The organism is Cryobacterium sp. TMT2-4 (assembly GCF_004402575.1).
In the GTDB taxonomy this organism is placed as follows: Bacteria; Actinomycetota; Actinomycetes; order Actinomycetales; family Microbacteriaceae; genus Cryobacterium; species Cryobacterium sandaracinum.
Window position 1 is genome coordinate 1 of record NZ_SOGE01000025.1, and the last position, 229359, is coordinate 229359.

Below are 229359 nucleotides of genomic sequence, written 5' to 3' on the forward strand. Positions count from 1 at the left end.
TGAGACGAAGCGAAAAACTGTGGTTCCACATGAGGCCGGGAAGCTCTGCGGCTTTCCGCACCTGTGGGGTACGTTTGAATACATTACGGCCGACACACCGGACCGTCAAAACCAGCAACCGCCCGGGCGTGTCACGCCCCAACGGGGCGGAAACACGGCTTCCGTGCAGCCGGGACGGCACCCTATTTCAGCACAGCGGCAGTGCCGCTCGGGGCAAGAGTCTCGGCCTCGTCGTTCTTCACTTCGGCGGAAACCGAGGCATCCGCAACGGGGTGGGCGGCGCCCCTGTCCCCGCGGTACTTCCACAGGCCGATGCCGACCACGACGCCCGCGAGCAGGAGGGACATCAGGAGTTCCATGCGGGTGCGTTCGAGAATGGCCATGCCCGCGAGCAGTGCAACGATGGCGCCGATGGCCAGCCAGGTCAGGTAGGGGAAGGCCCACATCTTCAGGCTCAGGCGACTGGCGGCATCCGTGCCCATGCGCCGTCGCAGGATCAGCTGCGACACGGCGATGACGAGCCAGACGAGAAGCGCGATCGCGCCAGAGGTGTTGACGAGGAGAAGGAAGACCGTGTCGGGCGCGATGTAGTTCAGACCCACCGTGATGAACCCGACGACGGTGGAAGACAAGACGGCGGCGCGCGGCACGCCGCGGACGGAGATTTTCGACCACGCCGGGGGTGCGTCCCCGCGTTCCGACAGGGAGAAAAGCATGCGGCTCGCGGTGTAGAGACCTGAGTTCAGGCAGGAGAGCACGCTGGTAAGCACGATGATGTCCATGATCGTGCCGGCCCCGGGGATTCCGTAGAGCTCGATCACAGCGACATAGGGACTCTTGGCCACGGAAGCGCTGTTCCACGGAAGCAGCGTGACGACGACGGCGATGGATCCGATGTAGAAGACGAGGATGCGCCAGACGGTGGATTTGACAGCCTTCTTGACCGCGTCGACCGGGTTCTCGGACTCGCCGGCAGCGATCGTGGCGATTTCGGCGCCGAAGAACGAGAAGACGACCACGAGCACGCCGCCGAGGACGGCGCCGCTGCCGCTGGGGAAGAACCCACCGTTGCCGGTGAGGTTGCTCAGGCCGGGGGCCGCGACCCCGGGCATCAACCCGAGGATGGCCACGACGCCGAGCAGCAGGAAGACGGCGATGGCCGCCACCTTGATCGACGCGAACCAGAACTCGAATTCACCGAACATTTTCACGGAGGCGACATTGGTGCCCGTGAGGAGCACCATCAGTAGGAGTGCCCAGACCCACTGGTCGACCTCCGGCACCCAGCGGTGCACGATGGCGGCGCCGGCCGTGGCCTCGATGCCGAGGACGATGATCCAGAACCAGGCGTACAACCAGCCGATGCTCAGCCCCGCCCAGCGACCGAGGGCTTTGTCGGCGTAGGTAGAGAACGAACCGGTTTCTGGATGCGCTGCCGCCATTTCGCCCAGCATCCGCATGACCAGGATAACGAGCAGTCCCGCGGCCGAGTAGGCCACGAGGATGCCCGGCCCGGCCTGCTGGATGGCAGCTCCGGACCCGACGAAAAGGCCGGCTCCGATCACGCCGGCGATTGCGATCATCGAGAGGTGTCGCGGTTTCAGGGACTTGGACAGCTGCTGGCTTCCCCCGCCCTTTTTTGCGGCAGTGCGGTCTGTGTCTGTCTCGTTGGCCATGTCACTCCAGTTTCAGTGGGATGCTGCCACCCCGACGGTGGGGCCGACTGCTATCCATTGGTGCTTCGTGAGTCAGCGTATGACCGGCGATTACCGACGCCGAAATCAACCCGCGGGTGGAAACGTGCTTGTAACGTGCGATTAATCGGCGGGCATGAGTACGAGGACTTCGTCGCGGATGCGCACCATCACCTCAGGGGTCCCGGCCTCCACGGTGAGTCGCAGCTCGGGCCGCACCTGCTTCTGTTGCTGCTGCGGCGCTCGCTCCGGCTCGGTGCGCGATGGGCGCACGTTAAACCACCAGAACGGTTCGTCGACGCTCGTGAGGCCGATGACCGTAAGGCCGTCGATCTCCTCGAAGTCGGCGGAACCCGTGTAGGCGTCGACGACGCGCGCGTAGACCCCGGGTAGGTCGTCGACGGCCATGCTGATCTCGCCGGAATGGGCGTAGGGCATGGCATCCGCCGCCAGCGCCGACAACGGGCGGGGCTGGAATCCGAGCTCCGCCAGAACGTGCAGGGCCGCGAGCAGACCGCTGTCGGCGCACCAGAACTGCGGGAAGTAGTAGTCGCCGGAGTACCCGAACCCGAACACTGCCCCGGTGGCCCGCAACTCGGCCCGCATCAGGGATCCGCCGACCGAGGTGGGGACCGCGGCCGCACCGGCCGCCTCGATCGTCTCCGCCACGAAGCGGGAGACGTTGAGGTCGTGCAGAACCACCACATCCCGGCCAGGGTCCATAATCCGCGCGCTCGCGATGGCGCGCCGGGCGAGCACGGCGCCGATCGCGGACGAGGGCACGACGCACCCGGTCTCGTCGACTACCACGCAGCGGCCGCCGTCGGCGTCGAAGCCGAGCCCGAGGTCGGCCTCGTGCTGGATCACGGCATTCCGCAGATCGGTGAGGGTGGCCGGGTCGGCAGGGTCGATGGTGTGCGGCGGGAGGTCCGGGCCCTGATCGAAGAAGAGCGGGACGATGGTGAGGGCTGCTGGGCGCGGTGTTTCGGCGGGGTCCGCCGCCGCGGAGGCGCCGCCGGCCGGGTCTCCGGCAGCTTTGCGGACATCGTCGCCGAAAACGTAGGGCACCGTGACGGCGGCGGCGCCGCGGCCGGCGTCGACCACGACGGTGAGCGGGCGGATGCCGGTGAGCCCGACGAGCGCGCGCAGCCCGGCCGCGTAGTCGGGCAGCAGGTCGAACTCGCGGCGGCGGCCGGGTGTCGCCACCGGGGCCGGCCCGGCGGCCAGATAGCCGACGGCGCGGTCACGAATGGCGCCGAGACCGTGGTCGTGCCCGATCTCTTGGGCACCCGCCCGAAGCATGGTGAGCGAGGAGGCGGTGATCCGGGCGGCCGGGGCGTTTCGGGCTCCCGAGCCGAATCGAATTTCGTCGGTGGAGCACACGCCGAGGTCGACGACGGTGGCCCCTCGGGCTTCCGCACCCCGGGTGAAGGCGGCCACGAGCTCGCCCGCCTCGCCCCGGTCGTGACCGAGGAGTACCTCGCGGCTCTGCGCACCGACTTCGTCGACGAAGGCAGCGGCGAGGGCAGCCACCAACTGCGCGGTCAACGGTGCGGCAGTCGTGCCGCAAACCTCGCCCGGGCCGACGACGGCGCCCAGGCAGGCGGCGGCATCCGTCTGGTCCGTCATTCCGCGGATCCCGACTCGGCGTCCGGCCCGGCGGCCGGCTGTGCGTCCGGCCCGTCGGTGCGGAGGCGCACCAGCTGCCAGCCCTGCGGGGCTGCGGTCAGCCGGGCGTGCCGGGCGCAGAGGTCGAAGGTGTGCGGCTCGCGCTGCACGGCAAGCGGACCGAGGACGGCCATCGCGTCGGCATAGTCGAAAGTGAGAGTCGCGGCGGATTCCTCCGAGCAGGCGACACGGGAGCAGGGCCGGAATGACATTGGCTACAGGATACCCGTCAACGGGTCGAACTAGGATGAGGGCATGTCTCGAGTTCGCCGTTCCGCCGTATCGACGCCGGCCCCCGTTCAGCGCGGGCGAGGTCGGGACCGGCACGGCCGGGGCATCCGCAGCTCGGCGACCGGGCCTTATTTGCCGCCTCTGCAGACGCGCATCGACAACTTCGATATGACCGTGGCGTCAACCGTTGACTACCTCCGCTCGGTCTGGCCGGAGCAGCTGGGTGATGTGAGGTTCGTGGTTGCGGCCGGTCCTTCCTCGGTGCTGCCGGCCATCGGAGTGGAGCGCTGGGCCGTGAACGCCGCGGAGCGTCGCGTGGTCTTCTACCGTTTGCCGATCCAGCGCCTGACGCGGCTGCATCGGAACGACGACCTGCACCGGCGGATGGTGATCGAGAGCTGCGTGTTCCGCGCGATCGCCGAGCTGCTCGGCAAGGACCCGTGGGACCTGGCGCCGGATCGGTTCCGGCACTTCTAAGGTTCCGCTCGCGTCTTTTGCTGGCGGCGGCCGGAGTGCGCTCGGCCGCTTTTTTGTGCCCGGATCCCCGTAATTACGGAGCTTGTGGCCGAAGTTTGCCCCAATTTGAACTAATTCCAAACCGTTTGACGGAGGGGACCGAACCTCATTCAGCACCAAGAACCGCTGAATCCCAACCACAGACCCTAAGGATTTTCTCATGCGCTCATTCACCAAGACCACGCTCAGCCTCGCCGCCGCGGGCCTCCTCATCGCCGGCCTCTCCGCCTGCTCGACCACAGCCGATGCGACCGCCCCGGCCGAGAATTCCTCCTCCTCTTCCTCCCCTTCCTCCGAGGGAGCAACCCCCAAGGCCCTCGCTTCGATCCCCGCATTGTCGGGCGTCGACACGTCCGTTCTCCTCGACGCCGACTTCGCTGCGGCGCTGACCAGCCTCGGCCTCACCCCCGGCACCGTGGGCACCGCCACCCTGACCGACGGCAGCCTGCACTTCCCGATCACCGGTGGAAACGTGGACTACTACGACCCCGAAGAGGACTACCGGCCCTTCGTCCAGGGCTCCATCGAGCACGAGGGCTCCGGCTTCTCACTGACCGCCGGCGAGACCACGGTTGAATTGACCAACTTCACGATCGACCCGGGCACCAGCAAGCTGTTCGGTGACGTGAGCGTCAACGGAGAGTCAGCCGCCACTCAGGTCCTCCTCTTCAACCTCTACGGCGGGACCCTGAAGCCGCTCCAGATGGACGGCGATAACGCCATCCTCGAGGGCACCACCGTGCACATCTCGGCTGAGGCCGCCGGCCTGCTCAACGACACGTTCATGACGGATGCTGTCGCTGACCAGCTCCTGGTCGGCATCGCGAAGATCACGGTCGCCACCAAGTAACACCGCTTTTCAGGAAGGGCCCGCTGCGCAGATGCGCAGCGGGCCCTTCCTTGTGTTGCTCGCTGTGGTCGAGACGCTGACCCGGCGGCCCGGCGGCTCGGCGGCCCGGCGGCCCGGTTCTGCCGCCCGGTTCTGCCGCCCGCCCGGGGCATCCGGGGCGGCCGCGGTCGCTAACTTCGGGGATTTTCGCAACACGCCGCACACCCAGGCGCCACAACCGGCATTTCGCGAAAATCTCCGCGTTTACGTCACACAGCGGATGCGAGGTGAGGGCCGTGTGACCGATGCCAGCGGCGGACAGTTAAACGGATTGCGCCGTGGCCCCTCTTCTCCTTCACAATATGGGCGTCATCGGGTTATCCACAGAGCGATGACTGGTGCCGATCTGGGGCATGGAATGTCAGTGGATACCCGTAGCGTCTCCCTCATGAAGCCCACTTACAGCGAGAAGTTCGAGGCCCGGGGCGACACTTCGAGGCGATTCAGGCGACGCAGGCGGAGTCCGCCCGAGTCGACGCCCGATTCGCCGCGCAGGTCAATGGAGCCCGCCGGTATTCCGAGATCACGGCCCGGAACGCGACTCGGGGATGCTCCGTGCACCTGCCCGACGGGACGCTGAAGAAGACGTCACCGACCGGGCGCGCCCTCCTCAGCGAACCAGCCACGATCATCCGCCCGGCGGGGCATCCGGCGGAGAAGGAGGAGAAGCCGGAAGAGTAGAAGGTGAAGAAGGCGCGCGAGCCGGATTCGGACGTGCCGGTACCGTTCTGATCGGGCGGAACAGGCGTCGTGCCACCTCGGGGCGGGCGCGGTGGATCGACATGACGACGATGACGACGATAGCCGTGGCGATGGCCACCCGGGTAAGCGGAATCGACGGGACCAGCAAGCGGAGGGTGAGGGCCGTCGGCACCAGAAGCCATTCCCAGCGGCCGCTGAGGGCGATGAACGGCAGCAGCAGCAGGGCATACCAGGAGTACCGCGGGCTCAGAATGAGCAGCGCACTGCCGATCATGGCAAGTTGGCCCAGCCAGGGCTGGTCGGGGTCCGTCTTCCAGATCACGAGCACGGCGATGACGAAAAGCAGCACACCGGCAACGATGACGGCCGAGCCGCCCGGGGCGACCAGCGAGAGCAGGGCGAAGCGGGTGCCGTCCTCGTACCCTTCCTCGGAGAGGTAGCCGGGCAGATAGCCGAGCACCCCGATACCGGTGGTCAGCACATACGGCACGTACAGCAGCAGGAAGGTGGCCACGGCGGCCACGGCGACCTTCCACCCCTGGCGCCGCAGCATGGCAGGGGCCGCGAGCACGGGAATCAGCTTGGTCGCGATCGCCGCGCCGAGCGCGATCCCACCGCTCCAATAGCGCCGGCCGGTGACCAGGAACACCGCGCTCAACGTGAAGACGACGCCGAGCATGTCGATGTGGGAATTCGTGACCGCTTCCGTGGCCACGAGCGGACACCAGGCCCAAAGCGCGGCGAACCGCTGGTCGATGCCGCGGCGGCGCATCCCGACCAGCAGCATCACCGTGGTGCCGACGCTGAGCAGGAGGCCCGTCAGTTGCAGGGGCCAGTACTCCGCATTCGGCCCGGTGACCGCCCGGACGCCGGCGAAGAAGATCTCGGCGGCCGGCGGATAGATCGTGGGCACTCCGGTGCGGTTCAGTGCCGAACAGAGAATCTCGTCGGACTCGCTTTTCAGCGCCGTCTGGATGCGTTCGCCGACGCACACGAGATCGCCGGCCGCGGTCAGCTCTGGAGCCGGAAACAACCAGTCGGGGCGCAGGGCGTCGAGCCGATCGTCGGCCGGCGTGTAGGCATACGGCGAAATGCCCGCGGTGGCGACGATGCCGTCCCAGGCGTAGCGCGCGGAGTCCGTGCTCGTGTTCGGCGGACCGACCATGGCCGCGGCCCCGATCCCGACCGAACCCGCCAGGATCAGCACGACCACGGCCCGGCCCCGCACCCCGCGCAGCAGAACCACGGCGAGCGCGAAAAGCAGCCACAGCCCGCTGGTGCAGATGACCAGAGGCACCGTGTCGCGTCCCGGCTTGAACAGGTCATACGCGAGCACGCTGAAGGCCGTCAGGGCCGCACTGGCGGCAAGGAGGAGGGAGACAACGGCGATACGCACCCTGCCATCCTGACGGAACCCGGGCATTCGGGCCCAACCGTCCCGGTGCGCGTCACCGGACCGTAAGGATTGCGCCGCCTCTCCGGGCACCCCGGATGATGCAATGGAACCATGAGACGAATGATGTACGAGGCCCAGCGCGCGCTGGCCTCCCCGGTGCGCAATCCCCGGCTGGCGGTCGTGATCGGCCGGCTGCTCGGCGCCGCGTTCATCGTCTGCTTCGGCACCGGCCTGTACAGCCATTTCCTGCAGGAGCCGCTGCCGTGGATGCGGTTCCCGACCCGGCCCGCGTCGCTCTACCAGATCACCCAGGGCACGCACATCGTGGCCGGCATCGCATGCTTCCCGCTGCTGCTGGCCAAGCTCTACATCGTCTTCCCCGACCTGTTCCAGTGGCCGCCGGTGAAATCGTTCCTACACCTGCTCGAACGCGCGTCGATCGCCCTCTTCGTGGGCGCATCCCTGGTGCAGATCACCATCGGCCTGATCAACACCTACCAGTGGTACCCGTGGCCCTTTCCCTTCCGCGAGGTGCACTACGCCCTCGGCTGGGTGTTGGTGGGACTGCTGGTACTGCACATCGGCATCAAGCTGCCGATCATCACACGGTTCTGGAACGGGCGCGCCGCTGCCGAGCACGAGGCAACGGATGCCGCGAGCGACGTTGAGTCACCGGCCGACGTCGAGGCGGTGCGGCTCTGGGGCAGCGGACGTCCGTCCGGTGTGACGGGCCGGTTGATCGCCTGGATCGACGCCACGCCCCCGTTCGTGAGCGAGACGAAGACCGTGAGCGAGACGACGACCGTGAGTCGCCGGGGCTTCCTCACCACCGTCGGAATCGCCTGCGCCGCCGTGGTGGGGCTGACCGCCGGCCAGACCTTTGCGCCTCTGGACGCGGTGAACGTGTTCGGTCCGCGCAAGAAGGGCGTCGGCCCGCAGGGCCTCCCGGTGAACCGCACGGCCGAGGAGGCAAAGGTCACCGCGTCGGCCGTCGCCGCCGGCTGGGTGCTCACCCTCGCTGCCGGTGGCGTGGAGCGCAGCTTCAGCCGCGCCGAGCTCGAGGCCCTGCCGCAGACCGAGGTGGAACTGCCGATCGCCTGCGTCGAGGGCTGGAGCCAACTGGCGCTCTGGCGCGGGGTTCGCCTGTCGGAACTGGCCGACCTGGTCGGCGCCGACACCGGCGCATCCTTTCGCCTGATCAGTCTCGAAGAGCGCGGCAGCTTCAAGAAGACCGAGATGGGACCGGAATACGTGCGGGACCCGCTGACCCTGGTGGCGCTCGAGCTGAACGGCGAGACGCTCGACCTGCAGCACGGTTACCCGGCACGCATGATCGCCCCGGGACGGCCCGGAGTGCTGCAAACCAAATGGCTGAGCCGGATCGAGGCGATCACCGCATGAACACCGCAGGTATGACAACAGCACGCGCGACCACCGCGCTCCCCCACGCCGGCGACCGACGGATGCGCGCAGCCCGCACCACGCTGATCCTGCTCGGCACGTCCGGGCTCCTCTTCGGCCTCTACGTTCTGTTCGACACAGTGCGGATCACCCGACTGCCCGGGGTGGCGCTCTGGATCGGCGCGGCGATCGTGCTGCACGACGCCGTGCTGGCGCCCCTGGTCTTCTTCTGCGGCCTTCTGCTGCGCCGCGCGGGGCGCCGCGTCACGGGCACGATCGTGCTGGTCGTGCAGGCCGCCATCGTGGTCGGCTCGATCATGACGCTGATCGTGGTGCCCGCGATCGTCGCCCGGTCGCTCACCTCGAACAATCCGAGCATCCTTCCGCTCGACTACGGTCGGAACCTCGCTCTGTTCTGGGTGGCCGTCGCCCTGGTCGCGACGGTCTGGTCGGTCGTGCTCTACGCTCGCAGCAGGCGCGCAAACCAGCGGCCGTCCAGCCGCCAGTCCTGAGCCACGACCAGACCGGTCGCTCCGGCACGGTCGCGGAGGCCGTTAATGCCGATTTCCGCCCAGGGGAACACGGCGCTGCGGCTCCCGGTTGAATCCTCGATGGTGCCGAGGTAGCTGTCGTCCCGGGCCGGGTCGTGGCTGAGTTCGACCAGGAGAACGCCGTCCGGCGCCAGCAGGTCGGCGCAGCGCGTGAGCAGAACGGATGCGTCGCCGCCGATTCCGATGTTGCCGTCGACGAGCAGCGCGGCCGCCCAGCCACCCTCCAGCGGCAGAGGGTCGAAGACGCTGCCCTGCAACACGTCGAGGCCGGCGTCTGCGGCCATGCGCACGGCGGTCGCCGACACGTCGAGGCCGAGCGCGGTCAGCCCCAGCCCCATGGCGGCCCGCACCATGCGGCCGGGGCCGCAGCCGATGTCGAGCACCGGGCCGGTGATCCCGTCGAGCAGGCAGAGGTCGGTGTCGTCGGCGTCGGCGCTCCACCGACCGGCGTCGATGGTGGCGTGCTCGCCGGAGGATATCCGGCGCAGGTAGAGCACGTTGTCGGCGTTCCGCAGCGCGGCGGCATAGGGCTCCGCGCCGCCGGCACCGAAGGTGGTCGGTTCGGCCCACTCCCCCTCGAGTTGTGCGGCCAGCAGCGTCATCGGAAATTGTCCGTCGGGCTCGGCGGCATCATGGCGGCCAGAGCCGTGGCGAATCTGCCGGTGGGCGCGATCCCCGCCACCCGGTGGGCGTCTTCGATGGTGTCCACATCGGTGAGGGTAGGCAGCAGGTTCACGCGCAACCCGGCATCCGTCAGCCGTTTCAGCTGCACAGCGCCAGTATCGTCCCGGGACATCGGCACGCCGCGGATCAGGTCGCCGGTCGGGTCGTTCAGGGCGAGCGCCCAGAAGCCGCCGTCGTTCGCGAAGCCGAACCAGGCATCCACGTCATCGGTCCAGTCGGTGAAGACGGGTTCGAGCAGGGCGGGGGTGACCTGCGGGGTGTCCATGCCGACCAGCAGCATGGGACCCTCGCAGGCGTCGAACACGGCCGCGAGCCGCAGGTCGAGGGTGCCCTCCACCTGTGGCAGGATCTCGTAGCCGGCGGCTGCGTTCGGCGCAATCACACCGTCGAAGGCCAGGATGCGGCGGGTCGCGGGCAGGGTGGCGACCGCGGCGAGAGTGTCGTCGAGGCTGGCCGCCGCCAGATCGGCGGCCTGTTCGAGGCTCAGCGGCGGGTGCAGCCGGGTCTTCACCCGACCGGGAAGGCATTCCTTGGCGATCACGACGATGGTCGTCATCGGCGCGTCTCCCGGAGGAGGGCGGACATGTCATTGACCGCGGTCAGGGTGCCGCGCACGGTTCCGGTCACCTTGCTGCGGCCGACCCTGGGCGAATACGTCGTGTCAACCTCGAGGATGCGCCAGTTCGCCGACGCCGCCTTCAAGAACATCTCCAGCGGATACCCGCTGCGGCGGTCCTGGAGATTGAGGTCCAGCACGGATTCGCGGAGCGCGGCGCGCATGGGGCCGAGGTCATGGATGTTCACCCCTGTTATTCGGCGCAGACGCCAGGACAGACTGGAATTGGCGAGGCGCGCGTGCAGCGGCCAGGATTTGGCGGTCGCGGGCCGGCGGCGGCCGAGCACCAGGTCGGCGGATCCGGCCCGCACGGGATCGACCAGGAGCGGCAGTTCGGCCGGGTCCATCGACGCGTCGGCGTCGCAGAAGGCGACAATCGGCGCGGTGGCCGCCAGGAGGCCCGCGTGAGCGGCGGCTCCGAAGCCGCGGCGCGCCTCGTGCACGACCTGGGCGCCGGCCATGGCGGCGATCTCAGCCGATCCGTCGGTCGAGCCGTTGTCGACGACGATGGCCCGATACCCCTCCGGGAGTCGCGACAGCACCCAGGGCAGGGCGTCGGCCTCGTTCAGGCATGGCAGCACGAGGTCCACCTGGAACACAGTCATGGGACGACACTATGGGGGCCGGCTCCGCCGAAACGGCCAAAGAGATTACGGAGTGAGGAAGAAACGGTGTCGCCTGCTCCGGCCCGGCACACCCGGTGCCTGCCGCTCTATCCTGATTTCGTGCCTCCTTCCCTGCCCCCGGGCGATTTGCGCCCGCTACCGCCTCTCGAGCGCCGCATCCTCGTCGTCGACGACGACCCGACGGTGTCCGAGATCGTCTGCCGGTATCTGCGGGCGTCCGGGTTCGTGGTCGACGAGGCGGCAGACGGCTTGGACGGGCTCGCGAAAGCCGAACAGCTGCGGCCAGACCTGGTCGTGCTCGACCGGATGCTGCCACTCCTGGACGGAATCGAGGTGTGCCGGCGCATCCGCGGGGACTGGGAGATCCCGGTGATCATGTTGACCGCCCTCAACCAGGAGGAGGACCGCATCGACGGCCTCGAGGCCGGCGCCGACGACTACCTGACCAAACCGTTCTCCCCGCGCGAACTCGTGCTGCGGGTGCAGTCGGTGCTGCGCCGGAGCACCGCGCCCGCCGTGCCGGCCGGTCTGGTCTCGGCCGGCGACTTCGCCCTGGACGCGCAGGCGCACGAGGTGCGGCTGCGCGGCGAGCCACTGGTGCTCACCGCGCGGGAATTCGACCTGCTGGCCCACCTGATCAGGCGACCGCACACCGTGCTCAGCCGAGAGGACCTGCTTCGTTCCGTCTGGGGCTGGGAGTTCGGCGACCTGTCCACGGTGACGGTGCACGTGCGCCGGCTGCGGGAGAAGATCGAGGCTGACCCGGCGCAGCCCCGGCTGCTGAACACGGTCTGGGGGGTCGGCTACCGGTTCGACCCGGTTCCGCTGGCTCCCACGGGGCGGCAGTCATGACACCGGATGTGCTCCTCACGGTCTCGCTGTTCACGCTGGCCTGCGCGGTGGTCGTCGGCGGCGCCGGCCTGCTCACCCTGCGCCTGCTTTCCCGCACCTCCCTCGTACTGCAGCTGATGGTGATCGCCCTTGCCACGGTGGTGTCGGTCGTCGGCGGGATGGCGGCGGTCGCCTCGCAGACATACGTCTCCCGGCACGACCTCACGGTCTTCTACTCCGTGGCCAGTGTCGCCGGACTGGTGTCGCTGGCCATGGCCGCGGTGCTCAGCCGTCAGCTCGCCCGGGACAGCCGCTCCCTGCGCTCGGCCGCGGCCAGCATCGAGCGCGGCGAACGGGTCGCGGCGACCGACCGGCACAGCAACAACGAGTTCACGGCGCTGGCCGGGGAGCTGGCCGCGACCGGGGAACACCTCGCCGAATCCCGTGTCCGCGAGAATCAGATCGAGGAGTCACGGCACGAGCTGATCGCCTGGATCTCTCATGACCTGCGCACGCCGCTCGCGGGCATCCGTGCCATGGCCGAAGCCCTCGAGGATGGCATGGTCGAGGACCCGGAACGGTACTACACGCAGATGCGCGGGCAGGTGGACCGGCTCACGGGCATGGTCGACGACCTGTTCGAGCTGTCGAAAATCCACTCCGGCACCCTGCGCCTGAGGCTGCAGCCGGTCTCGCTCTACGACCTGATCAGCGACACCGTCGCCGGACTCTGGCCGATCGCCCAGGCCAAGTCGCTCGACCTGCGATTCGCCGGAGAGAAGGGGCTGACCATCCTCGCGGACCCGCGCGAACTGTCCCGGGTGGTCGGCAACCTCGTCATGAACGCCATCCAGCATTCGCCGGCCGGCAGCTCGATCGTGGTCTCGGTCACGGCCAGCACCGGATCGGGTGCCGGTGCCACCGACCACGCCGTGATCTCGGTAACGGATGCCGCTGGCGGCATCCCCGAGCAGGACCTCAGCCGGGTCTTCGAAGCCGGCTGGCGGGCGAGCGGTCCGCGCACCCCGGTGGCCGAACCGTTGGGCACCGGCGGCGCTGGCCTCGGCCTGGCCATCGTGCAGGGGATCGTGCGGGCGCACCACGGCGAAGTGCGGGTGCGGAACGTGCCCGGCGGGTGCCGGTTCGAGGTGCTGTTGCCGCGGCATCCGATCGCTACGCGCTGATCCGCGCCGGACGCCCCGAACGAATTCGACGGAGATTTTGCCCATAAACCCTGTTTTCGGCCTCAAACCGACTCTTTTCGGCAAAATCTCCGTCGAATTGGTTCATACCGGGGCTACCGGGTGACGGCGGCGCGCAGGGGCGCGTTCGCGAAAGCGCGCATGCCCTCCTCGAATGAAATGCTGGGTGCCCAGTCCAGTTCGCGGCGGAGTCGCCCCGAGGAGGCAGTGATGTGGCGCACATCGCCGAGCCGGAATTGCCCGGTGACGACGGGGGTCGGTCCGTCGGTGGCCACGCTGAGGGCCGCGGCCATCTCGCCGATGGTGTGCACGACGCCGCTGCCCACGTTGAAGGGGCGGAAAGTGGACGGCTCGATGCCGGCGGTCCAGTCGAGCGCGGCGAGGTTGGCCGAGGCGACGTCGGCGACGTGCACGAAGTCGCGACGCTGGCCGCCGTCTTCGTAGACCCGTGGGGCCTCGCCGCGTTCCAGCGCCGAGCGGAACAACGACGCGACACCCGCGTAGGGCGTGTTCTGCGGCATCCCCGGCCCGTAGACGTTGTGGTAACGGAGCGCCGCGGCCCGGCCTCCGGTGGCGCGGGCCCATGCCGACGCGAGGTATTCCTGTCCCAGCTTGGTGCTCGCGTAGACGTTGCGCGGGTCGAGCGGGTCGTCCTCGGAGATGAGCAGTGGCTCGAGGGCCTCACCGGTGGCCTCATCGACGGGGTCGAACACGCCTCGCAGCAGATCGGCCTCGCGGCGCGGTCCCGGACGCGTGAAACCCTCCGAGCCGCGGTAGCTTCCCTCCCCGTAGACCACCATCGAGGAGGCCAGCACGAACCGGTTGATCCCGGCCTCGGTCATCACCGCGAGCAGAACGGCCGTGCCGACCTCGTTGCTGTGCACATAGTCGGGGGCGTCGGCGAAGTCCACGCCGAGGCCGACCTTCGCGGCCTGGTGACAGACGGCATCCGTGTCGCGGAGAGCGAGCGCGACGACGGATGCGTCGGTCACGTCGCCGACGATCACGTCAACACCGTTCGGCAGCACCGGGAGTCCACCGTGCACGTCACTGCGGAGGGAATCGAGCACCCGTACCTGCCAGCCGCGGGCGAGCGCGTCCCGGACGATCGCGCCGCCGATGAAACCGGCCCCACCCGTGACGAGCAGGCGCCGGGTCACGCGTCGGCTCCGGCCGGCGCGGCAGGGGCAGGTGCAGGACGACGATCGAGCACGACGCCGACCTGCTCGGGGGCGATCAGCTCGCGAGGGGAGAAATTCTCGGGCAGGGCACGCAGGATGCCGTCGATCGCGGCCAGGATCCGCGGCTGGGCGGCCCGGAGACGCGTGAAGACCAGGCTGGCGGAAACGGTATCCGGGTCGGCCTCGACCTCGGCCTGAGGTGTGTCGATCTGAGCGGTGTCGGTTTGAACGGTGGGCACCGGGGCCAGGCCTGCGTCGGCGTCGGTGACGAAGGAGAGATTGACCGTGCCCATGTTGAGTTCGGCGGCCAGGACGACCTCCGGGTACTGCGTCATGTTGACGGTGTGCGCGCCCGCGGCGCGGAACCAGAGCGATTCCGCCCGGGTGGAGAACCGCGGGCCCTGAATCACGACGCAGGTGCCGGTGGGTGCGAAGTTCTCCTCCAGCGTCGCGAGCGCGCCGATCGCGAGGCGGCGCAACTCCGGATCGAACGGGTCGGCCGCGGCCAGGTGCGCGACCGTGCCCTGGTCGTAGAAGGTGTCGGCACGGCCCGAGGTGCGGTCGATGAACTGGTCGGTCACCACCAGCATCCCCGGCGGGTATGCGGGGCTGACGCCGCCGACGGCCGACGAGGAGATGATGGCCTTCACGCCCAGCGACGCGAGCGCCCAGATGTTGGCCCGATAGTTGATCAGGTGCGGCGCCACCGAATGGTCGCCGCCGTGCCGGGCCAGGAAGGCGACCCGCCGGCCGGCCCGCAATCCGATGGAGATCGACGCCGAGGGAGGGCCATAGGGCGTGATGATGTCGACGGATGTCTCGGTGCCGGCGTCGAAGAGCCGGTACAGTCCGGACCCGCCGATGACGGCGACGCCCACGTCGGCGGTGCTGGTGGTGCTAGTGGTGGTGCTGGTGGTCTCGATCACGGGATCTCCAGAGGTTGGAAGACGGTTAGCGGGGGTAGACCCGGATCGGGGCCGCCAGCGGCCCGGCCTGGCTCAGCGGGAATGCCGCGAGCAGCCCGTCGCCCGCGTAGGCCACCGAAGCCACGGTCGAGGTGCCGCCGGACACGAGGTAGCGCTGCGACTGCTCCAACGGCATCGTGGCCGAGCCGCCGGCCGGCACCGCCACTGTGCTGGATGTGCCATTGTCGGGGGTGGCCGTGTAGGTGGCGTCGACGGTGCCCATGTTGACCAGGTTGAGTTGCGGGGACGGGCCGTCGGCGGCGGCCACCAGGAACTCGTCGGCGAGAGCGTCGGACGACGCGAACCAGGCGAAGTCGCGGCCTGCGGAACCCGCCGCGGAACTCTGCGCCGCGGCCACGATCGGCTCGCTGGCGGTCAGTTCCAGCGAGTAGGTACCGGGCACGAGCCCGGTCAGGGGCACCTCGGTGGCAACCCCCGGCTGGATGTCGACCTGGACCGAGGCCCCGGCCGCCTGGCCGGTCGCACCGGTCACACCGACCTGGACCGTCGCCGCCACCGTTCCGGGAACAAGCACCCGCACCGAGGTGACGTCGTCACTAAGACCGCCGACCTCGTCGGGGGCATCCGATCCGGCAGCGTTGGAGACGATCACGCCGGCGATCGCCAGGGCTTCGGCGGGGCCGTTTGAGGGACCGAGGAGGTCGACGCCGCCGGGTTCCAGCCCGCGCACAATGCTCTGCTGCAGCGTGGCCGCCACCTGGCCGCCCTTGGATTGCACGTGCAGCACGGGTGAGCGGAGGTTGGGGGCCAGTCCGGCGAGGGAAACGACCCGCTGGGTGCCCGGCTGCACGAGGATTCCGGTGGAGCCGGGGGCATCCACCTGACCGGTCTCGCCGAACACGGCCAGGTCGACGGTGGCCACGACCGTGGTGGGGTTGCTGAGCAGCACGAGGCTGGTGCGGCCGATGTCGGTGGAACCGCCGACGAGCCAGCTATCACCGGCCGCCTCCCCGCAGCCCGCGACGGCCAGGCCACCGAGCGATTCGCCGCCCGCGATCTGGGACTGGCTGCCCGTGACCAGCGGTGCCGCCCCCGACCCGGGCGGGGTCGGCACGCGCAGCAACTGCGGTGCGCCGAACGATTCGGGGTTCGCGTTGTCCGGGGCCGCGATGGCTGTAACCTCCGGTTCGATCCACCCCGGCTCGCCCGACGCCGCATGGGCGCCGAAAACGGCTGCAGCGCTTCCGACGGAACTGGCTGCCTGTGCCTGGCTGGAATCCTCGGCCAGCACGAGGAGCGGCCCCGGGCAGACTCGTTGCTGCTCGCTCGGAGTCGGCGACACGATGATGGACGACGGCCCCTTCTCAACCGTGGGCCAGGTGACGAGGGTTGCCGCGCCGACGGATGCGACGACGACGCCGAGACCGACCAATCCGGCCACCGCCCGCGCCCCGAGCAGGGCGATTCCGCGTTTACTGGGCATGGTCGTGCTCCTCCGAACGGGCGCCGATTTCCGTGTCAGGTCCGGAATCGGGTCCGGTACCGGAACCGACGTCCGGTGACGTTCCAGGGACGGCTTCAGTCGACGTGACCGGTGCGGCTGTGTCGAAGGCGCCCGCCGCCGCGGGCGTGACGGCGCGCTCGGTGGAGGGCCGGAAGCCGGGCGCGGGTTTCCTACGGGCCGCCGCCTTGGCGATACGTTTGTTCTCCCTGGTGCGGGCCTTCGCCGTGTTGCGGATGGCGTCCCGGCTGGCCTGACGCACCGCCTCCGGCCCCGCACCGGTGGGGATCGACAGGAGCACGGTGGCCCCGACCACAAGCACGGCGATGACGAGGAACACCAGACCGAGGGTGCCGCCGGCGTTGGCCGGGATGGCGCCGTTGGCCGCGGTGGGGACCGGGGCATCCGTCACCTCGTACTGCCAGAGCCGGCCGAAGACTGTGTCTCCCACCGGCGCCAGGGCGGCGTTGCCGTCGAGGGCGGTCGTGGTGCGGCCGGCGGTCTCTTCTGCCGCGGGGGTGACCGGCGCCGTGTTTCCGGGACCGGCCGGTGCGACGGCGGCCGGTCGAAGCAGCACGAAACGGATGCCGAAGTCGGCCAGGCCGGCCGCGGCGTCGAGCCCGCTGCGCGAGGCGAGGTTTCCGGCCAAAGTGGCCAGCTCCTCCTCCCGCGGGCTGAGGGTCACGTCGGTGCTGCTGAGGGTGGACTGGGTGTTCAGGGTGGCGCCGGGACCGCGCACGATGGTCGCGAGGATGCCCCCGTCGGGTTGCGGCACGATCTGCAGGGTGCCGACCCGGGCATCCGTCTGCGCCTCGGCGCTGACGAACGCGGGCTGGGTGCGGTCGATGCCCTCGGCCACGACACTGGTGCCGAGGGGCAGGGCTGCGACCAGCGGCGCCACCACGATCACGAGCAGGGCGACCACGGTGACCGCCGGGGCGATGGCGAAGCGGCGCAGGCCGCGCAGGGCGAAGACGACCGCGCCGACCAGTCCGAGCCAGTACAGGCTGAGCCCGGCGCCGGCCCAGATGCCGACCGGCTGGCCGCCGACCGAGGAAAGGGAGAGCTGGCTGGCGGCGATGGCCGTGCCCGCACCGAGCAGGGCGGTCAGCAGCGCGAAGCTCGCGCCGCGGGCCCCAGGCAGGAAGAGGGCAAGGGCGCCGAGTACGGCCAGCGGGATCAGGAGCACCGGCACGAGCACGGACGCGTCGACACCGGGCAGCCCGAGCGTCTCGAGCAGCGGGGTCCACCCGCCGAGCTCACCGGACGGGAAGCCGAGCAACAGCTGCCACACCGAGACGTCGGGGGCGGGCAGAGGCAGGCCCGGGTCCGCCAGCAGGGCCAGCCAGTTGCCGCGCAGTCCCTGATTCCAGATCAGAGGTGCCGCGAGGGCGAGCGCCGCCAGAGGGATGCCGATGAACCGCATACCACTGCGCCCACTGAGCAGCATGGCGATCAGCCAGACCACCAGGAGCGCGGGCGCGAGCGACGGCGCCGCAGCCACGATGGCGGCGAACAGCAGGGCCGCGGAGCCGGACGCCGACCACGAGCGGGCGGCCATGAACCCGGCGAAGAACAGCCACGGCAGCAGCAGGTGCACGAGGATCGCAGCCGGACGCCCGGCAGCGAGGGCGCTGAGGAAGGTGGGCGACAGCATCCAGAGCACGGCGGCGATGGCGCGAATGGACGCGCGCTCGGAGAGGCGGGTCGCGGCAAGCCAGGCGCCGAGGGCGGCCAGCGGCAGGGCAAGGAAGTGGAGCAGGACGAGCGAGAAGGACGGCGCCCAGAAGGTGAGCGAGCCCAGCACCGCCAGCACCGTGGCGAATGGGTCGGCGCCGCCGACAAAGCCCAGGCCGATGTCGCGCCAGCCGTAGCCGATGCTCCCCCAGAGTTCGGCGGGGGTGTCCGACAGTGGCAGCAGCCCGCCGCCGGTGAGGGTGCGGGCGCCGATCAGAGGGCCCAGGACGATGAGGCCGGCCACCAGGGCGGCCAACACGGTCCACGCGCCGCCACCGGAGGCGAAGCGGATTTCGGGCACCTCGCCGTTCACGCTGGTGAGGCTGGCCTCACGGCGGAGCGCCTGGCGGCGGCGCACCTCGACGGTGGGCACGCGCAGCGAGGCGATCGACGCCCAGCCCAGGGTGCGGGTGGCACCGAAGCGGCGCCGGGCAGCACTCACCCGCAGACCGCTGAAAGCCGCGGCGAACGCGGCGGAGTACTCACCCAGAATCGCCCCGGGTTCCTTCTGCAGCAACTGCCCGAACGAGCGCAGCACCGCGAGGGGAACCAGGGCCAGCCAGTGCAGAGGGATCATCCAGCGCGGGGAGTAGACAAGCCGGCGATGCAGCTGCGCGGCGCGCATGGCACGGAGGCGCTTGCGGCGCGCGCGGCCGCGGGAGGAGCCGCTGGTGCCGGCAACGCCGTCTCCGGCTGAGGCCACCTGAGCCGCGGCGACGCCGGAGACGCGGTAACCGGCCATCCGCACGCGCACACAGAAATCGAGGGAGTCGTCCGCGGACGGCAGGGCCGGGTCGAAGCCGCCGAGCTGCTGCCAGACGAGGTGGCGCACCAGCATGCCGCCGGCGCTCACAGCGAGCACGTCGCCCATTCCATCGTGCTGGCCCTGGTCGAGTTCGCTCTCCACCAGGGTGACGGTCGCACCGCCGGGCGTCAGGGACTGCCCGAATTCGTGGATATAGTCGCCGGCGTCCCAGTCCATGACCTTGGGACCGGCCACGGCAACGGATGGCGCAATCTCCAGTTCGCCGAGCAGGGCCGTCAGGGCGTCGGGTTCCGGCGCACTGTCCTGGGCGAGGAGCCACAGCATTTCGCTATCGGACTCGGCGGGCGCGATGACCCTCTCGGCCGTGACGATGGCCTCGCCGAAGCTGAGTCCGGCATCCGCTGAGATGAAGTGAGTCGGTGCGTAGGCAGCCAGAAGCGCGGCCGTAGTGTCGGTCGATCCGCAGTCGACCGTGATCACGACGTCGGGTTGACGTGTCTGGCGACTCAGCGCCTCGAGAGTGCGGTCGAGGTGCTTGGCGCCGTTACGGGCAACGAGGATGGCGGTGACTCTGGCATGCATATGGAGAACAGCCTAGATTGGTTCGGGCCCGATGAGGAGCAATGGGAGGGGCGAGCCTGAAAAACACTGCTTCGCCTCCGGTGCCGCAGCCGGCGCCGGGTCCGGATTCGCATGCCGTGGGTCGTTTTACGGCCCGTCTGAGGCCTAGCTGGCCCGCTTGCGCAGTTTGCGCCGTTCCCGCTCGGACAGGCCGCCCCAGATTCCGAACCGCTCGTCGTTGGCGAGCGCGTATTGCAGGCACTGGGTTTTCACCTCGCACGAGGAGCAGATCTTCTTGGCATCGCGGGTCGACCCTCCCTTTTCGGGGAAGAACGCCTCCGGATCGGTCTGCGCGCAGAGCGAGTCCGATTGCCACGACAGAAGATCGCCGTCGCCCACTTCCTTACGGACCCCGGGAACACCCAGACGAACCGGGTCAATGAACCAGTCTTCCGGTACCCCGGCACGAGACTCTGATAGCGCCATATCGTCATCCACCCCACTGCAAAATGTGCCCAAAATTACGCGTCAGCCCTAATTACAGCCGTGTAATTCCTTGCCGTCAAGTCGCTGATACTAAACCGTCAATATTTGTTGGAGGGTTTCGACTCGCCCAAGAGCGAAAATCGGTGCGATTTGATTGGTCACAACGCTGAGACAGATGCCGCCTGCCGCGATTCCCAGGCGCTTTGCACCATCTCCTCCAGGCTGTGGCGCATGGCCCAGTCCAGATCGCGGGCCGCGAGTTCGCCGGAGGCGACGATCCGGTCGGGGTCGCCCGCGCGGCGCGGACCGATCACGGGCGCGAAGTCGATGCCGGTGACGGCCGCCACGGTGGACATGATCTGCCCCACCGACACTCCGTCGCCGCTGCCGAGGTTGTAGACGGGCAGCACCGGCTCGCCGGCGTCCAGGTGCCGGGCCGCGGCCACGTGCGAGAGGGCCAGGTCTGCCACGTGGATGTAGTCCCGCACGCACGTTCCGTCGGCGGTGGCGTAGTCGTCGCCGTTGATGCTCGGGATGCGGCCCTCCATCAGCGCGTCGAAGACGAGGGGGAAGAGGTTGTGCGGGCTGGTGTCGCGCAGGTCGAGCGCTCCGGACCCGACCACGTTGAAGTAGCGCAGCGCCGTGTAGCGCAGTCCGGCGGCGACGGCCTGGTCGCGCAGCAACCATTCGCCGATCAGTTTGGACTCACCGTAGGGAGATTCGGGGTTCTTCGGGGTTTCCTCGGTGACCAGGTCGGTGTGCGGGGTGCCGTAGACGGCCGCGCTCGAGGAGAACACCATCCGTTTGACCTCGCACTCCTGCATGACCGCCAGCAGGGTGGCCATGGCCGTGACGTTCTGCTCGTAGGTGTGCAGCGGGCGCTGCACCGAGACCCCGGCGTACTTGTAACCCGCGACGTGCACGACGCCGGTCACGGTGTGCTCGGCGAAGGTGCGCATCAGCAGCTCGCGGTCGAGGAGGGTGCCGCGCACAAACGGCACGTCGGCAGGCACGAATTCAGCGTGCCCGCTGGAGAGGTCGTCGATGACGACCACCTCGATGCCCTCTTTCAGGAAAGCACGAACGATGTGGGAACCGATGTATCCGGCACCTCCGGTGACAAGCCACGCCATCTGAACCTCGCAAGATCTGACGGCAATCAAGCACTGCCGCTCTGCAAGCCTAGCCTCGGTGGCGGGGCTGTCGCTGGTCGATCAGCGCGGCAGGTCGTCGGGGCGGGTCGCCCGGACGCCCGGCGCAGCCTGCCGCTGCCCGGCGCGAGTTCCCGGAGGGTGGCGGACGCGGGGGCGGGCAGGGTCGGGCAACGGATGGGGCCGTGATCGCGACGCGCGCGGGTGCGCCAGGCGGCTCGACCGCGAGCTGATCGGGTGCTCGCCGCGGCGCAGGGGCGACACCTGATGCGGGGGCCGGGAACCGACCCGGGCCCTAGCCGAGACGGTGGCGCGCCCGCAGCATCCGCTCGTGGAACGGCGGAAACGCTGCCGACGGCTCGCGCTGGTAGTCGTACTCCAGCGCCGTGACCATCGCCCGCACACACAACCCCCACTGTTTGCGAAGGAGCGTGTAGCTGAACCTCAGGGTGCGCCCGTTCTGGCTTGCAACCAGCAGATCGCGTTCCCGGTCGACCTCGAAGGCGATCGGATCGTCATGCCAGTCCTTCCCCTCGATCTCGACGAAGGTCGACGGCCCGATCTGGCCATCGAGATGCCCGACCCCGCTGACGAACGGTTGCGGAACGAAGGGGATGCCCGCGGCCAGGGCCTTGAGTCGGAATTCCGTTTCCCCACCCGCGGCGGCGCGTCCGTCGACCTCGTCACGCCAGGACTGAACCCGCAGCGGCGCGCGGGCGAAGATCCAGCCCAGGTCGTCGCGGATAATCCCGACGCCGTTTTCCTGGGCGCTGTGCAACGCGGCATCCAGACACACGATTGCGGTGACCCGGTCGTGGTTGTGCAGAATGCGCACCAGGGCCTCGTGCACGCTGGTACGCCACACGCAGTCGCCCCGTCCGTCGATCGCGTCGTCGCTCCACGTCACGCGACACCGCACACCGTCGAGCACATCCAGCCGTGCGCGCATGTCCGTCGGGCGCCGCAACCCGCGCGCGGCGCTGGGGACGCTGACGTGGAGCCTGCCGGTGGTCGGGGTCCAGATCCCGTAGGACTTCAGGCAGCTCAATCCGGCCAGCCGGCCTCCGATCCGGAACGCCTCGACGGCCGACGGCGGCGCCGACGGAACCGAGTACCAGCCCTTGCGCACCCGCACGACCGTTCCCCGGTTGACCTCGCCGCGGAGGTGCCCATCGCTCCAGCCTCGGGCGCGGAGTGCGGCGCGTTTGACGAAGAGTCCGTGGTCGAGGATGTCCCTGGTGAGTGAGCGCATGGCCCGCAGCCTCGCAGCGGAGTCGAACCCGCGCCGCGGCATCCGTCACCTTGGGGATAACACGCCGCCCCCACCGGGTCGGGGGGCACCGTTTCCCGCCCGGACGCTACCGATCAGACCGCCCCAGCACCCCCGCGCTGCTGCGCGGAAGGGCGACCGCGAACGAATTCGACGGAGATTTTGCTCCGAACAGCGCACAAACCGGCAAATAGCGGGTTCGAGCGCAAAATCTCCGTCGAATTGGTGGGGAGCCAGGGCTAGGGGGTCGTGGCCAGGAAGACCTCGCCGACGCCGGCGAACGTGAGCGTGCCTTCGTCGGGCGTGATGTAGACGGACTCGCCGCGCTTGAGGGCGACGGATGCCCCCGCACCGGCCACCAGGAATCCCCCGGCCGTGCAGATGGCGATCGCGGGCCCCGTCAGCGTGAACTGCCGCATCGGCACTCCCGCGCGAGAAGCCGCAGCCGCACGAGCACCAGCACCCGCATCCCCGGGAGAAGCCGCAGCCGCAGGCGCGCCCGCACCCCCGGCTTCCGCCGCGATGTGCACGAGCACGAAGTCGTCCACGTCGGGTCGGTACTCCGAGACGCCCGGAGACGACAGCACGGGCGGAAGGTACGGCACGGGCAGCGGCGTGAATTCGAGCACCTCGAGCAGTTCGTCGACGTCGATGTGCTTGGGGCTCAGCCCGCCGCGCAGCACGTTGTCCGAGGCGGCCATCAGCTCCACACCGAGGCCGGACAGGTAGGCGTGGATGTTCCCGGCAGGCAGGTAGAGCACCTCGCCTCGGCGCAGCGACACCCGGTTCGTCAGCAGCGAGATCACGATGCCGGGATCCCCCGGGTAGGCACGGGCCAGGTCCCGCACGGTGGCGAGTTCGAGCGGGTAGTCGAGGATCGCGCCGCTCTCGGCCAGGTCGGCCGCGCTGACGGCGAGGGCAACCACCCGCTCGACCAGCCAGGCCACCTCGCCGGAATCGCCGCCGCGGCCGTCGCGCAACAACCAGTCGACGCAGTCGCGCAGTGCGTCGTCGCCGAGCAGGTGCCGCTCGAGCGCATCGAGCGCGCCGGGCTGCGGGTCGTCCGAGGCCACGTCGAGGGCGCGCAGCTCGCCCAGGATGCCGCGGATCTCGACCGGCTCGCGGAACCCACAGAGGGCCTCGAAGGTGTCGCTCAGGGCGAAAATCACCTCGGGCTTATGGAACGGGTCGCGGTAGTTGCGGTCCGCCGCATCCTGCGGAATACCGGCCGCGTTCTCCAGGCCGAAGCCGATCCGTGCCCGCTCCGCGGTCGGGTGCGCCTGCAGCGAGAGCGGTCCCGCGGCGGCGAGGATCTTCAGGAGATACGGCAACCGCGGAGCAGCGGGCGCGGCGAGCGCGGCGCCGAGGGCCTCCTCCGGGGCTGCGTGGATCCAGTCCAGGAGGGTGTGGTGGCCGCCGACCTGCTCGGGGTCGGTGATGACGCTCGGCGATCCCGGGTGTGCGCCCAGCCAGAGTTCGGCCTCAGCTGTGCCCGACGGATCGTAGCCGAGCAGACCCGCGATGGCGGTGGTCGAACCCCAGGCATAGTGCCGCGGCGTATTGGTGATGCCCACAAACATGGCGCTCTCCTGCACTCTTAGGTTTAGACCAAACTACCAACCGCTTGCGGCGTGCCGGTTCCGCGACCGTAGGCTGCGAACATCCGCCGACCGCCGCACGCCGGCCGTCGCCACCTTTGCAATGGAGCACCTGATGACCTTCGAGCTACTTCCCAGCGACTTCTACGGCTACGAGAATCTGCTGACCGATCAGGAGAAGACCGCGCTCGCCAATCTGCGCGCCTACCTCGAGTCCGACGTTCGGCCCATCGTGAACGGATGCTGGGAGCGCGCCGAGTTCCCGGCCGAGGTCATCCGGCCGCTGGCGGCGCTCGGGGCCTACTCCTTCGGCTGGCCTGAGACCCGGCCCTTCCAGAACTCCGCGGTGTTCCGCGGCTTCGTGGCCCTGGAGACGGCGCGCGTGGACGCATCCGTCGCCACGTTCGTCGGCGTGCAGAACGGCCTCGCCTGCGGAACCGTCTCGGCGACCGGCTCGCCGGAGCAACGCGACGAGTGGCTGCCGCGCCTGGCGAGCGGGGAGCTCGTGGGGGCATTCGGGCTGACCGAGCCGCTCTCCGGCTCGGACGCGGCGCAGGGACTGCGCACGACGGCCACCCGCACCGGCGACACTTGGCTTCTGAACGGCGCCAAGCGCTGGATCGGCAACGCCACCTTTTCCGACATCACCATCATCTGGGCGAAAGACACCGCCGACGGCATGGTCAAGGGCTTCATCGTGACCACCGACACCCCCGGCTACAGCGCCACCCGCATCGAGGGCAAGATCAGCCTGCGCTCGGTGCAGAACGCCGACATCGTGCTCGAGAACGTGGTCGTGCCCGAAAAGAACCGGCTGCAGAACGCGAACTCGTTCAAGGACACCGCCAAGGTTCTGCGCCTGACCCGAGCCGAGGTGGCCTGGGCGGCCGTGGGAACGTCGATCGGCGCCTACGAGGCGGCCGTCGCGTACGCGAAGGAGCGCACGCAGTTCGGCAAGGAGATCGGCGGCCACCAGCTGGTGCAGGACCTGCTGGTGAAGTCGCTGGGCAACATCACCGCCAGCCTGGGCATGGTCGTGCGGGTCTCGCAGATGCTCGACGAGGGCAGCCAGCGCGACGAGCACGCCGCCCTGGCCAAGCTCTTCACGACTGCCCGGATGCGCGAAACGGTGGCCTGGTGCCGCGAACTATTCGGCGGCAACGGCATCGTGCTCTCGTACGATGTGGCGCGCTTCTTCTCCGACGCCGAGGCCGTCTACTCCTATGAGGGCACCCGGGAGATGAACACCCTGATCGTGGGGCGCAGCATCACCGGCCAGGCGGCCTTCGTCTAGGCGAGTCAGGGGCCGCGCCCGCCCTAGCCGCGAGCCCCGAGCCCCGAGTCCCGAACCCCGAGCCCCGAACCGCGAGCCCCGAGCCCCGAACGAATTCGACGGAGATTTTGGCCAAACTAGTCCCCAGAACCCCGAAAAAGCGCTTTCACGGGAGAATCTCCGTCGAATTGGTTCAACGCCGAGCGGGCCCGACTCGCGTCGGGAGGCTACGCCAGCGTCAGGAAGAGCTTCTCCAGCTCCTCGACCGTGAGGGAGTTCTCCCCCTGCGGGTTGTCGAGGCACTCGCGCATCGCCGTGGAGACGATGACGAAACCGGCCTTGTCGAGGGCGCTGGACACGGCGGCGAGCTGAGTGACGACATCCTTGCAGCTGCCGCCGGCCTCGACGGCGGTGATGACCGCCGCGAGCTGGCCCTGGGCCCGGCGCAACCGGTTGAGGATCTTCTTCTGGTTCTGTTCCCCAGCGACGTCGGCAGCAGCGACGTCGGCAGCGGTAGCGGTGATTTCGGTCATGCCGGAATCCTTTCAGACTTGGCGGCGATGACGGGCATCAGGCCGAGAGCGGTTTCGCCGGCGATCCAGGTGCGGTAGCCGCCGTCGAGGTTCTGCACGTCCAGCCCGTTCTGGCTCAAAATGCGTGCGGCCGTGTGCCCGCGCTGGCCCACCTGGCAGTGCACGATCACAGGTGCGTCGGGCAGCTCGGCCAGGCGGTCCCGCAGTTCGTCCACCGGAACGTTGATCGCGCCGGGAATGTTCCCGGCGGCGAACTCCGCCGCCGAGCGCACATCCACGAGCACCGCGCCCGCGGCCCGGGCGGCGGCCAGCTCGTGCCACTGCAGCGCACGCGTCGTTCCCGCGGCAAGGTTGTCGGCGACATAGCCGAGCTGGTTGATCGGGTCCTTCGCCGACGCGTACTGCGGCGCGTAAGCCAGCTCGAGGCGGGTGAGAGCGGATGCCGTCAGTCCGCCGGTCATCGCCGTCGCCAAGATGTCGATGCGCTTGTCGACGCCGCTGCCGCCGACGATCTGGGCGCCGAGGATGGCATCCGTCGCCGGGTCGACCAGGAGCTTCATCGACATGCCCTCGGCGCCGGGGTAGTAGGTGGCGTGCGACGCCGGGTGGGTGTGCACGACCCGGTGCGCGCGGCCGCGCTGCACGAGACGCTTCTCGCTCCAGCCGACCATGGCCGCCGTCAGGCCGAAGATGCCGAGGATGGCGGTTCCGAGCACCGGGGAGGCCGACGCGGGCTCGCCGGCGATGCTGTCGGCGGCCGCCCGGCCGTGCCGGTTTGCGAGGCCGGCCATGGTGATCAGGATGCCGCTGTCGTCGACGGCGTCGATCTTCTCGACGCCGTCGCCGACCGCGTAGATCGACGGGTCGTTGGTCTGCTGACTGCCATCGACGGCGATACCGCCGCTCGCGCCGATCGTGATGCCCGCCCGGGCGGCGAGCGAGGTGTCGGGGAGCACGCCGACGGAGTCGATGACGAGGTCGGCCGGAACGACGGATCCGTCGCTGAGCTTGACTCCCGCGTCGGCGGCGGCGACGACGGTCGTGTTCAGGCGTACGTCAACGCCCCGCAAGAGCAGCTCGTCGAAGATCGGCGCGGCCATCTCGGCGTCGAAGGGCCCGAAGACCTGGGAGCCGAACTCGACCAGGGTCACGTGCACGCCGCGGCGAACGAGGTTTTCGACGGCCTCCAAGCCGATGAACCCGGCGCCGATGACGACGGCGGAGGCCTGACCCGTGACGCCGGCCAGCAGAGCGGTGATGTGGTCGACGTCGTCGACCGTGCGCAGGGTGCGAGTGGCGAGGCCGGCCGGGGTGATCCCGGTTCGGGCCGTCGCTCCGGCAGCCAGGATGAGGCGGTCGTACGTCTCGGTGATCTCGGCGCCGGTCTGCGTTTGGCGCACGGAGACCGTCTTCGCCTCCCGGTCGATCGCCGTGACCTCGTGGTCGACGCGCACGTCGAGGCGGAAGCGGGCCCCGAGGGATGCCGGGGTCTGGAGTAAAAGATTGCTGCGGTCCGTGATCACGCCGCCCACGTAATAGGGAAGTCCGCAGTTTGCGAACGAGACATAGTGGCCGCGTTCAAATACAATGATGTCTGCCGTCTCGTCCAGCCGACGCAACCGCGTCGCCGCCGACATTCCGCCCGCAACTCCACCAACAATGATCGTTTTCATTCGAACCTCCGGAATAAGTATACCCCAGGGGGTATAGAAAATGATCGGTGACCGCCCCGGCACGCTCTAGCCTTAGACACATGCCCGCCGTCCAGAGCCGATTCGTCGTTCGCACCTTCGCGACGCTCGTCTTTTTCTCCGTCCTGGCCGGCCAGTTCTGGCGCAGCCTGTTCGGCTGGTGGGGCTACGGCGCGATCGCGCTGGTCATCGTCGTGAGCAGCGTCGTCGCCCTCGTCAAATTGAACCCGGACTGGATGTGGTCGCGGTTCCCGAAATCGCTCATCGCCTTCCTCGGTCTGGCCACCCTGTCGCTGGCCTGGTCGTTCTACCTCGGCGCTTCCCTGATCGGAGTCACCCTGCAGTGGGCAACCACGCTGGCCGCACTGTTCCTCGCCCTGTGCCTGAGTTGGGCAGAGCTGCTGCGCACGCTCGCCGCCGCACTGCGCTGGATCCTCGCCCTGTCCCTCGCCTTCGAGCTCATCGTCGCCCTGTTCGTGCGGCAGGCCGTGCTCCCCTTCTGGGTCGACTACGGCACCCGCAACGTGCCGGAGTCGTACTACTGGACCCGCGGTATCCTGCTGCAGGGCGGGCCAATCGAGGGCATCGTCGCCAACCGCAATTTGCTCGGGTTCGTGGCACTGATCGCCGTGATCGTCTTCGCCGTTCAGCTCGCCGCCGGCACCGTGAGCCGCAACTGGGGTCTGGCGTGGCTGGGCCTCGGGGTGTTCGTGCTGCTGCTGACCCGGTCCGCGACCGTGACGCTTGCTGCTGCCGCCGTCGCCGCAGCGCTGCTTTTCGCCCTCTGGGCCCGCCGCCGGCTCCCCGAGGGGCGCCGGCCGGTGTACCTGGTGGCCGGGGCATCCGTGGTCGTCGGCGGTGTCGGCCTGGTGGCCCTCACCCCGCAGCTCCTCGCCCTGCTCGGCAAATCCGCCGACCTCACCGGCCGCCTCGACATCTGGCGCAGCGTGGCCGGGCTGGCCGCCGAGCGCCCGGTGTTCGGCTGGGGGTGGGTGAGCTACTGGGCCCCCTGGGTCGAACCCTTCGAGGGTCTCGCCGTGCGCCGCGGCGTCGTCTACCTTCAGGCGCACAACGCCTGGCTCGACGTCTGGCTTCAGCTGGGCGTCCTCGGGCTGATCATCTTCGCCGCCGCCGTTTTCTCCACGCTGTGGCGCTGCTGGTTCCTCGCGGTCGACCGGCCCAGGCGCGCCCTCGCCGACACGGAACCCTACGCGGCCTCCGCCCTGCTCCCGCTGCTGCTCCTGGTAGCCCTGATCGCCCAGAGCCTGGCCGAAAGCCGCATCCTGATTGAGTCCGGCTGGCTGCTGCTGGTCGTGCTCGCCGTGATCACGAAGCGACAGCAGGCAACCAATCAACGGATGCCTTAGGCGGTAGCGTGGGAACGTCATGACCTACCGCGCGTATCCCCCCGCCGTGCCGGACCAGTTCACACGGCTGTTCGCCTCCCCCAAGTTCGCCTCCTCGCTGGCGCTGGTCATCATCGGCTTCGCCTTTTCGACCACTGCCCTGCGCGCCGTGATCGGCCCGCCCGGCGTCGTCGGCATTCTCGTGGGCCTCGTCGTGCTGGCCGCGTTCTCGCTCACCGCCCGCTGGGCCGGCGTCGACTGGCACGGGCTCCTGCCGATCTCGATCATGGTCTTCGTGGGCTGGTGTGCCCTGTCGGTGCTGTGGTCCAGCTACCCGCTGCACACCCTCAGCGCCTCGCTCTACCAGCTCGCCTTCACCTTTTTGGCCATCTACATCGCCCTGGCCCGCGACACCATCCAGGTCGTGCGCGCCACCGGCGACGTGCTGCGGGTGCTGCTCGGAGTGTCCCTGGCTCTGGAGGTGCTCTCCGGCCTGCTGCTCGACACGCCCTTCGTCTTCCTCGGCATCCAGGGCAACATCGACTCTTTCGGGCCCGTGCAGGGCCTCTTCGGCTCCCGCAACGTGTTTGGGTTGGTCTCGCTGATCGCGGCGGTCACTTTCGCGGTCGAGCTGCGGTCCCGGTCGGTGCGGCGCGGGCTCGGCATCGGCTCCATCGCCCTGGCCGTGTTCGGCCTGCTACTCACCCGCTCCCCCGTCATCCTCGTGGTGGCCCTGTTCGTGGGCCTCGCCGCGCTGGCGCTGATCTGGCTGCGCGCCACGCCCGCCGCGAACCGGTGGCTGCTACAGATCGGGCTGCTCGGCGGCACCGTCGTGGCCGGCATCATCGCGATTGCGGCCCGCGCGCGCATCACCGACCAGCTGAACGCGGGCAGCGAGTTCGAGGCCCGCACCACACTCTGGGGCGAAATCTGGCGTCTGGCCATGCTGAACCCGCTCGAGGGCTGGGGCTGGGCCGGTCTCTGGCCCATCGACGTCACGCCCTACGGCTGGCTCAGCTTCGTCACCGGGCGCCCGCAGGCCTCCGCGCTGAACGCGTTCCTCGACGTCTACTTCCAGGTCGGCCTGGTCGGCCTCCTGTCGTTCCTCGCGCTCGTGACGCTCGCCTTCTGGCGGTCGTGGCTGCTCGCCTCGGACAAACGCTCGATAGTCTATGTCTGGTCGCCGCTGGTGCTGGTGACCCTGCTGGTCACCTCGGCGGCCGAAAGCACTGTTCTGGTCGACTTCGGCTGGCTGCTGCTGCTGATCTGCGCCGTGAAGGCCGCGCAGGGCAAGAGCTGGCGCAGCCTGTTGCAGCCCACCCCGCACCGGCACCCGGAGAACTGAGCAAGGGCCGACCCGAGCGAAAGCTCAGACCGGCTGCACCAGGTCGCGCAGCATGTCCTGCAGGCCGAGGCCGAAGCGACGGTAGTCGCCGGCACGCCAGCCCGCGAAAACGGACGCGACCCGGGCCGCGCGCAGGGCCGGAAGGGTGCTGCGCCGGCGTTCGTGGGCCAGCTTGGCGTCGATCAGGGCGAGCGTTCCGGCTGCCGGCGCAGGCTGCAGCTGCGCCGCCCGCGCCTGCAGCGCCTGAGCTCGGGCCAGCAAACGGGCGTTGCGCGCCGTGCGCGGCGCCCGCAGCCGGCCAAGCCTGCCGGCCGCGTCGAGGCTGGAGGCGCCGATCTGGTTTCCTGCGTGCTGGCGGTAGTCCAGCAGCGGGATTTCAAGCAGGTCGACCTCGCCGGTCGCGGCGGCAACGATCGCCAGCCATTCGTCGTGCACCCACGCCGCCGGAAACGGTCGTGCACGCTGCACCAGCCCGCGGCGCAGCATCACGGTGGCGCCGGTTACGATGTTGCGGCGCAGCAGGATGTCGAAGGCGTTCCCCTCATGCTCCGCGGCACGCTCCGCGGCGGTGACCCCCAGGGTGGCGAGCAGGGTGCGGTCCGTCGGCAGGCCCGCCTCGTCGACGAGTCGGGCATCCGTATGCAGCAGTTGCAGGTCCGGGCGAGCCCGGAACTCGGCGATCAGCAGGGCCAGCCGCTCCGGGGGCCACACGTCATCCTGGTCGCTGAGCGCGATCAGCTCGCCCGTGCAGTCAGTGAGCGCCTGCTCGAAGTTCGCGGTGACGCCCAGCGGCGCAGAGTTGCGGATCAGGCGCAGGGTCACGGCCTGCCGCGGATGCTCTACCTTCCAGGCGGCGAAGACGCTTTCCACCTCAGCCGGGGTGTCGTCAGTGGAGCCGTCGTCGGAGACGACGATCTCGTCGGCGGGCGCGGTCTGGCCGAGGATGCTGCGCAGCTGCTCCTCGATGAACGCGGAGCCGTTGTAGGTGCAGAGGGCCACAGACACGCGCGGCAGGGATGCTCCGGGCGCGCGCGACGAGGAAGCGGTGGAGCGAGCCATCAGCGTCGCTTCAGGCCGACCGACAGCACGCCGAGGAAGAGGCCGCCCATGACCGTCTGCGAGCCCAGCATCATCAGTAGGGCAGATGGGATGGCCACCCGCACGGTGGCACCGGCCTCAAGCGCGCCATAACCGCCCGCCGCCCAGCCGACCAGCTGCGACAAGGCTATGCCCAGGCCGATCAGGAACAGCACGACCCCGAGGATCGCACCGCTCTCGAGGCTGATGCGTTTCTCGAGCCGTTCGAAGTTGCGGCTGCGGGGGATGCGGAACCCCTCGTGCTGGGCGTAGATCTTGGTGAGCAGGGCGAACAGGAAGGCCTGGTAGCCGACGACCGCCAGGGCGGCCAGGTAGATCTGACTGGAGTAGGTGAAGCCCACCTCCCCCACCACGACGGGTCCGAAGCCGAGCAGCACGGTGCCGACCAGGCCGATCAGGAACGCGGAGATGCCGGGGATCAGGAACAGCCAGCGCGGGCTGAAGATGAGCAGGAACCGCAGGTGCCGCCAGCCGTCCCGCCAGCTGCGCAGGTGCGGCGGCCGGCTGCGGCCGTCCTTCTTGAGCGTGGTCGGCACTTCGCTCACCCGGGACCCACCGAGTGTGGACTTGACCACCATCTCGCTGGCGAACTCCATGCCCGAGGTCTGCAAGTGCAGGGCAAGCATCGACTGGCGGTTGAAGCCGCGCAGCCCGCAGTGGAAATCCTTGATCGGGGAACGGAACAGGGAGCGCCCGATCCACGACAGCACCGGGTTTCCGAGGTACCGGTGCAGCGGCGGCATGGCGCCGGGTTCGATGCCGCCGCGAAAGCGGTTGCCCATGACCAGTTCATCGCTCGCACGCAGCCGCTCAACGAAACCGTCGAGTTCGCTGAAGTCGTAGCTGTCGTCGGCGTCACCCATGATCACATAGGTGCCGTGGGCGGCCTCCATGCCTACGATGAGAGCGCTGCCGTAGCCTTTTTCCGTGACATTCACGACCCGGGCCCCGTGCGCCTCGGCGATCTGCTGCGACCCGTCAGTGCTGCCGTTGTCGGCGATCAGGACCTCACCGGTGATGCCGCTTCGCCGCAGATATCCCTGGGCCTTGTCGATGCAGATCGCAAGCGTCTCGGCCTCATTGAGGCACGGCATCAGGATCGAAAGTTCAATGGTTGCGGTGATTGTCATGCTCGCTGCAAGTCCCGTCATTGTTGGTCTGGCCCCCTCATCGTACAGACTGGGCTGTGTGGACCTTGGACTGGTTGTGTCGACGCTCGGCCGTGTCGAGAGCCTCAAGCGACTCTTCGATTCCCTGTCTGGTCAGCTATTGGTGGGTGACACGCTCCTTGTGGTCGCCCAGCGAAACCTGTCTGAAGTGGAGGCCCTCGCATCCGTCTATCGCTCGGAGAGCATGCGAATCATCGTGACGACGTCGCCGCCCGGGGCTGCCCGCGGCCGGAACGCGGGCGTCGCGGCGCTGCCGGCCGACCGGGATCTGCTGCTCAATTTTCCCAATGACACCACCTGGTACCCACCGGGCGCGCTGCAACGAATGAGGCTTCTCCCCGAGAGCTTCCTAGCGGGCGCCCTCACAGTGGTCGACGAGAACGGGCCTAAGTTCGTGCTGCCCGAGCCGGGCGCGGCCCTGACCCGGTGGACGGTCTGGAGCGTGATCGAGATGGGCATCCTGATCCGGCGCAGCGTGTTCGACCGGATCGGGGGCTTCGACCCGGAGATTGGCACCGGCGCCCCGACGCCCTGGCAGGCCGGGGAGGCCACGGACCTGCTCCTGAAACTGATCCGTGCCGGGGAGCACCTCGGCTTCGCCTGGCAGCCGCCCGCGCTCACGGTGGGCGGGATCAGCGACCCGAGCGGGCTCAGCAGCGCGGAACGCCGTCACAAGCTGCGCGGCTACGGCCGCGGGCTGGGACGCCTGGTGACCCGCTGGCGGTATCCGTTGTGGTGGCGGTTCGCGTTCCTCGGCGGCGGTCTGTTCTTCGGTCTGCGCAATCGCGGCACGAACGCCCTCACTGACGGCTGGTGGGTGTTCCTCGGCCGGCTCGAAGGAATGCTCGGGCGCACCCTCGGCCCCGTCGGCACGCTCACCGCGGTGACCCGATGACGGCCGATCTGCCCGCCCCTCTCCGTCTGCGCCGGGCCACACTCAGCCTGATCACCCTGCTCGGGGGTGTATCGGTGGCCGTCATCCCCGCAGCAACGGTCGCCATCTCGTCCCGGCTGTTCAGCCGGCCGGAGCAGGGCGTCATTGCCGTGGCGGTGATGGTGGCCACCTTCGCCGGCCAGCTCACCTTCGCGGTCGTGCTGGAATCCCGGCTCAGCTCGGCGGCAACCGACCGCCGGGTGGTGTTCCCGCTCTGGCTGGCCGGCCTTGCCCTGGTCGCCGCCGTGGTGATCGCCCTCAACGCCACGAACCCGGTCGTGCTCTGTCTCGGCCTGCCTCTGCTGATCGCCGCGCTGGAAGTGGGCCGGGGCGTCTCGGTCGCCGAGCGTCTCGACCTGCGGGAGATCTGGGCATCCATCGCCGTGGGGCTCGGTGCCCTCGCCGGTGTGGCGGCAGCGTTCACCGGCCAGGACTGGGCGCTGATCCCGCTCGTGGCCGGAATCGCCCTGGCCACCCTGGTGCGCTGCTTGCCGGTGACGCACCGGGCCAGTCGCCCCGAGCCGGCCGTGATGAGCTGGGTGGTGGCCGACACGGCGATCACCGGGGTGATCTATCCGCTCCTGAATGTCATGATCTTGACACTGATCGGGCCCGGCGGCGCAGTGCTGTTCACGGCGATCGCGACGGTGTCCGGCCTGCTCGCGATCCCTCTAAACTTCATGCGACTGCGGCTGCTCAAGGAGCATTCCCGCCTCGACATCGTGGTGTCGGCCGGCGCGGTGGTCGCGGCCGTGGTGGTGCTGATGATGCTGGAGCTCACCGGAGTGCTCGGCTTCATCTTCGGCGGCGTCTGGACCGGCTCGGCCGCCGTCCTGCCGCTGGTGCTCGCGTGCGGCTGGCGGGCCGCGTCGCTCGCGACGACGATTCCGTTCGCCGCGCTGCGCCGGATGGGCGAGGTGCGGCTGCTCACCGGGCTGCGCGCCGCAGTCTCCGTCATAGCGTTCGTCCTCGCCGGGATCGGCCTGGCGCTGAACAGCCTATCCGCCGTGTTTCTAGGGCTGCTCATCGCTGAGCTGGCCTCGGCAGTGGTCTACGAGCTCGCGCGACGTCGCCGGGTGCGCGCCGCCGCGCTGGTCGTGGCGGCGGCCGCGTGAGCCGTGTCCTCGTCGATCTGCTCTTCTACACCGGCCGCAAGGGCGGCATGGAGTCGTACGTGCGGGAGGTGTACGGCCGGATCGAACCGGATGCCGGCGGGATCGAATTCATCGGCCTCGCGTCGAGCGAGCTGGCCGGCTCGGACACGTCCTGGTTCCCCGGCGAGATCGTCGATTCGGGCATCAGCGGTGAGAACCGGATCGCCTGGGCCCGCGGTGAGCTCGTCACCGTCGCCCGCGCGGCCCGCCGGCTGCGCGCCGATCTGGTGCACTGTCCGGCAAACCTCGGCCCGGTCTGGTCGCGGGTGCCCGTGGTGCTCACGGTGCATGACCTGCTGCCGTTCCGGCATCCGGAATACGTGCCTGGGGTCTATTCGCGCATTCTCCGCACCATGATCCGGGTGGCCGCGCACGGCGCCCGCCGCGTTCTCACCGTGAGCGTCGCCTCGGCAGAAGACATCGTGCGCTACCTGCGGGTTCCGGCCGCCCGCATCGACGTGGTGCCGCTCGCGGGCAAGGACCCGGCTGCGAACCCGGACCCTGTGCCTCTCCCCCGGTTGCCTGGCCGGCTAATGGCGGTGGGCAACCGGATGCCGCACAAGAACTTCCCCCTGCTGCTGGAAGCCCTCGCCCTGGTCCCCGCCGAGTCCCGGCCGCAGCTGGTGATCACCGGCAGCCACGGCGACGACCCGCTTGCCCCCGCCGTTACCCGGCTCGGTCTGGAGGCGTGGGTGTCACTGCGGGGCTGGCTGAGCACCGAGGAACTCGACCGGTGCTACGCCGAGTCGAGCCTGATCGTGTTCCCGACTCTGTTCGAGGGCTTCGGCCTGCCGGTGCTGGAGGCCATGTCCCGAGGCTGCCCCGTGGTCTGCTCCGATATCCCGGTGCTGCACGAGGTCGCCGGCGACGCGGCCGTGTACGTGACGCCGCAGGATGCCGCCGCCCTCGCGGCGACGCTGTCCCGCCTGCTCGACGACCCGGCCGAGCTGGCGCGCCTGTCAGCACAGGGCCGTGACCGCGCCCGCGCCTTCTCGTGGGCGAAGACCGCCCTGGACACCCTGGCGTCGTTTCAGCGGGCCCTCGCCGAGCGGTAGCGCGCCAGGATCTGGTCGACCGAGGCGCTCAGGCCGTGGCTGACCCGCTCGCGCCGGAACCAGTCGAGCGTGGAGCGTCTCAGGGGCTCGCCGGCCTCGACCGCTCGCACGATAGCCCCGCCAAGTTCGGCGGGCGCCACGGAAAGGGCCACGTAGCCGTTGACGCCGTCGACGACCAGCTCCGCTGCGGCGTTGTCGGGGCCCGCCACCACCACGCTGGGTGTGCCGAAGGCCGCCGCCTCGGCGATGACGAGCCCGAACCCCTCCCGGGCCGACGGGTTGACTAGCACCCGAGCACCCTGCACGAGGTCCCTCAGCTCGTCATCGCTCACCCGGCCGAGCAGCTCGACGGCGGAGTCCAGGCCGAGTTCGGTCACCCGGGCGGCCACGCGGGGCGTTTCCGGGCCGGTGCCCACGATAACCGCGCGCAGGGCCGGAACCTGGCTGCGGGCCTCCCGCAGGGCCGGAATGAGATCGATCACGCGTTTGTCGGCGATGTGCCGACCCACGAAGACCAGGTACGGGTCTTCGGGCCGTTCGGTCGTGGCATCGGGCTCGTCGCCGACGAGGTCGACCAGGCCCAGGGCGACCGGCTGGGCACGGCGCCGATAGCGGCGAAGCCGGGCACCGGTGAACTCGCTGTTGACGGTGTGCAGGTCACCGAGGCGGATGCCCACGGTCTGCAACAGGAAGGCGATCGTTCCCGGCAGCGCGCCGGCGTACTCCCGCCACTTCGGCCACGGCCAGACCTCGAGCCAGTCGGCGACCACGAGTGCCGGCGTGCCGACGAGGGCCAGCCGCACCGCGAACAGGTTCAGCACTGGCAGGGTGCTGACGACCACGACGTCGTAGCTCCCGCGCCGACGGAGGAAGTGGCGAAACAGCGCCGCTGCGAAAGCGATCGCGCTCCGTGGCGTGCGGGTGCCGCGGGCATCGTAGATGTCGCCCTGCCACACCGGCACGATGGTGAAAGGCACCGCCGGGGGCGCATCCGTCGGCCATTGCCGGCGGGTCACGTAGTCGACCGGGCACCGTCGGGCCCCGAAAAGCTCCGCCAGGCGGCGGTACACGCGTTCGCCGCCACCGGTGTTGACCGGGTAGAGGCAGTCGAAGGCGACCGCCACCCGCGGTTCAACCACGGACGGTCTCGGTCTCAGGCTCGGGCAACGCGGATGCATCGGTGTCGGTTTCTGCCTCGGCGGCATCGTCGGCCCGCGCGGATCTGACCGCCAGCCGGCCCGACCACAGCACGAAAAGGAGTGAAACGAGGCCGTAGAGGGCCACCAGGGTCATCGCGCCGAGCGGTGGCTCCCAGTCGGGGTTCTCCCACATTGTGCTGAACGATTCGTCCGTGCCGACCACGTAGCGCCGCAGCACCAACAAGAACGCCCCCAGGCCGTAGACGGCGACGAGGGTGACGCCGATCCAGGTCAGGCGGGTGGACAGGAACGCCAGACGCCGCCCCGAGCGCCCGGACAGGAGCCAGGCGGCCACGAGCGTCACCCCCACGTAGAGGAAGAGCCCGTAGCGGCCCTGCCAGATGATGCCGGTCTGGTGCACGCTGTAGCCCTGCACGAGAGCGGGGACCAGCACCGCGGCAGCCGCAACGACACCCATGGTCACTACGCTGCGTCGGTCCAGTCCGGTGCAGGCGAGCGCCACCAAGATGGCCGTGGCGGCCACGAACGGCCAGTAGTTCGGCCCGGAGAGGGGCGTGTCGAGCCAACCGAAGAACCCGATGGCCTGATGAAAATAGTCCGGCGTCAGGCGGATGACATAGGCGAAGCCCTGCACGAAGGAGGCCCCCACCTGGGGCGCATCCGAGGCATCCGCCTGGCCGGAGAGGCTGCCGCCGCGGAGGGTCCAGAGGATCGAGAACATCCCGCCGGCCGCCACGAAAGCCAGCCCGAGATAGGAGGAACCCGTCGTGAAAAGAGTCTTCACCGCCCGCCAACCTGTGGCCGCGAAGCACAGCCCGACCACGACCACGAGCCACAGCGGCCCCGTCGCTCGAGCGGTGACCAGCACGATCGACGCAACCGTGACGATGAGCCAGAGGTGGCGACGGGATAGCGACGACACCACTCCCGGGTCACGGCCGTCGAAGTGCTGCAGCAGCCGGAGCAGGGAGATCCAGAGCGCGCCGGCCGCAGCGATCTCGATGCCGTTGGGATTAACAGATCCGAAGAGGTACACGACCATGGGCGCCGCGAGAAAGGCCTGCCCGAACGGCAGCCAGCGGGAACGCCGCACCGACATTGCGGATTGGAAGGCCCAGGCCACGAAGACCGAGCACAGCAGGCCGCTGATGATGCGCATGGAGTAGATCCCGGCCGATCCGTCGAGCAGGAGAGTCGGCCAGCCGACGAGGTAGTAGTAGATCGGGTTGTACGCGCTCACCCAGGTGTTGAACGAATCGTTGCCGCCTTCGTCCCCGAGTTCGAACCCGCAGTCTGCGGTCATCTCCGAGTGGAAGAGGTAGCAGACGATCTGCTGGCTGTAGGAATACTCCTCCGGCAGGTCGACGACGGAGTGTTTGACCCCTTCCACGGCGTGCCCGGTGAGGTCACCACGAACCTGTGCGATGGCCTTCGTTGCGTGGGCGTTCTCGTCGGGGACGGAGAAAATCGGGCTGGCCAGCGACCACAGGGTGGCGAGCGTCGCCATCAGGGCGAAGGCCGTCCAGAAGACGGACCGGGTGTGCGCTGGTTCGTGGCGGACGCGGGGCGCCGTCCGGGAAGACAGCGCCCTCATGACACGTCTCGCGGGAGGTGGTCTCGCCGTTGCGCAGACGGCCGCACGACAGACGTGATGTGAATGAACAGACCGGCGGCGGGCCCGATGACCAGAGCTGCAATCACGCGATCACCGATGGCCCAGGGCATCAGCACCGCGCCCATGGCGATGACGGCCGCAACGACCCACCCGGCCGTGTAGGCGGTGTGACTGTCACGGGAAAGAACGGCCGGCCCGGTCACGAAGAGCCCGGCGATCATCCCAGATGCGAACACCAGCGGAACCAGGAGGTCGCTCACCTGCCTCACCGTGTCGCCGAACAGCCAGACGAAGACCTGTTCGCCCCAGAGCGCCGTCATCCCCGCGAAGACCGCAGTACCGATCGCGACGACCGTGAGGAAAAGGACCAGAGCGCGGATGATGCTCGCTTCACGGGACGCAAAGAAGACCAGCAGGTAACTCTGAAATGCAGTGAGTGGCACGAGCAGGGGCGCCCGGAGGAGTGTGATAGCCAGAATGAGAGCGCCGAAATAGGTCCGGTCGACTCCGTCAGCGAACAGCGCGAGGAGCGCCGGGAACCCGGTGACCATCGCCGCCATGGCCGCAGCCGCCAGCATGGTGCGGGAACTGTTCCAGAGCAGGCCGCGATAGGTGCCGTCGACGTACCGTGCACGTGCCAGCCGCTTGCGGGCAACCAGCAGGGCGATTCCCATCGTGATCGGGAACGGTGCGATCACGGCCCAGGCCAGCCGGGTCTGGTCACCGCCGAGCGCGAGCACCGTCAGGACCGCTGCGAGGCGCAGAGCGCCATCCAGGCCCACGATCAGAGCCAGGTCCGCCCAGAGTCCCAGTCCGGAGAGGACCCCGCTGAGGGAGGCGACCGCGACACAGGCCACCGCTCCCACCGCCAACGGCACGACCAGTCCGAGCTGACTCGCCCCGAAAGCCGGGAGCGCCCAGAGCGGGAAACTCACCGCGATCACGATACCGACGATCCCGGCCGCGAGAAGAACGAACTTCGGGACCGGAACGCGGGGCTGCCCCGGTGCCTCGGCGGTGGTGCGTGCGCGGGTGCGCGCCGATACGGCTCGGGTCATCTCCTGTTGAAGGCCGAAGAGACATCCCACGATGAAGTAGAGAACGGCCCAGAAGACAGCGAACACAGAATAGGCAGCGAGGCCGGCCTGCTGGGCCACCGCCAAGGTGACGAGATAACCGGAAACCCCGGCCACCACGGCCGCTCCCCCGATGAGGAGGATGCTGAGCTTTCCCCGCCGGCCGCTGCCGGTGGATTCACTCACCGAAATGATTCCTGGGCGCTCCAAGCTGAGCTCACCATGTCGCTCAGGGAGCGGGTCGCTGACCATCCCAGGACTCGACCGATCTTGTCGACCTCGGCGACCACGGAGGCAGGGTCGCCCGGGCGGGGAGACTCGACGGACGGGTGCAGGTCGGTACCGGAGACAACGGCAACCTCGTTGACCACATCACGCACCGAATACCCCCGTCCTGTCCCGACGTTGAAAACGTCGAAGGCATCGGCCTGCACCTGGAGCCGGGACAGTGCCGCGATGTGCGCATCCGCGAGATCGGCTACATGGATGAAGTCCCTGACACACGTGCCGTCGGCCGTGTCGTACGTGTCGCCGAAGATGACGGGGTTCTTACCCTCGGCCATCTTCTGGAAGACCATCGGTATCAGATTGAGCACTGCTCGGTCGGCCAGCTCGGGCCGGGCGGCGCCCGCCACGTTGAAGTAGCGCAGGCTGATCGCGCGCAGTGGCCGCGCCGCTGTCTCGTCTCGGATCATCCACTCGCCGACGAGCTTGGTCTCGCCGTAGGGGTTCACCGGCCGTGTCTCGTCCGTTTCCAGGAGCGGGACCCCGGCACCGTTGCCGTACACAGCGGCCGAAGATGAGAAGACCAGGCGGGACACCCCCGCCTCGCCCATGGCCGCCAACAGATTGGCCAGACCACCGAGGTTCTGCTGGAAATACCACGTGGGGCGCTGCACCGACTCGCCGACCTGCTTACGCGCGGCCAGGTGCACGACCTCGTCCACATCGTGCTCGATCATCAGGTCGCGAAGGCGTGTGACCGCGGTGTCTTCGGACAACTCCAAACGCACGATCGGCACGCCGGGCACCCGGCCTTCGATGCCGGTGACGACGTCGTCCGCGATCACGACCGACCGCCCCTGCTTGCACAGAAGATCCACGATATGAGCTCCGATGTAGCCTGTGCCACCGGTCACCAGGGTTGTCATGCGGGGTTGACATCTTCCGTCGGGGTTCGGCCTTCGCGCGCCGTGATGGCTTCGGTCAGTGCGATCTGGCGGGCCAGGTCGGTTATCTGCCGGTCGAGTCGCCGGTTGTGAGCGGATGACGTGACGGCGAAGCCGAGGAAGACCACGATCAGCCCGTAGAGGAGCAGGTCCGTTCCGCGGCCGACTCCGAGCACGGCAGCGACCGAGTTGGTCAGGTTCGGGAAGATGACGGCGATGACCGCACTCACCATGACCAGCAACAGAGTCAGACGACGGATGGCCATTCCGCGCGCACCGCGGCGGGGCAGCAGGATCACCAGACCCAGAACCGCGAATACTGTGATCAAGACAACCTTGATCAGGATTTGATTAGCGTCCATGGGGTTCCGTCCCTCGCAGTCCGGTCATTTGAAGATGAGGTCGCTGATAATGTTGACGGAGTTCCAGACGGACTGGCCCTTCGACCTCGAATAGTCCGTATAGATGATGTGCACCGGCTGCTCGGCGTACCGGAGTCCCAGCCGCCCGATTTCGTTGACGATCTCGGAGGCGTGGGCCATCCGGTTCTGGGTCACCCGAATCGAACTCGCCGCCTGGCGAGACAGGGCCCGAAGTCCGTTGTGCGCATCGGTGAGGCGCACACCGGACGTGACGTTCTGGAAGACGACGGCGGCCTTGAGCACCAGCCGTTTGATCGCGCCGGGTTTCGTGCGGTCGTCGAGGAAGCGCGACCCCACCACGATATCCAGCGGCTCCGTCGCCAGGCGCCTGACCATGTCCAGAGCATCCTCGACCCGGTGCTGCCCGTCGGAGTCAAAGGTCACGAAGTACTCTGCCCCCGGGTCGGTGAGCGCATACCGCAGGCCGGTCTGCAGCGACGCGCCCTGGCCCAGATTGATGGGGTGATGCACGACGTGGGCACCGGCCCGCCGTGCCGCCTCGGCGGAGTCGTCGGTGCTGCCGTCGTCCACGCACACCACGTGGGGGAAAGTCTCCCTGGCGTGACGGATGACGTCCCCCACCACGGCTGCTTCATTGAAGAGCGGGATGACGAGCCACGTCTTTTCCGCGACCATCCGGTCCGCTTCGCTCATCGCCGCATCCGTCGGACTAACGCCCTTGGTCGTATCATCTGCCTTATAACCCATCGGACTTGGCTGTGCCTTTCCCACTCGCTTTCGAGCCTAGGCCCTTGCTCCCTGGGGAACGGACCCGGAACAACAGTGCGTAGGCGAACCTTAATGCGCGTTGCGGAAGTGCCCTGAACGCACTTCGGACCAGCAGGTTCGCATACATTCGAGGCGTTCTGATCAGACCGTACGAGCGCAGGTTACGCTGCATCTGCACCTCCGCGGCGAACATCCCTCGGGCGGACCGACGCTTGAACATGGCCGGGTCGGCCCGGAATAGGAGCAGCGGCTCCGCGAGATTCAGCATCGGATAGCCCCCGGCAGCCAGCCGGGCGAACAGGTCGTAGTCCTCCATATTGGGGACATGACGCACGCCGCCGACCGCCAGGGCCGCGTCCCGGTCCAGGAAGAGCGTCGGATTGTTGATCGGGCTGTTGGTCAGAACGTATCGCCGGATCCGTTCTTCCGTGAGCGGCATAACCCGCAGTCCGACGATGTTCTCCTCGTCGCCCTCGAATTCCAGCATGGCGGCGCCGATCGCCGCGTAGTGCCCACCGGAGGCGGCCTGCGCCTGCATTTCCAGCCGGTTGGGTAGGGAGACGTCATCGGCGTCCATCCGGGCGACCCAGCGGTTTCTCGCCGCTTCAATGCCGGCCTGCATCGCGTAGGCCACGCCCCGATTCTGCGCCAGGGAGATTCGGCGCACCCGGGAGTCGACCCCGCCGAGTTCGGCCACGACCGCGTCAAGGCCCGCGCCCAACGGCCCGTCCTCCACGATCAGGATTTCGTCGGCCGGAAGATTCTGTTCCTGCATACTCCCGAGGGCCCTGCGCAGGTGGCCGGGCTCGACTCCGCTGTAGACGGGGATCACCACGGTGATCGGTTCGAAGGATTCGCCGACTGGGCTCACGGTGCTATCCATCCTTCTGTTCGTTGTACCCCTCTGCCGGGGATTATCTGCGCTCACGACTAGGGTCGAAGTACCCATGGTACGTGGCCCACTAGATGGAGCGCGCACCCGTTCACGCCCCATCCGTCTTCCAGATATCGGGGCTGCCGGTATTCTCGACGGAATCCGGGTCGCCTCCGAAAGATTGATATGACCGTGTCACACGAGCAAACCATCACCCCCGCCGCCCCGCCTCAGTCGCGATGGAGGCGCCTCTTCATCGCCCTCTGGGTGCCAGTCGTTCTGGTCATTGCCTCGTTCGGGATGTCAGCCGTCGTGACCGCGAACCACGGACCGGCTCTCTCCCCTGTTGACGAGTGGGTCTATGTCGACTACCTGTTCAAACTCCCCGTTCAGGGCATCGTGCATGAGGGCGAGAAGATCGGCAAGGAAGCCCTCGTCATCATGTCGTGCGACGGCGTCACGCCGTACGGCCCGATGGGCCCGGCGTGCGGCAGCAGCGTCGCAGACCTGTCGGCATTCCCGTATGAGGGCGTCACGTCGGCCGATGCTTACACTCCCGCCTACTTCGCGGTGACGCGTGTGATCGGAGACGCCGTCCACACGCTCACGGGCATCAGCCAGCTCTCGTCATGGCGGGTCACCGGGGCGCTCTGGCTCGGGCTGGCCTCCGTGCTTCTGCACCTCCTACTTCGGCAGTGGCGCATCCGGCGCCCGGTCATCCTCGGCCTTGGGTTGGCCCTGATCGCATCGCCGTTCGCCTGGTGGACCTATACGTATATCAGCACGGACGCTCCCTCCCTCGCCTTCGGCATCCTCATCCTCCTGGCGGCGGTAAAGATCGGCCGGGGCCAGTGGTCCGGGTGGTGGCTCGCGGTGATCTCAACGGCGGCGGTTCTCTTCAAAGTGACGAATGTTCTCGGCGTCTGCCTGGCTGCTCTGTACTTGCTCATACTGTGGCTGCTGGAGCGGAAAGAAACACAGTGGGCAGGCTGGAAGACTCGCAGACCATATCAGCGGAATCGGTCATCGCTCGGGCTACTTTTCTTCGCCGTCCTCGCGCTCGGCGCGTCGGTGGGCGCCCAGCTGGCCTGGCTGGCATTCCGCTCAGCAGAAGCGGTCGGCATCCCCGTCGATCAGGCGATCGGCATTCCGCTCACGCCTGAGGAGCTCGTCTCCCAGGTCGCGACGTTCCTTCCCGGCACAATCACCTCCAACGTCAATATCTCGGGCTCGTCCGACCTTGCCTATGCCATTCCCGGCTTCGTGGTTGCGCCGCTTTCATGGATTTGCGTGGCCGGGGTGCTGGGAGCCTTTTGGGCCCTGCGCAAGGGATCGAAGCTCACCCCTGTGGTGGTGTCTGTGACGATGGCCGCTCTGTTCTTCGCGCCCATGCTCGCAATCATGATCCATGTGACGACCGGCAACTACTTTCCGCTGCCGCCGCGGTACGGAGCCTCGATCCTAGGGTCGTTCCTGCTGCTGGCCGGTCTCACGATCCGGAACCGCTGGGCTGTTGGCATCCTCGTGACCTACTCAGTCGCCCTTTACGCCTACGTTCTCGTCAACGCACCGTTGCTTGCCTGACACGGGCCTGGCGGCAGAGAACTGGCCCCGTGCGCTGTGCGCGCGGGGCCAGTTCTCTGGAAACCACGAAACGGCGGTTCCGGTCAACTCCGCGTTCCACCGGTTCCAGGCGTCCAGGTGAGAACGCCACCGGAGAACGACTGAGTGCACACCGAGGCTCCGTCGCACGTCATCTCAGTCTTGGGCCAACCGATCGAGCCGCCCAGGCCTCCGAGCGCGTTGTAGTACGTGCGCATCTCGCCTCGGAGGGCATAGGCGCCGAACTGCTTCGACGCGGCGATGGCCCCCTTCTCGAAGGTCTGCACCGATCCTCCCCCGTTCGCGGCGACGAAGATCTCGCCACTGGTGGGCCATCCCAGGGCGCCTGTGGGTCCACCGGAAGTCGTGTAGGCACCGTTGATGGCGGTCCCGACGATCGATGCACCCTGTGTCGACGACCAGTACAGCGTGCCGCCCACGAACATCTGTGAACACCGCGAGGCATCGCTGCAGGACTGATCCCCGGTGGGCCATCCCAGCGTTCCGCCTATGCCACCGGCCTGATTGAACGCGGTGCGGATGTCCCCGGTAAGAGCGTGCGCTCCGCCGTTCGCAGACCAGGCGATGGCGCCCTTCTCGAATGCTTCAACCACACCGCCGCCGTTGGCTGACAGTGCCACGACGCCGGACGTCGGCCGGCCGAGTGAGCCGCTTGTGCCACCCAGCTGGTCGTACAGGCCCACCATCCTGGCGTCGACGTAGGCCCCCTGACCAGCGGTCGTCCAGTAGAGCTTCGCACCCTGGAACGATTGTGAGCAGTCGGCTTGTCCGCAGACCTGGTCCGACGTCGGCCAGCCGGCCGATCCGCCGATTCCGCCGACTGTGCCGAAGTAATCGCGCAGGGCACCGGAGAGTACGTGCGCCCCGCCGTTCGGGGACCAGGCGATGGCACCCTTGGCGAATCCCTGCACGCGCCCGCCACCGTTGACGGTGAGCGTCGATGGCGCCGTGGTCGGCAGGCCCAGGCTTCCCGCCGGACCACCGGCAGCCGTGTAGGCCCCCAGCAGTGCGGTCGGCACGAAGCTGCCGCCCGCGGCAGGCGAGGCATAGAACGTGCCTCCGGTAAAGGCCTGCTTGCACAGACCCGTCCCGTCGCAGGTCTGGGCGGCGGTCGCCCACCCGGGTTCGCCGGTGATTCCACCGGCTCGCGCCAGCTGGTTCCGGATCTCCCCGGTCAGGAGCCACGCTCCGGCCTTGGAGGACACGATGGCGCCCTTTTGGAAGCCCTGGACCGTGCCGCCACCGTTCTCAGCGACAACGTTAGGGTCTGTGATCGGCCATCCCAGCGCGCCCGTGATGCCCCCCGCCGCTCCATAGGCGGTGCGGATGGCGCCCGTGAGGACGTACGCGGTGGTGCCGGTTGACCAGGCGATGGCGCCGTTGACGTAGCCGCGAACGTAGCCGCCGCCGTTTGCCGTGTATTTGGTGACGCGCGTCGTCGGAGCACCCAGGTACCCGCCAGAACCGCCGGTACGCTGGTAGGCCCCTTCAATGTAGGTCTCGGGTCCTTCGATCGGAGATCCGAACCAGTCCGAGTACATGCGCCAGAAATTGCGGTTGCCGTACGAACTGCAGGTGTTGCCCGAGCCGTAGAGATTCGAGAGAGCCGGCCCGTTGGGCTGGTACGGCGTGTAGTTGTAGAGCCCGGCCGTGGCCTGGTTCCTGATGTAGACCGAGCTACTTCCGCACGCGGTATTCGGGTGGTACCACACGGCGTTCCAGCGATCAGGAGCGTGACGCCACCGGGTCGGATTGTTGGCGTAGTACTGGAATTGCAGCGCGGCCGCGTAGACTTGGTTGAAGAAGCCGTAGTAACTCGTGTCACAGTCGGCCGTGTCAGGGCATCCGTAGCCGGTGGCGCTGCGATACTGCCGCGCCGACGGCCAATCGTCCGTCACGATCCCCTGTTCCTTTTCGAGCAGAACGATTATTGCTTTCTGGCTGATATCACAAGCAAGGCCCACCTTGGCAATGATCTGCGCGGCGGACTCATTGGCTTGGCCCACATAAGCGGCGCAGTCGTCGGAGACCGCGGCGCGCGTTGGCGTGTCCTGTCGATAGTCCTTCAAACAGACGTAGCCAGCACGACACGTCGGCACCCTCTCATTAAGGAATTGCTGAACCTGGGATGCGCTCATGGCGGACCCGTCGAAGAACAGGTTGTCGCTGATGATGTATGCCGGATCAAAAAAAGAAGCATCGGCAGCCTGGGCAGCTGGCGGCGGAGCGACTGCCATAAGAAGTGCGCCGGCAAGGGCCACCGCCAGCGTCAGCCCAGTCAGGCGTTTGAATCTCACAGGATCTCCATCTTGGTCGGCATGACGCCGGGTTGGCCAGGCGATCCCAGCAGCGAGAGATTCAGGCTCTCGTCGGCTACACCATTCCCCTGGAGGTAAGCAGATCCCAAGGCTATCGACTCACAGGGGATGCGGAGCCTGCAACACGACACGATTTCGCCTAGACTTGTCCAAGTCCGGCCCCACAATCGAGAGTTGTTCATGTCATTGGCACAAGCCCGCGATCGCGAACAGCGAGTTGCAAGGGAGAACCTCAAACCGGTCGGACAGTCGACACATTTTGTGACCGGCACCTGGGCCTCCCTCAAGGACGTCTGGGGCAGCCGCGAGCTGACCTCCCTTCTGGTGCGACGAGAGCTCAAGGCACGTTACAAAGACAGCTCGCTCGGCATTGTCTGGAGCCTCGTCCGACCTCTCGCCCAGCTGCTCATCTACTACTTCGCTATCGGCCAAATCTTGGGCGTAGCACGCAGCATTCCGAGCTTCGCGATCTTCGTCTTCGTCGGGCTCACCACATGGGGGCTATTCGTCGAGATCGTCCAAGGCGGAACGACCTCCATCACCAACAACTCCGGCTTGATCAAGAAGATCTACTTGCCACGTGAGATCTTCCCGCTGGCAAGCGTCGGTGGTGCCCTCTTCAATTTTGGCGTGCAACTCATCATCCTCATTCTGGCCACGATAGTGGCCGGCCAGATTCCTCTTGACTTCAATCTGTTGTACGCCCCACTCTCGCTCGCTGTCCTCATCTCCTTCGCTACCGGGTTGGGGATACTCCTCGCCGGTTTGAACGTCTACTTGCGTGACGTGCAGCACCTTGTCGAGGTGGCGATCATGGTTCTCTTCTGGGCTTCGCCGATCGTTTACTCATTCTCTTTCGTGCACGACAAGCTCCAGGGAAACTGGCTCGAACAGTTGTACCTAGCCAATCCGATTACCGTCGCCGTGCTCGGGATGCAGCGTGCATTCTGGGTGGCCGGCACCACCGAATCCACCTCGCAGAACTGGCCGGACGACCTGGCCATCCGGCTGTGGATCGCCCTGGGCATCAGTATCGTGATCCTCTGGATCGGCCAGCGCATCTTCTCGCGCATTCAAGGCAATTTCGCACAGGAGCTGTAACCCGATGACCACGCCGACAATCATTCACGTGGAAGATGTCTCCAAAAGATTCGTCATGCACAAAGACAAGTCCATCAAGGAACGCATCCTCAACTTTTCCCGGGCGCGTAAGCACCAAGACGATTTTTGGGCCCTCAAGGACATATCCCTCGATATCACCATGGGCACAACCGTGGGACTCGTCGGTCACAACGGATCGGGCAAGAGCACGCTGCTGAAGGTCGTCGGCGGGATCATCCAGCCCACGACTGGCAATGTCAGCCGGCGCGGGCGGATGGCTGCTCTCCTCGAGCTGGGTGCGGGGTTCCACCCGGATCTCACCGGCCGGGAGAACGTGTACCTTAATTCCGCCATCCTCGGACTCAGCCGCAGCGAAACCGACAGGTACTTCGATGAGATTGTGGACTTCTCCGGCATCGAGGACTTCATTGACACCCAGGTGAAGTTCTACAGTTCGGGCATGTACGTCCGACTGGCGTTCGCCGTGGCCGTGCACGTCGACCCCGACCTGCTCCTCGTCGACGAAGTTCTTGCCGTGGGAGACGAACCGTTCCAGCGCAAGTGCATGGCCAAGATCGCGCAGTTCCAGGCCGAAGGCCGAACGATCGTCCTGGTCAGCCACTCCGCCGAACAGGTCGGTGCACTCTGCGACAGAGTCGTCGTACTCGAACACGGTGAGATGCTACACGACGGCGACCCGGCACAGGCGCTGCGGGTGCTCCGAGGCAGTTTCTCCGACGAGCAGGTCCGGCATGAGGAGAAACTCGAGGCCGAAGGCAGGCCAGAGCACCACGTCGTCGCGGTCCCCCAGGTCAGCGTGACCGCATCGCGGCTGGACGCAGCCAGCGTCATTGCTCCGGGCTCCGACATCCACGTGAGCGTGCAGTACGAGGTTCTCGAAACCATCGACCCCTGGCTGATCGGCGTTGCCCTCGAGACCGCGGTCGGCAATGTGGTCTATCGGATGACAACCCGTGAACTCGGTGAGAAACTCCCGCTGGAACCCGGCACCTATAAGTTGAACGTGACGTTCAAGAACCACAATCTGGGTGGGGGTTCGTACTCCGTCAGCGTTGGCCTGGCCTATGAGGCCGGCGAAACGATCCTGGTCGTGAACCCTGCCGCCACGTTCGAGGTCGCCGACTACGGCATCGGGCGTGGCGCGATCCGTCTGGATGTCGAATCCAGCGTGCAGCGGCTAGAGGCCGCCCGGGCCGCCGGCCTCACCTAGAGACCGCCCAGCATCGAACGCAGCTTCCGGAAGGTCCGGTTCACCCAGCTGTGCCGGATTCGGCTCAGGGTGCGGAAGAGCTGGCTCGAGTAGAGCTCGGCCTGTTCCTGCCTCATCGTGGTGAGCGCGTCTTCCTGCTCGAGTAGCTCTGCCCCGAGCTTGATTGTGGCTGCCTCAAGCTCGATCGCGGCCGCCTTGAGCTCGTTGGAGAGTGCCTCCATCCGGATCCACTCACGCACGTAGGAGCCGAAAGCGGCCTGAACGTTCTCGTGTCCCTGAATCTGCTGAGGGGTGAGCTTACTGACCGGTCTGCGCCGTTCCGAGACGAACTCGAGCAGGTCCTCGAGCCGTTCCGGTAGGAGATACACGCGAGTCCAGTCGCGACGCACCAGGGCCGCCTCCGCGACCGCGTCGTCGAATCCTTCGGAAATCTCTACGACGATTTCCGCAGCCGTCTTTGTGCCCGCTCGCCTGCCGGAAAAGTTCTCCCAGCGGGCGTCCTCGATGTTCGCCCGGGTGATCCAGCCAGGGCCTCCGAAATGGTCGTAGCAGTACACGGGGACGCCGGCGACGATCGAGTACTGCACCGTCTTGCCGATGGAGATCATCGCGTCGGTGCCGGCCAGGGTATCGGGCGTCACCCGACGCGGCGTGGCGCCCAGCTCGGATTGGGAGCCGATGACGACCAGGTCGAACCGTTCCCGGATCCCCTCAAACGCGGCGACGAGTTCGGGCGGGATGTGATTGGAGACCACCGTGATTCGACGCTCGTTGTTCGGGGTCGGTGAAACGTCGCCGAATCGGGCTGGTGCAGCGTTCCCCATGACTTGGAGACGATCTGGGTCCACATCCTCGTAGACCCCCGTCGCTCGATGGATTTCAAGCGATCGCGGTGACTCGAACAGAACGGCGGTGGCCAATGCCGATTCCAAGACCGCAGCCATCGTGAACTCAGCCGGGAGAATCGATGACATGTGGTGGAACACGAACAGGATCTCGTCGGCGTGTTCCAGTACGACCACTGGAATAATGGAGTGCTGAATCCAAGCGAGGTCAGGAAGCCGCTCCTGAAGGTTCGCAGCGAGGGCGTCCTCCCACAACTCAAACACCGTGACACCCTCAATCCGGTCGAACTCCTGGCGGATGGGATAGCCGAAGGAGTGGGTCGCGATGACGACCTCCACACCTTGCCCGGCAAGATACTCCGCCAGCTCCAGGGTGACGATCTCGGCGCCCATGTAGCGCAGCAGGTGCGCCTGAGTGATTAGGAACTTCGACCCTTTTAGCTGCATTTCAGATCCTTGGAAGTCGTGGAGTCGGGCCAGACGAGAGTCACTCAGATTTTCCGCGACTTCTCCAGCGATCCCGAGTCCAGGGCAGCCTGGTCGGTGAGATCCGTCAGCGTCGCCGCTCGGTAACTCGTCCACTTCCGCACCTGGTAGCGCGGGTTCATGGCGAGCCAGAAGAGCCGTCGCTTCCAGCTGAAGTCACGATCTCTGAGGATGCGCAGCGTGTCGCCGACGACTCCCCGAGTGGTGAGGCGAAGTTGCGTCCGACCCGTCATGGGCGGAATCGGGAAACCGATCTGTCGTAGGCCGATGGTCTCGTCGAAGATCCGCTTGCCGTACTCGGACAGAGTGAGGTCGTTGGAGTGCTCGACTGCTGCGCGACCGGCATACGCTTTGCGATAGCCGGCCTCGATCAGGTCCTTGCCGAAAAGCTGGTCCTCCGCGTAGCGAACATCGCGGTAGGGGATGGTGTTGAGCAGGAAGTCGCGCCGCGCGGCCGAATTGACGTCCGAGTAGAAACTGATGGCGTTCAGCACGCCCTCACTCTGCACGAACGCGTCCTTGTAGAACACAGAGGTGCCGAAGTCCGGCCCGAAGCCCGCGAATACGCCCTGGATCTCATACTTGAGCAGAGGGAAGCAGCCGGCGCGCGGAAGCTGCTTGCCCATCACGGCGACGATACGCTCGTCGAGCCGGAACGGTTCCAACAGTTCGCGCAGCCACTGACGCGAGGCCGGGATGGCGTCGTGGGTCAGGTAGGCCACGAACTCGCCGGTCGCCAGCTGTGCGGCCAGGTTGCGGGTCTTGCCGTGGCCGAACTCCGAATTCGGGATCTCGTGCAGGCGCACCGAAGGGAATCGGCGCACGATGTCCAGGGTCGAATCCGTCGACCCAGAATCGACCACGAGCACCTCGACGGCACCGTCCAGCTCCTGACCGAGTACTTCGGTCAGGATGCGTTCGAGGTAGTCCTCACCGTTGTAGGTGAGGATCGCGACCGTTGCACGGATCGGGGTCGCGGCGGTTGGATCAGTCATTCGGGTGGTCTCGGATCTCTTCGTAGGTCAGCCTGACGCCCTCGTCAAGCTCGGTCATGTCTGCGGTTCCGAACTCCGCCCGGTAGCGCTCAGTGTCCAGCACGACCCGGTCGACGAACGTGGGCGGGGCCGGTCGTTCCTCGACAGCGAAGTCGATTCCGGTGACCCGGTGCAGGGAGTTGATGATGTCGGTCACCGAGTAGCCGATGCCGCTGCCCAGGTTGTACAGGTCGAATTCGGTGTCCACGCCCACCATCGGCGTCACCATCCGAACCAGGTCCTCCACATAGACGTAGTCGCGCACCATCAACCCGTTACCGAGCCGGATCACCGGCCTGCCCAAGGAGATCTGGCGCAGGGCGATCGGGATCAGACCCTGCTTCTTGTTGGGCTTCTGGCGCGTGCCGTAGGGGTTCGAAATACGCAACGCGGTGGACTCGAGGCCGTGCGTGGCCTTGAAGTAGTGCAGGTAGTGCTCAATCGACAGCTTGCCGATCCCATACGGGGAAATCGGCAGCGCCCGGTCCATCTCGGAATACTCGGCCTTGCCCTGCGGACCGTAGATGGCACCGCCGGTCGAGGCGAAGTAGAACCGCTTGATCCCCGCGGTCGCGGCCGATTCGAGGAGTTCAACGGTCTGGGCGACGTTGGTGCGGATGTCCAGGGTCGGATCGCTCTCCGCGGTCGCCGGGCTCGTGGTCGAGAGGAAGTGGAAGACGTAGTCCTGGCCGTCGACGGCCCCCTCGAGATCCGAGCGGCTGAGGAACTCACCCTGCAGGACCCGAACTCCCGGGGCGGTGAAGGTCGGCTGCTGCGAGCTAAACCGGTCGAAGGCGGTGACGGAGTGCCCGCCGGCGGCGAGAGAATCGACCAGGTGGGAGCCGATGAAGCCGTTGGCGCCGATGACGACTGTCCTAGCCACGCATGGCCCCTTCGAACGCCGCGAGGAATTGCACGCCGGAATCCGACCAGTTGACCTGGGCGACCGACTCCGACATCGCGATCGATCGTGCGACCGCATCGGGGTGGTCGAACACCTCGGCCATCTTGCGCGCGATGGCCAGCGGCGAGGCAGGCACGTACTCGATGAAGGGGTTGTCCGAGACCATCCGGTTGTTCGGCCCGTCGTTGACCACGGGAGTGACACCGCTTGACAACAGTTCCAGCGGAAGCAGGGACATATTGGACAGCGACATCACCAGACCCGCGGCGCAGCGGTTATACACGGCGTTGAGTTCGGAGATGTCGAGGCTCGAGAGGTTCGTGTATTCGAATGGGATGTTCCAGTTCGAGACGTCCCAACCGGCCAGGTTGATGCGCACCTCGGGCTTGAGCCGGGCGAACTCCGTCAGGGCGAGCAGCCCGAATTCGAAGGCGCGGCGTGGTGTGACCGGGCGGGCATAGAAGAAGACCTCAGTGCGCCGTCCCACATTCGTGACGCTGTAGTGGGTCTTGTCCACCGCGAAATCGAAGTGGTCCGTGGTCATGCCATATTCGGTGGCGAGCTTGTGGGCCAGCCACCCGCCGGCGGTGATGCCGTGAAAGCCGAATTTGTAAGTGTTGCCAGCTAGCAGGGATTCGGTGCCAAGCGGGTAGAAGCTGGCCTCGTAGTCCTGCACGAAATAGAACCGGCGAGCATCGGACTTGTCAAGGTAGGTTGGGTAGGCGGTCTCCCACCCGGTGGCGACGAGGGCTTGGGTACTCGCGTCGACGCCCTGCTCGCGGTCGTACATCGTGATGCGGGCCGCTACTTCCGGGTATGCCCCGGCAGACTTCAACATCGCGCGGATGTCGGGGATGCTCACGGCGGCGGCACTCGTCGTGTAGAGATAGATCGAACAGCGGTGCCCGGCTTTCTCGGCGATGTCGATGAACCGGAACAGGTTTTGGTGCCCCCCGCTCTCGAGCCCGGGAGGCGACATGATCCAGGCGATGTCCACAGGGCCCTCCTCGACTACGGTCGGCGAGACGCGCCAATGCGGGGACTGGGTCCAGTCCAGCTCCGCCGCATCCTCGTTCGCGACGAGCATGACGGTCTCATGGCGCGCGATCTTCGTGCTGGCCTTGGTCAGGCTGCGCACGATGAAGACGCGCGGGCCCTCCGCGCGCAGAACACGCACGGGTCGAAGGGCGATGTGCAGCGCCTTGCCAACATAAACTCGGAGACCCTGTTCGCGGATAATACGAAGGCTCCTGCGGAACACGGTCAAGAGATCCCCTTGTGGGTCGGCATCGGATCGGTGTCAGTAGATGTAGGCATATCAGAATCAGTCTATCAACCGGCTCGGGGCAGGTGATCCCGGCCCAGTCCCGCGACGGCCCGGGGCAACACGGGCACTGAGTATGCTTGACCCTGATGTCTAGCCCTCTCCTCGAGTCCACGGTAGTGGTCACAGTCACCTACAATTCGAGCTCCCACCTGCCGAAATTCCTCGACTCGGTGCGGACCAGCGAGGACCTTCAGCTCACCGTGATCGTGGCCGACAACCACTCATCAGACCTCGAGGCTACAACGCACATCGTCCGGCTACAGGGCGCGCGCCTGCTGGCCCTGGGCGAGAACCGGGGCTATGGCGGTGCCATCAATGCGGCAATCTTGTCCCTGCCACCCCACGTCACGTCGATCCTGATCTCGAATCCGGATGTCGAACTCAGCCATGGCGCGACCAGTGCACTGCTCGCTGAGCTGGCGGCTGATCCTCTCGTAGGCTCGGTCGGACCGAGAGTCCTCAACTCCGACGGCACCACGTACCCGTCCGGGCGAGAGCTTCCCTCGCTCCGAACCGGCGTGGGTCATGCGCTCTTCGCCCGCATTTGGCCCGCCAACCCGTGGAGCCGCTCCTACCGGGCCGAGCGACAGGGTTCCGACGTGCGGCGAGCCGTCGGCTGGCTGTCCGGTTCCTGCCTCCTCGTCCGTCGCACCGCGTTCGAGGAGCTGAACGGATTCGACGAGGGTTTCTTCATGTACTTCGAAGACGTCGATCTGGGCTACCGGCTGGGAAAGGCGGGGTGGAAGAACATCTACACGCCCGAAGCGTCGGTCGTGCACACCGGTGCGCACTCGACCAGCACCGAGTCCGGCAAGATGGTGCGCGCCCACCATGACAGCGCGTACCGCTACCTCGAGAAGAAGTACTCGGCTCCCTACCTGGCTCCCGTGCGCTGGGCGCTCAGGCTCAGCCTGGCGGTGCGGGCCCGCGTCTTGGCCCGCACCGGCCGGCTCGGCTGATCAGTCGTTCGTGGCGATGAGCCCGGTCAGATAACGCCCGTATCCGCTCTTCTGGAGCGGCTCCGCCAGCGTCTCGAGTTCGGAATTCGAGATCCAGCCGGCTCGCCAGGCGATCTCCTCGATGCAGCCGACCTTGAATCCCTGGCGGTCTTCGATCACGCGCACGTACTCGGACGCCTGCATCATCGACTCGAACGTGCCGGTGTCCAGCCACGCCGTGCCCCGGTCGAGAACCTGAACGTGCAGGTTGCCCTGGGCGAGGTAGCGCTCGTTGACGGTGCTGATCTCGAGTTCGCCGCGCGCGCTGGGCTCGATGGTCTTTGCGATCTCGACAACCGAATTGTCATAGAAGTAGAGGCCGGGAACCGCGTAGTTGCTCTTCGGCTTCGTCGGCTTCTCCTCGATCGACAGCGCGGTCATGCTGTCGTCGAATTCCACCACGCCGTAGGCGGTGGGATTGCTCACGTGGTAGGCGAAGATCCGGGCGCCCACCAGATGGGCGTTGCCGCGCAGGGCCGAACCCAGCCCGGCGCCATGGAAGATGTTGTCGCCGAGCACGAGAGCGACACTCTGGTCCCCGATGAATTCCTCGCCGATGATGAACGCCTGAGCGAGCCCGTCCGGCGACGGCTGCGAGGCGTACTCGATCCTCAGGCCGAGATGAGACCCGTCGCCGAGCAGCGCCCGGAACTGGTCGTTGTACTCGGGCGTGGTGATGATCAGGATCTCGTTGATGTCCGCCATCATCAGCGTCGACAGGGGGTAGTAGATCATCGGCTTGTCGTAAATGGGCATCAGCTGCTTGGAGATGGCCTTGGTAATGGGCCACAGCCGGGTGCCGGAACCGCCGGCGAGGATGATTCCGCGCATTGTTACTTTCCTTCGTTCAGGGAGGTGTAAAAAGCCCGGGCGTCAGCCCAGGTGGGCAGCAGGCCGCTGGCGGCGGCTTCGGTCAGGCTCGGGGCATCCGTGTCCTTCGGAGACAGGAGCAGTTCGCCGGCTTCGGGCGGGAAGACCAGGCCGATGTCGGAGTCGAGCGGGTTGATGCCGTGTTCGCGTCCCGGATTGAAGGGCGCGGTCACGAGGTAGCTGACCGTGGCATCGTCGGTGAGTGCCACGAAGCAGTGGCCGAGGCCCTCGGCGATGTAGATCGCTCGACGGTCGGTGTCGTCGAGCAGAACACTGTCCCACTGGCCGAACGTCGGGGACCCCACGCGGATGTCGATGACGAAGTCGAGCACCGCGCCGTGCGTCGCCGTGACATACTTCGCCTGGCTCGGCGGGATGTCGGCGAAATGGATGCCGCGCACGGAACCGCGCTTGGACACCGACGTGTTGGCTTGGGCGATGTCGAGGCGGTGCCCGATCGTCTCCTCGAGACGGTCGAAGCGGTACCACTCGAGGAAAACTCCCCGGTTGTCTCCGAACTGCTTCGGAGTGATTTCATAGGAATCGGGGATGGAGAGTTCGCGAATCTTCACCGAGTAAGCCTACCAAGCGCGTTCCGGTAGAATCGCGGGGGCACTTTCATCAAACGGAACGGTTACCTCCATATGAAGATCCTCGTCACCGGCGGAGCCGGTTTCATCGGCTCGAACTTTGTTCGGCGCACCCTCGAAGACGCCTACCCGGGCCTCGAAGGAGCCGAGGTCGTCGTGCTCGACGCCCTCACCTACTCGGGCAACCTCGAGAACCTGGCCCCCGTCGCCGGGTCGCCGCGTTACTCGTTCGTGCACGGCGACATCCGTGACGCCGCACTGCTCGACGAGCTCTTCCCTTCTCTCGACGCCGTGGTGCACTTCGCCGCCGAGTCCCACGTGGACCGCTCGGTGCGCGACGCGTCGATCTTCGTCGAGACGAATGTGCTCGGCACGCAGCAGCTGCTCGACGCGGCGCTTCGCCACGACCTGGCCCGGTTCGTGCACGTCTCCACCGACGAGGTCTACGGCTCCATCGCCGAGGGATCGTGGAACGAGGAGCGCGCGCTGGAGCCGAACTCCCCCTACTCCGCGTCGAAGGCCGGCAGCGACCTGCTCGCGCGCAGCTACCACCGCACGCACGGTCTGAATATCTCGATCACGCGCTGCTCGAACAACTACGGGCCGTACCACTTCCCGGAGAAGCTCATCCCGCTGTTCGTCACCAACCTGATCGACGGCTTGCACGTTCCCCTCTATGGCGAGGGAAACAACATCCGTGACTGGCTGCACGTGGACGACCACACCCGCGCCATCGCGATGGTGCTCGTCGGCGGCCGCGCCGGTGAGATCTACAACATCGGCGGCGGCACCGAGCTGACCAACAAGGAGCTCACGCAGATGCTGCTCGACTCCACCGGCAAGGACTGGTCCTACGTCGACCGCGTCGCCGACCGCCTCGGCCACGACCTGCGCTACTCCGTGGATATCTCGAAGATCCAGGCCGAACTCGGCTACGCGCCCCTCGTTCCGTTCGAACAGGGACTCGCGGACGTCGTGCAGTGGTATCGCGACAACCGCACCTGGTGGGAGCCGCTCAAGGCCCGTGCGGCATTGAGCTGATGACCCGCTATCTGATCACCGGCGCGGCCGGGATGCTCGGACGCGACCTGCAGGCCGCGCTCGCCGGCCGCGACGTCACAGCGTTCGACCGCACCGAGCTGGACATCACCGACCGGGCCGCGGTTCTGGCTCAGGTCGTCGGCTACGACGTCATCATCAACGCCGCCGCATACACGCAGGTGGACGACGCCGAGACGAATGAGGATGCCGCGTACGCGATCAACGCGACCGGCCCCCACAACCTGGCGCTGGCCGCATCCGCCACCGGGGCGAAGCTCGTGCAGATCTCCACCGACTACGTGTTCGACGGCAGCGCCACCGCACCCTACGCGGAGGACACCGAGATCGACCCGATCTCCGCCTACGGCCGCACCAAGGCCGCCGGCGAGGCGTTCGTAATGCAGGAACACCCGGCGGGCAGCTACATCGTGCGCACGGCCTGGCTCTACGGCCAACACGGCCCGAACTTCCCCAAGACCATGCTGAAGCTGGCTGCAGCCCGCGACACCCTCAGCGTCGTCGACGACCAGGTCGGTCAGCCAACCTGGACCGCCGACCTGGCCGCGCAGATCGTCACCCTGCTCGATTCCGACGCGCCCGCCGGCATCTACCACGGGACCAGCTCCGGCGTGACGAGCTGGTTCGGCTTCGCCCAGGCCGTCTTCGCCACGGCCGGCCTTGACCCTGAACGGGTCACTCCGACCGACAGTTCGCAGTTCGTGCGCCCGGCCCCCCGGCCCTCGTATTCGGTGCTCGGCCACGATGCCTGGGCTACCGCCGGGCTGTCCCCCATTCGCGACTGGCGCGAGGCTCTGGCCGCGGCGGCCGAGCAGGGGATCTTCGCGGACCAATGACCACACTGAGAGTCGTCCTGGACCAGATGATTGCACCGGTCCCGGGTGGCATCGGGCGTTACACCGAAGAGCTGACCCGGGCCCTGATCGCGGCGGCGCCGGCCGGTTGCGACGTCGAAGGAATCGTGTCGTCGTCGTCGGCCGAGCACTACGCCAGGGTCGAAACGTCCCTGCCGGGTCTGGGCAGTCTGCACAAGACCACGTTGCCGCGGCGCGAGCTCACGGCGGCCTGGCAACTGGGCATCGCCAACAGTTCCGGGTCGGGCATGATCCATGCCCCCTCCCTGCTGGCGCCCCTGCGCAAGCACAGCATCGTCAACGACGGCACCCAGGTGACCGTCACCATTCACGACGTGCTGGCCTGGACGCATCCGGAGGCGCTCACTCCGGCGACCGTCGCCTGGACGAAGGTCATGGTCAAACGCGCCCGCAAACACGCGGATGCGATCGTGGTCCCCAGCCACGCCGTGGCCCACCAGCTCGCAAACATCGTCGACCTCGGCGACCGCGTGCGGGTGATCGGCGGCGGAATCGGAAGCGGCCTCCGCCTTCCGTCGAACTCCTCCGCGACGGAGATCATCGCGGAACGCCTGGCGTTGCCGAACGAGTACATCGTCACCGTCGGCACGCTCGAGCCGCGGAAGGCCATCACGGCGCTGATCACCGCCCTGGGCCTGCCGGGAGCGCCGGATCTCCCGCTGATCGTTCTGGGACCGGCCGCCTGGGGTGAGCTCGACGTGGCATCCGTCGCCGACGAGGCCGGCCTCCCGTGGGGCCGGGTGCGCGCCCTGAACGGGCTGACCGACGAAGAGTTGGCCGTGGTCATCTCCCGGGCGGCAGTGTTCGTCTACCCCAGCCGGGAAGAAGGCTTCGCCGGGCCGATGATCCAGGCGTTTTACCTGGGCACCCCGGTCGTGCATTCGGACGCCCCGGCCCTGGTCGAGGCCGCCGGCGACGCGGGGCTGGTCGTCGAGCGTGAGGATGCATCCGGGTACCCCGAGCGACTGGCTGCGGCCGTCACCCAGGTGCTGAGCGACACCACTCTCGCAAACCGGCTGCGCATCTTCGGTAGCGATCGAGCCCAGGCCTTCACCTGGCGCGATTCCGCCGAGCGCATCTGGCTGCTGCACGCGGACCTGTAACAGCACCACCGAGTCCGGGGCCGTTCGACCGAACCCGAACCTAACCGACCCTACGGAGCCGGTTCCGCCGTGGGCGGCGGAACCAGGGCGGCTTCGATCAGGCTGCGGATGACGTCGTAATCGGGATCCTCCGGGTCGACGTCGTTTTCCGGCACCAACTCGACGGACTGGATTGGCAGCGCCTTCGTCTTCGACGCCAGGTGCGTGAAATAGCCGAGCATGCCCTGAGGGATGTCGGTCTTCACGACCTGGCTGCCGGCCGATGCAACCGCCTGGAACTTCGTCAGCACGTTGGCGGGGCTCGCCTGCTGCAGGATCGCCTCCTGCACCTGCCGCTGCCGCACCATCCGGTCGTAGTCGCTCGTGTCATGGCGTGAGCGTGCGTACCAGAGGGCGTGGTACCCGTCCATGTGCTGCCTGCCGGGCTCGAACCAGAAGGCAACCTCGGTGAAGGTCTCGTCGGTATGCACGGGGACACGGTGGTCGACGTTGATGTCGACTCCGCCGAGCGCGTCGACGAGGTCGGAGAATCCCTGCATGTCGATCAATGCGTAGTACTGGATCGTCAGCCCGGTCACGCCCTGGGCCGCGTCGCGCATACCTTCGATGCCCGGTTCGCTGCCGCTGCCGACAGCATCCGGGTACATCTCCGGGCTCTTCACCTCCACCTCGGTGTAGATCGAGTTCAGCATGCACGCGGAGACCTCACAACCGTCGATCGACCCATACCCTTCCGGGTACAGGTCGGCGAGTGGCCCCGCAGAGAACGGCACGTCCTCCAGGTTGCGCGGCAAGCCGATCATGCTGGCCTGGCCGGTCTCCGCATCGATGCTGACCACGGAGATGCTGTCGGGGCGTAGACCCTCACGGTCGGGGCCGGCGTCGCCGCCGAGCAGCAGGATGTTGTAGCGGCCGTCGGAGGGCGGCTCCGTCGGGCCTGCCACGAAGACCGAGGAGAGGAACCCGCTGGCCGTCGTGGCCACGTACGCGCCGTACCCGGCCGTGCCGACCACGCCCACCATCAGCACCGTCGCGAGCCCGGCGATGATCGGGCGGGCCTTGGGGGTGGCGCGCACGAGGCGCACGAGGCGCAGCGTGTCCAAGGACAGGATCAGCCAGACCACACCGGAGAAGGCCAGCAGCAGGGCGGCCGCCCACAGGCCGATCGAGTTGGTGAACACGGTCAGAGCGACGGCAGGCCAGAGAGTGTAGACGACCCCCACGACCACCGCGAGAGCGAGCAGCGTGAGCGTCATGCCGAGGCCGAACCGGCCGAGCCGACGGTTGCCGGCCAGCACCTGCGCGGAGCCGGGCAGCACGAAGTTGAGCACGACGAGCCACCAGGCCCGTTTGGTCATGATCGGGGCGGACCCGAGATCCGGATGCCGGATCGGCGTGCGTGCACTGATCATAGTTTTGCTTGGAGGTCCAGGTTCTTCTGCTCGACTTGTGCGGCGAGCATCTCCCGATAGGCGAGCAGCTTGACCCGCAGGGAGTCGTCGGCGATGGCGAGGACCTTGACGGCGATCAGGCCGGCGTTGCGTGCTCCGCCGATGGAGACGGTGGCCACGGGCACCCCGGCCGGCATCTGCACGATCGACAGGAGCGAGTCCAGGCCGTCGAGCCGACCCAGCGGAACGGGCACGCCCACCACCGGCAGGGTGGTCACGGCCGCGAGCATGCCGGGCAGGTGGGCGGCGCCGCCGGCGCCGGCGATGATCACCCGGATGCCGCGCGCATGGGCGCTCTGGCCGTAGGCGATCATCTTCTCCGGGGTGCGGTGCGCGGAAACGACCTGCACCTCGAAGGGAACGTCGAAGTCGCGCAGGAGTTGCGCCGCGTCGCTCATCACCGGCCAGTCGGAATCGGAGCCCATCACGACGCCGACCAGCGGCACCAGGGCGGTCTCGTGCGGGGCGGTCTCGAGCTCAGGGGTGTCTGTCACGCAGTCGATCCTATTTGGTCAGTCCTGAAAAACTGCCGCTGCGGCCCGCGCCTGGTACGCGACGAGGTCCAAATCGTCCCCACCGACGGTCACGTGGCCGACTTTGCGCCCCGGCCGGGGGTCCTTGCCGTAGGTGTGCACCTTGGCGGCCGGGTAGGCCTCGAACGCGGTCGGGTAGCGCGCGGACAGGGGCTCCGACGCCGGCCCGCCGAGGATGTTGACCATGACCGTCCACGGGTCCCTGACGTCGGTCGCCCCGAGGGGAAGGTCGAGCACGGCGCGCAGGTGCTGCTCGAACTGGCTCGTCGTCGACCCCTCGATCGACCAGTGGCCGCTGTTGTGTGGGCGCATCGCCAACTCGTTGACCAGGATGCGCTCATCCGTCGTCTCGAACAGTTCGACGGCCAGCATGCCGGTGGCGCCGATGCCCTCGGCGATGCGCACGGCGATGTCGGCGGCGGCCCGGGCCAGCCTGCCCTCGGACTGGGGTGCGGGCGCGATGACCTCGGCGCAGACGCCGCCCTGCTGCACGGTCTCCACCACGGGCCAGAGCGCGATCTGGCCGGACGGGCGTCGCGCGACCAACTGGGCGAGCTCGCGACGGAACTCGACCAGCTCCTCCACCAGGAGGGCGCCGTCGTTGCCGTCTTCGGCGAGCGCGGCGAACCAGTCGTCGGCCTCGTGCTCGTGGGTGACCAGCCGAACGCCCTTGCCGTCGTAGCCGCCGCGGGCCGTCTTGACTACCCCGCGACTGTTGTGCGCGGCCAGGAACGCGCCCAACTCGGCGGCGTTCTCGACCCGCGCCCAGTCGGGCACGGGCAGACCCAGCTCGCTCAGGCGCTGACGCATCAACAGCTTGTCCTGGGCGAAGAGCAGCGCGTCGGGGCCCGGGTGCACGGCCACGCCCCTGGCCACGAGCTCGCGCAGGATCCCCTGCGGCACGTGCTCGTGGTCGAACGTGACGACGTCGACGGTGTCGGCGAAGGCCAGCACCACGTCTCGGTCGCGGTAGTCGCCCACCTGCACCGCGGCCAGGTCGGCCGACATGCCCTCGTTCTCGGCCAGCACCCGGATCCGGATGCCCAGGTTGACGGCCGCCGGAATCATCATCCTGGCCAACTGGCCGCCGCCGATAACGCCCACAGTCGTGTTCATCGCTCCACCAATTCCTTGGTACCGGTCATTCTCCGGTACGGGTTCTCTCAGGCTGCAGGCTGGACCTCGCCGTAGACTCGGGTTCTCGACTTCTATCTTTGCCCATCATTCGGAGGGATGCATGCCGAGTACACAGCGCCGATCAGCACGGCTTCTGGCCTTCGCCCACCAACTCGGCAAGTTCGGGGCTGTCGGCCTCGTCGGTTTCGTCGTGGACTTCACGGTCTTCAACCTGCTGCGCACCACGGTCTTCGACCCCGCCGTGGTGGAGTCCGGACCGATCTATGCCAAGGTCGTGTCGACCACGCTGGCCATCATTGTGAACTGGATCGGCAACCGCTTCTGGACCTTCGGGGCCAACCGCCAGTCGCGCACGCTGCGCGAGGCGGCCGAGTTCTTCGCGGTCAGTCTCGTCGGCATGGCCATCGGCCTCGCCTGCCTCTGGGTCAGCCGCTACGGGCTCGGCTACACCAGCCTGCTCGCCGACAACATCTCGTCGAACGTGATCGGGCTGGGGCTGGGCTCGGCCTTCCGTTTCGTGCTCTACCGGCACTGGGTGTTCTCCCCGCGGCGCGCGGCGACGGCCGACTCGGAGCGGGCGCTGGCTGCCTAGCGGGAGCCCCAGTGCGCGGTCTCGTCGGCGAGTGCTGACTGTTCCAGGCGGCGCAAGCCCATCAAGGTACGCGAGGACTCCATCAGGTCGTGCAACACCTGTTGCACCAGGGCGGCGTTGGGCACGTCTTTCAAGACGAGCGGATGCTCCAGCCCGGCGCTGATCAGAACGTCACCCGAGTGGGCCAGAGACTGCAGCCAGTTCTGGCGCAGGGTCACATCGTAGCCGCGGCTGTGCAGCAATTCCTGGCGGGTGCGCACGAAGAATCCGTGCCGGAAGATGATGCGCCGGGTGGTGATCGTGTAGCGGTTGTTCAGCCATGACATCAGCGGCAGCAGCCAGAGCAGCAGCACGAGGGCGGCTGCGGCAGCCAGCAGCGCGATATTCTGCCACGGCTCCGGCAGGGAACCGTAGAAGTACCCGGTGGCCGCGGAAATGGCCAGCAGCGCCAGGGTGGGCCAGAACAGGATTCGGGCGTGCGGCCGGAGCCCGGCCACGACCGACTCGGCCGGGGGAAGCACCTCGGCCGCCCCGAAGCCCGCTGTCTTTGTCATAATCCATTAATACCGCAGGTGGGTGACATCCCCGGCGGCGACAGCCTGCAATTCGCCGCTCGCCTGGTCTTCGACGATGAGCCGGCCGCTCCGGTCGAGCGCAATCGCGGTGCCGACCAGGTCGGTGCCACCGGGCAGTTCCACCCGCACGACCCCGCCGAGTGTGCCGCACGCTTCGGTCACCGCGCGCAAAAGCCCACTTTGGACCGGGTCGCCTTCCGCGTCGAGGAAGGCCCGGGTGAGCTGCCGCAGTTCGGTGAGGTAGCGGGCGAGCACGGCATCCGGATCGGGGGCCGAACCGGTCACCAGCAGCAGCGACGTCGAGGTGAGCGTGGGCAGGTCGTGCTCGTCGAGGGACACGTTCAGGCCGGCGCCGATAACCAGCCCCTGCGCGCCGGGCAGCAGCTCCGAGAGGATGCCCGACACCTTGTAACCGTCGATCAGCACGTCGTTGGGCCATTTCAGGGTGACCTTGTGCCGGGGCGCCTCCTCGCCGGGTTCGTCCACCCGGGCTGCCAGGCTCGCCTCGACGACCGCGCGCACGGCCCGGGTCATCGCGGCTCCGGCGAGCAGGGGGAACCAGCCGAAGTGGTCGATCGGGAGCGGGGCGGCCGAGGCTCTCGGGCGGAGCAGCACCGAGATGGCGAGCGACTTTCCGGTGGGGGCGAGCCAGGTCCGACCCAGTCGGCCGCGACCGCGGGTCTGGTTGTCGGTGACGACCGTCGACAGGTCGGGCCAGGCTGCGGCATCCTCGCCCGCAGTGTGGGCGACGAGCACGTCGTTCGTCGACCCGGTCTCGGGCAGGTACTCGAAACGCGGCACGACCTCGCGGCTGAGCGGAAACTCCATCTGATTTTCTCTCCCTGTGGCTAACTCCTGTAATTCTGGCGAATACGAGCGCAAATGGCACAATTCCGGCCCGAATCCGCCAATCCTCAGGAGTTGGCCACAGGAAGGCAGACGCACCCGACCAGCAAACCGGCCGGTTTTTGTAGACAATCGTCAACGATCGGGAGCAGGGGCTGGCCGGTAGAGTGAACCGCGTGACTGAGAACTCGCCCCTTGCGGGCCCCGACCTGTACACGACGGCTGGAAAGCTCGCCGACCTCAAGCTGCGCTATCACGAAGCCGTGACCGCCAGCGGCGAGGCCGCGATCGAGAAACAGCACGCCAAAGGCAAGATGACCGCGCGGGAACGCATCGACCTGCTGCTCGACCAGGGCTCCTTCGTCGAGATCGACGAGTTCGTGCGGCACCGCACGCACGCATTCGGCATGGAGAAGAAGCGGCCCTACGGCGACGCGGTCGTCACGGGCACCGGCACCATCCACGGCCGCCAGGTCTGCGTCTACTCGCAGGACTTCACCATCTTCGGCGGCTCGCTCGGCGAGGTTGCCGGCGAGAAGATCATCAAGGTGATGGACCTTGCCCTCAAGACCGGGGTGCCCATCATCGGCATCCTCGACTCCGGCGGAGCGCGCATCCAGGAGGGCGTCGTCGCCCTCGGCAAGTACGGCGAGATCTTCCGCCGGAACACGGCCGCGTCAGGCGTCATCCCGCAGATCTCGATCATCTGCGGCCCCGCCGCCGGCGGCGCCGTCTACTCCCCTGCCCTGACCGACTTCGTGATCATGGTCGACAAGACCAGCCAGATGTTCGTCACCGGCCCCGACGTGATCAAGACCGTCACGGGCGAAGACGTCGGCATGGAAGAGCTCGGCGGCGCGCTCACGCACAACACGATCTCCGGTGTGGCGCACTACCTGGCCAGCGACGAGCCCGACGCCCTCGACTACGCCCGCACCCTGCTCAGCTTCCTGCCGGACAACAACCTGGCCGACCTGCCCGTCTTCGACAGCGACATCGAGCTCGAGACGACGGATGGCGACCGGGGCTTGAACACGATCATCCCCGATTCCGCGCACCAGCCTTACGACGTGAAGACCGTGATCGAGCACATCGTCGACCACGGCGACTTCCTCGAGACGCAGCCGTTGTTCGCCCCGAACATCGTCGTCGGCTTCGCCCGCGTCGAGGGACGCTCGATCGGCATCGTCGCCAACCAGCCCAACGCCATGGCCGGCACGCTGAACATTCCGGCCGGCGAGAAGGCCGCCCGGTTCGTGCGTTTCTGCGACGCGTTCTCGATTCCGATCCTCACCCTGGTCGACGTGCCTGGCTTCCTTCCCGGCACCGACCAGGAGTGGACCGGAATCATCCGCCGCGGCGCCAAGCTGCTTTACGCCTACGCGGAGGCGACAGTGCCTCTGGTCACCGTCATCCTGCGCAAGGCCTACGGCGGCGCGTACATCGTGATGGGCTCCAAGCAGCTCGGCGCGGACATCAACCTGGCCTGGCCGACCGCGGAGATCGCCGTGATGGGCGGCCAAGGCGCCGTGAACATCCTGTACCGTGCCGAGATCAAGAAGGCCGAAGCAGCCGAGGAGGATGTTGCCGCCGTGCGCACCCGGCTGGCCAACGAGTACACCTACAACGTGGCGAGTCCGTTCCTGGCGGCCGAGCGCGGCGAACTGGACGGCATCATCGAGCCGGCCACGACCCGCGTCGCGGTGACCAAAGCCCTGCGCGCCCTGCGCACCAAGCGAGCGAGTCTGCCGCCCAAGAAGCACGGGAACATTCCGCTGTAGGCGGGTGCTATGACCGATTCATCGAATGTTACGAGCGCCCCGAGCGCCCCGAGCTCAGCCGAGGAGACCGAGTCTGCGCCGCCCGAGGTTCCCCCGGTGCCCGGGCTGCGTTTCCTGGCCCGCGGCGTCTCCCCCACCGAGGCGGCCGCCGTGTCGGCCGTGCTGCACGGCCTGGTGCGCGAGGAGGGCGACAACCTGCGCCAGGCGCCGGTGCGCGGCCAGAGCGCGTGGCAGCGCAGCCAGCGCAGTGTCCGGGTGGCTCTGACCCCCGGCGCAGGCCGCTGGCGCGGATTCTCGGCCTGACCCTTCGGTTCCCAACCGTCGGGGCTCCCGGTCCCCCTAAATGCCGACTTTTTTTACCGAACCGGTTCGACCAGTATTGGCAGTGCTCGGTGATGCTCTTAAGAGTTCACGACTAAAGCCCGTCGACTAGGGTAAGCAGTCGGGTTTTGGGGGCGCGTCAGGGTGACATTCGGGTTGTCGCCCTGGCACGAAAGTCGAAAGGGATCAACCACGGTTGGTCCCTTTCGCATTTGCCGGCGTGGCCCGTGCGTAACCCCGTCTCGAACGAATTCGACGGAGATTTTGAGGGAAACGGCCCCAAACACTCCGAAAAAGTGGTTGCAGACGAAAATCTCCGTCGAATTGGTGCGCCGTCGGCGCACGGTGTTCCGCGTGCTGACCAGCTAGCCCGGGCCGGAGGACGTCAGGACCGGGTTGCGCGGGATCTCCAGCCACAGGTGCACCTCAGGCTCCGGTGACTCCTGGCCGAGGGCGATCAGCTTCGCGTCTGCGCTGCTGAGACCCACCACGGTGACCGCGGTCGCGGACCCGTCGCCGGCGGTCCGGGCGATGATCGTGTCCGCCAGGGTGGAGTCGATCGCGGTCGCCAGAGTGTTGAGCACCGATTCCAGCTCCGCGCCGCGGATGTCGTCGATACTGCCCTCGTCGAGCAGGGTGACGATGGCGCCGCGGCGACGCGCGGCCATGATCGCGTCACGCACGGCGTCATTGAGCAGCTTCCGTCCGCGGATCTCGTCCCGCACAGCCGCCTCCAGGTAGCGGGACTCCTGACGCTGCTCGTCGTTCAGCACCCCGCCCTGGTCGATGATCCGGCGCAGCATCGGGGCCGCAAGCCGGATGGTCTGGGCGAGCCGAACCTGGCGCTCGTAGAGGTGCGCGTCCTGGGCGGCCTGCCACTCGGTGGCCTCCTGCTCGGCCAGGGCGTACTGCCGGGCGTCGCGGCCTGCCTTGGCCAGCGCCCGCGCCAGGATGACCGCGACCGCGACCCAGACCACACTGCCGATGACGCCCATGGAGCCCAGGGCAGCCGGGCCAGCCCAGAAAATCGTGTGCACGACCAGCGTCGCGGCGCCGACCCAGGCCAGGCCTGGGCGCCGGCGGGTGGCGGTAATAGTCATCAGGGTGCCCACGGCCGCGACATTCCAGGTGGCGTAGCCGTTGTCGACGGAGCCGTCGAGCTGGCTCCCCACGAGCAGCGGCAGCATCGCACAAACAGCGACGTTGAAGAACGCCAGCCACACCGGCATCCGCATCGGGCTCGTCGGCCAGAGGCTGAGCACGGTCGCCACACCGTAGACGAGCAGCGCCAGGATCGCCGGCACCGGGCTGCGCGGTTGGCCCAGCGAGTAGAAGCCGAGCACGATGTGGTAGGCGGAGAACATTGCGGCCAGGGAGAGCACGAGTCCGCGCGGAACGGTGATCACTCGGAACCTCCTTTCTGGGCCGGCGGCCACTCGATGGTGATCGTCGTTCCGCGGCCCACCCCGGCGCGCACGCGCACGGATCCGCCGGCGCTGGCCACCCGGTCCTGGATCGAGATGCGCAGTCCGAGCCGTTCCGCCGGCACAAGCTCTGGGTCGAAGCCCACGCCGGTGTCGGCGATCGTGATGGTGCAGCCCCCCCGGGCGTTCCCGCTCATCGTGAGGGCGCGGTCGGGCTCGAAGCTCGGCGTGCCGGCATGCTGGGCGCTGTTCACCATGGCTTGCACGCTCGCGGCGAGGATCGCCTCGCTCGCGTGGACCGGGAGGCGCAACCCGTCGATCTCGCACTCGTCGACGGTGAACGGCACCGGCAGCCGGTCGGCGGCGGCCCGGATCTGCGCACTGAGCTCGCTGAAGGCAACCGTGCTGTCGTCACCGGCAGGCACGATGGCGGCGTCGTTGAGCCGGGTGAGGGCATCAGAGGCCATGCCGGAGGCCAGCTCGGCCGCCTTCGGGCTGCCGGCCGCGGCCGCGGCGAGGAACGTGGCCAGCACGCTGTCGTGCACGATCGAGTCGACCTGCACGCGCTCGACCTCCGTCGCGTGCTGCCGCACGGCGTTCCCATACTGGTGCAGCGCGTTGGTCTGCGCGTTGTCGACCGCGAGGGCCGTCTGCCGCAGCATGAAGATGATGATCAGGATGACCTGGCCGAGGATTATCGCGTAGACCGTGTCCAGAGACGACAGAAGAACATCGGCGTCGCCGCCGGACGGTGTCGACCGCACCACGCCGTAGACGATCGGCACGACCACCGTGTAGATGACGGCCCAGAACACCGGGAAGGCCAGAGCGGCGCAGGCCGTTGCGATGGTGCACATGTACCAGAGCCACGGTTTGCCGTCGAGCACGGCCGCGGGGTCACGCATCAGCATGGGCCAGGCTAGCAGCGCCGCCAGATAGAGCATCGCCACGGTTCCGGCGGATGCCCGCACCCCGACCTTGGTCACGGCGGCCACCACGACCGCCGCCAGCGACAGACCGAGCAGCAGCGGCGCGAGCAAACCCATCACCGGCACCCGCACCGGGGCCTGCGCGAGCATGATCGGCATCGCCTGGAGGGCGAAGACCACGCCGACGCCGGCGACGGAACGCGAGGCCACGACTTCGATCCGGGTGCGGCTGATCGGGTTGCGCGGCTGTTTGGGCCCCACGATCGGGTCGGAATCGAGCAGCTCGGCGTCCGAGTGCGCCGCGGTGGAGCCCAGAGGGCCGGAGCCCGCGGGCTTACCCGCGGGCATCTCCGCCATCCGGGTCGAGGCCCGGCAGGATTCCGTCTTCGACGGCGCGCCGGAGCAGGTCCACCTTGGTGGGTGCCGGACGGCCGACCTCCACGTATTTCACCCGGATCCGGTCGAGGTACTCACGGGCGGTCGAGTGCGCGATGCCAAGCTGCATCGCCACCATTTTGAGGGGGAGCCCCGACGCGTAGAGGTGCAGCACGTCACGTTCGCGCCGGCCGAGCTGGGCCTTGGCGAAGTCGCGGTCGGCGTCGATGGCCGTGGCCCACTCGAGGTTGTTGAGAACGTCGCCGCGGGCCACGGATGCGACAGCCGCCATGACCGTGGTGGTGGGGGACGATTTGGGGATGACGCCGGCCGCGCCCGCGGCAAGCGCCTCGCGCACCAGGGCGACCCGATCGGCGATGCTGTGCACGAGGACCGACGCGCCCGTGCTCCGGGCACGGTGCACATTGTCGGTGACGCGGGATCCATCGCCCAGCGACAGATCCAACACGATGACGTCTACGGCGCGGCCGTCGATGCCGTTCACGAGCTCCTGCACGGTGGGCGCGGTGAAGACGACCTCGTAGCCGACGTTCTCACAGGCCGCCTTGATGCCCAGGCGCACCGACTCGTGATCGTCGGCGATGCCCACCCGCACGGGATGGCCGAGTTCGAGGGCGCCGGGAATTCCCGGGGCCGAGGGGAGAGGTGTTGCTGGCTGGTTCACGGTTCCTACATCCTCACGTTGTCGTACAGGTCAACGATAGCTACCGGGACAGGAGCGCGACGGCTTCGACATGGTGGGTATTGGGGAACAGGTCGAAGGCACGCAGCCGGCGCAGGATGTACCCGTGACCGGCGAGGAGGGCGATGTCGCGGGCCAGGGCGACGGGGTCACAGGCCACGTAGACGATCTGGGCCGGTTCCACGGCGCCGAGCAGGTCGATGACCTCCTTGCCGGCGCCGGAGCGTGGCGGGTCGAGGATCACCGTGGCGGCCGACTGGCGAGCCTTCTCGGCGGAGCTCGAATCGCGCACGAGCGCGTTCAGGAACCGGTCGACGCGGGAGGTCTGCACGCTGGCCCCCACCCATTCGGCGAGGTTCTCAGCCGCGAAGTCCGTGGCCTGCGGGTCGCTCTCGACGCTGGTCATGCGCACCGTGCTGCCGAACCGGTCGCCCACGGCGGCGGCGAGCAGGCCGACCCCGCCGTAGAGGTCCAGGTTCGCGGCCCGGGGGTCGAAGGCGTCCGCGTCGATGATGTCCTGCACCGCGCGGTAGAGGGTCTCGGCGGCGCTGGTGTGCACCTGCCAGAACCCAGCGGCGTCGAGGCGGAACTCGCGCTCGCCCACAACCTCGCGGATCAGCGTTTTCGGGGTGTGCCGGCGTCGGCCCTTGTCGTCCTGCTCCGCCACCAGGATCTGCACGGTGCCCAGGCTCGGGGCGACGATGTCGACGGATGCGGCGCCGGGAAACATTTTGTCCAGCGGCGCGGCCGCCTCGAGCAGGCGGTCGGCCAGCGGCAGGTCGCCGACCGGGATCACCCGGTGCGAGCGGGCGGCATAAGGGCCGACAGAGCCGTCCTCGTCCACGTGCAGGCGCACGCGCGTGCGCCAGCCGGTGCCGTCGGCGGCGTCGCCGGGCGAGGCGTTGGGGCCGACCGGGACCGGCTCGACCATGACCTCGGACTCGATACCGGCCATCCGTTTCAAGGCGTCAGCCAAAACCTGGCGCTTCAGCTCGCGCTGGAAACCGAGCTCGATGTGGCCGAACTCGGCGCCGCCGGCGCGGTCTACGGGGTCGCGGTCGAGGGCGGCGGCGGCCCAAATGTGCGGCTGACGCTCCGGTGCCGGGGTGAGCACTTCGACGGTCTCCGCCCGCCAGAAGCTTTTGTGGCTGGCCGAGGTCAGCCGGGCGCGCACGCGCTCCCCCGGCAGTGTGTCACTCACGAAGACCACGCGGCCCTCGTGCCGGGCGATGAAGATGCCGCCGTGGGCTACGTTGGTGACGTCAAGTTCGAGTTCCGTGCCCACTTCTGCGGAGTGCCCGTTCGAATCTGCCTGGATGTCATTGCTGGAGCCCATCCTTCGATGATCCCACACCACGTGCACCCCCACCGAAGGAAACCCATGCGCTTGTACCTGGCGTCCACGTCTCCGGCCCGGCTGATGCTGCTGCGCACCGCGGGGATCGAACCTGTCACAGTTGCGCCCGACGTCGACGAGGACGTGGTCGCCGCCGACGCGGCCCGGTCGGGCGGCGGACCGCTGACTCCCCACCGGGTCGTGGAGCTGCTGGCGCGGGCCAAGGCGGAGGCCGTGTCCCGCGTGTTGACCGACAGCGGCGACATCACCGACGGCCTCGTGCTCGGCGGCGACTCGGTCTTCGTGATCGACGACGTCATCTACGGCAAGCCGCACACCGCCGAGAAGGCGCGGGAACGCTGGCACCTGCAGCGCGGCCGAACCGGGCAGCTGTATTCGGGCCATTGGCTGATCGACCACGCGGCCGGCGTGGCCGGGCGCGGTGTCGGCGCCGTCGCCGTCGCGGACGTCACCTTCGCCGACGACATCGAGGATGCGGAGCTGGACGCCTATATCGCCACCGGCGAGCCTCTGCTCGTGGCCGGGGCCTTCACCATCGACAGCCTCGGGGCGCCGTTCATCACCCACATCAGCGGGGATCCGTCCACCGTCGTCGGGCTCTCGCTGCCGACGCTGCGCCGGCTGGTGACCGGTCTCGGGCACGCGTGGCCGAGCCTGTGGAACCGCACCGACAACTGACAGATTGCTGGTTATCGAGGTTGTTTGTAGGCATCCGCACCTTTCTCCGGCCTCTTTTTGTGGGAGAGAACCAAAAACCCGGTCGCTCTGCCCCATAAGCTAGGGCACTGTGCCCCCAATAACGAAGGTCCTCATCGCAAACCGGGGCGAAATCGCCGTCCGGGTGATCCGAGCCGCAAAAGACAGCGGCATTGCCTCGGTTGCCGTCTACGCTGACCAGGATCGCGACTCGATGCATTCGCATCTGGCCGACGAGGCCTACGGTCTCGACGGAACCACGAGCGCCGACACCTACCTCGTCATCGAAAAGCTGCTCTCCGTGGCCCGACGGTCCGGCGCCGATGCCGTGCACCCCGGCTACGGGTTCCTCGCCGAGAACGCCGACTTCGCCCGCGCCGTGATCGGGGCCGGCCTGATTTGGATCGGTCCCTCCCCCGACGCCATCGAGAAGCTCGGCGACAAGGTCTCCGCACGGCACGTCGCCGAGAAGGTGCATGCGCCGATGGCGCCCGGCACCCTCAACCCGGTGGCGGATGCCGCGGAGGTGCTCGATTTCGTCGACCTCCACGGCCTGCCGGTTGCGATCAAGGCGGCCTTCGGCGGCGGCGGTCGCGGCCTCAAGGTCGCCCGCACCCGCGAGGAAGTGCCCGAGCTCTTCGACTCCGCCACCCGCGAGGCCATTGCCGCGTTCGGTCGGGGCGAATGCTTCGTTGAAAAGTACCTGGACAAGCCGCGCCACGTCGAGACCCAGTGCCTCGCCGACGCATCCGGTACGGTCGTCGTCGTCTCCACCCGCGATTGTTCCCTGCAGCGCCGCCACCAGAAGCTGGTCGAGGAGGCCCCCGCGCCGTTCCTGACCGACGCGCAGCGTAACGAGATGTATCGCGCGTCCAAGGCGATCCTCGCCGAGGTCGGCTACGTGGGCGCCGGCACCTGCGAGTTCCTAATCGGCCAGGACGGCACCGTCTCGTTCCTGGAGGTCAACACCCGGCTGCAGGTCGAGCATCCCGTGTCCGAGGAAGTGACCGGAATCGATTTGGTGCGCGAGCAGTTCCGCCTGGCCGAGGGCGGTCGCCTCGACTACCCCGACCCGGAGCCGATCGGACACTCCTTCGAGTTCCGCATCAACGGCGAGGATGCCGGCCGCGGCTTCATGCCGGCCCCCGGCCCCGTGCACGTCTTCAAGCCCTCCGGGGGCCCCGGGGTGCGCGTGGACAGCGGCGTCACCGCCGGCGACGTCATCTCGGGTTCGTTCGACTCCCTTCTCGCAAAGCTCATCGTCACCGGCGCCACCCGCGAGGAAGCGCTCGAGCGTTCCCGCCGGGCCCTGGACGAGTTCGAGGTCGCGGGTCTCCCCACCGTGCTGCCGTTCCACCGCCGGATCGTGCGCGACCCCGCGTTCGCCCCTGCCGACGGTGAGCCGTTCACGATCTTCACCCGGTGGATCGAAACCGAGTTCGTCAACGACATCGAGCCGTGGAACGGCTCGCCGGAAGTGCTGACCGGCCCCGCTAAGCGCCACAACGTCGTCGTCGAGGTGGAGGGGCGACGGATCGAGGTCAGTCTGCCGGTCCGCCTGCTGCCCGGCGCCGCCTCCGAGAACACGGCCGGCCCGGCACCCCGTCGGCGCGGCGGCTCCCCCTCCGTCAGCTCGGCCACCGGCGACGCCGTACACGCCCCGATGCAGGCGACCATCGTGAAGCTGGCCGTGGCCGAGGGCGACCTCGTCGTCAAGGGTGATCTGCTGCTGGTGCTGGAGGCCATGAAGATGGAGCAACCACTGACCGCCCACAAGGACGGCATCGTCGGCAACGTGGGGGCGATCATCGGCGCGACCGTGGCCTCTGGCTTCCTGCTGATGGCCGTCATGGACGCCGTTGAAGCCGTGGACGCCGTTGAAGCCGTGGACGCCGTTGAAGCCGTGGACGCCGTGGAAGCCGTGGACGCCTGACCCGCGTCACCGGCTGACACGTCAACGCCCTCGTTCCAAGAACGAGGGCGTTGTCTTTTCTCTCGTTTGTGGTGTCTCTCGAAGGCGTCAGAGCACGATGTGCATGGCGCGGGCGGCATCCGTGATCGAATGCGTCAGCGACGGGTAGACCGGGAACGCTCGTGCGACCTCGTCGACGGTGAGCCGGTGCTCCACGGCCAGGGCGAGCGGGAAGATCAGTTCGCTGGCCTTAGGGGCCACGATCACGCCGCCGATGACGGTGCCGGTGGTGGTGGTGGCGAACAGCTTCACGAAGCCGTCCTTGATGCCCATCATCTTGGCCCGAGGGTTCGAAGCGAGCGGGAGCTTGTAGATGCTGCCGCGAGTGAGGCCGTCCTCGATCTGCTTCTGGGTCCAGCCGACCGTGGCGATCTCCGGCTGCGTGAAGATGTTGGCCGCGACGTTGCGAATCTCGATCGGGTTGACCGCGTCGCCCATGGCGTGGAACACGGCCGTGCGGCCCATCATCGAGGCGACGGATGCCAGCGGCAGCTCGGTCGTGCAGTCCCCGGCCGCGTAGATGTTCGGCATCGACGTGCGCGCGACCCGGTTCACCCGGATGTGACCGGAGTCGGTGAGCTGCACGTCGGCTTCCTCGAGGCCGAGGCCCTTCGTGTTCGGCACGGACCCGACCGCGATCAGGCAGTGGCTACCCTCGACGGTTCGGCCGTCGGCCAGCGTGGCCAGCACTCCACCCACCGTGCGCACGACGGACTCGGCGCGGGACTTGCTGAGCACGACCATGCCGTTGCGCTTGAATACGTTCTCGACCACGTTCGCGGCGTCGGCGTCCTCACCGGGCAGCACGCGGTCGCGGCTGGAAATCAGGGTGACCTTGGCACCGAGGGCGCGGTAGGCGGAGGCGAATTCGGCCCCGGTCACCCCGGAGCCCACGACGATAAGGTGATCGGGTACGGCCCGCAGGTTGTAGAGCTGCGTCCAGGTGAGGATGCGCTCGCCGTCGGGGAGCGCGGTGGGCAGGATGCGCGGGGTTGCCCCGACGGAGACGACGATCGTGTCGGCCTCGATCCGGTCGAAGTCCGTGCCGGAGCCGTCTTCGGCCGTGGACACGATCACGCCTCTGGTACCGTCCAGCCGGCCGTGGCCGTGCACCAGGTTGACCCCGGCGCGCATCAGGGTGGACTTCATGTCTTCGGACTGCTGCCGGGCCAGTGCCAGGAGCCGCTTGTTGACCGCGGCGAGGTTGATGGCCACCTCGGGGCGGGCCGGCTTGCCCTTTTCGCCGCGCACGAACAGCTGTACGCCGAGCTCGGTCGCGTCGTGGATCGAGTTGGTGGCCTCGGCCGTCGCGATGAGGGACTTGGACGGGACGACGTCCGTGATCACGGCCGAACCGCCGACGCCGACACGCTCGATCAGGGTGACCTCGGCGCCCTGCTGAGCGCCGGCCAGGGCGGCCTCGTACCCGCCGGGGCCTCCGCCGAGGATAGCGATGCGCTGCTTGCGTTCGAAGTCGTAGGCCATGCTCATATTCTCCTGCCCCGGCGCGCCCGCCGCCAAACCCCGGGGCTCCGCTCCCCCGTCGACGAACCAATTCGACGGAGATTCTGCCCAAAATTGACGTTCAGGCCCCTTTTTCGCCGTGAAATCCCAAAATCTCCGTCGAATTGAACAAGGGAACGGTCCCGAAATCGGCGGGCAATTAGAGTAGGGGGATGCTGAAGACCGACAATAACTTGCTTGACGCGCCAGAAACCGATCCGTTTGATGTTGCACGGACCGCCGCTTCTGAAATCGCCGAAGTCACGGGCGTAGCCCGCCACGACATCGCCCTGACCCTGGGCAGCGGATGGGGCAAGGCCGCCGATCTCATCGGCGAGACCACGCACACCCTCGACGCGCAGTACATCACCGGTTTCAGTGCACCCGCCCTGGCCGGCCACGCCGGCACTCTGCGCTCGGTGCTGCTGCCCAGCGGCAAGCGCGCCCTCCTCATCGGCGCCCGCACGCACTATTACGAAGGCCACGGCGTGCGCCGGGTCGTGCACAGCGTGCGCACCGCCGCCGCCACCGGCGCGACGACCATGATCCTCACCAACGGTGCCGGCGGCATCCGGGAGACCTGGAAAGCTGGCACCCCCGTGCTGATCAGCGACCATATCAACCTCACCGCCGACTCGCCCCTCGAAGGCGCGACGTTCGTCGACCTGACCGACCTCTACTCGCGCCGCCTGCGCAACCTGGCCCGCACCATCGACCCATCGCTCGACGAGGGCGTGTACTGCCAGTTCCGCGGCCCGCACTACGAGACGCCGGCCGAGGTGCAGATGGCCAAGGTCATCGGCGGCCACATCGTCGGCATGTCGACCGCCCTCGAGGCGATCGCCGCCCGTCAGTCGGGCATGGAGATCCTCGGTCTGTCGCTGATCACCAACCTCGCGGCCGGAATCCAGCAGGACCCGCTCAGCCACTCGGAGGTGCTCGAGGCCGGAAAGCTCGCCGAGCCCGTCATCAGCGCGCTCCTCGCCCGGATCGTGGCCGCACTGTGAGCCTCGACAATACCGACCCGCAGATCACCGGCCGGCATTCCGCCGCCGCCGACGCTGCTCCCGCGTCCGCTGCCGGTGCCGATGCCGATGCCGGCACCGGCGCCACCGAAACAGTCCTGCCCGACACGATGGTCATCAACACCATCGGCGCCGACGACGACACAGGCACCGGCACCAGCACGGATGCCGTGAGCGGCAGCGAGACCGGCACCGACTCCGCTCCGGCCGCGGCTGCCACGCCGACCGTGATCGCCGTGGCCAATGCCTGGCTCAGCCAGGACCCCGATCCCGAGACCCAGGCCGAGCTGCGCCTCCTGCTGCGCGGGGCCGGCGACGGCGACGCCGTCGCACTCGCGGAGCTGCACGCCCGCTTCGACGAGCGCCTCGCCTTCGGCACGGCGGGTCTGCGCGGCGCCATCGCCGCCGGCTCCAACCGGATGAACCGCGTACTCGTCTGCCAGGCAGCCGCCGGCCTCGCCGCGTTCCTGACGAAGAACGCCGCCCCGGGCCGGGTCCCCTCGGTCGTCATCGGCTATGACGGGCGCAAGAACTCGCAGGTCTTCGCCACTGACTCGGCCGCGATCATGGCCGGTGCAGGGGTACGCGCCATCCTGCTCCCCCGTTTGCTACCGACCCCCGTGCTCGCGTTTGCTGTGCGCCACCTCGACGTCGGCGCGGGCATCATGGTCACCGCTTCGCACAACCCGCCCAACGACAACGGCTACAAGGTCTACCTGGGCGGCGCCAACCAAGGCTCCCAGATCGTTTCGCCCGACGACGCCGCGATCGCGGCCGAGATCCTGCGCGTCGCCGCGGAGGAACGGGTTCCCGACCTGCCCCGGGCACCCTACGAGACGGCGCCCGAGTCGATCGTGCAGGCCTACATCGACGCGACGGCAGGTCTTGCCCGCCGGCCCCTCGCGCAGGTCAACACGGTTTACACGGCCCTGCATGGCGTCGGCTGGGACACCACCCGCCGGGTGCTTCAAGCCGCCGGCTTCGACCTTCCCACGCTCGTCGACGCCCAGATCGCCCCGGATGCCGCCTTCCCCACGGTCTCCTTCCCCAACCCCGAAGAACCCGGCGCGATGGACCTCGCCTATGAGACAGCCCGTGAGACCGGCGCCGAGCTGATCATCGCCAACGACCCCGACGCCGACCGCCTTGCGATCGCCATCCCGCAAGAGGGGTCCCCCGACGGGTACCGGCGCCTCAGCGGCAACGAGGTCGGGGCGATCCTCGGCTGGCGAGCCGCGGAACTGGCCGCGAGCGTCACCGGTGACGGCGGCGCCACCGGCACCCTCGCGTGCTCCATCGTCTCCACCCCGGCGCTGGAGGCCGTGGCGAAGGCTTACGGGCTGCGGTTCACCGACACCCTCACCGGCTTCAAGTGGGTGTCGCGCGCGCCCGACCTGATCTTCGGCTTCGAGGAGGCCCTCGGCTACCTCGTGAACCCCGAGACCGTGCGCGACAAAGACGGCATCTCCGCCGCCGTGGCGCTGCTCTCCCTGGTCAGCAATCTGAAGGCGGAGGGCGTCACCCTCGCCCAGCACCTCGACCGTTTCAGTGAACGCTTCGGCCACTTCGCCTCCGGCCAGATCTCGGTGCGCGTCACCGACCTGACCGAGATCGAGCAGGTCATGGCGCGGCTGCGCGAGACACCCCCGGTCTTCGTCGGCAGCATCGCCGTCGACCACATCGACGACCTCTCCGGGGGCTTCAACGGCCTGCCGCCCAGCGACGTGCTGCGCATCCGGCTGGCCGACGGCTCCCGCGTCATGGTGCGCCCGAGCGGCACCGAGCCCAAGCTCAAGGTCTACCTCGACACCAGCAGTTCCGTCGGCACTGTCGCCGAACGCCGGGCCGCCGCCGAGGCAACCCTCGCGGAGCTCGACCGGGGCATGCGCGACCTGATCGCGTAGCCCCGCGAAACGCGGTGCAGCATCCGTTCGCACGGCGCGCGGGTGTTGCGCCGCTGCGCGGGTGGCGCGCCTCGCGCGCAAGGGCGCAGCTGCAGCGCACCGCCGCGAGGGCGTCAGCCCAGGGCGGTCTCCAGCTTGGCGGTGAGCTCGTCCACATCGAAGTAGTTGTCGATCACGACGATATCGGCATTGGTCTTGCCGATGGCGCCGACCAGCTCCGACGAGGTCAGGATGACCTGGGCATCCGCCCCGACCGTGCTCACCCCGGCGATGTCGGTGGCCGTGACGAAGGCTTCGATATCGAGGCGTTTGAGCGCGCGCTCGGCGTTGATTTTGAGGATGGCGGAGGTTCCCACTCCCACCCCGCAGAGTGCGACGATCTTCATGAGGGCTCCTCGGTTGCGGTCGGCACGCCGAGCAGGGCGCGGATGGCGTCGGCATCCGTGGCCGCGGCGAGCGAGGGAATGACGTGCGCGTCGTTGAAGACGTTGGCCAGCTCGGCCACGAGCAGCACGTGCTCGTCGGAGCTGGTGACGGCGAGCCCGAGCACCACGCTGACCGGGTCGTTGTGCGGATGTCCGAACGCGACCGGGTCGGCCAGGGTCACGATGCTGAGACCCTCGGTGTGCACATCGGGTCCGGGTCGGGCGTGCGCGAGCGCCAGCCCGGGGGCGATGACCACGTAGGCACCGAATTCCTCGATGACGGCGATCATGCGCTTCGTGTATTCGGGGGCGGTGGCGCCGGAGCGCTCGAGGGCGCCACCGGCGGCGGCCACCGCGCCGCGCCAATCGTCGACGTGGACGCCGATCGCGATGGCTTCGAGGGGCAGGGGCGGAAGGGGCATGGGAACTTTCACGGGGTAGGGGGTCGGCTTTCGCGAGTCGCTCAGGCGCTTTCGAAACCGGCGACGATGGCGTCCGCCAGCTCTTCGCGTTCGTCGAGCGGAAGGAACGCGGCCTGCGCCGCGTTGAGCTGGAAGACCTCGAGGTCGTCGATGTCGTAGCCGAACGCATCGCTGAGCAGCGCGAGTTCCTGGGTCAGGGTGGTGCTGCTCATCAGGCGGTTGTCGGTGTTGACCGTGACTCGGAAGCCCAGCTGGTAGAGCAGGTCGAAGGGGTGGTCGAGCAGGTCCGCGCCCCACGCGGCGATTGCGCCGGTCTGCAGGTTGGACGACGGGCTGAGCTCGAGGGCGATGTCGCGGTCGCGCACCCACTGCGCCACCGGGCCGAGCGTGACGTAGGTGTTCTCCGCGTCTTCGCGCCCGATCACGATTTCCTCGGCCAGACGCACGCCGTGGCCCAGGCGCAATGCCCGGCCGTCGTAAAGCGCCCCACGGATGCTCTCCAACCCGTCAGCCTCGCCCGCATGCACGGTGACGGGCAGGAAGGCCTTCGCGAGAAAGTCGAACGCGTCCCGGTGGTGGTGGGCCGGGAACCCCAGTTCGGCCCCGGCGATGTCGAAGCCGACAACCCCGTTGGAACGATGCCGCACGGCGAGTTCCGCGATCTCCAGGCTGCGCTCGGCATGCCTCATGGCCGTGATCAGCTGGCCAATCCGAATGCGGGACCCGGCACCCGCGACCAGCGCGATGCCGGCCTCGATGCCCTCCTGCACCGCCTCGACGCTCTGGTCGAGGGTGAGGCCGCGGGCCAGGTGCTGCTCGGGGGCCCAGCGGATCTCCCCGTAGATCACGCCGTCGGCGGCGAGGTCCTCCACGAATTCGCGGGCCACACGCACCAGGGCCTCGCGGGTCTGCATCACGCCGACGGTGACGTCGAAAGTCTTCAGGTAGTCGACCAGGGTGCCGGAGTCGGCCTGGGTGCTGAACCAGGAGCCGAGCGATCGGGCATCCGTCGCCGGCAGCGCCAGCCCGACCGCGCCGGCCAGCTCGATGATGGTCTGCGGGCGCAGGCCGCCGTCGAGGTGGTCGTGCAGGGAGATCTTCGGCAGTGCGTTGATGCTCGTGCCGGCACCGGGCAGCAGGTAGTCCTCAGGGCTCGTGTTCACCCCCCTAATCTACCGGCTGGGTGCTGAGAGTCACACTGCTGGCTGAGCCGGCCCGCACATCCGTTCAGATGCACGGGCCGAGACCGGCGGGCGGTTCAGCGGCCGATGCGCTCGGCGATCAGCGGGCCGCCGTCCTGCACGGGCTCGCCGGGGTCGCCGATGCGATATGCGCCGTCCACGGCCTCCAGGGCCCGCGCGAAGCGCTCGGGTTCGTCGGCACTGAGGGTGAACAGGGGCTGGCCGGCGCGCACGGTATCGCCCGGCTTGGCGTGCAGGTCGATGCCGGCGGCGTGCTGCACCGGATCTTGCTTGCGGGCGCGGCCGGCGCCGAGGCGCCAGGCGCCGATGCCGAACGGCAGCGCCTGCTGCTCGACGAGCACACCGTCGCGCAGGGCGGTGACGACGTGGGTCTCGCGGGCCACGGGCAGCGGGGCGTCGGGATCGCCGCCCTGGGCACGGATCACGTCGCGCCACTTGTCCATGGCGCGTCCGTCCGTGAGAGCGGATTCCACGTCGACGTCGGTGATGCCCACCAGAGCGAGCATCTCCCGGGCCAGGGCCACGGTGAGCTCGACGACATCCGCCGGCCCGCCGCCGGCGAGAACCTCGACCGATTCACGCACCTCGTTGGCGTTTCCGATCGCGAGCCCGAGCGGCACGTTCATATTGGTGAGCAGAGCGGATGTCGCCACGCCGGCGTCCTCGCCGAGGGCGACCATGGTGCGGGCGAGCTCCCGGGACCGTTCGATGTCTTTCAGGAACGCGCCCGACCCGAACTTCACGTCCAGGACGAGGGCGCCGGTGCCCTCCGCGATCTTCTTCGACATGATCGACGACGCGATCAGCGGGATCGCCTCGACGGTGCCGGTGATGTCGCGCAGCGCGTAGAGCTTGCCGTCGGCCGGGGCCAGACCGCCGCCGGCGGCGCAGATCACGCCGCCGAATTCCTGCAGCTGCGCGAACATCTCCTCGTTGGTGAGGTGCGCACGCCAGCCGGGGATGGATTCGAGCTTGTCGAGGGTGCCGCCGGTGTGGCCGAGGCCGCGGCCGGACAGCTGCGGCACGGCCGCACCGAAGACCGCCACGAGTGGCATCAGCGGCAGGGTGATCTTGTCGCCGACGCCGCCGGTGGAGTGCTTGTCGGTGGTCGGCTTGCCGAGTCCGGCGAAGCTCATCCGCTCACCGCTGCTCAGCATCGCCATGGTGAGATCCTTGATCTCCCGGCGATTCATGCCGTTCAGGAAGATCGCCATGGTCATGGCGGCCATCTGCTCGTCGCCGACGTAACCGCGCGTGTACGCGTCGATCAGCCAGTCGATCTGCGGCGTGCTGAGCTCGCCCCGATCACGCTTGGCATGGATCAGGTCCACGGCGTCGAAGGCCTCGATACGGTTCTCGTTGGTGCTCACAGCTACTCTTCCTGATATTCGGCGAGCTGCCTCGGCCCGAAGGCGTCCGGCAGCACTTCATCGATGGTGCGCACACCCGACACCGTCTCCAGCAGCATGCCGGGCGCGGAATGTTCGTACAACAGCTGGCGGCAGCGGCCGCAGGGCATCAGCGTTCGGCCGTTGCCGTCGACGCAGGTGAACGCGACGAGGTGGCCTCCCCCGGTCAGGTGCAGCACGGAGACGAGGGCGCATTCGGCGCAGAGGGTGAGCCCGTAGGAGGCGTTCTCCACGTTGCATCCGCTGATCACACGACCGTCGGTGACCTGCGCCGCGGCGCCGACCGGGAACTTCGAGTACGGCACATAGGCCTGGGCCATCGCCGTCGTCGCGGCCTCCCGCAGCGCCGCCCAGTCGATGTCGCCGGCCGCTGGCGAGGCGCCGTGGCTCACGCCGGTCACGATTTGATGTAGGGCTTGCCGGATGCCGCCGGTCCCCGCGACGTTCCGACGAACCCGGCAACGGCGGCGATGGTGATCAGGTACGGCAGCATGAGCATGAACTCGCTCGGCACCGGCGAACCGATGACACTGAGCACGTTCTGCAAGTTGCTCGCGAACCCGAACAGGAGGGCGGCCAGCGTGGCCCGGATCGGATCCCAACGGCCGAAGATCACGGCGGCCAGCGCGATGAAGCCGGCTCCGGCGGTCATCTCCTTGCCGAAAGCGCCCACCGAACCGAGGGTGAAGTAGGCGCCGCCGAGGCCGACGATCGCGCCGGCGAGCGACACGTTCCAGAACCGGGTGCGGCCGACGTTGATGCCGACGGTGTCGGCCGCCTGGGGGTGCTCGCCCACGCTGCGGAGGCGCAGGCCCCACCGGGTGTGGAAGATGCCGTAGTACACCAAGGCGACGGCCACATACATGATGTAGACGATCAGGGTCTGCCGGAACAAGACCGGTCCGATGATCGGGATCTCGCTGAGCAGCGGGATGTTGATCCGCTCGAATCGAGGCGGCTGGTTGAGCAGGGCCGCGTTGGGCGCCATCACCTGGGAGTAAAGGAAACCGGTGACGCCGATCACGAGAACGTTGAGCACGACACCGACGATGACCTGGTCGACGAAGTACTTGATCGAGAACGAGGCGAGCACCATCGAAACGAGAACGCCGGCGAACATGGCCGCGACGAGGCCGAGGATGGGCTGGTTGGTCAGGGACGCCACCATGGCCGAGGTGAACGCCCCGGCGAGCAGTTGCCCCTCAATGGCGATGTTGACCACGCCGACCCGTTCGGAGATGACACCGCCGAGAGCACCGAAGATCAGCGGTACGGCCAGGCTGAGCGAACCGAACAGCAGCCCGGGCACCGGGATGGACTCGCCGGCGGCGGCCCAGACCAGGAATCCGATCAGGAAGAGCACCGCGTAGACGGAGATAAGCCAGATCGGCACCTGACGCCGGGACTGCACCAGCCACACGCTCACGCCCGTGATCACAAGCAGCAGCACACTGATGACGATGCCGGTCAGCCGGGTGGGCAGCAGGAGATCGGGAAGCTGGATCAGGTCGCTCGAGGTGGAGAGCCGCATGGTGCTGACGCCCTCGCGGCCGAAGGCCACGAAGAGCGCGAAGGCGACGACGGTGAAAATCGCCAGGGCGATGGGCGACTTCCAACTCTTCACGATTTTGAAGTCGGGGCGATCGTCGGCGGTCGACGATACGGGCTGGACGGCCGGGGCAACGGTGCTCACTGTGCAGCCACCTCCTGGGAAACGTTGGGCAGTGCCCGGCGGGGCGCGGAGCCCGGGGCCGGCAGTCGGAAGATGGCCCGCACGAGAGGCGGAGCCGCGATGAAAAGCACGATCAGTGACTGCACGACGAGCACGATGTCGATCGGCACACCCTCGGCCGCCTGCATCGAGAAACCGCCGGCCTTGAACGCGCCGAACAGGATGCCCGCGGCGAACACACCCCAGGGCTTGGAACGGCCCAGCAGCGCGACCGTGATCGCATCGAAGCCGATACCGGAGTCCAGTCCGGCGCCGAAACCGCTGGTCGTGGTGCCGAGCACCTGGTTGATGCCGGCCAGGCCGATCAGTCCGCCCGAGAACAGCATCGCGTAGACGTAGATGCGCTTGACGCTGATGCCGGCGACGCGCGCCGCGTGGGGGTTCAGTCCCACGGCCCGGAACTGGAAGCCCAGGTTCGACCGGGACAGCAGCCACCAGGTGAAAACCGTGGCGGCGATGGCCAGGATGAAGCCGAAGTGCAGCGAGTACGTCGAGCCGAGAAGGTCGGGGAAGACCGCGGTGACCTTCGTCGCCGGGCTCTTCGGGTTGTTCGATCCGGGGGTCTTCAGGAAGCCCTCACGCAGCAGGTAGCTGACCAGGTAGAACGCGACGTAGTTGAGCATGATCGTGGTGATCACCTCATGGGCGCCGGTGCGGGCCTTGAGCAGACCCACGATCCCACCCCAGAGGGCGCCGCCGAGCACGCCGGCCACGAGGGCCGCGACCATGTGCAGGCCGTAGGGCAGGTCGACGGCGAAACCGACCCAGCCGCCGAGGGCGGCGGCGATCAGCATCTGGCCGCGGCCACCGATGTTGAACATGCCCACCCGGAAGCCCAGCGCCACGCCGAGCCCCGCCATGATCAGCGGGGTCGCGAAGGTGAGCGTCTCGGTGAGCGGCTTGATGCCGGCAGCGAAGCTCGGTCGACGGAAGTTGTAGACCGACCCCTGGAACAGGGCCGAGTAGGCGCCGGACACGGAATACCAGACTTCCCGCAGCAGGTCGCCGGGCCGGGAGAAGAAGTAGCCTGCGGCTTCCTGAACGCCCTCGTTGGTGAAGGCGATCATGATGCCGCCGACGAAAAGCGCGAGCACGACGGCGAGCACGGAGATGATCGCGTTGCCGGCGGTGATCTCGCGAAACGCCTGGTTCCAGCGGGACGGCTGTTCGGGGGCCGGGATTGACGGCGTTCCTGACTCGGTCGTGGGACCCTGTGTCGCGCTCACGCGGCAGCTCCTTCTCCGGCGGGCGTTTCGCCGGCCATCATCAAACCGAGTACGGCGCGCGGCGTGTCACCGGGAACGATGCCGACGATGCGACCGCGGTACATGACCATGATCCGGTCCGCGAGGGCTGCCACCTCGTCGAGCTCCGTCGAGATGACGATCACGGGCGTGCCGGCATCCCGGGTGGCCACGATGCGTTCGTGGACGAACTCCACCGAGCCGACGTCGAGCCCGCGGGTGGGCTGGGCTGCGACGAAGAGGCGCAGATCGCGGCCGAGCTCGCGGGCGAGCACGACCTTCTGCTGGTTGCCGCCGGAGAGCTTGCCGACCGGGGTCTCGATGCCCTGGGCGCGCACGTCGAACTCCGTGACTTTTTTTTCGGCGAACGCGGCGAGGAAGGCCCGCTGTACGTTCCACCGTTTGACGAAGGGGAGCTTGTTCGAGCGGTCGAGCATGAGGTTCTCGGCGATGGTGAACTCACCGACCAGTCCGTCTTCGTTGCGGTCTTCCGGCACGAATCCGACTCCGGCGTCGAGTACCTGGCGCACCGAATGCCCGCGCAGCGACTTGCCGTCGAGGGTGATCTCCCCGGAGACCCGCGATTGGAGCCCCATCATCGCCTCGGTGAGTTCGGTCTGGCCGTTTCCCTGCACCCCGGCGATGGCCAGGATCTCGCCCTTGTGCACCTCGAAGCTGACGTTGTTGACCAGGATCTGGCCGTGCGGGCCCAGCACGGTGAGGTTCTTCACCGACAGAACCACCTCACCGGGCAGTGCCGGGGACTTGTCCACGGTGAGGTCGACCGCACGGCCGACCATCTGGGTGGCCAGCTCGACGTTGCTCGCGGTCGGGGACGCCTCACCGACGACCTTGCCCAGACGAATGACGGTGATCCGGTCGGCGACCTCGCGCACCTCGCGCAGCTTGTGGGTGATGAACACGATGGAGGTACCGCTCGCCTTGAGCTGGCGCATGATGACCATCAGCTCGTCGGTCTCCTGCGGCGTGAGCACGGCGGTGGGCTCGTCGAAGACGAGCACCTTCGCGTCGCGCGAGAGCGCCTTGATGATCTCGACCCGCTGCTGCACGCCGACGGGGAGGTCTTCGACGAGCGCATCCGGGTCGACGTCGAACCCGAACCGTCGGGAGATCTCGCGCACGTGCTTGCGGGCCGCGGGCAGGTCGAGGCGACCGCCCGCCTTGGTCTCCTCATGCCCGAGCATGACGTTCTCGGCGACGGTGAACACCGGGATGAGCATGAAGTGCTGGTGCACCATGCCGATGCCGGCGGCCATGGCGTCGCCGGGGCCGCTGAAGTGCTGCACCACGTCGTCGAGGAGGATATCGCCCTCCTCGGCCCGGTACAGGCCGTAGAGCACGTTCATCAGGGTGGATTTCCCCGCGCCGTTTTCGCCGAGCAGTGCGTGGATTTCTCCGGCCTCGACGGTGAGGTCAATGTGGTCATTCGCGACCAGGGCACCGAATCGCTTCGTAATGCCTCGAAGTTCGAGCTTCATGTCGTCGATTCTATTCAGTGACGAGCGAAAGTTGACGCTCTTGCTCATATGTTGGCGGGGTGGCACCGTTCGCTTGGGTGTGCAGGCATCCCGGCCGACGACATCCGCCCACTGACGCAAGAGGGGAGGCCCGCAAGATGCGTGCCTCCCCGACTGCGTCTGAGTGCTGCTTCGGTGCTACTTCGGGGTCGCGGGCGACTCAACCTTGAGAGCACCGCTGATGATGTCGGCCTTGATGGCCTCGATCTCGGTCATGACCGCGGGGTCGACCTTGGACTCCCAGTCGTGGAGCGGGGCGATGTCGACGCCCTCGTTCTCGAGCGTGCCGACGTAGGGGGTGGACGAGAAGTCGCCCTCAGCGTCGTCGAGGATGATCTGCTCGGTGGCATCCGTCATCTGCTTGAGTACCGAGGTGAGGTACAGCGATGCGAACTCGGGCGTGGTCTCGAACAGGTCGCTGTCGACACCGATGATGGCGACGTCCTTGCCGGAGTCCTGAATGGCCTGCGCGGTGCCCTGGAAGAGCGGTCCGGCGACCGGGAGGATGATGTCAGCGCCGGCGTCGATCAGAGTGGTGCTGAGCGCCTTGCCCTGGTTGATGTCGTCGAAGCCACCGGCGAACAGGCCGGTCTGGGTGGCCTTGTCCCAGCCGCTGACGGTGACGTCGGTGCCCTTCTTCTCGTTGTGGTACGCGACGCCGTCGACAAAGCCGTCCATGAAGATGGTGACCGACGGGAACTGGAGTCCGCCGTAGGTGCCGACGACTCCGGTCTTGGTGGTGCCCGCGGCCAGGTAGCCGGCCAGGAACGCGGCCTGCGCCGTGTCGTACAGCACCGGCTTCACGTTGTCGAGCGTCAGCGGGCTGAAGTCGTCATTGGAGAGCGCGGAGTCGATCAGCGCGAAGTTGGTGTCGGGCGCGGCCTGGGCGGCATCGCGGGTGGCGTTGGAGAGGGCGAAACCGACGGTGAGGACGAAGTCGCAACCCTGGTCGACCATGCTCGAGACGTTCGGGCCGTACTGGTCTTCCGACTTGGACTCGGCCTGCTGGAATTCGATGCCGAGCTCGTCGGAGGCCTTGGTGATGCCCTCGAAGCTGGACTGGTTGAAGGACTTGTCGTCGAAGCCGCCGAAGTCGGAGACGATGCAGGGCAGATAGTCGGATTCGGCACCGCCACCAGCGGTTCCCTCATCGGTCGGCGCCGGCGCACAGGCTGCGAGAAGGGCCACGACGCCCAACGTGGCAAGGCCGCTGAATGCGACCCGTCGTTTCATGATTGTCAAAATGACCTCCAATGGTCGCCCGGCGCGGGTTCGCAAGGGGCTGTATTGGTTTACACGCTATCGAATGATTCTCTGCTCAGAGGAGCAAAACGGGCCCGCGGGCGAAAGGTTATCAAGACGCGATACTGGTCCGCGGGAGGCCCGCCGGACGCCCCGGCCGAATCGGGCCCGAAAATGCCCCCGATCGGGGGGTTTGATGCCGATTAGAGCACGTCGTTGCTGCCGGACAGCTTTAGCGCGTCGACGACGGCCTTGACCTTCTGCGCGTTGGCGCTGGTGGTGATGAGGAGGGCGTCCGGGGTGTCGACCACGACGATGTCCTCGACGCCGATCAGGGCGATCATGCGCCCGGTGTGGCTGACCACGATCCCGCTCGAGGAGTCCGCAAGCACCCGGGCACCGTCGCCGAGGATGGCGAGATCGCGCTTGCGGCCGTTGGCGTGGATTTTCGCGATCGATGCGAAGTCACCCACGTCGTCCCAGTCGAACTGGCCGGGGATCACGGCGAGCCTGCCGCGGGCGGCCGCCGGTTCGGCGACCGAGTAGTCGATCGCGATCTTCTTCAGGCGGGGCCAGACGCGGTCGACCACGGCGCCGCGGCGCGGGGTATCCCAGGCCTCGGCCAGTTCGAGCAGCCCGGCGAGAAGTTCGGGCTCGGACGCCCCGATCTCTTCCAGCAGGCGGTCGGCGCGGGCGATGTACATGCCGGCGTTCCAGAAATAGGTGCCGTTGGCCAGGTAGTCCTGGGCGGTGGCAAGGTCGGGCTTCTCCACGAAGGAGTCCACCGACAGGGCGCTGGCGGCGCCGGCAATGTGCAGCGCGCCGGCGGTCTTGATATAGCCGAAGCCGACGGCCGGCTCCGTGGGCTGGATGCCGATGGTGGCGATGTAGCCGGCGTCGGCGGCGCGCACGGCCTCGGCGACCGCCTGGCGGAACAGGTGGTGTCCCTTGATCACGTGGTCGGCGGCGAAGGAGCCGATGATGACGTCCGGTTCGCGTTTCTCCAGAATCGCCGCGGCCAGGCCGATGGCGGCGGTGGACTCGCGCGGCTCGCTTTCGAGCACCACGTTCAGGTCGGCGAGCTCGGGGAGCTGCTCCTCGACGGCGGCGCGGTGCGCGCGGCCGGTGACCACCATGATGCGCTGCTCGCCCGACAGAGGTGCGAGGCGATCCCAGGTGGCCCTGAGCAGGGTCTGGCCGGAGCCGGTCAGGTCGTGCAGGAATTTGGGGGCGTCGGCGCGGGACAGCGGCCACAGCCGGGATCCGATCCCACCGGCAGGAATCACGCTGTAGAAACGATCGAGTGGTTCCGTGGAAGGCAGCATTCGGCCAGACTACCGCCCGGTCCACGCCGTTCACGGTGCGTTCACCTGCGCGCCGGAGGGCGTGCCTAGGGTCACCCTCATGAGGGTTGCACTCATCACCGAAAGTTTTCTGCCCACGGTCAGCGGAGTCACCACGAGCGTGTGCAAGGTGCTCGAGCATCTTTCCCGCACGGGCCACGACGCGATGGTCATCGCCCCGGCCGGCGCCCCGGCCGAGTACGCCGGGTTCCCCGTGCACGGTGTTCCCGCGGCACGCTACCGGCAGTTCCCGGTGGGAATGCCCAGCCCGCAGGTGCACCGCCTGCTGGCCGATTTCGCCCCGGACGTGCTGCACGCTGCGTCGCCGTTCCTGCTCGGCGCACAGGGCATCGCGGCCGCGAACCGGCAGGACGTTCCCAGCGTCGCCGTTTTCCAGACGGATGTCGCCGGCTACGCCCGCCGCAACCGGCTCGGCCCGGCCGCGCAGTCCGTCTGGCGTTTCGTCAAGTGGGTGCACGAGGGAGCCGACCTCACCCTGGCTCCCTCCTCCGCGTCGATGGCGGACCTGCGCCGCATCGGCCTGCGGCGGCTGGCGCACTGGACCCGCGGCGTCGACCTGGTCGGCTACCACCCCAACCGGAGATCCGACCCGGAGGCGTCGGCGCTGCGGAGCCGGCTGGCCCCGAACGGGGAGGTCGTCGTGGGCTACGTCGGCCGCCTGGCACCGGAGAAGCAGGTGGAGAGGTTCCGGGCCCTGCGCGGGCTGCCCGGCATCCGTCTCGCCCTCGTCGGCGACGGCCCGTCGCGGCCGGCGCTCGAGCGGGAGCTCGCCGGGATGCCGGTGACCTGGCTCGGCCGCCTGGACGGGGCGGATCTCGCCCGGGCTTACGCGAGCTTCGACCTGTTCCTGCACGCGGGCACCGAGGAGACCTTCGGCCAGACCCTGCAGGAGGCGCACGCCGCCGGGCTGCCGGTCGTCGCACCGCGGGCCGGCGGCCCGATCGACCTGGTCAGCCACGGTGAAAACGGTTTCCTATTCATTCCGGACGACGAGAGAGACCTGCGCCGCTGCGTCGCCCGGCTGGTCCTGGACCCTGCGCTGCGGCGGCGGATGGGCGAGGCGGGACGACGGAGCGTGCTCGGTCGATCCTGGGAAAACGTGTGCGGCGCGCTGCTGGCGCATTACGAGCAGGTCGTCGACGAACGAGCCGCCGTTCGCGCCATGGTTGCGGTTCCGCTGTCAATGCAGCGCTAGCCGGACATTCGCGTTTTATCTCGGCACAGAGACACTTATAATTGTTCTATGCGCGCACGGCGCATTGTCGGCCAGCTTCGTCGAGGCCGCCACACAGCCAGGGAGGGTTGGTCATGCCAGAGCAGGCAGCGACACTGACATCCCAGCAGAAGACGACATCACGTCGCCCCGCCGGAACCCTGTATCGGGGCCGTGAGGGCATGTGGTCGTGGGTCCTCCACCGCATTACGGGTGTTGCGATCTTCTTCTTCTTGCTGGTTCACATCTTGGACACCGCGCTGGTGCGCGTCAGCCCGGAGGCCTACAACGCGGTCATCAGCAGCTATCAGACGCCGATCATGGGCCTCGGCGAAACCGCGCTCGTCGGGGCCATCGTGTTCCACGCCTTCAACGGGATTCGGATCATCCTGATCGACTTCTGGAACGCCAAGTACCAGAAGGCCATGTTCTACGTCGTGGTCGCCCTGTGGGTGGTAACGATGCTCGCCTTCGTGCCGCGCCACCTGATCAACGTGTTCAGCCACTAGAACGGGGAGAGCCATGACATCCACAATCGAAGCTCCCCGCAGCCCCTACTCCCGCGGCCCGCGCTCCCGCGGCGTGAACTGGGAGAAGTGGGGCTGGATCTACATGCGCGTCTCCGGCGTCGTGCTGGTCGTGCTCATCTTCGGACACCTCTTCGTCAACCTGATGGTCGGCGAGGGCGTCAGCGCCCTCAACTTTGCTTTCGTCGCCGGCAAGCTGACCACCCCGTTCTGGATGGTCTGGGACGTTCTCATGCTCTGGCTCGCCCTGATCCACGGCGGCAATGGCATGCGCACGCTGGTCAACGACTACGCCACGCAGCGTCTGACCCGCGGCATCCTGAAGTCCGCCATCCTGGCGGCCGTCGTGATCCTGATCGTGCTCGGCACGCTCGTGGTCTTCACGTTCGACCCTTGCCCGGCCGGTTCGCCCGCCGATCTTCTTCCCTCGTTTTGCTCGGCCATTTAGGAGCTGCTAAAACCCATATGACTACGGATGCTTCAACCGCGCCCTCAGAGTCCACCGTCATCGACGGTGTGCACTACCACCAGTTCGACATCGTCATCGTGGGAGCCGGGGGTGCCGGTATGCGTGCCGCCATCGAAGCCGGCTCCGGCGCCAGCACGGCCGTGATCTCCAAGCTGTACCCGACGCGTTCGCACACGGGTGCGGCGCAGGGCGGGATGGCCGCGGCCCTCGCCAACGTCGAAGAAGACAACTGGGAATGGCACACCTTCGACACGGTCAAGGGTGGCGACTACCTGGTGGACCAGGACGCGGCCGAGATCCTCGCCAAGGAAGCCATCGACGCGGTCATCGACCTCGAGAACATGGGCCTGCCCTTCAACCGAACGCCGGAGGGCAAGATCGACCAGCGCCGGTTCGGCGGCCACACCAGCGACCACGGCAAGGCACCGGTACGGCGGGCCTGCTACGCCGCCGACCGCACCGGCCACATGATCCTGCAGACGCTCTACCAGAACTGCGTCAAACGCGGCATCAACTTCTTCAACGAGTACTACGTGCTCGACCTGGTCATGACACCGGTCGACGGGGTCGACCAGCCCTCGGCCGTCGTCGCCTACGACCTGTCCACCGGCGAACTGCACGTCTTCCAGGCGAAGGCGTTCATCTTCGCCACCGGCGGGTTCGGCAAGATCTACAAGACCACCTCCAATGCGCACACCCTCACGGGCGACGGCGTGGGCATCGTGTGGCGCAAGGGCCTGCCGCTCGAGGACATGGAGTTCTTCCAGTTCCACCCGACCGGACTGGCGGGCCTCGGCATCCTGCTCACCGAGGGCGCGCGCGGAGAGGGCGCCATCCTCCGCAACGCGGCCGGCGAACGGTTCATGGAGCGCTACGCGCCCACCATCAAAGACCTCGCCCCGCGGGACATCATCGCCCGTTGCATGGTCAAGGAGGTCGCGGAAGGCCGCGGTGCCGGTCCCAACAAGGACTACCTGTACCTCGACTGCACCCACCTCGGTGCCGAGGTGCTCGAGACCAAGCTGCCCGACATCACCGAGTTCGCCCGCACCTACCTGGGCGTCGACCCGGTCACCGAACCGGTGCCGGTCATGCCCACCGCGCACTACGCGATGGGCGGCATCCCCACCAACGTGAACGCGGAGGTGCTGCGCAACAACACGACCGTCGTGCCCGGCCTCTACGCGGCCGGCGAATGCGCCTGCGTGTCCGTGCACGGCTCCAACCGCCTCGGCACCAACTCGTTGCTCGACATCAACGTCTTCGGCAAGCGCGCCGGCAACAACGCCGTCGCCTATGTCACGACGGCCGAGTTCACGCCGCTGCCGACCGACCCGGCCCGGGGTGTGCGGGAGCTGCTGGAAGGAATCCGCACCTCGACCGGAACCGAGCGCATCGCCGTGCTCCGCAAGGAGCTGCAGGAGACGATGGACGCCAAGGCGCAGGTGTTCCGCACCGACGAATCGCTCTCCGACGTCACCAACGTGATCCACGGCCTGCGCGAGCGGTACAAGAACATCGGCGTGCAGGATAAGGGCCGCCGGTTCAACACCGACCTTCTCGAGGCCGTCGAACTCGGCTTCCTGCTCGACCTGGCCGAGGTCGTCGTGTACTCCGCACGCAACCGCAAGGAGAGCCGCGGCGGGCACATGCGCGACGACTTCCCCCTGCGCGACGACGCAAACTACCTTGTGCACACCATGGCCTACCTGACCGGAGACCCGCTCTCCGCCGACGCCGCCGACCACATTGCGCTCGACTGGAAGCCGGTCACCATCACGCGCTACCAGCCGATGGAAAGGAAGTACTGAGTTGAGTACCGCAACCGCAACCGCAACCGCAACCGCTACCGCACCGACAACTGCGAGTGCCCCGGTCGTGCCGGAGGAAATCCAGTCCTTCACCGTGACCCTGATCATCCGCCGGTACAACCCGGAGGTCGACGACGAACCGCACTGGGACGACTTCGACGTACAGATGTACCCGACGGACCGCGTGCTCGACGCTCTGCACAAGATCAAGTGGGAGCAGGACGGCTCACTAAGCTTCCGCCGCTCCTGTGCGCATGGCATCTGCGGCTCGGACGCCATGCGCATCAACGGCCGCAACCGCCTGGCCTGCAAGACCCTGATCAAGGACCTCGACATCACCAAGCCGGTATACGTGGAGGCGATCAAGGGCCTGCCGCTGGAGAAGGACCTGATCGTGGACATGGAGCCGTTCTTCGAATCGTTCCGTGCCGTGCAGCCGTTCCTGGTGGCGAACAACGCCCCCACCGATGGCAAGGAGCGCATCCAGACCGTCGCCCAGCGCGAACGCTTCGATGACACGACGAAGTGCATCCTCTGCGCCGCGTGCACGTCGAGCTGCCCGGTGTTCTGGACCGACGGACAGTACTTCGGTCCGGCCGCGATCGTCAACGCGCACCGCTTCATCTTCGACTCGCGCGACGACAACGCCGCCGTGCGCCTCGATATCCTGAACGACAAGGAAGGCGTGTGGCGCTGCCGCACGACCTTCAACTGCACCGAGGCGTGCCCCCGCGGGATCCAGGTCACGCAGGCCATCTCCGAGGTAAAGCAGGCCATGCTGCGCGGCATGGTGTAGCCGGTCCGGACCCTGGGGCCGGTCTTGTCACGACGTTTCGTCGTGGCGAGACCGGCCTTTCGCTTTCTCCGCTGCCCGGCTGCCGCTTAGGCTGAGCGGGTGAACACTCCCACGGCGATCGACCGGATCAAGACCCTCATCGCGCGGGTCATGCGCTCGCGCCCGGTGCGGGTCTTCACCCGGTTCGGTGAAAGCGGCGGCGGCATCCTGGCCGGCGGCATGTCCTACCAGGCCATCTTCGCGACGTTCGCGGCCCTCTGGCTGACCTTCTCCATCGCGGGACTGTGGATCACGTCCAATCCCGACCTCGAGCTGACGCTCTACTCCTTCATCAACCAGTCCGTGCCCGGGCTGATCGGCGAGGAAGGCGTGATTGACCCAAGCGTCCTCGCCGACGCCAGGGTCCTCGGCTGGTCCGGCGTCATCGCACTGGTCGGTCTGCTCGCGACCGTGCTCGGCTGGCTCTCGACAACGGCGCAGGCGGTGCGCACAATCTTCCGGATGCCGCCCGACAAGACCTTCATCCTCCTCGTCAAGCTGCGGGAGCTGGGCCTCGGAGTGCTGTTCGCGGTCGTGCTCGTGGTGTCGGCGTTGATCTCGATCGCGAGCACCGAGGCGCTCGGGGCCCTGTTCGGGCTTTTCGGGGTGTCCCGGGATTCGTTCTGGTTCAACGGCGCCGCCCGAGCGGTCGGCCTGCTCCTCGTGCTCCTGATCGACACGATCACCCTCGCCGCACTGTTCCGGGTGCTGTCGCGGGTGCGGATCCCCGTCCGCCAGCTCATCACCGGCTCCATTCTAGGCGCGGTGGGCCTCGGTGTCCTCAAGGTCCTCGGCAGCACGCTGCTCGCCGGCGCCGGCCGCAACCCGCTGCTCGCCGCATTCGCGGTGATCATCGGACTCCTGATCTGGTTCAACCTGACCAGCACCCTGACACTGCTCGCCGCATCCTGGATCGCCGTCGGCATGGACGACGCCGGGTTCTCACCGCGACGGATCAGCGCGGACGAGGTTGCCTCCGAGAAGCGCCGGCAGGAGGAGGAGGCGTTCCGCGTGGTGGTGCAGGCCGAGCTTCGGGAGGCCCGCCTCGCGCACGACACCGCGGCCTGGCCCCAGCGGCTGCTCACCGCGCGTCGCCTGCGCGCCGCCGAGAAGCGAGCCGCTGAGCTGACGAACGACGGCCCCAAGGCCTGAGCCAAAGTAGAATTGGGGAATGCCTTCCGCCTCGACTGCCGCTTCCACCCCGGCCGCGTCCGACCCTGCTTCCTCCGCCGCCTCCGCCGACTCCGCTGTGTCCGCGGCTTTCGCCGGCGAGCGCCTGCGGATCGCGAGCGTGAACGTGAACGGCGTGCGCGCCGCCTTCCGCAAGGGAATGGGCGACTGGCTGTCCGAACGCGACGTGGACATCCTCGCCCTTCAGGAGGTGCGTGCCTCGACCGAGGACCTCGAGGGTCTGCTCGGGCCGGGGTGGAGCATCCTGCACGACGCCGCCACCGCGAAGGGCCGGGCCGGGGTGGCCCTGGCCAGCCGATCGACCGCGGCCATCCACCGGGTCGAGCTCGGTGCCGCCGAATTCGACAGCGCCGGCCGCTGGCTCGAAGCCGACTACGAGGTCAACGGCAAATTGATCACCGTCGTGAGCACCTATGTGCACTCCGGCGAGGTGGGTACCCCGAAGCAGGTCGAGAAGTACAGGTTCCTCGACGCCATGCTCGAACGACTGCCCGAGCTCGCCGCGCACAGCGACCGGGCCGTCGTGCTCGGTGACCTGAACGTCGGGCACCGCACGCTCGACATCAAGAATTGGCGCGGAAACGTGAAGCGCGCCGGGTTCCTGCCCGAGGAGCGCGCCTACTTCGACCGCATCGTCGGCGCCGAAGCCGCCCCGGACTACAACGCCGGGGCCGGACTCGGCTGGATCGACGTGGGGCGCCGGTGGTCCGGCGAAGTGGACGGGCCGTTCACCTGGTGGTCGTGGCGCGGCCAGGCGTTCGACAACGACACCGGCTGGCGGATCGACTACCAGCTGGCCACAGCGGCGCTCGCGGCATCCGTCACCGGCTACGTCGTCGACCGCGCGGCCGCCTACGACCAGCGCTGGTCCGACCACACCCCCGTGGTCGTCGACTACACCATCTGACCTCCCCTCCAACTCGCGCTTTCGGCCCGGCCGGCGGCCACACGCTACGAAAAGATCTGATCCCATGGACAAGCCCCGCCTCTACTCGGGCATGCAGCCGAGCGCCGATTCCCTGCAGATCGGCAATTACATCGGCGCCCTCCTGAACTGGAAGGCGCTGCAGCAGACCCACGACGCGTACTTCTCCATCGTCGACCTGCACGCCCTGACCGTGGCGCAGGACCCGGTGAAGCTGCGGGAGAACACCCGCCGCACCGCCGCCCAATACATCGCGAGCGGCATCGACCCGTCGGCGTCGACTCTGTACGTGCAGTCGCATGTCGCCGCGCACGCCCAGCTGGCCTGGGTGCTGAACACGATCACCGGTTTCGGCGAGGCCAGCCGGATGACCCAGTTCAAGGACAAATCCGCCCGGCAGGGATCGGACGCGACCACCGTGGGACTGTTCGCCTACCCAATGCTGATGGCCGCGGACATTCTGCTGTACGACACCGAGATCGTGCCGGTCGGCGAGGACCAGCGTCAACACGTCGAACTGACCCGCGACCTCGCGGCGCGCTTCAACGCCCGGTTCGGGCAGACATTCACAGTGCCGGAGGTCGCCATCGTCACGGAGACCGCCAAGATCTACGACCTGCAGAACCCGACGTCGAAGATGTCGAAGTCGGCCGAGTCGCACGCGGGCGTGATCTGGCTGCTCGATGAGCCGGCAGTGACGAATAAGAAGATCATGCGCGCGGTCACAGATGCCGAGGGCGGCGTGGTCTTCGACCGCGAGAACAAGCCGGGCGTGGCCAACCTGCTGACGATCTACTCGGTGCTCGCGGAACGCTCGGTGGGTTCGATCGAGGACGAGTACGCCGGCCGCGGCTACGGCGACCTGAAGAAGGGTCTCGCCGAGGTGGTCACGGGCACGTTCGGGCCGATCCGGGCGCGCGTTCTCGAGCTGCTCGACGACCCGGCCGAACTCGACCGACTCCTCGCCCTCAACGCGGACCGGGCGGCGACGGTGGCCAACGAGACGCTGGCGCGCGCCTACGACCGCGTCGGCCTGCTACCGCGGCGCTAGGGCGGTGGTGGCGATTGTGGTGAGCTCGCTACTGATGGGGCGGGGCCGGCCCCTCGTCGTCATGTTCGTCATGGTCGTCGACGTCGTCGTTGACGTCGTCGTTGACGTCGTCGTCGGGTAGCGGATGTCCGCGCCCGCGCCCGCGGTCGTTCTGTTCGACCTCGATGACACCCTGTTCGCCCATCGCGGTGCCGTGGCCGACGGCATCCGCGCCTACCTCGGCTCTCTGGGCGGCACCTTCACCGACGCCGACCCCGGCGCGGCGCTGGCGCTCTGGGACGACCTGGAAGAGCGGCATTACCACGCCTACCTCGCCGGCAGTCTGGACTTCGCCGGGCAGCGCCGGGAGCGGGCCCGCGACTTCGCGGCGGCGCACGGCGTGACCCTGACCGGGCCGGCTGCGACGAGCTGGTTCGATGCGTATTTTCTGCACTATCGGGCGAGCTGGCGCCTCCACACCGATGCGCTCCCCTGCCTCGACGCGCTGGCCGTCGCCTTTCCGGGCGTGCGGATCGGGCTGATCACCAACGGTGAGTCGACGCCTCAGGGGCACAAACTGGCGGACACCGGGCTCGACGTGCGGTTGGAGCACGTGATCGCATCCGGCAGCCTGGGCTTCGCCAAGCCGGATCCTCGCATCTTCCGGCATGCCTGCATGGTGTTCGGGTCGGAGTCGGAGCAGACCGTCTACGTGGGCGACCGGCTGCGCACGGACGCGATCGGAGCCGCCGCGGCGGGGCTGACCGGAGTCTGGCTGGACCGGACCGCGGCCGGGGCTGGGGGTGGTGCTGGAGGTAGTGGTGCCGGGGCCGGGGCGGATGCGGCCGAGGCCGCCCGGCTGGGCATCATCCGGATCACCAGCCTCGCCGCGCTGCCCGGGGCCCTCGCGGCCCGCAGCCTCGCCCCACTGACCGCCGGCCCCCGCTGACGGCTGGCCTCCGCCCCGCTGACGGCTGCCCCCCCTGACGGTGCCGCCCCCCTGACGGTGCCGCTGGGGTCCCCCTGGCCTGCCCCGGTGTGGCCAACTCAGGACATCCGTCGCATTCGTTTCTATTTGACCAGGAAACACGCGGGTCTGATACTGCGATTCGGCAGATTTCCTGAGTTAGCCACACGAGGGTGGGTCTCGACCGCAAGGAGGTCGGGTCCGCGGGCGGGCCGCCCCGCTGCGCGCGCCGCCCGGCCACGCTGACGGCAACGCCGGGCTCGAAGCAGGCACGGCTCCTGCCTGCGTGGCCAACTCAGGACATCCGTAATATGCGTTCCTCTTCGCCCCGGAAACACGCGGGTCTGATACTGCGATTCGGCAGATCTCCTGAGTTAGCCACATGGGGGTGGGTCTCAACCGCATGACCGGCAGGTTGGGCGTCCGCCGAGCCGGACCCGGCAGCCCCGCGGGAGCGGATGTCGGCTTGCCGCGAACCGACTAGACGATGGAGGTGCGGGAGCGGATGTCGGCTTGCCGGGAACCGACTAGACGATGAAGGTGCGGTAGTGACTGGTCGACGCCAGAAGGCCGGTGATCGCGGCGATGACGCGCTCCGGGTGGTGGATGATGTCCCGGTAGAGAACCCGCAGAGTCAGGTACCCCCGCATGGCGAGGTCGCAGTCGCGGGTGCGGTCGCGCGCGTGCGCCTCCCAGCCGTCGTGGAACTGCCGACTGTCGGCCTCGACCGCTATGCGCCCCTCGACGATCATATCGACGCGACCGACGCCCCCGATCTCGACCTGGATCTCGACGTCGAAGCCGGCTCCCGTGATCACGAGGCGGAGCACGGTCTCCTGGCCCGATTCGCTGCGACAGTCGATGAGCGGGCGCAGGGACTGCAACTCCGCGGGCAGGGCTGCGAAGATCTGGGCCACGGTCTGCTCCGCGAGCAGTCTCTTGTACAAGGCATTATCGAGTGACGCGATCGCGAATCTCGGTTCCTGGCACCGGAAAACCTGGACCAGCGCATCGGCCAGCCCGATACGGAACTCGGTGCCGCCGCAGGGGTCGAGCAGCTGACCCCAGTGGAGTTCCACACCGTCTCGGTTGTGAGCGTTGAGCTGCTGAAATCGATCGTGCGGCGCCCGCAACCGGGAAGCGGTGGGGTCGACATGGATGTGCGCGAAGGTGCTGTCCAGGGCGAAGATCCCGGTATTCGCAACCGCGGAGACGCAGGCGAGTCGCCCACCCAGCCGCACCGCTTCGAGGATGTGCGAATCCGTATCGGGAAGCGCATAGTGCCCTCGACGCGCCCTCACCAGATATCCACTCTCCACGGCCGCCCTCAGCACCCGCCAATTGGCGCCGGCGGCGTTCAGCGCCCCGGTTTCGGCGATCTGCACATTGTGGACGCGGAAGTACTCTGCCCAAGTCATGTCGACAGTGTGGACAGCGCGGGCCCCGTCTGCCGCGTCGGCTGCCCACCTGTGGCCTGCTCCGGTCAGCCTGTGCTGTGGAGGATCCGAGGTGTCGCCGCCGACCCGTGGCTAATTCAGGAGAAACGGCTGTGAAGCGAGGGACAAACTACACCAGTCCGGCATCCGTTGGCGCCGCCGGGGTAGATCTCCTGAGTTAGCCACACACCACCCACGGGAGCTGCCCTCCGGGAAGCGCCACGAAGGAACTGTCCGACGGGGCACGGATGCCGGCCGGCGCAAGGGGAAGACGGGGACGGGCACGGGCACGGGGAACTGGCCACGGGGAACGGGGCACGGGGAACGGATGCCGAAACCCGGCGGCCAGGGGCGGCCGCCGGGTCTCGGTGGGGTGCGTCGTACGCGCGCAGGGACGCGGGGGGAAAAAGGGGGCGCGGGCTAGATCACGTCGGCGTCGACCCAGTCCAGGGACTTGGTGACGGCCTTCTTCCAGTTGCGCAGCAGACGGTCGCGCTCGGCGATGTCCAGGCTCGGCTCCCAGCGGGCGTCCTCCTGCCAGTTGGACCGCAGCTCACCGAGGTTGTTCCAGAAACCGACCGCCAGGCCGGCCGCGTAGGCGGCACCCAGGGCGGTCGTCTCCGCCACCACCGGGCGCACGACAGACACGCCGAGGATGTCGGCCTGGAACTGCATCAGCAGGTCGTTGGCCGAGGCCCCGCCGTCGACCTTGAGCTCGGTCAACGGAACACCAGCGTCGGCGTTGACCGCGTCCAGCACCTCGCGGGTCTGGTACGCGATCGCCTCGAGGGCGGCGCGGGCGATGTGGCCCTTGTTCACGTAGCTGGTGAGGCCGACCAGGGCACCACGGGCATCCGCACGCCAGTACGGCGCGAACAGGCCGGAGAAGGCGGGCACGAAGTAGGCGCCGCCGTTGTCCTCGACCGACAGGGCGAGTGCCTCGATCTCCTCCGCAGAGTTAATGATGCCCAGGTTGTCCCGCAGCCACTGCACGAGCGAGCCGGTGACCGCGATCGAGCCCTCCAGGGCGTAGTGCGGTTCGGCGTCGCCGAGCTTGTAGCCGACCGTGGTGAGCAGACCGTTCTTGGAGTGGATGATTTCGGTGCCCGTATTGAAGATCAGGAAGTTACCGGTGCCATAAGTGTTCTTCGCCTCACCCTGGTCGAAGGCAGCCTGCCCGAACGTCGCGGCCTGCTGGTCACCCAGGATGCTCGCAATCGGGGTTTCGCGCAGCAGGCTGTGGCCGCTGGCGATGCCGTAGACCTCGGAGGAGGAACGGATCTCGGGCAGCATCGACTTGGGCACGTCGAACGCCGCGAGGATCTCGTCGTCCCACTGCAGGGTTTTCAGGTCCATGAACATGGTGCGGCTGGCGTTGGTGACGTCGGTTGCGTGCACACCGTCCTCGAGGCCGCCGGTCAGGTTCCAGAGAATCCAGGTGTCGGTCGTGCCGAACATGAGGTCGCCGGCCTCAGCCTTCTCTCGCGCCCCTTCGACGTTCTCGAGGATCCAGACGATTTTGGTGCCGGAGAAGTAAGTCGCCAGCGGCAGGCCGACCTGGGCCTTGAAACGATCGACACCGCCGTCGGCGGCGAGTCGGTCGACGATGGGCTGGGTGCGGGTGTCTTGCCAGACAATGGCGTTGTAGACGGGGATACCGGTGTGACGGTCCCAGACGACGGCGGTCTCGCGCTGGTTCGTGATGCCCACGGCCGCGATGTCGTGGCGGGTCAGGTTGGCCTTGGCCAGAGCCTGACCGATGACCTCACGGGTGTTGCTCCAGATCTCCAACGGGTCGTGTTCGACCCAGCCTGCCCGGGGAAAGATCTGTTCGTGTTCGAGCTGACCGGTCGAAATGATCGACCCGGCCTTGTCGAAAATGATCGCACGGGAACTGGTGGTTCCCTGGTCGATTGCGATGACGTACTGTGCCATTTTTAACTCCTTTGTCAATGCTGGGTACACGGGTATTCAGGAATGGAAAAAGAAGAAGCGAGCGGCGCCTACGCGAGGATCGGCAGGAGGAACGCGGAGGTCCAGCCGGCCAGCAGGCCACCGATGACGGGACCGACGACGGGCACCCACGAGTAGGCCCAGTCGGAGGAACGCTTGCCCTTGATCGGCAACAGGAAATGCGCGATGCGCGGGCCGAGGTCACGGGCGGGGTTGATCGCGTAGCCGGTCGGTCCACCCAGCGAGGTGCCAATCACGATCACGAGCAGGGCAACCGGAAGGGCGCCAAGGGCGGCCAGGCCGCCGCTCTCGCCCTGGCGCCCGCCGCCGAACGCGATGACGACGAAGACGAGCACGAAGGTGCCGATGATCTCGGTAATGAGGTTCCAGCCGTAGGAACGGATGGCCGGACCGGTCGCGAACACGCCGAGCTTGTTGGCCGGCTCCGGTTCCTGGTCGAAGTGCTGCTTGTAGGCGAGCCAGACGACGGTGGCACCCAGGATGGCACCAATCAACTGAGCCCCGATGTACGCCGCCACGGACACAGCGTTGACCGGAACCCCCGAGCCGAACTCGGTGGCCCCGGACGACACGAGTCCCAAGGTGACGGCGGGGTTCAAGTGAGCGCCCGAGTTATAGGAGACGATCACGCCGGCGTACACCGCGAGGCCCCAGCCGATGGTGACCATCAGGAATCCGCCGCCGAAGCCCTTGTTCTTGGTCAGGGCGACGTTGGCGACCACCCCGCAGCCCAGCAGGATCAGGAGAGCGGTTCCCACCACTTCCGAGAGGAATACGATACCGAGATTGTCCACGTTGACATCCTTTTAGATTATTGAAATGAAGAAAGCGAAGGAAACGGATAGTAGAAAACCTAGCGACTCGAGACCGCCGGTGGTCCTGACCTTTCTGCACGTTTGTGCAGATCAGCCTTCAAGTCTGCGGGTACGGAGCCGGGCCGGAGGGCAGGCTGCGGGCAGGCGACCGCAGCGCCCGCCCGCCCGCAGGGCAGTCCCGAGCAGTCCCTAGACGGCCGGCACGGCCGGCGTTTCCGCCGGGGCCAGGTGCACGCCGTACATGTCGCGCAGTGTATTCACCGCGGTGTCGACCTCATGCGCGCTCCGGGCGGCGTCCCAGCCGAGGACTGGTGCGAGCACGCCGGCCAGCTCGGTGAGCAGCGGCAGAGTCACTTCGCCGCGGAAAGCGATGCTGGTGCGGCGCAGCAGCAGGTCCATCAGGTGCATGACCGATTCCGCCCGGGCGATGAGCTCGATTTCGCGCCGGGTGTAGCCGGGGTGCTGCATGAGCGGCGCGTCCGGTTCGGCGGTGAGCCAGGTGATCACCTCGGTGGCGCGCGTGCCGTACCGGGTCAGCAGCACATCGGCACGCTCGGCGCCGACCTTGTCGCCGTTGGCGGCAACCCAGACCCCGCGTGCGGCATCCGTCGCCGGGAAGTCTCGACCACCACCGATGGGCAGGCCGACCGTCGAGACGGTGCGCGGCAGGCCGAGCAGGGTCAGGATGTCGCCGCTCAGGTGTTCGGCCAGGGCGCGGAAGGTCGTCCACTTGCCGCCGACCAGGCTCAGCAGGGTGCCGTGCCGGGCGCCGAGCGGGCGCGATTCGATGCGGTAGTCGCGCGAGACGAAACCGGGCGCCTCGTCGTCGTGGCGGGGCAGCGGGCGCACGCCGGCGAACCGGAACACTATCTGCGACCGGTCGACGGCCACCTTTGGGAAAACGTGGTTGACGAGTTCGAAGAAGTAGTCAACCTCGGCCTCGGTGCAGCGCGCCGGCTGAGTCATGTCGTGCTCGAGGTCGGTCGTGCCGACGAGAACGCGGCCCGCAAGCGGGAAGATCAGCACGATGCGGCCGTCTTTGTGCTCGAAAAAGATCTCGCGACCGCCGGTCGCGGCGAGCAGTTCGGGGTTGTCGAGCACGACGTGCGACCCCTTGGTGCCGCCCATATAGGTGCTGGCCTGGCCGAGGGCCGTGTTCGTGAGGTCGGTCCACGGTCCGGACGTGTTGACCACGATGTCGGCCTCGAAGCTGAATTCGGCGCCGGAGACCGTGTTGCGCAGGCGCACACCCGCAGCATCCATGCCGACGGCCTCGATGTAGTTGGCGCTCCGGGCGTGGGTGCCGGCGGCCAGGCCGTCGGCCAGCACGTCGAGGGCGAGGCGCTCCGGGTCGTGCATGGAGGCGTCGTAGTAGGTGGCCGTGTACTTGAGGCCCGGGTTTATCTGCGGCAGCACTTCGAGCGACGCCTTCTTGCCGAGGAATTCATGCCGGGGCACATTGCCGCCGTCGCGGGAGAAGGAATCGTAGAGCATCATGCCGATCTTGATCAGTAGAGCTCCGCGCTCCTGGGCCGCACCCTGTTTGTGGGTGAGGAACCGCATCGGCGCCGACATCACTCCGGAAAAGGTGGAGTAGATCGGAATGGTCGTCTTGAGCGGCTTGACGTAATGGGGGGCGATCTTGAGAAGGCTGTTGCGCTCCTCCACAGACTCCTTGACCAAGCGGAATTCGCCGTTCTCGAGGTAGCGCACACCGCCGTGGATCATGTGCGAGGAGGCCGAGGATGCGCCGGAAACGTAGTCGCCCTTGTCGACGATGGCGACGTCCACGCCCTGCAGGGCCAGATCGCGGAAGGTCGCGATGCCGTTAATGCCGGCTCCGATGATGAGAACTTGAGCGCGGGGGCGGTCCTGGATGGCGGCCTGGGCGGCGGCACCACTGGACTGTGACGGTGCGGAAGATGACTGATCGGGTGTGGACAGCACTGTTCGCTCACTTCTCTGTGGGTGGAGGGGAATTGCTTCTACCCTGCTAGGTTCGACACAAACGGTCAAGAGGTTTGAACATACGTGCAAGGAGTTAAAATGGCCCATCCAGACGATCCGTCCCTGTCGGACCGAACCAGTGACGCGCTCACGGCGGCCCACTTGTATTACATGCAGGACCTGACCATGGAGGCCATCGCGCGGGAACTGCACACCTCCCGCTCCTCGGTGTCCCGTCTGCTCAGCCAGGCCAGAACCAGCGGGTTGGTCGACATCCAGATCCGGTCCCCGCTCGACGCGACGAGCCGGGTGGAGAAGCTCATCCTGAACCGCTTCCAGGTCACCGCGCACGTCGTGCCGGTGCCCGACCACGCCAGCGACGTCGATCGGTTGGAGCGCGTGGCCCTCTCGGTTGCACGGATTCTCGGCGAGTTCTTCGACTCGAACATGATCATGGGCATCGCCTGGGGCTCCACGATGAATGCGGTCAGCCGCCACGTGACCCCTAAACGCACTCACAACGCACAGATCGTGCAGCTGAACGGCGCCGGCAACACACGCAGCACCGGCCTCGACTACGCCAACGAGATCCTGCAGCGGTTCAGCAACGCATTCGGCGCCCGCCTGGAACAGTTCCCGGTTCCCACCTTCTTCGACGACCCGGCCACACGCACGGCGTACTGGCGGGAGCGCGGCTTGCGCCGGCTGTTGGAAATGCAAAGGAACATGGACGTCGCGCTCTTCAGCGTGGGTTCGCCCTTCTCCAACGTCCCCAGCCACGTCTACGTCGGAGGCTACCTGGACGACGACGAGCTCACCGCTCTTAGCGACGCCGGGGTCGTCGGCGACGTCGCGACAGTCTTCTACCGCGCGGACGGCTCGACCGACGGCATCCCGCTCAATGATCGCGGCACCGGCCCGGAACTGTCGGTGCTGCGCCGCACCCCCCGGCGCATCTGCGTCGTCTCGGGCCAGTCCAAGGTGGACAGTCTCCGCGGCGCGCTGGCCGCGAACCTGATCACCGACCTGTTCATCGACGAGAGCAGCGCCCGGGCACTGTGCGAGTGAGCAGACGGAGGCCCGCCGGCAGCCACTGAGGGTTCGTGGCGACCGGCGGGCCGACGGATCAATGCTTCTGCACGTACTTGACGGGAGCGGGCAGGCCGCGCGCCGCGCGCACGGACCGCGAGAGCCCCTCGATCGACTTGAGGGCGTCGAGAACGTCGTCTGCAGTGACCACGAACGGCATGTTGTGAATCGTCTCACCCGGCAGGGTTGACGCCGTGGCGATGGCCCTCAGCTCCTTCTCGTCGTCCAGGCTGAGACCGATCTCGGTCAGCGTGGTGGGCAATCCGACGAGAGTGGTGAACTCGATGAAGTCTTCCACCTCGGTGCGTGGCGCGCCCTCGAGGACCAGCTGGGTCAGCGAGCCGATGTTCACCTTCTGACCGTGGGTGAGACCGTGGGTCTGCGGGGCCGCGGTCAGGCCGTTGTGGATGGCGTGGGCGGCGGCCAGACCGCCCGACTCGAAACCGAGTCCGGACAGAAGCGTATTCGCCTCCACCAGCTTCTCGAGAGCAGGTGTGACCAGGTTGTCACGCACGGCATCGAGGGCCGGAAGGGCGTTCTCCCAGATGACGTCCCACGACAACTTGGCCAGCGCGGTGCCGGTCTGGGTCGGCAGCCCCCCGGCCATCGTGGTCGCATGGGCAGCCGCCGTGGCCCGGGCTTCGAGCCAGGTCGCCAGCGCGTCGCCGACTCCGGCGATGAGGAACTCGACCGGCGCGTTGGCCACGATCTGGGTGTCGATCAGCACGAGGTCGGGGTTGCGCGGGAAGAAACGGTATTCGACAAACTCGCCCTCCTCCGTGTAGATCACCGAGAGTGCGGAGGTGGGAGCGTCGGTCGACGCCACGGTGGGCACGCTGACCCAACGAATTCCAGCCAGGAAGCCGGCGGCCTTGGCCGAGTCGATCGTGCTTCCGCCGCCCAAGCCGATGATCACGTCGGCCGTGGTTACGCGGATCTTCTCGACCAGCGCGTCGACCGCGGACGCAGTCGCAAAGCGGTCGAATTCGACCCGTTCGACGCGGAGGCCGGCAGCAGCGAAGCTCGCCGAGACCTGCTGCCCTGCGAAACCCCACACGACGTCATCAGCGACGATCAGGGGGGCGGAGCCGATCTGGGATACGAATTCGCCGAGGCGATCGATCGCTCCCTTGCCTTGGACGTAACGTCCGGGGCTCATGACTGTGCGGATTGAAGTGGTCATCGTGGAACTTCTTCCTGGTCGAACTGCGTCTACATCTTTGTGGGACGGTGGCGGTGAACCGGTCTTCCGGGGCACAGATTTCACATTACGCCCGCCGATTCGACCGACATCGGCTGCCCTGCAGCGGGCGACCGTGCGAGCGCACCCTCCGAGCGGTTTCCGGCACATCCGCCCAGTCTGATGTCACGGCTCAAAGATCGGATCTGACGCACAAACACGCGCTCTTAGCCAATTTTTTGAATGCTATTCAGGATTTACAGGAAATACGTCGCTGTTTCTGAAAGCCAGCGTTGCACATTTGTGCAGATCGGACGCCCGGGAGGGGCCGACACCGGCAGCTACGCCCGTGTCGGCTCCAGCAGGAGCGCGGCGGCGGATCGCGCCGCGCCGGCGCTGCCGGCGGCGACCGCGGCGAGTGCGGCATCCCGGCACTGGTCCACCGTCACGCCGCGTAGGAACTCGGCCACGCCGCCCAGGGCTCGCGGGGACATCGACAGGCTGGTCGCCCCGAGCCCCACCAGGATGGCGGCAAGCATCGGATCTGCCGCGGCCTCACCGCAGACCCCGACCGGCTTGCCGGCCGCCAGACCGGCCTGGCAGGCCTCCCGGATCATCCGCAAGACCGCCGGCTGCCAGGGGTCGTTGAGCAGGGCGAGCTCCCCCATCAGCCGATCGGCGGCCATGGTGTACTGGGCGAGGTCGTTGGTCCCCAGACTCGCGAAGTCCACCCGTTCGAGGATGGGGCCAGCCGTGATAGCGGCGGCGGGAGTCTCGATCATCACGCCCACGTTGTGCAGGCCGTGCGCGGCACAGCGGGCCGCGAAGTCCACGGACTCGTCGACGGTCGCGATCATCGGCGCCATGACGCCGACGTCGGCGTCTTCCGCGGCGGCCGCCGCTGCGATGGCCTGCAGCTGGGTGTCCAGCAGTTCCGGCCGCTGCCACGCTGTGCGATACCCCCGGATGCCCAGGGCAGGGTTGACTTCGTCGGCCGCCGTGACGAAGGCCAGCGGCTTGTCGGCTCCCGCATCCAGCGTTCGGATAGTGACCTTCTTCCCGGGGAATCCGGCGAACACCTGCCGGTACGCGGCGACCTGTTCGTCGAGTCCCGGAGCCTCGGCGTGGTCGAGGAAGCAGAATTCGGTGCGAAAGAGGCCGACACCCTCGGCGTTCGCCTCGATCGCGGCGGCAACGCTGTCAGGCGAAGCCACGTTCGCGAGGAGCTGCACGCGGTGCCCGTCCCTGGTCCTTCCCGTACCGTCGAAGGTGATCACCCGGCGGATCTGTTCCTCGGCTCGCAACACTTGGTCGCCGGTGGGGTCCACGACGATCTCACCGGTCGTGCCGTCAACGATCACCATGCTTCCCTCGGGCAGGTCCATCGCATCGCGGGCCGCCACCACGGCAGGCAAGCCAAGCGCCCGCGCGAGAATGGCCGTATGGGAGGTGGGCCCGCCCTCGACGGTGACGATCGCCCGACACACCGTGGGGTCGATCAGCGCCGTGTCGGCGGGGGCCAGGTCCCGGGCCACGAGCACATACGGCTCCACACGATCCGGCAGGCCCGGTGCCGGTCGGCCGAGCAACTCGGACACGATGCGGTTGCGCACGTCGTGCAGGTCCGAGACACGTTCGGCGAGGAGCCCACCCTGCTCCTTAAAAACCGCTGTGACCTCGCTCACAGCCGCCCAGACGGCACGCTCCGGAGTGTGGCCCTGCCCGGTCACTCGGGAAACGGCAGCATCGATCAGCCCGGGATCCGCCGCCATCAGCGCCGTTGCCTCCAGGATCCCACGCGCCGCTCCCGACACCCGGGCCGCCTTGTCCCGCAGGGCCAGGGCTACGGATGCCGCGGCGGCCACGATCCTCTCCGCGGCCGCCGCTCGCTCGCGCAGGGGGAGTGCGACTGCCGGCCCCGGCTCGTTCACCGGTTCCTGCATCCGCACGATCGGACCGACGGCGAAGCCGGGGCTCACGCCCAGAGGCCCGCTCGACGGCGCCCCGCCCTGCGGCCGGGCCTGCGGCCGCGACGCGGAACGCGCCGGCCTGGGCGCGGGAGCGTGGGCGGCCGCGAGCTCGCCGAAGCCCTTCCCGACCAGTTCACTCACGGCCTCGAGCGCCTCCACAGCCTGCCGCCCGGCCGCCGCGACGGAGATCGTGTCGCCCTTCCGGGCGCCGACGGTCAACAGGGCAGTCGGGCTGTTAGCCGGCACCGGAGGCCGGCCGGTACGGAGGTTGGCGACCGTCACCGTCGCCTCAAAGGCGCTGATGGCGGTGACGAGCATCGAGACCGGTCTCGCGTGCAGGCCGTCGGGGTTCAGCAACGTCACCTCGATCGTGTGTTCCGCCGCCGGGCCGGAGTCGACCGGCAGGCCGGCCGGGTCCTCGTCGCCCAGGTGACTTTGCTTGGCACGAAGAGCACCTCGGGCCTCACGTTCCACTTCGTCAAGGGTGGCGCCACCCGCCGCGCGCACCACTGCCGCCATCAGGCCCTCTACGAAGGGACCGCTGCTGAGCCGGACGGGCAGGTCGGGGTCGTCCGAGAACTCCAGCGCCATTTCCGCGCTCATCACAGCCGATCCCAGATCCATCATCACGAGCACGCCCTCGGGAGAGGAAACCTCGGCGATGGCCTCGGCGACTTTGGACGCGTCCGTTCCGATCACCCCTGCGCCGGCACCGGCTGCGATCGCGATGGCCGGGCCGTTGACCCCGACCATTTCCACTGCGAGGTCCACTGCTGCCTGCGCGAGCCGGGGGCTGTGCGATACCACTACGATTCCGATCACGATCTACTCCTTGTCGAGGATCTCGGCCAGAGCCTGGAAAAGCAGCGACGTCGACGCGGCTCCCGGGTCGATGTGGCCGATGCTGCGTTCCCCCAGGTAACTGGCCCTGCCCTTGCGGGCGATCAGGGGTGCGGTGGCATCCCGCCCCGCTTGTGCAGCGGAGTAGGCAGCACGGGCCGCCGAGGAGATATCGGAGAAAACGACGAGGTCGGCGTCGAACGCGTCGAGCGCGGGAGCGAGGACGTCGAACATGGTCTTATCCCCGGCCTCGGCCTTGCCGCGGGCAACGACGCCGCCCAGCCCTGCACGAAGCGCGGCCGCCAGGCCGGGCGCGTCCAGGGTGCTGACCGGTCCTGCCGAGGTACCGATCCGCAGGAAGAAGGTGCCGTACAGGGGGCCGCTGGCACCACCCACGGACGTCACCAGGGTCATGCCCACGCCCTTGAACAGTTCGTCGACGGCCACGACCGGTGAGGCCTGGATTTTCTCGAGGACCGCATCCATGCCGCGGGTCATGTTCGAGCCGTGGTCCGCGTCGCCGATGGCCGAATCCAGTTCGGTGAGGTAGGAGACCTGCTCGGTCACCAAGTCGCGAAAACGGGTGAGCCAGCCGGTGAGCTGGTCAAGGCTGATCGTGTCATTCGTCATGGTGCTAGATTCCCCAGCGCAGCCCGGCGGTGTTCACCGGCGCATCCCACAGATGAAGCAGGTCCTCGTCGGCCTTGAGGATCGTGACGGAGCAGCCCGCCATGTCCAGCGCGGTGATGTAGTTGCCCACGAGGGAGCGGGCAACCGTGATGCCGGCGGCGTCGAGGATCTTCCTGACTTCGGCATACATGACATAGAGCTCGATCAACGGGGTTCCGCCCAGCCCATTCACCATCACGATCGTCGGGGCGCCGGTGAAGTCCAGGTCGGCGAGGATCGGCTCGACGAGCAGACGGGCAACCTCGGCGGCCCCGGCCAGCGGCACCCGGCGGCGGCCCGGCTCCCCGTGAATGCCCACGCCGATCTCCATCTCGCCTTCGGCAAGTTCGAAGGTCGGTTTCCCGGCCGCGGGAACCGTGCAGCTGCTGAGGGCCACGCCCATGGAACGGCCGGACTCATTGACCTGGCGGGCCACCGCGGTGACGGCCGCGAGGTCGCGGCCTTCCTCGGCTGCCGCACCCGCGATCTTCTCGAGCAGGACAGTGGTTCCGACGCCCCGGCGGCCTGCGGTGAAGGTGGAATCCTCGACCGCGACGTCGTCGTTGACGACCACGACGGCAACCTCGATCCCGGTCTCAGCCGCGGCCAGTTCCGCGCCCATTTCGAAGTTCATCACGTCGCCCGTGTAGTTCTTGACGATGTGCAGCACGCCCGCTCCGCTGTCCACGACTTTCGTGGCCTCGAGCATCTGGTCGGGTGTCGGCGAGGTGAAGACCGCCCCGGCGCAGGCCGCGTCAAGCATTCCCACACCGACGAAACCGCCGTGGAGCGGCTCATGGCCGGTTCCCCCACCAGAGAGCAGGGCGACTTTGCCTGCTCTGGTCGGGTCTGTCCGGTAGATGATGCGGTTGACGTGGTCGACGCGAAGTTCCGGGTGTGCGGCCGCCACGCCGATGAGGGAATCGGCGAGAACCGTCTCCGGGGAATTGATTAGTTTCTTCATGTTGAGACCTCCAGGATTATCTTCATGTTTGCTCTCCGTTGAACTTTTCGAGCTGGATCCGCGAGACACTTTCCCTCGCGACTCAAAGAAATACAGAACGCAATTCGATAATGTCGAATATCCTCCAGAGAGTGGCCCAATGTCAACACGTCGCATGAAGACGCGTTGGTGACGCGGCATACTTAAGGAATCAACCGGAGGTGCAGCTGTGATTCAAGCCATCGATCGTGCGGCGAAAGTGCTGTCGACGTTGCAGGGCGCACGCCACCTCGGCATAACCGAACTCGCCACCGAACTCTGGTTGCCGGTCTCGACCGTGCACGGCATCGTCAAATCGCTGCAGGGCCACGGTCTTGTCGCGCAGGAGCCTGGCGGCACCCGGTACATGCTCGGCCCGGCCCTGCTCAAACTCTCGAATGTCTACCTCGACACGCTCGACGTGCGCGCGCGGGCCATGCGCTGGACCCTCGAACTCGCGCGCAGAACCGGACTGTCCACACGTCTGGGGGTGCAATTGTTCGACGAGGTCATCATCATTCACCACAACCAGCGGCCTGACGGCAGCCAGCAGATGCCCGAAACGGGCCTGTCCATCCCGGCCCACGCCTCGGCAATGGGCAAAGTCCTCCTCGCATACAGTCCGGAATACGCCTCCGGACTGCTGGGGAGGCCCCTGCGCAGTCTCACCGGCGCCACGATCACCGACCCGGCTCAGCTGGCCATCCAATTCGTGTCGATCGTGAGCAACGGCATCGCCACCGAAGAGGACGAGGCCGTGCTGGGCGAGTCGTCGATCGCGGCGCCCGTGGTCGACACCCGCGGCAATGTCATAGCCGCGGTCGCCGTTGTCGTACCGTCGAGCGAGTGGCCTCCCGACTCCAGCGTGCTGAACGGATTGCGTGAGACGGCCCGGAACATCTCCCGGGAACTCGGCGCCAGCACCTGGCCGCCGCGGGCCCCCCAACCGGCCGTCGCCGCGCATCCGCAGTCGTGAGCGCCCATCGCAGGCCGCACTCTCGAACGGGAATTTTTCTATGGCCGACGCGTTGGGATATAACTAGTAGTAGTTATATGAAACGTGCTCCGGGGTCGGTGTAAGTCCGAACCGGCGGTGAAAGTCCGCGACCCGTGCCGCTCCCAAAGCGGAACGGTTGAGCTGGTGAAATTCCAGCACCGACGGTTAAAGTCCGGATGAGAGGCGCACGAGTCGATGGACCATTCCGGTCGGTCGGCGGGTTTCGCAACCCACATGGTGTTCGCCGCACCGAAAACCCGGAGTTCGTTGCACCAACGGACAGGACGGGAATGACGGACCAAGCGGCGCTCGAGGCCACCATGCGGCGTGCGCTCGCGCTGGCCGCGAATGGGCCGGCCACAGGCCCGAACCCCCGCGTCGGCTGTGTTCTCCTCGACGATTCCGGGCAGGTCCTGGCCGAAGGCTGGCATCTCGGCGCCGGAACCCCCCACGCCGAGGTTGTCGCCCTGAGCCGGCTCACCGCCGGCGCCGCCCGCGGTGCCACCGCCGTCGTCACCCTCGAACCCTGCAACCACACCGGCCGCACCGGCCCCTGCTCGCTCGCCCTGATCGACGCCGGCGTCCGCCGGGTCGTCTACGCCGTCGCCGACCCCGGCGTCGGCTCCTCGGGCGGGGCCGACCGGCTCCACGGCGCCGGAATCGACGTCACCGGCGGGCTGCTCGCCGACGAGGTCGAACCATTCCTCGCCGACTGGCTCGTCGCCGCCCGTCTCGGGCGCCCGTTCGTGACGCTCAAGTGGGCGTCGAGCCTCGACGGGCGCGCGGCGGCCGACGACGGGACCAGCCGCTGGATCACCGGACCGGAGGCCCGGCAGGACGTGCACCGGCGGCGCGCGGCAGCCGGCGCCATCCTCGTCGGCACCGGCACCGCGCTCGCCGACGACCCTGCCCTGACCGCCCGCGACGCCGCTGGAAAGCTTCTGCCCACGCAGCCGGTGCCGGTCGTGATCGGCACCCGCGGCATCCCCAACGACGCCGCCCTCCGCGCCCACCCGCATCCGCCCCTCTTCTTCGCCACCGACGATCTGCTGGCCGTGCTGCACGACCTGCACCGGCGCGGCATCCGTCACGCCTTCATCGAGGGTGGGCCCACTCTCGCCAGTGCGTTCGTCGCGGCCGGGCTGGTCGACGAGTACCTCGTGTACCTCGCGCCCACGCTGCTCGGCGGCGCCCGGCTCGCCCTGGGCGACATCGGGGTGGCCGGCATCACCGACCAGCGCCGCCTGGCCATCGACCATTACGACCGACTCGGCGACGATCTCCTCATCGTCGCCCGGCCGAGATAGGACAATCATGTTCACCGGAATCATCGAGGAACTCGGCCAGGTCGAGAAGGTGGAGCGATCCACGGATGCCGCCCGCCTCACCATCCGCGGCCCGAGAGTCGTAGCCGACGCCGGCCACGGCGACTCGATCGCGGTCAACGGCGTCTGCCTCACCGTGGTGGAGCGAACCGGCGACACCTTCACCGCCGACGTGATGGCCCAGACCCTTCTCATGTCCACCCTCGATGCCGCCCGCGCCGGCAGCCCGGTCAACCTCGAGCGCGCCGCCCTTGTCGGCGACCGCCTGGGCGGCCACATCGTGCAGGGCCACATCGACGGCACCAGCACTCTGCTGGCCGTCACCCCCGGTGAGGCCTGGCGGGTGCTGCGGTTCAGCCTCTCCGCCGAACTCGCCCCGCTCGTGGTGGGCAAGGGCTCCATCGCCGTGGACGGCGTCTCGCTGACCGTCAGCAACATCAGCCCGGCGAGCGAACCGGACCAGTGGTTCGAAGTCTCGCTCATCCCCGAAACCCTCACCGTTACGACGCTGGGACAGCGCACGATCGGCGATCACGTCAACATCGAAACCGACATCCTGGCCCGCCACGTGGAGCGCATGCTCGCCCTGGCGGACGCCGGATCGAAAAGGAGCCACTCATGAGCCTCGCCGACATTCCTACCGCGCTGGATGCCCTCCGGCTCGGGAAACCGGTCATCGTCGCCGACGACGAGGGCCGTGAGAATGAGGGCGATGTGATCATCTCCGCCCAGATGGCCACGCAGGAGTGGATCGCCTGGACCGTGCGGTACTCCTCCGGCTTCATCTGCGCGCCGATGACCAACGACCTAGCCGACAAGCTCGATCTGCCGGTGATGGTGCCGAACAATGAGGACCCCCGCGGCACGAACTACACGGTGTCGGTCGACGCGGCCGACCGGCTCAGCACCGGGATCAGCGCGGCCGACCGCGCGCACACCCTGCGCGTGCTGGCCGATCCGGCCTCGACGCCGTCCAGCCTGCACCGGCCCGGCCACATCATGCCGCTGCGTGCGAGGGATGGCGGTGTGCGCGAGCGGGACGGCCACACGGAGGCGGCCGTCGACCTGATGAAACTGGCCGGCCTCGTACCGGTCGCCGGAATTTGCGAGATCGTCGCCGAAGACGGCGAGATGATGCGCCTGCCCGGGCTCCTCGCCCTCGGCGAGCGCGAGGGCGTGCTGGTGATCACCATCAAGGACCTGATCGCCTACCTGCAGGAGTTCCACACCGACACCGAGCTGCCCACAGTCAGCCCGATCCTCGAATCGCCGCGGGTGGACTTCGAGGTGGAGACCACGGTGCCCACCCGGCACGGCTACTTCCAGGTGCGCGCCTACCGGGACCGGATGACCGGCGCCGACCACGTGGCCATCGTCTCCGGCACCCCCGCCGACGGCGCGATCGTGCGGGTGCACTCCGAGTGCCTCACCGGTGAGGCGTTCGGCTCGCTCAAATGCGAGTGCGGGCCTCAACTGGATGCCGCCCTGGAGACCATTCAGGAGCTCGGCGGCGTCGTCGTCTACCTGCGCGGCCAGGAGGGCCGCGGCATCGGGCTGATCAACAAGCTGCGCGCCTACAAGCTGCAGGAGGACGGCCTGGACACCTTCGACGCCAACGTGGCGCTGGGCCTTCCCGCCGACTCCCGAGACTACGGCGCCGCCACGGCCATCCTGCACGACCTGGGCCTGTCCGCCGTGCGGCTGCTGACCAACAACCCGGAGAAGGTGCGCCAGCTCGAGGCGCACGGCATCACCGTGACCGAGCGAGTGCCGCTCGTCGTCGGCGTCGGCACGCACAATCAGGACTACCTGGCCGTCAAGCGCGACCGGATGGGCCACCACATCACAGAAGCAGACATGCTGAAAGGAATCGCACTATGAGCGGAGCAGGCTCCCCGGAGATCGAGATCGACGGAACCGGGCTGGACATCGTGATCGTCGCCGGACGCTGGCATGACGTGATCACCGACGGGCTGATCGCCGGTGCGACCCGGGTGCTCGAGGCATCCGGTGCCCGCTACTCGCTCGTGCGGGTTCCCGGCAGCTTCGAGCTGCCGGTTGCGTGCAAGGTGGCCCTCGACAACGGCGCCGACGCGGTTGTCGCGCTCGGCGTGATCATTCGTGGCGGCACCCCGCACTTCGAGTACGTGTCGTCGGCGGCAACGGATGGCCTCACCCGGGTGGCGCTGGACACCGGCAAGCCGGTGGGTTTCGGCGTGCTCACCCTCGACGACGAGCAGCAGGGCCTGGACCGGGCGGGCCTGCCCGGCTCGAAGGAGGACAAGGGCGAGGAGGCGGCCGCGGCGGCCATCGCGACCGCTCAGCTGCTGCAGAAGCTGCGCGAGTAAGACACGACCATAATGCGGCGGCATCCGTATCGTTTCCGGAGCGTGGGCCGAGGATTAGCGGAGCCGAGACTCCGGACGTAGGGTGCAAGGGCGGCTGTCACAAACGGCCGCCCTTCTCGACTTCCCGCACCTGTACTCTCGACCGGAAACGAGACCACGGCGCTGCCGGCGTCGTTCGCCGTCTTCGGCGCGGCCATGGTGGCCCGCCCCATCGGCGCGCTGGTCTTCGGCCACTTCGGCGACAAGAGGGGCCGCAAGGCCACTCTCGTCGGGGCACTGCTGACCATGGGCATCGCGACCTTCCTGATCGGGGTGCTGCCCACCTACGCCATGATCGGCTGGCTCACGCCGGACCTGCTCGTGGTCCTGCGCCTCGCCCAGGGCTTCGCACTCGGCGGGGAGTGGTCCGGCGCCGCGCTGGTCGCGACCGAGAACGCCCCGGTCGGCAAGCGCGCCTGGTACGGCACGTTCCCGCAGGTCGGCGCCCCGCTCGGCTTCATCATCGCCAACGGCCTGTTCCTGGCCATCGCACTGGCCCTGCCCGGTGATGACCCGACCCGCTGACGACCCGACCCGCCCCTCGGACGCGTTCCTCGAGTGGGCGTGGCGCATCCCGTTCCTCTTCTCCGCGGTGATGGTCGTCGTCGGCCTCTGGGTACGCCCGCGCCTAGTCGAATCCGACGCCTTCACACAGGTCGTCGCCACCAAGCGTGTGGAGAAACTGCCGCTCGCGGCCGTGTTCCGGTCGCACTGGCGCCAGCTGATCCTCGGCACCTTCATCATGCTGGCCACTTACGTGCTGTTCTTCGGCGTGTTCACGTTGGCCTCCGGCCCCTGGGCCGACAGGCACGGGCGCCGCAAGACCCTGATCTTCGTGACCCTGGCGATCATCGGATTCGGCCTGCTCTTCGTGCCGCTGATGGGAATGACCTTCGGGCCGATGGGCGCGCTGCTGCCCGAGTTGTTCCCGACCAGCGTGCGCTACACCGGCTCCGCTTTCGCGTACAACATGAGCTCGATCCTCGGGGCGGCGGTGGCTCCGTTCATCGCGATCTGGCTGTGGACCCTCGGCGAGGGCAGCCCGTTCTGGGTCGGCGTCTACCTCTCGGTGATGGCCGTGATCGCCCTGGTCGCCCTGCTGCTGAGCCGCGAGACCCGCGACATCGACATCGACCACTGACCTGGCTCTCGGCTGGCTCTCGACCGGCTCTCGACCACCGGTGGTCGAACCTGTCGAGACCCGGGTCAGTCGAGGAACAGGGTGCGCAGGCGCCGGGTCGTGAAGGCCAGGCCGAGCAGGATCAGAGGTCTCGCCGGTGCGGGTCGAGACGGCGCCCAGCCTGCGCATGGTGGTGGACTTGCCGGCCCCGTTCGGGCCGAGCAGTCCGAAGGATTCGTCGGGCGCCACCTCGAAGGAGATGCCGTCCACGGCGGCGAAATCCTGGTGCCTCGTGACGAGATTTCGGGCCACGACGACGGGCTCCGGCACGGTTCCCTGCTGGAGACCGCCGGGCCCATCCCAAGCGGGATGCGGTTAAGATCATTCAGTGAGTACCCCCAGCAACCCCCGTTCCGCCGCCCGCCCGCCCACCAGCACGGCCGGTCGCACGGCCGGTCGCGGACGCCTCGGCCGGATGGGGCGCCGCGACGATGCCGGCGGACCCCGCGCGACGTTCAGCCAGTTGGTCCCGTATCTGCTCGAGCACAAGAAGGTGCTCGGCTTCGTCATCGTACTCAGCATCCTCGGCGCCCTCGCCAGCCTCGCCCAGCCGCTCCTGGTCAGCCAGGTCATCACCATCGTGCAGGAGGGTGACGCGCTCGGCAGCCTGGTGTGGGCGCTGGTCGCACTCGTCGTCATCTCCGCCCTGATCAGCGGCTACCAGCACTATCTGCTGCAGCGCACCGGTGAGGGCGTCGTGCTCTCCAGCCGCCGCAAACTGATCGGGCGGATGCTCCGCCTTCCGATCAGCGAATTCGACACCCGCCGCACCGGCGACCTGGTCTCCCGGGTGGGGTCGGACACCACGCTGCTGCGGGCCGTGCTCACCCAGGGTTTGGTCGAGGCGATCGGCGGGTCGCTCACGTTCGTCGGCGCGCTCATCGCCATGCTCGTGATCGATCCGGTGCTGCTCGGCCTGACGGTACTGGTGATCGCCGTGTCGGTGGTCACCGTCACACTGCTGTCGCAGCGCATCCGTGCCGCCAGCCTCGCCGCGCAGGCCAAGGTCGGCGACCTCGCCGCCAGTGTCGAGCGCGCCATCAGCGCGGTGCGCACCGTGCGTGCCTCGAACGCCACCGACCGGGAGATCGCCGCCGTCGAGGAGGACGCCAAGGGCGCCTGGCGGATGGGCATCCAGGTCGCGAGGATCTCGGCCCTCGTCGTGCCGATCGCCGGCATCGCCATGCAGGTGTCGTTCCTGGTCGTGCTGGGCGTGGGCGGCTTCCGCGTGGCCAGCGGCACCATCACGATCGCGGACCTGATCGCGTTCATCCTGTTCCTGTTTCTGATGATCGTGCCGCTCGGCCAGGCGTTCGGCGCGATCACCTCCGTGAACGCCGCGCTCGGCGCCCTCGGCCGCATCCAGGAGATCATCGACCTGCCCACCGAGGACCAGTTCGACCGCGACATCGCCCCTCTGGCCATCACGGTCGGCGCCGCCAACGAGTCGGTGCGGCCGGATGCCCCGGCGATCTCGTTCGAGAACGTGCAGTTCGGCTACCTGGTCGCCTCGGCAGCGACGGATGCCGCGGGTGCGGAGGCCGGGTCGGAGGCCGGGCCGCAGGCCGGTGCTGCCGGTGTCGGCCGTGTTGCCGGCGCCGCAGCCGGTGCGGGGACTATCGGCTCTGCTGCGGCCGCGTCGGCGGATTCCGCCGCTCTTTCCGGTGCCGGGCGTTCCGCTCACACGGCTTCCGATGCCGAGCTCGTCGCCGCCGAGAACGCGATGATCGAGACCGCCGTCGCGGCTCCGTTCGTGCTCGAGACCGCCATCGTGGTTCCGGCCGTGATGGAGGCCGTGCTGGCCGAACCCGACCTCGTCGAGGCAGATCTCGCGGCCGCTGACCGCTCCGCGGCCGCGGCCGACCGTGCTGCCGAACAGGCGACCGAACGGGCGACCGAGCGCAGCGACGCCGACGCCGCCGGCAAGCCCCGCCCGGTGCTCCGCGGCGTCTCCTTCGACGCCCCGCGCGGCAAGCGCACCGCCCTGGTCGGCCCGTCCGGTGCCGGCAAGAGCACCATCCTGGCCCTGATCGAGCGCTTCTACGACCCGACCGGAGGCGTTGTGCGCATGGGGGGACTGGACATCCGCACCCTCGACCGCACCGCGCTGCGCTCGCAGATCGGCTACGTCGAACAGGACGCCCCCGTGCTGGCCGGTTCGCTGAGAGACAACCTGACCCTGTCCACGCCCGACGCCACCGACGAGGAGTGCATCGCCGTGCTGCACGCCGTGAACCTCTCCGAGGTGCTCGAGCGCGACCCGGCCGGGCTGGGCGCGGCGGTCGGCGAGTCCGGCGTGATGCTCTCCGGCGGCGAACGCCAGCGGCTGGCGATCGCGCGCGCCCTGCTGGCCGCGCCGCCCATCCTGCTGCTGGACGAGTCCACCTCGAGTCTCGACGGCGTCAACGAGCAGAAGATGCGGGCCGCGATCGACGCGGTCGCCGTGGACCGTACCCTGATCGTGATCGCGCACCGCTTGTCGACCGTGGTCGACTCCGACCAGATCGTGGTGCTCGACCACGGTCAGGTCATCGGCACCGGCACGCACTCCGAGCTGGTCGCCTCGACGCCGCTCTACCGCGAGCTCGCCAAGCACCAGCTGCTCGTTTAGCCTGGACTGCCCGAACCAATTCGACGGAGAATTTAGTCGAAACCGCCAGTTTTGGGCCTGAAACACCCGATCTAGCCAAAATCTCCGTCGAATTCGTAAGGCGCATGTGGCCCTGTCAGCGCGCGGACAGCGGGTAGGTGGGCGGGTTACAGGGCGGGTAACAGGGCGGGTAGTAGTGCGGCCGGGACCGCGGGCGGTCAGCGGCGCGCGAAGCGCAGGGTTACCAGTTGGAAGGGACGCAGCTCGATCGTCAGCGCGGAGCCATCGGCGGCGAACGGAGCCCGCGGCGCGGTCAGGGGGCGTTCCAGCAGGTCGGTTTCGGTGGCATCCGTCGCGGCGAAGTGACGGATGACCCGCACCCGCGACCCGTGCGCCTCGTAGAGCCGCACGATCAGATCCCCGCTGCGGTCCTCGGCCAGCTTGACCGCCTCGACCATGACGGCCGGGTGGTCGACCTCGATCAACGGATCCACGCGGGTCGCTCTCACCCCGGTCACCGAACAAGGCGGCAGGCTCAGTCGGTACCCCTCCGCGACCGCCTCGGGGATACCGGCGCAGGCCCGCAGCGACACGGATGCCCGGTGCACCGCCGGGCGCAGCCGCGCCGGCACGAACCGGTCGATGCGTTTCTCCACGAGTCCGCCGTCGTCTTGCACCGCACCTGCGACTTCCCGCCGGGCACCGCCGCCCGACTGGCAGCATCGTACGACCACCCCCCGGCCCCGCACGTCCGCCACTGCGGGCGCTCGTGAACCAATTCGACGGAGATTTTCGGATCTGAAGCGGTTTACACACCCGAAACAGCCCCACGGAAGCAAAATCTCCGTCGAATTCGTCAGGCAACGGATGCCGCAGCGCACCAGCGGCGCCGAGCTCCGCTACGCGTTTCGGAGGTTGTAGCGCACGCTCGCGAGCTCGGAGAGCAGCGCCGGCGGCACCCGGTCGCCGAACTTGGCGAAGTACTCCTCAGTGAGGTCGCACTCGGCCAGCCAGGAGGCCGGGTCGATCGCAAAGAGCTGCTCGACATCCGCGTCGGCCAGGTCCAGACCCTTCAGGTCGAGGCCACCCTGGACCGGGAGGTGTCCGATCGGGGTGTCCACGGCATTCGCGAAGCCTTCGACGCGGCGCACGATCCACTCGATCACACGGGAGTTCTCGCCGAAACCGGGCCAGAGGAAGCTTCCGTCCGCGCCCTTGCGGAACCAGTTCACCTGGAAGATCTCCGGCGCCTTGCCGCCGAGACCACGGCCGACCTTGAGCCAGTGCGCCCAGTAGTCCGCCATGTTATAGCCGCAAAAGGGGAGCATCGCGAACGGGTCGCGGCGCAACTCGCCGACGGTGCCCTCGGCGGCCGCGGTCTTCTCCGAGGAGATGGTCGCGCCCATGAACACGCCGTGCTTCCAGCTGCGGGCCTGGGCCACCAGCGGCACGTTCGTCGCGCGGCGTCCGCCGAAGAGGATGGCGTCGATCGGCACGCCGCCGAAGGCCTCCCAGTCGTCGGCGATCGACGGGCACTGCGCCGCAGCAACCGTGAAGCGGGAGTTGGGGTGGGCGGCCGGGCGGCCGGAGGCGGGCGTCCAATCCTTGCCCTCCCAGTCGATCAGGTGGCTGGGAGTGGTCTCGGTCAGACCCTCCCACCACACGTCGCCGTCGTCGCGCAGTGCGACGTTCGTGAAGATCGTGTTGCCCCAGACGGTGGCCACGGCGGTCGGGTTGGTGACCTCGCCGGTTCCGGGGGCCACACCGAAGAAGCCGGCCTCCGGGTTGATCGCGTACAGCCTCCCGTCGGGCCCGGGGCGCAGCCAGGCGATGTCGTCGCCAATGGTCTCGACCTTCCACCCGGGGATGGTCGGGCGCAGCATCGACAGGTTCGTCTTGCCGCAGGCCGACGGGAAAGCCGCGGCCAGGTGCGACACGCCGCCCTCCGGGGAGGTTACCTTGATCAGGAGCATGTGCTCGGCCAGCCAGCCCTCGTCGCGGGCCATGACGGATGCGATCCGCAGCGCGAACGACTTCTTCGAGAGCAGCGCGTTGCCGCCGTAGCCCGAGCCGAAGGACCACACCTCGCGGGTCTCCGGGAACTGCACGATGTACTTGGTGTCGTTGCACGGCCAGGAGACGTCCCCACGGCGGCGCCCCTCGGCGTCGACCAGCGGGTAGCCCACGCTGTGCACGGTGTGCACCCAGGGGGCTCCGGCCTCGATCATGTGCAGCACCTTCTGGCCCATGCGCGTCATGATGCCCATGTTCAGCACCACGTAGGGCGAGTCGGTGATCTCCACGCCGAGCTGGGAGATGGGGCCGCCAAGCGGGCCCATCGAGAACGGCACGATGTACATCGTGCGCCCGCGCATGCTGCCCGCGAAGACTCCCTGCAGCTCGCCCCGCATCGCGTCCGGGTCGGCCCAGTTGTTGGTGGGGCCGGCATCGCCCGGGCCGACCGAGCAGATGAAGGTGCGGTCCTCGACGCGCGCCACGTCCGACGGGCTCGTGCGGGCCAGGTAGCTGTTGGGGCGCCACTCCGGGTTCAGGTGAATGAGCTTGCCCTCGGCTACGAGCTGTTTCGCGAGCACATCGGCTTCGCGCAACGATCCGTCGCACCAGACGACGGCGTCGGGCTGGGTCAGCCGGGCAATTTCGTCCACCCAGGCCTGAAGGTTGGGGTCGGTGGTGCCGGCAACATAGCGGGACTCGCCCCCGCCGGTCTCAAGTCGGGAATTCGCGATTGTCATCTCCTGGCCTTTCGTGGTCAATCCGGCGTGAACCAGTGGTCTGCAGTCGTGGGGGGACGCAAATACGCCCCCATCTCCACAATGATCCACCGATGCCACCGGTGCCGGAAGTGCTCAGGTTAAGAACAGCGAATCTTTCGTTATCGTTAAGGAATGTCGACACGTGCCGCTGATCTGATCACCCTGGGACTCCGTGTCCGTCATTTCCGGGCCGAGCGCGGCTTCACGCTCGACCAGCTCGGCGAGCAGGTCGGCATGGCCGGGAGCCAGCTCTCCCTGATCGAGAACGGCCGCCGCTCCCCCAAGCTGTCGACGTTGCAGGACATTGCCACCGCCGTCGACGTGGAGCTCACCGACCTGCTCAAAAACGAAGCGCCGAACACGCGGGCCGCACTCGAGATCGAGCTGGAGCGCGCGCAGCGCAATCCGCTCTACGGCGCCCTCGGCCTGCCGCGGGTGAAGATGACCAAGGGCATGCCGATGGCGGCGCTCGAGTCCCTTCTCGGTCTGCACCGCGAACTCGCCCGCCGCGCCAGCGAAGCCATCGCCACGCCGGAAGAGGCCCGCCGCGCGAACACGGAACTGCGCGAACAGATGCGCGAACAAGATAATTTCATGCCCGACATCGAGCAGCTCGCCGAAGACCGAGTGCGGGCATCCGGGCATGTGTCGGGCGCCCTCACCCACCGGGAGGTCAGCGTGATGGCCGAGCAGCTCGGCTTCAACCTCATCTACGTCAATGACCTGCCCGGCTCGACTCGGTCGGTCACCGACCTGGTCAATCACCGCATCTACCTGCCGCCGGCGTCGATCCCCGGCGGTCACGGCTTGCGCTCGATGGCGCTGCAGGCCATGGGGCACCGGCTGCTCGGCCACGAGCGGCCGGGCAGCTACGCCGAGTTCCTCTGGCAGAGGCTGCAGATCAACTACTTCGCGGCCGCCTGCCTGATGCCGCAGGCGGCATCCGTCGCGTTCCTCTCCCACGCCAAGCGCGAACGCGAGCTCTCGGTCGAGGACTTCCGCGACGCCTTCGGGGTGACCCACGAGGCCGCGGCGCTGCGACTGACGAACCTGGCCACCTCGCACCTGGACATGCCGCTGCACTTCCTGCGCGTCACCGGCGACGGCGCCCTGCAGAAGGGCTACGAGAACGACGACCTTCCCCTGCCGGCCGACGTGACCGGCTCGATCGAGGGCCAGTTCGTCTGCAAGCAGTGGAGCGCCCGCAGCGCCTTCACCCACACCAACCGCACCACCGAGTTCTATCAGTACACCGACACGCCGGCCGGCACCTTCTGGTGCGCCACCCAGACCGGGGCGACGGATGCCGGCGAGTTCTCGATCAGCGTCGGCGTGCCCTTCGTGCAGGCCAAGTGGTTCCGCGGCCGGGAGACCACGCAGCGGGCGGTGTCCCGCTGCCCGGACGAGTCCTGCTGTCGCCGCCCGGCCTCCGAGGTCTCCTCGCGCTGGGCCGGCAAGGCCTGGCCGAGCGCCCGGCTGCACGCGCACGTGCTGTCGCCGCTGCCCAGCGGCACCTTCCCCGGTGTCGACGACACCGAGGTCTACGAGTTCCTCGAGGCGCACGCCGCGGAGTAGTGGGGATCCTGGCGCTGAGCCACTTACGTCGTCGGGTCATCCGTCGACGAAGACGACTTCGTCTCCGTCTCCGTCTCCGTCTCCGTCTCCGTCGAACGAATTCGACGGAGATTTTGGCAGAAACGGTCCCGAACGCTCCGAAACTGCTTCTTTTTTCGAGAATCTCCGTCGAATTGGTTCGATACCGGACACGGCGCTCCCTCGGTGATGAACAGCGTACGCTCGGCGCGGACAAGGGGACGACGGGCGGCACGGCGAGGGGCAGGGCCCGACGGAGCGGCCCGACGGGCGGCAGGGCGAGGGTCAGGGGCGGGCGGCGAACGCGGTGGCGGTGCCACGGGCGGTGAGGCTGACCCGGCTGCCCACGACGGTGCCCATCGTGCCGTGCTGCCTTACGTGCACCAGCGTCCCGGGGCTCTGCGTCCCGGGGCTCTGCGTCCCGGGGCTCTGGGGGAAGCCGGACGCCGGGGCGCCCACGCAGAACAGGCGCACCGCCAGCTGCACCTCGGGCCCGTAGAAATCGACCGCCTCGACCTGGCCGGTACAGGAGGCGGCGGCATCCGCCCCTCCGGACTCGCAGTGCTCGACCATGATCTGCTCCGGGCGCAGCATGATGCAGGCGTCGCCGCGCAGGCTGGTGGGGGCGACCGCGACTGTGCCCAGCGCGCAGGCGGCGAAACCGTCCGAGATGGTGGCCGGTAGCACGACCGCGTCGCCGAGGAACCGGGCCGTGAACAGGTCGACGGGGCGCCAGTAGACCTCGCGCGGCGGCCCGACCTGGCAGAGGTTGCCGTCGCGGAGCACCGCGAGCTGGTGGGCGAAGCTCATCGCCTCCGCCTGGTCGTGGGTGACGAGCACCGTGGTGATGCCGGCGCGCTCCAGCGTTTCGGCGACGATGTCGCGGGTTGCCGCCCGCAGTCCGGCATCGAGGGAGGAGAACGGTTCGTCGAGGAGCATCACCCGCGGTTGGCGGGCGAGGGCCCGCGCCAGGGCCACGCGCTGCTGCTGGCCGCCGGACAGTTCGTCGGGGCGGCGGGCGGCGAAGTCGGGCCTCAGCGACACCATCTCGAGCAGCTCGCTCACGGCACGGGCGCGTTGCTTGCGGGTGCCGCCGCGGAGCGCCGGGCCGAGGCCGAACGCGATGTTCTGGCCCACGGTGAGGTGCGGGAACAGGGCGCCGTCCTGCGCGACGAAGCCGATCCCGCGCCGATGCGCGGCCACGGCCGCGCCCGGGCCGGCCACGGTGCGACCGAGCACGCTGATGGTGCCCGAGTCGGGCAGCTCGAAGCCGCTGATCAGGCGCAGCAGGGTGGTCTTGCCCGACCCGGACGAGCCGACCACGACCGTGCGGCTACCCTCCGGCACCGAGAGGGCGATGTCCTCGAGGATACGGCTGCTGCCGAAGCTCTTGTTGACCCCGGACAGTTCGACGGCGGCGGTCATGACACGCTCGTCAGCCGGGAGCGGGCGAACAGCAGGTAGGTGACCGGCAGGCTCAGCACGATCATCAGCAGGGCGTAGGGCGCGGCGCCGACGTAGTTGATGTCGTTCACCTTCGACCAGAACTGTATCGCGAGGGTGCGGGTGCCGCTCGGGGCCAGCAGCAGCGTAGCGGTCAGCTCGGTGACGATGCCGAGGAACACGAGCGCCCCCGCGGCCAGGGCCGAGGGCGCGAAGAAGCGGGTGGTGACACTGAGGAACGCGGCGAACGGATGCTTGCCGAGCGACCGGGCCGCCTCCTCCAGTCCGACCGGAACCTGTGCGAGCCCGGCCCGGAGGTTCACCAGCGCGCGCGGCAGGAACATCAGCAAGTACGTCACGATCACCAGCACGGTGGTCTGGTAGAGCGGCTGCACGAAACGGATGCTGATGGTCACCAACGCGAGGGCCGTGACGATCCCAGGGAGGGAACTGGTGAGGTAGTTGACCGATTCGAGGCCGCGGGACAGCCAGCTCGGGTAGCGCACCGCGAGGAACGCGATCGGGAACGCGAGTACACAGGTGACCGCGGCGCCGACGAGGCCGTAGCCCACGGTCTGCAGCAGGGCCTGGACCAGCACGGCATCGGTCCACACGATTGCGCCGCCCTGGTAGAGCCAGCGGATGACGCTCCAGAACGGGACTCCGATCGCGAGTGCGAACAGCCCACCGAGGAACAGGTAGCCGACCGGCGTGAAGGCGCGGAGGGAGCGCCGCGGCGTGACCCGGGCCACACCCGAGCCGATGCGGGCGTACCGGGAGCGTCCGCGGGCACCGGACTCCCCGATCAACAGGAACAGGCACAGCAGCACGAGAACGCCGGCGAGGGCGTTGGCCGCGGGGCCGTTGAACGTGGACCGGTACTGCTCCACGATGGCGGTGGTGAAGGTGTCAAAGCGGATCATCGCGAACGCGCCGTATTCGGAGAGCAGGTGCAGCCCTACCAGCAGGGCGCCGCCGAGGATCGGCAGCCGCAACTGGGGCAGGATGACGCGGAAGAAGACGCCCCAGGCACCGCTGCCGAGCGACTCTGCTGCCTCTTCGACCGTGGGGTCCAGCCGACGGAGCGCGGCGACGCAGGGCAGGTAGACCAACGGGAAGTACGACAGGGTGGCGATCAGAACCCCGGACCAGAGCCCGTTCAAGGAGGGTACGGCGCTTACCCAGCCGTAGCTGTTGACGAAGGCCGGCACCGCGAGCGGCGTCGCCAGGAGCACGGCGAACACCCGGTGGCCGCGCAGGGAGGTGCGGCCGACCAGCCAGGCGGCGGCCACCCCGATCGCCGCGGTCAGCGGCACCGTGATCACGACCAGCCCGATCGTGTTCAGGAGCAGTTCGCCGACCCGCGGCCGGAACACGAGCGCCGAGAGGGTCGGCCAACCGGTCAGGATACCGGTGACGATGACGTAGCCCAGCGGCAGCAGCCCGAGCACGGACACGGTGACGGCGGCCGCCACGATGAATGGTGAGGGTCGTTTGCCGACCCGGCCGGCGGCATCCGTGCGCCCCGCAAGCCCCGTTGCGCCGGTTTCGGCGACGGCTCCGCGACCGGTGTCCGACGGGTCGGGCGCCGGTTTCGCGGTCGGGGGGGCTGCAGGTATCACCAGTTTCAGCCTAGAGGAAACCGGCCTCGGTCATCAGATCGGTGACCTTGGTGCTGTTGAGTTTGGACGGGTCGATGACGGGGGCGTCGAGTTCGCGAAGCGGCACCATCGCGGAGTTCGCGTCGACCGCGTCGGAAACGGGGTACTCGAACGAGGTGCCGGTCTTCAGGATTTCCTGGCCGGCCTTGCCGGTGATGAAAGCGAGGAACGCCTGAGCGGCCACGGGGTTCGCGCTGGTCTCGAGCACTCCGCCGCCGGAGACGCTGACGAACGCACCGGGATCCTGGTTCTTGAAGTAGTGCATCTGGGTGCTGGAGCTGTTCTCGCCCGTACCGGCCTGGTCTGCGAACCAGTAGTAGTGGTAGATCACGCCGCCGGGGATCTCACCCGCGTTGACGGCCTTCATCACGGTGCTGTTGCCTTTATAGACGACCGCGTTCTCCTTCATGGCCGCGAGCCAGTCACTCGTTGCGGCTTCGCCCTTGAGCTCGAGGAGCGCACTGACGATGGCTTGGAAGTCGGCGCCGGAGGGCGACGCGGCCCAGCGGCCGGCCCAGGCCGGGTCGGCGAGGTCGAGCAGCGAGGCCGGCAGTTCGCCCGCGCTGATCATGCTCGGGTTGTAGGCGAACACGGTCGAGCGGGCGGCAATGCCGGTCCAGGTGCCGGTGGACGGCTGGAACTGCTTGGGAACTTGGGCCAGCGTGGCGTCGTCGACCGGGGCGAACAGGCCGGCCTTGTCGACGAGGCTGATCGCGGGCGAGTTCTCGGTGAGGAACACGTCGGCCTTCGACGCGGCGCCTTCCTGCACGAGCTGGTTGCCGAGTTCCGAGTCGTCGCCGTTGCGGAGCGTGACGGTGACGCCGGTCTCCGCGGTGAATTCGTCGGCCCAGGCCTGGGTCAGTTCCTCGTGCTGGGCGTTGTAGACCGTGATCGAACCCGACGGGGTGGACGCGTCGGTAGCACCAGGACTGGATTCCTCAGGTGCGCTGCACCCGGTCACCCCGAGCAGGGCCACCGTTCCGATAGCGGTAAGCAGTGCCCAGCGGCGTGTCAAGATCATCGTGTTGCGTCCCTACTGTCGTGCGGGCATGACCCGCAGTGCTTTTAGGTAAGCCTACCCTAAAGAAATTGGCGTCGTCGGGGCCGCAGGGGAATACACAGGCTCGGCCCCGGTCAGCGGGGCGGCATCCGGATGGCACCGTCGAGCCGGATGGTGTCGCCGTTAAGCATCGGGTTCTCGACGATGTGCCGCACGAGCGCGGCGAACGCGGCCGGGTTGCCGAGCCGGGAAGGGTGTGGAACCTGCGCCGCGAGGGACTCGCGCACGTTCTCGGGGAGCCCCTGAAGCAGCGGGGTGTCGAAGATGCCGGGCGCGATCGCCACCACCCGGATCAACGATCGGGCGAATTCGCGGGCGAGCGGCAGGGTCATCGCGGCGACGCCGCCCTTCGAGGCGGCATAGGCCGCCTGACCGATCTGCCCGTCGAAGGCTGCGACGGATGCCGTGTTCACGATCACACCGCGCTCCGGGACGGTGCCGGCCGTCTGGTCGATCGTGCCGGGGGTGCCGTCCGTGCCGTTCGTCCCGGGGGCTCCGTCCGTGCCGCCGATCGGGCTGGTAGCCTGCATGGCGGCCGCGGCCAGCCGGATCACGTTATACGTGCCGACGAGGTTGATGCGAATGACCCGGTCGAAGTCGTCCAGCGGCAGCGGGGCCCCGGTGCGGTCGACGGTGCGCTGGCCGGGGGCGATGCCGGCACAGTTGACCACGATGCGCAGCGGGGCGATCGCGGCGGCGGCGTCGACGGCGGCCTGCACGTCCTCGGTGCGGGTGACGTCACCCGGCACGAAACACGCCCGGCCGCCGATCACGACCGCCGCCTGCTCCCCACTGGTGCCGGGCAGGTCGAGCAGCACGACCGCTGCCCCAGCGTGGGCCAGGGCGGTGGCGGTGGCCAGCCCGAGGCCGGAGGCGGCTCCGGTGACGAGGGCGGAGCATCCGTCGACGCGCATCTCAGAGCCGTTCGATGATGGTGGCGTTGGCCATGCCGCCGCCCTCGCACATGGTCTGCAGGCCCCAGCGGCCGCCGGTCAGTTCGAGGTGGTTGAGCAGGGTGCCGAGGAGCCGGGTGCCCGAGGAGCCGAGCGCGTGGCCGAGAGCGATGGCCCCGCCGCGCGGATTGAGAAGGGCCGGGTTGGCGCCGAGTTCGCGCAGCCAGACCAGCGGCACGGTGGCGAACGCCTCGTTGACCTCGTAGGCGTCGAGGTCGTCGATGCTGAGACCGGAGCGCTCCAGGATGCGCCGGGTCGCCGGGATCACGCCCGTGAGCATCAAGAGCGGGTCGCTTCCGGTCACCGCGAAGCTGTGGAACCGTGCGCGCGGATTGAGGCCGAGCTGGGCGGCGCGTTTGGCGCTCATGATCAGAGCCGCGGAGGCGCCGTCGGTGAGCGGCGACGAGTTGCCGGCGGTGATGTGCCAGTCGAGTTTCGGGAAGCGGGCGGCGAGGGCGTCGGTGCGGAACGCCGGCGGCAGAGCGGCCAGGGAGTCGAGGGTGGTGCCGGGGCGGATGGTCTCGTCGGCGGCCACGACCCGGCCGTCCCGCAGAGTCGTCGGCCGCAGTTCGCCGTCGAAATCGCCGCGTTCGGCGGCGGCCGCGGCGAGGCGGTGCGAGCGGGCGGCGAAGGCATCCAGTTCGCCGCGGCCCAGTTTCCACTTCTGGTTCATCAGCTCGGCCGAGACGCCCTGGTTGACGAGCCCGTCAGGGTAGCGGTCGCGCATCAGCGTGCCGTGCGGATTCGGGATCTGTACACTCTGCTGGTTCTGGTGGCTCTGCCCGCCTTGCTGGTTCTGCGGGCTCTGCCCGCCTTGCTGGTTCTGCGGGCTCTGGGCCGTGCCGAGCGACGAGCCCAGCGGCACGCGGCTCATCGATTCGACGCCGCAGGCGATGACGATGTCGTAGCTGCCGGCCATCACGCCCTGCGCGGCGAACGTGGCCGCCTGCTGGCTGGATCCGCACTGCCGGTCGATGGTCGCGCCGGGCACCGAGTCGGGAAAACCCGCGCTGAGCAGGGCGGTGCGGGTCACGTTGTAGCCCTGCTCGCCGACCTGGCTGACGCAGCCGCCGATCACGTCGTCGACGAGCGCGGGATCGAGCCCGTTGCGGGTGACCAGTTCGCTCAGCACCCCGGCCAGCAGGTCCGCGGGGTGCACGCCCGAGAGGGCGCCGCCCGGTTTGCCTCGACCCGACGCGGTGCGCACGACATCGACAATGACAGCCTCGTTGCTCATGACCTCAGCCTAGGCTTCTGGTGCCACCGCGGCGCGGAGCGGGGAGCGCGTGTGGGCTGCAGGCTGCAGGCTGCGGGCTGCGGGCTGCGGGCTGCGGGCTGCGCGTGTGATTCGGGCTGCGCATGGGGTACGGGCTGCGCATCTGGTACGGGCTGCGCATCTGGTACGGGCTGCGCGTGTGATTCGGGCTGCGCATGGGGTACGGGCTGCGCATGGGGTACGGGCTGCGCGTGGGGCTAACTCAGGAGATCCGGTGGGGAAGCCGTCGTCCGGCGGGTTCCGCCGCACTGGTCCGGGGGCTAACAGAACGCGGCCGACGTATCTCCTGAGTTGGCCACAAACGCGGCAGGACAGGGACGTGCGGGTGTGGCGTGCGGGTGTGGCGTGCGGCGGTGAGCCGTGCAGGTTCGGGTGTGACGTACGGATGTGGCGTGCGGGTGTGGCGTGCGGGTGTGGCGTGCGGGTGTGGCGTGCGGCGGTGAGCCGTGCAGGTGCGGGTGTGGCGTGCGGCGGTGAGCCGTGCAGGTTCGGGTGTGGCAGGCGGGGCGTCAGCCCGAGAGCGCCCACATCGCGACGGCGCTGGCGGCGGCCACGTTGAGGGAGTCGATGCCGTGCTTCATCGGGATCTGCACCACGGTGTCGGAGGCCGCCAATGCGTCCGGGGTGAGCCCCTCACCCTCCGCGCCGAGCAGCAGCGCCAGCCGCTCGTGCTCGTGCCCGGGGAAGTCGCGCAGGCTCACGGCATCCGTTGTCAGGGCGAGCGCGGCGAGGTGGAAACCGTGCCGAGTGAGCAGCGCGCGGGTACTCGGCCAGTCGCCGACGCGGGTCCAGGGCACCTGCAGCACGGTGCCCATCGAGACGCGGATGGCGCGACGGTAGAAGGGGTCGGAGCAGCGCGGTGTGACCAGGATCGCGTCGGCGCCGATGGCCCCGGCGGAGCGGAAGATCGCGCCGACGTTCGTGGGGTCGGACACATTCTCGAGGATCACGATGCGGCGGGCGCCGGCGAGTAGCGACTCCGGGTCGGGCAGCTCGGGCCGGTGCATCGAGGCGATCACGCCGCGGTGCAGCACGTAGCCGGTGAGCTCGGCGAGAAGCGCCCCCGGGCCGACGAAGACCGGCACGTCCTCGCCGACGAGGGCGCCGGCCTCCGGGGCGGTGTTGCCGAGTGTGAGCACCGACCGCGGCCGATGTCCGGCGCGCAGGGCCCGCTCGAGAACCAATGCTGATTCGGCTATATACAGGCCGTGTTCGGTACCGCGCGCCTTTTTCAGTGCCACATCGGTGAGATGGGCGTAGTCCGCAAGCCGCGGATCGCTGAGGTCGCTGATCTCGATGACGGGCATCCGATCAGTCTAATCGCGGGGCGGGGGCGGGTGGCTGGATGCGGGGCGCCTCGGGGCTAACTCAGGAGATCCGGGCGGCGGACGGCAGCCGGCACCCGGACCAGTGCGGCGATCCCACGGATGCCGCGGCGCATCTCCGGAGTTAACCGCACCCTTCATCCGCCCGTCGGGCACGGACAGCCTGGGTGCCCCGGCGCCCGAGTGGCCCCGCCGGTAGCGGATTCACGGCCCCCGGAGCACAGGCAACGGCTTCGGCCGGGCTACGATTTGCAGGAGTTATGTACCGGTAAGGGTTGCGCCCTGGGGCTAACTCAGGAGATCCGGGCGGCGGACGGCAGCCGGCACCCGGACCAGTGCGGCGATCCAACGGATGCGGCGCCGCATCTCCTGAGTTAGCCGCACCGCTCGACGTGTCGGCACGGTCCCGTGTGACCGGTCCTAGGTGATCGGTCCTGGCGGCACTGTGCTGTCGGCCGGGTCGTGTGATGGTGAGATCATGGCTGCGGATTCCTCCCTGGTCAGGGGGTGCCCGGCATCCGTCAGCAACCGGTCAGCGACAGGAACATCCCCGCGGCCATCAACGTCATCGCCAGCGCCATACTCAGGTGCTGGGCCGACTCCAGTCGGAGCGTGGCCGGCTCGACCCCCGACCCGGTCGGGCGGCGCGCCGACCGCACGGCGCTGGCCGCGGGGGCAACGGATGCCGCAGCCAGCAGCACCACAAGCCAGGCCGGCAGCGTTCCGCCGTCGGTGATCGCCGGCGCGTGCCCGGCATGGGCGCCGTTTCCCACAGCGGTCCCGGCGGCAACGGGCGCAGCGGCAACGGGCGCAGCGGCAGCGGTGGCACTAGCCGTGGCACTGGTTCCGGCGCCAGCGCCGGCCACCGCGACCGAGCCAACCGAAGCCGCCCACCGCGACCGAGCCAACCGAAGCCGCCGTAGCCTTAGTCGACGCCGCCGGCAGCATCGCGACCCACATTACGGACATCAGCAGCAGCGATACGGCGTGATGCGCGGCGGGCATGCGGTGCCGCCGGTTAAGTAGGGCCAGCAGCGCCGCCCCGACCAGGAGCCCCGACCAGGAGCCCCGCCCAGGCCAAGGAGCCGAGCAGCTTCATGCCCGGCAGCACCATGTCGGCGCACGAGACGGTCATGACGACCATGGTGGGAGCCGCGACCAGGGCGCGGCCCGGCATCCGGAGCCCGGTGAGCGCGCACGCCGCTCCCAGGCCGGACGCCGCGACGGCGGCGACCAGGCACACGGACACCCAGATCGCGGTCATTTCGGCTCACGATAGGCCGGTCTCCCCCGTGGGTCTTGCCTGTCAGCGCACGGATGCGCGGCGGCAGCGCACGGATGCGCGCAGCGAGGCGACAGCGCTCCGTGTGGCTAACTCAGGAGATTCACCGCGGCGAAACCACCATCCCGCACCTGTGGCGTACGGGTCCGCACTGGCCCGTGCCGAATCGGCCGCCCCGATCCCGGAACTCCTGAGTTAGCCTCCGCGAACCCGGCATGACTTCTGCACGCTGGTGGGGGCGCCGGCCCGGGCCGCCGAAAGACCCGGACGGGGGCGCGATGCGGCCCCCCACAATTTGCAGGAGATATGCACGAGGAGGATTCGGACCCGAGGACCGGGAACCCTCGCGCGCGGGCGCGCCGTCACGGTGGTGTGGCCAACTCAGGAGACGCGCCGCACCACCCCCTCGCTCCCCGCACTGGTCCGGGCGACGGATGCCGCGCGGCACCCGAGTCTCCTGAGTTGGCCACACACACGCACACACGCACGCACGCACGCGCACGCACACTCCGAGTGCATAGCTCCTGGGGCGACCGCGGGCCCTGAACCACGAATGCGAGAATGGCACCGTGTCGACGTCAATGAGCGGGGTAACGGGATGAGCGAGCAGAGCAAGCCCAGCGGGCCCAGTGCCAACGGCCCGAACGGTGCGCCGCATTCGCAGACCCTGTCGCGCGGCATCCGCGTGCTCGAGATTCTCGCCGACGCCGACGAGGCCCTGACCATTGCCGACGTGGCCGCCGCCCTCGGCGTGCACCGCTCGATCGCCTACCGAATATTACGCACGTTGGAGGACCATGGGGTCGTGATCCGGGATGCCGCGGGCGCCGTACGCCTCGGCCCACGGATGGCCGCGCTCGCCCGCGGTGTCTCCCGCGGTCTGCAGGCCGCGGCGCTGCCCGAGCTGACGAGCGTCGCGAACGAGTTAGGGATGACAGCCTTCGTGACCGTGCTGGACCGGGCGGAGGTCGTCACTCTGGTCAGCGTGGAACCGCGGCAGGCGCACGCCACGGTCGCGCAGCGCCCGGGCACGCGGCATCCGCTCGGCCGGGGTGCACCCGGGATCGCCATCCAGTCCCTGCTCACGGCGACCCAGTGGGTGAACCTCGGCGAGGGAGCCCGCCGAGGCGAGGCCGCCGACGTGCGCGCACGCGGCTTCGCCACCAGTCATGACGAGGTCATTCCGGGGCTGGCCTCCGTGGCGGTGCCGCTGGTCGTGCCCGGCGAGGCACCGGCGGCTCTGGCGGTCGTCTACCTCGGCACCGGGCAGAGTGACGCCGCGATCGGCGCGCGTCTCGTGACGGCCGCGGCCGTGATTGCAGCCGACCTGCGCTAATTGCCGCCACACCGGGCCAGACGCGGGCGCTTTGACCGGGCGCCGCCGACCGGGCGCCGGCAGCCGGCCCGGCGTACGGCGGCATCCGGACCACGAGACGGCGGCACCATCCAGGCCCCCCGGACAACCCCGTTCCTAGCCCTGTAGATAATATACGATCTGTGATACCGTTTCGAGATCGCACGATTCCAGCACCACACAGGGAAATACAAAGGGGTATTCCATGGCATTGACGACCGACCGAGCGAGCGCCGCGAAAGCGACCGCCGCGAAACGACACGAGGAACGCCGGGTCCTCGCCGGCACCATGGTGGGCACCACCATCGAGTGGTACGACTTCTTCATCTACGCGCAGGCCGCCGGCCTTGTGCTGGCCGGGCTGTACTTCGCCCCGCTCGCCAACGACAACGCCGGTCTGGCGCAGCTCGTGGCCTGGGCCTCCCTCGGCATCAGCTTCCTCTTCCGCCCGCTGGGCGCGGTCGTGGCCGGCCACCTCGGTGACCGCCTCGGCCGCAAGGCCATGCTCGTGCTGACGCTCGTCATCATGGGCGCGGCCACGGCACTGATCGGCCTCCTGCCGACCTTCGAGCAGATCGGCGTCTGGGCGCCGATCCTGCTGATCGTGCTGCGCATCCTGCAGGGCTTCTCGGCCGGCGGGGAATGGGGCGGTGCCGCCCTGATGTCGGTTGAGCACGCCCCGGTCAATAAGCGCGGATTCTTCGGCGCGTACCCGCAGATCGGCGTGCCGACCGGGCTCATCCTCGCCACCGGCGTCATGCTCCTGGTGACCAGCACGATGAGCGAGGAGGCCTTCCTCGCCTGGGGCTGGCGCATCCCGTTCCTCGTCTCGGTGCTGCTTATCGTGGTCGGCTTCATCATTCGCCGCTCGGTCGACGAGAGCCCCGTCTTCAAGGAGATGCAGGATCGCAAGAAGGAATCGGCCGCCCCCCTCCGCCAGCTCTTCCGCGGCCACTGGCGCCAGGTCATCCTGACCGCCCTGATCTTCATCGCCAACAACGCCGCCGGCTACCTGTTGATCGCGTTCTTCTCCTCCTACGCCACCAAGCCGGTCGAGGCCGGCGGCCTGGGCATGGAACGCTCCCCCGTGCTGCTGGCCAGCACCATCGCCGCCGCGTTCTGGCTCGCGTCGACGATGATCGGCGGCATCCTCTCCGACAAGATCGGGCGCATCCGCACGTTCCAGTTCGGCTACGCCTGGCTGTTCCTCTGGGCCATCCCGATGTTCCTGCTGATCGACACCGGCGAGATCCTCTGGTTCACGGTGGCGCTCGTCGTGCTGGCCAGCGGGCTCGGCTTCTCGTACGGTCCACAGGCGGCGCTTTACGCGGAGATGTTCCCGGCTCAGGTACGCTACTCGGGCGTGTCCATCGGCTACGCCATGGGTGCCATCCTCGGTGGGGCGTTCGCTCCCCTGATCGCGCAGCTGCTGCTGGACGAGACCGCCTGGTCACCGTCGATCGGCATCTACATCATGGTGCTGGCCACGATCTCCTTCGTCGCGGTCTCCGTGGTGAAGGAAACCCGTGGAGTCCCGCTCGGCATTTCCCAGCACGACTAGAAAGCCGCAAAACATGCCGAACTCGACCTCCGTGGGCTCCGCCGACGTCAGCGCAAGCAACAGCGCAAGCACCAGCGCGACCGGCAGCGCAAGCAACAGCGCGGGTATCAGCGTCACCGCCACCACCGATCTCGCCACACCGGGCAAGATCATTGCGGTGCACCTCAACTACCCGAGCCGGGCCGCCCAGCGCGGCCGCACGCCGGAGCAGCCGTCGTACTTCCTCAAGCCGGCGTCGTCGCGGAGTTCCAGCGGCACGCCGGTGGAACGGCCCGACGGATGCGAGCTGCTGGTGTTCGAGGGCGAGATCGCGCTGGTGATCGGGCACCGCACCCGCGGCGTCTCGCCCGAGGAGGGCTGGGCGGCGGTCTCGCACGTGACCTGCGCCAACGACTTCGGCGTGTACGACCTGCGCTACGCCGACAAGGGCTCGAACCTGCGCTCGAAGGGCGCCGACGGCTTCACCCCCGTCGGGCCGACACTGCTGCCGGCGGCCGGCCTCGACCCGGCAGCGCTGCGCATCCGCACCTGGGTCAACGGCACGCTCGTACAGGAGGACACGACCGCCGACCTGCTCTTCGGGTTCGGCCGGCTCGTCGCCGACCTCTCGCAGCTGCTCACGCTCGAGCCCGGCGACCTGATCCTCACCGGCACGCCGGCCGGATCGTCGGTCGTCGTGCCCGGCGACATCGTCGAGGTCGAAGTGGATGCCCCAGGAGCCCCGGGCGCACCCCGCACCGGCCGCCTCGTCAGCCCGATTCGGCAGGGCACGGTGCCGTTCGGCGCGTTCGGGGCCGGCCCGCGGGTCGACGATCTGCAGCGCACCGAGGCGTGGGGTTCGGCGGAGGCGGCCGGGCTCGCACCGACATCCGTCACCGCACCCACAGCGGAGCAGACGCCCCCGCCGTTCGCCCTCACCCCCGAGCTGAAGGCCCGGATCAACAGTGTGGGCACCGCCACCCTCAGCGCCCAGTTGCGCAAGCGCGGGCTCAACTCGGTGTCGATCGACGGCCTCGGCTCGACCCGGCCGGGCGCCCGTCTCGTCGGCCGGGCCCGCACACTCCGGTACATTCCGGCGCGGGAGGACCTGTTCGAGTCGCACGGCGGCGGCTACAACGCCCAGAAGCGCGCCTTCGACTCGCTCGGACAGGGCGACGTGCTCGTGATCGAGGCCCGCGGCGAGCGCGGCACGGGCACGGTCGGCGACATCCTCGCCCTGCGCGCCCAGATGCGCGGCGCGGCCGGCATCGTGACGGATGGCGGTGTGCGCGATCTCGCGGCCGTCACCGCCCTGGAGATCCCCACCTACCACGCCGGACCGCACCCTGCCGTGCTCGGACGCCGGCACGTGCCGTGGGACACGGACCTGACCGTGGCCTGCGGCGGGGCATCCGTGCAGCCCGGCGACGTGATCGTCGGGGACGCCGACGGGCTGATCGTGATCCCGCCGCACCTGGTTGAGGAGGTGGTCGCCGCAGCCATCGTGCAGGAGCGCGAGGAGACCTTCATCGCCGCCATGGTCACGGCCGGGCACGGCGTCGACGGGCTCTACCCGATGAACGCCGAGTGGAAGGCCCGTTATCGGGTCTGGCTGGAGGAGCAGGCATGACGGCCTCGGTCTCGACAGGATCGACTGGATCGACAGGCTCGGCGGGCTCGACTGGCGTTGCGACTGGCTCGACCACCGGCGTCTCGACCACCGGCGCGGAGGCGTCGCTGAGCAAGGCGCAGCTCGCCCACCGGTGGATCCGGGCCCGCATCTCCGACGGCAGCTTCAGCCCGGGCTACCGCCTGGTGCTCGGGCAGATCGCCCGGGAGATCGGTGTCAGCACCGTGCCGGTGCGGGAAGCCATCCGACTGCTGGAGGCAGAGGGTCTGGTCACGTTCGAGCGCAACGTCGGCGCCCAGGTGGCCATGCTCGACGTCACCGAGTACACCCACACGATGCAGACGCTGGCCCTCGTCGAGGGCTACGCCACCGCCCTGTCGGCGCCGCGGCTCGACCCGGAGACGCTGCTGCGCGCCCGGGAGATCAACGCGGAGATGGACGAGTGCCTGCACCACTTCGACCCGGTGCGTTTCACCAGCCTGAACCGCGAGTTCCACTCGGCCCTGTTCGAGGCCTGCAGCAATGCGCATATCCTCGACCTGGTGCAGCGGGGCTGGAGCAGGCTCGGCACCCTTCGCGAATCCACGTTCAGCTTCGTGCCCGGTCGGGCGCACGAGTCCGTCGCCGAGCACACCGCGCTGCTCGACCTGATCAAGGACGGCGCCGATCCCCTGCAGATCGAACTGGCCGCGCGCGACCACCGGCTCGGCACCCTGAACGCCTTCCTCGCCCAGCAGCACACCGCCCCCACCGCCTCCACCCCCTAACAGCCAATCCCGCAACTGTTCCCGTAACGGACGACTGTTGCCCGCACCCCGGGAACATTCGTCCGATTCGGCAACAGTCGCGGACGCATCCGTTGCCCTCGAAAGGAAGAACAATGAAGTTCCGCACCGACCCGAGTCAGATCACAGGCTCTATCGCGCCCCTGATGAGCCCGTTCACGGCCGACGGCGCCGTCGACCACGCCGGCCTCACCAACCTCGTGAACTGGCAGCTCGCCTCCGGCACGCACGGGATCTCGCTCGGCGGCTCCACCGGCGAGCCGAGCTCGCAGACCATCATCGAACGTGCCAGCGCGATCCGCACCGTGGCCGCCGCGGTCGGCGACCGGGTGCCGTTCATGCCCGGCACCGGCTCGGCCAAGCTCGACGAGACCCTCGAGCTCACCGCCGCGGCCCAGGACGCCGGCGTCGACGCCGCCCTGATCATCACCCCCTACTACGCCCGCCCCACCCAGGAAGCCCTCTACTTCTGGTACAAGACCGTGGCCGAGGAATTTCCGGACCTGCCCATCGTCGCCTACAACGTGCCCAGCCGCACCGCCGTGGACATCGCCCCGGAGACCATCGCCCGCCTATACCGCGATTTCGACAACTTCGTCGGCGTCAAGGAGACCACCAAGGACTTCGAGCACTTCTCCCGGGTGCTGCAGCTCTGCGGCCCCGAACTGCTGGTCTGGAGCGGCATCGAACTGCTCTGCCTGCCTCTGCTGGCCCTCGGCGGCGTGGGATACATCAGCGCCACGAGCAACATCGCCCCGGTCGCGCACGTCGAGATGTACAACGCGTGGATGGCCGGCGACATCGAGACGGCCCGGCGCATCCACTACGGCCTGCACCCACTCGTCGACCTGCTTTTCGTCGAGACGAACCCGGCCCCGGGCAAATGGGTGCTCGAGCAGCGCGGCCTGATCGAGAGCGGCTTCGTGCGCCCGCCGCTGATCACCCCGACGGATGCGGGCATCGCCAAAATGCAGGCGCTCCTGGCCGCCGGCGAGCAGTACCTCTCCCCCGTCGACGGCTTCACTGTCGCCGGCTTCACCCCGAAAGCAGCCTGAGCCATGACCGACACCACCATGACCGAGACCACCGTGACCGACACCACCACCACGAGAACCCGCGCGCAGCACGTGCCCGAGAACCTGCCGTCCCGCATCCAGCACTTCATCGGCGGCCGGTTCGTCGACAGCGTCTCCGGCGCGACCTTCAACGTGCTCGACCCGGTGTCGAACCAGACCTACGCCACCGCCGCAGCCGGCCAGAAGGAAGACGTGGACCTCGCCGTCGCCGCCGCGACCGACGCCTTCGTAGCCGGGCCGTGGCCGAGGATGAAGCCGCGCGAACGCTCCCGCATCCTGAACAAGATCGCCGACGCCGTCGAGGCCCAGGATGCCCGCCTCGCCGAACTCGAGACGTTCGACACCGGCCTGCCGATCACCCAGGCCCTCGGCCAGGCCAAGCGGGCGGCCGAGAACTTCCGCTTCTTCGCCGACCTGATCGTGGCGCAGACCGACGACACCTACCAGGTGCCAGGCAGCCAGATCAACTACGTCTTCCGCAAACCGGTCGGCGTGGCCGGGCTGATCACCCCGTGGAACACCCCGTTCATGCTGGAGAGCTGGAAGCTCGCCCCCGCACTGGCCGCCGGCTGCACGGTCGTGCTCAAGCCGGCCGAGTTCACGCCGCTGTCGGCGAGCCTGTGGGCGGAGATCTTCCGCTCCGCCGGGCTGCCCGACGGGGTCTTCAACCTGGTCAACGGGCTGGGTGAGGAGGCCGGGGACGCGCTGGTCAAGCATCCGGATGTCCCCCTCATCTCGTTCACGGGCGAGACCACCACGGGTCAGACCATCTACCGCAACTGCGCCGCGAACCTCAAGGGCATGTCGATGGAGCTCGGCGGCAAGTCCCCCGCCGTGGTCTTCGCCGACGCCGACCTCGAGGCCGCGCTCGACTCGACCCTGTTCGGGGTGTTCTCGCTCAACGGCGAGCGCTGCACCGCCAGCAGCCGCATCCTGGTGGAACGCCCGATCTACGACGACTTCTGCGCCCGCTATGCGGCCCGGGCACAGAACATCGTCGTCGGCGACCCACACGACCCTGCCACCGAGGTCGGCGCGCTCGTGCACCCCGAGCACTACGCCAAGGTGATGAGCTACGTCGAGATCGGCAAGAGCGAGGGCCGCCTGCTCGCCGGCGGCGGCCGCCCCCAGAACCTGCCAGAGGGCAACTACGTGTCCCCGACCGTGTTCGCGGATGTCGCCCCGACGGCCCGCATCTTCCAGGAGGAGATCTTCGGACCGGTCGTGGCGATCACGCCGTTCGACACCGACGAAGAAGCCCTCGAGCTGGCCAACGGCGTCAAGTATGGCCTGGCCGCATACATCTGGACCAGCAACCTCACCCGGGCGCACACCTTCGCGCAGTCGATCGAGGCGGGCATGGTCTGGCTCAACTCACACAACGTGCGGGACCTGCGCACCCCGTTCGGAGGGGTCAAGGCCTCGGGCCTCGGCCACGAGGGCGGCTACCGCTCGATCGACTTCTACACCGAGCAGCAGGCCGTGCACGTTTCCCTCGGGCCTGTGCACACCGCCCGCTTCGGCGCCCACTGATCTCGGGTCCCCGGTCCCGGGTCCCGACACGCTCGACCACCGAACGCTCGACCACCGACACGCTCGACCACCGCGACATCTCAATGAGGAGGATTCCATGACCACCACCCCCATCCCCACGCCGACCGCGACCCCGCCGGACATCCTGCGCTGCGCCTACATGGACATCGTCGTCACCGACCTGGCCCGCTCGCGTGCGTTCTACGTCGACGTGCTCGGCCTCGTCGTGACCGAGGAGAGCGACACCGAGATCTACCTGCGCAGCTTCGAGGAGTTCATCCACCACAACCTGGTGCTGCGCCAGGGCCCGGTCGCCGCAGTCGCCGCGATGGCCTTCCGGGTGCGCGCCCCCGAAGACGTGGGTCTGGCCGAGGCCTGGTATCAGGAGCTCGGCTGCCGCACCGAACGCCGCATCAACGGGTTCGCAAAGGGTGTCGGTGACTCCGTGCGCGTCGAAGACCCGCTCGGCTTCCCCTACGAGTTCTTCTACTCGGTCGACCACGTCGAACGCCTGGCCTGGCGCTACGACCTGCAGGGTCCCGGCGCCCTCGTGCGCCTGGACCACTTCAACCAGGTCACCCCCGACGTGGGACTCGGCCGCGGCTACCTCGAGGACCTCGGCTTCCGCGTCACCGAGGACATCCAGGACGAAGACGGCGTCACCTACGCGGCCTGGATGCGCCGCAAGGACACCGTGCACGACACCGCCCTGACCGGCGGCGACGGCCCGCGGATGCACCACATCGCCTTCTCCACGCACGAGAAGCACAACATCATCTACATCTGCGACAAGCTCGGCGCCCTGCGGATGTCGGACGTCATCGAGCGCGGCCCCGGCCGCCACGGCGTCTCGAACGCGTTCTACCTCTACCTGCGCGACCCCGACGGCCACCGGGTCGAGATCTACACCCAGGACTACTACACCGGCGACCCCGACAACCCCGTCGTCACCTGGGACGTGCACGACAACCAGCGCCGCGACTGGTGGGGCAACGCGGTCGTGCCGAGCTGGTACACGGATGCCTCACTGGTGCTCGACCTGGACGGCAACCCCCAGCCGGTCATGGCCCGCACCGAGTCCAGCGAGATGGCCGTCACGGTCGGCGCCGACGGGTTCTCGTACACCCGCAAGAACGACGTGGAGCACGGCTTCAAGCTCGGCAATACGCTCTGACACTCACGTGCGGGTGGTGTCAGGCCGTGCGCAGTTCCCCGCGCAGGATCGACTCGCCGGAGTGCTGCGGGTCGCCGTCGTCGGGTTCCGCGGAGACGTCGACCAGCGGGTACTGCGACAGGTCGACGCCGTCGGGGATGGCGAAGCGCCCGGACTCACCGTCGAGCAGTCCGATGCTGATCAGCCCGGACGCATCCGTCTTGATCAGCCACACCTCGCGCAGATCGGTGTCGGCGCTCACCCCGGTGACGTCGAGCACGACCTCCCGGTGGCCGTCGGCCGTCTTCGCGACGTAGGCGCTGCCGGTGGCGTCCCAGCCGGGGTACGGGTCCAGCTGGGCCTCGGCGAGTAGCACCGGCGCGGGTTCCTGCTGCTGTGCGGACTGCCACCAGATGCCGCCGCCGAGGCCGCCGAGCAGCCCGGCGATGCCGGCGGCCACGGCCATCGGCATCCAATTGCGGCGTCGTGGGAGGGGGCGCAGGGCGGAGCCGATGTCGGTGACCGTGGCGGACGGGGTCTCGACAGGCTCGACCACCGGTGCAGGGGTCTCGACAGGCTCGACCGCTGCAGGGGACTGGTCCGCTGCCTCGTAGCCGCTGCGCCCAGGGGTGGCGGCCACGGCGTCGGACAGGCCGAGGGCGGCGTGGATACCGGCCCAGACTCGATCGCCGGGCTCCACGAGTTGCACGCTGCGCGCGGACCGGCCGACGTGGGCGGTGTGCTGCAGGGCGATGAGTTCCAGGGAGCACTCGGGGCATTCCGATAGGTGCTGGCGTTCGGGTTCGGTGAGGTCGAACTCTGTCATTGCGATGAGAGCGAGGTTTTCCCGGTCAATGTGTGTCATCGTTCGCCTCCAATCTGGTGCGCAGTCTCGAAAGACTTCGGCGGATGTGACTCTTAACGGTGCCGAGCGGCAGTCCGAGGTTATCGGCGATTTGGGTGTGCGTGAGATCGTCGTAGAAGGCCAGCTGCATCACCTGCTGCGGAACGGGTCCGAGCCGGCGAAGTTCGTCGCTCATCAGCACACGATCCGCGATGTCGGCGGATTCGTCGGTCTGGCTGAGCGCGGTGTCAACGAGGACAGCCTCCTCGACCCGCCGCCGTCGTGAGCGGGCCTCGTGGGCATCCGCAACGGTGTGCCGAGTGATCCCGACGAGCCAGGCCGGCAGAGGCGACCGCGACGCATCAAATCCGTCCCGCCCGCGCCAGGCGGCGATGAAGACCTTCTGGGTGACGTCTTCGGCTTCGCCGGGATCGCCGAGCGAACGAAAGGCGATCGTGTAGACGAGGGATGACCAGCGGGCGTAGGCCTCGGCGAGCGCACGTTCGTCTCCCGCCCGAAACGCGAGAACGAGCTGGGCGTGGTCGTCTTCGTCGGTGAGTGCCGTCACGTCGTATCGGTTTCCCCCGGTTGGTGAGCGCATCGGGAGGTCGTACATGTCAGACTCCGCCGGAGAGCAAGCCTCGACCACCGTGATGACCAGCATAGCCACCCCTCTGCGTCATGGTGCCTGGGTCATGCGATTGGACTCGCCGAGACGATTACGTTGGACAGATAGGTGCGGGCGTCGTAGTCGAATTCGCCGCCGCAGGTCACAAGGGTGAGCCGGTTGGGACCGGACCGGTCGAAGATCGAGTCCCAAGGCACATCCTGTTTGGCCACGGTTTGAACGGATTCCACGGAATAGCGACGCTCCTGACCGTCGTCGGTGGTCACCACGATCTCGGTGCCCGCACGCGCCGAGGCGAGCTGGGCGAACGGTCCGATGTCGTAAATCAGGGAGTCGACGTGGGCGGCGATCACGGTCGCGCCGGTGGTGCTGGCCGGTGACGGTCCAAAGCGATACCAGGCGGCGAGCGAGGGGTCTTTTGGCAGCTCCATCGCCCCGTCGTCGGCCAGACCGACGGACTCGATGGCCATGTCGATTCCGAGGGAGTCGACTCGGATGGTCTGGGGCGGCCGGGCCTGCGGGGTCTGGTTCTGATCCAGCGAGGAACTGACGGTCGGCACGTCGACCTCGGCGACGGGCAGCGGGGCCGACGGCGTCGGAGTCGGCGCTGCGTTCGTCGGGGAAACGTAGGCCGTGGGCGATGATGTGCTCGGGGCGCTGCTGCAGCCCGTGAGCAGGGCGAGAGCCACAGCGAGCACTGTGAAAGTGCCCGCTGTGGCTCTCATTGTGGATCTCCCTTTCTTACTGGCGTGACTAGCGGCGAGCCGCGGACAGGCGACGCATACCGACGACGGCGGCGGCGACCAGACCCATCAGCGCGGCGGCGAAGCCACCGACCATGAGCCCCGTGGAGTCGTCCGCCTGGTTGGTGGCGACGAGACCGGCCTCACCGGCGGGGATGCTGTCCGGGTTGGAGTGAAGCCCGTCGATGGTCTGAACGGCCAGGGCCAGGTTCTTGTCGGTCAGGCTGCCCCACGCGTAGACGATCGTGTTCGTGCCCTCTGCGACGTTGACGTCTGCCGGGCCGATCACCGGGTCAGTCGTTCCGGTTGCGGCGACGGCGGCCGAGATGGTGCCGGCCGGCAACGTAAGCACGGATTCCTTCGGGTTCACCAGGGCGGTGATCGCGACGGCTCCGTTGGCGAGAACATCGACCGCGGGGGCTGCTGCCACGTGGCGAACCGTCAGGCGGCCCTCTCCGGCGGCGAGCTGCGAGATGTCGTTGGTGAACAGCGACGCCGTGGGCTTGCCGGCCTCGTCGAGGTGCGCGGCGGCGGTGTAGTTCTTGCCGGCTTCGAGCGGGAGGTCGACCGGGCCGATGGCAGGTGCGCTGGCATCCGCTGCGTCCGACGCGGTGATGGCCACCTTGTAGGTGCCGGGTGCGAGGTCGAGCGGACCGGCGAGGTCGCCCGGCTTGAAGTCGTCCAGGGTCAGCTTGTCGTTCACGTAGACGTCGACGGTGAGGCCGGGAACTCCGTGGAACACAGACAGCTTCGCGACGTCTTCGGCTGCCTGTGCCGGAGCGAGACCGCCGAGGGCGACGAGAGCACCGAGAGCGCTGGCCGTCATTCCGATCTTGAGGGACTTGTGCATCGTTTCCTCCTGCGTAATGGATCTGTGAGTGGGTCACTCTGAAGAGATTCTTGAAACCTCTTTAACCCCTACTTCTCTCGCACGTCCCCAAACGGATGCACATGCATGGAAATCTCTGTAAAACTTTTTTTGCGGGCTGCAGGTCGCGCGCGATTTCATCGGCTCGCCGCGGCGCGATGCAGGGAGATGTCCCGGCGGAAGACCAGCATCACCACCACCAGCGACACGGCCGAGAACGCGGCCCCGCCCGCGAACATCGCCGGGTAGCCGAGCCACGGCTCGAGTAGGGACAGCGCCAACGGCACGAAGAACCCCAGGTAGGTGATGCCGTAGTAGATCGCGGTCAGCCGAGCGAGGTGGTCGGGCGGCGCGATCCGCTGCACCTCCTGCAGCCCCGACACCATCAGCAGGCCGTACGCGGCGCCGAGCAGGGCCGCCGCCGGCAAAATCAGCCAGAGCACGGGTGGGCTCACGGCGACGGATGCGAGCAGCAGCGACCCGACGGTCAGCATCAGCGCGAACATGATTCCTCGGGCATCGTGCCCGGCGGTGATGCGGTGGCTGAAGAGCTGCAGCGACGCTCCCGCGACGAGAGCCACCACGCAGAGCAGGGCCGCGAATGCCACCGGCGCGGACGGGATCTCGGTCGCGGCGAGCGCCGGCAGGATGGCGTAGGCGGTCGTGGCCGTTCCGAAGACCCACGGCGCCACCGGCACGATCAGGAGCAGGAACCGCGGGTACGGGGAGATGGCCGGGTGGACGGCCGGCAGGGCCCCGGCCGCGATGCCCCGTCCCTGGGACTCCGGGGTGCAAAACAGCAGAAGGCCGAAGAGCACGGCGATGACGGTGTGCGCCGCGTACGGCAGCACGCCGGGGAACGGCGCCCACTGGGCCAGCGCTCCGGAGCTCGCCGCGCCGAGTGCGAAACCGAGGGACAGCGCGATGGTCGCCCGTCGTGCCCCCGAGGAACGGTCGGCCCCGAAGTCGAACGGTCTCGCGGAGAGTTCCTTCACCCAGCTGGTGCCCACGGCCATGGCCAGGCCGAGGGCGACGCCGGAGAGGATGCGGCCGGCCAGCAGCATGGGCACATTTCCCGCGGACAGGGCCAGCAGCACGCTCCCCGCGATCGCGACCCAGGGCGCGGGCAGCATCAGCGGTCGGCGGCCGAACCGGTCCGACAGCGGGCCGGCGATCAGTAGCGCCGGGATGATGCCGAGTACGTAGGCCCCGAGCAGCAGGTTCGCCAGCTGGTTGGAGAACCCGTCCGCCTGTCGGTACATCACCAGCAGTGGGGTGAATTCGTTGCCGCCCCAGGCGACGGCGAAGATCGCGGCGGCCGGCGCGAGCCAGTACTTCCTGCCCCGGGCGCCGGTGAACGAGCCGGATCCGGTGGTCGAGCCTGTCGAAACCGAACCCATCGCATCCTGGATGTCGGTTGTCATGACGGTCCCCCGGTCGGCATTCGGCGGCCTCGGCAGCGAGGCCCGCACGCCCCCAGCCTAGGGGAGGCGCCGGGGCTCACTCCCCCAGCCGGCGGCGAACCAATTCGACGGAGATTTTGCAATATGTGCGGGTTTTCGGAGTGTTGGACGCGGTTATGGGCACAATCTCCGTCGAATTCGTCAGGGTCAGGGCCAGGGCCAGCCGAGCTCGCGCGTGTGGCCAACTCAGGACATCCATCGCCCGGTGGCCCGGCCGCCCCGGACCAGTGCGGAACCAGCGCGGATGTCCGGGCCGGCCCGGACGGATCTCCTGAGTTAGCCCCAACACCGGCCGGTTGCCCAGCAGCGCCAGCCGGATGCGCAGCATCTCTTGTGCGGTTCGGGCAGCCCCCACGCGCTCCGCCCCACAGCGCGAACGAATTCGACGGAGATTTTGCGATATGTGCGGGTTTCTGAAGGTGTTTAGGGCGATGCGGACAAAATCTCCGTCGAATTCGTTAGGGGCGTGAGAGGCGAGCGAGTGCCCGGACTCAGGGCGCTCAGGGCGCTCAGGCCAGGAACTGCAGTGCGGCGCGCTTGAACTCGCGGGAGGTGAGCGTGTTCACGTGGTCCCGGCCCGCCAGTTCGAGGTAGTCGGCACCGCGCGCGCGGGCAAGTTCGGCGACCCCGGCCGGGATGGAGTCGGCGCCGCCGGCGACGTAGAGCACGGGAATCTCGACCGGCACGTCCAGCGAGGAGCCGGCCACCCCGCCGACGCACGCCACGAGGGCCTCACGGTCGGCGCCGGCGGTGATCGCGGCACCCAGTATCGCCGCGATCGACGGGTCGGCGCCGGCGGTGCCGTCGGTCACGAACCGGCGCACGGCATCCGGATGCCAGGTCTCGAACAGTTCGTCCGGCCCGGCTCCGCCGAGCACCAGTCGGCGCACCCGGGACGGCGCCAGCCGCGCGAGCGCCGCCGCCACGCGCGAGCCCATCGAATAGGCGACCACGTCGACCTGCTCCAGCCCGAGGGCGTCGAGCACGACCACGAGGTCGGCGGCGAGTTGCCGGGGCAGGTAGTCGATGCTGCGGTGCGGCTTGTCGCTGCGGCCGTGACCGCGGAGGTCGAGGGTGATCACGCCGCGCCCGGCGTCCTGCAGGGCTCGCACCCAGCCGGTGCCGACCCAGGTGACCTGCGATGTCGACGCGAACCCGTGCACGAGCAGGATCGGGCGCTCGCCGGGCACGACGTCGTAGGCGATCCGCACGCCGTCGAGGCGCTGCGCGAACAGCGCCCCGCCTGCAGAGCCCACCGGAGTAGAGCCCGCCGGAGCAGAAACCGCCGGAGCAGAAACCGCCGCGGCCGGTCCCGCCGGGGCCGGACTCGCCCGGCCGGTCACCCCCACGCTCAGACGACCACGTCGGAGGTGACGAGCACGGCACCGGCATAGGCCAGCTCGCCCAGGGCCGCGTCACTCGTGTCCGGGGCGACGCCGGCGACGAGGTCGGTCAGTACCCGCACATGCTGGCCGTGGCCCCGCGCATCCAGGCCGGACGCGCGCACACAGTGGTCGGTGGCGAGGCCGACGATGTCGATGTCGGTCACCCCGTTCGCGATGAGCAGCTCGCCCGTCTTCTCGCCGCCCAGCGAGATGCCGTCGAAAATGGAGTAGCCCGCGTGGCCCTGCCCCTTGCGAATGTGGATGGTCGTGTCCGGCAATAGCAGCGAGGGGTGGTACTCGGCGCCAGGGGTGCCCGCCACGCAGTGCACGGGCCAGGAGTCCGTGGAGCCTGGCTCGCCGGCCCGGGCGAAGTGTCCGCCGTTGTCGTTGTCGGGGTCGTGCCAGTCGCGGGAGGCGAAGATCACGTCATAGGCATCCGGATGTTCCGCCAGCAGCGCGCTGACGCCCGCGGCCACCGCAGACCCACCCTCGACGGCGAGGGCCCCGCCCTCGGTGAAATCGTTCTGAACGTCGATGATGAACAGGGCCCTGGTCACGGATTGCTCCTTCTGTCGCCGGTTGAAGTCAGGAGTTCGACAGGTTGTCGCCGCAGCGGAAGAACCCGGCGGTGATGGTGTCGAGCGCCTGCTTCGCATTATCGCTCACATCCCCGAGCGCGTAAACGGCGAAGGTGAGCGGCGTGCCGTCGGCCGCCCGGATAATGCCGGAGAGCGTGTAGCCGGTGTCGATCCAGCCTGTCTTGGCGAAGACGGCGCCGTCGGCGACGGCGTTGTCGCCCGTGAACCGGTCGCTGTAGGACAGCGATCCGGTGGGTCCACCGGCGATCGGTAGGCCGTCGAAGATGACGCCGAGGTCGCCGTCGCGCGCGTTGATCTTGACGAACAGCCGGGTGAGATACGACGGCGGTACGGCGTTGTCGTCGCTGAGGCCTGAGCCGTCCCGGATGATGATGCCGGTCGTGTCGATGCCATAGGCGTCGAGCGCCGCGACGACGGACTCCTGCAGGGCGCCGAAGGTGTTGCCGGCCCCGGACTCCACCGCGACGAGCCGGGCGAGCATCTCGGCGAGGGTGTTGTCCGACACGATCAGCGACTGCCCGATCAGCACGGACACGGGCTGGGACCGGGCGGCGGCGAGCTGTTCGGCCCCGGCCGGCGCGGTGCCGACGCTGACGCTCACGCCGCCGCCGAGCGCGGCGGCGAAGGCCGCGCCGGCGCGCCCGACGGGGTCGGCGCTGCGGGAAGAGCTCTGACGCGAGGGGTCGTCGCGGTCACCGTCGACCTGCAGGGCGGTCACGTCGGGCATGGAACCGGCGTTGCGTTCCAGTTCATCCCAGCTCGGTTCCCAGCCGGGCCCGCCGAAGAACGAGGCGTCCAGCACGAGGGAGGTGATCGGCGGGTTCGCCGGGTTCGCCCGCCAGGCGGCGAGGGTCTGGCGGGCGAGCTCATCGACGTGGGCTGCGCCGGGGTAGACGGATTCCGTGCCGGTGGGCAGGCGCGTGAGGGTGAGGTCTCCCCCGCCGACCAGCACGACAGACCCCGGTGTGCTGCCGGTGACGACGGTGGTCGTGGCTCGGTAGTCCGGTCCGAGCACCTCAAGGGCGGCGGCGCTGGTCAGCACCTTGAGCACGCTCGCCGTGCGTGAGGAGGTATCGCCGCCGCGGTCGAAGAGCACCTCGCCGGTGCTGGCGTTGACCACCTGGGCCTGGAAATCAGCCAACCGGGGGTCGGCGGCCAGCGCTGAGACCGAACACGTACGCAGGTTTCTGGCATCGGAGGCGGTGGCCGGCACGGGGCGCTCCGAAACGGGTTCCGCGGCCGGCACGTTCACGCTCGCACCGGTGTTCGCGGCGGCGATGGAGGCGGTGGCCGCGGCATCCGGGGCCCGGGTCGACGCCCCGATCAGGACGGCACCCGCGCCCAGCAGCACCGCCACGGTGACGAGGACGGCCGCGAGGCGTTTGCGAGGCTTCGATTCTTCCACCCGTGAACCATACCCGCCGGGCTTGTGAGTCACCCTGTGCCTCGTGCCCACGGCGTTGCAACGGCGTTGCGACGGCGCCCGCGTGGCTAGCGCGTGGCCGCCGGCGCGTGCCGGGCGGCGAGCCAGGCATCCAGTGCCGCGGCCGGAAGCGGGCGGGACATGTGGAAGCCCTGGGCCTCGTCACAGCCGTACCGGGTCAGCTCGGCGTAGGCGACGGCGTCCTCGACGCCCTCCGCCACCATGCGCACGCCGAGGCTGTGCGCGAGCGCGATGATCGAGGCCACCAGGGCCGCGGCCCTGGCGTCGTCGGCCATCGGGAACACGAAGGACTTGTCGAGTTTGAGCTCGTCGATCGGCAGGTCCCGGAGGTAGGCGAGGGAGCTGTAGCCGGTGCCGAAATCATCCACGGCAATGCGGATGCCGCTCTCTCGCAGACGGATCAGGATGTCCCTGGCCCTGGCCCGGTCTTCCATCAGGAACTCTTCGGTGATCTCCAGCATCAGGTCGGCGGCCGACAACCCCCGCACCTGGATCATGGCGGCGATGCGTGCGGGCAGATCGGACTCGATCAGGGTGCTGGGAGACATGTTGACCGCAACGGTCAGCGGTGTTCCCTGCGCACGCCAGACCGCGGCCTGGTCGAGCGCCTTTCCCAGCACGATCCGGGTCAGGTCGCGCATGAGCCCGACGTCTTCGGCCAGGGTCAGAAACACGTCGGGAGGCAGCAGACCCCGGCTCGGGTGCTGCCAGCGCACCAGCGCCTCCACACCGTGCACGTGCCCGGTGGCCAGCTCGATCTTGGGCTGGTAGTGCAGCACGAGTTCGTCCATGGCGAGGGCGCCGCGCAGGTCTTCCATCATCCGCAGCCTGGAGTCGCCGTGATCGTCGTCGGAGCAGACGAAGACGTGGTGCCCGCTGCGGGAGGACTTGGCCTTGTACATGGCCATGTCGGCCTTGCGCAGCAGCACCTTGAGGGTGTCACCCTGGTCGGGGAATAGGGCGATGCCGATGCTGACGTTGGACTCGATCGCGATGCCCTCCAGCGTGAACGGCCGGGCCAGGACCGCCCGCAGCCGCACGGCCGCCGCCACGGCCTCGTCGTGGCCGGCGTCCTGGATCAGAAGCGCGAACTCGTCGCCGCCGAGCCGGGCGAGAAGATCGCCCGGTCGTCGCTGATCGAACAGGCGCGATCCGGCCTGCACCAGCAGCAGATCGCCGACGTCGTGGCCGAGACTGTCGTTCACTTCCTTGAACCGGTCGATATCCAGGAGCAGCAGGGCGCTCCGGTGGCCGTCCCCGGGCATGAGGTGAGCGGATGCCTCGGCGTAGAGGGCGCGCCGGTTCGGCAGCCCGGTCAGGTCGTCGGTGCTCGCCTGGCGGTGAAGGTCGGCCATCCGCCCGATCTGCCGGGAGGCGAGCTGGGTGCGCACGGTCCCGAGCACCAGGGTCACGCCTGCGAGGAGCACGGCGCCTGTGGAGATCTTCACCTGCGTGCCGAGGACGAGCACCGCCATCCCGGCGATCGTGGCTGCCCCGGGCACCGCGAGGGTCCACACGCCGCTCAGGGGGCGCCGGGCGGTGACACCGGGCCGAGCCAAGTCCCACGCCCAGACCGCAATGAGGGTGAGGCCGAGCGCCCAGCCCGCATCCAAAGGCTCCCCGAAGGTGTACGTTCCGGCGGAAACCTGGAAGGCGTAGACGGCGTCGGTTGCCGCGAAGATCAATAGCCCAAGCACCAGAAGGGCCCACCGTCGGCCCACGTCGAGTCCGCGGGCGGCGGCAATCCCCGTGATGACCGACACGAGCAACAGATCGAGCAGAGGGTAGCTGGCGGACACCAGGGCGGCCGGGGAGGGCGGCCAGACACCCGCGGATGCAATCACCGGGCTGAGCAACACGGCCAGCACGGATGCCGCGCCAAGCGACCCGATGGCTCCGTCCACCAGGACCGACCGGGGTATTTCACCACGCTGACGGTGGACCAGGACAGCGAGTCCGGCCAGAATCAGCGGATAGAAAAGCGTGTAACCGATGTCGGCCGGAGACGGAAACGAGAGGGTCGCCGCGCCCGCGAGCAGGTAATAGGTGCTGCCGAGAGTAAAGGCCGTCATCGCGGCCGACACCAGAATCAGCTGCGTGCGGCCGCGCTCCGCGCGGAGCGCGGCTGCCCAGCAGAGCAGGGCCGGGAGCCCCGCAGTGATTAGCGACAAGGAGCCGGTGAAAACCGGGCCGAAGGAGGCGAACAGGCCGATCGCGTAACCGATCAGCAGCACCCACATCAGCCACAGGATCCAGTGGCCGAGCCGCGCATGGCGAAGGGAGCGGTCATCGATTCGATCCGCGTGCGCGTTGGCGTGCATCGGATCCCCCGCTCCCGTTGCGTACACGCTAGCCGAGCCGTCATGGGCCGATGGACCAACGCCCCCGAGTACGACCACCCCAAAACGGGGGGTGGCGTCATCCGACGGGCGGAACGAACTCGAGCGGCTCGACGACGGAGCACGCGACCAGCGCGCCGAGGAGCCGCAACGGCCACGTATGGGGGCGGTGAGGCCGGTTCGTGACACCACCACGGGATCCACGCGGCGCCATTCTGCCCCCTCCCGCTCTACTGGTCAGATTATCGACCGGAGCACAGCGCACGGACTCCCAATTACTCCCCGGGGTACCGCAGGCCGATTTGCGCGCGCACCAGGTCGAGCGTCTCCATGATCGCCACCACTTCCTCGACCGGCAGGATGTCGCTCGAGATCTTGCCGGCCCGGATCAGTTGCTCCGCTTCGGCCGCCTGGTAGTGCATGCCGCGCCCGTTGATCTCGGCGGTGAAGGTCTCGATGACCTCGTTCGCGCTGTTGAGCACCCGGAAGTCCGTGGGCGAGTACCAGACCCGGTCGATGTCGATGCGGCCCAGCGTGCCGAGGATGGTGGCCGTGTTCGGGCCGGTGGTGTTGCTGGCCGACAGGGTCTGGGCGATCTGCCCGCCCGCGTAGCGGAAGGTCGTGGCGATCTGCGCGTCGGCGCCGGTGGCCTTGAAGGTGGCGGTCGCGAGGATCGTCTCCGGGCGTCCGAACAGTTCGGACGCGAAGGTGAGCGGGTAGATGCCGAGGTCGAGGAGCGCCCCGCCGCCCAGGTGCATGGCGTTCAGCCGGTGCGCCGGGTCATCCGGCAGGTCCTGGGTGTGATCGGCGATCAGGGTGCGCACGTCGCCGAGGGTGCCCTCGGCGAGGATCTCGCGGATGCGCACCATGTGCGGCAGGAACCGGGTCCACATTCCCTCGAGCACCAGCAGCCCCAGGGTCGCGGCGAGGTCGACGACCTCGCGGGCCTCGGCGCCGTTCAGGGTGATCGGCTTCTCGATCAGAACATGCTTGCCGGCATTCAGGGCGAGCTTGGCGTTCTCGGCGTGAAACGGATGCGGGGTCGAAATGTAGATGATGTCGACATCCGGGTCCGCGGCCAGGGCCTCGTAGCTCGGATGAGCCGTGGGAATGCCGAACTCGGCCGCGAAGGCATCCGCCGACGCCTGCGAGCGGGAACCGACCGCCTGCACCTGAAAACCGTTCCGGACGAGGTCGTTCGTGAATGCGTGGGCGATCCCGCCCGTGGCCAGGATTCCCCAGCGAATAGTGTCGGTGCGGGTTGTGTCGGTCATGGGATCAGCCTAGCGATCGCGGGCGGCCGGCGGCCGGCGGCCGAGCCCGTCACGACCCGGCGACCTGGCCCGGCGGCCCGGCACCGGGCATCCGTGGGACAGCACGGTGACTCCGGAGATTTTCGCAACACGCCGCTCGGCCGGGCCGTAGAACCGGCGTTTCCCGAAAATCTCCGCGTTTACGTGACGACGGATGCCCCGGTCGGCTCAGTCAGCCTCAGGTTGCGGGCTCAGTAGGGCGGTGTCAGCTCGATGAGCCGCGCCGCGTGCGTGCGCGCCTGCACGAAGTGGCTTTCCGCGAGGTTGCGGTTGGCGACCACGCGGGCGAGGCGACTTCGGTCGATGAGGCGGTCGATTTCGTCCCGGCCACGAGCCCGACGCCCCTGTACGCGATTCGGGTGACTTCGCGGTGCGCACTCGCGTGGCGGGTGTGCGCGGCGCGAGCGAAAGCCACGGCTGCCTGAGTTGAGATGGAGCCGCCTATCAGAATCGAACTGATGACCTTCTCATTACGAGTGAGACGCTCTACCGACTGAGCTAAGGCGGCGTCACGATTATTCCTCTCGGAAAACCTCGGACACAGCTACAAAGCCTAGCTGGTCTTCAGGGTCATCTCGTACAGGTCCGCGAAGGATGCCGCGACGTGCGTGGCCAGGGGGCGGGCCGCGTCGGAGTCGGCCCAGCACCGCCAGGCGTGGCGGAGCGCAGCCACGGCCACCAGGGTGAACAGGAGCGCCCGCTGCTCAAGCTGCGCCGAGCCGGCGCCGAGCTCGGGGTGGTCGACGACGAAGCGCCGGGTGACGATCTCCTGCAGTCGACCCTCGAAGTTGCGCAGGGTGGCCATCCGCATCCCGAACAGGTAGGGATTCTCCTTCATGACCTGACGCCGCAGCTGGTGGATCTCCCGGTCACCCTCGGTGTTCCTGAGGCTGACCGAGAGCAGCGCGGCCAGCTGAGCCAGGATGTCCCCATCGCGGCCGCCGTGCACGAAGGCCTCGATCTGCTCTTCGGACGCGAGGTCGAGTTCGTCGCCGACCAGCGCGGCATCCTTCGAGGGGAAGTAGTTGAAGAAGGTGCGCGGCGACACGTCGGCGAGCCGGCTGATGTCCTCGACGGTCACCTTCTCGAGCCCCCGCTCGCAGGAGAGCGTCAACACGGCGCGCTGGATGGCGCGTCGCGTTGCGAGCCGCTTACGTTCGCGTAGGCCCGGTTCCTCGTGGTGCAGCGACATGCCTCAATTCTTACACAGCGCGCAAATCTGCAGCCAGGCGGATGCTCAGCACATCGGGTCTTCGGCCGGCACCGTGCCCTTCAGCAGGTAATCGTCGACGGCCGAGTTCACACAGTCGTTCGATTTGTTGTAGGCGGTGTGCCCTTCGCCGGTGAAGGTGACGAGGTGGCCGCTGGCGAGCTGCTCCGACAGGTTCTCGGCCCACACATAGGGTGTGGCCGGGTCGTTGGTGGTGCCGATGACCAGGATCGGGTCGGCCCCCTCGGCGGCGATCTCGGACCGCTCCCCGTCAAACTGGTAGGGCCAGTTGGCGCAGCCGATGTCGCCGAACGCCATGTACTTGCCGATCGTCGGGGCGGCCTGTTCGATCTCGGCGGCCTGCGCGCGCATCGAGGCGGGATCGTCGTTGTAGCTGTAGTCCACGCAGTTGATTGCCAGAAAGGCCTCGGTCGCGTTGTCGCGGTAGGTGCCGTCGGCGGACCGGCCGTTGTAGCCGTCCGCGAACTGGAAGGCCATGTCGGCGTCGCCCTGCAGAACGATCGCGAACATCTCACTCAGGTTCGGCCACGCGGTGGCCTGGTAGAGCGGGTAGATGATGGCGGTGAGCAGCGTGTTCGCGCCGAGTCGACGGCCGTCGGTGGCCGTGATCGGGCTGACGTCAACCGAGGCGAGCAGGGCTCCGATGGTAGTCATGGCCTCGTCGACGGTGCCATCGAAGGGGCACTCCTCGCCGGCCAGGCAGTCGGCCAGATAGGAGCGCAGCGCGTTCTCGAACCCGGTGGCCTGCACCCGGGTCACATCGGCGTTGCTGGTGGACGGGTCGAGGGCGCCGTCGAGGGCGAGGCGTCCGACCCGCTCGGGGTAGAGGTCCGCGTAGGTCGCACCGAGGAAGGTGCCGTAGGAGTAGCCGAGGAAGTTGAGCTTCTCGTCACCGAGCGCGGCGCGCAGCAGGTCGAGGTCGCGGGCTGCGCTGAGGCTGTCGACGTGTGCGAGCAGGGCGCCGGTATTCTCCTGGCAGGCGGCCCCGAAGTCGACGGCGGCCGTCGACAGCTCCTGGATCCAGGCGTCGCTCCCCCGCACCGCGGCGGGCAGGCCGTAGAGGTACTCGTCCATCTCAGCCGGTTCGTAACAGCTCACCGCCGAGGAACGGCCCACCCCGCGCGGGTCGAAACCGACGACGTCGAAACCGGCCTGCAGCTTCGCATCCGTGGCGTAGTCGAGGGAATCCTTCACGAAGTCGTAACCGGAGCCGCCGGGGCCTCCGGGATTGACCAGCAGGGAACCCACCCGGGTGCCCGTGGCCGGATGCCGCACCAGCGCCAGGTCGACCGTCTCGCCGCTGCCCGGGTCGGCCCAGTCGAGCGGCGCCGAAGCCGTGGTGCACTGCAGGCCGGAGTCGCAGTCCGCCCACTTCAGCACCTGGTCATAGAACGGTTCGAGGTCGGCGTCGACCTTCTCCCCGGTCGGGACCGAGGTGGTCGGCGCCTGCCCCGGCAGGAACAGCGGCACGCAGCCGCTGAGGCCCATGGCGAGCACCAGTGCCAGGGCGGTGGCCCTGGCACGCGCCGACAGGGTGCGCACGCGAGTTCGTCTGGTCAACGGATTCCCCTTTTCTGGGACGTGTTCTCGGTCACCGGCGGATTGCCGATACGAGCATGGCCTCGAGGGCCAGCGCCGGCGCCACGTTCGATTCGATCCGCTGCCGGGCTTGGGCGATCGCGTCCAGGGTGAACAGCGTGGCGGCGGGCGCACAGACGGTTCCCGCCGCCCGCACCTCCGTGAGGAGTTCCCGGTTGATGACGCTGGTCTCCCGGCCGAGCTGCACCATGATCACGTCGCGGTACAGCGAGGTGAGGTCGACCAGGATGCGGTCGATCCCGTCGCGGAGGCTGCGGGTGGCCCTCCGCTTCTGGTCATCTTCGAGGGCCTTGATCTGGCTGCGCAGGCCGGGCGGGACCGACTGTCCCGGCTCGACGCCCAGGGAGCGCAACACGCCCTCACGCTCGGCGGCGTCGCGCTCGAGTGTGATCGCCTTCGCGTCGTCACCGGCGATGGCGAGCAGCCGGGCCGCCGCATTCACCGCCGCCGACACGCCGCGGATGCCGAGGGCCGCCCGCAGGGTCTCCTCGCGTCGCGCTCGCGCCTCGGGGTTCGTCGCCAGGCGGCGGGCCATGCCGATGTGGCTCTGCGCCTCCCGAGCGGCTCGTTCCGCGGTGGCCCGGTCGACACCGTCCCGGGCCACGAGCAGCTCGGCGACGTCGTCGATGCTCGGCACCCGCAACCGCACCGATCGCACGCGGGACCGGATCGTGGGCAGCAGGTCAGCCTCGCTGGGAGCGCAGAGAATCCACACGGTGCGCTCCGGCGGCTCTTCCAAAGCCTTGAGCAGAACGTTGGAGGTGCGCTCGACCATGCGATCGGCGTCTTCGACCACGACCACCCGGTAACGGCCCACCGACGGTGAGTACTGCGAGCGCTTCACGGCCTCTTTGACCGAGTCCATCTTGATGATGACGCCCTCGGTGGAGAGCACGGTCAGGTCGGGATGCGTCCGGGCGTCGACCAGGCGGCGGGCGCTCTCGTCACCGGCCTCGGTGCCGGGACTGAGCAGCGCGGTCGCGAAGGCGAACGCGAGGTTGGAGCGGCCCGAGCCGGGCGGCCCGGTGATCAGCCAGGCGTGCGTCATGGCCGACCCGGCGCGCGCCTCGGCGTCTCCGTCACTCGGACGTTCGGCCGCCGCGCGGAAGATCGCGATCGCTCTCGCCTGACCCGTCAGGCCATCCCACACAGTCATCGCACCAGAGTACCTTTCGTCGGTGACAGAGGGCTTAGAGCTCGTCCAGCCGGCGCCGTCCGCTGGTTGCGCCCCCGGCAGGGCCCGTCCAGTCGGCGCATTCCGTCCAGCCGGCGCAGCATCGCGCCTGATGCCGAACCAATTCGACGGAGATTTTGCCGAAAACGGCCGGTTTGGGGCCGATAACGGGGTCCAGGGCCAAAATCTCCGTCGAATTCGCACGGCGCACGGCGCACGGCGAGCCCGCGCATGAAACGGATGCCGCCGCAGCGGCGGGCCGCCGGGCCGCAGCGGCCTCGGACATCCGTTCACTTCGCCTCTAGAGCAGCGCGGCGACCCGGTCGCGGATGACGGCGGCGATCTCGGCCACCGGACGCCCGGCGTCCACGACCAGAAACCGCTCCGGCTCGGCGTCAGCCAGGGCGAGGAACGCGGCGCGCACCCGGCGGTGAAAGTCGCTCTTCTCCGCCTCGAGCCGGTCGAAGGGCTTGTTCTCAGCGTCGAGGCGGCCGCGCGCCACGGTCTCGTCGAGGTCGAGCAGCACGGTCAGCGCGGGCAACAGTCCCTCCGCCGCCCAGAGCGACAGATCACGCACCGGGGCGGCGTCGAGCACCCGTCCGGCACCCTGGTAGGCGACGGATGAGTCCAGGTAGCGGTCCTGGATCACCACTTCGCCTCGGGCGAGCGCCGGCCGCACCGCGGTCGCGATGTGCTGGGCCCGATCGGCGGCGTAGAGGAGCGCCTCGGCCCGCGCTGCGATCTCACCGCGGTGGTGCAGCACGATCTCACGGATGGCGCCGCCGACATCCGTTCCGCCGGGCTCGCGGGTGCGCAGCACGGTGCGCCCGCTCTGCCGGAGCCAGTCGGTGAGAAGCTCCGACTGGGTCGTCTTGCCGCACCCGTCACCACCCTCGAGGGTGATGAACAGCCCGGCAGCGGCGGGATCGGTCACGGCTTCCGGAACTTCTCGGGTCACGACAGCGACGACGCCTGGGTCGCGGCCTTCGCGGCCGCGGTGGCCGCCCGGGTCGCCGCAGCCTTGGCCGCCGTCGCGGCCTTCTGAGCCGGGGTGCGCTGAGCGCGCACCGTCGTGGTGGCACCCGACGGAGTCGGCTTTTTGACGGCCAACTTCCGAGCCGGGGCCTTCCTGACCGCCGCCTTCTTCGCCGGGGCCTTCTTGACCGCCGTCTTCTTGGCCGGGGCCTTCTTCGCCGGCGCCTTCTTGACGGCCGGGCCCTTGGCGCGCTTGTCGGCGAGCAGCTGCACGGCGCGGTCGAAGTCGACCTCCTCCACCGTCTCGGCTTTCGGGATGGTGGCGTTGGTGATGCCGTCGGTGACGTAGGCGCCGAACCGGCCGTCCTTGATCTTGATCGCCTTGCCGCTCTCGGGGTCGGGAACCTCGAACTCCTTGAGCGCGCTCGACGCCCGCCGGGCGCCGTACTTGGGCTGGGCGTACAGGTCGACCGCACCGGCCAGATCGATCTCGAAGATCTGGTCCTCGCTGGTCAGTGACCGGGTGTCCACGCCCTTCTTGAGATACGGGCCGAACTTGCCGTTCTGGGCCGTGATCTCCGCGCCCGTCTCCGGGTCGAGGCCGACCACGCGCGGCAGGGAGAGCAAATGCAGGGCCGTGTCGAGGTCGATCGTGGCGAGGTCCATGGTCTTGAACAACGAGGCCGTGCGCGGTTTCACCGCGGCGACCTTCTTCGCCGGGGGCTTGCGCTTGGGCTTCGCGGCCGCGGCCGTCGTTTTGGTCGTGGAGGCAGCCTCGGCGGCGGCCGAATCGGCAAGCAGGGTCACCTCGCCGGTGACCGGGTCGATGGTCTCGCCGGGTTCGACGACCTCGACCTCGGGCTCCAGCTCGGTGACGTAGGGGCCGAACCGGCCGTCCTTCGCCACGATCCGCTTGCCGTTCTCCGGGTTCTCGCCGATCACGCGGTCGGTGATGACCGGCGCGTCGATGAGTTCGCGGGCTTTCGCCGGGGTCAGCTCGTCGGGGGCCAGGTCCGGCGGAATGTTCACCCGGCGCGGCGGGGCATCCGGTGCCGCGCCCGGGTCGATGACCTCGAGGTAGGGACCGTACTTGCCGATGCGCAGGGTGATGTCGTCGCCGATGGGCATCGAGTTGATCGAGCGCGCGTCGATCTCGCCGAGGTTGTCGATGACCTGGCGCAGGCCGCGGTGCTTGTCGGAACCGAAGTAGAAGCTGGTCAGCCAGTCCACTCGGTCGGCTTTGCCGTCGGCGATGCGGTCGAGGTCGTCTTCCATCTCGGCGGTGAAGTCGTATTCGACCAGGTCGGAGAAGTACTCCTCGAGCAGGCGAACGACGGAGAAGGCGATCCAGTTGGGCACCAGCGACTGGCCGCGGGGGGTGACGTAGCCGCGCTCGGTGATCGTGGAGATGATCGACGCGTACGTCGAGGGGCGGCCGATGCCGAGCTCCTCGAGCTTCTTCACCAGGCTCGCCTCGGTGTAGCGGGCGGCCGGGGTGGTCTCGTGGCCCTTGGCTTCCACGTCGAGCAGGGTCAGCTTCTGGCCCTCTTCGAGCGGCGGCAGCTTGGACTCGGTGGCGTCGGTGGGTGCGTTGCGCTCCTCGTCACGGGATTCCTCATAGGCCAGCATGAAGCCGCGGAACGTGATCACGGTGCCGCTGGCGGCGAATTCCGCGAGCACCCCGGATGTCGCGGGGTGCGTGGACGTGCCGGTCGGCCCGGCCGCGATGGTCACCGACGCGGTCGAGCCGGTCGCATCCGCCATCTGCGAGGCGACGGTGCGCTTCCAGATCAGGTCATAGAGCTTGAAGTCGTTGCCGCGCAGAGTGGATGCGAGCGCCGAAGGGGTGCGGAATGTGTCGCCGGACGGACGGATCGCCTCGTGCGCCTCCTGAGCATTCTTGCTCTTGCCCTTGTACAGGCGGGGCTTGTCGGGCACCGTTTCGGGGCCGTAGAGCGCCGCCGCCTGGGTGCGCGCGGCCGTGATCGCCTGCTGCGACAGCGACGGCGAGTCGGTTCGCATATAGGTGATGTACCCGTTTTCGTAGAGCGACTGGGCCACGCTCATGGTCTGGCGGGCGGTGAAGCGCAGCTTGCGGGCCGCCTCCTGCTGCAGGGTCGAGGTGGTGAAGGGCGCGGCCGGGCTACGACGGTAGGGCTTGGCGGTCACCTTCGTCACGGTCAGGGCGACCGATGGTTCCTTGAGGGCGGTGGCCAGGGCGAGGGCGGATGCCTCGTCGAGCGTGACCGCCGTCACCTTGGGTTTCAGCCGGCCGAGGTCGTCGAAGTCGCCGCCGGAGGCGATGCGCTCTCCGCCCAGGCGCACGAGCTTCGACTGGAATGCGGAATCCACCCGGGACGCGCCGGTAGCAAGCTGGGCGATGAGGTCCCAATAACCGGCCGACACGAACGCGAGGCGCTCGCGTTCGCGTTCGACGACGAGGCGGGTGGCCGCGGACTGCACGCGGCCGGCGGACAGGCCCGGGCCGACCTTGCGCCAAAGCACGGGGGAAATCTCGTAGCCGTAGATGCGGTCGAGGATGCGCCGGGTCTCCTGCGCGTCGACGAGGGCGGTGTCGAGGTCGCGGGTGTTGTCCTTCGCCTGAAGGATGGCTTCCTTGGTGATTTCGTGGAAGACCATGCGCTTGACCGGCACCTTGGGCTGCAGGACCTGCAGCAGGTGCCAAGCGATGGCCTCGCCTTCGCGGTCCTCATCAGTTGCGAGCAGGAGTTCGTCGGCGTTCTTCATGGCCCGTTTGAGTTCGGCCACGGTCTTCTTCTTCGCGTCGGACACGACGTAGTACGGCTCGAAACCGTTTTCCACGTCGACCGAGAACTTGCCGAGCGGACCCTTTTTCAGTTCGGGTGGCAGGTTCTTGGGCTCGATCAAGTCGCGAATATGGCCGACCGAGGACAAGACCTCGTAGCCGTCGCCCAGATACGCGGCGATCGATTTCATCTTCGTCGGCGATTCGACAATGACCAGCTTCTTAGTGCCTGGCACCAGACTCCTCTTTATAGGTACGGGTCCAAGTGGGCCATGGCACACCATACACACTTCAATATGGTGCCTGCCTAATCGACCACGCCGCGCGAGACCATTGGGGGTTGCCAGGCCTGCGCTGGCGGAGACAATTGGAGCATGGCGAATTCAGCGACGGGCACGTACACCGCGAAGCTCACGGACGGCCCCCTCCAAGGCAAGACAGTCACCACCCAGTTCCTGGAATCCGGCGATCCGCGGCCGCGACTCGAGATCCCTGCCGACGGCAACAAGCGCTACCTCTATCTACGCGGCTCCGGCCTCGAATTCGACTCCAGCACATTCCCGGCTCGACCCACCGCCGTGGACTACCGCTACATCGAGGCCCTCTTCGACTGAGCCGCCCGTGGCTTTCGCGCCCGCTGAGACGAAGTCAGCCGGCGGGGCCGCCGGGCGAATCGGGCGGCCCGGCCCGTGCCTGCGCGCCCAGCTCGAACCCGAGGTAGCCGCGCACCGCGGTCACCGATGCGATCAGTCCCTCCACCGTGCAGACGGTGACGGATGCCCCGTTCAGCCTCGCGGCTTCGGCCGCCGCCGCGCAGGGAATCCCGGCCACGGCGCCCGAGGCGGTGTCGGCGGCGGCGAGCGCCGCGGCATCCGCTGCCCCCTGCACCGCCTGACCGACCACCAGCGCGGCGAACAGCGGCAGCAGCACCGCCGTCAGGAGCATGACCGCGCCCAGCACCCCGACAGCTAGCACCGTACCCGAGCCGCGCTCGGGTGCTGACCAGTGCCGCCGCCGCAGAGCCCGGCGAGTCACGGTCCGCCGCCGCAGAGCCCGGGAAATCAGCGTCCGGGACCTCCCCCGGCGGGGCCTCACCGGCCACCGCCGAGCGCGCAGGACCCGGCCCGGAGCGTGAGGCCGAAGGCCGCGAAAGCGCCGAACGAGCTCGGTGCGCGCAGGTTCACGCAGACGAACTCACCCCGGCGCTCCGGGGTCATCGAGGCCCCCTGCACCGCCCGCTGCACCAGCCCAGAGGCCCGGTCGACGCTGTCGCCGCGGGAGAGGGACCGGGCGGCATCGGCCGCGGCATCCGTGAGGCGCACCTGCTGGCCGATCACTTGCAGGGCGCCCAGGCAGCAGGCGAGCACGAGCAGTACAGCCGGAACGACCGTCGCGAACTCGGCGGTGACGCTGCCGCGGTCGCGGGGGCGGTCCCTGGGGCCGGGGCGGCGCCGCGCGCGGCTTCGGGCGCTCGGGGCGTCGTCGGAGTGCCCGTCGAAGTGCCCGTCGAAGTGCCCGTCGGAGTGCCCGTCGGAGTGCACGTCGGAGTGCCCGTCGGGCCGGCGGCTACCCCACGGAAAGCGCATTGCGCACCAGATCGGTCAGGATGCCGCGCACCTCGTCGCCGCGCAGGATGACGATCAACAGGCCGGCGAATCCGACCGCCGCCATCGTTGCGACGGCGTATTCGGCGGTGGCTGCACCCGTCTCGGCGCGCAGGCCGCGCGGCAGCCGGAACCGGTCGGGGCGCGGAAGCCGGGGTGCCGGTGCCGCCTTGCGCAGAGAATCGTGGCCGAGGCCGGGGCCGGTGGTCGCTGCGTCGATCGTGCCGGTGGCGCGCTCGGCGATCAGGTTCCTGGTCAGGTTGGTGACCTCGTCGGTGGCCGGTTCAACGGTCGGTTGCAGGGCCTGACCCCTGGTCGGTTTGGCGGCCTGATCGGTGGTCGGTGTCAGGGCATAATCGGTGGTCGGTTCGATGGGGGGCATTCGTTCGTCTCCTTCTCGCGTCGGGCGACGCGGTGTGTGGGCGGCACGAGTGGTCTCAGACTGGCGCGGGCGAGGGCGGAACACCGACAGCCGCTCGCTTCGGTGCAGAACTTCAGAAAACGAGCACTGTGGACGAGAGGACGGTCATCAACAGCGGCAGAACTCCGACCAGCATGAATGCGGGCAGCACGCACACCCCGAGCGGGATCATGAGCGTGACCGCGAGGGTGGCGGCCCGGTGCTGGCCGTCGCTGCGGGCCTGCCGACGCAGCTGGTCGGCCTCGCTTCGCAACAGCTCCGCGGCGGGAACGCCGGCGCGCACCGACAGAGCGAGCACCCGGTCGATGCTGGCCGCCGAGGCCGCGCGGTGCAGGGCGAACCGCTCTGCCGCCGCGTCGACCAGGGTCCGGGCGCGGTCGACGGAGCCGCCGCCGGTCATGGCGATGGCGGTGAGGTCCAGTTCGAGCCCGGGGGTCGGGTCCCGTGCCCGGGCGGAGTGCACGAGCCGCCGGTTCCAGCGGTCCGCCGCCAGCATGAGGGCGCCGCCGCCGGCGAGGCAGGCCCAGCCGGGTGCGGTGAGGAACAGCGTCTGCAGCGTGTTGAAGCCCAGAAGGCTGCCGAACAGCACACCGACGACCGGCAAGAACGCGACCATCCGTGCCGTGGCGCTCGGGCCGGCGAGCGCCACGGCGAGGTCGGCGTGCAACTGGCCGAGGTCCCGGAAGGATGACGCCAGTTGCCGCAGGCAGGAGGCCAGCGGCGCTCCGGCCTGGGTGGCCACCTGCCAGGCCGCGGCGAGGCCCAGCCAGGCGGCGCCGATCTGGCCGCCGAGTGCGCGGGCCTCGGCGGCCACGGCGTCGGCGATGTTGTCGCCGCGGCGCCCGGCGTCGGCCGCCGCCCGGATGATCTGTGCCCCCGAAGAGGGCGGTGTCGGCGACAGAGACTTTTCGCCGACGGGGTGCGAAGCGACGGGTTCGAGGTAGGCCCACGCGGATGCCGGGGAGACGCCGGCGGCGAGGAGAACCGCGATGCGTTGGGTCACCTGCGCCACCTGCTCGATGGCCGGGCTGGGCGGACCGTGCCGCCGTTTCACGCCGAGCCACGTGCCGACTCTCCTGCCGAGTCTCGTGCCGACTCTCATTCCGACTCTCCAGTCTCGGCGGGCGCGGCGGCCCGCCGCCCGTGTGTGCGGACCGGTCTGGGCGGGCCGGACTCCCCCGGGGCCCAGCGGTTCCCCGGGGCCGCGGCGATCACCAGCAGGCGATCCCGGGCGTCCAGCGCGAACCGGCCGAGCGGAGCGAGCCGACGGCGGCCCTCGCGGCGCTCGAGGTGCAGCACCAGCCCGATCGCGCTCACCGCCTGCCGCGCCACCGCTTCCGGACTCAGTCCGGCGAGAGCGCCGAGGGCCTCGAGTCGGGCCGGAACGTCGTGCAGGGAGTTCGCGTGCAGGGTACCGGCGCCGCCGTCGTGGCCGGTGTTGAGCGCGGCCAGCAGCTCCCGGATCTCGGCACCGCGGCATTCGCCGAGCACCAGCCGGTCGGGGCGCATCCGTAACGCCTCGCGCAGGAGACTCTCCAGGCCGATCCGGCCGGCACCCTCGAGGTTCGGCTGCCGTGCCTCGAGCGCCACGACATGCGGGTGGTCTATGCGCAGTTCGGCGACGTCCTCGATGGCCACGATGCGTTCCCCAGGCGGTGCCTCGCCCAGCAGCGCCGCGAGCAGGGTGGTCTTGCCGCTGCCGGCGGCTCCCGTGATGAGCAGGTTCTCGCGCCGGTGCACGGCCACGCGCAGCCGGTCGGCGACGGCGACGGATGCCTCCCCCACCCCGAACAGACCCCCGGCGGCGAGCGTGGCGAGGCTCAGCCGCTCGGCGCGAGGCAGCCGGATGGACAGCAGCGTGCCCGTGCTCGACGCCGGCGGCAGCACCGCATGCACCCGGATGCCGTCGGACAGCCGCACATCGACGCAGGGGCTGGCCTCGTCGATGTGGCGCCCGCCGAGGGCGATCAGGCGCACCGCCAATTCCCGCACAGCCGGTTCCGGGCAGCTCCACTGCGGGGCGTGCAGCAGTCCGTGGCCGGCATCCACCCACAGCCCGGCGGCGCCGTTGACGAACAGATCGGTGACCTCGCCGTCGGCGGCGAATTCGGCGAGCGGGCCGAGCACGAACACGTCGAGGGGCCGGATCGCCGGCAGCACACCGGGGCTGAGCACACCGGTGCCGAGCACACCGGGGCTGAGCGCACCGGGCGGCCGGGCATCCGTGCGGCGGTCGGGAGCACCGTTGGGAGGGCGGGCAGGCACGGACCTGCCATACGACGGGACGGCGACGAACGGCTCGGGCATGCCCCGACGTTAGATCGGCGGTGGGAGCGCATCCGGCCCCTGCGCCGGATCGAGGAGAACCCGGGCCGACCGCCGGCTGGGGAGGACCGGGACGCGCCACCGCGAAAAACCCCAGGTTAAAAAGGGGGGCGGCACCTATTGGGGGGAACAGGTGCCGCCTCGGCAGTGCGCTGATTGGGGGGAACCAGACACACCGCAGGTCAAAACTTTCGTTCAGACAAAGACAAATGTACAAGGGGAATTACAGATGCGCAAGTCCCCCGTGTCCTCATAAATGAGGACACAGAACCCGGGTGCCTGATGAGACCACAATTGGGGGTGGGAACTCGCCGCAATTCCGCGCAACCTGGGCGACACATGTCGCCGTGTAGGGTTCAGGAGGGGCTGGTTAACGCGCCCGATACACGCAGCGCATCGCAAAGGAGCGACATACGTATGAGCGTCAAGATCGATAACCTTCTCCATGAATCCCGCAGATTCCCGCCGACACCGGAATTTGCCGCACAATCCATCGCGAAGCCGCAGATCTATCAGGACGCCGCGGACGACCGATTGAAATTCTGGGCTGATCAAGCCCGCGAGCTTCTGCACTGGCATAAGCCGTTCACAAAAACCCTGGACTGGACCAATCCACCGTTCGCCAAATGGTTCGAAGACGGCGAATTGAACGTGGCCTGGAACTGCCTCGACCGGCACGTGCTGGCCGGCAACGGCGACCGGGTCGCGCTGCACTTCGAGGGTGAGCCGGGAGACTCCCGCGACATCACATATGCCGAGCTCACTGCCGAAGTGAAGCGTGCTGCGAATGTGCTGACAAAACTCGGCGTGAATGCCGGGGACCGCGTCGCGATCTACCTGCCGATGATTCCGGAGGCCGTCATCTCGATGCTCGCCGTGGCCCGCATCGGCGCCGTGCACTCGGTCATCTTCGGCGGTTTCAGCGCCGAAAGCCTCCGTTCGCGCATCGATGACGCCAGCGCCGTGCTCGTGATCACCGCCGACGGCGGTTACCGCAAGGGCAAGGCGTCCGCTCTCAAGCCAGCCGTCGACGCGGCTCTGGAGGGCGGCGAGACCACCGTGCGCAACGTGCTCGTGGTCAAGCGCACCGACGGCTTCGTGGAGTGGTTCGACCGCGACCTGTGGTGGCACGACGAGCTCGCCTCGGTCGCGGGAGAGCATGAGGCGCTGGGCTTCCCGGCCGAGAACCCGCTGTTCATCCTCTACACGTCCGGCACCACCGGCAAGCCCAAGGGCATCCTGCACACCACCGGTGGCTACCTCACGCAGGTGGCGTTCACCCACAAGAACGTGTTCGACCTGCACCCCGAGACGGATGTCTACTGGTGCACCGCCGACGTCGGCTGGATCACCGGCCACAGCTACGTGGTCTACGGCCCGCTCGCCAACGGCGCCACCCAGGTGCTCTTCGAGGGCACCCCGGACACCCCGCACCCCGGCCGGTGGTGGGAAATCGTTGAGAAGTACAAGGTGAGCATCCTGTACACGGCGCCCACGGCCATCCGTACCTTCATGAAGCTGGGTCGCCAGATCCCGCAGGGCTTCGACCTGACCAGCCTGCGCCTGCTCGGTTCGGTGGGCGAGCCCATCAACCCGGAGGCGTGGATGTGGTATCGCGAGGTCATCGGCGGCAATGTCGCGCCGGTGGTCGACACCTGGTGGCAGACCGAGACCGGCGCGATCATGATTTCCGCCCTGCCCGGCGTGACGACGACCAAGCCCGGCTCGGCGCAGAGCCCGATCCCCGGTGTCGTGATCGATGTGCTCGACGACGAGGGAAACCACGTGGGCCGAGACAACGGTGGCCTGCTCGTGGTGACCGAACCGTGGCCGTCGATGCTGCGCGGCATCTGGGGTGACCCGGAGCGCTTCAAGGAGACGTACTGGGAGAAGTTTGGATCGGAGAACCCGCGCTACTTTGCCGGTGATGGCGCCCGCCTCGACCGTGACGGTGAGATCTGGCTGCTCGGCCGGGTCGACGACGTGATGAACGTGTCGGGGCACCGTCTGTCCACGGCCGAGATCGAGTCGTCGCTGGTGGCGCACCCGATGACCGCCGAGGCGGCCGTGGTCGGCGCGCATGACGACACGACCGGCCAGGCGGTGGTGGCGTTCGTCATCATCAAGTACAGCCACCTGGAGGAGTCCTCGCACGCGGACATCCAGGCCGTGCTGCGGGCGCACGTGTCCCAGCAAATCGGTGCCATCGCGAGGCCCCGCCAGATCTTCATCGTGAGCGAGCTGCCGAAGACGCGCTCGGGCAAGATCATCCGGCGTCTGCTGCAGGATGTCGCGGAGGGCCGCGAGGTCGGCGACACCACCACCCTCGCTGACACCTCGGTGATGACGGCGATCATGTCCACCCTGAAGTAACCAGCGTCTAACCAATTCGTTCGGGCACGCACCCGAGTAGACACACGAAAGCGGGCAGGCCCAGTGGGCCTGCCCGCTTTCTGGGGCTCAGGCGAAGGAGACGATGAGCTCCAGCTCGACCGGGGAATCCAGCGGCAGCACAGCGACGCCGACGGCCGAGCGGGCATGCACGCCCCGGTCGCCGAAGATCTCGCCGAGCACCTGGGAGGCACCGTTGACGACACCGGGCTGGCCGGTGAACGACGGGTCGGATGCGACGAAGCCGGTGACCTTGACGACCTGCGTCACTCGGTCCAGCGATCCGATCGCGGCCTGGATGGCGGCAAGCCCGTTGAGCGCGCACTGCCGAGCGTAGTCCTGGGCGTCGGCGGCCGGCACGAGTCCGTGGCCGTCGCCGACCTTGCCGGTGGCCGGCAGCGCCCCCGAGATCATCGGCAGCTGACCGCTGGTGAACACCAGCGAGCCGGAGACCACGGCCGGCACATAGGTGGCCACGGGCGGCACGACGCTCGGCAGCTCGATGCCGAGCTCGGCCAGTCGGGCAGCGATCTGCGCCACGCCTCAGGCTCCTTCGGTGGCGACGGGGCGCTTGAGGTAGGCGACAAGCCCACCCTCGGGTCCGGGAACGACCTGCACGAGCTCCCAGCCCTCCGAGCCCCAGTTGTTCAAAATGGCAGCTGTGTTGTGAATCATCAGCGGCGTCGTAAGGTACTCCCAGGCAGGCATAAGGCTCCGATTCAGGCGGTTATTCAGATTTGTCACTTAGTCTCAATAGTATGTCTGCCAAAAATCGTACGGTCAGTGGAGCGCTCGGCGGGTTCCTCGGTTTCGTCGGGATGAGCGCCGTGGCCGGCGTCCTCGTCGCCGCCGCTGTCACCCCCGCTCTGGCCCTCTCCGGCATGACAGCCACGAACACGATCAACATGTTCGAGAGCCTCCCCGACTACCTCGCGATCGACCAGCTGGCGCAGAAGAGCAACATCTACGCGACCAACGCCGACGGCAGCCCCCTGCTTTTGGCCTCGTTCTACGATCAGAACCGGGTGGAAGTCGAGTGGGACGCGATCAGCCCGTTCGTGAAGGATGCCGTGATCGCGGGCGAGGACCCCCGCTTCTATGAGCATGGCGGCATCGACCTCGAGGGCACCGTCAAGGGCGTCGTGAGCACCGTGGCCACCGGCACCGCACGCGGCGGCTCCTCGATCACCCAGCAGTACGTGAAAAACGTGCAGGTGCAGAAGTGCGAGGCTCTGGCCGACGAAAAGAAGCGCATGAGCTGCTACGACACGGCCACGGAGACCACCCCCGACCGCAAGCTCAAGGAGATGCGCCTCGCCATCGGCGTGGAGAAGCAGTACGCGAAAGACGACATCCTTCGCCAGTACCTGAACATCGCCGGTTTCGGCGGCACGGTCTACGGCATTGAATCGGCCGCCAACTATTACTACAACACCACCGCCGCGGGCCTGTCACTGGCGCAGGCGGCGAGCCTGGTGGCGATCGTGAACAACCCGGTCAAGTTCCAGCTCGACAACCCGGAGAGCGAAACCAACGGCGTCGCCAACGGGTATGCCGCCAACAAGGAACGCCGCGACTACATCCTGGGCGAGATGCTCAAGTACCAGAAGATCACCCAGGAAGACCACGACGCCGCCCTGGCCACCGTGATCGAGCCCACCATCACGGAACCCAGCACCGGGTGTGCGACAGCCGGCGGCAGCGCCTACTTCTGCGACCTGGTCGTCAACACCCTGCGGAACGACCCCTCCTTCGGTGAAGACGAAGTCACCCGCATGGCCAACTTCCGTCGTGGCGGCTACGAGATCTACACCACGCTCGACCTCGACCTGCAGAACGCCGCCGAGACCACCATGAAGAAGCACGTGCCGAAGCAGTACGGGGACTGGGACGTGGGCGGTGTGATCACCAGCGTCGAGGTGGGCACCGGCCGAGTGTTGGCCATGACCCAGAACAAGGATTACAGCCAGGACCCGGCCGTGACCGAGAACAATAATGACTACACGGGCATCAACTACAACACCAACTCCAACGAGGGCGGCTCGCTCGGGTTCCAGCCCGGCTCGACCTACAAGGTCTTCACCCTCGCCGAGTGGCTGACCCAGGGGCACACGCTCAACGAGCGCGTCGACTCCCGCCGCAAGAGCGACTGGGGCGTGTTCAAGAACAGCTGTGAGGGCAACCAGAGCTATGTCTTCAACCCCAAGAACGACGCGAACGAGCCCGGCACCAACTACAGCGCGCTGCAGTCGACGATCGACTCCATCAACACCGGCTTCATCGGCATGGCGAAGAAGCTGGACCAGTGCGGCATCGCCACGATGGCCAACTCCTTCGGAGTGGGCCGCGCCGACCTGAAGCCTCTCGAACAAGGTCCCTCGGCCGTGCTCGGCACGAACGAGGTCGCGCCGCTCAGCATGGCCATCGCCTTCGCCGGCATCGCCAACAACGGCGTCAGCTGCAGCCCGATCGTGATCGACCGGATCGTCGGCGGCGACGGCGTCGACATGACCCCGCCGCAGACCAAGTGCACCCAGGCGGTCACCCCTGAGGTCGACGCCGGCATGACGTATGCCATGCAAAAGGTGATGACCGAAGGCTCGGGACGCGCGTCGAATTCCGCGACCTCCCCGAAGGTGCCGATGATCGGCAAGACCGGAACCACCGACGGCAACAAGGACACCTGGATGAGCGGCGCGAGCACCAAGGTCGCCACGGTGATCGGCGTCGTCAGCGTCACCGGCGACATCAACCAGCGTCTCGTCCGCGACTGGGAGGGCGGCACGGCTGCCACCGCCCGTCACCGCATGTGGCCGGAGGTGATGAGCGTCGCGAACGCGAAGTACGGCGGAGACGCCTTCGCCGAGGCATCCAACAAGGTGCTGCAGGCCGTTCAGATTCCGGTCCCCGACCTGCGCGGCAAGTCGATGAGCGAAGCCGCCTCCACCCTGACCTCGGCCGGCTTCGACGTGGTCGACGGCGGTGTGACCGACTCCGAGATGCCCGCCGGCACCGTGGCCCGCACCGACCCGGCCGGCGGCAGCAGCGCCAGCCGCGGCTCGACCGTGACCGTCTACTCCAGCAATGGCGCGCTCAAGATCGTGCCCGATGTCGTGGGCAAGACCGAGGCCGAAGCTACCTCCACCCTGGCGGGCTTCGGCATCGTCAAGCAGGAGCAGGACGTCACCGACCCGAAGCAGGTCGGCACGGTGCTCTCCATGACACCGACCGCCGGCTCCGGCGCCGCGGCGGGCAGCTCCGTCACGATCGTGGTCGGCAAGCTTGCCGCCGGCGCGAAGCCCGACGCGAAACCCGACGCGAACGGCGGGGGCAACGGATGACCCGCGCCAACTCCGCAGGCACCTCCCTGGCCGTCAGCGCCGGGGTGGTAGCCGCGGCCGGAGTCGTCGCGTTCGCCTGGGGCTCTCTCGTGGAGCGCCGCATGTTCACCCTCCGCGAGGTTCTCGTTCCGGTGCTCGCGCCGGGATCCGCCCCGATCAAGGTGCTGCACCTCTCCGACCTGCACATGGCACCGTGGCAGCGGGATAAACAGGACTGGGTGCGCGGCTTGGCCGACCTCGCGCCGGACCTGATCGTGAACACGGGCGACAACCTCGGTCACGCCGACGGCATTTCCGGGATCGAGTATGCCCTCGAACCGTTCCGCGGCATTCCGGGCATCTTCGTCAACGGGTCGAACGACTACTACGGGCCGCAGTTGAAGAACCCGATGCGGTACTTCCGTGCCCCGTCGACGCTTCGCTCGGCGTTTCACGAGAAGCTCGACATCGCCCACCTGCACCGGGTGTTCGGCGACCTCGGCTGGATCGACCTCGACAACGCAGCGGCCGCGCTCGACATCAACGGCACCCACCTGGAGCTGTTCGGGGTGGATGACCCGCACATCGGGCTCGACCGCCTCGACCTGATCACCCGGGCGATCGACGACCTGCGCGCGAACGACCCGTTGTCGGAGGAGCACTGGCCCGACCCCGAGGAGGCGACCCCGCCGCGGTCGACGCTCACGGTGGGCGTCGCCCACGCGCCCTACCAGCGGGTGCTCAACTCGTTCGTCAACCATGGTGCCCAGCTGATCCTGGCCGGGCACACGCACGGCGGGCAGGTGTGCGTTCCCCGGTACGGCGCCCTCGTCACCAACTGCGACATCCCACGCAAGCAGGTCAAGGGCCTCAGCCTCTGGGACTCCGGACTGCACACCTCGTACCTGAACGTGTCCGCGGGGCTCGGCACGTCGATCTACGCGCCGGTGCGGTTCGCCTGCGCGCCGGAGGCGACCCTGCTCACGCTGACGGCGGCGTAGCGGGGTTATCGGCAGGCTCGGCACCGGATGGTCGTGGTAGGGCATCCGGGGGGTTATACTTGTCAAGGCTTACGGGCCATCGGGGTATGGCGCAGCTTGGTAGCGCGCGTCGTTCGGGACGACGAGGTCGCAGGTTCAAATCCTGTTACCCCGACAGATATGCAAAACCCTCACTCTTCGGAGTGGGGGTTTTTGTAGTTGGTGTTTGGTAGTTGGTGTTTGGTGTTTGGTGCGGCCGGGCCGGCGCGGCCAGAAGCGCGAGAGGATCATGTCATGACCGATTCCAGCCCGGGTCTCCCCGCACCTGTCGCTATCCCACGGCATGCCTGGCAGGCCCTGATCGTGCTGCTGGCCGGCATGTTCATGGCGCTGCTCGACACCACGATCGTGAATGTGGCGCTTCCGACCATCCGTACCAGCCTGGATGCCTCGGAGGCCACCCTCTCCTGGATCATCTCCGGCTACGCGCTCGCCTTCGGGATCGCGCTGATCCCGGCCGGGCGGCTCGGCGACCGCATCGGCCACAAGTGGGTCTTCTTCACCGGTCTGCTGCTGTTCACCCTGGCCAGCCTCGCCTGCGGGCTCGCGCAGAACGATCTGCAGCTGATCATCGCCCGGGTCGTGCAGGGGCTTGCCGGCGGCATGTTCGTGCCGGCCGTGACCGCTGTGATCCAGCTTCTGTTCCCGCCCATCACCCGCGGCAAGGCGTTCGCGATCATGGGCACGGTGATCGGCGTATCCACGGCGCTCGGCCCGATCATCGGCGGCCTGATCATCGAGGCCTTCGGCGACGAGAACGGATGGCGCCTGGTCTTCTGGGTCAACCTGCCGATCGGCATCGTCGCCCTCGTCGCGGCGGCGATCCTGTTGCCGGCCGGCTCCGAACGTGCCCCGGGCACCCCGAGCGGCGGCATCGACTGGGTGGGCCTATTGCTGATCTCCGGCGGGCTCGTGGCGCTGCTCGTTCCCCTGATCGAGGGCGAGGACCAGGGCTGGCCGCTCTGGACCTACCTGACCCTGGCAGCGGGGGCGCTGTTGATTGTGGCATTCGGCTTCTGGGAGGTGGCGTACACCCGGTGGGGCAAGAGCCCGCTGGTGCCGCCGCGGCTGTTCCGGCATCCGGCGTTCACCGGCGGCATCGTGCTCGCCCTGGTCTACTTCGCCGCGTTCACCAGCATCTTCTTCACCATTTCGATCCTCTGGCAGGCCGGCCTCGGGCACACCGCCCTCGAGTCGGGGCTGGTATCGATCCCGTTCGCGATCGGAACCATCATCGGCGCTTCGCAGAGCAACCGGCTGGCGCAGCGGCTCGGCCGCACCGTGCTGATCATCGGCGTGTCCCTGGTCACCATCGGCCTGGTCTGGGTCTGGCTGGCCCTGCTCCTGATCGGCCCGGCGATCACCAACTGGGAGCTGCTGCCGCCGCTGCTGATCGCGGGTCTCGGCAGCGGATTCTTCATCGCGCCGAACGCCCAGTTCATCGTGGCGACCGTGGACCGCTCCGAGGCCGGTGCGGCCAGCGGCGTGGTCGGCGTGATGCAGCGGGTCGGCAGCGCCGTGGGCATCGCCGTGATCGGCAGCGTCTTCTTCGGCACGCTGGTCGTGGCCGGCCCCGGGGCGGAGGCCGTCGCCGCCGGCTTCACCGACAGCGCCACCGCGGCGATGGGCGTGAGCGCCGCGTTCAGCGTGCTGGCACTGCTGCTCGTCTTCGTGCTGCCGAAGCGGGTGTCGGCCGGGCGGTAGGGGCGGGGTTCCCGTCGTGAGGGTGCCCGTTCCGGTCGAGAGCGCCCGCTTTACCAGTCACTCTCGACCGGAATAGAAGTGGTCGGCGGTGGGCATCCTTCGGCTCAGAGCGTATTTGCGAGCCCCCGCGCACGGATGCGTCTACGGTAAATAGATCGACAGTGTTGCGGTCAGGTCCCGGCGCCGTCGGTTCGCCGATCGTGACGTACCGGGAGGCGAGACATGACCGACGCGAGTCGCACTCCCCCGCCGAGACCGCCGGGCCCTGCCGCGGCGGGCGGAGCCGCGCCCACCCGGCTGCGCCGGTGGGCGCCCTGGCTCATGCTCGCCTATCTGGTCGCGCTGGCCTTCATCGCGTTCTGGCCGGTGCCGGTCGACCGGGCGGCATACGATTCACTCCTGGCCCTTATCGATTGGCTGCAGGAACACGGCGCGCCGGGCTGGGTGCGCTACGGCCTGGTCGAGTTCATCGCCAACATCGCCCTGTTCGTGCCGGTCGGCCTGTTTGTCGTGCTCGTGGCCGGCGCACGACGGTGGTGGCTGGCCGTGCTGGTCGGGTTCGCGGCGAGCTGCACCATCGAGCTCGGGCAGCTGATCTTCCTGCCGGACCGGTTCGCCACCCTCGCCGATGTGGTCGCGAACACGGTCGGGACCGCGGTCGGAACGGTGCTCGGGTTGGTTCTGTTGCGCGGCGGCCGCGGGCGCTGACGGGGACTGCAGGTCGGGTGCGGGTGTGCGCCGGGGTGCCCGTCGGCACGTGCACTTGCCTTTTCTGTGGCTAACTCAGGAGATCCGGGATGGGCCTCGGTATTCGTTGCGTAATTCCGGGGGCGCAAGCCGCAGCCGGCTCGGTTTTCCTGAGTTAGCCCCCTACGGCCGCGCACAACTCCTGCAGATTCTGACGGATGTGCCCGAGTCAGCCTAGCGTGACCCTCCGGCCGCGAATTGCAGGAGTTATGCCAGCTGAGGCACCGGCCACCGGACTCACACGTGGCTAACTCAGGAGATCTGGGCTGGATGCGCGGCACAGCCCAGGAAACCCGGGGCGACGGATGACTGTGGCCGGGTTTCTCCTGAATTAGCCGCAGCTGCCAGCCCGACTCAGGGGTACGGCAAGGCAGCCCAGAGCGGGCGGCAGGTGACCTCACGGGCAGTGGCCGGTGGCCGAGACAGATCACGGCGCCAGACCGAAAGATCCGCGGTGGGAGATGCGGCGGCAACACTGCGCCCTTAGTCTGAGTCTCATGAGCTCCGAGATTACCAAGGCCGTCATTCCCGCGGCAGGACTGGGAACACGCTTCCTGCCGGCGACCAAGGCCATGCCGAAGGAAATGCTTCCCGTCGTCGACAAGCCCGCGATCCAGTACGTGGTCGAGGAGGCAGCCGCGGCCGGCCTGACCGACCTGCTGATGGTGACAGGGCGGCACAAGAACGCGTTGGAGAACCACTTCGACCGCATGACCGAGTTGGAGTCGCTGCTCGAGAAGAAGGGCGACCACGACCGCCTGGCGAAGGTGCGGCTCCCCACCCGGCTGGCCGACATCCACTACTTGCGCCAGGGCGACCCGCTCGGACTCGGGCATGCGGTGCTGCGCGCGAAGATGCACGTCGGCGACAAGCCGTTCGCGGTGCTGCTGGGTGATGACCTGATCGACATCCGTGACCCGTTGCTGGCCCGGATGCTGGTGGAGCAGGGCGCGCGCAACGCCAGCATCGTGGCGCTGATGGAGGTCGATCCGTCGCAGATCCACCTCTACGGCTGTGCCGCGATCGAGCCCACCGACGACCCCGACGTGGTGCGCGTGACCGGGCTCGTGGAGAAGCCCAGCGCCGCGGATGCCCCGTCGAACCTGGCCATCATCGGCCGCTATGTGCTGCGCCCGGAGGTGTTCGACGTGCTCGAGCACACCCTGCCGGGCAAGGGCAACGAGATTCAGCTCACGGATGCGCTGCAGGAGCTTGCGACGACCCCGGATGCGACGGGTGGCGTGTTCGGAGTGATCTTCCGCGGCCGCCGCTATGACACCGGCGACCGCCTGGACTACATCAAGGCGATCGTGCGGCTCGCCGCAGACCGCGAGGACCTCGGGCCGGACCTGCGGCCGTGGTTGCAAGATTTCGTCGCGGGGTTCGACTGATCAGAATCCGTCAGGCGGAGGCGGAGGCAGTGGCAGCGGCAGAGGCTGCTGCGGCTGCGGCGGCGGCGGCGAGCTGAGGAATCAGCGTTTCGAGGAACGCGGCCGTGTCTTCCCAACCCCCCACGGCGACGCATTCGACGCCGAGAACCTTGACCGGGTAGTCATTGCCGTTTTCGTCGAGGCGGTCGCCCACGAACAGCATGTCGTCGAGCGGAACGCCGGTGAGGGCGGCGAGCTTGAGCATGCCGTAGGCCTTGTCGATGCCGCGACGGGTGATGTCCACCGAGGTGGAGCCGCCGGAGCGCACCTCGAGGTCGGGCAGTAGCGCCTGCACGGCTTCGCGCAGGGTGTTCTTCTTCTCACCCGTTGGGTCCCACGCGACTTTGGCGGCCACCGGGGCGGCCTGGCCGAGGGCGGAGAAGGTGATCTGCGAACCGCGGTCCTCGAGGATCGGCCCCCACGTGTCGCTCTCCCAGTAGCCGAGTGAACGCGCGGAGATCTCGACGGCGGCGAGGGCATCCGTCTTCTCGGCGTCGGTCAGGTATTCGGCGTAGATCTGGGTCCAGGAACCCTCGACGTGGCGGTAGTACTGGGTGCCGCAGGTGGGCATCAGGTGCAGGCGCGAGAGGATGCCGTCACTCACGGCCTCGAGGTTGTCGATCAGCTGCATGTGGAACTGGGCGATCTGCCCGCCGGAGATCACGCACACCTCGACGACGCCGAGCAGGCTGACCAAGAGTTCCGCCATGCGCGGGTTGAGCGGCGATTTGGAGGCGGCAAGCGTGTCATCGAGGTCGAAGGCAACCAGGCGGGGAAGTGTCGTCATGTGAAGTGTGGATCCTTTTCAGTTACTCGGGGCCGTAGTCGTGGCCCGGAGCTTGACGTCACCCATGCGCGACGCCCTAAAAAGTGTACAGCGGGCCCTGCTTGTCGAGCCGGGGCAGGTTTCGGGGCGGGTGCGGGGCAGGTTTCGGGGCGGGTGCGGGGCAGGTGCGGGGCGGGTGTGGGCAGGGTGCGGGGCTGGGTGTGGGGAGACGGGTGCCGCGGCGGCGGGAGCCGTCGGGGTCACGCGGGAGCGTCCGTCGTGACGTTAACTCGGAGAATTTCGGGACACCCCGGGTTTGGCGCCACGGGGAACGGCGTTTCGCGAAAAAGTCCTCAGTTAACGCAGGGGCACGGATGCCACGTCGCGGGTTCAGAGAATGGCTCGCCGGGTTTCGACAAGCGAAACCACCGACAAGCACCACCACCGACAAGCGAAACCACCGAGCCGCGAAACCACCGCTACAGCCCCGCGGGCAACTCCCCCGTCGCCACGAGATACAGCCGTTGCGTCGGACGCGTCATGGCCACGTACAGCGCCCCGGCCCCACGCGAAGACGCCGCCACGATCCCCGCCGGGTCCACCACGATCACGGCGTCGAACTCCAGCCCCTTCGAATCCTGCGGGGTGAGCACCGCCACATCCTTGAGCAGCCCCGCAGCCCCGACACCGACACTGACGCCCAAGGAACCGAACGCAGCACCCAGCGAACCAACAACTCCAGCCAGAAAGTGCTCCAGCACGATCACTGCAACCGTGCCACCCAACCCCAGCGAGCGTTCCCGCCTAACTGCCGAAACAACATCCGTGAGCGTCTCAATCGGCCACTCGCTCGCCCGCACCGACCGCGCCGGAGTGATCGGCAGGTCGTGCGCCAAGGCCATCGACTCGGCAGCCGAAGCGATTTGGCTCGGCGTTCGGTAGTTCACGGTGAGCTCCTCGAGCCGCCACCGCGAGGCCTCGAGCGAGGAGCCGAGCAGGGGCTCGAGGGCGTCGCGCCAGTTCGACGCGGCCGCGGCCGACGCCGCCTGGGCGATGTCGCCCACGATCGTGAACGACCGCAGCGGGCCGCGCCGCAGCACCAGCCGCCACTGCATCGGCGACAGCTCCTGTGCTTCGTCGACGACCACGTGACCGTAAGTCCAGGTGCGGTCCAGGGCGGCGCGCTCGGCCGTGGTGGCCCGGTCGCCGAGCTCGGCGAAGTTGTCGGCGAGCGCCTTGGCGTTCACCAGCCCCTTCACCTCCATGTTCGAGATGGCCAGCTCGGCGTTCTCCACGTCGCGCTTGCGCTGCTCCTTCTGCTCGCGCTTCTGGGCTGCGTCGACCACGTTGTACTCGCCCAGGTGCTCGGCCGCCTCGTCGAGCAGCGGCACGTCCGAGATGGTGAACTCGGCATCGCGTGGCCGGTGCAGCAGCGCGCGCTGCGCGGGCGTCCAGGTGGGGGTGAGCTGCGCCAGCCATTGCGGGCGGGCGTAGAGGTCTTGCACGAGCTTCTCGGGGGTGAGCGGCAGCCAGGCCGTGTTCAGCGCCACCCGCACGTCGTCGGCCAGGCGCAGGTCTTCGCGCAGCATGGGCAGATCGGTGTCGTCCATCGACCGGCCCTGCTCCTTCAACTGCGCGAGCCACTCCCGGGAGAGCGCGGCGAGCGCGTTCTTCACGAACGTCACCCGGGCCTCGTTGTGCGGCTTGCCGCCGGCCCGCGCCCGGTGAATCGCGGTCTCGATCAGTTGCGGCTTGAGCGTGAGCCGGTCACCGTTCACGACCAGCACCGACGCCGACGCCGGCACCCGCTGCCGCGACCGCACGGCACGCTGGACGAGCCGGGCCATCGAGGTCTGGCCCTTGATCGCGGCGACGGCCGGGGCATCCTCTCGGGTGGCCTCGATGCCCGGGTAGAGCTGGCCCACGGATGCGAGCACCACCCCGGTCTCCCCCAGTGACGGCAGCACCGCCTCGATGTAGTGCAGGAAGGACTCCGACGGCCCCACGATGAGCACACCCGAGTTCTTCAGCCGATCGCGATGCGTATATAAGAGGTATGCCGCGCGGTGCAGGGCCACGGCCGTCTTGCCCGTGCCCGGGCCGCCCTGCACGACGAGCACGCCCTTCAGGTCTGAACGGATGATGCGGTCCTGCTCCGCCTGGATCGTCGAGACGATATCGCTCATGTGCCCGGTGCGCTGGGCGGTGAGTGCGGCCAGCAGCGCGCCCTCCCCCTGGTGCTGGGTTGCCGAATCGCACTCGAGCAGCGCGGCGTCGAGGATCTCGTCCTCGATGCGCACGATGTCCCGGCCCTTCGAGAGCAGATGCCGGCGGGCGCGGGCCCCGAGCGGCGTCGCCGCGGTGGCCTGGTAGAACGCGCTGGCCTGCGGCACTCGCCAGTCGAGCAGGATGGGCTGCAGGTTTTCGTCGCGCAGCCCCAGCCGGCCGATGTAGCGGTAGACGGAGGCATCCGTCGAGTCGGAAGAAGAGGAAGAGGAAGAGTCGGAAGCAGAATCAGAGTCAGAGGAGTCGGCGGCCACTTCGAGCCGCCCGAACGCCAACCGGTCGTCGACCTCGCGCAGCTGCACGATCCGGTCCTCATAGAGGCGCGCGAACGTGTCACGCTCGGAGCGCGACTGGTGGTTGCCGCCCACGTCGAGCCGCCGCACGGCCACGAGCTGCTGCTCGGCCTCTCGCTGCAGCGCGTCGAGGCGCGCATACAGGTTCGCGACATACTGCTGTTCCCGCTGAAGCTCCTGGTCGACCACGCGCACACCCCTTGAAATCGGAGCCTCAAGCTTACTCGGGTCGAGCAGGGCCGCTAGACAGGCTCTGCGTCGTTGCCCGCGCATGAGCGACGTGCGCGCCCACGGGCCGCTAACCCATCGTCTGAACCTCGGGCTGGTACGAGTCGAGGGTGTCCGTCTGAAACCCCTGCTGCACTTCCTTCAACTTGTCTTGGTCGATGACGACGATCGACTGGCCGTCGGGCGAGGTACCGGTGCCTGTCGTCGGCAGAGTGAAGAACGTGACGTCGCCCACGCGCACGTCGCGTAGCTCCACCGCCAGGCCGGCCACGTAGGCCGAGTTCAGCCCGTCGTCAACGGCGAGGTAGGGAGCAATCGCCCCGACCAGATCGCTGATCCTGGTGGGGTTGGTGAGGGTTTCCGCCTTCAGCGACTTGCCCAGCAAGGCCTTGATGAAGGCCTGCTGGTTGCGGGCCCGCTGAAAGTCGCCGTCCGCGAAGGCGTACCGTTCCCGCACGAAGGCCAGCGCCTCCGTGCCGTTCAAGCGTTGGGTTCCCTCGGCGAAGTAGCGCCCCGGCAGCGAGGACGAGTCGAAGCCGACCGGATTGTCGATGTCGACGCCGCCCAGGGCATCCGTGATGCCCTTGAATCCGGTGAAGTCGACGATGGCCACATGGTCGATGCGCGCACCGAGAAGACCCTCGATGGTCTGCACGGCCAGGGGAACCCCGCCGTAGGACATCGCGGCGTTGATCTTGGCCTCGCCCTCACCCGGAATGTCGACCCAGCTGTCACGCATGATCGACATGACATAGATGTTCTCGCGGTTCGCCGGCACGTGCACCACCATGATGGTGTCCGAGCGCTGGCCGGTAAGGTCGGCGATGGAACCGTCGTTCGCTCCCCGGGTGTCAGAGCCCAGCAGAAGGATGTTCTGCCCAGTTGCCCCGTCACCGGTTGCCGCATCACCGGTTGGCGCCGGCGGCCGTGACGCCTCGTCGGGGAACACGTCGGGGATCTTCACGGTCTGGCTATCGAAGGTGTTGCTAAGAGTCCAGGCGTAGACGCCCGCAACCCCGCCAACCAGCAGAACGACGGCGGCGATGGCGATGAGCGCGATCCGCCACCCTCGGCGTTTCGGCTTTGTCACCGAAGCATGAGAAAGGTCGGCCATCAGGGCCGACCGAGCCCCAGGTAGGTCCAGCCCGCAGCACGCCAAGCAACAGCGTCAAGAGTATTTCGACCGTCAATTATTATGGGCACACGAACCAGAGTAGCCGCCCAGACCGGGTCGATCTGCTTGAACTCGGCCCATTCTGTGACCAGCACGATCGCGTCGGCGGCGCGCAGGGTCTCCTCGATGCTGGTCGAATACGTGAGTTGCGGATGCCGCAGGCGCGAGTTCTCGATTCCCTGCGGGTCGGTCGCCATCACGTCGGCGCCGAGGCCCCGCAGCTGCACGGCCACGTCGAGGGCCGGCGAGTCCCGCACGTCGTCGGAGTACGGCTTGAAGCTGAGCCCGAGCACGGCCACCTTGGCTGTGTAGACGGGCTTGTCCAGGGCCTGCAGGGTCATCGCGACGACCCGCTGGCGCTGACGCATGTTGATCGCGTCGACCTCCTTAAGGAAGGAGACCGACTCGCCACGGCCGAGTTCCTCGGCACGGGCGGTGAAGGCTCGGACGTCCTTGGGCAGGCAACCGCCACCGAACCCGACGCCGGCGTTCAGAAAACGGCGGCCGATGCGGTTGTCGAACCCGATGGCGTCGGCCAGCTCGGTGATGTTCGCCCCGGAGACGTCGGCGATCTCGCTCATGGCGTTGATGAAACTGATCTTGGTGGCCAGGAACGCGTTCGCGGCGACCTTCACGAGCTCCGCGGTCGCGTAGTCGGTCACGATCAGCGGTGTCTCAGCGGCCATCGCCGACGCGTATACCTCGTTCAGCAGCGCCGTGGCGTGCTCGCCGGCCGCGCCGGCCGGCACCCCGTAGACCAGGCGGTCGGGGCTGATGGTGTCTTTCACGGCGAAGCCCTCGCGCAGAAACTCGGGGTTCCAAGCCAGGGTGGCCCCGTTGCCGGATGCCTCGATCACGCCGGCCAGCCGGGCGGCGGTGCCGACCGGCACCGTGCTCTTGCCCACGACCAGGTCGCCGGCGGCCAGGTGCGGCAGCAGCGACTGCACCGCCGCGTCGACGTAGCTGAGGTCGGCGGCGTGGCTGCCCGCTTTCTGCGGGGTGCCGACGCCGATGAAGTGCACCTGGGCGCCGGCGGCATCGGCAATGTCTGTGCTAAAGCGCAGCCGACCCGACGCCATGGCCGAGGTCAGAATCTCCGGCAGGCCCGGCTCGAAGAACGGCGGCGTGCCCGCGGCCAGCTGGTCGATCTTTCGAGCATCGATGTCAATACCCACCACGTCGTGGCCCAACTCGGCCATCGCCGAAGCGTGCACGGCCCCGAGATAGCCACAACCGATCACGGACAGTTTCATATCGCATTCACCACGACTGAAGCCTAGCCTCGGGCACCAGGCGAGGCAGCCTAACCCCCTCTTTTGGGGGCCCAGAGCAACGATTCGGGTGTCACCGCAGCAGTACAGTAAAAATTGTGACGAAATTCCGGCCCGAGCAGATGGGCCACAAGGCATTATTGCGACGAGGTCGCAGCTCCAAGGGACTGCAGTACGCCTTTCTGGCCGTTGCTGCGGTTTCCGCCGGCGTCATCGGCTACGCCGCCTTCGCCATCGGCCTGTAGCCCCGCCGCCCCGACTACCCCGCCGCGACAGTCGCGCAGTCGAGGGGCAGGTCCGAGATCGTCGTGGGGTTCACCATAGGAGTGGCCTGAGCCTCGAGTGCCTTCTTGCCGGCGCCGGCAGCCACCACGTCGATCGTCATCTTCGACGTGGCGCCGGGCTCCATGCTCACGATCAGCTTCGCCACCGGGTAGTCGGTGTCGTGGAACGCTTCGAGCTGCACGGCAGCCCCGTCTACAGTCGCTCCCACGATCTGCGAACCGGGCGGGGCGTAGAGCATCACCAACATTCGTTGAACACCCGGCTTGAGCTTCTCTCGCTTGAATTCGCCCAAAATGGACGGGCTGACGGATGTCGCCGCATCGGCTGGCAGGTCGTTCGTGAGGTCGACGCCGATACGGTAGGACGCTTTCCCATCGGCCCGGCATGCAGCCTGACCGAGGCTGACAGCCTGCTTCAGGTAGTAGTTCATTTTCGAACCGACGTTCTCCTGAAAGTAGACCCCGACCCGATCTGTGGTTGTGTCACCTTTCGGCAAGGATCCATCCACCCCGAGAAACTCGAAGATGGCCTGTTCTTCTGCCTTGGGACTCCACATCAGCACCCGGTGCTCGCTCGCGGCCTGGGCGAGGGCCGACATCAGCTGGTTAGGATCGACGCCACCGCCTAGAAGTTGGTCAAACGTCTTCTCGACGATTTCCGCATAGACGACATCTTGCGCCGCGTTGTCAGCGACTGCATCCGCGCTAGTGTTTCCGGACCAGAAGCGCATGTAGACCCCGTTAAGCAAGAGGGGCACGAGGGTTTCGCTCGTCAGCACGTCTCCGGTCGACAACGGAATGGGGGGGGTTCCCCGCAGCAGATAACCCAGCGCAACTGGATCAACCGAGATAACGCCATCGATATCGGTGCCGAACTGCCGCTTCCACATTTCTTGAGTCACCGTAGCTGCGCTGTCGAAGCTGGGCCGTACTGTGACGTTTGACATGGCGCGGCCGAACTCTGAACCGTAGAGTGCGTCACCACCCTCCGGAAGAGGAATCACGGATTCTTGGTAGTAGGCAAAGTTCCCGAATCCCGCCGGCACGGCATCGCTCAGTGCCACGCGGCCCTTGTCCATCGTCAACAGAGCGAACGAGAGCGAGGTGCCTCCGAGTGCACGTGCTTCAGCACTGTTCTGGAACACAATTACGTACTTGCGTGGGGCATTGCCACCGAGAGCATCGGGAAGAGCGTCCACTACCTGACTTGCCGACACCAACGTCGGCGTGATGCTCGAGAGGAAGCCCTGGAATTCGTCCACGGCTGCGGTGACCAGCTCGACAGTCGCGCTGGTGTCGAGGTCACTGACCCGCTTGTCCGCTGCCGCAAACACCGTGCGGGCCTGGTTAAGAGCTTCTCCCACTGCGACGATCGGCTCAATGTCGATGGTGCCGTCGGTAGGCTTCAACGCCGCAGGATCCAACGTCGATGCGGTCGCAACCAACGGTACGGCCGCGCCGCTGACCACATCATCGGCGACATCGGCCAGGTTCCGCACCGTTGCAAGATTGCCCCCGACGAACGGAAGGAACTCCGCGGCACGCCACACCGGATCGCCGGTCAGATCGCGCGCGCGGGCGGTGTGCTCTGCCATGCTCTGCACCGACGCAGAGACCGCCGCCGAGTCTCCTGCAATCAGCTGCGTTTTGATGCTGGAGGCTAGCGGCAGTGCTGCCTCCAGTTCCGCCTTCGCCTGCAATCCGCGAGTGACAACCCATGCACCAGCGACCATAACGATTCCGACGACGCCAATGGCCGCCCATAACCACCAACGCCGGTAAATCCGCGGCCTGGGGCGCTTCGCGATTCTCCGGACATTTGAACGGTTGCTTATTTCACTCACTGCGCCATTGAATCAGTTCGGCGCAGTGCCGAAGAACCACAGGTGCCGTGGCTGCCGCTGGTGCTGCTGGCCACGAGTTCAATTAGTTCGGCTCCGGCAAGCTCATGGCCGGTGGCACATCCCCCGGCCAGGTAAGCCCCGTCGACTTCGAGCCGCGATTCTCGAACCAAAACGTCGTCTTCGCTAAAGGCGCATAACCCCATGGCCACTAACCGGGGGCAAGGCTTATTCGCCGTGCTGCGCCAACTCCGACTCGCCCGTGGCCATGCCCTGCTCATTGGCAGTCGTCACGTGCGCTCATCGAACGGAATACCTCGGAAGACTGGGAACTAAAAAACTCTGACATACGGGCGTGAAGCTCAACCTTCGAGGCCTCACACCGCCCGGGTGTGGCAATGCACACAGTAGAGTCAGAATCGATCTTTTTGCACCGCGCAATCGACAACGACCCATCGGAGCCTTGTTGACACGCCATAGTTACCGATTGGTGTCACTCGATGGGCTGCGTGGCCTAGCTGCAGTCGTGGTCCTCGTTCACCATGCCGCACTCATCGTGCCGTCCCTCGCGGGGGTCTACTTCCCGGGACCGCCCGCGACCGGGCTGGCAGGCATCCTTGCCTACACTCCTCTTCACCTTGCTTGGGCGGGAGGAGAAGCGGTTTTCCTGTTTTTTGTCCTCTCCGGTCTTGTACTGGCTCTTCCCGCCACGAGGGGAGAGCTCGATTGGGCCCGATACTACCCAAGCCGACTAGCCCGTCTTTATCTTCCAGTCTTAGCAGCGATCGCGTTCACGGCGTTGTCCATTGTCGTTGTTAGCCGCGACGGGCAATCGGCAAGTCAGTGGCTCGAAATGCACCCAAAGTCTTACACCGTGTCGGGGATGGTTGCCGACGCCACGCTTTTGGACGGTGTATCAGGCACGGTGACGCCCCTCTGGTCGCTTAAATGGGAGGTCTTGTTCAGCGTACTTCTGCCCATTTACGTGGCAATCGCCAGAATGATCAGTCCGGCGCTCGTGATGGCCAGCTCCCTCGTGCTTCTTGCAGTCGGGTCGACTTTTCAGAGCGGCGTACTTATGTACCTGCCGATGTTCGCAATCGGGGTGGCACTTGCCCACGTCTGGCCGCACGTTTCTGCATGGGCCGAAGCGGTCAACGGGTCAAGATTGGGCTGGATGGCATGGGGCGGAATACTCATCGCCAGTGCCACGCTTACCCTATCTACTTGGATGTTCAACCCCCTCCGCCTGGGCTTGGGCGCGCTCACGATGCCACTCATACTTATCGGCGTTCTTGGGATCATCTTGCTGGCGGCGTTCTCCCCGTTTGCCCGATGGATGCTTTCAAGGCGCATCTTTGTCTGGCTCGGCACCCTCTCTTTCAGCCTCTATTTGACGCACGAGCCCATCGTGGTGGCCTTCGGTTTTTTGCTCCCAATGCACCCACAGTTGGCCGCCGTCGGCTCCGTCTGTTGTGCGTTCCCGCTTGCGTGGTTGTTTCACAAGTTCGTCGAGAGACCCAGCCATCGATTTGCTCAGAGAGTTGGTACTCATAGAAGCTCCGCCCTTGAAGAAAGCCGCACGTAACGTGGCTCTGAAGAGCCAACTCAAATCGTTGCCTAGCGAGAATCGCTTGGTCGTGCGAACCGACGCCAGCACGAGGAAGTTCACCACGCCGACGTCTTGAGCCTCAAAGGCACCCACTACCTGCTTAAGAACCACCAGCCCGCCACAGCTACGCCAAGATAGAACCACATCAGATAATTGGCGTGCTTGTCGGCCGGTGGTCATACCTGGAGCGGTTCTGGGCCTTCGAGTTCGGATGCGATACTCGAATCACTCATTGGTTTAGCCTCAAGCTGCAGAGGGGCTCAGTGAGTGGGGCCAAGGGACCGTCACATTGCGACTCTGGTCGTCGAATGTTTACACACTGGGGAGCAGTAGGACCATGCGCATCACGCACGTCATCAATAGCTTGTCTACCGCTGGGGCTGAAAGGCTTGTGGTAAATCTCTGCCTTGAGATGCGCAAGAAGGGACACGCTGTCCGAATCGTCACATTGTCGGATTCTCCAGGCATCCCATTGCTGCTTGCTCAGACCTCTGGGATAGACGTCATCTCGCTAGGGCACGCCCCGCGAAACCCTGCATCTATCTTGAGGCTTTCGAAGGCGACGAGGTCAAGCGATATAGTTCACGCGCATCTCTTCCCCACCTTGTATTTTGCTTCGCTCGCTGGGATAACCAGTCCTATGGTTTTCACTGAGCACAGCACGCATAATCGTCGTACCGGGATTTCAGCCCTCGCCCCCTTTGAGCGCATGGCTTACAGACGCTTCGACAAGATCATAGCGATCAGTTCCGGCGTAAGGTCCAGCCTCCAAAGCCATTTTCTTGAAATTGGACTGAACAAAGAGATCGAAACCATCCAAAATGGCATAGGAGCGGAGTTCTTCCACAGCCGGCATGGTGTGACACCCCGCGGTGCCGGCCCGCTTCGGCTCATCGCAATTGGCACGCTGAAATCGAGCAAGAACCTTCAGGATTCCATCGCAGCAGTCGCGAGAGTGCCGGCCACGACTCTCACTATTGTTGGCAATGGCCCCCAACAGGCGGAACTGATGGCGCTAGTTGAGAGACTCCACTTGAGTGACCGCGTCTCTTTTCTCGGACAGCGGAGCGACATCAGCGACCTACTTGATGAGCACCATGTGCTTCTGAGCACTTCACTATTTGAAGGCTTTGGTCTTGGCGCTGCGGAAGCCATGGCTCGAGGATGCCCAGTGATCGGCCCGGACATTTCGGGGCTGAATGAGGTAGTGGATAACGGCCGGTCTGGTTTGCTATTCAAAGCCGGGACCAACAGCATCGATGAGCTCGTTGAACATATTTTAACCTTGCGAGACGACTCGGTCACATACGAACGGCTAGCCAGGCAGGCCTATTCCGGCAGCTCCCGCTTTAATATCGAGGTCGCCGCAGAGGCGTATCTTCAGACCTACGCATCGACCGCTCGTGGGTGATCTTTTCTAGAAGTGAGTACCCGATTCACGTGCTCGCTCGCAGGTCTTGATCGCTAACGATGTCAGTTAGATTGGGCTTTCCGGCATGTTTGATCGACCTGAGTACGAAGATACCCTTCGGTAGTTGGGCCGCAACGACAACAGCTTCTGCAATCATCACCGCCATGGAGGCGCCATCTGCGCCTAGACCCGGAGTCAGAAGCAGCAGGAGAGGAACTCCAACGATCGCGGCGGCAGTCGTGGAAGCTGCGATCCACTGAAGGTGACCTGTTGGTGCGAGAACATGGTACGTGAGCGATGCGCTGACTGAGTACAAGAAACAGGCAATACCCGTCCAGAGCGCGGTAGCGAACGAGACATTAACTCCTGGCCCAAAAATCAAAAATGTTGCCCACGGCGCGAGCACAACAAATACTGTGCCTGTTAGTGCCCCGACAAGGGTATTGGCGATGAGACTGGCGCGCATCCGCGCCCAGTTATGCCGCCCATCATTCTTTTCTATTGCCCACCCCTGCAACCCGCTGGACACCGCTACTATCACCGCTTGAGCCATGGCCCTTAAGCGCACCGAGGCTGCAAAACTAGCCACAACCGCCACCGCTGCCCCCGACACGAATGACGAAAGGCTAACGGAAAAAGCACCATACCCAGCGATTACCAGCCCTGAACCGACGGTCGACGCATTTAGACGAGCGCGCAGCCTCACTGATCGCCAAGATGGTACCGGACAACAAAGGCGATTCAGAATCATTAAATTCGACGCAAGAAGCCCTACGACTGACGCTGCTATGAGGAGAATCGGATACACGGACGGATCATGTGTTATCAGGATGAGCGGGATCGACAAGGTAGCTGCAAGGGCTTTCGGCCCGACATCCGTTAGCGCGATCAAGCCAGGCTGAGATCGACCCAGAAAGTACCAACTTGCACTCAAACCATTCATGCCGACGGCTACGGTCATGAGGACTGCAAGGTTCATGTATTCCCGATTGCTGAGTTCGGCCGCAACAAAACCCGCGCAGACGGCGGCAATTGTGCAGGCGATCACCCTTACATGAACGCTTTCTGCGTACGTTTCCCGTGCGGCTGCACTGACTTCACCGGCGACAAGGCCGGGGCCAGTGAGCGTCCAACCAAAGTTCGCGAGGATTGCGACAACTCCACCCATGGAGAAGCCAATTGCAAGTGCGACCCAACCCTCTGGCCCAACGATTCGAGTGACCACTGGAAGGACTAGTACTGGCATTATCGCGGCGAGCACTTGCAGAAGGGAGAACCCACCAACATTGCGCCAGGGCAACCGGGCGAGTCCTCGGGCTACTCCCTCAGCGCGCATTGGGTACACGATTGGATCTCTTTCCATGCTCAAGCCGGTCGATCGCATTGTTGAAGCCATGAGGCACTTCGCTCGCCGGGTTGAGCCCTGTGTTATTAATTACTTGAAGAATCGTGAAGGCGATTGAAGCCCCAACCAAACCTTCAAAGATCGGTTCGGTTTGCGCTAGCACGAACATCGCCGCCGCGGCAGCAGCGAATGCGTGTCTGCGCGATATCCCCAATGTGACTGATACCAAAATATAAAAGAGGATCGGTATGGACAGAAAGCCGCCGATTTGTAGAAATGAAAAGAAGAGATTGTGTGCAAAGGTCAGTGGCGCTCCAAAGCGATCTACGGTCACACTCTCCAGAGTTGCCCATCCTGTTCCCCAAAGGGGAGAAGACAGGAATTGACTCCAACTTATGTCGAAAAGCTCAAAACGAGCGGATATGTTCGCCGAGTCCCCACCCTGCCCATCAAACCGCGCGCTATTGATCGTGCTGAGAAGGAATGCAGTTAATAAAGGAGACACCAGAGCGGCTGTGCGAACCAAGAAGCGCCTGAGCGGAGTCTTGCCGTATCCCCAGAGGAAGACGATCAGACCAGCGCCTAAGGAAAGTACGGCTCCTCTTGAAGTTGTGATTAAGGCTGATGCAAGCCCGATGCCTGCCGCTAGAAGCATCCATCCCGATGCGCGATTCATGACTTGCGAACGACCAAGGGCGGCAAACGAAGCGATGACCAGAACGCCCCCAACATAGTTGGATCCGCCCCACGACGCTGCTGCGGTTGAGTGGAACGCACCAGCTGAACCTGCGGCTCTGAACAGCATGAACATTTGCGCAGAAGAACTGAGCACGAAAAGCATAAGACCCAGATCGACGATCCCGAACGACCCAGGATCAGCGGCGGACCAGCTCCGTGCAATGAAAAAACCCACAAGCACGCCACAAAAGAAATTCGTAAATGCGGCGGCAGCGCTTGCCGGGTTGAACGCAGTAAACACGGGGATCATCAGTAGAACCGCCGCGAGGATCGGGCCACCGGTTCTAGCGTAGGTACCACTCTTACGCAATGTGCCAGGCAGGTTCAGATTTGCGATGACATATTGAAATACAAGCGGTATAAGCAAAAACTGGGCCGGAGAGAGGAGAAGTTTTCCCTCCCCAAACGACAGTGTCCAGACCGGACCGACGGCAAGAGACGCAAGGGTGGCTGCAGCCAGGAGGCGGTCTAGTCCTGACACCTTATGAGTCAGTGTTATCGAGCTCACTCTAGAAATCGCTGTATTCCGGAAGCTTCGGGGCTTCGTTGCGGGCGATCGCGTTGATGGCGTTCATAGTGCCCCTGAAGTGGTCACTCAATCGCGCGCGCGACGCGGGGAGCAGAAGGACCCGAGAGAGCAGTGCAACAATGCATACCGCTGCCGCCCTACGCTTTCCAAAGGTCCATTTTTGAAGGTATTGATAGGCACCCCAAGCACCCACTGGAAGGACTTGAGCAACCTGAGCTCGACCAGTCAGGGAGCGCCCGTGGCGAACACCGACCCCTGTTAATTGAATCTGAGCGGCCCCGGCGGCGATAGCACGGCGCGTGAAGTCTGCGTCCTCGTACGTGAAGGGGAATCTCTCATCGAGGCCGCCAAGTTTTTTCCAGAGCGGCCAACTGATCGCAACCAGGCTGAATGGGAAGTACCTAGTCCTCCCACCCGAGGGCAAGGCCGTCGCTTTTCTTTGGGAAGACGCACCCCGGTGAAAGCCAGCGAACAACGAGAGGCTCGAGTACACATCCCACGCCGCAGGCACAGTCAAAGCGGGCTCATCTCCAAAGGTCACCAATGAGTTTTCACCCGCGGTCGAAATCGCTTCCAGCCCATCAAAAATGCTTAGGTCTGACAATTCAATATCGTCATTCACGAGCAAAAGCCATTTATGACCGCCCGACGTTGCTGCGGCAAGATTGACGGCAGCTCCGAAACCCAAATTGCTACCCTCAGTGATCACTGGAAGGCCGTCGGCACATAGCTGGTTGTAAACCGAAAGGCCGTTCGCTACTACCAGTACTTCGGCACCTTTCATTCGAAGTGCCAGTATGAGACTTCGGACGTTTGGAAGCCGGGCGGCTGAGAGCGTTGGAATTACAGCTAGCACTCCATGCAATGACCGCACGGATTCAGTAGGTCGACTCACCGGGGCTCCCGATGTTTCATTTGTCGTGTCCACTATCTTCATCGTGGTTCTCGCTTTCTCATTTTGACCGATCATTGACAGCATTGAGCTTCACCAGAAGCCGCCTGATATCTCGATGCCACTTTGACCCAGAGCAGTAACACGGGGGCCTTCCGCAGCTAATGTCCCAGTTCCTGGTAGAAACTCAGCGAATCACAGGGCGCCGAATATATCGCAGGCCATGTGAGCGCAGGGCACTTGGCAGTTCAGCTCGCTACCGCTTGCTCGTAGCGCTCTAAGTACGCCGTTTGTACTGGTTCCCGATCAAAATATTGGCGCACCCAGCGAGCCCCTTCCGTCCCCATAGCCTGCGCGAGTTCCCGGTCCTCCAGTAGCGTCGCGAGATTGTCTGCAAGGGTCTCTGCGTCTGCAATCTCGTAGATAAGACCTGTCACGCCCGGATTGATTGCGTCAACTGAACCAGTTGCGTTTGAAACTACAACAGGAATACCTGACGCTGATGCTTCGAGGACCACAGTCGGTAGCCCCTCACGCAAGCTCGGGAGGCAAAAGACATCCATCAGCTGAAAGTAGATTGCAGGGCGTTCCACGAATCCCGTTGCAGTAACGCAAAAACCCATGGACTGGAGACGTTGCAATGATTTTGCACCAGACTCATCGTCAACGCGCCCAACCAACAGCAGTTGGAAGAGAATTCCCCTTGCCTTGAGTATGTGGAGGGCCGCCTCGAGGTCCGCCATCCCTTTGTCTAGAGTTAGCCGCCCCACGAAGCCGATTACGGGAGTGTCCCTAATCAACCCAATTTTCGTGCCCAATCGATCAACAAAGTGCCGAGGAAAATGCTCTGAGTCAAATTCGCCAACGTCTACGCCGTTCGCACTACCGGAGGCGACTACTGAGAACTTCTCCGGCGGCCCAAGCACCAAGTCGATTGCCTTGTGGCGCAGACTGCGACTGACTGGAATGACCTCTGTCGAACACGCGATCGTCACCCGCTCCATCTGGGTCAGGGCCCACCGCAAAGCACCGCTTGACGTTTCGAGTCGCAATCCATGCAAAACATAAATTCTGTTCGGCACACAGAGCAACTTCGCGGCGATTAGGCCTAGCAGACCCGCCTTTGGCGACCCAGCCACAACCAACGACGGTCGTGTCCGAAGCACCAGTCTCACTAAGGAGAAAAGTGAAACAAGGTCACGAAAAAGAGATGGGTTTCGAGCAATGCTGATCGGAATCACATCCACGCCCGGCTTCGCGCTCAATTCCACGGAATGAAGACCAGGTGAACAAGTGATTTGCACGTCCCATCCGGCATCAACCAACCGCTCAGCCATCCCATCTATGTTTTGAAGCTGCTCATCGACGGTCAGTGCGAACAAAACGCGCTTTTTCAATTCGCTCCCAAACCCTTCATTGATTGCCCCCGTCACATTTTCTCCACATGACCCGCTGACACGTAACACGGCCGGGCCTCAACAAGAGTCCAGCACCGTCGCAGAGCTCATCTAGTGGTCTCACTTTCCCTAAGCAAGGCATCGCCGACGTAAGACTCTCGCTCGAGGCCGTTTTCCCGCGCCCACGCGGCATCCTGTTTCTGGCCGAACCACATAAGCTCTAGTCGCCGCGCGGGCCCTTGGACTGACGTGACACGGCTTGCGATTATATACGACAGAACGCTCAGGCCTCTGCAGAGTGGGGCTGGAATTCGTATTGGCGAACGGCCACCAGCAAGCCTTAGAACAGACGATGTTGTCATTCCTTCCGAGGGCTGAAGGACGATTGGAGGCACGACGCTCGCAAAATTACCCACGCTCATGATGAATTCCACAAGGCCCCTCAGCGAACTCACCACCGTCGGAGCATCCCCTGGACTCGCAACAGATGCTAACGGAGACTGAGCAAGTCTTTGAAGTTGGCGAGTGGTCGATCGCCCCGGCCCTTGGACCGATGTTGCACGCAAGATAACGGATTCTGTCTTGCCGACTCTCTCCAGACCCCCTGAGTAGCTGAGCAAGGCCGACTCGCCGAGAGCCTTTGAACGCGAATATGGGGAAAAAGGAGAGGTCTCCGCCGACTCATCTAGAATCTGCCGTCGCCCCTGCACCGCCGCCGAACTGAGATGGATAAACCGATGCACGCTCGCACCCTCCGCAGAGCTAAGGACGATTGCAGGAAGGAGTGCATTCGCACCGAAGAGCCCGTCACTGCTCTCAGAATCGGGCACAGCAAGCCCCGCTGCATTCACAACAACGTCAATTCCGCTAAAGGCTGTCTCCATGGTTGCGATAGCTTCCGAACTCTCGTGCACCTTTGCTCGTAACTGCGCCGGCGTGGCACTGGGGGGGAGCTCGAGCCGTGGCGCGGTAACGCTAACGACGTGGACGCCGTGTTGCCGCAGCCCTTCAACGAGAGCAGAACCAATAAATCCGGTGCCCCCAACGACAGCCCAGCGAAGCGATGACGGTTCTGCGGCTAGCATCTGCACCGCGGGCGCTGTGGCGACTCCGCCACCCTCTAAGACAGCTGACGCTCCAGCCGCCAGTATCTTCGGCAGCGACAGGTAAAGCATGGAGACCGCAGCGATCCCGACCAACGCGCCCACTGACAAGGCAATCGACCCATCGAGGCTGAGAAGGCCCAGGGCACCCGTCGCAAGCGTCGCCACCGTGACTACAAGAGCGACAGCCAAATGCGGCATCCCCGCATCGGTCATCTTTTGGTACACATGTGAGCGATGGGCGTGCTGCCACTCTTCTCCACGAACGATCCGCCTGAGCAAGGTAACCGTGGTATCTGCCAGATAGATCCCCAGAGGTGCGAGCATTGCAATGAATGATGTGCCATTCAGGACTGCTGCAATGACGACAGTGCTGATAGCCCCGCCCAGGAGATAGCTACCCACGTCTCCAAGGAACATGCCCCGCCCACCTAGGTTCCACGGCAGAAACGCAAGAAACGCAACTGCGAGCACCAATCCGGTGCCGATGAGCCAAGGTTGGTCGGTAAACACCCCGATAATCGCAAATGTGGTTCCAATGGAAGCGCCGTGGAGACTCGAAACACCGTTGATGCCGTCCATGAAGTTAGCAGCGTTTGTGTAGCCAGCAAAGAAGAGCGCCCCAACGGGTACCCACCAGAGATCCGCCTGGAACATCAATACGAGAGCCCATGTCGCGCCGGCACCCATCATGAGTTGAGTGCTCGCACGCACAATGATCCTTACACCGCGGAGATCCTCGATCAGGCCAAGAGCACCGACCGCAGCCGCTGTGACGCCGATCACGAGAAGTTGTGGCAGCTGTGGATCCCCAATGCTGGCCAGCAGGGCCATGCCGGTTATGAACCCCAAGAGGGGCGCCAAACCAGCTCCGCGTAAGACTGGTGCCGAATGCGACGATCGCTCATTCGGATAGTCGATGACTTTCATATTTGTGAGGAGCGGTCGCACCCCTAATGGCGCGGAAATGCTCACGAGCAGAGCAGCCAAGATTGCAATAATATTGGGGCCTGTCATCCTAGATTTGTCCCCGCAGCGGCTAGAAAGCTCTCGGTACACCGCTCCGCCCAACGGGTTTTGTTAAGTGCGCTCGGCTGTATCGGCGCGATCGAGGCATGGGTGATCTTCGGGTGGATCGGCCGTGCGTCCGTTTCGTGGTCGCCGATTAGTTCTTCGTGCAGCTTTTCCCCCGGTCGCAGACCGGTGTAGATGATCTCGATGTCCTTGCCCGACATTCCAATCATTCGCTCGGCTACGTCGAGGATTCTGACCGGCTCGCCCATGTCGAGGATGAGCACCTCGGCGGGACCACCGATACCGCCGGCCTGGATGACCAGTTGGCACGCCTCGGGAATGGTCATGAAGAATCGCGTGACATCGGGGTGGGTGATCGTCAGCGGTCCGCCGGCCTCGATGAGGGCGGTGAAGGTGGGCAGCATCGAGCCACGGCTGCCAATGACGTTGCCGAAGCGAACCGAGAGATAGGAGCGATCGGTTGCCTGGGCGGCCCACGCCGTGAGCTTCTCGGCAACGCGCTTGGAATGCCCGAGCACACTCGTGGGGTTCGCGGCCTTGTCGGTGGAGATGTTCACGAACGTGGTCACCCCGACCGCCTGGGCGGCTTCGAGCACATTCAGCGTGCCGAGCACATTGGTCTTCCATGCCTCGTCGGGGTACTGCTCGAGCATCGGAAGGTGTTTGAGGGCAGCGGCGTGGAAAACGACCTCAGGGCGACGCTCAGCGAAAATGGACTTCAATGCCTCGGCATCGCGGATGTCCGCAAGTACCACGTCCTTGGTGTCGAGAAGCCCGTGACCAAGGATGGAGATCTGAGTGCCCTGAAGGCCAGTCTCATCGCGATCGAGCATGATGAGTTCGCTCGGGCCGAACTTGGTGATCTGGCGGCACAGTTCGGAACCGATGGAACCGCCCGCACCCGTGACCAGCACGCGCTTGCCCGCAAGGTAGCCGGCGATCGACTCCACATGAGTGTCAACGGGGTGACGACCGATCAGGTCTTCGATCGAAATATCGCGCAGATCGTTGAGGCGTGACTTGCCGTTGAGCAGCTCTTCCAGGGGAGGAAGAACCAAGACCTTGAGATGCGCAGCCTTGGCGGCATCCGTAATCTCACGCAGCAAGGACGCATCGGCCTTGGCGATCGCCACGACCAGCGCAGTTGCCCCGGTGGCCTGAGCCGCAGCGGAGAGGGCGGCACGAGAACCGACGACGCGCACGTCATGGAGCCACAGATTGCGTTTGAGCGGATCGTCGTCGATGAGCCCCACCGGCAGAAAGGGCGAGTTTCGGTCGGTGGTCATGCGCCGGGCAATCGACGCCCCCATGTAGCCGGCGCCGAAGATCAGGGCCTTCTGAATGTCCTCTTTGGGAACCACCGACCGTTCCACCAGGAGACGCTTGACATAGCGCACGCCGCCCATCAAGACGAAGGCCATGGGCAGGGCGATGAAGACCGTGCTGCGGGGTATGCCGACCATCGTTCCGGCGACGGCAACCGGGATGCCCAGGATGACGGATGACGCAAGGACGACCCCGAGCAGGGCCCGCACCTCAGAAAAACTCCCGTAGATGTGACGCCCCTGGTAGAGGTGGTTGGCACCACCGGCAAGGAACTGGACGAGGCACGCGATTGCGCACAGCGCCAGCAGCGGCCGCAGGTCAATCAGCTGAAGGTCGAACTCATAGCGGAGAATCTCGGCCAGAAACAGGGCGATGACCCAGGCTGCCGCATCGAACGCGAACTGCGTGCCGAACCGCACCAGCGGCACCGACCCGTGCAGTTCCCGCATTCTCGTCGTTGCAAAGTCGCTCACTGCCATGTTGTTCCCCCATCACTCGACGTGCTCACTGCGTCCCCCGCCCACAGCCAGACAATTCCCTCGGCGGCTGCTACCGCCAGATCTCCCGGCGTGACCGCCTCCTCACGGCATCCGGTCGGGCTCAGCGCCCCGTCGGGCTCTTCAGACGTCGCGAGCAGCTGGGCGCCCGCGCAGTCGGCCTGATCCGTGGCCACGATGATGTAACCGTCGTCGCTGACGGTCAGATTGGCGGCACCGGGAAGAGCGACCCCGGACCCGAAGGTTGCGGCACCATCATCGGTGCGGAACAGGCTGCCGTCTGAACAGAGCAGGGCTGCAGTGGAGTCAGTGCGGGGTGCCAGCGCGATGACCGACGTGCAGGGAGCAGGGAACGTGCCGGTGGGGCCGTGCACGGTGGCCCGGTCCGCCGGGTCCACGTACCAGTTAGTCCCGACCCGATCGGGGTATTCCTGCCACTGGGCGCCGGCCACGAAGGTGGTTACGCGTTGCGGCGTGCAGTCTTCTGCAGTGAGGGTCACCAGGGAGGCCTCGGACTTGCTGGTGATGTAGATGGAGAGAATGGAGGAGGCGTCGGTGCCGTCTGACGCGTCGAATGCTGACCAGGTTTCACCGGCGTCGGTGGTGAGTTCGGGGTTCGCGGTGGCGGCGGGGCAGTCGCCGGTGTTTGCGCGCCAGACCGTGGACGCGTTTAGGGCGGTGAGGATGCGGGTGGGGGGTGGGGAGGTGATTGCTGTGGTCTCGGCAGGCTCGCTGGTCTCGACAGGCTCGACCACCGGCGGTGTGGTCTCGACAGGCTCGACTACCGGGGCATCGACCACCGCGCGCGAGCCGTCTGAAGGGTTCGTGCTCGTGAGTGCGAAGGAAACCAAGGCGACGTCGAACAGCAAGAACGCTGCCAGGCCGACGATGAGCAGGCGCCGTCGGAGCACGCTGTCGCGGTTCTTCCGACTCACTGATTTCGGTTTCGGGCTACCCACGGCTTTCACAGTTTCCGCTGCACCGTTGCGGCCCGATGAAACAGTGCCGTCACCGCATTGACTGCGGGCACGAGCTGCTGGGCAGACTCCACGTAGACCTCGTCGCTGCGTCGGTAGGGGTCAACGACGTCATCGTCATCGGCCGATACCAGGGGAGCGACAGCGCCACGCTGAGACGCGGCCAACCCGATCAGAGTGGAGAGGCGCCCATTAAGGTCATCGAGGGGCAGGGCGGCAGCCTCGTCGAGGTCGTCATCGGTGAGGTCCGCAACGAGACGCGCGAACTCGCGGATCGTGAACGTGTAACGGATGGCGCGTGGCACAAGCTCAACGATGGCGCGTCGGTGTTCGCGGGACATCGCGAACACCAGGTCGGCGTTCTGCACGTGGTCGGCGGTCAGCTCTTGGGCCACGTGGGCACTCGGGTCACCGCCGAAATGGCGCGACAGGTCAGCGGCTTGCGCTGGCATGCCCTGACCGGTCAGGCCGATTGTTCCGGCACTGGCCAGCTGCACCTGCGGCCACGACGCCAGGCCGACACGTAAGAGCTGTTCGGCCAGCGGCGAGCGGCAGATGTTGCCCGAGCAGACCGTGAGAATGGAGAAGGTCTGCATCAGGCGGTTCTCCGTCGGGCCTTGCGGATGCCCCGCCCCGCAGGCGCTGCGGCACCGACAGTGGCTTTCTCTTCCTCGTGAATCGTGCCGTAGCTGTACTGGCCGTAGCCGTAGGAGTCGGGCCCCCTGGTGGGCAGCATGGTGATGACCATGCCGACGAGGCGGCTCCCCGCGCGCTCCAAAGCCTTCACGGCGCTGGTCAGCTCATTGCGCTTCGTGCGCCCGGAGGCCACCACCATGATGGCGCCGCCGCAGAGCTTGCTCAGCACGGCGGCATCCGTCACCAGCAGCAGCGGCGGGGCGTCGATCAGCACCACGTCGAACTCCTCGGTGAGCGCGCCGAGCATGCGGGCCATCGCAGCGGAGCCGAGCAGTTCGCTCGGGTTCGGGGGAACGCGGCCGCTGGGCAGAACGAACAACTTGTTCTTGCCCCACTTCTGCAGAACGTCCGCGAGCTCGGCGCGACCGATGAGCACGTCGGTAAGGCCGACGCCGCCCTCGATGCCCATGTATTCCGCCACGCGTGGCAGGCGCAGGTCGCCGTCGATCAACGCAACCCGGGCGCCGGTCTCGGCGAGGGCGATTGCGAGGTTCGCCGTGGTCGTGCTCTTTCCCTCACCGGGCACCGAACTGGTGACCACGAAGCTGCGCGGACCACCCTCGATGTTCACGAACTGGAGGTTGGTGCGCAGGCTGCGGAATGCCTCGGCCCGCGGGTTCTTCGGGTCGGTGTGCACGACCAGGGGGCGAAGGCTCGCGCCGGGGTCGTTGGTGATGCCGCCGAGCATCGGTGAGTCGGTGACGAGCTCGATGTCGTGCAGGCTGTGGATGCGGGTGTCGAGCACGCTGCGCAGCACAGCGAGCCCGATGCCGACCGCGAGACCCACGAGAAGGCCGAGGGCGATGTTGAGCGGCACGTTGGGGCTGGCCGGCGTGGTCGGCACGATCGCCGGCTGGATCGTTTCGATCTTCACGGGGCTGGCTGCGTCGCCATCGGGCTTCTCAAGGCGGTCGACGACGACCTTGCTGAAGTTCTGCCCGACGGAGTTGGCGATCTGCGCCGCGAGCTCCGGGTCGCTGTTCGTGACCGAGACGTCGATCAGAACGGTGTTGAGGGGTGACGTGGAGGTGATGGTGGAGGCGAGCTGCGCGGCGGTCAGGTCGAGGTTCAGTTGCTTGATGACCTCGTCGAGCACGATGGCACTGTTGACGACGTCGACGTACGACGTGACGGCCTGCCGGGCAAAGCTGGTTCCCTGAACCAGGTCTCCGGTCACAGCGCCGGCGGAGGCCTGTACCGCCACGTAGAGCTGGGTGTTGGCGATGTACTTCGGGGTGGTCGCGATGGCCGCACCGGCCGCGCCGGCGATTCCGAAGAGGGTGCAAGCGAGAATCAGGATCCAACTTTTATGAAAGATCCTGAGGTAGTCCTTGAGCTCCACGCGCGTTCCTCCGGTAGTACTAGGCAGAGAGGAACCGCTCGAATCGCATTATCCCCTTGTCCATCCTTGCACATAGGGGTATTGGGCCACCCCCCATGGGGGGTGTGAAGTTCTCTCGCGTTTTAGATGAAGTGCTACAAAGACGGCTGGAGGAGTCCGTCGGGGGTGACCGTGAGCATCCGTGGCTCGCCGGCGTCGACCACGATCGAGGCGATCGTGGGGCGGTCCGCGGGCAGCAGACGGGCGATCAGGTGGCCGCGGGTGAGGGCGTCGAGCTGGGCAGCCACGATGGCGGCCGCGGCGGCCAGCTGCCGGGGCGGCCGGTCGGCGCTGTCGTCGAGCAGGGTCACGTCAACGCCTCGGATGCGGGCGGCGCGGGCCGCGGTGATCACCGGCTCGACGAAGAGCGAGCGCCCCCGGATGGCGTCGCGCAGGGTGGCCTCCACGAGCAGGCTTTCCGCTCGCAGGGTCGGTTCAATCTGCAGGGCGTCGCTTTTCAGCAAATTCGCGAGGCGCTGCAGGGTGGGGCGGGCCAGCGTGTTCACCCGGGTCAGCTGGGTCTCCCGCTCCTCGCTGGCCGCCGCCGCCGTGGCCGCCGCCGCACCGCTGCGGGCCCGCTCCCGGTTCAGCCCGGCCAGGGTCTGGGTGGAGCGCTTCAGACCCACGGCGAACAAGGTTCCGGCGAGCAGGGTGCCGGCGTGACGGATGACCAGGGTCATCCCGTCGAGCAGCGACAGTCCGTTGAGCAGCGCCCAAACGATCGAGATGACCATGATCATGCCGTAGCCGTACCAGGCGAATCCGGGCCGGCCGCGCACCGCCAGCACGACCAACATCATGGTGATGGCGCCGAGGTACCAGTGGGCGAACGGGGTCGACCCGACCGGCGGCACCGGGAATGCCGTGGCCACGGCGGACAGCCCGCACAGCGCGAGCACCATGACGGCGTTGCGAGGCGACACCGGGTCAGGCACGACGAGGGTGAGCCAGGCGGCCGCCGCAGACACCGCCACGAACCCGAGGATCTCGTATGGCAGGCCCCACAGGGGTTCACCGTCGGCGAAGGCGAGAAGGGCGTGCACGGCGATGAATCCCATGAGGATGGTAGTGGACAGGGCCTTCGGCAGGCGGGTCACGCCCTTCAGCTGCGTTGCGGGTCGCGGCGGGGTCGGGGGTGCGCTCGAGAGGGCCGGGACCGGCTGCGCGGGGGCTGCAGGTGTGGGCGTCCAGGAGACCACCACCTCGGTGCCGACGCCGGGGCGGGAGCGCACGGCGGCGGCACCGCCGGAGAGGCGCTCCATGCGGCCGATGATGCTCTGCGCAATGCCCAGGCGCTCGGCCGGCACCCGCGCGGGGTCGAAGCCGACGCCGTTGTCGTGCACGGCCACCCGGATGCCGCCCTGGTAGCTGCGCACGGTAAGGGTGCGGGCCACCGGACTCCGCACGGGCTCCCGCACGTCGGCGGCGACCGAGTTGCGGAGGGCCTCGCCGACGGCGCCGAGCAGGGCGGTCACGGCGAGGGCGGGCACCGTGAGGGTGCCGGGCAGGTTGGAGGTGATCTGGGCATCCGGTGCCAGCTCGGCCACCAGCTGCTGGAGGCGCCGAGTCACCTGGAGGCCGGGCATGCTCGGGTCGGGTAGCGGGGCGCGCTGGGCGTCGAGCCGCACCAGGGTGTCGGCCGCGTGCCGGCTCAGCACCGGCACCGGGGTGCCGCCGCGTCCGGCCATCAGCAGGGTTGAGATGACGCTGTCGTGCACCAGGGCGTCGATGGTGAGCCGCTCGTGTTTGCGCGCGAGGCGGTCGGCGTGATCGACGAGCTGCACGAGGGCAATCGTGGCCGCCTGGTCGACCTTATCGGCGCTGCGGCGCGCCATGGTGGTCAGTCCCACGAGCATGCTCAACAGCAGGAACGAGTAGAGGCCGTCTTCCACACCGACCAGCACCGGGGAGGGGTCAGTCGAGGTGGCCGCACGCAGCAGCCCGCTCATCGTGCAGACCAGCACCAGGTAGGCCCAGGCCGTGCGGTCGCGGGTGGTCACCGCCACGGCCATCACGGGCACGCCGGTGAGGGTGATCGCCCAGGGGATGTCCGCGCCCGCCGGCAGCGGCTCCGCCCGTTCGGTCAGCCAGAACATCAGCAGCAGCACGAAGAGGGCCCCCTCGGCGAGCGCGATCACCCGCAGCACGCGCAACGGCACCCGGCGTGAGAGCACGGCGAGCAGCATCGGCAGCCCGAAGATCAGCAGCCACGCCGCCACCGACCAGGACCGCTGCGGCTTCCAGGCCTGCTCGAGCACGGTGCCCAGGCAGAGCAGCCCGAAGACGAGGGTGGTGGGCCCGAGCGCGCCGTAGAGCAGGCGGGCGAGGCGCTCGGTCGAGGACTGCGGCCGGGGCGGCGGTCGGGGTGGCCGCCGGGGCCGCCTGTGCAGTCGGTCCTGCTGGGGGGTCTGCCGGGGGGTCGCTGCGCGCCCGGTCACGGCTGGCCGGGGATGGGCAGGAGGCCGTCTTCCAGTGCCCGCTTGTAGAGGTCGATCTTGGTGTTCGCCGGGCGGCCGACCCGCTCATATTTCGAGCGCACCCGACGGATGTAGTCGATCACCGTGGCCTCGGAGAGTCCCATCCGCGAGGCCACCAGCGGTGCCTTCGCGCCCGCAGCGTAGAGCGAGAGCACCTCGCACTCGCGCACGCTCAGGCCCGCGTCGGAGAGGTCGGGATCGCCGTCGAGGGCCGCGGCCCACTCGGTGGAGACCACGGTCTCCCCCGCCGCCGCCCGGGTGACGGCGTCGAGCAGCACCGCGGTCGGCTCGGACTTGCGCACCACACCCAGCACGCCGCTGCGCGCCGCGGCCCGCATCAGAGCGGCGTCGTCGCCACCGGTGAACGCAAGCACCGCCGCGCCCGCCCCGCGCAGCCGGTCGACGTTGCCGGTGGCGGTGGACCCGTCGGAGAGCCGCAGATCCAGGATGACCAGGTCGACGGGCGTCTGCTGCACGGCGGACTCGAGCAGCTCGGTCACGGTCGCGACCGTGGCCACCACCTCGATCTCGGGGATCGTGGCGAAGAGGCCGGCGAATCCGCGGGCGACGATCTCGTGGTCATCGATCAGGGCTACGCGAAAGCGGGACATCAGCGATCCTTGGATTCTCGGGGCGGTGCCTGCCGGGGTCTCGGGCAGGGTTCAACGACGTGCGGAGTGACCCCTGTTCCGGTGCCACAAGAAGTAACGGCTGGTCAGTCCGGAAAGCGGCCCCTACGTTTAGGCATGGGGAAAACCAACCGGGGGGTTGGTGGGGCGCTCGCGATCCCGAAGTCGTTCGAGCGCCCCTTCCTTCCAGTTGTCACGCAGGTGCGGTCCGTCCTGCGGGCGTGGGTGCTCATGTGGATGCGGGCCGGCTGCGGTTGTTCAGCACACCATTGCTTTCCTCGAGGTAGCACGATCCGCAGAGCGACTCGTAGGTTACCTCGGCGCCGTCGATGGCCACCTGGTCGCCGTCGAAGACGAAGACCCCGTCGATCTGGCGCCCGTTGAACACGGCCTTGCGCCCACACCGGCAGATGGTCTTCAGCTCTTCGAGGCTGTGCGCCACCTCGAGCAGGCGCCGACTGCCCGGAAAGGCCACCGTCTGAAAATCGGTGCGGATGCCGTAGGCCAGCACCGGAATGTTCTCGAGGATAGCGATGCGCAGCAGGTCGTCCACCTGCTGCTCGGTGAGGAACTGCGCCTCGTCCACCAGCAGGGCGCTCACGTCGAGGCCGGTCTCGGCGAGCACCCGGGCGCGGTGCTCGTGGAACAGGGCGTAGGCATCCGTCTCGGGAGTGAGCAAGTAGTCCACGGCCCGGGTGACGCCGAGCCGGGAGAGGATGCCCCGGTCGCCCTTGGTGTCGACCGACGGCTTGGCCAACAGCACCTGGTGGCCGCGTTCCTCGTAGTTGTAAGCGGCCTGGAGCATCGAGGTGCTCTTGCCGCTGTTCATGGCTCCGTAGCGGAAATACAGTTTCGCCATTGCGTGGTCGCCCCCTCGGCTGGTCGCGCTCGTGCCGCTCTGCTGCGCTGCGTCATGCCGCGCTGCATGTCGTGGCGCTGCGTGCGCCTAACTCAGCGTACTGGTGGAACCGGGCGCGGGCGCTTGTCGCCGAATTCCAGCGTCAGGCCGGGGCGACGGATGCTCACCCGCACCCACGGGAACACCACCCGCAGCACCGCCGTGTAGGAGCGCAGCAGGGCGCGCACCCGGCGCGGCGGGAGGTCGAGCGCCACCCGGATCGAGAACGTGTCGATGCCGGAGTGCCGCTGCTGGCGGTCGCTCGGCGGATCGACCTGGGTGTCGGGCTCGGAGTCGGGCTCGGTGTCGGCCTGCACCACGAGGCTGCGCGGGTCGAAGCCGGGGGCCAGGCAGAGCATGCTGATCAGGGCCGAGGTGGCCGCGCGCTGCTGCGTGCCGAAGTGCGCCGCCCGGTGCTCGGGGTCGGCCACGACGAGCAGCGGATCCTTGCCGCGCTCGAGGAGCGCCGTGCGTTCGCGGGCGATGACGGCGTCGAGCCAGGTCTCGTCGATGTGCGCCACGATCGCCCGGCGAACCCCGGCGGCGAGCTCGTTCGCGCGATTGATGTCGGCCTTGGTCACCACGCCGCGTTCGAGCACGCCGTCGAAGAGGGGGAAGACACCGGGCTGCAGGGTGGCGAGCTGCTGCTCGACCACCTGGCGCACCACGCTGCCGCGAGATTCTTCGGTGCGACGGGCGATGGCGCGGCGGGCATCCGTTTGCCAGGCCAGCAGTTGACGCACGATGCGGCGGGAATACGCAGCGGCGGCGAGGCCGAGTGCGAGCACCTGGGTGACCGCGACGACCACGAAGACGCCCGACGGCACCCGCAGCGAGCGGAACGGTTCCTGCGGCAGTGTGACCGCGGCCACGATGACGGAGGCGAGCACCGCGGTCAGCACCAGTTCACGCCAGGGGCGGAAGGGGGCGAGGGCCACGAGCAGGAAGCCGATGGTGATCGGGCCGAAGTCGTCTTGCACCAAGGAGTTGCTGCCCCAGCGGGCGGCCTGGTCGAGCAGGTGGGCGGCCAGGCCGAGGCTGATGATCAGCAGCAGCGACGTCTGGCGCACCGGGGACCGCGATGGTCGTACGGCCGACACGAGCGCGGCGGACGCCGCTGCGGTGGCGACGAGCGCGAGCACGGCCAGGAACGGATGCCGGATCTCGTCGGCCTGCAGCACCGTGGTCACCACCGCGTAGCCGAACACGACCAGGGCGATGCCGGGCACGATCGTCCAGACCGCGAGGGCGCCGAGCGGGTCGAGGCGCTGCTGGGTGAAGGCGTGCGGTTTGGTGTGAGGCGTGGGGACGGGGGTGTGGTTCTGCTGTGCGGCTGCGGCTGCGGCTGCGGCCGTGGCCGCGGCGCTGCCTGATCGCGAGGTTGCGTTCGTGGGTGTCACTGGGCCACCCGCTCGGGGTCTGGGGTTTCTGTTTGTTCGGGCTGTTTTGTCGGCTCGGCGTGCCCGCCGGGTTCCTCGATCGCCACGGGCACGCTCAGCATCACCGAGGTGCCGGCGCCCGGCCGGGTGAGGATGCTCACCGAGCCACCCAGGCGTTCGATCCGGCGGCGCACCGCCTGGCGCAGGCCGAGACGGTCGGCGCCGGTCTCCGATTCCGTGAAGCCGCGCCCAGCATCCATCACCATCAGTGAAATGCTGCTCGGCTCGGACTCGATCACGACCTCGGCAGCGACGATGCCGGAGTGGAGGATCACGTTCACGAGGCACTGCTGCACCGCCAGGCTCAGCTCGCGGTCGCTGGCCGGGCTCAGGCGGCCGAGGGCGGCGCGGTCTCCCGTGACTTCGACCACGAGGCCACGATCGCGACTGCGTTCGATGGCGGCGTAGACCGCGCTGGTGAGCCAGGCATCCGTGCCCCCGTGCGGTTCGACGCTCAGCGCATCGGCGTCGGTGAGCCAGTCGGTGCCGCGCAGGGTCTGCAGGGTGTCACGGATGCTGCCGGCCAGGTTGGCGCTGAGCGGCCCGGGATGCGCGCGGGCGAGGGCGACAAGCTGCTGGAGGGTGGTGTCCTGACCCAGGGCGAGGGTGCGCAGGTCGAGCTCGTGGCGTAGCAGGCGGGTCTGGTCGGTCTGCATGGCCCGGTGCAGGGCGATCTGAACGGACCACTCGCGGCGCACGAAGACCGTGAGCAGCAGCACGCTGACGAGGAAGAGATAGGTCGAGATGGTGAAGACGTCCGCGCCGTAGGGCACCTCGGTTTGCGTGGCGGCGTAGACCGTGACGGCTTCGGCCAGGACGAAGGCGGTGGTGCTCCAGAGCACGCCGGCGCGGGCGGAGACTCCGGCGCCGCCGATCATGACCAGGGCCAGTTTCGGCAGGGTGACGAGGAAGACGTTCGAGCTCGGGAACAGGGCGGGGATGCCGAGCACGGTAATCGTGTAGAGGTAGGTGGCGACGGTGCCGGTCACGAGGTAGGCGATCGTCAGGGCGACGGTGCGGCGCAGGGAGAGGGCGATCAGCACGGCGGCCATGAGGAGGAGGGCGACGATGGTGGCGAGGGTTTCGGTGGGTGTGGTGGCGAGCGTTGCGGCGGTTGTGGCTGCGGTTGTGGCGGTTGTGGCTGCGGTTGTGGCTGTGGTTGTGGCTGTGGTTGTGGACAAACTGAGGAGGATGATGGCGGCGAGGGAGGCAGCCAGGCAGGTCAGCGCAAACCAGTGTGCAGCCCGCGCGAGGGCATGGCTGAGGGCCCTCGTGACCAGGTGGTCCGGGAGTCCAAGCGTCATGGCAACCCTCTCTGTTCGGTTGATTCTCTCATTCCGCGAGGGCGCTTCCGCGCTGCCCCGGGTAATCCGCTTCGCCCAGATCGAATTCGACGGAGATTGTGCACAATAACGTGGCCACGGGGCCCTTTGCGCAATCATCGTGCAAGATCTCCGTCGAATTCGTTCGGCTGGGGTCGCGCGGGGCGGCGGGGCATCCGTCGCGTACGGTCGGGTGGCGCTGCGGCTCCGGCGGCTCTGGCGGCTCTGGCGGCTCTGGCGGCTCTGGCCCTAGCCACCCTGCCATCCCCCGCGCCCCTCCATGCCTTCCCTGCCATCCCCCCCCCNCCCCCCCCCCCCCCCCCCCCCCCCCCCGCGCCCGGTTGTGGCTAACTCAGGAGATCCCAGCCGCTGGCCACGGCGCGGGCACGGATCAGTGCCGAAATCGCCGCGACTCGGCCACGACCCCGCCGGGATCTCCTGAGTTGGCCACCAGTCCCCGCCTCTTCCCACCCCCGGGCACGCACATCTCCTGCAATTTGGCCAAAATAGGCTGATTCCGGCCCGTTTTGACCCGCTTTGACCCGCTTCTGAGAATCTGCAGGAGTTATGCAGAGCATGGCTCGGGTACGGGCCCGCAGCGACGGCAAAAAAATACCGCGGCACCGGTGCAGGGACCTCCCCGCACCGATATCAGCCCTCCTGGAGCAGGAGCAGGGCGCAGCGACCGCGGTCACCGGCATCGGATGTGGCTAACTCAGGAGATCCCAGCCGGCGGCCCGATCACGGGCGCGAAGCAGTGCCAAAGTAGCCGACACTCGGCCGCGACTCGGGCGAGATCTCCTGAGTTAGCCCCACCACGGGCCGGGTGTCGAGGCTCTTGGGCGAGCCAGCGTCAGGGCGTGACGGATGCGGCGGCGCGGCATCCGTTCGGGGCAGCAGTGTGAGCTAACTTCGGAGAATTTCGCAACACGCCGCCCACGGCGCTGGGGTGACCCGGTCTTTTCGGACGGGGTCCTCGGTTTAATTTTAGGCGGCGAGTGTGAGTTTGATGAGGCGTTCGGTGGGTGTTGAGTAGCCGAGAGTTTGGTGCAGGCGAACGTTGTTGAAGTGGTGAACGTAGTTGATGACTTCGGTGCGGGCCTTGCGCCTTGTCGTGAAGGTTTGCCAGTTGAGGCTTTCGCTCTTGAGTTTGGAGAAGAACGTTTCGGCGGCGGCGTTGTCCCAACACTGCATCTTCGCGCCCATGGAGCGGATGATGCCGTGTCGGCCGCAGTACTTCGTGAACCGTTTCGACCGGTATTGGACTCCGTGGTCGGAGTGGAAAACTGCTCCTGGTTTGACGTGGCCGGTCTCGAGGGCCATGTTCATGGCCCGGGTGATGAGTTGGGTGGTCATGCGGGCCCCGGTCGCGTGGCCGAGCACGGAGCGGGAGGCTAGGTCGATGACGGTGGCGAGATAGAGCCAGCCTTCCTGGGTGTGGATGTAGGTGATATCACCGACGAGGATCGTGCCGACGCTCAGCGAGGTGAAGTCCCGCAGGAGCAGATCGACCGGGTCGGCCAGTCGGGAGGCCCGCTGGTAGCGGATCGTGAAGGCGCGTTCTGCAGCTGGGGAGATTAATCCCAGATCGTGCATGATTCCGGCGATGGTTTTGCGGTTCACCGGGACCCGGGCCCGGTTCAAAGCCGCGGTGACTTTGCGGTATCCGGCCGCGCCCTTGGACTCGGCGAACGCGACCATCACCTGCGCGGTGAGGTCTTCATGCCGCCTCTGCGCGGACGCGGTGACGTGGTGCGACCAGTCGTAGAACCCTGACGTTGATACTCCGAGCCGGCGGCAGAGGTAGGCGATGGGGAAGTCGGCCTTCATCCGGGAGATCATTTCGAACCGTTATCGTTTTGATCGAGTTCCAGGAAGAAGGCCTTCGCTTTTTTCTCGAAGTCGAGATCCCTCCGCAGCAGGGCGTTTTCCTTCTCCAGGTCCCGGATCCGTTTCCGGGCTTGCGGCGTGAGCTCACCAGCAGGATCGATGGTCTTCAGCCTCGCGGCGTTGACCCAAGTCCACAGAGTCCGGTGGTTGATCCCGAGCGCTGCGGCGACTTTCACGATCGATTTGTCGCCCTCCGCGACGCGGGCCACCGCGGCAGCCCGAATTTGTCTATCCAATCCTGAATTCAGGAGGACTGTCCGGAAACACCGGGTCACCCCAGCCCGCCAGGACGGCGTGTTGCGAAAAACTCCATAGTTACGGGCAGAGAACAGCACCCCAGCCCACAGGCACCCCCAGCCCCCGCGGCACCCCCAGCGCGCGGGCACGGGCAGAGAACAGGCACCCCCCAGCCCGTGGGGCCCGGGCAACCCCACCCCCGGGCAACCTCCTACGCGGTCAGGTTCAGCACGGCCGCGGTCGCGGCGAGCGACGCGGCGGCAACGGCCGGGTCGTCGGAGAGCTTCGTGCCGAGGCTCGGGATCATCTCGCGCAGCTTGAGTTCCCAGGCCGGGTACTCCTCGGGGAAGCAGCGCTTGATCAGGTCAACCATGATCGGGGCCGCGGTCGAGGCTCCCGGGGAGGCGCCGAGCAGCCCGGCGATGGTGCCGTCGGCCGAGGTGATGACCTCGGTGCCGAACTGCAGCACGCCGCCCTGCTCCGGATCCTTCTTCATGACCTGCACGCGCTGTCCGGCGGTGATGAGTTCCCAGTCGGCGAGCTTCGCGGTCGGGATGAACTCCTGCAGCGCCTTGAGCTTCGTCTTCTTTGAGGCGAACACCTCGCCGATCAGGTACTTCATCAGGCCGAAGTTGTGCGCCGCCACAGCCAGCATCGGCCCGATGTTGTGCACCCGGATCGAGAACGGCAGGTCGAGCCAGCTGCTCGACTTGAGGAACTTGGGGGTGAAGCCGGCGTATGGTCCGAACAGAAGCGAGGTCTCTCCATCGACGACGCGGGTATCGAGGTGCGGCACCGACATGGGCGGAGCACCCTTCGCCGCCTTGCCGTAGACCTTGGCGTGGTGCTGGGCGACGAGCTTCTGGTTCGTGGTGCGTAGGAACTGCCCGCTGATCGGGAACCCGCCGAAACCCTTGATCTCGGGGATGCCGCTCTGCTGCAGCAGCGCCAGGGCGCCGCCGCCTGCACCGACGAAGACGAACCGGGCGTTGACGACGCTCGGGTGGTTGCCGACCAGGCGGCGTAGGTTGAGCTTCCATGAGCCATCCGTGAGCTGTTTCACACCGGTGACCTGCTGGTTCGTGTGCACGCCCACGCCCTCGGCGGTGAGGTTGGCGAAAAGGTAGCGGGTGAGGGCGCCGAAGTCCACGTCGGTGCCGGACACGATGCGCGTCGCCGCGATCTTCTGGTTCTTCGGGCGCTTCTGGGTGAGGAGCGGGGTCCAGGTGCCGATCACGGCCGGATCCTCGCTGTACTCCATGCCCGCAAAGAGGGGCTCGCCCTGGAGAACCGCGAACCGCTTGCGCAGGTATTCGACGCTGCTCTCGCCGTGCACGAAAGTCATGTGCGGGGTGGAGTTGATGAAGTTGGTGGGCTCGGGCAGCACGCCCGTCTCGACCAGGTGTGCCCACAGCTGGCGGCTGATCTGGAACTGCTCGTTGATCGCCACGGCCTTGGCCGCGGTCACCGAGCCGTCCTTCGATTCGGGCATGTAGTTCAGCTCGCACAGAGCCGCATGGCCGGTGCCCGCGTTGTTCCACGGGTTGGAGCTTTCCTGAGCGACTTCCCCCAATCGCTCGTAAACCTCGATGCTCCAGTCGGGCTGCAACTGCTTGATCAAGGTACCGAGGGTGGCGCTCATGATGCCGCCACCAATAAGAACGACATCAATCTTCGCCATTGGATTCACTCTTCCACCATATCGGTGGCAACGGATGCCTCCCGCCGGGACGCAGACGCGTCAGGTCACGGTTAGCTCGGCAACGAGCTCAAAAGCGACCCAATCGCGGCTCAAAACCGGTCCAGTCACGACCGATAAGCGACTCAGTTGCCACCAAAAACGGCTCAGCCGCGACTTTTCAGGAGCTCGTAGTTGGCGATGAAGTCGTCGACGGACACGCTCGCGACCTCGCGCACGATCAGTTCGAGATCGAGGTCGGCCAGCGTCTTAAACCGCACGCAGCTGTTGCCCATGTTCAGCGTGCGTCCGGTGGCGTCCCATTGGGAGCGGAACGCGGCATCCTTCTCGGGAAAGCTGCAGAGGCCCATCAGGTAGAGCGAGTTGTAGTGCTTCTGCGCGGCCAGGCTCACGTAGACGAGCGGCTGTTTGTCGTCGGTGTTCGCCAACAGTTCCAGCGGAACCGCCCAGCCGAGCATGCCGCCGTAGACGCCGAGCCGATACCCCGCGGGCATGGCATCGCGCACGACGTCGAGCACCGGGTAGATCACCGCCCGACGCTCGGGTTCGAGGTCGAAAACGATCGTCTCCACCTCGAACGGAACCGGTTCTGTGCTCATGAAACAAGCGTAATGCCGAGCCTCGGCACGACCGCACGGGCGCCGTACAACTCCAGCCGCGACAGGGTCTTCTCAAAGCTCTCCGGCACGCCGTAGTGGAACCCCTGCGCGCTACGGATGCCCAGCGCACTCAGGTGGTTCGCCATCGCATCGTTCTCCACACCCTCGACGATCATCGAGTACTCGAGGTTGTCACCGAAACCCTGCAGGGCGGTGAGCACCTCCCGCTGGCGGATGTCGTCGAGGTCGTCGACCAGGCTGCGGTCGATTTTGAGGATGTCCATGGGCATCCGTACCAGAGCGTCGACCGACGAATCCTGGGAACCGTAGTCGTCGAGCGCGATCATCATGCCGAGGTCGCGCAGGCGGTCGGCCTGGGCACGGATGGCCGGGGTGACCTTGGTCATCGACCGCTCGTTGAGCTCGAGGCAGAGCGAGATGCCGGGGTAGCGGTCCGCGAGCTCCTCGATGTAGTTGCCCACACGCTCGGGCAGGATCTGCCCGGCCTCGACGTTGATGGTCATGCACACCACGCGCGGCTCGATCAGCCGGAAGTCCGCCGCGGCGGCCATGGCCTTCACGGCCACCTGGCGGGTCATCGCGTCGAGCCGGCCGAGGCCCTTCGCCTTCTCGACGATCGACGGCGGCGATAGCGGGCCGAGGTCCGGGTCGGTGTAGCGCACGAGGGCTTCGAACGCCCAGATCTGCCCGGTGACGAGGCTGACGATGGGCTGGAAGGCCAGCTCGAGCAGGTCCTCGTCGATGGCGTGGGCGATGATGTCGTTCATCTGCGAGGAGCGGTGGCTCGAGATGTTGAGGCTGCTCTCCTTCGACGGGCCGCCGCGCCGCCGGGACTTCTTGATCGCGAGCATCGACCGGTCGGCATCCTGGACCAGCTGGTTGACGTCGGTTTCGCGGTGCGCCGAGTAGGCCAGGCCCACGCTGATGATCGGGCTGTGGGTCGTCTGGCCGATGAGCATCGGCTCCCCGGAGACCACCAGGATGCGCTCGGCGATGGACTTCGCCTCGGCCAGCGACGCCAGGTGGGTGAGGATGATCACGAACTCGTCGCCGCCGACCCGGGCGACCACGTCATTCGGGCGCACCACGGCGCTCAGCCGACGCCCGAGCTCGCGCAGCACCTCGTCGCCGGTCTGGTGGCCGAACCGGTCGTTCAGGCGTTTAAACTCGTCGAGGTCGATGAATAGCACGGCCAGGGCCTCTGAGTAGTCCCGGTGGTCGTTGATGTTCGCCAGGGCCTCTTGGAACGCGCCGTAGTTGGGCAGGCTCGTGAGCGGATCGGTGTTGGCGCGCAGGGTGAGGCCGGCGATGTTGCGGCGGGCCCGCACGACCATCTCGGCGGTCGTGGCCAGGGCCTGGAGGGCGCGGCGGTCGTTGCCGGTGAAGGCGCCGTCCATGGCGTCGCGCCGGGCCACGATGTACTGGTCCGGCCCGATGGCGCCGGCCAGCGGCAGCAGCATGCTGATCTCGCCGGGCTGCGCGGGCTCGCTGCGCACGATGACGGATTCGGCACCGATTGCATCCGCCACCACCCGGCGCAGCAGGTCGGTGACGGCCGCCGGGGAGCCGGGCTCGGGCTCTGGGGTGGCGTCGGCGGCACTCGTGGCGGGGTAGGTGTTGTCGGCGGCGCTCGTGATGGCGGTACCGCTCGTGGCGCCGATGCCTGTGGTGGCTGGGCTCGTTGGGGTGACCCGCCCGGAGGGCCCGGTGGCTGGGTCGGCGGCAAGCGCGCTCGTGGCGGCGACCATGCCGGCCAGCCGGTGGCGCATGACCGCCATCACCGTGGAGACCTTGACCACGGAGGCGACGATCATCAGGGCGAACAGCACGATGACGGCATCGAGCGTGTTGGTGACCTCCACCAGAAACGGCAGCCCGACGACACTCCAGTGCGCGGCCGTCACCGTGACCACGACGGTTCCGACCAGCACCAGCAGAACCCGCAACGGCGACAGGGGTCGCCCGCCGCTGCGCCGACCAAGCGGGCTGGCGACGAAGCGCTGGCGCAGCACCTCTGTCGCGATGATGAAGAAGACATAGCCCACGGATGCCGCGGCCACGCCCACCAGAATCGGCAGTCCGCCCGCGCCGAACCAGGTGAACAGGCCGATGGCGGCGAGGGCGCCGGCACCCTGCAGGCCGGCGCTGTAGAGCGCGACCGATGCCCGCCCGGACTCGATCAGGATGGCCAGCAGAACGCCGAGCGCGACCAGCCCGGCCGAGACCGGCAGGGAGAGGGTGGGGGCCAGCGCCGGCAGCGCCAGAACGGGGAGGCTGATCATCGGGCTGCGGTGCGCCACGGCGCCCACGCGCACCCAAGTGAGCTCGAGGGCGGCCGCGCAGACCACACCGACCCCGGCGATCAGCCAGCTGTCTGAGGGTTCATCAAGGAGCAGCACGAACGACGTGGCGATGAGCGCGAGGCCGATGCCGGCGAACGCAAGGAAAGCCAGGCGTTTGACGCCCCTTGAGTTCCGATTCCCGCCCACGAAGTCTGACACTAGCGGAGTGAGCGCCCGGTTATACACCACCACGCTGAGGTCAGCGAACGAGCAGGTCCGCGGCGATGAGTTCCGCGATCTGCACGGCGTTGAGTGCCGCACCTTTACGAAGGTTGTCGCTGGTGATGAACAGGGCCAATCCACGCCCGTTCGGCACGCCGCGGTCCTGACGCACGCGGCCGACGAAGCTCGGGTCCTGGCCGGCCGCTTCGAGGGGTGTGGGGACATCCGTCACGACCACGCCGGGGGCGGTGGCGAGCAGTTCGAGGGCGCGGGCGACGGTCAACGGGTTGGCGAACTCGGCGTTGATCGAGAGGGCGTGGCCGGTGAAGACGGGCACGCGCACGCAGGTGCCGGAAACGAGCAGATCGGGCAGCTCGAGGATCTTGCGGCTCTCGTTGCGGAGTTTCTTCTCCTCGTCGGTCTCGAATTCGCCGTCGTCGACGATGGAACCGGCCAGCGGGATCACGTCGAACGCGATCGGGCGGGCGTAGACGATGGGTGCCGGCATGGGCACAGCGGACCCGTCGTGGACCAGCTGGAGCAGGTTGTCGCTCAGGGCGGCGGCCCGCACCTGGCTGGCGAGCTCGCGGGCGCCGGCCAGGCCGCTGCCGGAGACCGCCTGGTAGGTGCTGACGATGAGGCGTTCGAGGCCGGCCTCGTCGTGCAGCACCTTGAGCACGGGCATGGCCGCCATGGTGGTGCAGTTCGGGTTCGCGATGATGCCCTTGGTGGCGAGTTTGATGGCCTCGGGGTTGACCTCGCTGACGACCAGCGGCACGTCGGGGTCCATCCGCCACCCGGAGGAGTTGTCGATCACGGTGACGCCGGCCGCGGCGAACCGGGGAGCCTGAATTTTCGAGAGTGTCGCGCCGGCGGAGAAGATGGCCACGTCGAGTCCGCTGGGGTCGGCGGTGGCGGCGTCTTCGACGACGATCTTCTCGCCCTTGAAGTGCAGCACGGAGCCGGCGGACCGGGACGACGCGAAGAAACGGATGCCTCCGACCGGGAAGTCCCGTTCCTCGAGCAGGCTGCGCACGACGGCTCCGACCTGGCCGGTGGCCCCGACGACGCCGATCTGGATTCCTGTGGTGCTGGTTGCTGCGGTGCTGGTTGCTGCGGTGCTGTTCACTGTGTTTCCTCCGCTGGATGCCGTGGCTGCTGGTGCTGATGGTGCTGGTGGTCTCGCTCTCGCTCTCGCTCTCGCTCGTGCACTTGCACTTGCATCTGCATCTGCATCTGCATCTGTGGCTAACTCAGGAGATTCTCGCGACTTGGCCCGAATTCCAGCCGGATCGCGCCTGTGGCCTCTGGTTCTCCTGAGTTAGCCCCAGGGAAACCGGTTGAACGGGGTCGGGGTGGGGTGAGGCGGGGTGTGGTGAGTCGGGGTGAGGCGGGGTGGGACCGAGCCCGGCTGGCGTCCGGCCGAGCCCGGTTGGGCCGACGGATGCCGGCTAGCGGCCGGTGCCGCCGTGCACGACGGCGTCGTTGGTGGAGTCCAGGCCGAATGCGGTGTGCACGACCCGCAGCGCCTGGTTGATGGTGTCGGCGCGGGTGACCACGGAGATGCGGATCTCGCTGGTCGAGATCATTTCAATGTTGATCCCGGCCTCGAACAGCGCCTCGAACAGCTTCGCGGACACGCCCGTGTTGGTGCGCATGCCGGCGCCGACGAGCGCGAGCTTGCCGATCTGGTCGTCATACTGCAGACCGGCGAACCCGACGTTGGTCTGCTCGTTGCTCAGCGCGGTCAGCACCTGCTGGCCCTCCGATTTGGGCAGGGTGAAGGAAATGTCGGTCAGTCCCGTGGACGCAGCCGAGACGTTCTGCACGATCATGTCGACGTTCGCGTTGGTCTTCGCGACGATTTTGAAGATCTGCGCGGCTTTGCCCGGAATGTCGGGAACGCCGACGACCGTGACCTTGGCTTCGCTCAGGTCGGCGGCGACCCCGGCGATGATTGGCTCTTCCACTGTCTCTCCATTCGCGGATGCGTTATTGGGATGTGTGCGCTCGGTGGCCGACGAATTCGGGATTGCGACATGCGGGCTCGTGGTGTCGGGGTTGTAGACAATGGTTCCCACGTTGTTGTTGAACGAGGACCGCACATGCAGCGTCACACCGTGCCGACGCGCATATTCCACCGCCCGAATATAGAGGACCTTCGCACCAGCGGCGGCGAGCTCGAGCATTTCCTCGCTGGAGATGCGGTCGAGTTTGTGGGCCCGGGGAACGACGCGCGGGTCGGCGGTGAAGACGCCGTCGACATCCGTGTAGATCTCGCAGATATCGGCGCTGAGCGCGGCGGCCAGCGCGACGGCGGTCGTGTCAGAACCGCCGCGACCGAGCGTGGTGATGTCTTTGGTGTCGCGATTGAAGCCCTGGAAGCCGGCGACAATCGCCACGGCACCGTCGTCGAGGGCATCGCGGATGCGCCCGGGAGTCACGTCGACGATGCGGGCGGCGCCGTGTTGGCCATCCGTGATCATGCCGGCCTGACTGCCGGTGAAGGAGCGGGCGTCGTAGCCCATGCTCTTGATCGCCATGGCGAGCAGCGCCATCGAGATGCGCTCGCCCGCGGTGAGGAGCATGTCGAGCTCGCGCGGCGCGGGGATCGGGGTGACCTGGTGCGCAAGGTCGAGCAGCTCGTCGGTGGAGTCTCCCATCGCGGAGACGGCGACGACGACCTCGTTGCCCGCTTTGCGGGTGTCGACGATGCGTTTGGCCACGCGTTTGATGCTTTCGGCGTCGGCGACGGATGATCCGCCGAACTTCTGCACGATCAAGCTCACGTGGCACTCCAAGGGTTCGGGTACGCGGGCACAGGCAAGCTCCCATCATAAATGCTGTTGTATTCGGCAGCGGTCATGTGACGGTGTGCGGCACCCATTGACGCCCTGTCATTGACACTATGTCAATCGCGGTCGCAGGATCGGGGCAGAGGGTGGATCCCGCCCCGCCACGCGCTTTGACCCAGTTGCCGAGGAAGCTCCGATGCCCGACGAGTTCACGTCGAAAGCGCCGGTGCCGGTGCCGGTGCCGGTGCCGGTGCCGGTGCCGGTGCCGGTGCGCCAGAGCAAGCAGCCGGACGAGCGCCGGGACGACATTCTGCGCGCCGCCCGGGAACTGGTCGCCGAGCGCGGCATGGCCCGCGTGAAGATCACCGACATCGCCGCCCGGGTCGGCGTCACCCGCGGCCTGATCTACCACTACTTTCCGCACAAGGACGCGATCATCGACCTCATCAGCGAGGACCACATCGCGGAGTTCGTGACCGACCTCAACCTCTGGGACGCCGCCCGCATCCCCGGCGACATCGACCGCGCGCTGGTCGAGTGCGTCGCACTGTTCCGTCACCACCTGCATCGCACCGACCTCTTCCGCGAGGAGCTCGGCCGCACCGAGCACGACGGGCTCTACAACGAGTTCGTCGACCGGGCCGTCAGGGCCGTCGTCGACCGGCTGCAGGTCACGACCGTCGAGGCCTACGCGCGGCGGCACGAGATCCGGATCGACAACGTCTCCGAGGTGTTCTCTGTGCTGGTGTTCGGGCTGATCGGGCTCGTACGTTCCACGCCCACCGTCTCGGACGATGTGCTCGTGGCGATTGTGCGCCAGACGCTCCACCTCGACAACAACGCGCCGGCCTAAGACTTTTCTCTAGCATCACTTTTTCACCCAGTACAAAGAAGTATTCGCATATGTTCCTATTCGATGCCATCCCGTGGTCGTCGACCCTGATGTGGGTCGCGGTCGTCGCGGGGCTGATGATCGCCAACGAGGTCGCACGGTCGAGCAAATGGGCGTCGCTGGCGCTGTTTATTGCACTGCCGGTGGCGCTGACGATCTTCGTATGGCCCACCACCGCCGGCGCCGGGTCCAGCACGGGCACCTGGTTTCACTGGGTCAAGGTCTACTCGGCACTTGCCGGATGCCTGGGCTTCATGGCCATCCGTTTCATTCCGCGTCTGGCCAAGAACCGGTACGCGCTGATGTTCCCCGCGTTCATTCTGGCTCTCAACATCTTCGAGGCCGTGATTCGCGACTTCCAGGTCTACGGGCTGAACGGGATGGTCGACGGAGTGTTCATGGTGGGCGGGCCGTGGAACATCATGAACGGTATCGCCGGGCTGCTGAACCTGCTCACGATCTGCGGCTGGGCCGGGATCATCATCAGCCGCGGCCCCAAGAAGGACATGATCTGGCCGGACATGCTGTGGTTCTGGATCATGGCCTACGACCTCTGGAACTTCGCCTACGTCTACACCGCGGTCGGCGACCACTCGTTCTACGCCGGCGCGGCCCTGCTCGTGTTGTGCACGATCCCCGCCTTCTTCATCAAGCGCGGCGCCTGGCTGCAGCACCGCGCGCAGACCCTGGCGTTCTGGATGATGTTCACCATGGCCTTCACGACCTTCGTGTCGAGCTCGCAGTTCGCAGTGAAGTCGTCGCACGACCCGGTCGCCCTGTTCTGGGTGAGCGCCGTGGCCCTCGCGGCCAACTTCGCCGTTGTGGTCTTCCAGACCTACACGATCGTGAAGAGACGCCGCAACCCGCTCATCGACGAGCTGTTCACGCACCTGCCCGCGTACCGCACGGTGCTCGAAGCGAACAAGCCGCTGGTGCCGGCGGCGGCTGCTCCAGCCGCGCACCCGCGGGCGACCGCCAGCGCGAAATAGAACGCCGTAACTGCGGAGAATTTCGCGACACGCGGCATCCGTCACCCCGGCCCATCTGTCGTCCGGGCGGGCGGGCGGTCCAGTCCGGCGAGGTCGGTGGCGGATGCTGTCCCCTGGCCACTCCTGACGGCAACTGTTGCCCGAGCTGACAACTGTTGCCGGCACACCGGGCACAGTTGTCCGCTCCGGCAACACTTGCGGCAGTGGGCAGGCGGCGCGGGGGGCTAGTTCGTGACGGTACGGCGGCCCTCGAAGGCCCGCCCGAGAGTCACCTCGTCGGCGTACTCGAGGTCGCCGCCGACCGGCAGCCCTGACGCGAGCCGGGAGACCTTGATCTCGAGGGTGGTCAGCAGGCGCGACAGGTAGGTCGCGGTCGCCTCCCCCTCGAGGTTCGGGTCGGTGGCGATGATGACCTCCTGCACCGTGTTGTCGGCAAGGCGCTGCATCAGCTGACGGATGCGCAGGTCGTCCGGTCCGACGCCGTCGATGGGGCTGATCGCCCCGCCGAGCACGTGGTAGAGCCCCTTGAATTCGCGGGTGCGCTCGATCGCGACGACGTCCTTGGCCTCTTCCACCACGCAGATCATCGCGGGATTGCGGCGCGGGTCGCGGCAGATCATGCAGGTCTTCTGCTCGGACACGTTGCCGCAGATGTCGCAGAACTTCACCTTGTCGCGCACCTCGAGCAGCACGTTGGCGAGCCGGGTCACGTCGAACTGCTCGGTCTGCAAGATGTGGAACGCGATCCTCTGCGCGGACTTGGGCCCGATTCCGGGCAGCGTGCCGAGCTCGTCGATCAGTTCCTGAACGATGCCTTCGTACATGGTTTAATCGCCTCTGGTTCGGGATGCCGGATCGTGCGGCTGTTCTTCGAGGAAGGTGGCGCCGAGGATTTCGCGCACCACCGACTCGCCGTAGCGCTGCTTCTCCGCAAAGGCGGGCCCACGACGGGCAACGGATGCTTCGCCGCCCGCCCGGTTCGGAGCCTGCACCTGGGTGCGCGCCGGGGTTCCGGGCTGGGCGCCGTTTGGGACGCCGTTCTGGGCGCCGTTCTGAGACTGGGACTGGACTCCCGGCTGAGACTGGGACTGGGACTGAGACTGAGCCTGGGCTCCCGGCTGAGACTGGGCTCCCGATTGGTGCTGGGCTCCCGCTGTGGACAATCCCGCACGCCCGGCGGGCGCCTGGTAGCGGCCGGGCTGGCCGCCATTCGGGTGCAGGTCCGGCGGGAATTCCTCGTCGTAGGGCGGGGGCTCGTCGTCGTAGGGCGGCCGCGGCTCAGGGTCTCGCCCGGACGCGGGAAGCGTCGTGGGCGCCGGCGCGCTCGGCGTGGAACGCGGGGCGGATGCGTGCGCGGGGGCATCGGGGGTCGCAGCGGAGGCCGCAGACGCAGGAGCAGCGGATTCAGCAGCCGGGGCTGACCCCGGGATGGCCACCGTGGCCCAGCCGGTGCCGGCATCCGAGGGACTCGGAATGGCAGCGGTCGCCCAGCCGGTCGCGGTCGCGGCGACCGCCGGGCTGGCAGTTGCGCGGCTGGTCACCGGCGACTCGGGCACTGTCGGGCTGGCCGCTGTCGGGCTGGCCGCCGTGGGGCTGGCCGCCGTGGGGCTGGTCACCGTGGGGCTGGTCACCGTGGGGCCGGCAGCCGATGCCGCAGGCGCTTCTGGGGCGTCAACCTTGCCAACGCCGGCCGGGGCGGAACCGGCTGCAGCGTTCACGGCAGCAGCCGGATCGGGGTCGGCGGCAGCAGCCGGATCGGGGTCGGCGTCGGCGGGCGACGCCTCGTCGGTTGTTGCAGCAGCGGATTTGGGTGTCGTCCTGGAGCCGGTGTCGCCGCTTCCGGACCCGGCTGCGGCCGAGCCGCTGACGGTTGTGGCCCGCGCGACAGGGCTCGGCGCGGTGGAGTCCTGCACGCCGAAACCTGACCCCGGGGAGACCGGGGCGACCGGTGCCGGAGCGGGGGCGGATGCGTTGGGGGTGGCTGGGACATCCGTTCTCGGGGAGTCGACCCGGGCGGTGAGCTGGGGCGTGAAGCCGAGCACCTCGTTGACGGCGCGCTTGAGATAGTCGCCGACGCCCTGCCCGGGGGCCGCCGACTGCTTGAGTCCGGCGACGTCGTTCTGGCTCGGGAAGGAGAGCACCAACAGGTCGCCGCCACGCAGTTCCATGGCGCGGGCCGTGTAGAGCACGAGCCAGGCGCTGATCTTGGCGGCCTTGACTGCCTCGAGGATCTGCGGCCAAGAGTCCTTTACCTGCTGCAGGGTGACGGGTCCGACAGGGCGGGGCGGGGCCGCGACTTGGGTCGCGGGCGCAGCGGCATTAGGCGCGGCGGCATTAGGCGCGGCGGCAGAAGCAGCAGCAGACGCACCGCCGGCGGCCGCGGGACCGCCGAAGGCATGCGTCGCCGAGACCGCAGCCCCGCGCGGGGGCGAGCCGACCGGACCGGTGGCTGGGGCATCCGTCGCCGGGCTGTCGCCGGGATCAGAACCAGACCCAGACCCGGAACCAGAACCGGACCCGACCCCGATGCGGCGTTCGAGGCGTTCGACGCGGGCGAGTGCGCCGCGGGTGGAATCGTCGCTCGCAGGGATGAGCACGCGGGCAATCATGAGTTCGAGGTGCAGGCGGGGGCTGGTCGCGCCGGTCATCTCGGTGAGGGCGGCGTTGATCACGTCGGCGGTGCGGGAGAGCTCGGCGGGGCCGAACTTCGCGGCTTGCACGGCCATGCGGTCGAGTTCCTCCTGCGGCACGCCGCGCAGCACGGCGGCAGCGGCGGCGGCACTCGTGGCGCCCACGATGATGAGGTCGCGCAGGCGTTCGAGCAGGTCTTCGACGAAGCGGCGCGGGTCCTGGCCGGTCTGCACGACCCGGTCGACGGCGTCGAACGCGGCGGACGGGTCGCGGTCGGCGATCGCGTCGATGGACTCGTCGAGCAGCGACGCGTTCGTGTAGCCGAGCAGCGCCACGGCGCGGTCGTATTCGACGGAGTGCCCGTCGGATCCGGCCATCAGCTGATCGAGCAGCGACAGGGTGTCGCGCGGCGACCCGCCGCCGGCCCGCACCACGAGCGGCAGCACGCCCGGCGCGACGGTCATTTGCTCGGTGTCGCACATCTGCTGCACGTATTCGAGCATCGGCCCGGGCGGCACGAGCCGGAACGGGTAGTGATGCGTGCGCGAACGGATGGTGCCGATCACCTTTTCGGGCTCCGTTGTCGCAAAGATGAACTTGACGTGCTCGGGCGGCTCTTCGACGATCTTCAGCAGCGCGTTGAAGCCCTGCGGCGTGACCATGTGCGCCTCGTCCAGGATGAAGATCTTGTATCGGTCGCGGGCGGGAGCGAAGATCGCGCGCTCACGGATGTCCCGGGCATCGTCGACCCCGTTGTGGCTGGCCGCGTCGATCTCGACCACGTCGAGGGATCCGCCGCCGTCGCGGGACAGCTCCACACAGCTCGGGCAGACCCCGCATGGCGTGTCGGTGGGACCCTCGGCGCAGTTCAGGCAGCGCGCGAGAATACGGGCGGATGTCGTCTTGCCGCAACCTCGGGGCCCGCTGAACAGATAGGCGTGATTCACCCGGTTCGTGCGCAGGGCCGTCATCAGCGGATCGGTCACCTGAGACTGACCGATCATTTCGGCAAAAGTCTCGGGCCGGTAGCGGCGATACAGGGCGGTAACCACGAGGTCAATCGTAGCCGGAGCCACTGACAGTGCGGTGTGGGGTGGGGCGTGTGTGGGTGGGTGCGGGGTGGGTGTGTGGTGGGGCGGGTGGCGTCCGTTTGTCAGGCGCGGCGGCTTAGGCGCGGCGGCTCAGGCGCGGCGGGCGACGGCCTGGTCGAACGCGCCGGGGCGATTGCTCACGATTTGCTTGCCGAGGGGCGCGAGCGAGACCGGCACCATCTTGAAGTCGGCGATGCCGAGGGGGATTCCGATGATGGTGAGGCAGAGCGCGATTCCCGAGACGATGTGCGCCAGGGCCAGCCACCAGCCCGCGAGGATCACCCAGATCACGTTGCCGATGAACGAGAACGCTCCACTGGTGGGTTTGGCCACGACGGTGCGGCCGAACGGCCAGAGCGCGTAGGCGGCGATGCGGAACGACGCGATGCCCCACGGGATCGTAACGATCAGCACGCAGAGCAGAATGCCTGCGGCGAGGTAGCCCAGGAACAGCCAGAACCCGCTCAGCACGAGCCAGATCAAGTTCAGGAGTGTGCTCACGCGAAAATACTACCCGCGCAGGAGGCGGAGGTCGCGGGATCGGAATCGGGCGCGGCGAGCGCGGACATCCGTCGCCGGCCGCGTGTTGCCCTCCCGGCACCCGGCTCCCGGCTCGACTTTAAACTCGGAGAATTTCGCAACACGCCGCCCACGGCGCTGGGGTGACCCGTGTCGCCTAAAAACTTCGAAGTCACGTCCTACAGCACCCCGCACCTCGCATCCCGAGCGCCCCGAACCCCCACACGCCAATCGGCCGCCCCCGGAACCCGGGAACGGCCGATCAACGAAAGCATCAACAAAGGCATCAACGAGACACAGGAGCCGAAACCCCTACCAGCGAACCCCCTACACAGAAGGATGCGTGCGCTTGATCGTCCCCAGCGTCTGCCGGGCGATCTCCAGCTCCTCGTTCGTCGGGATGACGAGCACGGTTACCCGGGAGTTGTCCGTGGAGATCACGCGCGGCGTGCGGGACTTGGCTTCGTTGCGCACGGGGTCGATTTCGATCCCCATGCCCTCGAGTCCGGCCAGGGCGCCCGCGCGCACGATCGGCGAGTTCTCACCGACGCCCGCGGTGAAGACGATGACGTCCACGGTTCCGAGTTGCGCGTAGTAGTTGCCGACATAGCCTTTGACGCGGTGGAAGTACACGTCGAGGGCAGCCTGGGCGACCGGGTCGCCCGCGACCGCGGCATCCTCCACGTCGCGCATATCGCCGTTGCCGGCCAGGGCCAGCATGCCGCCGCGGCGGTTGAGCAGGTCGTCGAGCTCGGCGGTGGTCATCCCGGCCCGGCGGCGCAGGTGAAAGATCACGGCCGGGTCGATGTCGCCCGAGCGGGTGCCCATCGCGAGCCCCTGCAGCGGGGTCATGCCCATGGAGGTGTCGATCGATTCGCCGCCGTCGACGGCACACACGGATGCCCCGTTTCCCAGGTGCAGCACGATCGTCTTGAGCTCGGCCAGGGGCCGGTCGAGGTAGGCCGCCGCGGCCTCCGAGACGAACTTGTGCGAGGTGCCGTGGAAGCCGTACTTGCGCACGCGGTACCGCGTCGCGATGTCCCTGTCGATCGCGTAGGTGTACGCGGCCGGCGGCAGCGTCTGGTGAAACGCGGTGTCGAACACGGCGACGTGAGGCACGTTCGGGAAGCTGGCGCGGGCGGCACGGATGCCCTGCACGTTGGCCGGGTTGTGCAGCGGAGCGATCTCGGAGAGGTCCTCGATGTTCAGCTCGACCAGGTGGGTGATCTCGGTCGGCTCGAAGAACCGGTTGCCGCCCTGCACCACGCGGTGGCCGACGGCGATCAGGTTCGTCTCGGACAGCTTCGGGCCGTGCTCGGCGAAGGCCTCGATCATCACGGCGAAGCCGGCGGTGTGGTCCATGATCGGCAGGTCGCGCTCGGTGCGGCCGCCCTTCGACGTTCCCGCGGTGTGCCGTGAGTGCCCGATCGGCTCGCCGATGCGCTCGACCAGGCCGCTGGCGAGCTCCGTTTCGGTGTCCATGTCGATCAGCTGGTACTTGAACGACGACGATCCGGAGTTGACGACCAGGATGGCGGTCATGCGGACACCGCCGCTGCGGCCGATGCGGAAGATGCCGCACCGGAAGCCGAAGCTGCCGGGGTGCCGGACTCGGACGCTGCGAGCGTCGCGGCCTGGATCGCGGTGATGGCTACGGTGTTGACGATGTCCTGCACTAGTGCTCCTCGAGAAAGGTCATTGATGGGTTTGCGCAGGCCCTGGAGGACGGGGCCGATGGCCACTGCTCCGGCGCTCCGCTGCACGGCCTTGTACGTGTTGTTGCCCGTATTCAGGTCGGGGAAGATGAAGACGGTGGCGCGGCCGGCGACAGCCGAACCGGGCATCTTCGTGGCGGCGACGGCGGCATCCGCCGCCGCGTCGTACTGTATGGGACCCTCGATCAGAAGGTCGGGGCGACGCTCCCGCACGAGGGCGGTGGCGGCCCGCACCTTGTCCACGTCGGCACCCTGCCCGGACTCGCCGGTCGAGTAGCTCAGCATGGCGATGCGCGGCTCGATACCGAATTCGACGGCCGTCTCCGACGCCGAGATGGCGATGTCGGCGAGCTGCTCCGCGGTGGGGTCAGGGTTCACCGCGCAGTCGCCGTAGACGAGCACCTTGTCGGCCAGCGCCATCAGGAACACGCTGGACACGACCGAGACTCCCGGACGCGTCTTGATGATCTGCAGGCTCGGCCGGATGGTGTGCGCCGTGGTGTGCGTCGCCCCGGAGACCATGCCGTCCGCCAGCCCGAGCTGCACCATCATGGTGCCGAAGTAGGACACGTCGGTGACGAGTTCCATGGCCTGCTCGACCGTGACGCCCTTGTGGGCGCGCAGCTTCGCGTACGCCTCCGCGAACTTGCGCCGCAGCACGTCGTCGAAGGGGCTCAGAACCTGCGCCTTGGCGATGTCCAGGCCGAGGCCGATGGCACGCGAGCGCACCTCGAACTCCTCACCGAGAATCGTGATGTCGGCCACATCGCGGGCCAGCAGGGTCGCGGCGGCGCGCAGCACGCGGTCGTCGTCCCCTTCGGGCAGCACGATGCGCTTTTGGTTGGTGCGTGCGCGTTCGAGCAGCATGTACTCGAACATCAGCGGCGTCACCACGTCGGCGCGGCTCACCTTGAGCCGGTCGAGCAGCACGGATGCCTCCACGTGGCCTTCGAAGAGCGCCAGCGCCGTGTCGCGCTTGCGTTGCGAGTCGGCGGCCATCCGTCCGGGCGTGTGTGTGATGCGCAGCGCGGCGTCATAGGAGTTCAGCTCGGTGCTGATGATCGGCACCGAGGCGTCGAGCCCCTCGACGAGCCGCCCGATCTCCTCGGGCAGGGCGAAGCCGCCGACCAGCACGATGCCGGCGATCGACGGGAACGTAGCGGACGAGTTCGCCATCAGAACGGCCAGCAGCACCTGCGGGCGGTCGCTGGGAACCACAACCACGGCGCCCTCGAACAGGCGCGGCAGCACGTTGACCATCGACATGGCCGCCACGACCACGCCGAGCGCCTCCCGGGACAGCAGCGCGGGGTCACCCTTGACGAGCGTGCCGTCGGTGGCCTTGAGGATGCTCTTCATGCTCGGGGCCACGAGGAACGGGTCTTCGGGCAGCGCCCAGACCGGCACCGCGTTGCGCCCGCTGCCGGGCTTCGTGTCGGCGTCGACGACGCTCCGCACGGCGTCGATGAGCTCATCGAGCCGAGTCGGATCGGCGCGGTTGACGATCACGCCAAGCAGTGAAACGTGCTCGTCGCGCAGTTCCGCCAGGGTCACGTCGGTCAACTGGCGGATGTCCTCGGCCGTGCGCGGGTCGCTCTGGCCGAGCTGCCGGTCACCCTGGCTGAGCGTGTCGCGCTGGCCGGGACCGACCCGCCCGCCGAGCACCAGCAGCACCGGCACCCCCAGGTTGGCGGCGATGCGCAGGTTGAAGGCGAGCTCGGTGGGACTGCCGACATCCGTGTAATCGGAGCCGATCACGACCACCGCGTCACACTGGGCCTCGACGGCCTTGAAGCGCTGCACGATGCGGCCGAGGGCCGCGTCGGGGTCGAGGTGCACCTCGTCGTAGGTGACGCCGACGCAGTCGTCGTAGGTCAGCGGGGGCTGCACGGTGAGCGCAGACGCACTCGACAGGTGCGAGAGCAGCAGCTTGAGCACGTAGTCGGGGTGGTGCGCCGAGCGAGCCACGGGCCGGAACACACCGACGCGCTCCACCGAACGGAGCAGGGTGTCGAGCACGCCCAGGGCGATGGTGGATTTGCCGGTATTTCCCTCGGCAGAGGTGATGTAGATACTGTCAGCCACGGTTTATACGTTATCTCCGCCGGTGGAGACACCGGCATTGTCGGGGGTCACGCCGACGCCATCGGCGTCCCAGACCCATTCGGTGACGGCGGGGATGTCTTCCCCGTGGTCGCGGGTGTAATTGCGGGCCCGAAGGCGGGCATCCTGCATCTCCTGGCGAAGCAGGGCGGCGCGGGCGCCGAGTCCGGGAACCCGGTCGATGACGTCCATCACCAGGTGGTACCGGTCGAGGTCGTTGAGCATGACCATGTCGAACGGTGTGGTGGTGGTGCCGTTCTCCTTGTAGCCGCGGGCGTGCAGGTTACCGTGCCCGGTGCGCTTGTAGGTCAGGCGATGGATCAGCCACGGATACCCGTGGTAGGCGAACACGATCGGCTTGTCTGCCGTGAAGATGGCGTCGAACTCGTTGTCGCTGAGGCCGTGCGGGTGGTCCGCCTCGGACTGCAGGCGCATCAGGTCAACGACGTTCACGACGCGCACCGATAGGTCGGGCAGCCATTCCCGCAGGATGGCGGCCGCGGCCAGCACCTCGAGGGTGGGCACCTCGCCGGCGGCGGCCAGCACGACGTCGGGTGAGGTGCCGAACGTCTCGGTTCCGGCCCAGTCGAAGATGCCCAGACCCCGCTTGCAGTGCGCGACGGCCTGGTCCATGGTGAGCCAGTTCGGCGCGGGCTGCTTGCCGGCGACGACCACGTTGACGTAGTCCACACTGCGCAGGCAGTGGCTGTAGGTGGCGAGCAGCGTGTTGGCGTCGAACGGCAGGTAGACGCGTACGACATCCGCACTCTTGTTGACGACGTGGTCGATGAACCCGGGGTCCTGATGCGAGAACCCGTTGTGATCCTGGCGCCAGACGTGCGAGCTGAGCAGGTAGTTCAGGCTCGAGATTGAGCGGCGCCACGGGATCTCGCGGGTGACCTTGAGCCACTTCGCGTGCTGGTTGAACATCGAGTCGACGATGTGAATGAAGGCCTCGTAGCAGTTGAACAGGCCGTGACGGCCGGTGAGCAGGTAGCCCTCCAGCCAGCCCTGGCACTGGTGTTCGCTGAGCATCTCCATCACGCGGCCGGCGCGGGCGAGGTTCGTGTCACCCTCGTGGAATTCCGCGTTCCACTGCTTGTCCGTGGCCGCGTAGACGGCCGGGGCGAGGCGGTTGGAGGCCGTCTCGTCGGGCCCGAAGATGCGGAAATTGTCGGGGTTGTCACGGATGACGTCGGCCAGCCAGGTGCCGAGAACCTTGGTCGCCTCATCGGTGGTGGCGCCCGGGGAAGGGACATCCACCGCATACTCCCGGAAGTCGGGCAGCTTCAGCGCCCGGCGCAGCAGCCCACCGTTGGAGACCGGGTTCGCGCTCATCCGCAGGTCGCCCGCGGGGGCCAGCGCCGAGATCTCTGCGGCGGGGGCGCCGTTCGCGTCGAAGAGTTCGCCCGGCCGGTAAGAGGCCAGCCACTCTTCGAGCAGCCGGGTGTGAGCCTCGGTGTCGCGGGCGTTGCTCAGGGGCACCTGGTGCGAACGCCAGGAGTCGACGACCTGCACCCCGTCGATGACGGGCGGGCAGGTCCAGCCTTTGGGCGTGCGCAGGATGATCATCGGCCAGCGCGGACGCTCGGTGTCGCCGGCGAGGGCGCGCGCCTTGATCGCGGCGATCTCGTTGAGCACCTCGTCGAGGGTGAGCGCCATGCGCTGGTGAACGAGAAGGGGATCCTCGCCGTCGAAGCCGCCGGCCACGATGTAGGGCTTGTGGCCGTAGCCGCGCATCAGGTCGAGGAGTTCCTCTTCCGGGATGCGGGCGAGCACGGTGGGGTTGGCGATCTTGTACCCGTTGAGGTGCAGGATCGGCAGCACGACGCCATCCTGAAGCGGATCGATGAACTTGTTCGAGTGCCAGCTGGTGGCCAGCGGGCCGGTCTCGGCCTCGCCGTCGCCGACGACCGCGGCGACCAGCAGGTCGGGGTTGTCGAACGCGGCGCCGTAGGCGTGGCTGAGCGCGTAACCGAGCTCGCCGCCCTCGTGGATCGAGCCGGGCGTCTCGGGCGAGGCGTGGCTGGGGATGCCGCCGGGGAACGAGAACTGGCGGAACAGGGCCTTGACGCCCTGCTCGCTCTGGTCGACGCCGGAGTAGATCTCGGAGTACGTGCCGTCGAGGTAGGCGTTGGCCACCATCCCGGGGCCGCCGTGGCCGGGGCCGGTGACGTAGAGGGTGCTGATCGACCGTTCCTGGATGGCGCGGTTCAGGTGGGCATAAAGAAAATTGAGCCCCGGAGTGGTTCCCCAATGGCCGAGCAGACGCGGCTTGATGTGGTCCCGCGTGAGCGGCTCACGCAAAAACGGGTTGTCGAGCAGGTAGATCTGCCCTACCGACAGATAGTTGGCGGCCCGCCACCAGGCATCGACGCTGGCGAGCGCTTCAGCGCTGAGCGGATGCGGTGACCGGTCTGGCCAGAGAAAGGGTTTACCGAATATTTCAGCCATGGTGCCTCCAGGCACTATCGGGGCGGGGGCGTTATCTGCGCCGTTTCATCTTACGAGATGAGGCGAAATCGTTATCATTGCTAACGGCCTGCGGCTGTGGCGGGGCCGTGGCTGGGCTGTGGCTGTTTTTCCGGCGCGTGCGGGCATGAAAAAGACTCCTCGCGCACCCACCAGAGCCCGGTTACCCTTGCTACGTTTCCGTCCTGGGGGAGTTGGCCGAGATGGCGCCACGCGAGGAGCCGACCCTTAGTTTAGACGCAAAGCCGGCGAGGCCGAAAACGGGGCGATTCCGAGTCGATTCCGAGTCTGCACCGGGTCTGCACCGGGTCTGCACCGGGCGGGCGGGGCGAGTGTGCACGGAGGCCACCGGAAACAGGTAAGATTCTCTAGGTCGTTCCTTGAGGGAACGTTCGGCCAGGAGAATTCGCCTAGTGGCCTATGGCGCACGCTTGGAAAGCGTGTTGGGTGAGAGCCCTCGGGGGTTCGAATCCCCCATTCTCCGCCAGATCGCGCTGCAGCACGCGGGCGGGCATTAGTCTCGACGAACTCGACAATCAACTCTCGGGGGTTCGAATCTTCCGCCCCCGCAGCGCTGCTTCCGTGCCCGGATGGGGCTAACTCAGGAGATCCAAGCCGCACGCAAACATCCACCGCCTGATTCCGGGGGCGGGAACCGCAACTGGCCGTGGTTCTCCTGAGTTAGCCACCGACCCGCGTCCATAGCTCCCGCACATTCTGCCGGATGTGGCCAATAGAGCCCTGAAACAGCCCACCGCCGAGAATTGGCAGGAGTTATGCACGTAGCGAGGCTCCGACCGTGCCTGGCATGGGGCCAACTCAGGAGATCCGCGCGGACCGCTCCGCCGTGGCCGCAGACCAGTGCGGAGCAGACTGCGGCCGCCCAGGGATCTCCTGAGTTGGCCACGGAAGTGTCGGGGCAGGTCCGGCGAGCACCGGCGAGCACCGGCGAGCCCCGGGGGCTAGTCGGCGAGCGGATGCCGCGGCGCACGCGGCACGGGCGGCGGCGGCACCGGCTTCGCGGCCACGACATCGGCGAGCGCGAGGACGACCAGACCGCGTTTGGTCTCAACCATGCACCCTGTGTCGGAGACGGACCGCAAGTAACCCACGGCATCCGTGACCCCGCCCTCGATGCGGGTGCGCACCACGATTCGGGTTCCGAGGGTGGTGCTGGAGACGAATTGGGCGGCGGCGAGGCTCATCCGGCTGAGCCTACTCTTCGAGCCCGAGCCGAGCGCGGCCCAGCCGCACCCAGCCGCGCGGCGCCCGGCCCAGCCGCACCCAGCCGCACGCAGCCCGGCCCAGCCGCACCCAGCCG

At 67.6% G+C, this 229359-nt stretch carries 189 protein-coding genes, 3 tRNA genes, 1 other RNA gene, 2 pseudogenes and 1 riboswitch; of the genes and pseudogenes, 66 read left to right on the top strand and 129 right to left on the bottom strand.

Annotation, left to right across the window (positions count from 1 at the left end):
* Positions 1–182 precede the first annotated feature (182 nt).
* From E3O54_RS06425 to E3O54_RS06435, 3 genes are all read right to left on the bottom strand, one after another.
* A complete protein-coding gene (locus E3O54_RS06425) occupies positions 183–1676 on the bottom strand; it encodes an amino acid permease (RefSeq protein ID WP_134401188.1) in 1494 nt (497 codons plus the stop codon).
* Positions 1677–1817: 141 nt separating this feature from the next.
* Positions 1818–3323 carry a phosphomannomutase/phosphoglucomutase gene (gene manB / locus E3O54_RS06430; protein ID WP_134401189.1) on the bottom strand — a complete coding sequence of 502 codons (1506 nt, stop codon included), beginning with the start codon at positions 3321–3323 and terminating at the stop codon, positions 1818–1820.
* Positions 3320–3574, bottom strand: a complete 255-nt coding sequence (locus tag E3O54_RS06435; RefSeq protein WP_134401190.1) for a DUF3499 family protein — start codon at positions 3572–3574, stop codon at positions 3320–3322. The genes manB and E3O54_RS06435 overlap by 4 nt, the downstream gene beginning before the upstream one ends.
* 43 nt (positions 3575–3617) lie before the next feature.
* Between E3O54_RS06435 and E3O54_RS06440 the strand changes: the two genes are divergently transcribed.
* Both E3O54_RS06440 and E3O54_RS06445 read left to right on the top strand, forming a co-directional pair.
* Positions 3618–4070 (top strand): metallopeptidase family protein, encoded by a 453-nt coding sequence (locus E3O54_RS06440; protein ID WP_104099184.1) that lies wholly within the window; start codon positions 3618–3620, stop codon positions 4068–4070.
* 199 nt (positions 4071–4269) lie between these two features.
* Positions 4270–4959: a hypothetical protein gene (locus E3O54_RS06445; RefSeq protein ID WP_134401191.1), complete on the top strand. Its 690-nt coding sequence runs from the start codon at positions 4270–4272 to the stop codon at positions 4957–4959.
* Positions 4960–5626: 667 nt separating this feature from the next.
* On the opposite strand, the gene E3O54_RS06450 is transcribed toward E3O54_RS06445, so the two are convergent.
* Positions 5627–7096, bottom strand: coding sequence for a glycosyltransferase family 87 protein (locus tag E3O54_RS06450; RefSeq protein WP_134401192.1), 1470 nt, complete (start codon positions 7094–7096; stop codon positions 5627–5629).
* Between the two features lie 111 nt (positions 7097–7207).
* On the opposite strand from E3O54_RS06450, the gene E3O54_RS06455 reads away from it, so the two are divergent.
* Both E3O54_RS06455 and E3O54_RS06460 read left to right on the top strand, forming a co-directional pair.
* Positions 7208–8497 (top strand): molybdopterin-dependent oxidoreductase, encoded by a 1290-nt coding sequence (locus E3O54_RS06455; protein WP_134401193.1) that lies wholly within the window; start codon positions 7208–7210, stop codon positions 8495–8497.
* 11 nt (positions 8498–8508) lie between these two features.
* Positions 8509–9009: a hypothetical protein gene (locus E3O54_RS06460; protein ID WP_104099189.1), complete on the top strand. Its 501-nt coding sequence runs from the start codon at positions 8509–8511 to the stop codon at positions 9007–9009.
* Here the strand turns inward: E3O54_RS06460 and E3O54_RS06465 are convergent.
* The 3 genes from E3O54_RS06465 to E3O54_RS06475 are packed head-to-tail and all read right to left on the bottom strand — an operon-like array spanning position 8958 to position 10953.
* Positions 8958–9650, bottom strand: coding sequence for a bifunctional 2-polyprenyl-6-hydroxyphenol methylase/3-demethylubiquinol 3-O-methyltransferase UbiG (locus E3O54_RS06465; RefSeq protein ID WP_104099190.1), 693 nt, complete (start codon positions 9648–9650; stop codon positions 8958–8960). The genes E3O54_RS06460 and E3O54_RS06465 overlap by 52 nt on opposite strands.
* Entirely contained in the window at positions 9647–10288 is a 642-nt protein-coding gene (locus tag E3O54_RS06470) for a DUF2064 domain-containing protein (RefSeq protein WP_134401194.1), read from the bottom strand. The genes E3O54_RS06465 and E3O54_RS06470 overlap by 4 nt, the downstream gene beginning before the upstream one ends.
* Positions 10285–10953 (bottom strand): glycosyltransferase family 2 protein, encoded by a 669-nt coding sequence (locus tag E3O54_RS06475; RefSeq protein ID WP_104099192.1) that lies wholly within the window; start codon positions 10951–10953, stop codon positions 10285–10287. Before E3O54_RS06475 ends, E3O54_RS06470 begins: the two co-directional genes overlap by 4 nt.
* Positions 10954–11073: 120 nt before the next feature.
* Here E3O54_RS06475 and E3O54_RS06480 point away from each other — a divergent pair, with 120 nt between their 5' ends.
* On the top strand, positions 11074–11826 hold the full coding sequence (locus E3O54_RS06480) for a response regulator transcription factor (protein WP_233191092.1): 753 nt from the start codon (positions 11074–11076) through the stop codon (positions 11824–11826).
* On the top strand, positions 11823–12989 hold the full coding sequence (locus E3O54_RS06485; RefSeq protein WP_134401195.1) for a sensor histidine kinase KdpD: 1167 nt from the start codon (positions 11823–11825) through the stop codon (positions 12987–12989). The genes E3O54_RS06480 and E3O54_RS06485 overlap by 4 nt, the downstream gene beginning before the upstream one ends.
* Before the next feature lie 113 nt (positions 12990–13102).
* On the opposite strand, the gene E3O54_RS06490 is transcribed toward E3O54_RS06485, so the two are convergent.
* The 8 genes from E3O54_RS06490 to manA form a co-directional block, all read right to left on the bottom strand.
* Positions 13103–14167, bottom strand: a complete 1065-nt coding sequence (locus tag E3O54_RS06490; protein ID WP_134401196.1) for an NAD(P)-dependent oxidoreductase — start codon at positions 14165–14167, stop codon at positions 13103–13105.
* The gene (locus E3O54_RS06495; protein WP_134401197.1) at positions 14164–15114 is read right to left on the bottom strand and encodes an MTAP family purine nucleoside phosphorylase; all 951 of its coding nucleotides are present in this window, start codon (positions 15112–15114) and stop codon (positions 14164–14166) included. Before E3O54_RS06495 ends, E3O54_RS06490 begins: the two co-directional genes overlap by 4 nt.
* 25 nt (positions 15115–15139) lie before the next feature.
* On the bottom strand, positions 15140–16597 hold the full coding sequence (locus E3O54_RS06500) for a DUF5719 family protein (RefSeq protein ID WP_134342640.1): 1458 nt from the start codon (positions 16595–16597) through the stop codon (positions 15140–15142).
* Positions 16587–19700 carry a glycosyltransferase gene (locus E3O54_RS06505; protein ID WP_134401198.1) on the bottom strand — a complete coding sequence of 1038 codons (3114 nt, stop codon included), beginning with the start codon at positions 19698–19700 and terminating at the stop codon, positions 16587–16589. The genes E3O54_RS06500 and E3O54_RS06505 overlap by 11 nt, the downstream gene beginning before the upstream one ends.
* A gap of 144 nt (positions 19701–19844) precedes the next feature.
* Positions 19845–20165, bottom strand: a complete 321-nt coding sequence (locus tag E3O54_RS06510) for a WhiB family transcriptional regulator (RefSeq protein ID WP_134342688.1) — start codon at positions 20163–20165, stop codon at positions 19845–19847.
* A gap of 158 nt (positions 20166–20323) precedes the next feature.
* The gene (galE, locus tag E3O54_RS06515; RefSeq protein ID WP_134401199.1) at positions 20324–21298 is read right to left on the bottom strand and encodes a UDP-glucose 4-epimerase GalE; all 975 of its coding nucleotides are present in this window, start codon (positions 21296–21298) and stop codon (positions 20324–20326) included.
* Positions 21299–21611: 313 nt separating this feature from the next.
* A complete protein-coding gene (locus tag E3O54_RS06520) occupies positions 21612–22568 on the bottom strand; it encodes a hypothetical protein (protein ID WP_134401200.1) in 957 nt (318 codons plus the stop codon).
* A gap of 257 nt (positions 22569–22825) precedes the next feature.
* Positions 22826–24166 (bottom strand): mannose-6-phosphate isomerase, class I, encoded by a 1341-nt coding sequence (gene manA / locus E3O54_RS06525; RefSeq protein WP_104100302.1) that lies wholly within the window; start codon positions 24164–24166, stop codon positions 22826–22828.
* A gap of 133 nt (positions 24167–24299) precedes the next feature.
* Between manA and E3O54_RS06530 the strand changes: the two genes are divergently transcribed.
* On the top strand, positions 24300–25478 hold the full coding sequence (locus E3O54_RS06530) for an acyl-CoA dehydrogenase family protein (RefSeq protein WP_104100303.1): 1179 nt from the start codon (positions 24300–24302) through the stop codon (positions 25476–25478).
* Positions 25479–25684: 206 nt separating this feature from the next.
* Here the strand turns inward: E3O54_RS06530 and E3O54_RS06535 are convergent, their stop codons facing one another.
* Both E3O54_RS06535 and E3O54_RS06540 read right to left on the bottom strand, forming a co-directional pair.
* Positions 25685–25990, bottom strand: a complete 306-nt coding sequence (locus E3O54_RS06535; protein WP_104100304.1) for a metal-sensitive transcriptional regulator — start codon at positions 25988–25990, stop codon at positions 25685–25687.
* Positions 25987–27663: an FAD-dependent oxidoreductase gene (locus E3O54_RS06540; protein ID WP_104100305.1), complete on the bottom strand. Its 1677-nt coding sequence runs from the start codon at positions 27661–27663 to the stop codon at positions 25987–25989. The genes E3O54_RS06535 and E3O54_RS06540 overlap by 4 nt, the downstream gene beginning before the upstream one ends.
* Before the next feature lie 80 nt (positions 27664–27743).
* On the opposite strand from E3O54_RS06540, the gene E3O54_RS06545 reads away from it, so the two are divergent.
* Together E3O54_RS06545 and E3O54_RS06550 are read left to right on the top strand one after the other, a co-directional pair.
* Positions 27744–29048 carry an O-antigen ligase gene (locus E3O54_RS06545; protein ID WP_104100306.1) on the top strand — a complete coding sequence of 435 codons (1305 nt, stop codon included), beginning with the start codon at positions 27744–27746 and terminating at the stop codon, positions 29046–29048.
* A 19-nt stretch (positions 29049–29067) separates the two neighbouring features.
* Entirely contained in the window at positions 29068–30372 is a 1305-nt protein-coding gene (locus tag E3O54_RS06550) for an O-antigen ligase (RefSeq protein ID WP_134401201.1), read from the top strand.
* Between the two features lie 24 nt (positions 30373–30396).
* On the opposite strand, the gene E3O54_RS06555 is transcribed toward E3O54_RS06550, so the two are convergent.
* Positions 30397–31431 (bottom strand): glycosyltransferase family 2 protein, encoded by a 1035-nt coding sequence (locus E3O54_RS06555; protein WP_134401202.1) that lies wholly within the window; start codon positions 31429–31431, stop codon positions 30397–30399.
* The gene (locus tag E3O54_RS06560) at positions 31431–32600 is read right to left on the bottom strand and encodes a glycosyltransferase family 2 protein (RefSeq protein WP_241976776.1); all 1170 of its coding nucleotides are present in this window, start codon (positions 32598–32600) and stop codon (positions 31431–31433) included. The genes E3O54_RS06555 and E3O54_RS06560 overlap by 1 nt, the downstream gene beginning before the upstream one ends.
* Positions 32601–32658: 58 nt before the next feature.
* On the opposite strand from E3O54_RS06560, the gene E3O54_RS06565 reads away from it, so the two are divergent.
* Genes E3O54_RS06565 through E3O54_RS06575 form a run of 3 tightly spaced genes read left to right on the top strand, consistent with a single transcriptional unit; the run spans position 32659 to position 35782 of the window.
* Positions 32659–33534: a glycosyltransferase family 2 protein gene (locus tag E3O54_RS06565; RefSeq protein ID WP_134401204.1), complete on the top strand. Its 876-nt coding sequence runs from the start codon at positions 32659–32661 to the stop codon at positions 33532–33534.
* Complete coding sequence (locus E3O54_RS06570; protein WP_134401205.1) at positions 33531–34688, top strand: hypothetical protein; 1158 nt, start codon at positions 33531–33533, stop codon at positions 34686–34688. Before E3O54_RS06565 ends, E3O54_RS06570 begins: the two co-directional genes overlap by 4 nt.
* Entirely contained in the window at positions 34685–35782 is a 1098-nt protein-coding gene (locus E3O54_RS06575) for a glycosyltransferase family 1 protein (RefSeq protein WP_134401206.1), read from the top strand. Before E3O54_RS06570 ends, E3O54_RS06575 begins: the two co-directional genes overlap by 4 nt.
* On the opposite strand, the gene E3O54_RS06580 is transcribed toward E3O54_RS06575, so the two are convergent.
* Genes E3O54_RS06580 through E3O54_RS06610 form a run of 7 tightly spaced genes read right to left on the bottom strand, consistent with a single transcriptional unit; the run spans position 35758 to position 42824 of the window.
* Positions 35758–36921, bottom strand: a complete 1164-nt coding sequence (locus E3O54_RS06580; RefSeq protein WP_166805208.1) for a glycosyltransferase family 4 protein — start codon at positions 36919–36921, stop codon at positions 35758–35760. The genes E3O54_RS06575 and E3O54_RS06580 overlap by 25 nt on opposite strands.
* Positions 36914–38536, bottom strand: a complete 1623-nt coding sequence (locus E3O54_RS06585) for a DUF2142 domain-containing protein (RefSeq protein WP_134401208.1) — start codon at positions 38534–38536, stop codon at positions 36914–36916. The genes E3O54_RS06580 and E3O54_RS06585 overlap by 8 nt, the downstream gene beginning before the upstream one ends.
* Complete coding sequence (locus tag E3O54_RS06590) at positions 38533–39819, bottom strand: hypothetical protein (RefSeq protein WP_134401209.1); 1287 nt, start codon at positions 39817–39819, stop codon at positions 38533–38535. The genes E3O54_RS06585 and E3O54_RS06590 overlap by 4 nt, the downstream gene beginning before the upstream one ends.
* A complete protein-coding gene (galE, locus tag E3O54_RS06595) occupies positions 39816–40784 on the bottom strand; it encodes a UDP-glucose 4-epimerase GalE (protein WP_134401210.1) in 969 nt (322 codons plus the stop codon). Before galE (E3O54_RS06595) ends, E3O54_RS06590 begins: the two co-directional genes overlap by 4 nt.
* Entirely contained in the window at positions 40781–41164 is a 384-nt protein-coding gene (locus E3O54_RS06600; RefSeq protein ID WP_134401211.1) for a DUF2304 domain-containing protein, read from the bottom strand. Before E3O54_RS06600 ends, galE (E3O54_RS06595) begins: the two co-directional genes overlap by 4 nt.
* Positions 41165–41188: 24 nt before the next feature.
* Positions 41189–41878: a glycosyltransferase family 2 protein gene (locus tag E3O54_RS06605; RefSeq protein ID WP_134401285.1), complete on the bottom strand. Its 690-nt coding sequence runs from the start codon at positions 41876–41878 to the stop codon at positions 41189–41191.
* Positions 41879–41921: 43 nt separating this feature from the next.
* Positions 41922–42824, bottom strand: a complete 903-nt coding sequence (locus E3O54_RS06610; protein ID WP_166805209.1) for a glycosyltransferase — start codon at positions 42822–42824, stop codon at positions 41922–41924.
* A 189-nt stretch (positions 42825–43013) separates the two neighbouring features.
* On the opposite strand from E3O54_RS06610, the gene E3O54_RS06615 reads away from it, so the two are divergent.
* Positions 43014–44411, top strand: a complete 1398-nt coding sequence (locus E3O54_RS06615) for a hypothetical protein (protein WP_134401213.1) — start codon at positions 43014–43016, stop codon at positions 44409–44411.
* Between the two features lie 83 nt (positions 44412–44494).
* Here E3O54_RS06615 and E3O54_RS06620 read toward each other — a convergent pair whose 3' ends face one another.
* The gene (locus tag E3O54_RS06620; protein ID WP_134401214.1) at positions 44495–46747 is read right to left on the bottom strand and encodes a hypothetical protein; all 2253 of its coding nucleotides are present in this window, start codon (positions 46745–46747) and stop codon (positions 44495–44497) included.
* 282 nt (positions 46748–47029) lie between these two features.
* Here E3O54_RS06620 and E3O54_RS06625 point away from each other — a divergent pair, with 282 nt between their 5' ends.
* Positions 47030–47869, top strand: a complete 840-nt coding sequence (locus E3O54_RS06625) for an ABC transporter permease (protein ID WP_370247459.1) — start codon at positions 47030–47032, stop codon at positions 47867–47869.
* Positions 47870–47873: 4 nt separating this feature from the next.
* Positions 47874–49100 carry an ABC transporter ATP-binding protein gene (locus E3O54_RS06630; RefSeq protein WP_134401216.1) on the top strand — a complete coding sequence of 409 codons (1227 nt, stop codon included), beginning with the start codon at positions 47874–47876 and terminating at the stop codon, positions 49098–49100.
* Here E3O54_RS06630 and E3O54_RS06635 read toward each other — a convergent pair.
* The 4 genes from E3O54_RS06635 to E3O54_RS06650 are packed head-to-tail and all read right to left on the bottom strand — an operon-like array spanning position 49097 to position 53630.
* Positions 49097–50392, bottom strand: a complete 1296-nt coding sequence (locus E3O54_RS06635) for a glycosyltransferase family 4 protein (RefSeq protein ID WP_134401217.1) — start codon at positions 50390–50392, stop codon at positions 49097–49099. The genes E3O54_RS06630 and E3O54_RS06635 overlap by 4 nt on opposite strands.
* Before the next feature lie 44 nt (positions 50393–50436).
* Positions 50437–51426 carry a glycosyltransferase family 2 protein gene (locus E3O54_RS06640; protein ID WP_166785385.1) on the bottom strand — a complete coding sequence of 330 codons (990 nt, stop codon included), beginning with the start codon at positions 51424–51426 and terminating at the stop codon, positions 50437–50439.
* On the bottom strand, positions 51419–52348 hold the full coding sequence (locus E3O54_RS06645; RefSeq protein WP_134401218.1) for an NAD-dependent epimerase/dehydratase family protein: 930 nt from the start codon (positions 52346–52348) through the stop codon (positions 51419–51421). The genes E3O54_RS06640 and E3O54_RS06645 overlap by 8 nt, the downstream gene beginning before the upstream one ends.
* Positions 52341–53630 carry a glycosyltransferase family 1 protein gene (locus E3O54_RS06650; RefSeq protein ID WP_241976785.1) on the bottom strand — a complete coding sequence of 430 codons (1290 nt, stop codon included), beginning with the start codon at positions 53628–53630 and terminating at the stop codon, positions 52341–52343. Before E3O54_RS06650 ends, E3O54_RS06645 begins: the two co-directional genes overlap by 8 nt.
* Positions 53631–53782: 152 nt before the next feature.
* Between E3O54_RS06650 and E3O54_RS06655 the strand changes: the two genes are divergently transcribed.
* Positions 53783–54655, top strand: coding sequence for a glycosyltransferase family 2 protein (locus E3O54_RS06655; RefSeq protein ID WP_134401220.1), 873 nt, complete (start codon positions 53783–53785; stop codon positions 54653–54655).
* Here the strand turns inward: E3O54_RS06655 and rfbA are convergent, their stop codons facing one another.
* Positions 54656–55525, bottom strand: a complete 870-nt coding sequence (rfbA, locus tag E3O54_RS06660; protein WP_134401221.1) for a glucose-1-phosphate thymidylyltransferase RfbA — start codon at positions 55523–55525, stop codon at positions 54656–54658.
* 2 nt (positions 55526–55527) lie between these two features.
* Complete coding sequence (locus E3O54_RS06665) at positions 55528–56136, bottom strand: dTDP-4-dehydrorhamnose 3,5-epimerase family protein (protein WP_134401222.1); 609 nt, start codon at positions 56134–56136, stop codon at positions 55528–55530.
* A gap of 72 nt (positions 56137–56208) precedes the next feature.
* Here E3O54_RS06665 and rfbB point away from each other — a divergent pair, with 72 nt between their 5' ends.
* From rfbB to E3O54_RS06680, 3 genes are read left to right on the top strand one after another with little or no spacing between them, the layout of a single operon-like run.
* Entirely contained in the window at positions 56209–57195 is a 987-nt protein-coding gene (gene rfbB / locus E3O54_RS06670) for a dTDP-glucose 4,6-dehydratase (RefSeq protein WP_134342657.1), read from the top strand.
* Complete coding sequence (rfbD, locus tag E3O54_RS06675; protein WP_134342658.1) at positions 57195–58049, top strand: dTDP-4-dehydrorhamnose reductase; 855 nt, start codon at positions 57195–57197, stop codon at positions 58047–58049. Before rfbB ends, rfbD begins: the two co-directional genes overlap by 1 nt.
* Complete coding sequence (locus E3O54_RS06680) at positions 58046–59191, top strand: glycosyltransferase family 1 protein (protein ID WP_134401223.1); 1146 nt, start codon at positions 58046–58048, stop codon at positions 59189–59191. Before rfbD ends, E3O54_RS06680 begins: the two co-directional genes overlap by 4 nt.
* Positions 59192–59241: 50 nt before the next feature.
* Here the strand turns inward: E3O54_RS06680 and E3O54_RS06685 are convergent, their stop codons facing one another.
* From E3O54_RS06685 to E3O54_RS06695, 3 genes are all read right to left on the bottom strand, one after another.
* Positions 59242–60603 (bottom strand): LCP family protein, encoded by a 1362-nt coding sequence (locus E3O54_RS06685; RefSeq protein ID WP_369827946.1) that lies wholly within the window; start codon positions 60601–60603, stop codon positions 59242–59244.
* Positions 60600–61067: a 5-(carboxyamino)imidazole ribonucleotide mutase gene (gene purE / locus E3O54_RS06690; protein WP_134372322.1), complete on the bottom strand. Its 468-nt coding sequence runs from the start codon at positions 61065–61067 to the stop codon at positions 60600–60602. Before purE ends, E3O54_RS06685 begins: the two co-directional genes overlap by 4 nt.
* Before the next feature lie 87 nt (positions 61068–61154).
* Positions 61155–62291, bottom strand: a complete 1137-nt coding sequence (locus E3O54_RS06695; protein ID WP_104100328.1) for a 5-(carboxyamino)imidazole ribonucleotide synthase — start codon at positions 62289–62291, stop codon at positions 61155–61157.
* 121 nt (positions 62292–62412) lie between these two features.
* Between E3O54_RS06695 and E3O54_RS06700 the strand changes: the two genes are divergently transcribed.
* Positions 62413–62904: a GtrA family protein gene (locus E3O54_RS06700; RefSeq protein WP_134342660.1), complete on the top strand. Its 492-nt coding sequence runs from the start codon at positions 62413–62415 to the stop codon at positions 62902–62904.
* On the opposite strand, the gene E3O54_RS06705 is transcribed toward E3O54_RS06700, so the two are convergent.
* Together E3O54_RS06705 and E3O54_RS06710 are read right to left on the bottom strand one after the other, a co-directional pair.
* Positions 62901–63458 carry a PH domain-containing protein gene (locus E3O54_RS06705; protein ID WP_241973050.1) on the bottom strand — a complete coding sequence of 186 codons (558 nt, stop codon included), beginning with the start codon at positions 63456–63458 and terminating at the stop codon, positions 62901–62903. The genes E3O54_RS06700 and E3O54_RS06705 overlap by 4 nt on opposite strands.
* A 6-nt stretch (positions 63459–63464) precedes the next feature.
* A complete protein-coding gene (locus E3O54_RS06710; protein ID WP_134401224.1) occupies positions 63465–64307 on the bottom strand; it encodes a biotin--[acetyl-CoA-carboxylase] ligase in 843 nt (280 codons plus the stop codon).
* 185 nt (positions 64308–64492) lie between these two features.
* Here E3O54_RS06710 and E3O54_RS06715 point away from each other — a divergent pair, with 185 nt between their 5' ends.
* Complete coding sequence (locus tag E3O54_RS06715) at positions 64493–66106, top strand: acyl-CoA carboxylase subunit beta (RefSeq protein ID WP_370247467.1); 1614 nt, start codon at positions 64493–64495, stop codon at positions 66104–66106.
* Between the two features lie 9 nt (positions 66107–66115).
* The gene (locus tag E3O54_RS06720; protein ID WP_241976777.1) at positions 66116–66409 is read left to right on the top strand and encodes a hypothetical protein; all 294 of its coding nucleotides are present in this window, start codon (positions 66116–66118) and stop codon (positions 66407–66409) included.
* A 383-nt stretch (positions 66410–66792) separates the two neighbouring features.
* On the opposite strand, the gene E3O54_RS06725 is transcribed toward E3O54_RS06720, so the two are convergent.
* The 4 genes from E3O54_RS06725 to E3O54_RS06740 form a co-directional block, all read right to left on the bottom strand.
* Positions 66793–67833, bottom strand: a complete 1041-nt coding sequence (locus E3O54_RS06725) for a hypothetical protein (protein ID WP_104100331.1) — start codon at positions 67831–67833, stop codon at positions 66793–66795.
* A complete protein-coding gene (locus tag E3O54_RS06730) occupies positions 67830–69128 on the bottom strand; it encodes a sensor histidine kinase (protein WP_134401225.1) in 1299 nt (432 codons plus the stop codon). The genes E3O54_RS06725 and E3O54_RS06730 overlap by 4 nt, the downstream gene beginning before the upstream one ends.
* A complete protein-coding gene (locus E3O54_RS06735) occupies positions 69115–69801 on the bottom strand; it encodes a response regulator transcription factor (protein WP_134342694.1) in 687 nt (228 codons plus the stop codon). Before E3O54_RS06735 ends, E3O54_RS06730 begins: the two co-directional genes overlap by 14 nt.
* A 79-nt stretch (positions 69802–69880) precedes the next feature.
* Complete coding sequence (locus tag E3O54_RS06740; RefSeq protein ID WP_134372277.1) at positions 69881–71194, bottom strand: class I SAM-dependent RNA methyltransferase; 1314 nt, start codon at positions 71192–71194, stop codon at positions 69881–69883.
* Positions 71195–71239: 45 nt separating this feature from the next.
* On the opposite strand from E3O54_RS06740, the gene E3O54_RS06745 reads away from it, so the two are divergent.
* Positions 71240–71893: a nucleoside triphosphate pyrophosphatase gene (locus E3O54_RS06745; RefSeq protein ID WP_134372279.1), complete on the top strand. Its 654-nt coding sequence runs from the start codon at positions 71240–71242 to the stop codon at positions 71891–71893.
* 109 nt (positions 71894–72002) lie between these two features.
* Positions 72003–73844 carry a biotin carboxylase N-terminal domain-containing protein gene (locus E3O54_RS06750; protein WP_134401226.1) on the top strand — a complete coding sequence of 614 codons (1842 nt, stop codon included), beginning with the start codon at positions 72003–72005 and terminating at the stop codon, positions 73842–73844.
* A gap of 87 nt (positions 73845–73931) precedes the next feature.
* On the opposite strand, the gene E3O54_RS06755 is transcribed toward E3O54_RS06750, so the two are convergent.
* Positions 73932–75368 (bottom strand): NAD(P)H-quinone dehydrogenase, encoded by a 1437-nt coding sequence (locus tag E3O54_RS06755; RefSeq protein ID WP_134401227.1) that lies wholly within the window; start codon positions 75366–75368, stop codon positions 73932–73934.
* A 191-nt stretch (positions 75369–75559) separates the two neighbouring features.
* Between E3O54_RS06755 and E3O54_RS06760 the strand changes: the two genes are divergently transcribed.
* A complete protein-coding gene (locus E3O54_RS06760) occupies positions 75560–76393 on the top strand; it encodes a purine-nucleoside phosphorylase (protein WP_134372283.1) in 834 nt (277 codons plus the stop codon).
* A 128-nt stretch (positions 76394–76521) separates the two neighbouring features.
* Positions 76522–78315 (top strand): phospho-sugar mutase, encoded by a 1794-nt coding sequence (locus E3O54_RS06765; protein ID WP_134401289.1) that lies wholly within the window; start codon positions 76522–76524, stop codon positions 78313–78315.
* Between the two features lie 113 nt (positions 78316–78428).
* Here the strand turns inward: E3O54_RS06765 and E3O54_RS06770 are convergent, their stop codons facing one another.
* The 10 genes from E3O54_RS06770 to E3O54_RS06815 form a co-directional block, all read right to left on the bottom strand.
* A complete protein-coding gene (locus tag E3O54_RS06770; RefSeq protein ID WP_134401228.1) occupies positions 78429–78701 on the bottom strand; it encodes a PTS sugar transporter subunit IIB in 273 nt (90 codons plus the stop codon).
* Complete coding sequence (locus E3O54_RS06775; RefSeq protein ID WP_104171377.1) at positions 78698–79162, bottom strand: PTS sugar transporter subunit IIA; 465 nt, start codon at positions 79160–79162, stop codon at positions 78698–78700. The genes E3O54_RS06770 and E3O54_RS06775 overlap by 4 nt, the downstream gene beginning before the upstream one ends.
* Before the next feature lie 41 nt (positions 79163–79203).
* A complete protein-coding gene (locus tag E3O54_RS06780; RefSeq protein ID WP_104100340.1) occupies positions 79204–80325 on the bottom strand; it encodes an adenosine deaminase in 1122 nt (373 codons plus the stop codon).
* A gap of 95 nt (positions 80326–80420) precedes the next feature.
* On the bottom strand, positions 80421–81734 hold the full coding sequence (locus tag E3O54_RS06785; protein ID WP_104100341.1) for a thymidine phosphorylase: 1314 nt from the start codon (positions 81732–81734) through the stop codon (positions 80421–80423).
* A 2-nt stretch (positions 81735–81736) separates the two neighbouring features.
* Complete coding sequence (locus E3O54_RS06790; protein WP_255409024.1) at positions 81737–82174, bottom strand: cytidine deaminase; 438 nt, start codon at positions 82172–82174, stop codon at positions 81737–81739.
* Positions 82171–83466 carry an ABC transporter permease gene (locus tag E3O54_RS06795; protein WP_369827948.1) on the bottom strand — a complete coding sequence of 432 codons (1296 nt, stop codon included), beginning with the start codon at positions 83464–83466 and terminating at the stop codon, positions 82171–82173. Before E3O54_RS06795 ends, E3O54_RS06790 begins: the two co-directional genes overlap by 4 nt.
* On the bottom strand, positions 83463–84731 hold the full coding sequence (locus E3O54_RS06800) for an ABC transporter permease (protein WP_174720196.1): 1269 nt from the start codon (positions 84729–84731) through the stop codon (positions 83463–83465). Before E3O54_RS06800 ends, E3O54_RS06795 begins: the two co-directional genes overlap by 4 nt.
* Positions 84728–86248, bottom strand: a complete 1521-nt coding sequence (locus E3O54_RS06805) for an ABC transporter ATP-binding protein (RefSeq protein WP_104100342.1) — start codon at positions 86246–86248, stop codon at positions 84728–84730. The genes E3O54_RS06800 and E3O54_RS06805 overlap by 4 nt, the downstream gene beginning before the upstream one ends.
* Positions 86249–86425: 177 nt before the next feature.
* Positions 86426–87520: a BMP family protein gene (locus tag E3O54_RS06810; protein WP_104100343.1), complete on the bottom strand. Its 1095-nt coding sequence runs from the start codon at positions 87518–87520 to the stop codon at positions 86426–86428.
* A gap of 212 nt (positions 87521–87732) precedes the next feature.
* A complete protein-coding gene (locus E3O54_RS06815; RefSeq protein WP_134342668.1) occupies positions 87733–88854 on the bottom strand; it encodes a mannose-1-phosphate guanylyltransferase in 1122 nt (373 codons plus the stop codon).
* A 79-nt stretch (positions 88855–88933) separates the two neighbouring features.
* Between E3O54_RS06815 and E3O54_RS06820 the strand changes: the two genes are divergently transcribed.
* From E3O54_RS06820 to E3O54_RS06860, 9 genes are all read left to right on the top strand, one after another.
* A complete protein-coding gene (locus E3O54_RS06820) occupies positions 88934–90088 on the top strand; it encodes a glycosyltransferase family 1 protein (RefSeq protein WP_134372287.1) in 1155 nt (384 codons plus the stop codon).
* Between the two features lie 113 nt (positions 90089–90201).
* Positions 90202–90615, top strand: coding sequence for a succinate dehydrogenase, cytochrome b556 subunit (sdhC, locus tag E3O54_RS06825; protein WP_104100346.1), 414 nt, complete (start codon positions 90202–90204; stop codon positions 90613–90615).
* A 13-nt stretch (positions 90616–90628) separates the two neighbouring features.
* A complete protein-coding gene (locus E3O54_RS06830) occupies positions 90629–91081 on the top strand; it encodes a succinate dehydrogenase hydrophobic membrane anchor subunit (protein ID WP_134401229.1) in 453 nt (150 codons plus the stop codon).
* Positions 91082–91098: 17 nt separating this feature from the next.
* Positions 91099–92913: a succinate dehydrogenase flavoprotein subunit gene (sdhA, locus tag E3O54_RS06835; protein WP_104100348.1), complete on the top strand. Its 1815-nt coding sequence runs from the start codon at positions 91099–91101 to the stop codon at positions 92911–92913.
* A gap of 1 nt (position 92914) precedes the next feature.
* The gene (locus E3O54_RS06840) at positions 92915–93709 is read left to right on the top strand and encodes a succinate dehydrogenase iron-sulfur subunit (protein ID WP_174720197.1); all 795 of its coding nucleotides are present in this window, start codon (positions 92915–92917) and stop codon (positions 93707–93709) included.
* A 99-nt stretch (positions 93710–93808) separates the two neighbouring features.
* Positions 93809–94900, top strand: coding sequence for a YihY/virulence factor BrkB family protein (locus tag E3O54_RS06845; protein WP_134342670.1), 1092 nt, complete (start codon positions 93809–93811; stop codon positions 94898–94900).
* A 178-nt stretch (positions 94901–95078) separates the two neighbouring features.
* Entirely contained in the window at positions 95079–95846 is a 768-nt protein-coding gene (locus E3O54_RS06850) for an exodeoxyribonuclease III (protein ID WP_241976787.1), read from the top strand.
* A 64-nt stretch (positions 95847–95910) separates the two neighbouring features.
* Entirely contained in the window at positions 95911–96915 is a 1005-nt protein-coding gene (trpS, locus tag E3O54_RS06855) for a tryptophan--tRNA ligase (RefSeq protein WP_104171369.1), read from the top strand.
* A gap of 124 nt (positions 96916–97039) precedes the next feature.
* Positions 97040–97843: an HAD family hydrolase gene (locus E3O54_RS06860; protein WP_104100352.1), complete on the top strand. Its 804-nt coding sequence runs from the start codon at positions 97040–97042 to the stop codon at positions 97841–97843.
* Positions 97844–98388: 545 nt separating this feature from the next.
* On the opposite strand, the gene E3O54_RS06865 is transcribed toward E3O54_RS06860, so the two are convergent.
* From E3O54_RS06865 to E3O54_RS06880, 4 genes are all read right to left on the bottom strand, one after another.
* The gene (locus tag E3O54_RS06865) at positions 98389–99279 is read right to left on the bottom strand and encodes an endonuclease domain-containing protein (RefSeq protein ID WP_134342674.1); all 891 of its coding nucleotides are present in this window, start codon (positions 99277–99279) and stop codon (positions 98389–98391) included.
* Positions 99280–99717: 438 nt separating this feature from the next.
* Positions 99718–101232: a glycerol kinase GlpK gene (glpK, locus tag E3O54_RS06870; protein ID WP_104100354.1), complete on the bottom strand. Its 1515-nt coding sequence runs from the start codon at positions 101230–101232 to the stop codon at positions 99718–99720.
* A gap of 68 nt (positions 101233–101300) precedes the next feature.
* Positions 101301–102065 (bottom strand): MIP/aquaporin family protein, encoded by a 765-nt coding sequence (locus tag E3O54_RS06875; RefSeq protein WP_134401231.1) that lies wholly within the window; start codon positions 102063–102065, stop codon positions 101301–101303.
* Positions 102066–102275: 210 nt separating this feature from the next.
* Entirely contained in the window at positions 102276–103964 is a 1689-nt protein-coding gene (locus E3O54_RS06880) for a glycerol-3-phosphate dehydrogenase/oxidase (protein WP_241973051.1), read from the bottom strand.
* Positions 103965–104132: 168 nt separating this feature from the next.
* Here E3O54_RS06880 and E3O54_RS06885 point away from each other — a divergent pair, with 168 nt between their 5' ends.
* Positions 104133–105101 (top strand): sugar-binding transcriptional regulator, encoded by a 969-nt coding sequence (locus tag E3O54_RS06885; protein WP_104100381.1) that lies wholly within the window; start codon positions 104133–104135, stop codon positions 105099–105101.
* 58 nt (positions 105102–105159) lie between these two features.
* On the opposite strand, the gene E3O54_RS06890 is transcribed toward E3O54_RS06885, so the two are convergent.
* The 4 genes from E3O54_RS06890 to dhaK form a co-directional block, all read right to left on the bottom strand.
* The gene (locus E3O54_RS06890) at positions 105160–106305 is read right to left on the bottom strand and encodes a glycerol dehydrogenase (RefSeq protein WP_104100357.1); all 1146 of its coding nucleotides are present in this window, start codon (positions 106303–106305) and stop codon (positions 105160–105162) included.
* A gap of 338 nt (positions 106306–106643) precedes the next feature.
* Entirely contained in the window at positions 106644–109094 is a 2451-nt protein-coding gene (gene ptsP / locus E3O54_RS06895) for a phosphoenolpyruvate--protein phosphotransferase (RefSeq protein WP_134401233.1), read from the bottom strand.
* A gap of 3 nt (positions 109095–109097) precedes the next feature.
* Positions 109098–109742, bottom strand: coding sequence for a dihydroxyacetone kinase subunit DhaL (gene dhaL / locus E3O54_RS06900; protein ID WP_104100359.1), 645 nt, complete (start codon positions 109740–109742; stop codon positions 109098–109100).
* A 4-nt stretch (positions 109743–109746) separates the two neighbouring features.
* A complete protein-coding gene (gene dhaK / locus E3O54_RS06905) occupies positions 109747–110745 on the bottom strand; it encodes a dihydroxyacetone kinase subunit DhaK (protein ID WP_134342677.1) in 999 nt (332 codons plus the stop codon).
* Positions 110746–110953: 208 nt separating this feature from the next.
* Between dhaK and E3O54_RS06910 the strand changes: the two genes are divergently transcribed.
* The 6 genes and pseudogenes from E3O54_RS06910 to E3O54_RS06935 all read left to right on the top strand — a co-directional run bounded on the left by E3O54_RS06910 (position 110954) and on the right by E3O54_RS06935 (position 116613).
* A complete protein-coding gene (locus E3O54_RS06910) occupies positions 110954–111739 on the top strand; it encodes an IclR family transcriptional regulator (protein ID WP_134401234.1) in 786 nt (261 codons plus the stop codon).
* An 81-nt stretch (positions 111740–111820) separates the two neighbouring features.
* Positions 111821–111952: riboswitch (FMN riboswitch) on the top strand.
* A gap of 98 nt (positions 111953–112050) precedes the next feature.
* Positions 112051–113067 carry a bifunctional diaminohydroxyphosphoribosylaminopyrimidine deaminase/5-amino-6-(5-phosphoribosylamino)uracil reductase RibD gene (ribD, locus tag E3O54_RS06915; protein WP_134401235.1) on the top strand — a complete coding sequence of 339 codons (1017 nt, stop codon included), beginning with the start codon at positions 112051–112053 and terminating at the stop codon, positions 113065–113067.
* A 7-nt stretch (positions 113068–113074) separates the two neighbouring features.
* Positions 113075–113707 carry a riboflavin synthase gene (locus tag E3O54_RS06920; protein ID WP_104100363.1) on the top strand — a complete coding sequence of 211 codons (633 nt, stop codon included), beginning with the start codon at positions 113075–113077 and terminating at the stop codon, positions 113705–113707.
* The gene (ribB, locus tag E3O54_RS06925; protein ID WP_104100364.1) at positions 113704–114966 is read left to right on the top strand and encodes a 3,4-dihydroxy-2-butanone-4-phosphate synthase; all 1263 of its coding nucleotides are present in this window, start codon (positions 113704–113706) and stop codon (positions 114964–114966) included. Before E3O54_RS06920 ends, ribB begins: the two co-directional genes overlap by 4 nt.
* Entirely contained in the window at positions 114963–115433 is a 471-nt protein-coding gene (gene ribH / locus E3O54_RS06930) for a 6,7-dimethyl-8-ribityllumazine synthase (RefSeq protein WP_104100365.1), read from the top strand. Before ribB ends, ribH begins: the two co-directional genes overlap by 4 nt.
* A gap of 94 nt (positions 115434–115527) precedes the next feature.
* Positions 115528–116613 (top strand): annotated as a pseudogene (locus E3O54_RS06935) (MFS transporter).
* A gap of 132 nt (positions 116614–116745) precedes the next feature.
* Here E3O54_RS06935 and E3O54_RS06940 read toward each other — a convergent pair.
* Positions 116746–116922, bottom strand: a pseudogene (locus E3O54_RS06940) (ATP-binding cassette domain-containing protein); the annotation flags it as partial.
* Between the two features lie 145 nt (positions 116923–117067).
* Here E3O54_RS06940 and E3O54_RS06945 point away from each other — a divergent pair.
* Positions 117068–119263 (top strand): ABC transporter ATP-binding protein, encoded by a 2196-nt coding sequence (locus tag E3O54_RS06945; protein ID WP_134401290.1) that lies wholly within the window; start codon positions 117068–117070, stop codon positions 119261–119263.
* 197 nt (positions 119264–119460) lie between these two features.
* Here the strand turns inward: E3O54_RS06945 and E3O54_RS06950 are convergent, their stop codons facing one another.
* A complete protein-coding gene (locus E3O54_RS06950) occupies positions 119461–119898 on the bottom strand; it encodes a glycosyl hydrolase-related protein (RefSeq protein ID WP_198411442.1) in 438 nt (145 codons plus the stop codon).
* Between the two features lie 243 nt (positions 119899–120141).
* On the bottom strand, positions 120142–121995 hold the full coding sequence (locus E3O54_RS06955; protein ID WP_134401237.1) for a phosphoenolpyruvate carboxykinase (GTP): 1854 nt from the start codon (positions 121993–121995) through the stop codon (positions 120142–120144).
* A 153-nt stretch (positions 121996–122148) separates the two neighbouring features.
* On the opposite strand from E3O54_RS06955, the gene E3O54_RS06960 reads away from it, so the two are divergent.
* Complete coding sequence (locus E3O54_RS06960; RefSeq protein ID WP_104099202.1) at positions 122149–123591, top strand: helix-turn-helix domain-containing protein; 1443 nt, start codon at positions 122149–122151, stop codon at positions 123589–123591.
* A gap of 303 nt (positions 123592–123894) precedes the next feature.
* Here E3O54_RS06960 and E3O54_RS06965 read toward each other — a convergent pair whose 3' ends face one another.
* The 8 genes from E3O54_RS06965 to E3O54_RS07000 all read right to left on the bottom strand — a co-directional run bounded on the left by E3O54_RS06965 (position 123895) and on the right by E3O54_RS07000 (position 132591).
* Positions 123895–125034, bottom strand: coding sequence for an ABC transporter ATP-binding protein (locus tag E3O54_RS06965; RefSeq protein WP_134401238.1), 1140 nt, complete (start codon positions 125032–125034; stop codon positions 123895–123897).
* The gene (locus tag E3O54_RS06970) at positions 125031–126527 is read right to left on the bottom strand and encodes an ABC transporter permease (protein ID WP_370247517.1); all 1497 of its coding nucleotides are present in this window, start codon (positions 126525–126527) and stop codon (positions 125031–125033) included. The genes E3O54_RS06965 and E3O54_RS06970 overlap by 4 nt, the downstream gene beginning before the upstream one ends.
* A gap of 157 nt (positions 126528–126684) precedes the next feature.
* Complete coding sequence (locus E3O54_RS06975; RefSeq protein WP_134371443.1) at positions 126685–127734, bottom strand: iron ABC transporter substrate-binding protein; 1050 nt, start codon at positions 127732–127734, stop codon at positions 126685–126687.
* 113 nt (positions 127735–127847) lie between these two features.
* Complete coding sequence (locus E3O54_RS06980; protein ID WP_104099199.1) at positions 127848–128687, bottom strand: SDR family NAD(P)-dependent oxidoreductase; 840 nt, start codon at positions 128685–128687, stop codon at positions 127848–127850.
* Between the two features lies 1 nt (position 128688).
* On the bottom strand, positions 128689–129963 hold the full coding sequence (locus E3O54_RS06985; protein WP_134401239.1) for a thiolase family protein: 1275 nt from the start codon (positions 129961–129963) through the stop codon (positions 128689–128691).
* Positions 129964–130511: 548 nt separating this feature from the next.
* Positions 130512–131309 carry an RNA methyltransferase gene (locus E3O54_RS06990; protein WP_134401240.1) on the bottom strand — a complete coding sequence of 266 codons (798 nt, stop codon included), beginning with the start codon at positions 131307–131309 and terminating at the stop codon, positions 130512–130514.
* 539 nt (positions 131310–131848) lie between these two features.
* Positions 131849–132100, bottom strand: a complete 252-nt coding sequence (locus tag E3O54_RS06995) for a hypothetical protein (RefSeq protein WP_134401241.1) — start codon at positions 132098–132100, stop codon at positions 131849–131851.
* 245 nt (positions 132101–132345) lie between these two features.
* Complete coding sequence (locus E3O54_RS07000) at positions 132346–132591, bottom strand: hypothetical protein (RefSeq protein WP_134401242.1); 246 nt, start codon at positions 132589–132591, stop codon at positions 132346–132348.
* 616 nt (positions 132592–133207) lie between these two features.
* On the opposite strand from E3O54_RS07000, the gene E3O54_RS07005 reads away from it, so the two are divergent.
* The 7 genes from E3O54_RS07005 to hpaD all read left to right on the top strand — a co-directional run bounded on the left by E3O54_RS07005 (position 133208) and on the right by hpaD (position 141701).
* On the top strand, positions 133208–133945 hold the full coding sequence (locus tag E3O54_RS07005) for an IclR family transcriptional regulator (protein WP_134401243.1): 738 nt from the start codon (positions 133208–133210) through the stop codon (positions 133943–133945).
* A gap of 223 nt (positions 133946–134168) precedes the next feature.
* Complete coding sequence (locus tag E3O54_RS07010) at positions 134169–135524, top strand: MFS transporter (protein WP_104099416.1); 1356 nt, start codon at positions 134169–134171, stop codon at positions 135522–135524.
* Positions 135525–135537: 13 nt separating this feature from the next.
* The gene (locus tag E3O54_RS07015; RefSeq protein WP_134401244.1) at positions 135538–137133 is read left to right on the top strand and encodes a fumarylacetoacetate hydrolase family protein; all 1596 of its coding nucleotides are present in this window, start codon (positions 135538–135540) and stop codon (positions 137131–137133) included.
* The gene (locus E3O54_RS07020) at positions 137130–137900 is read left to right on the top strand and encodes a GntR family transcriptional regulator (protein WP_104099414.1); all 771 of its coding nucleotides are present in this window, start codon (positions 137130–137132) and stop codon (positions 137898–137900) included. Before E3O54_RS07015 ends, E3O54_RS07020 begins: the two co-directional genes overlap by 4 nt.
* A gap of 113 nt (positions 137901–138013) precedes the next feature.
* Positions 138014–138973, top strand: a complete 960-nt coding sequence (gene dapA, locus E3O54_RS07025) for a 4-hydroxy-tetrahydrodipicolinate synthase (protein WP_134401245.1) — start codon at positions 138014–138016, stop codon at positions 138971–138973.
* Positions 138974–138991: 18 nt separating this feature from the next.
* Entirely contained in the window at positions 138992–140527 is a 1536-nt protein-coding gene (hpaE, locus tag E3O54_RS07030; protein WP_134401292.1) for a 5-carboxymethyl-2-hydroxymuconate semialdehyde dehydrogenase, read from the top strand.
* A gap of 97 nt (positions 140528–140624) precedes the next feature.
* Complete coding sequence (gene hpaD, locus E3O54_RS07035; RefSeq protein ID WP_104099411.1) at positions 140625–141701, top strand: 3,4-dihydroxyphenylacetate 2,3-dioxygenase; 1077 nt, start codon at positions 140625–140627, stop codon at positions 141699–141701.
* Positions 141702–141720: 19 nt separating this feature from the next.
* Here the strand turns inward: hpaD and E3O54_RS07040 are convergent, their stop codons facing one another.
* The 16 genes from E3O54_RS07040 to topA form a co-directional block, all read right to left on the bottom strand.
* On the bottom strand, positions 141721–142545 hold the full coding sequence (locus tag E3O54_RS07040) for an anti-sigma factor domain-containing protein (RefSeq protein ID WP_134401246.1): 825 nt from the start codon (positions 142543–142545) through the stop codon (positions 141721–141723).
* Positions 142532–143188 carry an RNA polymerase sigma factor gene (locus E3O54_RS07045; protein WP_241976779.1) on the bottom strand — a complete coding sequence of 219 codons (657 nt, stop codon included), beginning with the start codon at positions 143186–143188 and terminating at the stop codon, positions 142532–142534. Before E3O54_RS07045 ends, E3O54_RS07040 begins: the two co-directional genes overlap by 14 nt.
* Positions 143189–143217: 29 nt before the next feature.
* A complete protein-coding gene (locus E3O54_RS07050) occupies positions 143218–143877 on the bottom strand; it encodes a class F sortase (protein ID WP_134401247.1) in 660 nt (219 codons plus the stop codon).
* 28 nt (positions 143878–143905) lie between these two features.
* Positions 143906–144745 carry a DUF4397 domain-containing protein gene (locus E3O54_RS07055; RefSeq protein WP_104170797.1) on the bottom strand — a complete coding sequence of 280 codons (840 nt, stop codon included), beginning with the start codon at positions 144743–144745 and terminating at the stop codon, positions 143906–143908.
* Positions 144746–144900: 155 nt separating this feature from the next.
* Complete coding sequence (locus E3O54_RS07060; RefSeq protein WP_198411443.1) at positions 144901–146187, bottom strand: MFS transporter; 1287 nt, start codon at positions 146185–146187, stop codon at positions 144901–144903.
* 548 nt (positions 146188–146735) lie between these two features.
* Positions 146736–147482 carry an alpha/beta fold hydrolase gene (locus E3O54_RS07065; RefSeq protein ID WP_233191135.1) on the bottom strand — a complete coding sequence of 249 codons (747 nt, stop codon included), beginning with the start codon at positions 147480–147482 and terminating at the stop codon, positions 146736–146738.
* 95 nt (positions 147483–147577) lie between these two features.
* The gene (locus tag E3O54_RS07070; RefSeq protein ID WP_134401248.1) at positions 147578–148168 is read right to left on the bottom strand and encodes an isochorismatase family protein; all 591 of its coding nucleotides are present in this window, start codon (positions 148166–148168) and stop codon (positions 147578–147580) included.
* Between the two features lie 28 nt (positions 148169–148196).
* The gene (locus E3O54_RS07075) at positions 148197–149615 is read right to left on the bottom strand and encodes a D-alanyl-D-alanine carboxypeptidase/D-alanyl-D-alanine-endopeptidase (RefSeq protein ID WP_241976780.1); all 1419 of its coding nucleotides are present in this window, start codon (positions 149613–149615) and stop codon (positions 148197–148199) included.
* Between the two features lie 86 nt (positions 149616–149701).
* Entirely contained in the window at positions 149702–151975 is a 2274-nt protein-coding gene (locus E3O54_RS07080; RefSeq protein WP_134401249.1) for a bifunctional diguanylate cyclase/phosphodiesterase, read from the bottom strand.
* Between the two features lie 293 nt (positions 151976–152268).
* Complete coding sequence (locus E3O54_RS07085; RefSeq protein WP_104170793.1) at positions 152269–153267, bottom strand: Gfo/Idh/MocA family protein; 999 nt, start codon at positions 153265–153267, stop codon at positions 152269–152271.
* Between the two features lie 471 nt (positions 153268–153738).
* A tRNA-Thr gene (locus E3O54_RS07090) sits at positions 153739–153814 on the bottom strand.
* Positions 153815–153859: 45 nt separating this feature from the next.
* A complete protein-coding gene (locus E3O54_RS07095; protein WP_104170792.1) occupies positions 153860–154498 on the bottom strand; it encodes a TetR/AcrR family transcriptional regulator in 639 nt (212 codons plus the stop codon).
* A 45-nt stretch (positions 154499–154543) separates the two neighbouring features.
* Complete coding sequence (locus E3O54_RS07100; RefSeq protein WP_241976781.1) at positions 154544–156097, bottom strand: alpha/beta hydrolase; 1554 nt, start codon at positions 156095–156097, stop codon at positions 154544–154546.
* A gap of 31 nt (positions 156098–156128) precedes the next feature.
* Entirely contained in the window at positions 156129–157292 is a 1164-nt protein-coding gene (locus tag E3O54_RS07105) for a DNA polymerase III subunit delta' (RefSeq protein ID WP_104099403.1), read from the bottom strand.
* Positions 157293–157611: 319 nt separating this feature from the next.
* Positions 157612–158268: a dTMP kinase gene (gene tmk, locus E3O54_RS07110; RefSeq protein WP_241976782.1), complete on the bottom strand. Its 657-nt coding sequence runs from the start codon at positions 158266–158268 to the stop codon at positions 157612–157614.
* Positions 158265–161288, bottom strand: coding sequence for a type I DNA topoisomerase (gene topA, locus E3O54_RS07115; protein ID WP_134401250.1), 3024 nt, complete (start codon positions 161286–161288; stop codon positions 158265–158267). The genes tmk and topA overlap by 4 nt, the downstream gene beginning before the upstream one ends.
* Positions 161289–161426: 138 nt before the next feature.
* Here topA and E3O54_RS07120 point away from each other — a divergent pair, with 138 nt between their 5' ends.
* Entirely contained in the window at positions 161427–161666 is a 240-nt protein-coding gene (locus tag E3O54_RS07120) for a hypothetical protein (RefSeq protein ID WP_104099401.1), read from the top strand.
* Positions 161667–161700: 34 nt separating this feature from the next.
* Here the strand turns inward: E3O54_RS07120 and E3O54_RS07125 are convergent, their stop codons facing one another.
* From E3O54_RS07125 to E3O54_RS07145, 5 genes are all read right to left on the bottom strand, one after another.
* Complete coding sequence (locus E3O54_RS07125; RefSeq protein WP_241973128.1) at positions 161701–162087, bottom strand: Rv3654c family TadE-like protein; 387 nt, start codon at positions 162085–162087, stop codon at positions 161701–161703.
* 56 nt (positions 162088–162143) lie between these two features.
* Positions 162144–162638, bottom strand: coding sequence for a TadE family protein (locus E3O54_RS07130; protein WP_134401251.1), 495 nt, complete (start codon positions 162636–162638; stop codon positions 162144–162146).
* On the bottom strand, positions 162619–162783 hold the full coding sequence (locus E3O54_RS07135; protein WP_233191137.1) for a DUF4244 domain-containing protein: 165 nt from the start codon (positions 162781–162783) through the stop codon (positions 162619–162621). The genes E3O54_RS07130 and E3O54_RS07135 overlap by 20 nt, the downstream gene beginning before the upstream one ends.
* 367 nt (positions 162784–163150) lie before the next feature.
* Positions 163151–164080, bottom strand: coding sequence for a hypothetical protein (locus E3O54_RS07140; protein WP_241976783.1), 930 nt, complete (start codon positions 164078–164080; stop codon positions 163151–163153).
* A 95-nt stretch (positions 164081–164175) separates the two neighbouring features.
* A complete protein-coding gene (locus tag E3O54_RS07145; RefSeq protein ID WP_134401253.1) occupies positions 164176–165384 on the bottom strand; it encodes a TadA family conjugal transfer-associated ATPase in 1209 nt (402 codons plus the stop codon).
* A 435-nt stretch (positions 165385–165819) separates the two neighbouring features.
* Between E3O54_RS07145 and acs the strand changes: the two genes are divergently transcribed.
* Entirely contained in the window at positions 165820–167775 is a 1956-nt protein-coding gene (gene acs, locus E3O54_RS07150; RefSeq protein WP_104170784.1) for an acetate--CoA ligase, read from the top strand.
* Between the two features lie 87 nt (positions 167776–167862).
* Here acs and E3O54_RS07155 read toward each other — a convergent pair whose 3' ends face one another.
* Both E3O54_RS07155 and E3O54_RS07160 read right to left on the bottom strand, forming a co-directional pair.
* Positions 167863–168333: a RidA family protein gene (locus tag E3O54_RS07155; RefSeq protein WP_104170783.1), complete on the bottom strand. Its 471-nt coding sequence runs from the start codon at positions 168331–168333 to the stop codon at positions 167863–167865.
* Between the two features lie 3 nt (positions 168334–168336).
* On the bottom strand, positions 168337–168501 hold the full coding sequence (locus tag E3O54_RS07160) for a DUF4177 domain-containing protein (protein ID WP_134342594.1): 165 nt from the start codon (positions 168499–168501) through the stop codon (positions 168337–168339).
* A gap of 50 nt (positions 168502–168551) precedes the next feature.
* Between E3O54_RS07160 and E3O54_RS07165 the strand changes: the two genes are divergently transcribed.
* From E3O54_RS07165 to E3O54_RS07190, 6 genes are all read left to right on the top strand, one after another.
* Positions 168552–171134, top strand: a complete 2583-nt coding sequence (locus E3O54_RS07165) for a transglycosylase domain-containing protein (RefSeq protein WP_134401254.1) — start codon at positions 168552–168554, stop codon at positions 171132–171134.
* Positions 171131–172114, top strand: a complete 984-nt coding sequence (locus tag E3O54_RS07170; protein WP_104099394.1) for a metallophosphoesterase — start codon at positions 171131–171133, stop codon at positions 172112–172114. The genes E3O54_RS07165 and E3O54_RS07170 overlap by 4 nt, the downstream gene beginning before the upstream one ends.
* A gap of 80 nt (positions 172115–172194) precedes the next feature.
* Positions 172195–172268: transfer RNA gene (locus tag E3O54_RS07175), tRNA-Pro, on the top strand.
* A 119-nt stretch (positions 172269–172387) separates the two neighbouring features.
* Positions 172388–173857, top strand: coding sequence for a DHA2 family efflux MFS transporter permease subunit (locus E3O54_RS07180; RefSeq protein WP_104099393.1), 1470 nt, complete (start codon positions 172388–172390; stop codon positions 173855–173857).
* 222 nt (positions 173858–174079) lie between these two features.
* Positions 174080–174565 carry a VanZ family protein gene (locus E3O54_RS07185; protein ID WP_134401255.1) on the top strand — a complete coding sequence of 162 codons (486 nt, stop codon included), beginning with the start codon at positions 174080–174082 and terminating at the stop codon, positions 174563–174565.
* A 536-nt stretch (positions 174566–175101) separates the two neighbouring features.
* Positions 175102–175995, top strand: coding sequence for a UTP--glucose-1-phosphate uridylyltransferase (locus E3O54_RS07190; protein WP_134401256.1), 894 nt, complete (start codon positions 175102–175104; stop codon positions 175993–175995).
* Between the two features lie 10 nt (positions 175996–176005).
* Here E3O54_RS07190 and E3O54_RS07195 read toward each other — a convergent pair whose 3' ends face one another.
* The 4 genes from E3O54_RS07195 to E3O54_RS07210 form a co-directional block, all read right to left on the bottom strand.
* Positions 176006–176821, bottom strand: a complete 816-nt coding sequence (locus E3O54_RS07195) for an HAD-IIB family hydrolase (protein ID WP_134401257.1) — start codon at positions 176819–176821, stop codon at positions 176006–176008.
* Between the two features lie 458 nt (positions 176822–177279).
* Positions 177280–179574, bottom strand: coding sequence for an ATP-binding domain-containing protein (locus tag E3O54_RS07200; RefSeq protein ID WP_134401258.1), 2295 nt, complete (start codon positions 179572–179574; stop codon positions 177280–177282).
* A 103-nt stretch (positions 179575–179677) separates the two neighbouring features.
* Positions 179678–180697, bottom strand: a complete 1020-nt coding sequence (locus E3O54_RS07205; RefSeq protein WP_166805211.1) for an LCP family protein — start codon at positions 180695–180697, stop codon at positions 179678–179680.
* 23 nt (positions 180698–180720) lie between these two features.
* Complete coding sequence (locus E3O54_RS07210) at positions 180721–182034, bottom strand: UDP-glucose/GDP-mannose dehydrogenase family protein (RefSeq protein WP_134401260.1); 1314 nt, start codon at positions 182032–182034, stop codon at positions 180721–180723.
* A 116-nt stretch (positions 182035–182150) separates the two neighbouring features.
* Here E3O54_RS07210 and E3O54_RS16280 point away from each other — a divergent pair, with 116 nt between their 5' ends.
* On the top strand, positions 182151–182297 hold the full coding sequence (locus tag E3O54_RS16280; protein WP_166805212.1) for a hypothetical protein: 147 nt from the start codon (positions 182151–182153) through the stop codon (positions 182295–182297).
* A 14-nt stretch (positions 182298–182311) separates the two neighbouring features.
* On the opposite strand, the gene E3O54_RS07215 is transcribed toward E3O54_RS16280, so the two are convergent.
* On the bottom strand, positions 182312–184180 hold the full coding sequence (locus E3O54_RS07215) for a DUF4012 domain-containing protein (protein WP_134401261.1): 1869 nt from the start codon (positions 184178–184180) through the stop codon (positions 182312–182314).
* A gap of 487 nt (positions 184181–184667) precedes the next feature.
* Here E3O54_RS07215 and E3O54_RS07220 point away from each other — a divergent pair, with 487 nt between their 5' ends.
* On the top strand, positions 184668–185765 hold the full coding sequence (locus E3O54_RS07220) for an acyltransferase (protein ID WP_241976789.1): 1098 nt from the start codon (positions 184668–184670) through the stop codon (positions 185763–185765).
* Positions 185766–186126: 361 nt separating this feature from the next.
* Positions 186127–187200, top strand: a complete 1074-nt coding sequence (locus E3O54_RS07225) for a glycosyltransferase (RefSeq protein WP_134401263.1) — start codon at positions 186127–186129, stop codon at positions 187198–187200.
* 25 nt (positions 187201–187225) lie between these two features.
* Here E3O54_RS07225 and E3O54_RS07230 read toward each other — a convergent pair whose 3' ends face one another.
* The 20 genes from E3O54_RS07230 to E3O54_RS07325 all read right to left on the bottom strand — a co-directional run bounded on the left by E3O54_RS07230 (position 187226) and on the right by E3O54_RS07325 (position 213960).
* The gene (locus E3O54_RS07230; RefSeq protein ID WP_134401264.1) at positions 187226–188596 is read right to left on the bottom strand and encodes a lipopolysaccharide biosynthesis protein; all 1371 of its coding nucleotides are present in this window, start codon (positions 188594–188596) and stop codon (positions 187226–187228) included.
* Positions 188526–189764 (bottom strand): O-antigen ligase, encoded by a 1239-nt coding sequence (locus tag E3O54_RS07235; RefSeq protein WP_134401265.1) that lies wholly within the window; start codon positions 189762–189764, stop codon positions 188526–188528. Before E3O54_RS07235 ends, E3O54_RS07230 begins: the two co-directional genes overlap by 71 nt.
* Before the next feature lie 28 nt (positions 189765–189792).
* Positions 189793–190596 (bottom strand): glycosyltransferase family 2 protein, encoded by an 804-nt coding sequence (locus E3O54_RS07240; RefSeq protein WP_134401266.1) that lies wholly within the window; start codon positions 190594–190596, stop codon positions 189793–189795.
* A gap of 356 nt (positions 190597–190952) precedes the next feature.
* Positions 190953–192170, bottom strand: coding sequence for a glycosyltransferase family 4 protein (locus E3O54_RS07245; RefSeq protein ID WP_166805215.1), 1218 nt, complete (start codon positions 192168–192170; stop codon positions 190953–190955).
* Between the two features lie 38 nt (positions 192171–192208).
* On the bottom strand, positions 192209–194056 hold the full coding sequence (locus E3O54_RS07250) for an NAD-dependent epimerase/dehydratase family protein (RefSeq protein WP_166805216.1): 1848 nt from the start codon (positions 194054–194056) through the stop codon (positions 192209–192211).
* 161 nt (positions 194057–194217) lie between these two features.
* Entirely contained in the window at positions 194218–196038 is a 1821-nt protein-coding gene (locus E3O54_RS07255; protein WP_370247502.1) for a polysaccharide biosynthesis protein, read from the bottom strand.
* Positions 196035–196997, bottom strand: a complete 963-nt coding sequence (locus E3O54_RS07260) for a hypothetical protein (protein ID WP_134401269.1) — start codon at positions 196995–196997, stop codon at positions 196035–196037. The genes E3O54_RS07255 and E3O54_RS07260 overlap by 4 nt, the downstream gene beginning before the upstream one ends.
* 29 nt (positions 196998–197026) lie before the next feature.
* Positions 197027–197635, bottom strand: a complete 609-nt coding sequence (locus E3O54_RS07265) for a low molecular weight phosphatase family protein (protein WP_134401270.1) — start codon at positions 197633–197635, stop codon at positions 197027–197029.
* Positions 197635–199077 carry a polysaccharide biosynthesis tyrosine autokinase gene (locus E3O54_RS07270; RefSeq protein ID WP_134401271.1) on the bottom strand — a complete coding sequence of 481 codons (1443 nt, stop codon included), beginning with the start codon at positions 199075–199077 and terminating at the stop codon, positions 197635–197637. The genes E3O54_RS07265 and E3O54_RS07270 overlap by 1 nt, the downstream gene beginning before the upstream one ends.
* Before the next feature lie 134 nt (positions 199078–199211).
* Entirely contained in the window at positions 199212–201554 is a 2343-nt protein-coding gene (locus E3O54_RS07275) for a sensor histidine kinase (RefSeq protein ID WP_134401272.1), read from the bottom strand.
* Positions 201551–202204 (bottom strand): response regulator transcription factor, encoded by a 654-nt coding sequence (locus E3O54_RS07280; RefSeq protein WP_104099815.1) that lies wholly within the window; start codon positions 202202–202204, stop codon positions 201551–201553. The genes E3O54_RS07275 and E3O54_RS07280 overlap by 4 nt, the downstream gene beginning before the upstream one ends.
* Before the next feature lie 247 nt (positions 202205–202451).
* On the bottom strand, positions 202452–203081 hold the full coding sequence (locus E3O54_RS07285; RefSeq protein ID WP_104099816.1) for a thymidine kinase: 630 nt from the start codon (positions 203079–203081) through the stop codon (positions 202452–202454).
* Positions 203082–203173: 92 nt separating this feature from the next.
* Positions 203174–204520 carry a hypothetical protein gene (locus tag E3O54_RS07290; RefSeq protein ID WP_134401273.1) on the bottom strand — a complete coding sequence of 449 codons (1347 nt, stop codon included), beginning with the start codon at positions 204518–204520 and terminating at the stop codon, positions 203174–203176.
* Positions 204517–205863 carry a sensor histidine kinase gene (locus E3O54_RS07295; RefSeq protein WP_134401274.1) on the bottom strand — a complete coding sequence of 449 codons (1347 nt, stop codon included), beginning with the start codon at positions 205861–205863 and terminating at the stop codon, positions 204517–204519. Before E3O54_RS07295 ends, E3O54_RS07290 begins: the two co-directional genes overlap by 4 nt.
* Positions 205864–206868: 1005 nt before the next feature.
* Positions 206869–207711 (bottom strand): IS3 family transposase, encoded by an 843-nt coding sequence (locus E3O54_RS07300; RefSeq protein ID WP_166805217.1) that lies wholly within the window; start codon positions 207709–207711, stop codon positions 206869–206871.
* Positions 207712–207719: 8 nt separating this feature from the next.
* Positions 207720–208205 (bottom strand): transposase, encoded by a 486-nt coding sequence (locus E3O54_RS16285; protein ID WP_370247507.1) that lies wholly within the window; start codon positions 208203–208205, stop codon positions 207720–207722.
* Between the two features lie 14 nt (positions 208206–208219).
* The gene (locus E3O54_RS07310; RefSeq protein ID WP_134401277.1) at positions 208220–209689 is read right to left on the bottom strand and encodes a malate:quinone oxidoreductase; all 1470 of its coding nucleotides are present in this window, start codon (positions 209687–209689) and stop codon (positions 208220–208222) included.
* A 164-nt stretch (positions 209690–209853) separates the two neighbouring features.
* A complete protein-coding gene (locus tag E3O54_RS07315; protein ID WP_134401278.1) occupies positions 209854–210306 on the bottom strand; it encodes a DUF1801 domain-containing protein in 453 nt (150 codons plus the stop codon).
* Positions 210303–212816 (bottom strand): EAL domain-containing protein, encoded by a 2514-nt coding sequence (locus E3O54_RS07320; protein ID WP_134401279.1) that lies wholly within the window; start codon positions 212814–212816, stop codon positions 210303–210305. The genes E3O54_RS07315 and E3O54_RS07320 overlap by 4 nt, the downstream gene beginning before the upstream one ends.
* A gap of 52 nt (positions 212817–212868) precedes the next feature.
* Entirely contained in the window at positions 212869–213960 is a 1092-nt protein-coding gene (locus tag E3O54_RS07325) for an aspartate-semialdehyde dehydrogenase (protein ID WP_134401280.1), read from the bottom strand.
* Between the two features lie 17 nt (positions 213961–213977).
* Between E3O54_RS07325 and E3O54_RS16290 the strand changes: the two genes are divergently transcribed.
* Entirely contained in the window at positions 213978–214151 is a 174-nt protein-coding gene (locus E3O54_RS16290; RefSeq protein WP_166805218.1) for a hypothetical protein, read from the top strand.
* A gap of 131 nt (positions 214152–214282) precedes the next feature.
* On the opposite strand, the gene E3O54_RS07330 is transcribed toward E3O54_RS16290, so the two are convergent.
* Entirely contained in the window at positions 214283–215620 is a 1338-nt protein-coding gene (locus E3O54_RS07330) for an aspartate kinase (RefSeq protein WP_104099827.1), read from the bottom strand.
* A 202-nt stretch (positions 215621–215822) separates the two neighbouring features.
* Here E3O54_RS07330 and E3O54_RS07335 point away from each other — a divergent pair, with 202 nt between their 5' ends.
* Together E3O54_RS07335 and E3O54_RS07340 are read left to right on the top strand one after the other, a co-directional pair.
* Positions 215823–216479, top strand: a complete 657-nt coding sequence (locus E3O54_RS07335; RefSeq protein ID WP_134401281.1) for a TetR/AcrR family transcriptional regulator — start codon at positions 215823–215825, stop codon at positions 216477–216479.
* Positions 216480–216529: 50 nt separating this feature from the next.
* Positions 216530–217507 carry a DUF5692 family protein gene (locus tag E3O54_RS07340; protein ID WP_134401282.1) on the top strand — a complete coding sequence of 326 codons (978 nt, stop codon included), beginning with the start codon at positions 216530–216532 and terminating at the stop codon, positions 217505–217507.
* Positions 217508–217731: 224 nt separating this feature from the next.
* Here the strand turns inward: E3O54_RS07340 and recR are convergent, their stop codons facing one another.
* The 7 genes from recR to ffs all read right to left on the bottom strand — a co-directional run bounded on the left by recR (position 217732) and on the right by ffs (position 228264).
* The gene (gene recR, locus E3O54_RS07345; protein ID WP_104099829.1) at positions 217732–218331 is read right to left on the bottom strand and encodes a recombination mediator RecR; all 600 of its coding nucleotides are present in this window, start codon (positions 218329–218331) and stop codon (positions 217732–217734) included.
* Positions 218332–218334: 3 nt separating this feature from the next.
* The gene (locus E3O54_RS17325) at positions 218335–221190 is read right to left on the bottom strand and encodes a DNA polymerase III subunit gamma and tau (protein WP_134401283.1); all 2856 of its coding nucleotides are present in this window, start codon (positions 221188–221190) and stop codon (positions 218335–218337) included.
* A 129-nt stretch (positions 221191–221319) separates the two neighbouring features.
* Positions 221320–221730: a YccF domain-containing protein gene (locus E3O54_RS07355; protein WP_104099831.1), complete on the bottom strand. Its 411-nt coding sequence runs from the start codon at positions 221728–221730 to the stop codon at positions 221320–221322.
* A 345-nt stretch (positions 221731–222075) separates the two neighbouring features.
* A complete protein-coding gene (locus E3O54_RS07360) occupies positions 222076–223290 on the bottom strand; it encodes an acetate/propionate family kinase (protein WP_104099832.1) in 1215 nt (404 codons plus the stop codon).
* Complete coding sequence (gene pta, locus E3O54_RS07365; RefSeq protein WP_104099833.1) at positions 223287–225548, bottom strand: phosphate acetyltransferase; 2262 nt, start codon at positions 225546–225548, stop codon at positions 223287–223289. The genes E3O54_RS07360 and pta overlap by 4 nt, the downstream gene beginning before the upstream one ends.
* Before the next feature lie 3 nt (positions 225549–225551).
* Positions 225552–228020, bottom strand: coding sequence for a phosphoketolase (locus tag E3O54_RS07370; RefSeq protein ID WP_134401284.1), 2469 nt, complete (start codon positions 228018–228020; stop codon positions 225552–225554).
* Between the two features lie 147 nt (positions 228021–228167).
* An RNA gene (gene ffs, locus E3O54_RS07375) (signal recognition particle sRNA small type) lies at positions 228168–228264 on the bottom strand.
* Positions 228265–228437: 173 nt separating this feature from the next.
* Between ffs and E3O54_RS07380 the strand changes: the two genes are divergently transcribed.
* Positions 228438–228525, top strand: a tRNA-Ser gene (locus E3O54_RS07380).
* A gap of 475 nt (positions 228526–229000) precedes the next feature.
* On the opposite strand, the gene E3O54_RS07385 is transcribed toward E3O54_RS07380, so the two are convergent.
* The coding region (locus E3O54_RS07385; RefSeq protein WP_241976784.1) for a hypothetical protein at positions 229001–229359 on the bottom strand (359 nt) is incomplete at its 5' end.

Bases quoted from the DNA above. Each gene is read 5' to 3' on its own strand.
- hpaD (WP_104099411.1), top strand. From the start codon at position 140,625: ATGACCACCACCCCCATCCCCACGCCGACCGCGACCCCGCCGGACATC.
- E3O54_RS06485 (WP_134401195.1), top strand. From the start codon at position 11,823: ATGACACCGGATGTGCTCCTCACGGTCTCGCTGTTCACGCTGGCCTGC.
- sdhC (WP_104100346.1), top strand. From the start codon at position 90,202: ATGCCAGAGCAGGCAGCGACACTGACATCCCAGCAGAAGACGACATCA.
- E3O54_RS07280 (WP_104099815.1), bottom strand. From the start codon at position 202,204: ATGTCCCGCTTTCGCGTAGCCCTGATCGATGACCACGAGATCGTCGCC.
- hpaE (WP_134401292.1), top strand. From the start codon at position 138,992: ATGACCGAGACCACCGTGACCGACACCACCACCACGAGAACCCGCGCG.
- E3O54_RS07085 (WP_104170793.1), bottom strand. From the start codon at position 153,267: ATGACCGACACAACCCGCACCGACACTATTCGCTGGGGAATCCTGGCC.
- E3O54_RS06975 (WP_134371443.1), bottom strand. From the start codon at position 127,734: ATGATCTTGACACGCCGCTGGGCACTGCTTACCGCTATCGGAACGGTG.
- E3O54_RS06530 (WP_104100303.1), top strand. From the start codon at position 24,300: ATGACCTTCGAGCTACTTCCCAGCGACTTCTACGGCTACGAGAATCTG.
- E3O54_RS06535 (WP_104100304.1), bottom strand. From the start codon at position 25,990: ATGACCGAAATCACCGCTACCGCTGCCGACGTCGCTGCTGCCGACGTC.
- E3O54_RS06980 (WP_104099199.1), bottom strand. From the start codon at position 128,687: ATGCGCGTCGACGGATGCTCCGCCCTCGTCACCGGAGCCGCCTCCGGC.
- ribB (WP_104100364.1), top strand. From the start codon at position 113,704: ATGAGCCTCGCCGACATTCCTACCGCGCTGGATGCCCTCCGGCTCGGG.
- ribD (WP_134401235.1), top strand. From the start codon at position 112,051: ATGACGGACCAAGCGGCGCTCGAGGCCACCATGCGGCGTGCGCTCGCG.
- E3O54_RS06740 (WP_134372277.1), bottom strand. From the start codon at position 71,194: ATGGGCTCCAGCAATGACATCCAGGCAGATTCGAACGGGCACTCCGCA.
- E3O54_RS07210 (WP_134401260.1), bottom strand. From the start codon at position 182,034: ATGAAACTGTCCGTGATCGGTTGTGGCTATCTCGGGGCCGTGCACGCT.
- sdhA (WP_104100348.1), top strand. From the start codon at position 91,099: ATGACTACGGATGCTTCAACCGCGCCCTCAGAGTCCACCGTCATCGAC.
- E3O54_RS07190 (WP_134401256.1), top strand. From the start codon at position 175,102: ATGAGCTCCGAGATTACCAAGGCCGTCATTCCCGCGGCAGGACTGGGA.
- E3O54_RS06710 (WP_134401224.1), bottom strand. From the start codon at position 64,307: ATGGAGTTTCCGCTCAGCCGCGAGGTCGTGCCGCGTTTCGAGTACCTG.
- E3O54_RS06605 (WP_134401285.1), bottom strand. From the start codon at position 41,878: ATGAGCGAAGCGGACCGGATGGTCGCGGAAAAGACGTGGCTCGTCATC.
- manB (WP_134401189.1), bottom strand. From the start codon at position 3,323: ATGACGGACCAGACGGATGCCGCCGCCTGCCTGGGCGCCGTCGTCGGC.
- E3O54_RS07240 (WP_134401266.1), bottom strand. From the start codon at position 190,596: ATGAAAGGTGCCGAAGTACTGGTAGTAGCGAACGGCCTTTCGGTTTAC.
- E3O54_RS07045 (WP_241976779.1), bottom strand. From the start codon at position 143,188: ATGCTGGTCATCACGGTGGTCGAGGCTTGCTCTCCGGCGGAGTCTGAC.
- E3O54_RS06990 (WP_134401240.1), bottom strand. From the start codon at position 131,309: ATGCCCGTCATCGAGATCAGCGACCTCAGCGATCCGCGGCTTGCGGAC.
- E3O54_RS07015 (WP_134401244.1), top strand. From the start codon at position 135,538: ATGCCGAACTCGACCTCCGTGGGCTCCGCCGACGTCAGCGCAAGCAAC.
- E3O54_RS06850 (WP_241976787.1), top strand. From the start codon at position 95,079: ATGGGCGACTGGCTGTCCGAACGCGACGTGGACATCCTCGCCCTTCAG.
- E3O54_RS06960 (WP_104099202.1), top strand. From the start codon at position 122,149: ATGTCGACACGTGCCGCTGATCTGATCACCCTGGGACTCCGTGTCCGT.
- E3O54_RS07195 (WP_134401257.1), bottom strand. From the start codon at position 176,821: ATGACGACACTTCCCCGCCTGGTTGCCTTCGACCTCGATGACACGCTT.
- E3O54_RS06555 (WP_134401202.1), bottom strand. From the start codon at position 31,431: ATGGCTCGCTCCACCGCTTCCTCGTCGCGCGCGCCCGGAGCATCCCTG.
- E3O54_RS06955 (WP_134401237.1), bottom strand. From the start codon at position 121,995: ATGACAATCGCGAATTCCCGACTTGAGACCGGCGGGGGCGAGTCCCGC.
- E3O54_RS06805 (WP_104100342.1), bottom strand. From the start codon at position 86,248: ATGAAGCTCGAACTTCGAGGCATTACGAAGCGATTCGGTGCCCTGGTC.
- E3O54_RS06810 (WP_104100343.1), bottom strand. From the start codon at position 87,520: ATGAAACGACGGGTCGCATTCAGCGGCCTTGCCACGTTGGGCGTCGTG.
- E3O54_RS06585 (WP_134401208.1), bottom strand. From the start codon at position 38,536: ATGAGGGCGCTGTCTTCCCGGACGGCGCCCCGCGTCCGCCACGAACCA.
- trpS (WP_104171369.1), top strand. From the start codon at position 95,911: ATGGACAAGCCCCGCCTCTACTCGGGCATGCAGCCGAGCGCCGATTCC.
- E3O54_RS06920 (WP_104100363.1), top strand. From the start codon at position 113,075: ATGTTCACCGGAATCATCGAGGAACTCGGCCAGGTCGAGAAGGTGGAG.
- E3O54_RS06460 (WP_104099189.1), top strand. From the start codon at position 8,509: ATGACAACAGCACGCGCGACCACCGCGCTCCCCCACGCCGGCGACCGA.
- E3O54_RS06505 (WP_134401198.1), bottom strand. From the start codon at position 19,700: ATGCATGCCAGAGTCACCGCCATCCTCGTTGCCCGTAACGGCGCCAAG.
- E3O54_RS06680 (WP_134401223.1), top strand. From the start codon at position 58,046: ATGACCACACTGAGAGTCGTCCTGGACCAGATGATTGCACCGGTCCCG.
- E3O54_RS07310 (WP_134401277.1), bottom strand. From the start codon at position 209,689: ATGGCGAAGATTGATGTCGTTCTTATTGGTGGCGGCATCATGAGCGCC.
- E3O54_RS06640 (WP_166785385.1), bottom strand. From the start codon at position 51,426: ATGACTGATCCAACCGCCGCGACCCCGATCCGTGCAACGGTCGCGATC.
- E3O54_RS06965 (WP_134401238.1), bottom strand. From the start codon at position 125,034: ATGACCGCCGCCGTCGAACTGTCCGGGGTCAACAAGAGCTTCGGCAGC.
- E3O54_RS07105 (WP_104099403.1), bottom strand. From the start codon at position 157,292: ATGACTGTGTGGGATGGCCTGACGGGTCAGGCGAGAGCGATCGCGATC.
- E3O54_RS07010 (WP_104099416.1), top strand. From the start codon at position 134,169: ATGGCATTGACGACCGACCGAGCGAGCGCCGCGAAAGCGACCGCCGCG.
- rfbA (WP_134401221.1), bottom strand. From the start codon at position 55,525: ATGCGCGGAATCATCCTCGCCGGCGGTTCCGGCACCCGGCTGTGGCCC.
- E3O54_RS07180 (WP_104099393.1), top strand. From the start codon at position 172,388: ATGACCGATTCCAGCCCGGGTCTCCCCGCACCTGTCGCTATCCCACGG.
- E3O54_RS07080 (WP_134401249.1), bottom strand. From the start codon at position 151,975: ATGCACGCCAACGCGCACGCGGATCGAATCGATGACCGCTCCCTTCGC.
- E3O54_RS07185 (WP_134401255.1), top strand. From the start codon at position 174,080: ATGACCGACGCGAGTCGCACTCCCCCGCCGAGACCGCCGGGCCCTGCC.
- E3O54_RS06890 (WP_104100357.1), bottom strand. From the start codon at position 106,305: ATGACCACTTCAATCCGCACAGTCATGAGCCCCGGACGTTACGTCCAA.
- acs (WP_104170784.1), top strand. From the start codon at position 165,820: ATGAGCGTCAAGATCGATAACCTTCTCCATGAATCCCGCAGATTCCCG.
- E3O54_RS06455 (WP_134401193.1), top strand. From the start codon at position 7,208: ATGAGACGAATGATGTACGAGGCCCAGCGCGCGCTGGCCTCCCCGGTG.
- E3O54_RS06760 (WP_134372283.1), top strand. From the start codon at position 75,560: ATGCTGAAGACCGACAATAACTTGCTTGACGCGCCAGAAACCGATCCG.
- E3O54_RS07315 (WP_134401278.1), bottom strand. From the start codon at position 210,306: ATGAGCACAGAACCGGTTCCGTTCGAGGTGGAGACGATCGTTTTCGAC.
- glpK (WP_104100354.1), bottom strand. From the start codon at position 101,232: ATGGCACAGTACGTCATCGCAATCGACCAGGGAACCACCAGTTCCCGT.
- E3O54_RS07170 (WP_104099394.1), top strand. From the start codon at position 171,131: ATGACCCGCGCCAACTCCGCAGGCACCTCCCTGGCCGTCAGCGCCGGG.
- E3O54_RS06520 (WP_134401200.1), bottom strand. From the start codon at position 22,568: ATGCGCTCACTCACCAGGGACATCCTCGACCACGGACTCTTCGTCAAA.
- E3O54_RS06445 (WP_134401191.1), top strand. From the start codon at position 4,270: ATGCGCTCATTCACCAAGACCACGCTCAGCCTCGCCGCCGCGGGCCTC.
- manA (WP_104100302.1), bottom strand. From the start codon at position 24,166: ATGTTTGTGGGCATCACCAATACGCCGCGGCACTATGCCTGGGGTTCG.
- E3O54_RS07130 (WP_134401251.1), bottom strand. From the start codon at position 162,638: ATGCGCTTTCCGTGGGGTAGCCGCCGGCCCGACGGGCACTCCGACGTG.
- E3O54_RS06630 (WP_134401216.1), top strand. From the start codon at position 47,874: ATGACCACGCCGACAATCATTCACGTGGAAGATGTCTCCAAAAGATTC.
- E3O54_RS06865 (WP_134342674.1), bottom strand. From the start codon at position 99,279: ATGACTTGGGCAGAGTACTTCCGCGTCCACAATGTGCAGATCGCCGAA.
- E3O54_RS07120 (WP_104099401.1), top strand. From the start codon at position 161,427: ATGGCGAATTCAGCGACGGGCACGTACACCGCGAAGCTCACGGACGGC.
- E3O54_RS06425 (WP_134401188.1), bottom strand. From the start codon at position 1,676: ATGGCCAACGAGACAGACACAGACCGCACTGCCGCAAAAAAGGGCGGG.
- E3O54_RS06440 (WP_104099184.1), top strand. From the start codon at position 3,618: ATGTCTCGAGTTCGCCGTTCCGCCGTATCGACGCCGGCCCCCGTTCAG.
- E3O54_RS06815 (WP_134342668.1), bottom strand. From the start codon at position 88,854: ATGCTGCCTTCCACGGAACCACTCGATCGTTTCTACAGCGTGATTCCT.
- E3O54_RS06765 (WP_134401289.1), top strand. From the start codon at position 76,522: ATGGTCATCAACACCATCGGCGCCGACGACGACACAGGCACCGGCACC.
- E3O54_RS06830 (WP_134401229.1), top strand. From the start codon at position 90,629: ATGACATCCACAATCGAAGCTCCCCGCAGCCCCTACTCCCGCGGCCCG.
- E3O54_RS07095 (WP_104170792.1), bottom strand. From the start codon at position 154,498: ATGTCGCTGCACCACGAGGAACCGGGCCTACGCGAACGTAAGCGGCTC.
- E3O54_RS07335 (WP_134401281.1), top strand. From the start codon at position 215,823: ATGCCCGACGAGTTCACGTCGAAAGCGCCGGTGCCGGTGCCGGTGCCG.
- E3O54_RS07145 (WP_134401253.1), bottom strand. From the start codon at position 165,384: ATGCCCGAGCCGTTCGTCGCCGTCCCGTCGTATGGCAGGTCCGTGCCT.
- E3O54_RS07160 (WP_134342594.1), bottom strand. From the start codon at position 168,501: ATGCCTGCCTGGGAGTACCTTACGACGCCGCTGATGATTCACAACACA.
- E3O54_RS06635 (WP_134401217.1), bottom strand. From the start codon at position 50,392: ATGCAGCTAAAAGGGTCGAAGTTCCTAATCACTCAGGCGCACCTGCTG.
- dapA (WP_134401245.1), top strand. From the start codon at position 138,014: ATGAAGTTCCGCACCGACCCGAGTCAGATCACAGGCTCTATCGCGCCC.
- E3O54_RS06545 (WP_104100306.1), top strand. From the start codon at position 27,744: ATGCCCGCCGTCCAGAGCCGATTCGTCGTTCGCACCTTCGCGACGCTC.
- E3O54_RS06435 (WP_134401190.1), bottom strand. From the start codon at position 3,574: ATGTCATTCCGGCCCTGCTCCCGTGTCGCCTGCTCGGAGGAATCCGCC.
- E3O54_RS07050 (WP_134401247.1), bottom strand. From the start codon at position 143,877: ATGAGAGCCACAGCGGGCACTTTCACAGTGCTCGCTGTGGCTCTCGCC.
- dhaK (WP_134342677.1), bottom strand. From the start codon at position 110,745: ATGAAGAAACTAATCAATTCCCCGGAGACGGTTCTCGCCGATTCCCTC.
- E3O54_RS06685 (WP_369827946.1), bottom strand. From the start codon at position 60,603: ATGATCAGTGCACGCACGCCGATCCGGCATCCGGATCTCGGGTCCGCC.
- E3O54_RS06540 (WP_104100305.1), bottom strand. From the start codon at position 27,663: ATGAAAACGATCATTGTTGGTGGAGTTGCGGGCGGAATGTCGGCGGCG.
- dhaL (WP_104100359.1), bottom strand. From the start codon at position 109,742: ATGACGAATGACACGATCAGCCTTGACCAGCTCACCGGCTGGCTCACC.
- E3O54_RS06615 (WP_134401213.1), top strand. From the start codon at position 43,014: ATGACCGTGTCACACGAGCAAACCATCACCCCCGCCGCCCCGCCTCAG.
- rfbD (WP_134342658.1), top strand. From the start codon at position 57,195: ATGACCCGCTATCTGATCACCGGCGCGGCCGGGATGCTCGGACGCGAC.
- E3O54_RS07165 (WP_134401254.1), top strand. From the start codon at position 168,552: ATGTCTGCCAAAAATCGTACGGTCAGTGGAGCGCTCGGCGGGTTCCTC.
- E3O54_RS06720 (WP_241976777.1), top strand. From the start codon at position 66,116: ATGACCGATTCATCGAATGTTACGAGCGCCCCGAGCGCCCCGAGCTCA.
- E3O54_RS06550 (WP_134401201.1), top strand. From the start codon at position 29,068: ATGACCTACCGCGCGTATCCCCCCGCCGTGCCGGACCAGTTCACACGG.
- E3O54_RS07265 (WP_134401270.1), bottom strand. From the start codon at position 197,635: ATGCAGACCTTCTCCATTCTCACGGTCTGCTCGGGCAACATCTGCCGC.
- rfbB (WP_134342657.1), top strand. From the start codon at position 56,209: ATGAAGATCCTCGTCACCGGCGGAGCCGGTTTCATCGGCTCGAACTTT.
- E3O54_RS07340 (WP_134401282.1), top strand. From the start codon at position 216,530: ATGTTCCTATTCGATGCCATCCCGTGGTCGTCGACCCTGATGTGGGTC.
- E3O54_RS06860 (WP_104100352.1), top strand. From the start codon at position 97,040: ATGTCCGCGCCCGCGCCCGCGGTCGTTCTGTTCGACCTCGATGACACC.
- ribH (WP_104100365.1), top strand. From the start codon at position 114,963: ATGAGCGGAGCAGGCTCCCCGGAGATCGAGATCGACGGAACCGGGCTG.
- E3O54_RS06600 (WP_134401211.1), bottom strand. From the start codon at position 41,164: ATGGACGCTAATCAAATCCTGATCAAGGTTGTCTTGATCACAGTATTC.
- E3O54_RS06730 (WP_134401225.1), bottom strand. From the start codon at position 69,128: ATGCCCGCGGGTAAGCCCGCGGGCTCCGGCCCTCTGGGCTCCACCGCG.
- E3O54_RS06560 (WP_241976776.1), bottom strand. From the start codon at position 32,600: ATGACAATCACCGCAACCATTGAACTTTCGATCCTGATGCCGTGCCTC.
- E3O54_RS07055 (WP_104170797.1), bottom strand. From the start codon at position 144,745: ATGCACAAGTCCCTCAAGATCGGAATGACGGCCAGCGCTCTCGGTGCT.
- recR (WP_104099829.1), bottom strand. From the start codon at position 218,331: ATGTACGAAGGCATCGTTCAGGAACTGATCGACGAGCTCGGCACGCTG.
- E3O54_RS07000 (WP_134401242.1), bottom strand. From the start codon at position 132,591: ATGACCGCGATCTGGGTGTCCGTGTGCCTGGTCGCCGCCGTCGCGGCG.
- E3O54_RS07060 (WP_198411443.1), bottom strand. From the start codon at position 146,187: ATGACAACCGACATCCAGGATGCGATGGGTTCGGTTTCGACAGGCTCG.
- E3O54_RS06985 (WP_134401239.1), bottom strand. From the start codon at position 129,963: ATGAGCAACGAGGCTGTCATTGTCGATGTCGTGCGCACCGCGTCGGGT.
- E3O54_RS07040 (WP_134401246.1), bottom strand. From the start codon at position 142,545: ATGACACACATTGACCGGGAAAACCTCGCTCTCATCGCAATGACAGAG.
- E3O54_RS06745 (WP_134372279.1), top strand. From the start codon at position 71,240: ATGCGCTTGTACCTGGCGTCCACGTCTCCGGCCCGGCTGATGCTGCTG.
- E3O54_RS06510 (WP_134342688.1), bottom strand. From the start codon at position 20,165: ATGGCGCTATCAGAGTCTCGTGCCGGGGTACCGGAAGACTGGTTCATT.
- E3O54_RS07295 (WP_134401274.1), bottom strand. From the start codon at position 205,863: ATGACGCTTGGACTCCCGGACCACCTGGTCACGAGGGCCCTCAGCCAT.
- E3O54_RS07230 (WP_134401264.1), bottom strand. From the start codon at position 188,596: ATGGCTTCAACAATGCGATCGACCGGCTTGAGCATGGAAAGAGATCCA.
- E3O54_RS06500 (WP_134342640.1), bottom strand. From the start codon at position 16,597: ATGCCCAGTAAACGCGGAATCGCCCTGCTCGGGGCGCGGGCGGTGGCC.
- E3O54_RS06695 (WP_104100328.1), bottom strand. From the start codon at position 62,291: ATGAACACGACTGTGGGCGTTATCGGCGGCGGCCAGTTGGCCAGGATG.
- E3O54_RS06705 (WP_241973050.1), bottom strand. From the start codon at position 63,458: ATGACAAAGACAGCGGGCTTCGGGGCGGCCGAGGTGCTTCCCCCGGCC.
- E3O54_RS07020 (WP_104099414.1), top strand. From the start codon at position 137,130: ATGACGGCCTCGGTCTCGACAGGATCGACTGGATCGACAGGCTCGGCG.
- E3O54_RS06755 (WP_134401227.1), bottom strand. From the start codon at position 75,368: ATGGCCTACGACTTCGAACGCAAGCAGCGCATCGCTATCCTCGGCGGA.
- E3O54_RS06465 (WP_104099190.1), bottom strand. From the start codon at position 9,650: ATGACGCTGCTGGCCGCACAACTCGAGGGGGAGTGGGCCGAACCGACC.
- E3O54_RS06700 (WP_134342660.1), top strand. From the start codon at position 62,413: ATGCCGAGTACACAGCGCCGATCAGCACGGCTTCTGGCCTTCGCCCAC.
- E3O54_RS06470 (WP_134401194.1), bottom strand. From the start codon at position 10,288: ATGACGACCATCGTCGTGATCGCCAAGGAATGCCTTCCCGGTCGGGTG.
- E3O54_RS16290 (WP_166805218.1), top strand. From the start codon at position 213,978: ATGCCGTGGCTGCTGGTGCTGATGGTGCTGGTGGTCTCGCTCTCGCTC.
- E3O54_RS06770 (WP_134401228.1), bottom strand. From the start codon at position 78,701: ATGAAGATCGTCGCACTCTGCGGGGTGGGAGTGGGAACCTCCGCCATC.
- E3O54_RS06475 (WP_104099192.1), bottom strand. From the start codon at position 10,953: ATGACTGTGTTCCAGGTGGACCTCGTGCTGCCATGCCTGAACGAGGCC.
- E3O54_RS07225 (WP_134401263.1), top strand. From the start codon at position 186,127: ATGCGCATCACGCACGTCATCAATAGCTTGTCTACCGCTGGGGCTGAA.
- galE (WP_134401210.1), bottom strand. From the start codon at position 40,784: ATGACAACCCTGGTGACCGGTGGCACAGGCTACATCGGAGCTCATATC.
- E3O54_RS07285 (WP_104099816.1), bottom strand. From the start codon at position 203,081: ATGGCGAAACTGTATTTCCGCTACGGAGCCATGAACAGCGGCAAGAGC.
- E3O54_RS07300 (WP_166805217.1), bottom strand. From the start codon at position 207,711: ATGAAGGCCGACTTCCCCATCGCCTACCTCTGCCGCCGGCTCGGAGTA.
- E3O54_RS06820 (WP_134372287.1), top strand. From the start codon at position 88,934: ATGAGGGTTGCACTCATCACCGAAAGTTTTCTGCCCACGGTCAGCGGA.
- E3O54_RS06570 (WP_134401205.1), top strand. From the start codon at position 33,531: ATGACGGCCGATCTGCCCGCCCCTCTCCGTCTGCGCCGGGCCACACTC.
- galE (WP_134401199.1), bottom strand. From the start codon at position 21,298: ATGGCGTGGCTTGTCACCGGAGGTGCCGGATACATCGGTTCCCACATC.
- purE (WP_134372322.1), bottom strand. From the start codon at position 61,067: ATGGGCTCCGATTCCGACTGGCCGGTGATGAGCGACGCGGCGCAACTC.
- E3O54_RS06775 (WP_104171377.1), bottom strand. From the start codon at position 79,162: ATGCCCCTTCCGCCCCTGCCCCTCGAAGCCATCGCGATCGGCGTCCAC.
- E3O54_RS06885 (WP_104100381.1), top strand. From the start codon at position 104,133: ATGGCCCATCCAGACGATCCGTCCCTGTCGGACCGAACCAGTGACGCG.
- E3O54_RS07360 (WP_104099832.1), bottom strand. From the start codon at position 223,290: ATGACCGCCATCCTGGTCGTCAACTCCGGATCGTCGTCGTTCAAGTAC.
- E3O54_RS07005 (WP_134401243.1), top strand. From the start codon at position 133,208: ATGAGCGAGCAGAGCAAGCCCAGCGGGCCCAGTGCCAACGGCCCGAAC.
- E3O54_RS06945 (WP_134401290.1), top strand. From the start codon at position 117,068: ATGGGGCGCCGCGACGATGCCGGCGGACCCCGCGCGACGTTCAGCCAG.
- E3O54_RS07370 (WP_134401284.1), bottom strand. From the start codon at position 228,020: ATGGCTGAAATATTCGGTAAACCCTTTCTCTGGCCAGACCGGTCACCG.
- E3O54_RS06655 (WP_134401220.1), top strand. From the start codon at position 53,783: ATGTCTAGCCCTCTCCTCGAGTCCACGGTAGTGGTCACAGTCACCTAC.